This window comes from Erwinia artemisiae, from assembly GCF_051400835.1.
In the GTDB taxonomy this organism is placed as follows: Bacteria; Pseudomonadota; Gammaproteobacteria; order Enterobacterales; family Enterobacteriaceae; genus Erwinia; species Erwinia aeris.
Genome location: NZ_JBLFFM010000002.1, coordinates 229,616 through 412,713 on the forward strand (window position 1 = coordinate 229,616; position 183,098 = coordinate 412,713).

166 protein-coding genes, 11 tRNA genes, 2 other RNA genes and 1 riboswitch are annotated in these 183,098 nt (G+C 56.5%); of the genes, 71 read left to right on the forward strand and 108 right to left on the reverse strand.

Annotated features, from left to right (window positions below; translation table 11 throughout):
• The first annotated feature begins 269 nt into the window (after positions 1-269).
• Both ybjG and ACMGEE_RS05660 read left to right on the forward strand, forming a co-directional pair.
• On the forward strand, positions 270-875 hold the full coding sequence (ybjG, locus tag ACMGEE_RS05655) for an undecaprenyl-diphosphate phosphatase (protein WP_436829865.1): 606 nt from the start codon (positions 270-272) through the stop codon (positions 873-875).
• Between the two features lie 499 nt (positions 876-1,374).
• Positions 1,375-2,634 carry an HAAAP family serine/threonine permease gene (locus tag ACMGEE_RS05660; RefSeq protein WP_301251244.1) on the forward strand — a complete coding sequence of 420 codons (1,260 nt, stop codon included), beginning with the start codon at positions 1,375-1,377 and terminating at the stop codon, positions 2,632-2,634.
• A gap of 47 nt (positions 2,635-2,681) precedes the next feature.
• On the opposite strand, the gene ACMGEE_RS05665 is transcribed toward ACMGEE_RS05660, so the two are convergent.
• On the reverse strand, positions 2,682-3,884 hold the full coding sequence (locus tag ACMGEE_RS05665; protein WP_394149382.1) for a serine hydrolase: 1,203 nt from the start codon (positions 3,882-3,884) through the stop codon (positions 2,682-2,684).
• A 233-nt stretch (positions 3,885-4,117) separates the two neighbouring features.
• On the opposite strand from ACMGEE_RS05665, the gene ACMGEE_RS05670 reads away from it, so the two are divergent.
• Positions 4,118-4,774: an HAD family hydrolase gene (locus ACMGEE_RS05670; protein ID WP_436829866.1), complete on the forward strand. Its 657-nt coding sequence runs from the start codon at positions 4,118-4,120 to the stop codon at positions 4,772-4,774.
• A gap of 45 nt (positions 4,775-4,819) precedes the next feature.
• Here the strand turns inward: ACMGEE_RS05670 and ACMGEE_RS05675 are convergent, their stop codons facing one another.
• Positions 4,820-5,932: a PQQ-dependent sugar dehydrogenase gene (locus ACMGEE_RS05675; RefSeq protein ID WP_436829785.1), complete on the reverse strand. Its 1,113-nt coding sequence runs from the start codon at positions 5,930-5,932 to the stop codon at positions 4,820-4,822.
• Between the two features lie 201 nt (positions 5,933-6,133).
• Here ACMGEE_RS05675 and ACMGEE_RS05680 point away from each other — a divergent pair, with 201 nt between their 5' ends.
• Together ACMGEE_RS05680 and ACMGEE_RS05685 are read left to right on the forward strand one after the other, a co-directional pair.
• Complete coding sequence (locus tag ACMGEE_RS05680; RefSeq protein WP_436829786.1) at positions 6,134-6,841, forward strand: phage antirepressor KilAC domain-containing protein; 708 nt, start codon at positions 6,134-6,136, stop codon at positions 6,839-6,841.
• Between the two features lie 656 nt (positions 6,842-7,497).
• Positions 7,498-8,346: a manganese catalase family protein gene (locus ACMGEE_RS05685; RefSeq protein ID WP_436829787.1), complete on the forward strand. Its 849-nt coding sequence runs from the start codon at positions 7,498-7,500 to the stop codon at positions 8,344-8,346.
• A gap of 47 nt (positions 8,347-8,393) precedes the next feature.
• Here ACMGEE_RS05685 and ACMGEE_RS05690 read toward each other — a convergent pair whose 3' ends face one another.
• The 6 genes from ACMGEE_RS05690 to ACMGEE_RS05715 all read right to left on the reverse strand — a co-directional run bounded on the left by ACMGEE_RS05690 (position 8,394) and on the right by ACMGEE_RS05715 (position 15,188).
• Positions 8,394-8,843, reverse strand: a complete 450-nt coding sequence (locus tag ACMGEE_RS05690; protein ID WP_436829788.1) for a DUF4385 domain-containing protein — start codon at positions 8,841-8,843, stop codon at positions 8,394-8,396.
• 61 nt (positions 8,844-8,904) lie between these two features.
• Entirely contained in the window at positions 8,905-9,810 is a 906-nt protein-coding gene (gsiD, locus tag ACMGEE_RS05695) for a glutathione ABC transporter permease GsiD (RefSeq protein WP_253454762.1), read from the reverse strand.
• A gap of 9 nt (positions 9,811-9,819) precedes the next feature.
• Positions 9,820-10,740: a glutathione ABC transporter permease GsiC gene (gene gsiC, locus ACMGEE_RS05700; protein WP_253454763.1), complete on the reverse strand. Its 921-nt coding sequence runs from the start codon at positions 10,738-10,740 to the stop codon at positions 9,820-9,822.
• A 55-nt stretch (positions 10,741-10,795) separates the two neighbouring features.
• Positions 10,796-12,328 (reverse strand): glutathione ABC transporter substrate-binding protein GsiB, encoded by a 1,533-nt coding sequence (gene gsiB, locus ACMGEE_RS05705; RefSeq protein WP_253454765.1) that lies wholly within the window; start codon positions 12,326-12,328, stop codon positions 10,796-10,798.
• A gap of 34 nt (positions 12,329-12,362) precedes the next feature.
• Complete coding sequence (gene gsiA, locus ACMGEE_RS05710) at positions 12,363-14,216, reverse strand: glutathione ABC transporter ATP-binding protein GsiA (RefSeq protein ID WP_370733858.1); 1,854 nt, start codon at positions 14,214-14,216, stop codon at positions 12,363-12,365.
• A gap of 9 nt (positions 14,217-14,225) precedes the next feature.
• Complete coding sequence (locus ACMGEE_RS05715; protein ID WP_253454767.1) at positions 14,226-15,188, reverse strand: isoaspartyl peptidase/L-asparaginase; 963 nt, start codon at positions 15,186-15,188, stop codon at positions 14,226-14,228.
• 253 nt (positions 15,189-15,441) lie between these two features.
• On the opposite strand from ACMGEE_RS05715, the gene moeA reads away from it, so the two are divergent.
• From moeA to ACMGEE_RS05735, 4 genes are all read left to right on the forward strand, one after another.
• Positions 15,442-16,677 carry a molybdopterin molybdotransferase MoeA gene (gene moeA / locus ACMGEE_RS05720; protein WP_369894926.1) on the forward strand — a complete coding sequence of 412 codons (1,236 nt, stop codon included), beginning with the start codon at positions 15,442-15,444 and terminating at the stop codon, positions 16,675-16,677.
• On the forward strand, positions 16,677-17,429 hold the full coding sequence (moeB, locus tag ACMGEE_RS05725) for a molybdopterin-synthase adenylyltransferase MoeB (RefSeq protein ID WP_436829789.1): 753 nt from the start codon (positions 16,677-16,679) through the stop codon (positions 17,427-17,429). Before moeA ends, moeB begins: the two co-directional genes overlap by 1 nt.
• Positions 17,430-17,556: 127 nt before the next feature.
• On the forward strand, positions 17,557-19,101 hold the full coding sequence (locus ACMGEE_RS05730; RefSeq protein WP_436829790.1) for a GGDEF domain-containing protein: 1,545 nt from the start codon (positions 17,557-17,559) through the stop codon (positions 19,099-19,101).
• A 139-nt stretch (positions 19,102-19,240) separates the two neighbouring features.
• Positions 19,241-19,690, forward strand: coding sequence for an emp24/gp25L/p24 family protein (locus tag ACMGEE_RS05735; protein ID WP_436829791.1), 450 nt, complete (start codon positions 19,241-19,243; stop codon positions 19,688-19,690).
• Positions 19,691-19,746: 56 nt separating this feature from the next.
• On the opposite strand, the gene ACMGEE_RS05740 is transcribed toward ACMGEE_RS05735, so the two are convergent.
• The 8 genes from ACMGEE_RS05740 to ompX all read right to left on the reverse strand — a co-directional run bounded on the left by ACMGEE_RS05740 (position 19,747) and on the right by ompX (position 30,228).
• Positions 19,747-21,339: an ABC-F family ATPase gene (locus ACMGEE_RS05740; RefSeq protein ID WP_436829792.1), complete on the reverse strand. Its 1,593-nt coding sequence runs from the start codon at positions 21,337-21,339 to the stop codon at positions 19,747-19,749.
• A gap of 102 nt (positions 21,340-21,441) precedes the next feature.
• Positions 21,442-22,929, reverse strand: a complete 1,488-nt coding sequence (locus ACMGEE_RS05745) for a sugar porter family MFS transporter (protein WP_253454773.1) — start codon at positions 22,927-22,929, stop codon at positions 21,442-21,444.
• Between the two features lie 448 nt (positions 22,930-23,377).
• Positions 23,378-24,940: an efflux transporter outer membrane subunit gene (locus tag ACMGEE_RS05750; protein ID WP_253454774.1), complete on the reverse strand. Its 1,563-nt coding sequence runs from the start codon at positions 24,938-24,940 to the stop codon at positions 23,378-23,380.
• 1 nt (position 24,941) lies between these two features.
• Positions 24,942-26,510, reverse strand: a complete 1,569-nt coding sequence (locus ACMGEE_RS05755) for a DHA2 family efflux MFS transporter permease subunit (RefSeq protein ID WP_301251253.1) — start codon at positions 26,508-26,510, stop codon at positions 24,942-24,944.
• Positions 26,507-27,682, reverse strand: a complete 1,176-nt coding sequence (locus tag ACMGEE_RS05760) for an HlyD family secretion protein (protein ID WP_253454776.1) — start codon at positions 27,680-27,682, stop codon at positions 26,507-26,509. The genes ACMGEE_RS05755 and ACMGEE_RS05760 overlap by 4 nt, the downstream gene beginning before the upstream one ends.
• Before the next feature lie 108 nt (positions 27,683-27,790).
• On the reverse strand, positions 27,791-28,906 hold the full coding sequence (locus tag ACMGEE_RS05765; RefSeq protein ID WP_301729795.1) for an SLC13 family permease: 1,116 nt from the start codon (positions 28,904-28,906) through the stop codon (positions 27,791-27,793).
• Between the two features lie 21 nt (positions 28,907-28,927).
• Positions 28,928-29,380: a manganese-binding transcriptional regulator MntR gene (gene mntR, locus ACMGEE_RS05770; protein WP_253454778.1), complete on the reverse strand. Its 453-nt coding sequence runs from the start codon at positions 29,378-29,380 to the stop codon at positions 28,928-28,930.
• Between the two features lie 335 nt (positions 29,381-29,715).
• Positions 29,716-30,228: an outer membrane protein OmpX gene (gene ompX / locus ACMGEE_RS05775; protein ID WP_253454779.1), complete on the reverse strand. Its 513-nt coding sequence runs from the start codon at positions 30,226-30,228 to the stop codon at positions 29,716-29,718.
• Between the two features lie 377 nt (positions 30,229-30,605).
• Between ompX and rhtA the strand changes: the two genes are divergently transcribed.
• The 7 genes from rhtA to ybiO all read left to right on the forward strand — a co-directional run bounded on the left by rhtA (position 30,606) and on the right by ybiO (position 37,603).
• Positions 30,606-31,502: a threonine/homoserine exporter RhtA gene (rhtA, locus tag ACMGEE_RS05780; protein WP_301251257.1), complete on the forward strand. Its 897-nt coding sequence runs from the start codon at positions 30,606-30,608 to the stop codon at positions 31,500-31,502.
• Positions 31,503-31,874: 372 nt separating this feature from the next.
• Positions 31,875-32,378 carry a DNA starvation/stationary phase protection protein Dps gene (gene dps / locus ACMGEE_RS05785; protein WP_125288897.1) on the forward strand — a complete coding sequence of 168 codons (504 nt, stop codon included), beginning with the start codon at positions 31,875-31,877 and terminating at the stop codon, positions 32,376-32,378.
• Positions 32,379-32,474: 96 nt separating this feature from the next.
• Positions 32,475-32,738, forward strand: coding sequence for a DksA/TraR family C4-type zinc finger protein (locus ACMGEE_RS05790; RefSeq protein ID WP_253454781.1), 264 nt, complete (start codon positions 32,475-32,477; stop codon positions 32,736-32,738).
• A 266-nt stretch (positions 32,739-33,004) separates the two neighbouring features.
• On the forward strand, positions 33,005-33,751 hold the full coding sequence (gene glnH / locus ACMGEE_RS05795) for a glutamine ABC transporter substrate-binding protein GlnH (RefSeq protein WP_253454782.1): 747 nt from the start codon (positions 33,005-33,007) through the stop codon (positions 33,749-33,751).
• A gap of 81 nt (positions 33,752-33,832) precedes the next feature.
• Positions 33,833-34,492: a glutamine ABC transporter permease GlnP gene (gene glnP, locus ACMGEE_RS05800; RefSeq protein WP_125288792.1), complete on the forward strand. Its 660-nt coding sequence runs from the start codon at positions 33,833-33,835 to the stop codon at positions 34,490-34,492.
• Positions 34,489-35,211 carry a glutamine ABC transporter ATP-binding protein GlnQ gene (gene glnQ, locus ACMGEE_RS05805; protein ID WP_125288793.1) on the forward strand — a complete coding sequence of 241 codons (723 nt, stop codon included), beginning with the start codon at positions 34,489-34,491 and terminating at the stop codon, positions 35,209-35,211. The genes glnP and glnQ overlap by 4 nt, the downstream gene beginning before the upstream one ends.
• Before the next feature lie 160 nt (positions 35,212-35,371).
• Positions 35,372-37,603, forward strand: coding sequence for a mechanosensitive channel protein (gene ybiO, locus ACMGEE_RS05810; RefSeq protein ID WP_436829867.1), 2,232 nt, complete (start codon positions 35,372-35,374; stop codon positions 37,601-37,603).
• A gap of 21 nt (positions 37,604-37,624) precedes the next feature.
• On the opposite strand, the gene rlmF is transcribed toward ybiO, so the two are convergent.
• Positions 37,625-38,557, reverse strand: a complete 933-nt coding sequence (gene rlmF / locus ACMGEE_RS05815) for a 23S rRNA (adenine(1618)-N(6))-methyltransferase RlmF (RefSeq protein ID WP_436829793.1) — start codon at positions 38,555-38,557, stop codon at positions 37,625-37,627.
• 125 nt (positions 38,558-38,682) lie between these two features.
• Between rlmF and ACMGEE_RS05820 the strand changes: the two genes are divergently transcribed.
• From ACMGEE_RS05820 to ACMGEE_RS05840, 5 genes are all read left to right on the forward strand, one after another.
• A complete protein-coding gene (locus ACMGEE_RS05820) occupies positions 38,683-39,315 on the forward strand; it encodes a flavin reductase family protein (protein ID WP_436829794.1) in 633 nt (210 codons plus the stop codon).
• A gap of 271 nt (positions 39,316-39,586) precedes the next feature.
• Positions 39,587-40,111: a 5' nucleotidase, NT5C type gene (locus ACMGEE_RS05825; protein ID WP_253454785.1), complete on the forward strand. Its 525-nt coding sequence runs from the start codon at positions 39,587-39,589 to the stop codon at positions 40,109-40,111.
• 80 nt (positions 40,112-40,191) lie between these two features.
• Entirely contained in the window at positions 40,192-41,346 is a 1,155-nt protein-coding gene (locus ACMGEE_RS05830) for a M20 aminoacylase family protein (RefSeq protein ID WP_253454786.1), read from the forward strand.
• Between the two features lie 95 nt (positions 41,347-41,441).
• Complete coding sequence (locus tag ACMGEE_RS05835) at positions 41,442-42,017, forward strand: hypothetical protein (protein WP_253454787.1); 576 nt, start codon at positions 41,442-41,444, stop codon at positions 42,015-42,017.
• Positions 41,998-42,150 (forward strand): hypothetical protein, encoded by a 153-nt coding sequence (locus ACMGEE_RS05840; RefSeq protein WP_253454788.1) that lies wholly within the window; start codon positions 41,998-42,000, stop codon positions 42,148-42,150. The genes ACMGEE_RS05835 and ACMGEE_RS05840 overlap by 20 nt, the downstream gene beginning before the upstream one ends.
• A gap of 242 nt (positions 42,151-42,392) precedes the next feature.
• Here ACMGEE_RS05840 and ybiB read toward each other — a convergent pair whose 3' ends face one another.
• The 6 genes from ybiB to ACMGEE_RS05870 form a co-directional block, all read right to left on the reverse strand.
• Positions 42,393-43,364, reverse strand: coding sequence for a DNA-binding protein YbiB (gene ybiB / locus ACMGEE_RS05845; protein ID WP_436829795.1), 972 nt, complete (start codon positions 43,362-43,364; stop codon positions 42,393-42,395).
• A 20-nt stretch (positions 43,365-43,384) separates the two neighbouring features.
• Positions 43,385-45,547, reverse strand: coding sequence for an ATP-dependent DNA helicase DinG (gene dinG, locus ACMGEE_RS05850; protein WP_253454790.1), 2,163 nt, complete (start codon positions 45,545-45,547; stop codon positions 43,385-43,387).
• A gap of 127 nt (positions 45,548-45,674) precedes the next feature.
• Complete coding sequence (locus tag ACMGEE_RS05855) at positions 45,675-46,451, reverse strand: DUF3750 domain-containing protein (protein ID WP_436829796.1); 777 nt, start codon at positions 46,449-46,451, stop codon at positions 45,675-45,677.
• Between the two features lie 187 nt (positions 46,452-46,638).
• Positions 46,639-47,007 carry a helix-turn-helix domain-containing protein gene (locus tag ACMGEE_RS05860; RefSeq protein ID WP_253454792.1) on the reverse strand — a complete coding sequence of 123 codons (369 nt, stop codon included), beginning with the start codon at positions 47,005-47,007 and terminating at the stop codon, positions 46,639-46,641.
• A 70-nt stretch (positions 47,008-47,077) separates the two neighbouring features.
• The gene (locus tag ACMGEE_RS05865; protein WP_301251263.1) at positions 47,078-47,350 is read right to left on the reverse strand and encodes a type II toxin-antitoxin system RelE family toxin; all 273 of its coding nucleotides are present in this window, start codon (positions 47,348-47,350) and stop codon (positions 47,078-47,080) included.
• A gap of 152 nt (positions 47,351-47,502) precedes the next feature.
• Entirely contained in the window at positions 47,503-48,033 is a 531-nt protein-coding gene (locus ACMGEE_RS05870) for a GNAT family N-acetyltransferase (RefSeq protein ID WP_253454794.1), read from the reverse strand.
• Between the two features lie 217 nt (positions 48,034-48,250).
• Between ACMGEE_RS05870 and ACMGEE_RS05875 the strand changes: the two genes are divergently transcribed.
• Complete coding sequence (locus ACMGEE_RS05875) at positions 48,251-48,982, forward strand: MerR family transcriptional regulator (RefSeq protein ID WP_253454795.1); 732 nt, start codon at positions 48,251-48,253, stop codon at positions 48,980-48,982.
• 132 nt (positions 48,983-49,114) lie between these two features.
• Complete coding sequence (locus ACMGEE_RS05880; RefSeq protein ID WP_125288804.1) at positions 49,115-49,219, forward strand: protein YohO; 105 nt, start codon at positions 49,115-49,117, stop codon at positions 49,217-49,219.
• Here the strand turns inward: ACMGEE_RS05880 and ACMGEE_RS05885 are convergent.
• From ACMGEE_RS05885 to osmF, 4 genes are read right to left on the reverse strand one after another with little or no spacing between them, the layout of a single operon-like run.
• Positions 49,206-49,931 (reverse strand): ABC transporter permease, encoded by a 726-nt coding sequence (locus ACMGEE_RS05885; RefSeq protein ID WP_253454796.1) that lies wholly within the window; start codon positions 49,929-49,931, stop codon positions 49,206-49,208. The two genes, ACMGEE_RS05880 and ACMGEE_RS05885, sit on opposite strands and share 14 nt — an antisense overlap.
• 1 nt (position 49,932) lies before the next feature.
• Positions 49,933-50,865 (reverse strand): ABC transporter ATP-binding protein, encoded by a 933-nt coding sequence (locus tag ACMGEE_RS05890; RefSeq protein WP_370733851.1) that lies wholly within the window; start codon positions 50,863-50,865, stop codon positions 49,933-49,935.
• On the reverse strand, positions 50,862-52,016 hold the full coding sequence (locus ACMGEE_RS05895) for an ABC transporter permease (protein ID WP_436829797.1): 1,155 nt from the start codon (positions 52,014-52,016) through the stop codon (positions 50,862-50,864). The genes ACMGEE_RS05890 and ACMGEE_RS05895 overlap by 4 nt, the downstream gene beginning before the upstream one ends.
• Before the next feature lie 14 nt (positions 52,017-52,030).
• A complete protein-coding gene (osmF, locus tag ACMGEE_RS05900; protein WP_301251268.1) occupies positions 52,031-52,948 on the reverse strand; it encodes a glycine betaine ABC transporter substrate-binding protein OsmF in 918 nt (305 codons plus the stop codon).
• 183 nt (positions 52,949-53,131) lie between these two features.
• On the opposite strand from osmF, the gene ACMGEE_RS05905 reads away from it, so the two are divergent.
• The gene (locus ACMGEE_RS05905; RefSeq protein ID WP_369894944.1) at positions 53,132-54,622 is read left to right on the forward strand and encodes an MFS transporter; all 1,491 of its coding nucleotides are present in this window, start codon (positions 53,132-53,134) and stop codon (positions 54,620-54,622) included.
• Here the strand turns inward: ACMGEE_RS05905 and idi are convergent.
• The 3 genes from idi to ACMGEE_RS05920 all read right to left on the reverse strand — a co-directional run bounded on the left by idi (position 54,591) and on the right by ACMGEE_RS05920 (position 57,304).
• Positions 54,591-55,139 carry an isopentenyl-diphosphate Delta-isomerase gene (gene idi, locus ACMGEE_RS05910; RefSeq protein WP_369894945.1) on the reverse strand — a complete coding sequence of 183 codons (549 nt, stop codon included), beginning with the start codon at positions 55,137-55,139 and terminating at the stop codon, positions 54,591-54,593. The genes ACMGEE_RS05905 and idi overlap by 32 nt on opposite strands.
• An 85-nt stretch (positions 55,140-55,224) precedes the next feature.
• The gene (locus tag ACMGEE_RS05915; RefSeq protein WP_301251273.1) at positions 55,225-56,331 is read right to left on the reverse strand and encodes a suppressor of fused domain protein; all 1,107 of its coding nucleotides are present in this window, start codon (positions 56,329-56,331) and stop codon (positions 55,225-55,227) included.
• A 100-nt stretch (positions 56,332-56,431) separates the two neighbouring features.
• The gene (locus ACMGEE_RS05920; RefSeq protein WP_436829798.1) at positions 56,432-57,304 is read right to left on the reverse strand and encodes an oxygenase MpaB family protein; all 873 of its coding nucleotides are present in this window, start codon (positions 57,302-57,304) and stop codon (positions 56,432-56,434) included.
• Between the two features lie 221 nt (positions 57,305-57,525).
• Between ACMGEE_RS05920 and ACMGEE_RS05925 the strand changes: the two genes are divergently transcribed.
• The 3 genes from ACMGEE_RS05925 (at position 57,526) to ACMGEE_RS05935 (ending at position 58,959) form a co-directional block, all read left to right on the forward strand.
• Complete coding sequence (locus tag ACMGEE_RS05925; protein WP_253454804.1) at positions 57,526-57,723, forward strand: hypothetical protein; 198 nt, start codon at positions 57,526-57,528, stop codon at positions 57,721-57,723.
• Positions 57,720-58,109 (forward strand): lysozyme inhibitor LprI family protein, encoded by a 390-nt coding sequence (locus ACMGEE_RS05930; protein WP_253454805.1) that lies wholly within the window; start codon positions 57,720-57,722, stop codon positions 58,107-58,109. Before ACMGEE_RS05925 ends, ACMGEE_RS05930 begins: the two co-directional genes overlap by 4 nt.
• A 364-nt stretch (positions 58,110-58,473) precedes the next feature.
• Entirely contained in the window at positions 58,474-58,959 is a 486-nt protein-coding gene (locus ACMGEE_RS05935; RefSeq protein ID WP_253454807.1) for a GNAT family N-acetyltransferase, read from the forward strand.
• A 56-nt stretch (positions 58,960-59,015) separates the two neighbouring features.
• On the opposite strand, the gene bglX is transcribed toward ACMGEE_RS05935, so the two are convergent.
• Positions 59,016-61,313, reverse strand: coding sequence for a beta-glucosidase BglX (gene bglX / locus ACMGEE_RS05940; RefSeq protein ID WP_436829799.1), 2,298 nt, complete (start codon positions 61,311-61,313; stop codon positions 59,016-59,018).
• Positions 61,314-61,461: 148 nt separating this feature from the next.
• Between bglX and dld the strand changes: the two genes are divergently transcribed.
• The gene (gene dld / locus ACMGEE_RS05945; protein WP_394149340.1) at positions 61,462-63,195 is read left to right on the forward strand and encodes a D-lactate dehydrogenase; all 1,734 of its coding nucleotides are present in this window, start codon (positions 61,462-61,464) and stop codon (positions 63,193-63,195) included.
• A gap of 281 nt (positions 63,196-63,476) precedes the next feature.
• Here the strand turns inward: dld and ACMGEE_RS05950 are convergent, their stop codons facing one another.
• The 3 genes from ACMGEE_RS05950 to ACMGEE_RS05960 all read right to left on the reverse strand — a co-directional run bounded on the left by ACMGEE_RS05950 (position 63,477) and on the right by ACMGEE_RS05960 (position 67,703).
• Complete coding sequence (locus ACMGEE_RS05950; protein WP_370733844.1) at positions 63,477-65,912, reverse strand: DUF3772 domain-containing protein; 2,436 nt, start codon at positions 65,910-65,912, stop codon at positions 63,477-63,479.
• An 85-nt stretch (positions 65,913-65,997) separates the two neighbouring features.
• Positions 65,998-66,936, reverse strand: a complete 939-nt coding sequence (pbpG, locus tag ACMGEE_RS05955) for a D-alanyl-D-alanine endopeptidase (RefSeq protein WP_253454811.1) — start codon at positions 66,934-66,936, stop codon at positions 65,998-66,000.
• Positions 66,937-67,115: 179 nt separating this feature from the next.
• Positions 67,116-67,703, reverse strand: a complete 588-nt coding sequence (locus ACMGEE_RS05960) for a Yip1 family protein (protein ID WP_436829800.1) — start codon at positions 67,701-67,703, stop codon at positions 67,116-67,118.
• Positions 67,704-67,922: 219 nt separating this feature from the next.
• Between ACMGEE_RS05960 and ACMGEE_RS05965 the strand changes: the two genes are divergently transcribed.
• Complete coding sequence (locus tag ACMGEE_RS05965) at positions 67,923-68,498, forward strand: DedA family protein (protein ID WP_253454812.1); 576 nt, start codon at positions 67,923-67,925, stop codon at positions 68,496-68,498.
• Positions 68,499-68,537: 39 nt separating this feature from the next.
• On the opposite strand, the gene ACMGEE_RS05970 is transcribed toward ACMGEE_RS05965, so the two are convergent.
• A complete protein-coding gene (locus ACMGEE_RS05970; RefSeq protein ID WP_253454813.1) occupies positions 68,538-69,314 on the reverse strand; it encodes an SDR family oxidoreductase in 777 nt (258 codons plus the stop codon).
• Between the two features lie 142 nt (positions 69,315-69,456).
• Between ACMGEE_RS05970 and ACMGEE_RS05975 the strand changes: the two genes are divergently transcribed.
• From ACMGEE_RS05975 to treB, 3 genes are all read left to right on the forward strand, one after another.
• Positions 69,457-71,271, forward strand: coding sequence for a glycoside hydrolase family 15 protein (locus tag ACMGEE_RS05975; protein ID WP_436829801.1), 1,815 nt, complete (start codon positions 69,457-69,459; stop codon positions 71,269-71,271).
• 171 nt (positions 71,272-71,442) lie between these two features.
• Complete coding sequence (locus ACMGEE_RS05980; protein WP_436829802.1) at positions 71,443-72,675, forward strand: L,D-transpeptidase family protein; 1,233 nt, start codon at positions 71,443-71,445, stop codon at positions 72,673-72,675.
• A gap of 254 nt (positions 72,676-72,929) precedes the next feature.
• Entirely contained in the window at positions 72,930-74,351 is a 1,422-nt protein-coding gene (treB, locus tag ACMGEE_RS05985) for a PTS trehalose transporter subunit IIBC (protein ID WP_436829803.1), read from the forward strand.
• A gap of 58 nt (positions 74,352-74,409) precedes the next feature.
• Here the strand turns inward: treB and ACMGEE_RS05990 are convergent, their stop codons facing one another.
• The gene (locus ACMGEE_RS05990; RefSeq protein WP_301251281.1) at positions 74,410-75,423 is read right to left on the reverse strand and encodes a DUF481 domain-containing protein; all 1,014 of its coding nucleotides are present in this window, start codon (positions 75,421-75,423) and stop codon (positions 74,410-74,412) included.
• Positions 75,424-75,643: 220 nt separating this feature from the next.
• Between ACMGEE_RS05990 and ACMGEE_RS05995 the strand changes: the two genes are divergently transcribed.
• Positions 75,644-77,251: an inorganic phosphate transporter gene (locus tag ACMGEE_RS05995; RefSeq protein ID WP_253454818.1), complete on the forward strand. Its 1,608-nt coding sequence runs from the start codon at positions 75,644-75,646 to the stop codon at positions 77,249-77,251.
• A 34-nt stretch (positions 77,252-77,285) separates the two neighbouring features.
• Here the strand turns inward: ACMGEE_RS05995 and ACMGEE_RS06000 are convergent, their stop codons facing one another.
• The 4 genes from ACMGEE_RS06000 to ACMGEE_RS06015 all read right to left on the reverse strand — a co-directional run bounded on the left by ACMGEE_RS06000 (position 77,286) and on the right by ACMGEE_RS06015 (position 81,642).
• The gene (locus ACMGEE_RS06000) at positions 77,286-78,476 is read right to left on the reverse strand and encodes an MFS transporter (RefSeq protein ID WP_369894954.1); all 1,191 of its coding nucleotides are present in this window, start codon (positions 78,474-78,476) and stop codon (positions 77,286-77,288) included.
• A 101-nt stretch (positions 78,477-78,577) separates the two neighbouring features.
• Positions 78,578-79,525: a tRNA dihydrouridine(16) synthase DusC gene (gene dusC / locus ACMGEE_RS06005; protein ID WP_253454820.1), complete on the reverse strand. Its 948-nt coding sequence runs from the start codon at positions 79,523-79,525 to the stop codon at positions 78,578-78,580.
• 88 nt (positions 79,526-79,613) lie between these two features.
• A complete protein-coding gene (gene rhlE, locus ACMGEE_RS06010; RefSeq protein ID WP_253454821.1) occupies positions 79,614-81,014 on the reverse strand; it encodes an ATP-dependent RNA helicase RhlE in 1,401 nt (466 codons plus the stop codon).
• 247 nt (positions 81,015-81,261) lie between these two features.
• A complete protein-coding gene (locus ACMGEE_RS06015) occupies positions 81,262-81,642 on the reverse strand; it encodes a YbhQ family protein (RefSeq protein ID WP_253454822.1) in 381 nt (126 codons plus the stop codon).
• 186 nt (positions 81,643-81,828) lie between these two features.
• Here ACMGEE_RS06015 and ACMGEE_RS06020 point away from each other — a divergent pair, with 186 nt between their 5' ends.
• Genes ACMGEE_RS06020 through ACMGEE_RS06030 form a run of 3 tightly spaced genes read left to right on the forward strand, consistent with a single transcriptional unit; the run spans position 81,829 to position 84,805 of the window.
• On the forward strand, positions 81,829-82,590 hold the full coding sequence (locus ACMGEE_RS06020; protein WP_436829804.1) for an endonuclease/exonuclease/phosphatase family protein: 762 nt from the start codon (positions 81,829-81,831) through the stop codon (positions 82,588-82,590).
• Positions 82,587-83,837, forward strand: coding sequence for a cardiolipin synthase ClsB (gene clsB / locus ACMGEE_RS06025; RefSeq protein WP_301729815.1), 1,251 nt, complete (start codon positions 82,587-82,589; stop codon positions 83,835-83,837). The genes ACMGEE_RS06020 and clsB overlap by 4 nt, the downstream gene beginning before the upstream one ends.
• Positions 83,837-84,805 (forward strand): lysylphosphatidylglycerol synthase domain-containing protein, encoded by a 969-nt coding sequence (locus ACMGEE_RS06030; protein WP_253454825.1) that lies wholly within the window; start codon positions 83,837-83,839, stop codon positions 84,803-84,805. The genes clsB and ACMGEE_RS06030 overlap by 1 nt, the downstream gene beginning before the upstream one ends.
• A 29-nt stretch (positions 84,806-84,834) precedes the next feature.
• Here the strand turns inward: ACMGEE_RS06030 and ACMGEE_RS06035 are convergent, their stop codons facing one another.
• On the reverse strand, positions 84,835-85,545 hold the full coding sequence (locus ACMGEE_RS06035) for a Bax inhibitor-1/YccA family protein (RefSeq protein ID WP_125288836.1): 711 nt from the start codon (positions 85,543-85,545) through the stop codon (positions 84,835-84,837).
• A 227-nt stretch (positions 85,546-85,772) separates the two neighbouring features.
• Between ACMGEE_RS06035 and ACMGEE_RS06040 the strand changes: the two genes are divergently transcribed.
• Entirely contained in the window at positions 85,773-87,716 is a 1,944-nt protein-coding gene (locus ACMGEE_RS06040; RefSeq protein WP_436829805.1) for a methyl-accepting chemotaxis protein, read from the forward strand.
• A 50-nt stretch (positions 87,717-87,766) separates the two neighbouring features.
• On the opposite strand, the gene ACMGEE_RS06045 is transcribed toward ACMGEE_RS06040, so the two are convergent.
• The 7 genes from ACMGEE_RS06045 to moaA all read right to left on the reverse strand — a co-directional run bounded on the left by ACMGEE_RS06045 (position 87,767) and on the right by moaA (position 92,114).
• Positions 87,767-88,093, reverse strand: coding sequence for a helix-turn-helix domain-containing protein (locus ACMGEE_RS06045; RefSeq protein WP_436829806.1), 327 nt, complete (start codon positions 88,091-88,093; stop codon positions 87,767-87,769).
• Between the two features lie 109 nt (positions 88,094-88,202).
• The gene (locus ACMGEE_RS06050) at positions 88,203-89,291 is read right to left on the reverse strand and encodes a DUF1615 domain-containing protein (RefSeq protein WP_253454829.1); all 1,089 of its coding nucleotides are present in this window, start codon (positions 89,289-89,291) and stop codon (positions 88,203-88,205) included.
• Positions 89,292-89,412: 121 nt separating this feature from the next.
• Positions 89,413-89,865 carry a molybdopterin synthase catalytic subunit MoaE gene (gene moaE, locus ACMGEE_RS06055; protein WP_125288839.1) on the reverse strand — a complete coding sequence of 151 codons (453 nt, stop codon included), beginning with the start codon at positions 89,863-89,865 and terminating at the stop codon, positions 89,413-89,415.
• 1 nt (position 89,866) lies between these two features.
• A complete protein-coding gene (moaD, locus tag ACMGEE_RS06060) occupies positions 89,867-90,112 on the reverse strand; it encodes a molybdopterin synthase sulfur carrier subunit (RefSeq protein ID WP_253454830.1) in 246 nt (81 codons plus the stop codon).
• Positions 90,105-90,590, reverse strand: a complete 486-nt coding sequence (gene moaC / locus ACMGEE_RS06065; RefSeq protein WP_253454831.1) for a cyclic pyranopterin monophosphate synthase MoaC — start codon at positions 90,588-90,590, stop codon at positions 90,105-90,107. The genes moaD and moaC overlap by 8 nt, the downstream gene beginning before the upstream one ends.
• A gap of 3 nt (positions 90,591-90,593) precedes the next feature.
• Complete coding sequence (gene moaB / locus ACMGEE_RS06070) at positions 90,594-91,109, reverse strand: molybdenum cofactor biosynthesis protein B (RefSeq protein ID WP_253454832.1); 516 nt, start codon at positions 91,107-91,109, stop codon at positions 90,594-90,596.
• Between the two features lie 15 nt (positions 91,110-91,124).
• Positions 91,125-92,114, reverse strand: a complete 990-nt coding sequence (gene moaA, locus ACMGEE_RS06075) for a GTP 3',8-cyclase MoaA (protein WP_253461063.1) — start codon at positions 92,112-92,114, stop codon at positions 91,125-91,127.
• Positions 92,101-92,234, reverse strand: a riboswitch (molybdenum cofactor riboswitch). It overlaps the preceding gene by 14 nt.
• 177 nt (positions 92,235-92,411) lie before the next feature.
• On the opposite strand from moaA, the gene ACMGEE_RS06080 reads away from it, so the two are divergent.
• Positions 92,412-93,320, forward strand: coding sequence for a gluconeogenesis factor YvcK family protein (locus ACMGEE_RS06080; RefSeq protein ID WP_301251295.1), 909 nt, complete (start codon positions 92,412-92,414; stop codon positions 93,318-93,320).
• Positions 93,321-93,373: 53 nt separating this feature from the next.
• Here ACMGEE_RS06080 and uvrB read toward each other — a convergent pair whose 3' ends face one another.
• Positions 93,374-95,395 carry an excinuclease ABC subunit UvrB gene (gene uvrB / locus ACMGEE_RS06085; protein WP_301251296.1) on the reverse strand — a complete coding sequence of 674 codons (2,022 nt, stop codon included), beginning with the start codon at positions 95,393-95,395 and terminating at the stop codon, positions 93,374-93,376.
• Between the two features lie 897 nt (positions 95,396-96,292).
• Here uvrB and ACMGEE_RS06090 point away from each other — a divergent pair.
• The gene (locus tag ACMGEE_RS06090; protein ID WP_253454835.1) at positions 96,293-97,009 is read left to right on the forward strand and encodes an ABC transporter ATP-binding protein; all 717 of its coding nucleotides are present in this window, start codon (positions 96,293-96,295) and stop codon (positions 97,007-97,009) included.
• A gap of 35 nt (positions 97,010-97,044) precedes the next feature.
• Here ACMGEE_RS06090 and bioD read toward each other — a convergent pair whose 3' ends face one another.
• The 4 genes from bioD to bioB are packed head-to-tail and all read right to left on the reverse strand — an operon-like array spanning position 97,045 to position 100,634.
• The gene (gene bioD / locus ACMGEE_RS06095; protein ID WP_253454836.1) at positions 97,045-97,716 is read right to left on the reverse strand and encodes a dethiobiotin synthase; all 672 of its coding nucleotides are present in this window, start codon (positions 97,714-97,716) and stop codon (positions 97,045-97,047) included.
• Positions 97,709-98,467 (reverse strand): malonyl-ACP O-methyltransferase BioC, encoded by a 759-nt coding sequence (gene bioC, locus ACMGEE_RS06100; RefSeq protein ID WP_436829807.1) that lies wholly within the window; start codon positions 98,465-98,467, stop codon positions 97,709-97,711. Before bioC ends, bioD begins: the two co-directional genes overlap by 8 nt.
• Complete coding sequence (bioF, locus tag ACMGEE_RS06105; protein WP_436829808.1) at positions 98,448-99,602, reverse strand: 8-amino-7-oxononanoate synthase; 1,155 nt, start codon at positions 99,600-99,602, stop codon at positions 98,448-98,450. Before bioF ends, bioC begins: the two co-directional genes overlap by 20 nt.
• Positions 99,603-100,634 (reverse strand): biotin synthase BioB, encoded by a 1,032-nt coding sequence (gene bioB / locus ACMGEE_RS06110; protein ID WP_253454839.1) that lies wholly within the window; start codon positions 100,632-100,634, stop codon positions 99,603-99,605.
• Between the two features lie 86 nt (positions 100,635-100,720).
• Here bioB and bioA point away from each other — a divergent pair, with 86 nt between their 5' ends.
• The gene (bioA, locus tag ACMGEE_RS06115; protein ID WP_370733835.1) at positions 100,721-102,010 is read left to right on the forward strand and encodes an adenosylmethionine--8-amino-7-oxononanoate transaminase; all 1,290 of its coding nucleotides are present in this window, start codon (positions 100,721-100,723) and stop codon (positions 102,008-102,010) included.
• A gap of 9 nt (positions 102,011-102,019) precedes the next feature.
• Here the strand turns inward: bioA and ACMGEE_RS06120 are convergent, their stop codons facing one another.
• The 4 genes from ACMGEE_RS06120 to ACMGEE_RS06135 all read right to left on the reverse strand — a co-directional run bounded on the left by ACMGEE_RS06120 (position 102,020) and on the right by ACMGEE_RS06135 (position 107,002).
• On the reverse strand, positions 102,020-103,057 hold the full coding sequence (locus ACMGEE_RS06120) for a fimbrial protein (protein ID WP_253454841.1): 1,038 nt from the start codon (positions 103,055-103,057) through the stop codon (positions 102,020-102,022).
• 37 nt (positions 103,058-103,094) lie between these two features.
• On the reverse strand, positions 103,095-105,569 hold the full coding sequence (locus ACMGEE_RS06125) for a fimbria/pilus outer membrane usher protein (protein ID WP_436829809.1): 2,475 nt from the start codon (positions 105,567-105,569) through the stop codon (positions 103,095-103,097).
• Positions 105,570-105,592: 23 nt separating this feature from the next.
• A complete protein-coding gene (locus tag ACMGEE_RS06130; RefSeq protein WP_253454843.1) occupies positions 105,593-106,333 on the reverse strand; it encodes a fimbrial biogenesis chaperone in 741 nt (246 codons plus the stop codon).
• 69 nt (positions 106,334-106,402) lie between these two features.
• Positions 106,403-107,002 (reverse strand): fimbrial protein, encoded by a 600-nt coding sequence (locus ACMGEE_RS06135; protein WP_253454844.1) that lies wholly within the window; start codon positions 107,000-107,002, stop codon positions 106,403-106,405.
• Positions 107,003-107,659: 657 nt separating this feature from the next.
• On the opposite strand from ACMGEE_RS06135, the gene curA reads away from it, so the two are divergent.
• Genes curA through ACMGEE_RS06150 form a run of 3 tightly spaced genes read left to right on the forward strand, consistent with a single transcriptional unit; the run spans position 107,660 to position 109,885 of the window.
• The gene (gene curA / locus ACMGEE_RS06140; protein ID WP_253454845.1) at positions 107,660-108,712 is read left to right on the forward strand and encodes an NADPH-dependent curcumin/dihydrocurcumin reductase; all 1,053 of its coding nucleotides are present in this window, start codon (positions 107,660-107,662) and stop codon (positions 108,710-108,712) included.
• Position 108,713: 1 nt separating this feature from the next.
• Positions 108,714-109,394, forward strand: a complete 681-nt coding sequence (locus tag ACMGEE_RS06145; RefSeq protein WP_253454846.1) for a type 1 glutamine amidotransferase domain-containing protein — start codon at positions 108,714-108,716, stop codon at positions 109,392-109,394.
• A 14-nt stretch (positions 109,395-109,408) separates the two neighbouring features.
• A complete protein-coding gene (locus tag ACMGEE_RS06150; RefSeq protein WP_253454847.1) occupies positions 109,409-109,885 on the forward strand; it encodes a kinase inhibitor in 477 nt (158 codons plus the stop codon).
• A 33-nt stretch (positions 109,886-109,918) separates the two neighbouring features.
• Here the strand turns inward: ACMGEE_RS06150 and pgl are convergent, their stop codons facing one another.
• The gene (pgl, locus tag ACMGEE_RS06155; protein WP_301251304.1) at positions 109,919-110,914 is read right to left on the reverse strand and encodes a 6-phosphogluconolactonase; all 996 of its coding nucleotides are present in this window, start codon (positions 110,912-110,914) and stop codon (positions 109,919-109,921) included.
• A 149-nt stretch (positions 110,915-111,063) separates the two neighbouring features.
• Here pgl and ACMGEE_RS06160 point away from each other — a divergent pair, with 149 nt between their 5' ends.
• A complete protein-coding gene (locus ACMGEE_RS06160; RefSeq protein ID WP_436829810.1) occupies positions 111,064-111,882 on the forward strand; it encodes a pyridoxal phosphatase in 819 nt (272 codons plus the stop codon).
• A gap of 319 nt (positions 111,883-112,201) precedes the next feature.
• On the opposite strand, the gene modC is transcribed toward ACMGEE_RS06160, so the two are convergent.
• The 4 genes from modC to ACMGEE_RS06180 form a co-directional block, all read right to left on the reverse strand.
• On the reverse strand, positions 112,202-113,260 hold the full coding sequence (gene modC, locus ACMGEE_RS06165; RefSeq protein ID WP_253454850.1) for a molybdenum ABC transporter ATP-binding protein ModC: 1,059 nt from the start codon (positions 113,258-113,260) through the stop codon (positions 112,202-112,204).
• Positions 113,254-113,949 (reverse strand): molybdate ABC transporter permease subunit, encoded by a 696-nt coding sequence (gene modB, locus ACMGEE_RS06170; RefSeq protein WP_253454851.1) that lies wholly within the window; start codon positions 113,947-113,949, stop codon positions 113,254-113,256. The genes modC and modB overlap by 7 nt, the downstream gene beginning before the upstream one ends.
• Positions 113,946-114,716, reverse strand: a complete 771-nt coding sequence (gene modA, locus ACMGEE_RS06175; protein WP_301729826.1) for a molybdate ABC transporter substrate-binding protein — start codon at positions 114,714-114,716, stop codon at positions 113,946-113,948. The genes modB and modA overlap by 4 nt, the downstream gene beginning before the upstream one ends.
• 145 nt (positions 114,717-114,861) lie before the next feature.
• Positions 114,862-115,017, reverse strand: a complete 156-nt coding sequence (locus ACMGEE_RS06180) for an AcrZ family multidrug efflux pump-associated protein (protein ID WP_253454853.1) — start codon at positions 115,015-115,017, stop codon at positions 114,862-114,864.
• A gap of 144 nt (positions 115,018-115,161) precedes the next feature.
• On the opposite strand from ACMGEE_RS06180, the gene modE reads away from it, so the two are divergent.
• Both modE and modF read left to right on the forward strand, forming a co-directional pair.
• Complete coding sequence (gene modE / locus ACMGEE_RS06185) at positions 115,162-115,941, forward strand: molybdenum-dependent transcriptional regulator (protein ID WP_253454854.1); 780 nt, start codon at positions 115,162-115,164, stop codon at positions 115,939-115,941.
• Between the two features lie 76 nt (positions 115,942-116,017).
• On the forward strand, positions 116,018-117,481 hold the full coding sequence (gene modF, locus ACMGEE_RS06190) for a molybdate ABC transporter ATP-binding protein ModF (protein ID WP_253454855.1): 1,464 nt from the start codon (positions 116,018-116,020) through the stop codon (positions 117,479-117,481).
• A gap of 498 nt (positions 117,482-117,979) precedes the next feature.
• On the opposite strand, the gene ACMGEE_RS06195 is transcribed toward modF, so the two are convergent.
• Positions 117,980-118,663 carry a hypothetical protein gene (locus ACMGEE_RS06195; RefSeq protein ID WP_253454856.1) on the reverse strand — a complete coding sequence of 228 codons (684 nt, stop codon included), beginning with the start codon at positions 118,661-118,663 and terminating at the stop codon, positions 117,980-117,982.
• 912 nt (positions 118,664-119,575) lie between these two features.
• Here ACMGEE_RS06195 and galT point away from each other — a divergent pair.
• The 4 genes from galT (at position 119,576) to gpmA (ending at position 123,696) form a co-directional block, all read left to right on the forward strand.
• Positions 119,576-120,622 (forward strand): galactose-1-phosphate uridylyltransferase, encoded by a 1,047-nt coding sequence (galT, locus tag ACMGEE_RS06200; protein ID WP_301253499.1) that lies wholly within the window; start codon positions 119,576-119,578, stop codon positions 120,620-120,622.
• 2 nt (positions 120,623-120,624) lie between these two features.
• Positions 120,625-121,773, forward strand: coding sequence for a galactokinase (gene galK, locus ACMGEE_RS06205; protein ID WP_253454858.1), 1,149 nt, complete (start codon positions 120,625-120,627; stop codon positions 121,771-121,773).
• Positions 121,767-122,798: a galactose-1-epimerase gene (gene galM, locus ACMGEE_RS06210; protein WP_301729827.1), complete on the forward strand. Its 1,032-nt coding sequence runs from the start codon at positions 121,767-121,769 to the stop codon at positions 122,796-122,798. The genes galK and galM overlap by 7 nt, the downstream gene beginning before the upstream one ends.
• Before the next feature lie 145 nt (positions 122,799-122,943).
• Positions 122,944-123,696, forward strand: a complete 753-nt coding sequence (gene gpmA / locus ACMGEE_RS06215) for a 2,3-diphosphoglycerate-dependent phosphoglycerate mutase (RefSeq protein WP_253454860.1) — start codon at positions 122,944-122,946, stop codon at positions 123,694-123,696.
• Between the two features lie 56 nt (positions 123,697-123,752).
• On the opposite strand, the gene aroG is transcribed toward gpmA, so the two are convergent.
• A complete protein-coding gene (gene aroG, locus ACMGEE_RS06220; protein WP_253454861.1) occupies positions 123,753-124,805 on the reverse strand; it encodes a 3-deoxy-7-phosphoheptulonate synthase AroG in 1,053 nt (350 codons plus the stop codon).
• A 295-nt stretch (positions 124,806-125,100) separates the two neighbouring features.
• Here aroG and ACMGEE_RS06225 point away from each other — a divergent pair, with 295 nt between their 5' ends.
• Positions 125,101-125,451 (forward strand): YbgS-like family protein, encoded by a 351-nt coding sequence (locus tag ACMGEE_RS06225; protein ID WP_253454862.1) that lies wholly within the window; start codon positions 125,101-125,103, stop codon positions 125,449-125,451.
• Positions 125,452-125,593: 142 nt separating this feature from the next.
• The gene (zitB, locus tag ACMGEE_RS06230) at positions 125,594-126,523 is read left to right on the forward strand and encodes a CDF family zinc transporter ZitB (RefSeq protein ID WP_301253501.1); all 930 of its coding nucleotides are present in this window, start codon (positions 125,594-125,596) and stop codon (positions 126,521-126,523) included.
• Here the strand turns inward: zitB and pnuC are convergent, their stop codons facing one another.
• The 3 genes from pnuC to ACMGEE_RS06245 all read right to left on the reverse strand — a co-directional run bounded on the left by pnuC (position 126,524) and on the right by ACMGEE_RS06245 (position 128,933).
• Positions 126,524-127,231, reverse strand: coding sequence for a nicotinamide riboside transporter PnuC (pnuC, locus tag ACMGEE_RS06235; RefSeq protein ID WP_253454864.1), 708 nt, complete (start codon positions 127,229-127,231; stop codon positions 126,524-126,526).
• Between the two features lie 28 nt (positions 127,232-127,259).
• Positions 127,260-128,300: a quinolinate synthase NadA gene (gene nadA, locus ACMGEE_RS06240; RefSeq protein ID WP_253461066.1), complete on the reverse strand. Its 1,041-nt coding sequence runs from the start codon at positions 128,298-128,300 to the stop codon at positions 127,260-127,262.
• Positions 128,301-128,435: 135 nt separating this feature from the next.
• Positions 128,436-128,933, reverse strand: coding sequence for a methylated-DNA--[protein]-cysteine S-methyltransferase (locus ACMGEE_RS06245; RefSeq protein ID WP_253454865.1), 498 nt, complete (start codon positions 128,931-128,933; stop codon positions 128,436-128,438).
• Positions 128,934-129,100: 167 nt separating this feature from the next.
• Here ACMGEE_RS06245 and ACMGEE_RS06250 point away from each other — a divergent pair, with 167 nt between their 5' ends.
• Entirely contained in the window at positions 129,101-130,531 is a 1,431-nt protein-coding gene (locus ACMGEE_RS06250) for a DNA-3-methyladenine glycosylase 2 (protein ID WP_253454866.1), read from the forward strand.
• Between the two features lie 211 nt (positions 130,532-130,742).
• Here ACMGEE_RS06250 and ACMGEE_RS06255 read toward each other — a convergent pair.
• The 24 genes from ACMGEE_RS06255 to sdhC form a co-directional block, all read right to left on the reverse strand.
• Positions 130,743-130,818: transfer RNA gene (locus tag ACMGEE_RS06255), tRNA-Lys, on the reverse strand.
• 4 nt (positions 130,819-130,822) lie between these two features.
• Positions 130,823-130,898: transfer RNA gene (locus tag ACMGEE_RS06260), tRNA-Val, on the reverse strand.
• Positions 130,899-130,962: 64 nt separating this feature from the next.
• A non-coding RNA gene (locus tag ACMGEE_RS06265) (RtT sRNA) lies at positions 130,963-131,086 on the reverse strand.
• Between the two features lie 12 nt (positions 131,087-131,098).
• Positions 131,099-131,174: transfer RNA gene (locus ACMGEE_RS06270), tRNA-Lys, on the reverse strand.
• Between the two features lie 32 nt (positions 131,175-131,206).
• Positions 131,207-131,330: non-coding RNA, RtT sRNA (locus ACMGEE_RS06275), on the reverse strand.
• A gap of 13 nt (positions 131,331-131,343) precedes the next feature.
• A tRNA-Lys gene (locus ACMGEE_RS06280) sits at positions 131,344-131,419 on the reverse strand.
• A gap of 164 nt (positions 131,420-131,583) precedes the next feature.
• Entirely contained in the window at positions 131,584-132,372 is a 789-nt protein-coding gene (gene cpoB / locus ACMGEE_RS06285) for a cell division protein CpoB (RefSeq protein ID WP_436829811.1), read from the reverse strand.
• 9 nt (positions 132,373-132,381) lie between these two features.
• Positions 132,382-132,912: a peptidoglycan-associated lipoprotein Pal gene (gene pal / locus ACMGEE_RS06290; RefSeq protein ID WP_253454868.1), complete on the reverse strand. Its 531-nt coding sequence runs from the start codon at positions 132,910-132,912 to the stop codon at positions 132,382-132,384.
• A 42-nt stretch (positions 132,913-132,954) separates the two neighbouring features.
• Positions 132,955-134,247 carry a Tol-Pal system beta propeller repeat protein TolB gene (gene tolB / locus ACMGEE_RS06295; protein ID WP_253454869.1) on the reverse strand — a complete coding sequence of 431 codons (1,293 nt, stop codon included), beginning with the start codon at positions 134,245-134,247 and terminating at the stop codon, positions 132,955-132,957.
• Between the two features lie 133 nt (positions 134,248-134,380).
• A complete protein-coding gene (tolA, locus tag ACMGEE_RS06300; RefSeq protein WP_436829812.1) occupies positions 134,381-135,757 on the reverse strand; it encodes a cell envelope integrity protein TolA in 1,377 nt (458 codons plus the stop codon).
• Positions 135,758-135,783: 26 nt separating this feature from the next.
• Entirely contained in the window at positions 135,784-136,212 is a 429-nt protein-coding gene (gene tolR / locus ACMGEE_RS06305) for a colicin uptake protein TolR (RefSeq protein ID WP_125288616.1), read from the reverse strand.
• A 9-nt stretch (positions 136,213-136,221) separates the two neighbouring features.
• Positions 136,222-136,899, reverse strand: coding sequence for a Tol-Pal system protein TolQ (gene tolQ, locus ACMGEE_RS06310; protein ID WP_253454872.1), 678 nt, complete (start codon positions 136,897-136,899; stop codon positions 136,222-136,224).
• 5 nt (positions 136,900-136,904) lie between these two features.
• Entirely contained in the window at positions 136,905-137,300 is a 396-nt protein-coding gene (ybgC, locus tag ACMGEE_RS06315; RefSeq protein ID WP_301289557.1) for a tol-pal system-associated acyl-CoA thioesterase, read from the reverse strand.
• 276 nt (positions 137,301-137,576) lie between these two features.
• Positions 137,577-137,672 (reverse strand): cytochrome bd-I oxidase subunit CydX, encoded by a 96-nt coding sequence (gene cydX, locus ACMGEE_RS06320; RefSeq protein WP_253454874.1) that lies wholly within the window; start codon positions 137,670-137,672, stop codon positions 137,577-137,579.
• 15 nt (positions 137,673-137,687) lie between these two features.
• Positions 137,688-138,827, reverse strand: coding sequence for a cytochrome d ubiquinol oxidase subunit II (cydB, locus tag ACMGEE_RS06325; RefSeq protein WP_253454875.1), 1,140 nt, complete (start codon positions 138,825-138,827; stop codon positions 137,688-137,690).
• A gap of 2 nt (positions 138,828-138,829) precedes the next feature.
• Positions 138,830-140,389: a cytochrome ubiquinol oxidase subunit I gene (gene cydA / locus ACMGEE_RS06330; protein WP_253454876.1), complete on the reverse strand. Its 1,560-nt coding sequence runs from the start codon at positions 140,387-140,389 to the stop codon at positions 138,830-138,832.
• A gap of 561 nt (positions 140,390-140,950) precedes the next feature.
• On the reverse strand, positions 140,951-141,823 hold the full coding sequence (gene sucD / locus ACMGEE_RS06335; RefSeq protein ID WP_125288610.1) for a succinate--CoA ligase subunit alpha: 873 nt from the start codon (positions 141,821-141,823) through the stop codon (positions 140,951-140,953).
• Positions 141,823-142,989, reverse strand: a complete 1,167-nt coding sequence (gene sucC, locus ACMGEE_RS06340; RefSeq protein ID WP_125288609.1) for an ADP-forming succinate--CoA ligase subunit beta — start codon at positions 142,987-142,989, stop codon at positions 141,823-141,825. Before sucC ends, sucD begins: the two co-directional genes overlap by 1 nt.
• A 106-nt stretch (positions 142,990-143,095) precedes the next feature.
• Positions 143,096-144,310 (reverse strand): 2-oxoglutarate dehydrogenase complex dihydrolipoyllysine-residue succinyltransferase, encoded by a 1,215-nt coding sequence (gene odhB / locus ACMGEE_RS06345; RefSeq protein ID WP_253454877.1) that lies wholly within the window; start codon positions 144,308-144,310, stop codon positions 143,096-143,098.
• A 14-nt stretch (positions 144,311-144,324) separates the two neighbouring features.
• The gene (gene sucA, locus ACMGEE_RS06350) at positions 144,325-147,132 is read right to left on the reverse strand and encodes a 2-oxoglutarate dehydrogenase E1 component (RefSeq protein ID WP_253454878.1); all 2,808 of its coding nucleotides are present in this window, start codon (positions 147,130-147,132) and stop codon (positions 144,325-144,327) included.
• Between the two features lie 159 nt (positions 147,133-147,291).
• Positions 147,292-148,008 (reverse strand): succinate dehydrogenase iron-sulfur subunit, encoded by a 717-nt coding sequence (locus tag ACMGEE_RS06355; protein WP_253454879.1) that lies wholly within the window; start codon positions 148,006-148,008, stop codon positions 147,292-147,294.
• Between the two features lie 15 nt (positions 148,009-148,023).
• Positions 148,024-149,790, reverse strand: a complete 1,767-nt coding sequence (gene sdhA, locus ACMGEE_RS06360; RefSeq protein WP_253454880.1) for a succinate dehydrogenase flavoprotein subunit — start codon at positions 149,788-149,790, stop codon at positions 148,024-148,026.
• Between the two features lie 3 nt (positions 149,791-149,793).
• Complete coding sequence (sdhD, locus tag ACMGEE_RS06365; RefSeq protein ID WP_125288605.1) at positions 149,794-150,141, reverse strand: succinate dehydrogenase membrane anchor subunit; 348 nt, start codon at positions 150,139-150,141, stop codon at positions 149,794-149,796.
• On the reverse strand, positions 150,135-150,524 hold the full coding sequence (gene sdhC / locus ACMGEE_RS06370) for a succinate dehydrogenase cytochrome b556 subunit (protein ID WP_253454881.1): 390 nt from the start codon (positions 150,522-150,524) through the stop codon (positions 150,135-150,137). Before sdhC ends, sdhD begins: the two co-directional genes overlap by 7 nt.
• A 607-nt stretch (positions 150,525-151,131) precedes the next feature.
• Between sdhC and ACMGEE_RS06375 the strand changes: the two genes are divergently transcribed.
• Positions 151,132-152,412, forward strand: a complete 1,281-nt coding sequence (locus tag ACMGEE_RS06375) for a citrate synthase (protein ID WP_253454882.1) — start codon at positions 151,132-151,134, stop codon at positions 152,410-152,412.
• A gap of 42 nt (positions 152,413-152,454) precedes the next feature.
• Here ACMGEE_RS06375 and nei read toward each other — a convergent pair whose 3' ends face one another.
• The 7 genes from nei to pxpB all read right to left on the reverse strand — a co-directional run bounded on the left by nei (position 152,455) and on the right by pxpB (position 158,024).
• Positions 152,455-153,246, reverse strand: coding sequence for an endonuclease VIII (gene nei / locus ACMGEE_RS06380; RefSeq protein ID WP_369894981.1), 792 nt, complete (start codon positions 153,244-153,246; stop codon positions 152,455-152,457).
• A 12-nt stretch (positions 153,247-153,258) separates the two neighbouring features.
• Positions 153,259-153,900, reverse strand: coding sequence for a pyroglutamyl-peptidase I (gene pcp, locus ACMGEE_RS06385; protein WP_253454884.1), 642 nt, complete (start codon positions 153,898-153,900; stop codon positions 153,259-153,261).
• A gap of 7 nt (positions 153,901-153,907) precedes the next feature.
• Positions 153,908-154,900, reverse strand: coding sequence for a DUF979 domain-containing protein (locus ACMGEE_RS06390; RefSeq protein WP_301253179.1), 993 nt, complete (start codon positions 154,898-154,900; stop codon positions 153,908-153,910).
• Positions 154,897-155,625, reverse strand: a complete 729-nt coding sequence (locus tag ACMGEE_RS06395; protein WP_436829813.1) for a DUF969 domain-containing protein — start codon at positions 155,623-155,625, stop codon at positions 154,897-154,899. The genes ACMGEE_RS06390 and ACMGEE_RS06395 overlap by 4 nt, the downstream gene beginning before the upstream one ends.
• Positions 155,626-155,714: 89 nt before the next feature.
• On the reverse strand, positions 155,715-156,452 hold the full coding sequence (pxpA, locus tag ACMGEE_RS06400) for a 5-oxoprolinase subunit PxpA (RefSeq protein ID WP_301729835.1): 738 nt from the start codon (positions 156,450-156,452) through the stop codon (positions 155,715-155,717).
• A complete protein-coding gene (gene pxpC, locus ACMGEE_RS06405; RefSeq protein WP_253454887.1) occupies positions 156,442-157,374 on the reverse strand; it encodes a 5-oxoprolinase subunit PxpC in 933 nt (310 codons plus the stop codon). The genes pxpA and pxpC overlap by 11 nt, the downstream gene beginning before the upstream one ends.
• Positions 157,368-158,024, reverse strand: a complete 657-nt coding sequence (pxpB, locus tag ACMGEE_RS06410) for a 5-oxoprolinase subunit PxpB (protein WP_436829814.1) — start codon at positions 158,022-158,024, stop codon at positions 157,368-157,370. Before pxpB ends, pxpC begins: the two co-directional genes overlap by 7 nt.
• A gap of 144 nt (positions 158,025-158,168) precedes the next feature.
• On the opposite strand from pxpB, the gene ACMGEE_RS06415 reads away from it, so the two are divergent.
• Entirely contained in the window at positions 158,169-158,354 is a 186-nt protein-coding gene (locus ACMGEE_RS06415) for a hypothetical protein (RefSeq protein ID WP_253454889.1), read from the forward strand.
• 47 nt (positions 158,355-158,401) lie between these two features.
• Here ACMGEE_RS06415 and ACMGEE_RS06420 read toward each other — a convergent pair whose 3' ends face one another.
• The 6 genes from ACMGEE_RS06420 to seqA form a co-directional block, all read right to left on the reverse strand.
• Positions 158,402-159,145, reverse strand: coding sequence for a type 2 GTP cyclohydrolase I (locus tag ACMGEE_RS06420; RefSeq protein WP_301253158.1), 744 nt, complete (start codon positions 159,143-159,145; stop codon positions 158,402-158,404).
• Positions 159,146-159,209: 64 nt separating this feature from the next.
• Positions 159,210-160,628: a deoxyribodipyrimidine photo-lyase gene (gene phrB, locus ACMGEE_RS06425; protein WP_436829815.1), complete on the reverse strand. Its 1,419-nt coding sequence runs from the start codon at positions 160,626-160,628 to the stop codon at positions 159,210-159,212.
• Between the two features lie 14 nt (positions 160,629-160,642).
• Complete coding sequence (locus ACMGEE_RS06430) at positions 160,643-161,599, reverse strand: YbgA family protein (RefSeq protein WP_436829816.1); 957 nt, start codon at positions 161,597-161,599, stop codon at positions 160,643-160,645.
• Positions 161,600-161,898: 299 nt separating this feature from the next.
• The gene (locus ACMGEE_RS06435; RefSeq protein ID WP_253454893.1) at positions 161,899-162,105 is read right to left on the reverse strand and encodes a DUF2517 family protein; all 207 of its coding nucleotides are present in this window, start codon (positions 162,103-162,105) and stop codon (positions 161,899-161,901) included.
• A gap of 475 nt (positions 162,106-162,580) precedes the next feature.
• Positions 162,581-164,221: a phosphoglucomutase (alpha-D-glucose-1,6-bisphosphate-dependent) gene (gene pgm, locus ACMGEE_RS06440; RefSeq protein ID WP_253454894.1), complete on the reverse strand. Its 1,641-nt coding sequence runs from the start codon at positions 164,219-164,221 to the stop codon at positions 162,581-162,583.
• 24 nt (positions 164,222-164,245) lie between these two features.
• Positions 164,246-164,800 carry a replication initiation negative regulator SeqA gene (seqA, locus tag ACMGEE_RS06445; protein ID WP_253454895.1) on the reverse strand — a complete coding sequence of 185 codons (555 nt, stop codon included), beginning with the start codon at positions 164,798-164,800 and terminating at the stop codon, positions 164,246-164,248.
• Positions 164,801-165,036: 236 nt separating this feature from the next.
• Between seqA and ybfF the strand changes: the two genes are divergently transcribed.
• From ybfF to fur, 4 genes are all read left to right on the forward strand, one after another.
• A complete protein-coding gene (gene ybfF / locus ACMGEE_RS06450) occupies positions 165,037-165,801 on the forward strand; it encodes an esterase (protein WP_253454896.1) in 765 nt (254 codons plus the stop codon).
• A gap of 145 nt (positions 165,802-165,946) precedes the next feature.
• Positions 165,947-166,228, forward strand: coding sequence for a LexA regulated protein (gene ybfE / locus ACMGEE_RS06455; protein WP_125288637.1), 282 nt, complete (start codon positions 165,947-165,949; stop codon positions 166,226-166,228).
• Between the two features lie 141 nt (positions 166,229-166,369).
• The gene (gene fldA / locus ACMGEE_RS06460; protein ID WP_125288585.1) at positions 166,370-166,900 is read left to right on the forward strand and encodes a flavodoxin FldA; all 531 of its coding nucleotides are present in this window, start codon (positions 166,370-166,372) and stop codon (positions 166,898-166,900) included.
• 348 nt (positions 166,901-167,248) lie between these two features.
• Entirely contained in the window at positions 167,249-167,692 is a 444-nt protein-coding gene (gene fur / locus ACMGEE_RS06465; RefSeq protein ID WP_253454897.1) for a ferric iron uptake transcriptional regulator, read from the forward strand.
• Between the two features lie 57 nt (positions 167,693-167,749).
• Here fur and ACMGEE_RS06470 read toward each other — a convergent pair whose 3' ends face one another.
• The 4 genes from ACMGEE_RS06470 to nagE form a co-directional block, all read right to left on the reverse strand.
• The gene (locus tag ACMGEE_RS06470; protein WP_436829817.1) at positions 167,750-170,407 is read right to left on the reverse strand and encodes a beta-N-acetylhexosaminidase; all 2,658 of its coding nucleotides are present in this window, start codon (positions 170,405-170,407) and stop codon (positions 167,750-167,752) included.
• Positions 170,408-170,509: 102 nt separating this feature from the next.
• The gene (gene chiP / locus ACMGEE_RS06475) at positions 170,510-171,913 is read right to left on the reverse strand and encodes a chitoporin ChiP (RefSeq protein ID WP_436829818.1); all 1,404 of its coding nucleotides are present in this window, start codon (positions 171,911-171,913) and stop codon (positions 170,510-170,512) included.
• A 255-nt stretch (positions 171,914-172,168) separates the two neighbouring features.
• Positions 172,169-173,836, reverse strand: coding sequence for a glutamine--tRNA ligase (gene glnS / locus ACMGEE_RS06480; protein ID WP_253454899.1), 1,668 nt, complete (start codon positions 173,834-173,836; stop codon positions 172,169-172,171).
• A 141-nt stretch (positions 173,837-173,977) separates the two neighbouring features.
• On the reverse strand, positions 173,978-175,924 hold the full coding sequence (gene nagE / locus ACMGEE_RS06485) for a PTS N-acetyl glucosamine transporter subunit IIABC (protein ID WP_369894989.1): 1,947 nt from the start codon (positions 175,922-175,924) through the stop codon (positions 173,978-173,980).
• Positions 175,925-176,245: 321 nt separating this feature from the next.
• On the opposite strand from nagE, the gene nagB reads away from it, so the two are divergent.
• The 12 genes from nagB to ACMGEE_RS06545 all read left to right on the forward strand — a co-directional run bounded on the left by nagB (position 176,246) and on the right by ACMGEE_RS06545 (position 183,098).
• On the forward strand, positions 176,246-177,046 hold the full coding sequence (nagB, locus tag ACMGEE_RS06490; RefSeq protein ID WP_125288579.1) for a glucosamine-6-phosphate deaminase: 801 nt from the start codon (positions 176,246-176,248) through the stop codon (positions 177,044-177,046).
• 41 nt (positions 177,047-177,087) lie between these two features.
• Entirely contained in the window at positions 177,088-178,236 is a 1,149-nt protein-coding gene (nagA, locus tag ACMGEE_RS06495; RefSeq protein ID WP_253454903.1) for an N-acetylglucosamine-6-phosphate deacetylase, read from the forward strand.
• 7 nt (positions 178,237-178,243) lie between these two features.
• Positions 178,244-179,464, forward strand: a complete 1,221-nt coding sequence (gene nagC, locus ACMGEE_RS06500; protein ID WP_301729842.1) for a DNA-binding transcriptional regulator NagC — start codon at positions 178,244-178,246, stop codon at positions 179,462-179,464.
• 32 nt (positions 179,465-179,496) lie between these two features.
• A complete protein-coding gene (locus tag ACMGEE_RS06505; RefSeq protein ID WP_253461076.1) occupies positions 179,497-180,249 on the forward strand; it encodes an HAD-IIA family hydrolase in 753 nt (250 codons plus the stop codon).
• 284 nt (positions 180,250-180,533) lie between these two features.
• Positions 180,534-182,201 (forward strand): asparagine synthase B, encoded by a 1,668-nt coding sequence (gene asnB, locus ACMGEE_RS06510; protein WP_436829819.1) that lies wholly within the window; start codon positions 180,534-180,536, stop codon positions 182,199-182,201.
• A gap of 207 nt (positions 182,202-182,408) precedes the next feature.
• Positions 182,409-182,485: transfer RNA gene (locus ACMGEE_RS06515), tRNA-Met, on the forward strand.
• Positions 182,486-182,496: 11 nt separating this feature from the next.
• Positions 182,497-182,581 (forward strand) — tRNA-Leu (locus ACMGEE_RS06520).
• 19 nt (positions 182,582-182,600) lie between these two features.
• Positions 182,601-182,675, forward strand: a tRNA-Gln gene (locus ACMGEE_RS06525).
• A 37-nt stretch (positions 182,676-182,712) separates the two neighbouring features.
• Positions 182,713-182,787, forward strand: a tRNA-Gln gene (locus tag ACMGEE_RS06530).
• A 36-nt stretch (positions 182,788-182,823) separates the two neighbouring features.
• A tRNA-Met gene (locus ACMGEE_RS06535) sits at positions 182,824-182,900 on the forward strand.
• Positions 182,901-182,907: 7 nt separating this feature from the next.
• Positions 182,908-182,982, forward strand: a tRNA-Gln gene (locus tag ACMGEE_RS06540).
• A 41-nt stretch (positions 182,983-183,023) separates the two neighbouring features.
• Positions 183,024-183,098: transfer RNA gene (locus ACMGEE_RS06545), tRNA-Gln, on the forward strand.

Here is a 183,098-nt window from a genome sequence, read left to right on the forward strand (position 1 = left end):
TTTTCTTTTTGTTTTCCGCTGTTTCCTGCCTGTTCCCCTTTTTCTGTCCTCAATCCTTAACGAAACCACAACCGCTAACGGAATTAAGAGCGAGCCTATTTAACTTTTATTGGGCCGCTTCTACCTTATGCGGCTGCCTTCAGGGATGCCGTGACGGCCTGGCCGCCGCGCAAACCTCTGAGCAGATTGCGACACTTTAAGGCCTCACCGGCCCGTTTTTACTTTCAGGTACGTCAGGTACCGCTGAACGAGATGAGGAAATAACCATGCTGGAAGCGCTAAACCGGTCGCTGTTTCTCTGGATTAACGCCACGCCCGACACGCCCGCCTGGTTGATATCGCTGGCTACCCTGGTGGCTCGCGATCTGATCACCATTGTGCCCGTACTTATTGTCGCGCTGTGGCTGTGGGGGCCGAGAAGTCAGGTTGGCTCGCAGCGCCGGCTGGTCCTGAAAACCGCTATCGCTTTGGCCTGCGCCTTAACCGTATCCTGGCTGATTGGCAGCCTGTATCCTCATCCACGCCCCTTTGTTATCGGACTGGGCCATCAGTTTCTTGCGCACGACGCGACGGAATCCTATCCCAGCAATCACGGCACCATTATTTTCACTTTTGCCATCGCCTTTTTCTGCTGGCATCGCGCCTGGTCAGGCGTAGTGCTGCTGGCGGCCGGCCTGGCAATTGCCTGGTCACGCATCTTCCTGGGCGTTCACTGGCCAATGGATATGCTGGGCGGCCTGCTGTTGGGGATGCTTTCCTGCCTGGTGGCGCAGGTTACGTGGCATTTTTGCGGCTGGCGCTTATTGCATAATATTTCTTCGCTTTACCGACTCTTGTTTGCTTTCCCTATTCGCAAAGGCTGGGTGCGTGAATAATACTTTGCCAGGTTAAGTGTAATAATCAGGCCGAAGCAACGGCTTACATTATCGACACAATATTGCGCAACAGGCCGAAATAATAAACGCCTTTTATTCGTCCGTTGCGCAAACGAATAAAATTAACCCTACGCATTGAAGCTTAATTTTTAAGTTGTTGATTTATATATATAAAACTAATAAATACTGTAAATGCTCGTGAGAGAGCATTATTTAACCAATCGCGCAGCGGCCAGATTTGGTTTTAATGACTATAGTAACCGCTTCCACTCAGCACTTCTTATGGTGCTAACCTTTCCATTCAGACGATCGCGCTATAAAGACGCAAAGTAATCCCTTTATCTGAGATCTCTGCCTTCTAATTTTCCCTTTCTTCTTCTTTTTCTGGTGGTAGAGTGTTGCTCGCCTCAGCCAGAGTAGTTAATTACGCTGACGAGCGCCGTTTTCCTGCTTTACGTTCAGGTTATTTAGCTCACTATTTTCAACCGGGAGATTGTCAATGGAATCCACTAAAACGGCTACGCTGCCGTCAACGGACGCGTCGACAGAGTGGCGCAAAAGCGACACCACGTGGATGCTCGGCCTGTACGGCACGGCTATCGGCGCTGGCGTGCTGTTTTTACCGATCAATGCCGGTATCGGCGGGCTGATTCCTCTGCTTATTATGGCGGCTCTCGCTTTTCCTATGACTTTTTTCGCTCATCGCGGTCTCTGTCGCTTTGTGCTCTCCGGGCGCGGCGATCGGGATATTACCGGCGTGGTGGAAGAACATTTCGGCGCGGGCGCGGGCACGCTGCTTACCCTACTCTATTTCTTTGCTATCTATCCTATCCTGCTGGTTTATAGCGTGGCTATCACCAACACCGTCGAGAGCTTTATCACCCATCAGCTTCATTTGTCGCCACCGCCCAGAGCGCTGCTGTCGCTGATTTTGATTGCGGGTTTGATGGCTATCGTGCGCTTCGGCAAAGAGACCATTGTTAAAACCATGAGCGTGCTGGTTTATCCTTTTGTCCTGGTGCTGATGGCGCTGGCGCTATTTTTGATCCCACACTGGAACAGCACAATTTTTCATCATGCGGAAGGCAGCAGCAAGGGCCTGTGGATGACGCTCTGGCTGGCTATCCCGGTCATGGTGTTTTCTTTTAATCATTCACCGATTATTTCGGCTTTTGCGGTAGCAAAGCGTCAGGAATATGGCGATAACGCGGCAAAAAAGTGCGCGCGCATTCTGGCCCGCAGTCATCTGATGATGGTAGTGACGGTGATGTTTTTCGTCTTCAGCTGTGTGCTTAGCCTGTCGCCGGAAAACCTGGCGGAAGCGAAAGAGCAGAACATCTCTATTCTTTCTTATCTGGCTAACCATTTTAATACCCCGCTGATGGGCTGGCTTGCGCCGCTGATCGCGATGGTCGCTATCACCAAATCGTTTCTGGGCCACTATCTGGGCGCGCGCGAAGGCTTTAACGGCCTGATCGCCAGGACTTTCCGCCAGCCGCCGGCGGAAAACAAACTGAACCGGATAACGGCAGTCTTTATGTTTCTGACCACCTGGCTGGTAGCAACCAAAAACCCCAGCATTCTGGGGATGATTGAAACGCTGGGCGGGCCTGTAATTGCCGTGCTGCTTTTCCTGATGCCGATGTACGCGATTAACAAGGTGCCGTCGATGCGCCAGTACAGCGGGAAAATCAGCAACGTATTTGTGGTGCTGACAGGCCTGATCGCCATTTCGGCTATCGCTTACGACCTGTTCTGACCAGGGATGCGCCACGGATGGCGCCGTAGCATGTCGATATTAAGCGCTTAGCCTAACCATTTGCCGAACCAGCCTTGCAGCTTCATCAGCACAAAGTCCCACATCCGGCTAAACACGCCCCCCTCTTTCACCTCATCCATCGCCACCAGCGGACGCTGCTCAATAGTTTTACCGTTCAGCTGAAAATCAATGGTGCCGACGATCTGATTTTTCTTTAACGGCGCCGTCAGCTGCGGCTCGTTGAGCGTAAAGCTCGCTTTCAGCTCCTTTGCCCGATCTTTTGGCAAGGTTATCGCTGCATCTTCCGCCACGCCCAAACGCACCTCTTTCCGATCCCCGAACCAGACCCGCTGCGAAGCAAAGGGTTTGTCGGCTTTTATCGGCGTGATAGTTTCGTAAAAACGGAAACCCCACGTCAGCAGTTTTTCGCTTTCGCGAAAGCGTATGGCGTCGGTTGCTGCGCCCAGTACCACGGAGATCAGCCGCTGTTCTCCTTGCGTCGCTGAAGCGACCAGGTTGTTTCCCGCCCCGGCGGTATGGCCGGTTTTGATGCCGTCTACCTGCAGATTTGTGCTCCACAGCAGACGGTTACGATTGTGCTGTTTGATATTATTGAACGTGAATTCTTTCTCTTTATGCAGCGCGTATTCCGCCGGCACGTCGCGGATCAAAGCCTGGCCAAGCAGCGCCATATCACGGGCGGTGCTGTACTGGCCGTCTGCATCCAGCCCGTGCACGGTTTTAAAATGCGTGTTTTTTAGCCCCAGCGCCTGGACGTAATTGTTCATCAGCCCCACAAAGGCGTCCTGGCTTCCCGCCACGTAATCCGCCAGCGCGATGCTGGCATCGTTGCCGGACTGGATCACCACGCCTTTGTTCAGTTCGGCGACGGGAATGCGATCGCCCGGCTTTAAAAACATCAGCGAAGAGCCTTTCAGTATAGGGTTACCGGTAGCCCAGGCATCCTGGCCGATGGTGACCAGATCGTCATCGTGAATTTTTCCCGCTTTCATCGCCTGTCCAATAACATAGCTGGCCATGATTTTGGTCAGGCTGGCCGGATCGTGGCGCTCGTCCGCATTGGATGCGGTTAGTACCTTACCGCTGTAGTAGTCCATCAGGATCCAGGCTTTGGCCTCAACCTGTGGCGGCACAGGGGCTTCCGCTGCGCGGCTGCTAAAAGAGGCCACGAGCAACAAAACAGGGAGCGTGGCAGCGTGAATTCCGGCGGAGAGGCGCATCATGGTCATGGCGGTTTCTGGCTATCCTTATGAAAAATAAAAGCTTGTCGCATTTACGCGCGAAGGGTCTTTTACGCTAGCGCTTATGGCCGTTAAAAAGAACCTTGATTCAGTAAAGTTTTTTAAAATTTATTAGAGAAACTCACCGCGCCACAGGGCGTTAGTCTGATTTTGCAGCAGGCTGTTAAGTCCGTCACAAAACTCCGCTAATCTGAATTCAGTCTCTTGGTGGAGTCAACATGATGGATTTAGCCCTGTTCGATCTTGATGAAACGCTTATTTGCGAAGACAGCGCCAGCCTGTGGTGCCGCTGGCTGGTTTCGCAAGGGTATGCGCCGGCCGTGCTGGTAGAGCAGGAAAGAGCGCTAATGGCTCGTTATCGTGAGGGCCTGCTGTCGGCAGAGGAGTATATGCAGGCGACGTTAACGCCACTGGCAGGAATGGGTACGCTTACCGTTGCCGGCTGGGTCAGGCGCTTTATTCAGCGCGATATCCTGCCCCGCCTCTATCCTGCCGCGCGCGAAAAGCTGGCATGGCACCAGCAGCGTGGCGATAAAGTGATGGTGATGTCGCCAGGCGGCGATCATCTGGCGACGCCTATCGCGCAGCAGCTTGGCGCAGATGGCGCGCTGGCTGTCGGCGTGGAGATCGTCAACGATCGCTACAGCGGCCGCCCCTGCGGCGTAAGCAAAAACGGCAGGGATGCGACGGCGAGACTGACAGACTGGCTGGCGTTACAGGATGACGCCCGGTTTACGCAAATCTGGGCCTACAGCGATTCCATCAATGATCTGCCGTTGCTGGAACGAGCCGATCGCGCCCACGTTATTAATCCAGCGGAGCCGCTTTATCAGGTGGCGCTACAGCGCGGCTGGGAAGTATGCCGCTGGATAAAATAGCGGGCTGGCCTCGCTTTCCCTGGTAAACCGGCCCCTCGGCCGGTTTTATTTCGGCGCAATGCGCAGCAGTTTGCCGTCTGTTTCATCCGTTAATACGTACAAATAGCCGTCAGGGCCGGTGCGCACGTCCCGAATGCGCTCGCCGCGATCCTTAAGCAGGCGGGCTTGCTCCGTCACCTTTTCGCCGTCCACGGTCAGATGGATAAGACTTTTGTCTTTCAGCGCGCCGATAAAGAGCGAGTTTTTCCATGCCGGAAAGCGATCGCTCTGATAAAACGCCATTCCGCTGAGCGCAGGCGAAACCTTCCAGTAAAGCTGCGGCTGAACCGTATTCGGTGCTTCGCCGCCCTGAGAACCGGGCACTTTGTCGCCGCCATAATCTATGCCCCAGGTCGCCAGCGGCCAGCCGTAGTTTTCTCCCTTACGCAGAAGATTAATCTCATCGCCGCCGCGCGGGCCGTGCTCATTTTCCCACATTTCCCGCGTCGTCGGATTCAGCGCCAGTCCCTGCGGATTGCGCATGCCGTATGTCCAGATTTCAGGCCGTGCGTCCTTTTGCTGCACAAATGGATTATCTTCAGGCACGCTGCCATCCGCTTTCAGCCGCACAATTTTGCCGGTAAGCGTTTTAAGATCCTGCGCCGTCGCGGCCTGGAAATTATCGCCAAAGCTGATGTAGAGATAGCCTTTGTCATCAAAAGCCAGCCGTGAACCTAAGTTGGCGCCACCTGAGAGTTTCGGTTCCTGACGCAGTACAACGCGAAAACTCTCAAGCCCGGTATGGGCTGTATTCAGCCTGCCATAACCTACAACCGCGCCAGCACGTCCCTCTTTATCTGCTTCCGTATAGCTGAGCCAGACCCGACGGCTTTGCGCAAAATCAGGCGCCAGCGCGATATCCAGCAGGCCGCCCTGTCGTTCGGCCCAGACCTTGGGGACGCCTGTCAGCGGCGCCGACAGCCCCTTTCCCTGCTGCCACAGGCGCAGCTGCCCGCCGCGTTCGGTGATCAGCAATCCCTGCTCCTCCGGCAGGAAGGCGATGCCCCAGGGATGATCTAATCCTTTTTGGAGTTCGGTCACGGTAACTTCTTCGGCCACAGCCGTTCCCATGGTCAAAAGCGAGGCGCTCAGCAGGCAAGTTTGCAGCAGTCGGGACATACTTTTTCTCCAGATAAAAGGGGCTGAAATAACTCTAGTGGAGATGCTTTTCAGGCGGGCTACCTTTACAAAAATTCAAAATTGATAGCAGATTCAATTAACTCGATCGCTTAAAAAAAGTACTGGATATTTAAACAGGCAACTGTATAATATTTCTACTGCCCGCTCGGGTGTCTTTTGAAAAGCTTGGGGGTAAAACCTATGATGATTTCGACAGAAAACCTCAGCTCGCTGAATCAATCGGTCACGATGAGCAGCCGGGAAATCGCTCAGTTAGCTGGTATTCCGCACGGCGAAGTAAAACGGCTGATCAAAACGCTGGAAACCACCCAGCGTCTTTCTCAACCGCTGACGATTGGTGTTTACGAGCGTGACGGCGAAACGCGTCAGGAGTATTGCCTGAACAAGCGCGATTCGTTACTGGCCGTGGCGCGTCTTGCGCCCGCGTTTATCACCCAGGCGCTGGACAGCTGGCAGGAACGCGAGAGAAGTACTCGCCTGCCGGATTTCACCAATCCCGCAGCGGCGGCGCGTGCCTGGGCCGAACAGTTTGAACAGCGCCAGGCAGCCGAGCAGCAGCTTGCCCTTTTCGCCCCAAAGGCGGAGTTTTTTGACCGCTTTGTGCAGGTGGAAGATTCGCTGGGTTTTCGCCAGCTCTGCAAAATGCTGAAGGTGAAAGAACCTGAATTCCGTCAGTTCCTGTTTGAACGCAATATTATGTACCGCGCCAACGGCACGCTGATGCCGCAGCAGCATTATGTGCAGGCGGGCTACTTTACGGTGCGCACCAGCGTAGGCGAGAACCTGCACGCCTTCTCACAGGCTCGCTTTACTGCTAAAGGCGTGAAATGGGTGACTAACCTGTGGGCAGCGCATCTTGCTGCACAGCCAAAAGGCGCAGCGGCGTAACAGCAGTAATCGGCCATGGACTGGCTGGGTTATAGCATGTTGTCACTCTGATCGGGTGGCTGATGTTTCGGCTAAAATAATCCGCAGCACGTCCGCTTTCAGAACCGTTGTTTATGCGGAGACTAACCCTTCCGATTGTCGGTTATTCCTCCTGGAACACGGTACGGTTGGTCGGCTTTAAGAGCCGTCTTTTATGCTGAGGCTAACTCTCCTGATTACCGGTTATTCTGTCTGATATCCTGTCTTAAACCCGGTACCGGTAATCGGCTTTCAGAACCATCGTTTATGCTATGACTATCCCTTCCGCCTGACAGTTTCCTGCCTGAAACCGGCTGCAGTTAGTTATATGGATAAAACTCGTTGCCTGTTGTAGCTGACCGCTGTTAATCATCCCGCCTGAAGATTTGTGACGCGCTGCAGGCTTCAGAAAAGTCTGTTTTTGCGAGGGATGTTTATCCGGAATATTCCGTTCGGTTTTAAGCGCTTTTCAGCGCCACGCCTGCTTTCCGCCACGTTTTGACGTGCGCTGTATCTGCTTGTTTTCTGGGCATCCGGTGCGGGTAAATGAGAATTTATCGTGTTTGCCTTCCCATTTTTACCAATTTCTACCAGGCTTATTGCGTTGCTTAAATAACGTAATCTACCAGGAGGAAAACATGTTTCATCATTCATCGAAACTGCAATATCCGGTAAAAGTCGACAAGCCCGATCCAGAATTTGCCATGCTGTTGCAGCAGGCCATCGGCGGTGTCGAAGGGGAAATACGCGTTGCTATGCAATATTTTTTCCAGGCGATGGGGACTCGCGGCGATCCACGCATTAAAGATTTGCTGATCTCCACCGCTACCGAAGAGCTGGCTCATATCGAAATGCTTGGTCACGCCGTCGCGCTTAACCTTGAAGGCGCACCGCTCTCCTATCAGGAAGAGTCGGCAAAGGATCCGGTAGTTAACGCTATCCTGGGCGGCATGAATCCGCGTCATATTCTGTCGTCAGGCCTGGCGGCCATGCCCGTCAACGCCAACGGGATGTCTTTTGATATGAGTCACATTTACGCTTCCGGCAACGTTGCTGCGGATATGCTGGCTAACGTTACCGCAGAGGCTACCGGCCGCGTACTGGCAACCCGCCTGTATAACCTGACGGAAGACAAAGGCATGAAGGATTTCCTCTCTTTCCTGATTGCCCGCGATACCATGCACCAGCAGCAGTGGCTGGCGGTAATTGAGGATATGGGCGGTATCGGCGCGTCTATGCCCGTTCCGAACAGCTTCCCGCAGTCGGAGGAGGCGCAGGAGCACTCTTATTACTGTCTGAACACCTCGCTGGATAAACCGCTGCCGAAAGGCCGCTGGAGTGAAGGCCCGGCCTACGACGGCGTAGGGCAGTTTACCGCGAAAGAGAAACCGGACATCCTGGGGCAGGAACCTATCCTTGGCCCGGCCAGAGCGGGTTCCGGCGCGCAGAAAGAGCAGATCCAGCCGGGCGCTCCGCTGGAAAAATAATGCTGTATTCAGGCCGCTTAACTGCGGCCTTTTAACGTTTAACCGCGTTAGCCATATTTCGCCTGATGGGCTTTTTTACGTTTCAGGTAATCTTCGTCCTCACGGATCTTATCCCACCAGACTTTAAAAATAGCCGCCGCTTCCGCTTTCTCTTCATTAACGTGATAAGGCAGCACCTGCTGATCTTCGTCATATTTGCGGCCGCCTTTATGATTGGCGTAGCGCCTGGCTCGCGTATAGCCCATCTGAATAAATTTTCGCGCCATGTCCATACCGACAAAATCATCTTTTGCACGGTACTCTTCGAACAGCGCCATAATTTTCTTAGCCGAGGCTTCCGCAATGGCGGGCGTTCTGAAACGCCAGTGCGGTAATATTTCGCCTTTATAAGGCTCGACCATCAGGACGCCCTGTTCTCCGCGCCCAACCTGATACAGCTCAGGGTGCTGACGAAAATCGATGGTTTTAAAATCCTGCTCGTAATCAAATTCCTTCACGGCCCACCTCTGGGTAAAGAGGTAAGCCTGGCACAGGAAACGAAAAAGTCGCCAGCATGGCTCAGTTTTTCAGTTTAGGATCCAGCGCGTCGCGCAGCCCGTCGCCCAGCAGATTAAATGCCAGCACGGTCAAAAAGATGGCGAGGCTGGGGAAAATCGCCACGTGCGGCGCCATCACCATATCCGCGCGCGCTTCGTTCAGCATCGCGCCCCATTCCGGCGTCGGCGGCTGCGCGCCCAGCCCCAGAAAAGAGAGGCTGGCGGCGGTAATAATCGAGGTGCCGATACGCATGGTGAAATAGACCACCACAGAGGAGAGCGTACCCGGCAGAATATGGCGCAGGATAATAGTGACATCCGAAGCGCCAATGCTTCTGGCGGATTCAATGTATGTCATCTGTTTCAGCACCAGCGTATTACCGCGCACCAGACGCGCAAAGGCAGGAATACTAAAAATAGCCACGGCGATAACCACGTTCGCCATGCCGCTGCCCATAATAGCGACCACGGCAATCGCCAATAAAATTCCGGGGAAAGCGAACAGCACGTCGCTGATGCGCATAATAATGCGATCCCACCAGCCTTCATAATAGCCCGCCAGCAACCCCAGCACCGTACCGATGGCCGCGCCGATCGCTACCGAAAAAAAGCCGGAAATCAGCGATAAGCGTGTTCCCAGCAGCACGCGGCTAAAAATATCGCGGCCCAGCGAATCGACGCCGAACCAGTGCATCGCCGATGGCCCTTCCGTCAGGCGATCGTAATCAAAGTAGTTTTCCGCGTCGAAGGGCGCCAGCCAGGGCGCCACAAAGGCAACCGCAATCAGCAGGATAATAAAGAGGCCGGCCGTCATCGCCACCGGCTGGCGACGAAAGCGCCGCCAAAATTCCCGCCACGGCGTGCGTACGCGATGCTGTTTTATCGTTGGCATCGCGGCCAGGGCCGCGCTACGTCGCCAGTTTTTCATCGCCCGTCCTTATTTGTAGCGAATAGTCGGGTTAATCGCCGCGTACAGCATATCGACAACCAGGTTAATAAGAATAAATTCCAGTGAAAACAGCAATACTTCGGCCTGTACCACCGGGTAGTCGCGCATTTCTACCGAATCCACCAGCAGGCGCCCCAGTCCCGGCCAGTTGAACACCACCTCCACCACAATCGAGCCGCCCAGCAAAAAGCCGAACTGTAGGCCCATCATGGTAACGACCGGGATCATCGCGTTGCGCAGGCCATGCTTGATCACCACCCACGTTTCGCGCACGCCTTTCGCCCGCGCGGTACGCATGTAATCTTCCTGCATCACCTCCACAAAAGAGGCGCGGGTAAAACGGGCCATCACTGCGGCAACGGCCGCACCCAAAGTGATGGAAGGCAGAATATAGTTGCGCCAGCCATCCGCGCCGACGGTAGGCAGCCAGCCCAGTTCCACGGAGAAGATTTGCATCAGCAGCATGCCCAGCGCGAAGGCGGGAAAAGAGATGCCGGAAACGGCCAGCGTCATGCCGATACGATCCGGCCAGCGATTGCGCCAGACGGCCGAGACGATGCCAATAGTCATGCCGAAAATCACTGACCAGACCATGCTGCTCAGCGTCAGCCACAGCGTGGGCAGAAAACGCTGGGCGATTTCCGCCGAAACAGGCCGACGGGAAACCATCGACTGACCAAAATCGCCCCGTATCGCCTGGCTGATAAAATGCCAGAACTGCTGAATCAGCGGCTGATCCAGGCCCAGCTGCTGGCGTACCAGCGCCACGACGGTGGCGTCCGCTTCCGGCCCGGCCACCAGCCTGGCCGGATCGCCCGGCAGCATATGCACAAACAGAAAGACCAGCACCGCCACGATAAGCAAAGTGGGGATCAGGCCCAGCAGTCGTTTAATAAAATAGTTAAGCATAGGTTTCCTGACACGTTCACGGCGGCGCCCACCACACCTGGCGCCGCCGGAGCGGTTACTTCAGATCGGCCTCTTCAAAGCTGAACGAAGTATCCGGCATGACATAAAAGCCCGTCAGGTTTTTGGTATTGGCTGAAACCAGCTTTTCCACCACCAGCGGTGCCCACGGGCGATCGTTCCAGATGCGATCCTGCGCGTCTTTATAGAGCGAGGCTTTCTTCTGAGCGTCGGTGGTGTTTAGCGCATCGGCCAAATCTTTATCCACCTGCGGATTGCTGTAGAAAGCGGTATTGAAAATCGTCGGCGGCCAGGACTGCGTGGCGAACAGCGGCGTCAGCGCCCAGTTAGCTTCGCCCGTCGAGGCGCTCCAGCCGGTATAGAACATTTTCACGCCGCTCTCTTTCTGCCCTTTATCCTCAACCTGTGCCGCGCGCTGGCCGGCATCCATGGCGGTGACCGTAACTTTAATGCCTACCTGCGCCAGCTGCTGCTGGGTAAACTGCAACACTTTCTGCGCCGTGCTGTGGTTATGCGAAGACCACAGCGTGGTGCTGAAGCCGTTCGGATAGCCCGCTTCTTTCAGCAGCTCGCGCGCTTTCGCCGGGTTGTACGCCAGCGGCGGGTAGCTTTGCGCATACTGAATCGATGGCGGCACGATGCCTGTGGCCGGCGTGGCGTAACCGGCAAAGGCGACCTTCACCAGCGCCTGGCGATTGATGGCGTAGTTGATGGCCTCGCGCACTTTGGGATTATCAAACGGCTTCTGCGTGACGTTAAAACTGATATAGCGCTGCATGATGGAAGGCGTGGCCACCAAATCTAATTTGCTGTTTTTTTCCAGCAGTTTGGCCTGCTCGTAAGGCACCGGGAAAGCCAGATTCGCCTCGCCGGTTTGCAGCATTGCCGCACGGGTATTGTTATCCACTACCGGCCGCCAGGTAATGCTGTCCAGCTTCGGATAGCCAGCCTGCCAGTAGCCCGCAAATTTTTTCACCTTTACAAAATCGGTCTGGTTCCAGGTTTCCAGCTCGTACGGGCCGGTGCCCACCGGGTGGAAGCCGATCTCTTTGCCATATTTTTTCAGCGCAGTCGGTGAAATCATCGCCGCTGCCGGGCTGGCAAGCGTGTTGATAAAAGCGGAGAACGGCTGTTTCAGGGTAATTTTCACGGTAGTGGGATCGATCACTTCCGTGGTCGCCACCGACTTAAACAGGTTGTAGCGCTTGAGGTGATTATCAGGGTTGCTGGCGCGATCCAGATTCACCTTCACCGCTTCAGCGTTGAAATCGGTGCCGTCCTGGAACTTGATGCCGCTGCGCAGTTTAATGGTGTAGGTCAGGCCGTCCTTGCTGGCGTCAAAACTCTCCGCCAGCACGTTAATCCGCTTCATCTCTTTATCAAAGCCGAACAGGCCCTGATAGAAAGATTTGGCGACCGCCTGCGACAGCGTGTCGTTGGCGTCATAAGGATCGAGCGTGGTGAAATTAGAGCCAACGGCGATCACCGCATCTTTTGCCGCCCAGGCCGGGATCGCCGTCAGGCTGCTCAGGATCCCGGCAGCCAACAGCAGCTTGCGTTCAATAATCATGCTTTTTCTCCAGTGATTTTGTTATGCAGCATATTCAGACGCCGCCGACGGCATGACGGGCGACATAGTGCCCCGCGCCGACTTCTACCAGCGGCGCGACTTCAGGCTCTTCGCCGATAGCCCGAATCGGGCTGGGTATCTCATCCGCCAGCAGCGCCCGTTCGCGACGGCGATGCTGCGGATCGGCTACCGGCACGGCAGACATTAATTTACGCGTATAGGGATGCTGGGGATTTTCGAATACCGCCTGGCGCGAACCTATCTCAACGATCTGCCCGAGGTACATCACCGCCACGCGGTGGCTGATCCGTTCCACTACCGCCATATCGTGAGAGATAAACAGAAAGGCGATGCCAAACTCCCGTTGCAGATCCATCATCAGATTGACGATTTGCGCCTGCACCGACACGTCCAGCGCCGAGACGGATTCATCAGCAATCACCACTTTAGGATTGAGCGCCAGCGCTCGCGCAATGCAGATACGCTGGCGCTGGCCGCCGGAAAACTCGTGCGGATAGCGCCGGGCATGTTCCGGCAGCAGGCCGACGCGCTCCAGCAGCCAGGCCACGCGCGCCTCGGCCTCTTTGCCTTTCGCCACGCCGTGCACCAGCAGCGGCTCCATAATAGAAAAGCCAACCGTCAGACGTGGATCGAGCGAAGCGTAGGGATCCTGAAAGATAAACTGAATATCGCGCCGCAGATGAGAAAGCGCCGCGCCGGTAAGGTTGTCGATGCGCTGGCCGTTAAAGGTGATGGTGCCGCCCTGGCTGGCGACCAGCCGCAGCAGCGAACGACCGGTGGTGGATTTCCCACAGCCCGATTCGCCAACCAGCGCCAGCGTTTCACCCGCGCGCAGATCGAAACTGACCTTTTCCACGGCATGAACGCGCCGCGTGACGCGATTCAGAATGCCGCTGCGTATATCGAAACGCGTCACTAAATCCCGCACCTGAAGCACCGGAGGCGCGTCGTTCACCACGGTATCCTGTTTTTCCTGCGCCGTTTCGCTGTCGGCCGTTAACAATGGAAAACGAGCCGGGAAAGGCCTGCCCCGCATCGCGCCCAGCTTAGGCACCGCGGCCAGTAGCGCTTTGGTATAATCCTGCTGCGGATGCTGAAAAATGGCCTCAACCGGCCCGGTTTCTACCACGTCGCCGCGATACATCACCTGCACGCGATCGGCCATTTCCGCCACCACGCCCATATCATGGGTGATGAAAATAACGCCCATCTGCATCTCTTTTTGCAGTACGCGGATCAGCTGTAAGATTTGTGCCTGAATGGTGACGTCCAGCGCCGTGGTGGGTTCGTCAGCAATCAGCAGCGCCGGACGGCAGGAGAGCGCCATCGCAATCATCACCCGCTGACGCATGCCGCCGGAAAGCTGATGCGGAAAGCGGCCCAGCACGTTTTTGGCCTCCGGAATGCGCACCAGATCCAGCATCCGTTCGGCTTCCTTCAGCGCCTCGCGGTGGCTTTTACCCTGATGCAGAACAATCGATTCCGCGATTTGATCGCCGACGGGAAAGACCGGGTTAAGCGAGGTCATCGGTTCCTGAAAAATCATCGCCATATCCGCGCCGCGTACTCTGCGCAGCCCCGACTGCGGCGTGCGCAGCAGATCGATCGCTTCGCCGTTGCGGCGCCGGAGCCAGATTTCGCCGCTGTCGATGCGTCCCCCGCCCTGCTCCACCAGCCGCATCAGCGCCAGCGAGGTAACGGATTTTCCCGAGCCGGATTCGCCTACTATCGCCAACGTTTCGCCACGCTGCACCTCAAGCGAAAGGTTTTTCACCGCCTGCACGGTGTCGCCTTCCTGCGCAAAGCTGACGCTCAAGTTTTTGACCGACAAAACCTGTCCGGCGGACAGATCGGATCCACTGGCCATCCTGACTCCCTATTCTTCGCGATAGATTCCCACGTTTGGCGCATCGCCCACGTAGCCAAAACCCCGATACATGCCTTCGCTGTTAAACGGCAGCGCAATGTTGCCTTCGCGATCTATAGCTATCACGCCGCCGCTGCCGCCCAGCACGCTGATTTTTTCCATCACCACGCGCTCGCTGGCCTGCTTAAGCGACAGGCCGCCGTACTCCATCAGGGCAGCGATGTCATAGGCCGCCAGCGTACGCATAAACACTTCGCCGCTGCCGGTGCAGGAAACCGCTACGTTGGCGTTATTGGCGTAGCAGCCTGCGCCGACGATTGGCGAGTCGCCGACGCGTCCGGCCTGCTTGTTGGTCATGCCGCCTGTTGAGGTAGCCGCCGCCAGATTGCCGTGCCGATCCAGCGCCACCGCGCCTACGGTGCCGAATTTACGATCGGGGTCAAGCGGATCGTCGGACGCCTGCGCCGCGCCGTCATGATCCAGCATGGTTTGCTGCATCTTTAAGGCTCGCTGTAACTGCTCGTAGCGTTCCGGCGTAGAAAAGAAGTCGGGCGGCACCGGCGCGAAGCCTTGCTCAACGGCAAACCGCTCCGCGCCCTCGCCAATAAACAGCACGTGCGGGCTTTTCTCCAGCACGGCACGCGCGACCAGCACCGGATTGCGTACCTGCCTGACCCCCGCGACCGCGCCCGCTTCCAGCGATCTGCCGTCCATCACGCAGGCGTCGAGCTCATGGGTGCCCTGATGGGTAAAGACCGCGCCTTTTCCCGCATTGAACAGCGGGCACTCCTCCAGCAGACGCACGGCTTCCGTTACCGCATCCAGCGCGCTGCCGTCCTGCGCCAGGATAGCCTGTCCGCTGGCGACGATGTCGGAAAGCGCCTCGATATAAAGCCGTTCTTTTTCCGCGCTCAGGCTGGCGCGGGCAATAGCGCCAGCGCCGCCATGGATGACGATTGCTGCTCTGCTCATAATCCTTTTACCCTGCGTGCCAAATCGGCAAGAAAAACACTGTGTTAGAATGGTTTTGTCAAATTGTGACCGTTTTTGACTATAGGCAGGCTGTAAAGTGATGTAAAGCGGAAAGTGGGTACGGCGGTAATAACGAAAGCTTATGGTTTATAACCTGTTGGTAGCTTTACGTGACCGCGTCAATAATTCACGCCATACTATTTGCCATCTGATTGTATACGCCTGCCCGGCTGTCGGGCATGCCGAGGACGTTATGGAAGCTTTTACTGCGGGACTTATCTCCCTTGACGACGCGCTGTCTACCATGTTGGATCGCGTCACGCCGGTTGCAGAAACCGAAACGGTGCCGCTGACCGCGGCCACGGGCAGAATTACCGCCGCCGCCGTTATCTCTCCTGTTGATGTTCCCCCCTTTGCCAACTCCGCTATGGATGGCTACGCCGTACGCCTGGCCGACCTGGCGACGGGAAATCCGCTGCCCGTCGCCGGGAAAGCCTTTGCCGGAACGCCCTTTAGCGGCGAGTGGCCGGTCGGCAGCTGCATTCGCATTATGACCGGCGCGCCTGTACCGGCAGGTGCGGAGGCCGTGGTGATGCAGGAAGAAACCGAACAGGCTGGCGAAGCGGTGAAGTTTCTGGCCACGGTCAACGCCGGGCAGAATATTCGCCTGGCCGGTGAGGATATTGCTCAGGGCGCCAGCGTGCTGAGCGCAGGTATTCGTCTGGGCACGGCGGAGCTGCCGCTGCTGGCCTCGCTGGGCGTGCCGAAAGTGGCCGTTAAACGTCGGCTGCGCGTGGCGGTATTCTCTACCGGTGATGAGCTTCAGCCGGTCGGCGAACCGCTGGCCGCTGGTCAGATCTACGACACTAACCGTTTTGCCGTGCGCCTGATGCTGGAAAAGCTGGGCTGCGAGGTGATTGACCTTGGCATTATCCGCGATAATCAGGCCGCGCTGCGCGCCGCCTTTATTGAAGCGGACAGCCGGGCCGACGTGGTGATCAGCAGCGGCGGCGTTTCGGTGGGCGAAGCAGACTACACCAAAGCGATGCTGGAAGAGTTGGGCAAAATCGGCTTCTGGAAGCTGGCGATCAAGCCGGGCAAACCTTTTGCTTTCGGCCGGCTGCAAAACAGCTGGTTCTGCGGCCTGCCGGGCAATCCCGTTTCCGCGGTGCTGACCTTTTATCAGCTGGTGCAGCCGCTGCTGGCGAAGCTTAGCGGCCTGACCGCTGCCGCGCTGCCGCCTCGCCAGCGGGTGAAAAGCGCCAGCAGCCTGAAAAAAACGCCGGGCAGGCTCGATTTTCAGCGCGGCAAACTGTCGCGCAACGCGCTGGGCGAGCTGGAAGTCAGCAGCACCGGCCCGCAGGGATCGCACGTCTTCAGCTCTTTCAGCCAGGCGAACTGCTTTATCGTGCTGGAGCGCGATCGCGGCAACGTGCAGGCCGGGGAATGGGTGGAAGTCGAGCCGTTCAACAGCCTGCTGGAGGGGTAATGAAACCGGAACTGAGCGACGAAGAGATGCTGCGCTACAACCGGCAAATTGTGCTGCGCGGCTTCGATTTCGACGGCCAGGAAGCGCTGAAGGCGGCAAAAGCATTAATCGTTGGGCTGGGTGGTTTAGGCTGCGCCGCCAGCCCTTATCTGGCTTCCGCTGGCGTGGGCCATCTGACGCTGCTCGATTTTGACCACGTCTCCGTTTCTAATTTGCAGCGGCAGATCCTGCATCGCGATGCGCAGGTTGGCCTGCCGAAGGTTGACTCCGCGCGCCGTCAGCTAGGTGAAATCAATCCGCATATCGTGCTGGAAAGCATCGATCGCCAGCTTGAAGAGGCAGAACTGGCCGATCTGATCGCCCGGCATGACGTGGTGCTGGACTGTACGGATAACGTGGCGACTCGCGAGCAGCTAAACCGGCTCTGCTTCGCCAGCAAAACGCCGCTGGTTTCCGGCGCGGCTATCCGTATGGAAGGCCAGATTAGCGTCTTTACCTGGCAGGAAGCGGAGCCTTGCTATCGCTGCCTGAGCCGCCTCTTTGGCGATGCCGCGCTCAGCTGTGTGGAAGCGGGCGTGATGGCGCCGCTGGTCGGCGTCATCGGCTCGCTCCAGGCGATGGAGACCATCCGCCTGCTGAGCAAATATGGCGACAGCGTGGCGGGAAAACTGCTGATGTATGATGCGATGACATTGCAGTTCCGCACGCTTAAGCTTGCCAAAGACCCCTGCTGCGAGGTTTGCAGCGGCTGACCTTCTTTGCGCGCCTGTTTTTGCAACGGCGCGCTCATTCCTTGCCCGCTTAGTCTGTAAAAACAAGCCATTCTCCCGGCTGCCGCTATAGTTAGATCACTGCGAACGTCGCGCCAGGGAGAATTGCATGAGTGAGGAGCATCACCCGCAACCGGATGTCAGCATGCAGAGTCTGCGTCGCCTGCTGGTTGTATTTTTGCTGGTGATAGGCTGTGCCGTTGTGCTGGTGAACGGATGGGTGGTTTACAGTATTTGGCAGCGCATTGTGAATGAAACTCAAAATAACGCCCGGAATTTATCACAATCGCTGTCACGACAAGCCGAAGATACGCTGCTGCCGGTCGAACTGACGCTGCAGGATCTACGCGATCGTATTACGCTGGTCGGTCTGGACGCCGAGCGGCAGAACTACCTGCGCACACTGTTAATGGAGCGGAAAGCTTCGCTGCCGCAGCTGCACGGCCTGTTTGTCTACGACCGCGCAGGCAACTGGGTGCTGACTTCTCAGGGAATGCTTAACCAGCGCAGCAATAATGCCGATCGCGCCTACTTTAAATATCATCAGCAGCATAGCGATTTGGATCTGCATATCGATGAGGTCATTCGCAGCCGCACCACCGGCGAGCTGGTTATTCCCGTTTCAATGAGGCTGAACAACCGCGACGGCACTTTTCGCGGCGTGCTGCTGGCTACGCTGCGCATCGACTATTTTCGGCAGATTTTTGGCTATTACAGCCTGGGTGACAAAGGCCTGCTGGCGCTGATGACCCATACGGGCAATATTCTTTACGTTCGTCCTTTTGTCGATAATCTGCTTAACCGCAACATAGCCAACAGTCCGCTGTTTACGCATCTGTTAAAAACTTCCTCCAACGGAACGGCAAGCTACAAAGCCGCGCTTGACGGCGTCGAACGTATTTTTGGCTATGCGAGCCTGAAACGCTATCCCTTGGTGATTACCGTCGGCTATGACAAAAAGCAGCTGGTGCAGGCCTGGCTGGCCGAGCTGGTGGTTTATTTGTCGCTGTGCGCGCTGCTGCTGCTGGTGATTGCCGCGCTGGGCTGGCTGCTGCTGCGTAATGTTGGTCATACTATCCGCGATCAGGAGGAGCTGGCCACGGCGCGCGACCGGCTGACGGCGATGAACCGTACGCTACAAACGCTGGCGCTGGTGGACAGCCTTACCGGTCTGGCGAATCGCCGCCAGTTCGACCTCTATCTGGATCGCAGCCTGGAGCGCGCCAATAAGCTGCGTTCGCCGATGGCGCTGCTGATGATAGATGTGGATTCATTTAAGCGGTTCAACGACACCTACGGCCATCTGGCTGGCGACGAGTGTTTGAAATACGTCGGCAACGCCCTGTTGAACATTGGGCTTCGCTCCGATGACCTGATCGCACGCTACGGCGGCGAGGAATTTGCGGTGATCCTTACCGATTGCGGCCAGGAGGCGGCGATGAGAGTGGCGGAAAGGATAAGAGAAGCCGTTGCCGCGCTGGAGATCCCACATCGTAACAGCGAAAGCGCGGCTAAAGTAGTGACTATCAGCATAGGTCTCCATGTGATGCAGAGCAATCAGCCGGAAGATCGCCAGACGCTGATAGGCCAGGCGGATAAAGCGCTTTATCAGGCAAAATTAGCCGGAAGGAATAGAGTGGAAATATTCCAGTAATTTCCAGAAAACATCAAATAGTTGCGCACCTTCACCTTTTTCTGCGCTGTTATCCTTTATTCTTTACGCGCCAATACCAGCCAGCCCTTTGCTTATCTCGCCCCGCTGGCGTAGCTTACAGGACACAAGGAACAGGGATATGGGTAGCTATTTATGCCCGTCTGACATGAGTGATGTCTGGCATAAGGACGAAGGAAACGGAGAAAATATGGATATTCTGGAACAGCGCGTCGAGCGACTTGAAGAAGATACGCGACAGATAAAACTCGATCTTGCCGTGCTTACGGCTCGTTCAGAAAATTTTGCCACCAAAACGGACGTGGCGGAACTCAGAGCCGAGTTGATAAAAGAGATAGCGGCCAGCGAAGCGCGCACTAATATCAGATTTGAAAAGATTGATGAAAAATTCGAGCGAATAGACGAAAAATTCGAGCGAATAGACGAAAAATTCGAGCGAATAGATGAAAAATTCGAGCGAATGTTTGAGAAGTTTAACGATATCAACAGCAGGATCACCTGGACGCTGATGATCCCGGCGCTGGTGGCCGTTCTTCTGTGGTTTATTAAAACCGCGATCCTGAAAATCTGACCCGATAGCTTACCGGGCCAATAAGGCGGAGCAGATGCCCCGCCTTTTTATTTAATTCAGGCGATACCTTTGCTGCGCAGGTAATCTTCGTAATTACCGGTGAAGTCGTGGATTTTGCCCGGCATCATTTCAATCACGCGGGTCGCCAGCGAGCTGACGAACTCACGGTCGTGCGAAACGAAAATCAGCGTGCCTTCGTACATCTCCAGCGCCATGTTCAGCGCCTCGATGGATTCCATATCCAGGTGGTTGGTCGGCTCATCCATAATCAGCACGTTCGGCTTTTCCATCATCAGCTTGCCAAACAGCATACGGCCCTTTTCGCCACCGGAGAGGACTTTCGCTGGCTTTTTGATATCGTCCTGGCTGAACAGCAGGCGACCCAGAATGCTGCGTACCGCCTGCTCGTCATCCCCTTCCTGCATCCACTGGCTCATCCAGTCGAACACCGTCAGGTCGTTGGCAAAATCATGCGCGTGATCCTGCGCATAATAGCCGATGCGGGCGTTTTCTGACCATTTAACCGTGCCGTTATCCGGCTGCTGTTCGCCCACCAGCGTTTTCAGCAGCGTGGATTTACCGATACCGTTCGGCCCGATAATCGCAAGCTTTTCGCCTACTTCCAGCAGCAGGTTAACGTTTTTAAACAGCGGGCCCTGATCGAAGCCTTTGGTCAGCCCTGCCAGCTCCAGCGCATTACGGAACAGCTTTTTATCCTGCTCGAAGCGAATAAACGGGTTCTGACGGCTGGAGGCCTTCACCTCATCCAGCTTGATTTTATCAATCTGCTTGGCGCGGGAAGTTGCCTGACGCGATTTAGAGGCGTTGGCGCTAAAGCGGCTGACGAAAGATTGCAGCTCGTTAATCTGCGCTTTCTTCTTGGCGTTATCGGCAAGCAGACGTTCGCGCGCCTGGGTTGCCGCCGTCATGTATTCGTCATAGTTGCCCGGATAAACGCGCAGCTCGCCGTAATCCAGATCGGCCATATGGGTGCAGACCATATTCAGGAAGTGACGGTCGTGCGAAATAATAATCATGGTGCTGTTACGTTCGTTCAGCACCTGCTCCAGCCAGCGAATGGTATCGATGTCCAGGTTGTTGGTTGGTTCGTCAAGCAGCAGGATCTCTGGATTAGAGAACAGCGCCTGCGCCAGCAGCACGCGCAGCTTCCAGCCCGGCGCAACTTCGCTCATGGGGCCGTAATGCTGCTCCAGCGGAATCCCCACGCCCAGCAGCAGTTCGCCAGCGCGCGATTCTGCGGTGTAACCGTCCATTTCGCCGTATTTTTCTTCCAGATCGGCCACTTTATAGCCGTCTTCTTCGCTCATTTCCGGAAGCGCGTAAATGCGGTCACGCTCTTCTTTCACTTCCCACAGCTCGCCGTGGCCCATGATGACCGTATCCAGCACCGAGTACTGCTCAAAGGCGAACTGATCCTGACGGAGTTTACCGATGCGCTCGTTAGGATCGAGCGACACGTTGCCCGCCGACGGCACCAGGTCGCCGCCGAGAATTTTCATAAAGGTGGACTTGCCGCTACCGTTGGCACCGATCAGGCCATAGCGGTTGCCGCCGCCAAATTTGACAGAGATGTTTTCGAACAGCGGCTTACTGCCAAACTGCATGGTGACGTTGCTGGAAACTAGCACAGGATTGCCTTTCATTTACGATGGGGGAATAAATCAGCGCATAGTATGCCAAAAAAAAGGGGCGGCGAATACACCGCCGCCCGCTGAAGCTTCCCGATTTCGCTAATGACTTTCCGCTTTACGTTCCGGCGATCGTACGGCTCGTGTCTCAACGTCGTTACTCAGCCAGTCATGCAGATAATGTTCGATCTGCTCCAGGCTGCGGTTGCGCGTTTCCGGCACGCATTTGATAACAAAGACCGCGCCAAACAGGCCAATAAAGGCGAAGATAAAGAACGCGCCGGAAAGCCCTACCGTGGCCAGCAGCATCGGGAAAACCAGCGAGATAATGAAGTTGGCAATCCACATAGCAAATACCGCGCCGCCCATAAAAATCCCGCGCAGGCGAGTCGGGAAGATTTCCGAAAGCAGCAGCCAGGTGACCGGCGACAGCGCGCCCTGCTGGAAGCTAAGGAACATCAGCATGCCCAGCAATACCAGATAGCTACGCATCATGTCCGGCTGGCCATTGACCGTTTCCGGCATAAAATAGCTGATGCAGCCAATAAACAGCAGGCAGGCGGTGCAGCCGAACTGACCGATCATGGTCAGGGTGCGGCGTCCCAAACGGCCCAGCAGCCAGATCCCCACAAAGGTCATCAGTACTGAAATCACGCCGTTGGCGATAGTGGCAAACAGCGCAGCGTCGGTGCTCATACCCACCGCCTTCAGCATGGTAGGCGCGTAATACATAATGGTGTTTACGCCGGAAAGCTGTTGGATCACCGCTACGCCGATCCCGATAAGAAACAGTTTAAACAGCCAGGGCTTGCGCAGCTCTTTCAGGCTGGGCTTGTTTTTGTTTTCCTCTTCGCTGAGCGTTTCCTCAATTTCCGTCATCTCCCACTCGACGTCACTTTTGGCACGGGTTCTCTCCAGCACCTTGCGCGCCTCCGCCAGACGTCCCTTCATCGCGTACCAGCGCGGCGTATCGGGCATAAACATCATGCCGAACCAGAGCGCTACGGCGGGTACGGTAGCGACCGCCAGCATCCAGCGCCAGGTCTGCTCGCCGCCCCAGGCCGCGTTAAAACCGGCATTGGAAATATAGGCCAGCATCTGACCGGACACGATCATTAGCTCCTGGAGCGTAACCAGCTGTCCGCGCTTGTTGGCAGGCGCGATTTCGGCAATGTAGACCGGCACGGTTGCCGCCGCGCCGCCTACCGCCACGCCTAATACCAGGCGGAAGAAAATCATCCAGTGCACATCAGGTGCCAGTGAGGTTCCCAGTGCGCCGATGGCGAAAATGACGGCGAGAACGATAATGATTTTCTTCCGCCCGGCTGCCGCGGCGAAATGACCGGAAATCAGCGCGCCGAACGCGGCGCCGAACAGCAGCGAACTGGTCACCAGGCCGGTAGTGAATGGCGTAAGATGCAGCTCCGTGCCCATAAACAGCAGCGCACCGGAAATAACCCCGGTGTCGTAACCAAACAGCAGGCCGCCCAGCGTGGCGATAACGGCGATCACTTTGACGAAGGGTTCCGTTCGCGACGTGCTGTTAGGCCCCGAGGCCCGATTGGGCGTGAGATATTGTTCTTTAGGCATTATGTTGACCTCTTCGTTATTCGCAGGTCAGGCCGCCAGAAATAAAGTGGCGCCTGGTGTGTTCTCCAGGCTCTTAATTTAGTGCATTTCTTTCATTTGAAATAACAATGAAAATTAAATTTTGCGGCACAGCTCTCACCGCATCGCTGCTTTTGTGACGCAAGTATCATAAGTGGGGCGCAACCTGTCGCCACACCCTACCCTGTCTGGGTTAAAACAGAAAAGCGCGCCCTTATCCAACTAAAACTTTTATTTCATTTTAATGAAAAAGTATCGGATAATTTTGCCGTGGGCGGTTTATGACCGTTAAGCATTTCGATCGTGGAGGGAAAAACGGCTGTAACAGGCGAGGCAGATGTTTTCATAAAAGGCGGCACTGGCAGGAACGGGCAAAGCCAGGTAAGGCGACCGGCGGCGACGTTGCGTTACCGCCGGTTGGGAAAGGGTCTCAGCCCGCAGGCGTATCGCCGCTTTCTGCGGGGCCGAAAACGGAGTAGTCCGGCAGCTGCACGTTTTGATAAAGCTCCCAGCCGCCGCCCAGCGCTTTATAGAGCGCGACCAGATCCAGGCTGCTCTGCACCCTGGCAGATGCGGCCTGCTGCTTCGCCTGAGCCAGCTGGCGCTGCGCGGTTAGCGCGTCGATAAACGAAGAAAGCCCCTTGCCATAGCTGTCGTTAGCCAAATCGAAGGCGTTTTGCAGCGCGTCAACCGTTTGATCCAGCCCTTCCACCTGCTGCTGATCGGTGCGATAGCTGACTAACGCGTTTTCCACATCCTGCAAGGCAGTCAGAACCGTCTGCCGATAGCCAAGCGCGGCGCTGGCCTGCTCCGCTCTGGCGAGTTTTACGCCAGAAACCAGCCTGCCGCCCTGGAAAATCGGCAGCGAGACCGAGGCGCCGTAGCTGTAAAAATGGCTGCTCCAGTTATCCAGATAGCTGGCGTCGGTATTGCGCATCCCGAACTGCCCGGTCAGCGAGAAATCCGGGAACAGCTGCGCGACGGAAACGCCAATACTGGCTGTCGCCTCATGCAGTCTCGCTTCCGCCTGGCGCACGTCCGGACGCCGGCGCGCCAGCGTGGACGGCAGACCCACCGATACCGCTTTTGGCAAGGCCGGCATCGCTTTCGGCGCGGCCAGCTCGGCATCCAGCGCCCCCGGCGGCTTGCCGATCAGCACCGCCAGCCCGTTCATCGCCTGATGCATTTGCGATTCATACTGCGGTAGCTGCGCGCGCAGAGAATGCAGCTGGGCGCGAGCGTTTTCCACGTCCATCTGAGGCGCGAGGCCGTTGCGCTGCTGGCTTTGCGTCAGCTCCAGCGTTTGCTGCGCCACTTCAATCTGCGTTTGTAGCGTCTGGCTAATCAGCTGCGCGCCGCGCAGCTGTAAATAGGTGCGGGCCACCTCGGCCTCAAGCGAAACCAGCGCGTCGTTACGGCTTTCCAGCGACTCCTGCTGCTGCGCGCCTGCTGCCTCAACCTGCCGACGGACTTTGCCCCACAGATCCAGCTCCCAGGAGGCGTCGAAGCTACCCTGGTAAAGCCCGACCGGCTTGGTCAGCCCGTTCAGCGCCGAGCGAACGTCGGTATCGCCGCTGACCTCATCCAGCTGGCTGTAGACGCCTTTCGATTCCAGCTCGCCTTTCAGGCCCAGCTGCTGGCGCTGTGCCGAGGCGGCACCGTTGATCGAGGGGAACCATGCGCCGCGAGCCTGATTAAGCTGCTGACGAGAACCGGCGATGCGCAAAACAGCCTGCTGCAGGCTCAGATTGCCGACGATGGCGCGATCGATCAGGCTGTTTAGCTGCGGATCGTTAAACGATTTCCACCAGCCCGGATTGGTGACGGTGGCCTGGGGACGAGACGCGCGATCCGACGCCAGCGAATTGAAAGCGGCGGGCGTGGACGGTTTCGGCGCCCGGTAGTCCGGCCCGACGCTACAGGCCGACAGCGTAATAGCCGCAACCAGCAGCACGCCGAGCCGCGAACGCGTAAATAAAGGAGAAACGTTCATGTCAGTGTGCTCCTGCACTGCCCTCGCTCTTAATCGGCGCCAGCAGTAAACAAAATGGAATAAGAACCAGGGCGACAATGCTCAGGCCCATAAAAACGTCGATATAGGCCAGAATACGCGCCTGGACGATCATCTCTTTATAGACCTGCCCTGTCGCTATCGTAATCGGATCGCCCACCGCTGAGGTAAAGTCTCTGACCCCCTGCGCCCAGCGTTCTACCGTCAGATTGAACGGCTCGTTAAGCGGCGTCATGTTATGCACCATGTGCGCGCTACGCGCCTGCTCCCGCTCGGTAATCATCGCAGTAGAAAGCGAAATGCCTATCGAACCCGCCACGTTACGACACATGGTGAACAGCGCTGACGCATCCGCATTTAGCTTTTGTGGAATAGTCACGAACGCAATAGTCGTTAACGGCACAAACAGGAAACCCAGCCCGATGGTCTGCGCGCTGCGCATCATCACCAGCGTGGTGAAATCGATATTGGGCGTCAGCTTCGCTGAATAGAGGAAAGAGACAAACAGGCAGGTAAAACCGAAGGCGATAATCCAGCGCGTCTGGACGATAGGCATCAGCTTCAGCACCAGCGGAATGGTCAGCACAATCAGCACCGCTCCGGGCGAAAGCACCAGCCCTGACCAGGTGGCGGTATAGCCCAGATCCTGCTGCGCCAGCTGGGGGATCACCACCGAGCTGCCGTAGAGAATAGCCGCCATGCCGGACATCAGAATACTGGCGACGGCAAAGTTGCGGTCTTTCAGCACGTGCAGATCCACCACCGGCTTTTTGGCATAGAGCAGCCAGTAAACCGCGCCGACCAGCCCGATAGCGCTCAGTATGGCGAAGGTCATAATGAAATTAGAGCTGAACCAGTCGTCATCTTCGCCGCGATCGAGAAAGACCTGCAAACAGCCCAGTCCCAGGGTAATTAAACCGATACCGATATAGTCAATATTCAGTTTCCCTTTGGCCCATTTACGCTCCCAGGGCGGATCTTCCAGCAGCTGATAGATAGCCAGCACGCTCAGAATGCCGACCGGGATATTGATAAAGAATACCCAGCGCCAGCTGTAGTTATCGGTGATCCAGCCGCCCAGCGTCGGGCCAAGCACCGGCGCGACGATAATGGCGATAGAGGAAAGACCAAACGCCTTGCCGCGATCTTCCGGCTTAAAGTAGTCCAATAGTACCGATTGCTGTACCGGCTGCAGGCCGCCGCCGAAAAAGCCCTGCAGGATCCTGAACAGAATGATCTGCCACAGCTCAGTAGCGATGCCGCACAGGAAAGAGCAGACGGTAAACATCACAATACAGATCAGAAAGAACTGCTTGCGGCCAAATACGCGGCTGAGGAAGGCGGAGATCGGCAGCACGATGCCGTTCGCTACCAGATAGGAGGTCAGCACCCAGGTTGACTCGTCATAGCTGGATGAGAGCGAACCGGCAACGTGCGGCAGCGCCACGTTGACGATGGTGGTGTCCAGGATCTCCATAAACACCGCCAGCGTCACCGTCATCGCGACCAGCCAGGGGTTACTGGCCGGCTGCCAGCTCTGGCTTTGACTCATTCCACTGTTACCTCAGGCTCCACCGACAGCCCCAGCGGCAGCGGCTTGTTCGGATCCAGTCCCTTATCGATAACGATCTTGACCGGCACGCGCTGGACAATTTTCACATAGTTGCCGGTCGCGTTTTCCGACGGGAAGGTAGAGAAACGGGAGCCTGAACCCATCTGAATGCTTTCCACGTGCCCTTCCAGCTTCATATCCGGCCAGGCATCCACGGAAATATGCACTTTATCGCCAGGGTTCATTCTTTCCAGCTGCGACTCTTTAAAGTTGGCGGTGATCCAGACATCTGGCGAAACCAGCGAAAACAGCGAGGTGCCAGCCTGAACCAGCGTGCCGACCTGCACGTTACGTTTAGTGACGAAGCCATCGTAAGGCGCGCGCACTTCTGTATAGGAAAGGTTGAGGTTAGCCGTGTTCAGCTGCGCTTTGGCCTGTTCGACCTGCTGCTGACGAGCTTCCACGTTGGTTTCCTGCTGGCGAATTTGCAGCTGGATTTGCGAAGCAACTTCTACCTGCGCTTTCGCGCTTTCCAGCTCGGCCTTCGCGCTTCTTAACTGCGCGCTGGCCGCATCAATATTACGCTGCGAGGTTGCACGCGGATCGACGCCGCGCTGGCGTTTGTAATCTTCCTGAGCGTTAAGGAAGTTAGCTTCCGCCTTGGCCTGCTGCGCCAGCGCCTGATCTTTCTGCGCCGGATACTGCACTTTAGACAGCGCCAGAGAAGCCTGCGCCTGATGCAGCTGCGCCACGGCCAGGCCAAGCTGGGCCTGAGCCTGATCGCGCTGCGCCTGGGTATCCTGCGGATCGATAACCACCAGCAGATCGCCCTTTTTCACCCGCTGGTTATCGGTAACCAGCAGCTTAGTGACGTAGCCGGAGGCTTTAGGCGCAATAGTCACGGCGTCCGATTCCGTAAAGGCGTCGTCCGTCGTTTCTATATTGCGGCCGGTAAACCAGAAGTAAAAGCCGACAATAATCATGACGATCACCACAATCGCCAGAATAATCAGCGGCTTTTTGCCGGGGCGTTTACGTTCCGCCTGGCCCTCGTCCTGCTGCTGGTCGTCCTGCTGCGGTTTGTCGTTTTGGTCGTCAGACTGCGAATTATTCTGCGGATGACGCTGGTCATCATCTGAGGAAGAATTTGATTGATTAGCCATAGTTCTCATCAGGTTACGGCGGGCTCAAGCCGAGCCCGCAAGATTCACGCTGTTATAAACATAGGGCCTAAATTGACAAATGCCAGTGTTTCTTTACAAAGTCAGAAAAGATTCAGGCTACAGCGCATCAATGCCTAAAAGCAGCACCCAGCCCAGCGCCATCGCCCACAGCAGCATGGGCAGCGAGTAGAAGTGGAAACGCAGCCAGACAGAGCGATCTTTCGCCATCCGCAGCGCGATAAGGTTTGCCAGCGAACCGGGCAGCAGCCCGAAACCGCCGATATTCACCGCCCAGGCCAGCAGCGTGCTGGCTGGCAGATTCGCCAGCAGTAAAATAGTAGCCGGCACGTTGCTGATAATCTGCGACAGGCCGATCGCCAGCAGATATTTCCCGCCCTCCGGCAGCTGCGGAATTTGCTGGAGCAGATGCTGTAAAGCGGGAAGTCGGGTTAACAGAAAAACATCCACGAACATGGCGATAAATACCGCCAGCAGGCTCCAGTCGATCGCCAGCAGCGTGCGGCGTGCCATCAGCAGGAAAACGCCAAATACCAGCAGAACGCCCCAGCCCGCATAGCCCATCTCCAGCGCGATAATAAACAGCAAATAGAGCACGACGCTGGCAATCAGCAACGAGCGCTGCCATTGCGTTTCCGGCGACTGTGACGAGCGCTCGATCCGTTTCGCCGAAAAACTGACGGCGGTAAGCAGCAGCAGGCTGGCCAGCAGCGCCCCGCCCAGCGGCAGCATCTGGCCGATAAAACCGGCGAAGCCGACGTGGCCGTGTTGCCACAGCAGGATATTTTGCGGATTGCCTATGGGCGTGAGCAGCGATCCGGCGTTAACCGCCAGCGCCTCAAAGATGACCAGCCGGGCGATCGGCAGCGAGGAGTAGCGACGCAGCGTCAGCGTCAGCGGCACCAGGATAAAGAGTGCGACATCGTTGGTCAGGAAAGTGGACAGCAGCGCGGCGGCAGCGGTCAGAAACAGCGCCAGCGAACGCTCTGACTGAAAGCGCTGCACCAGGCGACGTCCCAACACGTCGAAATAACCGCTGGCTTCGATGCCTTTGGTCAGCATCAACAGCCCGCCCAGCGTCAGTATGGTCGACCAGTCCACCGCCGCAGGCAGCTGCCGCAGCGAGAAAGGCGCAAAGCAGGCCAGCAGCAGGCCCAGTAAAATTAACAGATGCAGAAAGCGATCGTGCAAAAAAGGCCTGAGCAGCGTTGCCATACGGACTCACCTGAGAGGAAATTACTGACGGCTTTCGTAGAATTGCTGAAAAATAGCCAGGGTTTCGTCACTAACGTGATGTTCCAGCCCTTCCGCATCGCGGCGGGCGGTATCAGGGCTGATGCCCAGCGCCAGCAAAAACGTTTCCACAATATGGTGGCGTTTGCGGCTTTCTTCCGCCAGCGCCTCTCCTTCAGCAGTCAGGAACACGCCGCGATAGGGAACCTGCTCGACCAGTCCAACCGTAGCCAGGCGTTTCAACATTTTGGCAACGGTAGGCTGGGAAACGCCGAGCCGCGCCGCCATATCAACCTGGCGGGCTTCGCCAAATTCACGGATCAGATCGGAAATCAGCTCAACATAGTCATCAATTAATTCACGCCGATGGGCTTCACGGACCTGACGGAAGCCTTCGACATGCTCTTCTATCTCTTTCAGTGGCGCAGGCACTGCGGTTTTAGCGCGACGACTCATTCAGCTTCCTCATTATTATTTCTGGCGCGTGCGGGCGCTCGCATCAGCCTGATGGTGCCACATTGTAAACGAAGCGCACGGAAGCACAAAATCTCGCGCAATAGCGCTGGCTACGAATTATAGCCTGTGCTATACCTGTACATAAAGCGAACGGAGGAGACCATGAAAAAACCACTTTTACTACAGCTGCTCTGTCGTTCGCCTTTTACGCTGCGGCTGATGCTGCTGGAGATGCTGACAGCAGAAAAAAAGTCCGGCGGCTGATTCAGCCATAAAAAAAATCCGCCACGTGGGCGGATTTTTTATCAACCAACCGAAGCTGGTTTCAGGCAATCTTAGAAGCTGTAGCCAACGCCAGCAATCCAGGTGCCAACGTCTACGCTGCGGATGCGGCTCTGCTCGTAGCCAACGTCCAGAGCAACGTTTTCGATGCCTGGGTTGAACTGCAGGCCCGCACCGTAGGAAACACCTACGTCGCTTGAGTCAGACTTGTCACGCGCTGGTGCGTTCTGCTGGAATTTACCGTAACCGATACCAACCACGCCATAGATGCTGGCCCAGTCGTTCAGACGGTAAGCAGGACCACCGGTGATGCCGTAGTACTGGCCTTTGTTATAGACGCCAGCGTCGGTACGATCTTTCTCGGTGTAGGTGAAAGAACCGATCCAGCCCAGTGGATCGCTGCCGTTTTCGTAGCGGTATTTCAGGTTGAAACCGTTAGCTTTGTTAGCCACGCCCTGCATATCGCTTTGTGCGTAACCACCGGAAACTGTGCTCTGTGCCATCGCTGAACCAGCAGAAACTGCCAGTACACAAGCCAGTGCTGAAAGACATGCAATTTTTTTCATAACCACCTCAAATGTGAAAGTACTTATCTCCTGACAACGCTGAAAATATAACAAACCTCAGCCAGAAACTCTGCCCCGTTTTTGTTGTCCAAGACAATGTTTGGTGTAACAGGACGTTAATGATTCTTTCTATCTCATTCTTTTTACTTATGTTTCTCTCTTTGCCGCTTCGCCTGACCAGCAATGTAAAAATTTGTTCATTGAGATAAATCTTAATTAAACTGACACTTCTTTACCCGTCTGCGTGCGCCTGGCGACGAATTTTTCGAATTTCTTTAACGTTTTCCCAGGCCATTTTTGCCTGGTTTGCACAATCTGTTGGTACACTTCGGGGAACTTTTCTCCCGTTCGATGGACAAATAAGGTTGGTCAAAAGGATGTCTCCCTCTTCACGCGGTTCTTCAATCTGGTTTCCTGTCTTACTGCTCTTGCTCGCCATGACCTCAATTCAGGGCGGGGCCGCGCTGGCAAAAACCCTGTTTCCGGTAGTCGGCGCACCGGGGATCACCGCCCTGCGTCTTGGGCTGGGCACGCTTATTCTTTGCCTTATCTTCAAACCCTGGCGGCTGCGGTTCAGCCGCGATCGCGTAGTACCTCTGGTTTTGTATGGCCTGGCGCTGGGCGGCATGAACTATACGTTTTATCTGGCGCTGCGTACCGTCCCGCTGGGCATTGCCGTTGCGTTGGAATTTGTCGGTCCGCTGACGCTGGCGCTGGTGGGGTCGAGAAAGCCTCGCGATTTTCTCTGGGTGGCGCTGGCGTTGCTTGGGCTGTGGCTTTTGCTGCCTCTTGGCAAGAGCATGTCGGGCATCGATCCCAAAGGCGCATTTTTTGCGCTGCTGGCTGGTGCCTGCTGGGCCATCTATATTCTGAGCGGCCAACGCGCAGGAGCGGAGCACGGCCCTGCTACCGTCGCCATGGGATCGCTGATCGCTTCGCTGGTCTTTGTCCCTGTTGGCTTTACGTTTGCCGAAAGCGGCGTCTGGAACCTGGCAGTTTTACCGGTTGCGCTTATTGTCGCCATTCTTTCCAGCGCGTTCCCCTATACGCTGGAGATGGTCGCGCTGACCCGGCTGCCGGCCAGGACGTTTGGCACACTGATGAGCCTGGAGCCGGCCATGGGCGCGCTTTCCGGCATGATTTTCCTGGGCGAGCTGCTGACGCTGCCGCAATGGCTGGGCCTGCTGTCGATTATTATCGCCTCGGCAGGCGCTACGCTGAGTCTGCGTCCCGCTAAGCAAAAAGTCGTTCCGATTAGCGAGCTGCGTGAATAGCTATATTCAGAAAAGTTTATCCCGGCAGACAAATTTAAAGAGGCGTCTGTTAAAAAAGGAATATGTCATATATGGCTCGGATAATTCTGAGCCAATTTAATAAATCGTGGCTTTTTAACAGGGTTTTTTACGCAATTTGTAACGAAACGATAAATTAAAAATCTATTTTTTATCAGTCATTTATCTTTATCAATCTAAATGAGAATATTTATTAATCGCATTCGATAAATTATTCCTCTTTAATACCAGTCAGTTAAACCCTAAGGCCGCTACTATTTGTGCGATAGGCAGTATCGTGATGGCAATGTTGAAAAGCGCTGCTATACTTATTCGGTACATTCAGGACAACTGACCATTAAGAGGATATTAATGATGAGTACCGCTAAACTGGTAAAAACGACTGCGACCGATCTGCATTACACCCGCAACAACGTGGCCGATGAGGAAAAGAAAGCCACCATTGAGGTGTTGAATCGTCTGGTAACGGAATTCATTGATTTGTCCCTGATTACCAAACAGGCGCACTGGAATATGCGCGGCGCTAACTTTATTGGCGTACACGAAATGCTGGACGGTTTCCGCACTACGATTACCGATCATCAGGACACCATTGCAGAGCGCGTAGTACAGCTGGGCGGCGTGGCGTTGGGCACCACTCAGGTAGTGAACGATCGCACTCCGCTGAAAAGCTATCCGCTGAACATTCATACCGTTCAGGATCACCTTAAAGCGCTGGCAGAACGCTATGCCGTTGTCGCTAACGATACTCGTAAAGCGATTAGTGAAGTTGAAGACGAAGATACCGCAGATATCTTTACCGCCGCTTCCCGCGACCTGGATAAATTCCTGTGGTTTATCGAATCTAACATCGAGTAAGTCGATGCGGGCTGCGCTCAGTAGCCCCCCTTTTCATAGCGTGGTTTTGCGAGCAGATGAGGCCTTTCATCTGCTCTTCTTATATGGAGGAAAGCGATGGCCAGTGGTTGGGCACGTGATGATGCCGTACAGGAACAGATCGACTCAACGGTAGAAGATGCCGTTAATCGCGCCCGGCGCGCCATTCATCATGGCGCCAGCGCAAAATATTGCGAAGAGTGCGGGGATGCCATTCCTGAAGCTCGCCGTCTGGCCCTGCCCGGCGTGCAATATTGTATTCAATGCCAGGCACAGCGAGACAAACAGCAGCAGTCGACGCTTTTTAATCGCCGCGGCAGTAAAGACAGCCAGCTGCGTTAATCACGCGAGCGCTCTCGCACCCTTTCCTTTTTTACTTTGTTTTTTATCCTCCGCCAGGTTAAAACTGGATTGCACCATAATGAAACCAGCGCACTGTTTTGGTGCCTCATTATGGTGCATCGCGCTACTTAAGGCGTAATTATCCCTGTTAAATTGACTCAACGTGCTGTTTTCAATATATTTTGAAAACCTGGCATAGTTTTTTCATATGGCTGCTGGCATTCAATCGGACAAGGCGCTTGTCCGACTGCAATAAGGATAAAAAGATGAAGTCACTTGTTAAGTTTTCCCTGGCTGCGCTGACGCTGGCGTTTGCCGTCTCTTCTACCGCCGCAGAAAAAAAGCTGGTTGTCGCCACCGATACCGCCTTTGTTCCTTTTGAGTTCAAACAGGGTAACCAATATGTGGGCTTCGATGTGGAGCTGTGGGCGGCTATCGCGAAGGAACTGAAGCTGGACTATACCCTTAAACCAATGGATTTTAGCGGTATCATTCCGGGTCTGCAGACGCGTAACGTCGATCTGGCGCTGGCCGGTATCACTATCACTGACGCCCGCAAGCAGGCGATTGATTTCTCCGACAGCTACTATAAAAGCGGTCTGCTGGTGATGGTCAAAGCCAATAACGACAAAATTCAGGGTCTGAAAGATCTTGATGGCAAAGTCGTTGCGGTGAAAAGCGGCACCGGCTCCGTGGATTACGCTAAGCAGCACATCAAAACCAAAGATCTGCGCCAGTTCCCTAATATCGATAATGCCTATATGGAGCTGGGCACGGGCCGTGCGGACGCCGTGCTGCACGATACGCCAAACATCCTTTACTTCATTAACACCGCAGGCAAAGGCCAGTTCAAAGCCGTAGGCGAATCGATCGAAGCGCAGGATTACGGTATCGCCTTCCCGAAAGGCAGCGACGAGCTGCGTGAAAAAGTAAACGGCGCGCTGAAAACGCTGCGTGCAAACGGTACCTACAACACAATTTATAAAAAATGGTTCGGTTCCGAGCCTAAATAATCGCTTTTACTTTTCGCAGGCGCGCTGTGCGCCTGCGTTTTCCACACCAACGAAATATGGTTTTGATCCGGAGAAATAAGAATGCAGTTTGACTGGAGCGCCATCTGGCCATCTATTCCGGCCCTGCTTGAGGGCGCCCGCCTGACGCTGTGGATATCCGTCCTCGGCCTGATCGGCGGCCTGATTATCGGCCTTATAGCGGGTTTTGCCCGCGCTTACGGCGGCTGGCTGTCGCGTAATATCGCCCTGGTCTTTATTGAACTGATCCGCGGCACGCCGATTGTCGTACAGGTGATGTTTATCTATTTTGCGCTGCCGATGGCCTTTAACGATTTGCGCATCGACCCTTTCAGCGCGGCAGTGGTCACCATCATGATTAACTCCGGTGCTTATATCGCTGAAATTACCCGTGGCGCTGTGCTGTCAATCAATAAGGGTTTTCGTGAAGCCGGTCTGGCGCTGGGTCTTTCCAGTCGCGAAACGCTGCGCTACGTTATTATGCCGCTGGCGCTGCGCCGTATGCTGCCGCCGCTGGGCAACCAGTGGATCGTCAGCATCAAGGATACCTCCCTGTTTATCGTTATCGGCGTGGCGGAGCTGACTCGCCAGGGCCAGGAAATCATTGCCGGTAACTTCCGCGCGCTGGAAATCTGGAGCGCCGTAGCCGTTATCTATCTGTTTATTACGCTGGTGCTGAGCTTTGTTCTGCGTCGCATTGAAAAAAGGATGAAGATCCTGTGATTGAATTTAAAAACGTCTCCAAACATTTTGGCGAAACGCAGGTTCTGCATAATATCGATCTGACTATTAAACAGGGCGAGGTCGTGGTGATTATCGGGCCGTCCGGCTCCGGCAAATCCACGCTGCTGCGCTGCATTAACAAGCTGGAAGAGATCACCACCGGCGAGCTGATTGTGGACGGGCTGAAGGTCAACGATCCTAAAGTAGACGATCGCCTGATCCGCCAGGAAGCGGGCATGGTGTTCCAGCAGTTCCATCTGTTCCCGCAGATGAGCGCGCTGGATAACGTCGCTTTTGGCCCAATCCGCGTACGCGGCGCCAGCAAAGCCGATGCGCAGCGTCTGGCAAAAGAGCTGCTGGGCAAGGTCGGCCTGGCCGAACGCGCGCACCATTTCCCGTCGGAGCTTTCCGGCGGCCAACAGCAGCGTGTGGCCATTGCCCGCGCGCTGGCGGTCAAGCCGAAGATGATGCTGTTCGATGAGCCAACCTCCGCGCTGGATCCGGAGCTGCGTCATGAAGTGCTGAAGGTAATGCAGGACCTGGCGGAAGAAGGCATGACCATGGTTATTGTGACGCACGAAGTGGGCTTTGCGAAGAAAGTCGCTTCACGCCTGATCTTTATCGATAAAGGCCGCATTGCGGAAGACGGCGATCCGGCAGAGCTGATTGATAACCCGCCGGGCGCACGCCTGCAGGAATTCTTACAGCACGTCTCCTAATTTTTTGGGGCGGTCAGGCCGCCCCGCTTTCCCGGCCCGCTCTTAAAAAACTCTTCCCCCCCTCTCTCCTTTTCTTTGTCCGGCTATACTTGCTGCTCGACGCTTCTTTGCGCCGTTAAAGGAGAATATGATGTCGGGAACCCCGCCCTTCTGGCGCTGTATGTTCAGATGGCTACCGTTAGTCGCTGCTGTTTTTTGCTGTCAGGCTGAGGCCGTCAGCCTGCCTGTCGCCGCCGTTGCGGCGTCCCGGTCGCAACCCGCGGCCGATGCTTCCGGCGAACCGAGCCTGGAAGAGAAAAAAGCCGCCTACGCCGCGCTGGCCAACATTTTGCAAAATGATCAATCGCGAACCGAGCTGATTAACCAGCTGCGGAGCGCTTCCGAAAGCACTGCTAAAACTGAAGATCCCGTGCTGACGCCGCCGGATGAAGAAGAAGATAAAACGGTGCTGGAAAGCGTCACCGACGTCAGCCGTCAGTTTGGCAGCGAGGTGCTGGGTAAAGTAGAAAAACTCCACCGCAATATCGTTAACGCTCCTCATAAAACCTTTAACCCAAAAACTTTTTATAACGCGCTGAGCCACTTTGCGATGCTGGCCATCGCACTGTTCACTTTCTACTGGCTGCTCTGCCGGGCGGCGACGCCGCTTTATCGCCGCATGGGGTCATGGGGCCGCCGTAAAAATAGCGAGCGCACCAGCTGGCTGCACCTCCCGGCGATGATCCTGGGCGCGTTTATCATTGATTTGCTGCTGCTGGGCATCGCGCTGTTTGTCGGCCAGATGCTCAGCGATACGCTCAATGCCGGTAGCAGGACGATTGCCCGCCAGCAGGGCCTGTTCTTAAGCGCTTTTGCACTGATTGAATTCTTCAAGGCGATCCTGCGGCTGATTTTCTGCCCGCGCTATCCGCAGCTGCGTTTTTTCCATCTTTCTGACGAGCGCGCTAACTACTGGAATACGCGGCTAAGCTGGCTGAGCAGCGTTATCGGCTACGGACTGCTGGTTATCGTGCCTATTGTTTCTAATCAGGTTAACGTGCAAGCGGCGGCGCTGGTTAACCTGGTTTTGATGTGTCTGATCACCGGGTGGGCGCTTTATCTGATTTTCCGCAACCGCCGCCCCGTGCAGCTGGCGCTGGTTCAGCTGGCCGACCGCTCGATGAGCTTTTTTTCACTGTTTATCCGCGCTTTCGCCGTCATCTGGCACTGGCTTGCCAGCGCCTATTTTATCGCGCTGTTCCTGCTCTCGATCTTTAACCCCGGCGACAGCCTCAGATTTATGATGTCCGCTACCGTGCGTTCGCTGGCAATAATAGGGCTGGGCGCGCTGATTTCCGGCGTTCTCAGCCGCTGGATCTCAAAAACCATTATTCTCTCGCCAGAGCTGCGTCGCAACTATCCCGAGCTACAAAAAAGAGTGAACGGCTGGGTTTCCATGATGTTAAAGCTGGCGCGTACGCTGACGGTGTTTGCCGTCTGCCTGCTGCTGCTGAACGCCTGGAATCTTTTCGACCTCTGGCATTGGCTGACGGTCGGCGCAGGCGTGAAGCTGGTAGATGTGATCATCCGTATTGTCATGATCCTGTTTTTCTCGGCGGTGGGCTGGACACTGCTTGCCAGTCTGATCGAGAGCCGTCTCGCTTCCGATTCTCACGGCAGGCCGATGCCCAGCGCCAGAACCCGCACGCTGCTGACGCTGTTTCGCAACGCGCTGGCCGTGGTCATCAGTACCATCACTATCATGATCCTGTTGTCGGAAATCGGCGTGAATATCGCGCCGCTGCTGGCGGGCGCAGGCGCGCTGGGCCTGGCGGTATCCTTTGGTTCGCAAACCCTGGTTAAGGATATTATTACCGGTATTTTTATTCAGTTTGAGAACGGAATGAACACGGGCGATTTGGTCACTATCGGCGCCATTACCGGCACGGTGGAGCGCATGTCAATCCGCTCGGTGGGCGTCCGCCAGGATACCGGCGCTTACCATATTATCCCCTGGTCTTCGATCACCACCTTCGCCAATTTCGTGCGCGGCATTGGCTCTTTCGTGGCGAATTACGATGTGGATCGCAGTGAGGACAGCGATAAGGTGAATGCCGCGCTGCACGAGGCGGTGGACGAACTGATGCAGGACGAAACCATTCGCGGCATGGTTATTGGCGAGCCTAATTTCGCCGGACTGGTCGGGCTGACCAACCAGGCCTTTACCGTGCGCGTCTCCTTTACTACCCAACCGCTGAAGCAGTGGACGGTGCGTTTCGCGCTCGACAATAGGGTGAAGAAGCATTTTGATGCGGCGGGGATCAAAGCGCCGCATCCAACGGTGCAGGTCATGCAAAACGGCAGCGGGCTGGACGCCGCCGCCGCTGTGCCTGCGTTGCCTGCGCCGGAGTAACGGACGGCCGTACTGGCGGTATTAAAGACGGCTCATCTGGCGTTCGCGAGCCGTCTTTTCCATAAAGGTCCAGGCGATAAAACGGCTCTGCTTTTGGCCCTGAGCCATTTCCACGGTGCGTACGGCCACCGCATCGACCTGCTCCAGTGCACGCCACAGCTCGGGCAGGTTTTCGCGGCGGGACACCAGCGAAGTAAACCACACGCACTGTTTCGCAAAATCCACACTTTCATTAATCATGCGGCTGATAAAGGCTTTTTCGCCGCCTTCACACCACAGCTCCTCCTGCTGGCCGCCGAAATTTAACGGCGCGTTTTTATCCAGACCGAGATTACGCACCTTGCGCTGGGTGCCCTGCTGCGCTTCGCTGGCGGACGCGTGAAACGGCGGGTTGCACAGCACGGCATGATACTGCTCGTTTTTATGAATAACGCCGTGAAAAATCGCCTGCGTATTTTTCTGACGACGCAGGCGAATACCGCGATTCAGGCCCGGATTGGCGGCGATAATGGCGTTAGCGGCGCGCATCGCCTCTTCATTGATTTCGCTGCCGGTAAAGCGCCACTCATATTCCCGATAGCCAATCAGCGGATAAATGCAGTTGGCACCGCAGCCGATATCGAGCACGTTAATATTGCGCGGCGCGACGGCGCGGTTATCTTCCGCCAGCAGGTCGGCCAGATGATGAATATAGTCAGCCCGGCCCGGCACCGGCGGACAAAGAAAACCATCCGGGATCGCCCACTCTTCAACCTGATAGAAATGCTTCAGCAATGCCTGATTTAACATTTTTACCGCGGCCGGATCGGCGAAATTCACCGATTCATCACCGTACTGATTAACCGCCACAAACTCCGCCAGCGGCGGATGACTGGCAATCAGGGCAGGAAAATCATAGCGGCCACGATGGCGGTTACGGGGATGAAGCTGGGTTTTTTCGACAATCTTTTTCATGAACGGCTCTCTTATCTGCAGGCGCGTAAGATACCTGCTGCGGTAAAGATCGTAAACAATTCCCGCCTTTTTTCCCACGGCGAAGCGGCTACTATGTAATAACTATCCCTTTATCAGGAGTTCAGATGTCCTCTTCCCGCCATACTTATCAACCGCGTCTTGGCCACGGTCTGCCTCATGATCCTTTGAACGCCATTATTGGCCCGCGTCCCATCGGCTGGATCAGTTCCCAAAGCGCCAGCGGCGAGCGCAATCTGGCGCCCTACAGCTTTTTTAACTGCTTTAACTATAAGCCGCCTATTATTGGTTTCTCCAGCCAGGGCTGGAAAGACAGCGTGGCGAACATCGTGGAAACAGGCGAGTTTGTCTGGAACCTGGCTACCCGCGAGCTGGCCGTGGCGATGAATGAAAGTTCGGCTTCGCTGCCGCGCGGCGAGGATGAATTCGCTTTTTCCGGCGTGACGCCCATTCCCGGCACGCAGGTAGCGGTCAGCATGGTAGTCGAAAGCCCGGTGAATTTTGAATGCAAGCTGACGCAGGTTATCCAGCTGCAAGACGCCGACGGCGGCAAGCTGGAGCAGTGGCTGGTGCTGGGCGAAGCGGTGGCGATACATATCGATCACAAGCTGCTGGAAAACGGCATCTATCAGACGGCGAAAGCCAACCCTATATTGCGGGCGGGCGGCCCCAGCGCCTATTACGCCATTAGCGACGATTTACGTTTTGATTTGGTACGGCCGGACGCGCGCCAGTCCTGAGCCGTTCTGTGCCGCCTTGTACAGGGCGGCTTAGATCGCTTTCTTTTAGCTTATACAGCATTGCTATCAGGCAAGCTCGCCGGGCAGCCTGGCGCAGATATGCTGGCGGCCGCGCCGTAAGCGGCCGCAGCCACGAAAAGCCTGAGTGAACGGCCACGCCCCGCGCTGTTTTTAGACGCGCAGCTCTGCTTTTCAACGCGAGCAGGAAACCCTGCTGCGCACCTTTTTTTGGTATGATGTTATGCATCCCGAAAGCCATCATGGAGTGATAATGAAGAGAATTGCTATTGATATGGATGAGGTCATTGCCGATTTCCATCCTAAAATGGTCGCCACGTTTAACCGCCATTTCTCGCTGGAACTGGCGCACAGCGAATTCAATCTGTTCAGCCTGGCAGAGGAAAAGCCCGAGATGCTGCAGGAGATCTTTAGCCGGGTCAGCGAAGACGCGGAATTTTTTGGCGATCTGGGCGTCATTGCCGACAGCCAGCGCGTGATTGAGGCGCTAAGCCATCGTTACGAGATCTTTATCACCACGGCCGCCATGCAGATGCCCTCTTCGTTTAATGCAAAATTCCGCTGGTTAAATACCCATTTCCCGGCCATCAAACCCAGTAATATTGTGTTCTGCGGCAACAAAAGCATTATCAATGCGGATTATATGATTGATGATAACGCCCATAATTTCACAGGGTTTTGCGGAGAAGGCATCCTTTATAGCGCCCCGCACAACCTGCAGGTAACCGGCTACAGGCGGGTTAAAAACTGGCAGGAAATAGAGAACCTGTTGCTCTGAGCTCCCTCACTTTTGAAAAATACCTGTCAGGCAGCAGTGCCGCGCTCGCCTTCCGGCTTATCGTCCGCAAAGGAGAAGATATGATCCCCGTTTCGCTGATTCAGGAAGCCATTGAATGGCGCAGACAGTTTCACTTAAGGCCGGAGCTGGGCTATCACGAAGATGAGACTTCACAGCGCGTAGCGGCGCTGCTGCGCGAGTTTGGTTTGCAGGTGCATACGGGCCTGGCAGGCACCGGCGTGGTGGGCACGCTGGAGAACGGTCCCGGTCCCGCTATCGGTTTTCGTGCGGATATGGACGCCCTGCCCATCACCGAGCTGGGCGATGCGCCGTGGCGCTCCTCGCAGCCTGGCGTGATGCACGCCTGCGGACACGATGGCCACACGGCCATGCTGCTGGCGGCGGCGAAACATCTCAGCGCCACGCGGCGGTTCAGCGGCACGCTGCATTTTGTTTTCCAGCCGGCGGAAGAAAACCTGGGCGGTGCCAGAAAAATGGTCGCCGACGGCCTGTTTACGCTGTTTCCCATGGACGCTATCTACGGCCTGCATAACTGGCCAGGCCTGCCGGTCGGTCATGTGGCGGTGAACAGCGGCCCCATGATGGCTTCGCTGGACGCTTTCGAAATTACGCTGCGCGGGAAAAGCTGCCACGCGGCGATGCCGGAAAACGGCGCAGATCCGATCGTAGCCGCCGCGCAGCTCATTCTTGCGCTGCAAACTATCCCGGCCCGACGCCTGTCGCCGCTCTCCTCTGCGGTAGTCAGCATCACGCAAATTAATGGCGGCGAAGCCATTAACGTTATCCCGGAAAGCGTGGTGCTTCGCGGCACGCTAAGATGCCTGCAGGCCGATGTGCGTAGCCGGGTGCGCGGCATGATTGACGACTTTGTCACTACTTTTACCGCGCCGCTGGGCATTGACGGCAGCATTGACTACCTGACCGATTACCCGGTGACCTGCAATCACGCCGCCGCCGCACAGCAGGTTCGCGACTGCGCGCTGGCATTACTGCCGACAGAACAGGTGCACTGGGAAACCAGCCCATCAATGGCGTCGGAAGATTTTGCCTGCATGCTGGAAGCCTGCCCCGGTGCCTATTTCTGGATAGGTGCAGACGGCGAGGTGCCTTCTGCTCCGCTGCATAACGCCCGCTACGATTTTAACGATGATGTTATCCCGGAAGGCGTTACGTTCTGGACGGCGCTGGCGGAAAAGCTTCTGCCGCTCGGATAAGCGCCATGCGCTTTCCGGCCCGACGGGAAGGCTGCCTCGCTTTTTAGATCCACTTCAAAAAAGAATGCAAGAAGCAGGCAGGCACGTAAAAAACTTTGCGTGACCTGTTCCGCTTCATGAAAACGTCGCTGACTTCACGGCCAAACCGCTTTATCCTGACGGCAGATTTTTCAGGGAAGGCGGGATTTATGCACAGAACGCGAAGCGTACTGCCGGATGGCAGACACGCCATGTTATATCGGGTTGAGGCAGGCGAAGCGGGCGTTTACCTGGTGCAGTTAACGGAAATTGTTACGGTTGAGGATTCACTTATTAATTTGCCGCAGGGGCTACTGACAGGTAAACGACCGCACAGGCTAACGTTGAAGGGCGGCTGTTATGATATCGCTTTTGACAGCCTGGATAATATCGAAGCCGACACGCCCTTTTTTAAAAGGCGATTTAGGGGTCAGCGCGCGCAGGCTCTGAACTGCATTATTGATTATATAATCGACAAGCACTACACTGCGTACCGGCCTTATTGCTATACGTTTTTGGCTTTTGACGAACTGCTTTCACGAGCTTATCGCTTGCGAATACTACAGCTCAGCAGAAGCCAGCCGCAGCGGATAGCCGCCGTTTACCCAAACCTTGATCCTCACAGGAGGGGTTATGCCGTTAAACTCAGATAAACCCACCAGGCCGCTGACGCTGGAAGAGGCCATCGCGCTTAAAGCCCGGCGGATGAAAGCTGTTTATGAGCACTTTCAGAAGCAGGACAAAAAGCGCAGCGCATCCGTTATTTTTTTCAGGCCGGATGCGTAACCGCCAGGTAAGGCTTGCAAAGCCTTACCTTTCGAACGCTTACCTGCCCGGCGAAGCCATCCATCCGGCAAAACGTTCAACCTCAGCCCGGCGAAGCGTTCAATCTCAGTCAGGCGAAACGTTCAGCCTCAGCCCGGCGAAGCGTTCAATCTCAGTCAGGCGAAACGTTCAGCCTCAGCCCGGCAAAATCGTTTCCCCGATAAACAGCTTATCGCCGCCTTGGCTAAAACGCTCGGTCCGCCTCAGTATCCGGCCTTCGCGATTTGCTCCAGCGCGCTCTCTACGTCCACCGCGCGGCCCGTAGCGACGTAACAGCAGGCGATCTGCTGACGCAGCGACTGCGGTACCGCTACTTCGCGGTTGAGGCAACGCCTGATCCATTCAGCCGTTGTTTCAGCCTCTTTACCCGCAGGCAGCGCGTCGCGGGCGATATGGCTTTCCGGCTGGCGTGGTAACAGCACCTCTGGCTCCTCTCCGGCAATCAGGTTCAGCGCCGGGCAGCGCTGCGGATTGGCATAAACCTCGCCTTCCGTACCGTTAAGCAGCAGCGCGCGGCCGCCGATGGCCTGGAAGAATTTGCCCACGCGCGGGATATATTCCGGGTGCGACACGCTGGAAAGCCGCAGCGCCGCATCTTCGCCAAACGGCGTCAGCAGCTTCGCCAGCGTATGCGCGCTGTTGCGTACGCCCAGCTGCCAGCGCAGCGAGAGCTGCCGCGCCAGCGGCGCGCAAAGCGTTTCAACCGACACGAAGACCAGTTTGCCCTCTTCCAGCCGCTGCTGCGCTTCCTGCATGTCCGATACCGCCTTAACGCCCAGCGCGGCAAACACCGCCTCACTGGTAACGCGAGTCGGGTCATCGCTAACGCCGTGCACCACCACAGGAAAACCAAGCAGGGAGAGCAGTAGCGCCAGCAGCGGCGTCAGGTTCGCCTGTTTACGCGCGCCGTTATAGCTTGGGATCACCACCGGCATAGGCAGGCTGGCGGGCGGCTGTAGTTTCAGCACGTGCGCCTGTACGGCCTGATAAAAGCCGAGCATCTCCTCCTCGCCCTCGCCTTTGATTCGCAGCGCAATCAGGATCGCGCCCATCTCAAGCGGCGACACCTTGTCCGCCAGCATCCGGCTGTAAAGCTCGCTGGCGGTAGCGAAATCTAGGTCGCGGGCATGATTTTTCCCTCGGCCGATCTCTTTAATAATTTTTGTATAGTCCATGCTTCTGCTCTGTTGGGTGGTTAGCGACGGCGGCGACGTACGGTTTTCTTACCCGGTACGGCCGCAACGGCTTTTGGCGGCTCCCCCGGCGGCATAGGCGGCTGCTCAATGGGGAAAACCGGTAGCGCGCCTAGCAGGCGCGCGCCATAGCTTTTGGTCAGCAAACGACGATCGTAAATCACTATCTCGCCGAAACAGTCGTGGCTGCGGATCAGCCTGCCCACCTGCTGGATCAGGTTAAAGGAGGCGCTCGGCAGGCTTTGTACTTCAAAAGGATAGCGCTTCAGGCTTTTCAGCCATTCGCCCTCCGTCAAAATAACCGGACTGTCCACCGGCGGAAAGGCAATTTTATGGATATGCACCTGCGACAGCAGGTCACCCTTCAGATCCAGCCCTTCGGCAAAGGATTGCAGGCCCACCAGCACGCTGGTTTCGCCCTGCTCCACCTTTTTACGATGTAGCGCCACCAGCGCCGGACGCGGCCTGTCGCCCTGCACCAGCAGCATCAGCCGCAGCTCCGGCAGGTAAGAGATAAACTGCTGCATCGCCCGCCCGCTGGCAAACAGCACCAGCAGCCCTTTGTGTTTGCCTTCTTTAATCTGCTGGCGGAAAAAGTGCGCCATTTCCGCCAGGTGTTCCACTTCGTTAGCCAGCATCGGCTCGTAGCGCATCTGCGGGATAATCAGCTTGCCCTGCTCAACGTGGTTAAAAGGCGAATCCAGCGCGACAAAGCGATCGCCCGGCTTTTCGCTCAGGCCCGCCATTTCCTGCAGGCGCTGAAAGCTGTTCAGCGAGCGTAGCGTGGCCGAGGTCAGCACCACGTGCGGGATTTTACGCCACAGCAGTTTTTCCAGCTGCTCGCTGACGCGGATACCGGCGCAGTGAAACAGTAAGTGCGGGTTACCTTCACGCAGCTCGCGCGTCACCCATTTGGACACCGGCGCGCCGGAGGCCTGCGCCATTGAGGCGAGCCGCCACAGCTTGCTGCTGGCCTCGAACCAGCCCAGTGCGCGGTTCATCTGGATCAGCGTACGGTGCAGGCGCACTACGTCGAACTGCCCCGTTTTTTCACTGAGATCGTTCAGCAGCGCCTCTGCCAGCCCGCGCAGCCCGTCGCTGAGTTTGAACAGGCGCGCGCACAGCGTCATCACCTCTTCCGGCAGCTGGCCCATCTCGAAACGGTATTCGCCTTCCTGATTGCCGGGCGGCAACAGCTGCACCAGGATTTGCGACAGCTGTTGCAGCTGCTCGCGCACCTCTTCACAGTGGGCTTTAAGCCGCTCCGGATTGCCAAGATGCGGCGGCTTTTTCGGCCGGAACTGCGCCATACACTGTTCAACCAGACGACAGAAAAGGTCGAGCTGTAACGTGCTCCAGGCGGGCGTGATATCCCCGCTCATTTCCAGCGCGTCGCGCGCCACGTCCGGCAGGTGGTGTCCTTCATCAAGTACCAGCAGCAGATTTTTCGGCGGCGGCAGCACCGATTCCGTTTCCAGCGCCGCCATGACCAGCGCATGGTTAGCCACCACCACGTCGGCGTTTTCGATTTCCCGCCGGGCCAGGTAGAACGGGCATTCACGGAACCAGTGACAGTTGCTGCCCAGACAGTTGGCTTTATCGGTACTGATGCGCTGCCAGAGCGAATCTTCAATCGTCTCTTCGCAGTGGTCGCGCAGGCCGTCCCACTGATGGCGATCGAGGTTTTTCGCCAGCGTAGTACAGAGCGCCCGCTCATCCTTGCTGGCGGTCATTTCATCATCAAGAAACAGCAGCAAATCGCCCTGCTTTTCTTCATCGCCGCCCAGCGCGGACAGGTTGCGCGGGCAGACGTAGCGACCCCGGCCAAACGCGGCGGTAAAACGCAGATCGGGGATGATCTTCTGCAACAGCGGCAGATCTTTCGTGAAGATCTGATCCTGCAGCGCCACGTTGGCGGTGCTGACCACCAGCGGCTTATCTTCCGCACGGCTGACGGCGATACCGGGGATCAGATAGGAGAGCGTTTTGCCGACGCCGGTCGGGGCTTCAATCGCCAGATGGCGCCCTTCGTCGCCCGCCAGCGTTTTCGCCACTTCGGCAATCATCTGCCGCTGCGGCGCTCGGGAAATAAAATCGGGGATTTGCTGCTGGAGAGCCTTATACCAGCCGGCAATTTGCGCTTTTAACGCGGCAGTTAGCGCCATATCAATCACTTTTTATTGAAACGGCCTGTATTTTTACACAGTATTTCGTTCAGCAATAGTCCCTGAAGGTTAATCCTGCGGCACGGCTCGCAACCTGGTGCTGTCCGCGCCTGCTGACGGGCCGAATTTACTCGCCGCTGTCCGTTTCGATTTTATGGGTGCCCAGCCTGCCGGTAAAAGGCAGCCGCAGCGCCGGATGCTTAAAATCGATGCCGAAATTAAAGGCCAGCACGTTAAACTCTACGCCTTCCTCCGCACCCAGCGTCAGCCCAAGCACGCCCAGCAGTGAAACCTGCAAGCCTTTGCCTGAGGCGGGCAGCCCCACCGGACGGCTCAGCGGGCGGAAATCTTTACCGATGGCGTTCGCAGGCAGATCGAGCTTCAGCTCCGGCACTTCTCTGCCGATATGGGCCAGAAAAGTATTGCTGTTGGGGCCGGGCCAGACCCGATAGCTGTGCGGCCAGGGATAGCTGCCGATAGCGGCTTCGATCGACGGGATCATCGCCGCCGCGCGTTCGCCGCGATGATCGACCAGCAGTCTGGGCTTAGCGCCAAACCAGTAGCCGTCGGGCAAAGCGTAATTATGGCGAATAACGTTGCTGCTGCCCCAGCTGACCACCTCGTAGCGGTGATACTGGCTCTCGCCGGCCTTTTTAAAAATGATCCACGGATGGACGGCGAACAGTCCACGCCAGCCAAAGGTCGGCGCGGTATAAACCTGCACGATGGCCGTATCGATAAACTTCTGCGGATCGGGCGCCATCTCTGCCGAATCACGTCTGGCTGTGGACCAATGTTGGCCATTGATGGCGACGCCGCTGTGGGTCGCCTTAACGTAGCTCTGCGCGAAAGAGAGCAGCAGCATACAGATAAAACTGATACCTATCACTTTTACAAGGAACATAATACCTTTGGCTGCCCGCAGCTGCGGGTCGGATCAGAGAGTGGGATAACATCAGCGAGCAGCATGCTGTCGCTTAAGGTGTGAGCAGAATCACATTACTGAAAACCGGCGCGGCATTCAATCTTTGTCCACCGCATGCCGTCGTGAGTAAAATTCACAAAAACCGGCCGGTTGCCCGGCCTTTTAGTTATTCGTCAGTTAATTGCTCTGGCTGGCAACCGTACAGCTCCGCCAGCTTGTGCAAATTAAAATTGCGTGGTCTCTCGCTTTTTTCCATGGCTGATACAGAAGCCTGAGTAATGTTCAGCGCCTCAGCGACCTGCTTTTGGGTCAGGCCACGATAAAGACGCCACGCCGCATGAAGCGTTACGCCTTTTTGCACAGAAATATCGACTACCTCGCCGGGGATAAAAGCATCATCATTTTTTCCCGCAACATAGGGTACTGATTCCCATAATTCAGCCAGATCGGCGCTTTGCGTTAGTTTTTCAAATAGCGCTATTGGCACTATTGCCGCCTTGCGATTTCCGGCGCTGTCAGTGATGAATTCAATCATATCGTTTCTCATTGTAGTAGACCGGCAATAATGAAGTTATTTAAGACAAATTCGGCAAATCGAATTTTATTCAATAAGTTTTGCTGGTACGCCTCGCAATTTGCTGGATGGCAATGATTTTGGGTTCCCCGTCTTTTACATAGTCGAATAATACCCGATAGTTACCCCATCTTAGCCGGTAATCGGCTTCACCTGCCGTCAAGGGCTTTACGTCCAGATTTGGCGTGTGCAGCGGAAAATTTTTTAACTCATTCACCGCTGCGTTAATCGCTTCTCTGTCGCTTTTGCTTTTGATAGCAAGAAGTTGTTTCCGCGCTGCTTTGCGCCATTTCAGTTCCGGCATTCCTTGCCCACCTTTTAGAGGATACATCCTTATCAAACTCGATAAATATAGATATTATATTCTATGAGAACAACATAAAAATAGAACTACGTCGTGTTTTTATCTATAAAAACTGGCGACGGCTATTGTATCCGGGACTGCGAGGGCTGTAGCTATACACCCGCCGTGACCTGTTTGTACATAACGGTAGTCGCTTCCGGTTCGCCACGGGTCGAGAGAGCAAAATACGGGATCTGCCCGCAAACCTGCCAGCCCTGCGCAAGGTAAAGCTGCTCGGCCGCATCGCCGGAGCGCGTATCAAGCACCAGCAGCGTTTTGCCCTCCTGCTCCGCCAGCCGTTCAGCGCGGCCTAACAGCTCACGAGCGATGCCCTGCCGTCTGGCATCAGGATGTACCAGCAATTTGGCGATTTCTGCGCGATGAGAGCCGTTTGGCTTGCCGCAAAATTCTACGATGACCGTGCCGACAATCTCCTGCTGTCGACGTGCAACCAGCAGCCGCTTTTCGCCGCTGGCGAGGCTGGCGATTACCCCTGTCCAGAACTGTTTCATAGGTGCAGGTTCGTTACTGACAAAGCCGATACTGGCGCCCAGCGCAACACAAGCGCTCAATACATTGTATAATTCATCTTGGCCTTTAGCGGCCTCTTCTGCGGTAAGAAGCGAATAAGTGATAGTGGTCATAAGTAGCAGATCGTCCTGTAAATCGTGCTTTGGCGACACGTGGATTAACGGGTAGACTACCGTTATCGTGCGTGACGGAGACTGAGGGTTTCCCGCCACGTTTCAACAAGATATACGACGTGGCGCCTCGCCCGGCAAGTTGTACAATTAAATAATAGTTGTACAACAATAGAGAGTTGGTTAGGCTCAGGGGAGTCAAACAGGTTTAAGGAAAGGCATGGCTTTATACAGTATTGGTGACGTCGCCGAACGCTGTCGGATAAATCCTGTTACGCTTCGTGCGTGGCAGCGCCGCTACGGTTTGCTGAAACCGCAGCGCACCGAAGGCGGCCATCGTCAGTTTGATGATGAAGATATACAGCGTATTGAAGAGATTAAACGCTGGATAGAGAGCGGCGTACCGGTAGGCAAAGTTAAAGCGCTGCTGGAAGGCGAAAGCGTTAACGCGCACGACGGCTGGATGACGCTACAGGAAGAGATGATGACGGTATTGCGTCACGTCAGGCCCGCTAAGCTCAGAGCAAAAGTGGCAACGGCCGGTCGGGAACATCCGGCGGCGGCGCTGATTGACCATGTTTTTATTCCTATCCGCCAGCGACTGAACCTGGATCAAAATACGGCCAGAACGATGTGCAGCCTGCTTGACGGCATCCTGATCGATTACGTGACCTTCTGCCTTGCAGGCAGCCGCAAGAAGCCCGGCAAGGATGCGCTGATTATCGGCTGGGGCACGGAAGATCGTACGCGCATCTGGCTGGAGGCCTGGCGTCTGTCGCAGCAGGGCTGGCGTATGGAAGTGCTGGCCGAACCGCTGGAGATGCCGCGTCCTGAACTTTTTCCCGGCCAGCAGCTGTTTATTTTCACCGGGAAACCTCTGACGCGCCGCCAGCAGGAGCAGATCGCCCACTGGCAGGAACAGGGCTACGCCGTGGCGCATCAGGCCGCTTAGCTTTATGGTCATCGTCGCCAGCGCCCTGCTGGCCTCGTCTGCTTTCTCCTGCTAAAAACCAGCAAAGGCTTAACGTCCGCTCAGTAAAAGCGATATACTTTGCTCTCTTTTTTACGGCAGGCGGATAACGGTATGAACTGGCAGAAAATCGGCGTAATTTTTATCTTCTTAATGATGGCGCTGGGCGGTATCGGCGGCGTCATGCTGACCGGCTACACCATCCTTATTCGCGCTTAAACCGCCGTAGCAGGCGCTCGAAAAGGCGGTCCGTCACGATCGCCAGCAGCGCTACCAGGCAGGCTCCCTGTAAGATATAGGCGGTATTAAAGCCGCTCAGCCCGATAATCACCGGCGATCCCAGCGTGTTAGCGCCCACCGTTGAAGCGATGGTGGCCGTGCCGATATTAATAATCACCGAAGTGCGGATCCCGGCCAGGATCACCGGCGCGGCCAGCGGCAGCTCTACCTTAAACAGTATTTGACGCGGACTCATACCGACGCCCGCCGCCACCTCGCGCAAAGTCGGCGGCACCGCGTCAATACCGGCCAGCGTGCCCTGTAAGATCGGCAGCAGCCCATACAACAGCAGCGCGACCATTGCAGGCTGTTCGCCAAAGCCGATAACCGGCACCGCCAGCGCCAGCACGGCCACCGGCGGGAAGGTCTGGCCTGCGGCCACCAGCGTTTCTACTACCGAGCGAAACGCCTTTCCCGCCCGGCGCGTTACCGCAATACCGGCGCCCAAACCCACTATCACCGCAGCGAAGCTAGAGAACGCCACCAGCCGGATATGCGCCAGCGCCAGCCGGATAAAGCTTTCCTGCTGGTAAAGCGGCCTGTCGAGCTGGGGAAAAGCGCGCGCGAACAGCGGGCCGCTATAGGGCATCAGCAGCAGCAGCGCTACAAACAGTAAAATCAGCCAGAGGAGCGGATCGCGAAGCAGGCGCATATTATGGCTTCTTCTGTCGCAGTAAATCGGCAAAATGCAGCACGCCGAGCGGCTGCTGATTGCTGTCCCGTACCGCCAGCCGGTCGGTTCCACGTGCGATAAACAGCGACAGGGCTTCGCGCAGCGTCAGCGTTTCCGCAATGCTTTCCTCCTCCAGCCACTCGCCGCGCCGCGCCGCCTCACCGGCCAGCCCCAGCGAAAGCAGGCGAATACCCCATTCGCTCTGGCCGAAAAAGCGACGCACAAAGTCATTAACGGGTTTTGTCAGCAGCGCCGTCGGCGTGCCCTGCTGCACCACTTTGCCGCCGTCCATTAAGACCAGCCGGTCTGCCAGCGCCAGCGCCTCGTCGATATCGTGCGTTACCAGCACTATCGTCTTGCCGGAAAGGCGATGAATACGGGCAATTTCCTGCTGAAGCGTGGCGCGAGTCACCGGATCGAGCGCGCCGAAAGGCTCATCCATCAGCAGCACTTCCGGATCGGCTGCCAGCGCTCTCGCCACGCCAATACGCTGCTGCTGCCCGCCGGAAAGCTGATGCGGATAGCGATGGCGAAACGTCTCTTCCATATTCAGCAAGGCCAGCAGTTCACTGACGCGCGCGTCGATTTGCGGCTTGCTCCAGCCCAGCAGTTTCGGCACGGTGGCGATATTTTTTTCTACCGTCCAGTGCGGGAAAAGCCCGGTGGACTGGATAACGTAGCCCATTCGCCGCCGCAGCGCCTGCGGGTCGAAGCGACGGATCTCTTCGCCGCCAAAACGTATCGCGCCCTTATCGTGTTCGATCAAACGATTAATCATCTTCAGCGTGGTCGATTTACCGCAGCCGGACGTGCCGATCAGCACGGTAAATTCGCCTTTGGCGATATGCAGCGTCAAATCGCTGACCGCCGCCTTGCCCGCAAAATATTTACTCACCTCTTTGAATTCAATCACTGGCGTTGTATCCCGGAGAGCAACAGCTTAAATAACGTATCCACCGCCACCGCCAGGGCGATAACAGGGATCACCCCCAACATGACCAGATCCAGCGCGCTGCTGAGCAGGCCCTGAAAAATGACGGCCCCGAAGCCGCCCGCCCCGATCAGCGCGGCGATAACCGCCATGCCGATGGTTTGCACCGCCGTGACGCGCAGACCGGCAAGTAGTACCGGCAGCGCCAGCGGCACCTCGACCTGGCGGAATATCTGGCCGCCGCTCATGCCCATGCCCCGCGCGGTTTCAATCACCGCTTGCGGCACGTTCTGCAACCCGCTGACGACGCTACGCACCAGCGGCAGCAGCGCATAGAGCACCAGCGCGATTAGCGCGGGCGCCATACCGATGCCGCTGATACCTAACGTGGTCAGTGCCGGAAACTCGCGCGCCAGCCCGCTGAGCGGGGCGATAAGCAGGCCAAACAGCGCGACGGAAGGCACGGTCTGAATGATATTCAGCGTGGCGAAAACCGATGACTGTATGGCCGGACGACGACAGCAGTACCAGCCCAGCGGCACGCCCATCAGCAGCGCCGGCAAAAGCGTGCCGCCCAAAATCAGCAGGTGTCGTGACAGCGCCTGGTCGAAGACATCGCGCCGGTTGGCATACTCTTTCAGCAGGGAAAGCGCGTCGAGCTGGCCGCTCAGCAGCAAAAAGATCGCCGGCAGCCAGATCTGCGCGTTCAGCAGCAAACGCCATAACGCCTGTCGGGTCAAACGGCTGATGGCATCTGTCGCCATCAGCAGCGCCAGCGCGGCTGCCAGCCAGAAGCCGCTGCCCAGAGAGGTTCTTGCCAGCGGATGGCCCTGCTGCGCCAGCGAGGCGGCCGCATAACCGCCAGCGGCGATCAGCGCGATAAACAGCGTTTCGCTACAGAGCAGCGTTAAGGCCAGGCTGGTGCGCTTCTGCGGCCAAAAAGCGAGCAGCATCAGTAACAATGCGGGCAGCAACAGCCACCAGCCCAGGCCGTTGGCTACCTGTTGCAGCCCAAGCGGCTGACCGGAAACAAGCCGGTTCGGCGCCCAGTTGAGAAACGGCAGCGCCGTCAGCGCTGCCGTCAGCAGCAGCGCCAGCGTCAACGTAACGCGGTTATGTACCCGAATAGTCATTTTGCCGCGCGTGGCTACAGATTTTTCTGTTGCAGATAGTCGGCGGCCACTTTTTTCGCGTCCATCCCTTCTACCGCAATTTTGGCATTAAGCTGCTGCAGCGTTTTTTCATCCAGCGAGGCGAAAACCGGCTTCAGCCAGTCGCCGATTTGCGGATACGCTTTCAGCACCGCTTCGCGGATAACCGGCGTCGGCGCGTATACGGGCTGCACGCCCTTGGGATCGCTCAGCGTTTGCAGGCCAAGCGCCGCTACCGGGCCGTCGGTGCCGTAAGCCATCGCCGCGTTAACGCCGGAGGTTTGCTGCGCTGCCGCTTTCAGCGTAACGGCCGTATCGCCGCCCGCCAGCGACAGCAGCTGATCCTGATCCAGCTTAAACTGATAGGCACGCTCAAAAGCGGGCAGCGCGTCGGGCCTTTCGATAAACTCCGCCGAGGCCGCCAGCTTAAATTCGCCGCCGCTTTTCAGCCAGGCACTGAGATCGGCCAGCGTGGCGAGCTTGTTTTTCTGCGCCACATCGCCGCGTACCGCGATGGTCCATGTATTGTTAGCGGGCGACGGCGTCAGCCAGATCAGATGATTTTTCTCGCCGTCGAGCTTCTTAACCAGCTGATAGCCTGCCTGGGCATTTTTCCAGGCGGGGTTTTTCTCGTCGTGGAAGAAGAAAGCGCCGTTGCCGGTATATTCCGGATAGATATCCAGTTCGCCCGCCGTGATGGCGCCCCTGACGACCTGCGTATTTCCCAGCTGAATTTTGTTCACGGTTTTTACGCCGTGTTTATCCAGCACCTGTAAAATCAGGTTGCCCAGCAGCGAACCTTCCGTATCAATTTTCGACCCGACCTTTACCGCCTCCGCCGCCTGCGCGCCGCCCGCCATCGCCAGCCAAACCGCCAGCGCCAGCGCGCCGCCCAATCTTATGCTTTTAGCCATTTCGCGTTTCCCTGTTATCGACTCAGCTTCAAGAGTAGCTGAAGAATTAACCACTTAAAACCGCCGCCTTACAACTAAATTACATTGCACCGTTTGGTTGTAACTTATAACGAGCGGGAATTTAACTCTGCCAGCGCCGGGAGTATGCTCACAAACCACACCACTAAAACTGAATATAACCTCATGACTGACTTAACGGCTGAATCGCATGTCGCCACGGCAGGGAGCGAGCCAACGGGCGAAACGTTGTTTATCCGTCAGGCTGCGGACGTTGCAACGCTGGTCAACAACAGTACCCAGGCGCGTAGCAATGCGCATATCGTGATCGCGATTGCGCTGGGTGGCGTGTTTCTGGACGCCTACGATCTGGGCGCGCTGGCGTTTGGCATGAAGGACGTAACCAAAGAGTTTGGCCTGACGCCTGCGGGCGCAGGCATGGTGGCTTCCGCTATTGCCTTTGGCGCTATCGTCGGCGCGCTGATTGGCGGCTATCTCACCGATAAAATTGGCCGCTACCGCGTGTTTATGGCCGATATGTTTTTCTTTGTGGTGGCCGCGCTGGCCTGCGCTTTTGCGCCAAACGAATACGTACTGGCGGGCGCGCGTTTTGTGATGGGGCTGGGCGTGGGCATCGATCTGCCGGTAGCGATGGCTTTTTTAGCGGAGTTCTCGAAGCTGAAAGGACGAGGCAACAAGGCGGCCAGCATTGCCATGTGGTGCCCTACCTGGTATGCCGCTATTTCTGTCTCTTATCTGCTGGTGCTGTTTTTTTACTCGGTGCTACCGGAAGCACAGGCGGGCTGGCTGTGGCGGATTATCCTGGGCTTTGGCGCGGTACCCGCGCTGCTGATTATCGCCGTTCGCAGCCGCTATATGAGCGAATCGCCCGTCTGGGCCGCTAACCAGGGCGATTTGCATGGTGCGGCCGCTATTTTACGGCGCTCTTACGGCATCAATGCGCAGGTGGCGAAAGAAGCCGATCTGACGCCCGCCGTGCCGGTTCGTCGCGCCAGCTGGCGCAACTATGGCGAACTGTTTAAGGGCATTTACCTGCGTCGTACGCTGCTCGCTACCGTTACCGCCGTCGCTTCGGCTTTCGCCTATAACGCCGTTGCGTTTGGATTGCCGGTGATCCTCTCCAGCTTTCTGGCGCAGTCGATGCTGACCACCATCCTGGTCTCGCTGGCGCTGAATCTGCTGTTCGCCTTTGTTGGCGGGCTGCTGGCGGTACGTTTAGTGCCGCGTCTGGGCGCCTGGCGGATGACGGTAGCCGGCTACGGCTGCCAGTTTGTGGCGCTGCTCGGCCTGGCGCTGGTAGGCAGGCCGGACGACGGCACGCAGGCGGCGGTGTCTGTCGCCATGCTGGCGCTGTTTCTGCTGGGCCAGGGCTTTGGGCCAGGCTCGCATACCATGACTTTTGCCTCGCTTAGCTATCCAACCTCGCTACGCGGCGTGGGCGTGGGTATGAACCAGACGCTGATGCGCGGCAGCTCTACCCTGTCGCTGTTTCTGTTTCCGCTGCTGTCGGCGGCGCTGGGTACTAACGTATTCTGGGTTATCGGCTTTGCGCCGCTGGCGGGCCTGCTGGCGCTGCTGCTGGTACGCTGGGAGCCGTCAGGCTACGACGTGGACGCCGAGGATTTTACGGCTGAACCGCCAGCGCGGCCGCAGTAAAGCGGGCAAATTCGGCGGGGATGCGGGCAAAGGTATGCAGAAACCACGGCGTAAAACGCTCGGGGTGCGCCGCCATTTCCTGCTGAATTTCCGGCAGCGAAGCGTAGCGCCAGTCGTCTGCTTCTTCCGGATTAGGCTGCGGCAGCTCATCGCTCAGGGTAAACAGGACGTGACCATATTCATGTTCGATCAGGCCATTTGCCAGCGGCAGGTAATAGCTCAGCTCAAACATGGGCTGTAGCCTCAGCGATAACCCCATTTCTTCATTGAGGCGTCGCTCGGCCGCGTGTCGCGTCGACTCTTCCGGGTAAGGATGGCCGCAGGTGGTGTTGCTCCACAGCCCGCCGCAGTGGTATTTACCGCTGGCGCGCTGTTGCAGCAGCAGCTGATGGTGGGAGTTAAACACGTAAACGGTGACCGCGCGATGCAGCAATCCTTTCTGATGAACCTCAAGCTTTTCCATTCGACCGATGGCGCGATCCTGGTCATCGACCAGGATAACTTCGATTGCAGACATGCACACCTCTTAAGAATTATCTCAGATAATTGTGGCATATCTTTGGCGGCCGTGGCTGGGTAAAATCGTGCGAAAGTATGACGGCTTAGCCAGCCGGCGGATCCACCAGCTCGGGCCGCGCCCGGAAGACAGGATTACACCCCGCCTCGGTTAAGCGTTCCACTAATTGCAGGCCGCCTTGTGGTTCCTGTTCGACGAATTCCTGCTCGGCGGCCGTCACCGGCGTGGCCCATAACAGCGTCACTTTTTCTCCTTCGCGCGGCGGCAGTGTGAAACTGTCGCCCAGCGAGGCCGAAAGCAAAAAGCCTTCAAAACCTATCGGCGCGACGGCGGAAGAGAGCGTGTGCCCTTCGCCCAGCCAGCTGAGGCGCGCCCAGGGAAAATGCGCAAAGCTTGCCAGCGCGCTGGCCATCTGCACCGCGTTCTCTTCGCTCATCACCTCGCCGTCGATCGCCATCGCCAGCTCGATACGGCGATGATCGGCAGCGTCTTTATCCTTATAGAGGAAATCGATCCACGGCATGGGCCGGATGCTCATACCCAGCGTCAGAAAATACCAGTTGCCCTGATGATAGTGCTGCGAGATGGCCATTGGCGGCCAGCTGCCCTGGTCGATAGCGTAGTACTTTAGCGACTCGCCATATTGCGCCTCGTAGCAGCGCAGCATTTCTCGCTGAATGCCTTCCCACGGCTGGGCATCCTGCCAGTCGCGCCAGAAAAGACGATCTTTCTCCGCCCGCGCGTACCAGCTGTTGGTAGAGGCGGAACCCAGCGGCGCGGTCAGCCGGTTCTCTTTGATGCAGCCAGCGGAAAAGCTGACCTGTTTATCCTGATACAGGCTCCAGCCGGGAATAACCGCCAGCAGCTGCCCCTGATACCAGAGCGCCGCACCGTCATCGCCGGGCGTCCAGATAACCTGCAGGCCTGCCGGATGCAATATCGGCTCCGCTTCCAGCGTGCGGCAGTATTCGGCGCTGAGCAGCGGCGGAATGCCCTGCGCCATCGCCTCGCTGTCTTCCTGCGCGGGCGCAGGCAGCAGGTTTCTCAGCCAACAGCCGCGCACGGCAAACTGGCCGCGAAACGGCTCGGCCGGACGAATGTAAAAATAGGCGGTGCGCTCATCCTGCTCAACCGTGGCAATAAGGGTTTGTTGCTGATTAAAGACTTCAGCCAGCCGGTACGTCTGTGTCATAGCGCCTCGACAAGGGTTCAGGGTCATCCCTTTTCCCGGAATTTCCCGGAGAATAGAGCAGGATGCCCGTGCGCGCCATGTCACAACAAGGGTAATAATCTCAAATTTCGCGCCCCATGCGCTGCATGGCACGATAATAGCCGCCGCGACGCACGCACCAGCGCAGCCCGGACGCCAGCCATTTCATCCGCTGGCGGATTAGCGCCCGCCGCCAGCCGGAAAAGCGAAAGCCAAACTGCTGCTGCGTCCATTCGGGCAAAAGCTCAATGCCCGCCATCATCATAGTGCGCATGGCCGGACGCGCCTGCCAGCTCGGCGCGGGCATGGTCAGCAGCACGGCGAGCACCGCTCTGGTGCGCTCGTCACAGCGCAGCTGCGGCCGCATCGCCGTCAGATAAGCCTCAACTTCCTGTACCGTTTTCGGCACCTGCTTCGCACCCAGCGCTTCGGCCACCACGGCGGCCTCCGCATAATAGCGATCCTGATCTTCTCTGCTGAGCAGCGGATTTTTATAGCGCAGATGGGCAGCCAGAAAGCGGCTGGTCTCTGCGACGTGCACCCAGGTCAACAGCGCCGGATCGCTGGCCGCATAGGCGTTGCCCTGGCCGTCCACGCCCGTTACCCGCAGATGGATCCGCTTTACGCGCTCGATTAACGTGTGGGCGTCCGCCGTGTTGCCAAAGGTGGTCACGGCGATAAACTGGCTGGTGCGCCGCAGTCTGCCTGACATATCCTCACGAAAGGTTGAGTGATCCCAGACGCCTGCCAGCGCCTGCGGATGCAGCATCTGCATCAGCAGCGCGGAGATACCGCCGCACAGCATCGACGAGAAATCGCCGTGCACCTGCCAGATAACGCTGTCCGGCCCGTAAAGACCGGGATCGCCAGGCGGCTGGCTGAGGTCGAAGTCGTTCATCGCCAGCCCGTTCAGGCGAAAGACCTGCTGCTGGATCCTGTCTCTGAGTGAAAGCATTATTTTCCTGATTTTGGGGCGTTAATGACGTCTGATACAGCCCAGGCTGCGTTTTCGGGCAGTTCATCTTCGTGCCAACGTGACATCCGGCCTTGCCGATGTAATAAATTATATAATATTCCTTTGTTCTTTTTTAGACTTTGCAAGCAAGATGATACTTCGTTATATTTCTCGAGTAGCTTACTCAGCCTTTAAATCAGATATCAAAAGGATAAGGGAATATGCTTGAACCAGAAAAAGGATTATTAACCTTCAGAGCTGAAGGCAGCAATAGTAAATATACCAAAAGCGCGCGCCCTATGCTGGCTGGTGCACATAACAATCCACAGGAACTTATTAATTATATAAGAAATACGCCGGCCCTTCGTGATGATGAGCCTGCCAGACAAAGAGTAAACTATTTACTGGAGTCGCGATGAAAAAATCTCTCGCGTTCGTATTACTTATCTGCCAGGCGAGCTTTGCTCAGGAGAATTGCGCGACGATCACCAATAGCGAGCAGTACTATAACTGCTCATATATCAAAAAGGAGGCCGCTACCAAAAGGCTGGATGCTGTTTACAGTAAGTATTTAACTGAAGTTACTCATAGCTACACTGAGCATAAAAATATTGGTGAGGATCTTCTGGCTAAAATTAAAAAATCTCAGGTAGCATGGCTTAATTATATGCACGCTACTTGTGATATTTATGCCTTTCAGATCGACGAAAATAACCAGCGTCATACCGCGGCAATTAATCAATGTGTTACTGATATGTCGGAAAAAAGAGTCACGGAGCTGGCAGAAATGATAGCCAATATTTAACCAGTACAAGCCACGCCAGCCGGTATGCTCACCGTTAGTTGCCCGGATTTTCTTGCCGCCAGGGGGCAGGAATGTACAAACGCCGTCTACGGTAGCAAATCGGCGGCCATACCACGACGAAATGCACAAATGCCCTCTGCAGCGGCAAGCTGGCGATCGTAGCGGCGGCGAAAGCTTTCCAGCTGTTATCCAGATTATGTAAAAAGGTCACGCGTGGTTCCTGACTGAAAAATCCACCATATCGGTGCGGAAACTTCGCATCACAGGGAGAGTCGGGCGCAGGTAAAAAGTTTGATTGCGCTTAATTCCGCACGCAATAACCTTTATGCTTATCCGCTTTAACCCGCAGGGAAAAGGAAAAGCCATGAGTATCACTATCCGCCAGGCCCGTCCGGCAGACGCGCAAACCATTTACGCGATGATTTATGAACTGGCCGTTTATGAAAAAGCGCCGGAAGAAGTTGTGACCACGCCGGAGGAAATTCGCGAGACGCTGTTTGGCGCAGAAAGCAAAACCGAAGCGCTGATTTGCGAAGTGGACGGCACCGCCGTCGGCTATGCGGTGTTTTTTACCAGCTACTCAACCTGGCTTGGCCGCAACGGCATTTATCTGGAAGATCTCTATATTTCGCCCGATGCGCGCGGCAACGGCGCGGGCAAAGCGCTGATTAAGCATATTGCGCAGCTGGCCGTGCAGCGCCGCTGCGGTCGTCTGGAGTGGAGCGTGCTGGACTGGAATCAGCCCGCTATCGACTTCTATTTAAGCATTGGCGCCGTGGCGCAAAGCGAATGGGTGCGTTATCGCCTGGACGGCGACGCGCTGCTGAAATTTGCCGAAGCAGGAAAGTGAAAAGGAGGCGAATATTCGCCTCCTGATGTCTACAGCCGGGCCTTCACGCCCGGTTTTTACAGGTAATCAAATTCCACATCGCTGGTGTGAACAGAATCCAGCCCGATCATCACGCTGAATTTACCCGGTTCCGCCACCTGCTGCATTTTGGCGTTCCAGAATTTAAGCGCCTTCACGTCAACAGGGAAGGTCACGGTCTGCGACTCGCCCGCTTTCAGCATAATGCGCTTAAAGCCCTTCAGCTCCTTCACCGGGCGGCTAACGCTGGCGACCTGGTCACGCAGGTAAAGCTGCACCACGGTCGCGCCGTCAAGCTTGCCGGTGTTGGTCACCGTGACCGAAGCCGAAACCTGACCGTTACGCGGCATGGTTTTAGCCGAAAGCGTGACCGGCGATACCGTAAAGCTGGTATAGCTCAGCCCGTAGCCAAACGGATAAAGCGGGCCATTCTCTGCATCATAGTAATGCGAGGTATATTTGTTCGGCCTTGCCGGATCGTAAGGCCGCCCCGTGTTCAGGTGGTTGTAGTAGATTGGGATCTGCCCTACCGAACGAGGGAAAGACATCGGCAGCTTGCCGGACGGATTGTAATCGCCGAACAGCACGTCCGCGATGGCGTTGCCGCCTTCGGTGCCGCTGAACCAGGTTTCCAGCAGCGCATCCGCTTCGCGGCTCTCTTTAACGATAGCCAGCGGGCGCCCGTTCATCAGCACCAGCACCAGCGGCTTGCCGGTCGCCTTCAGCGCGCTAATCAGCGCCTGCTGCGAAGGCGGAATGGTGATATCGCTGCGGCTGGACGCTTCATGTGCCATGCCCTGCGCTTCGCCCACGACGGCAACCACCACATCCGCTTTTTTCGCCGTCTCTACCGCTTCGTCCAACAGCTGCTGCGGGGTGCGCGCATCTACCGTGACCGCTTTTTCATAGAGGTTCAGAAAGTCCTGAATGCCCTTGTTGTCGCTGACGTTAGCGCCTTTGGCGTAAAGCAGCGTGGCTTTGCCTGCGGTAGCGTTTTTAATGCCTTGCATGACGGTAACGGACTGCGAGGCGACGCCTGCCGCCGACCAGCTGCCCATAATATCGCGCTGGCTGTCGGCCAGCGGGCCGATCAGCGCGATAGTGCCCGCTTTTTTCAGCGGCAGCGTGTCATTGCGGTTTTTCAGCAGCACGATGCTTTTGCGAGCGACATCACGCGCTTCCGGCCGGTGTAAGCGGCTTTCGGCATTGGTGTCTTTGGGATCGCTCTCCGCCGGGCCAAGATGACTGTAGGGATCGTTAAACAGTCCCATATCATATTTGACGTTAAGCACATGGCGCGTGGCATCGTCGATATCCGCCATGCTGACCGCGCCGCTTTTTACCAGGTTCGGCAGATACTTGCTGTAGTATTCGTCGCTCATGCTCATATTCACGCCGGACTGGATGGCGACACGTACGGCATCCTGCGGATCGCTGGCCACGCCGTGCTTCATCAGCTCTTTGATCGCGCCGTGATCGCTGATGGTGATACCTTTGAACTTCCAGTCATCCCGCAGCAAATCTTTCAGCAGCCAGCTATTGGAAGTGGCAGGCACGCCGTTGATTGAATTCAGTGAGACCATCACGCCGCCGCTGCCCGCGTCCAGCGCCGCTTTGTAAGGCGGCAGATAGTCCTGCGCCAGCCGCTGCGGGCTCATATCCACCGTGTTGTAATCGCGACCGCCCTCTACCGCACCATAGGCGGCGAAGTGCTTCACGCTGGTCATCACCGAATAGCGATCCGCCGGGCTTTTGCCCTGCATGGATTCCACCAGCATGCGGCCCATCTCCGAGGTCAGCCAGGTATCCTCGCCGAACCCTTCCGATACCCTGCCCCAGCGCGGTTCGCGCGTGACGTCCACCATCGGCGCCCAGGTCATGTTCAGGCCGTCGTCCGCCGCTTCATAAGCCGACACGCGCCCCACGGTTGCGATAGCATCCAGATCCCAGCTTGCCGCCAGCGCCAGCGGAATAGGGAAAACGGTACGCTGACCGTGCACCACGTCATAGGCAAAGAACAGCGGAATTTTCAGGCGGCTGAGCTGCATCGCCTGATCCTGCATCGCGCGGATATCGTGGCGCGTGACGGTATTAAAGATCGCGCCGACCTGCTCTTGCTTGATCATTTCCCGGATAGCCTCTTTCGGGTTATCCGGGCCGACGCTGATTAACCGGAGCTGGCCGATTTTTTCATCCAGCGTCATTTTCTGCAGGAGGTTGCTCACAAAGGCATCGCGAGCTTCGGGCGTCAGCGGGTGCTGCCCGTGGTTATCGTCGGCAAAGGCAGGCTGTAGCGCCAGCGCAACGGCGAAGCTAACAGAACAAATCCATTTCATCAGGGTAGTTTCTCTCAGGTAAACGACAGAAAATCGTGCGGCGAGTGTGCCATAAGTTGAGGATAGCAGGTAGTTTTCAAGCCGGTTGAGCCTGCTTTAGTTCAGCGGTGCTAAAGTTAGGGCGTGCGATAAAAAAGGACACAAGGATATGAACAGACCCTCATCAACCGGCAGCAGGCTGGTTTCGGAACTGGGCCGCATCGTCGGCCGCGCCCACTTGCTGACCGATCCGCAAAAAACCGAACGCTACCGCAAAGGCTTCCGCTCTGGCGAAGGCGAAGCGCTGGCCGTGGTGTTTCCCGGCACGCTGCTGGAACAGTGGCGCATTTTACAGGCCTGCGTGGCGGCAGATGTCATCGTGCTGATGCAGGCGGCCAATACCGGCCTTACCGAAGGCTCGACGCCAAACGGCAACGATTACGATCGCGACATCGTGATTGTCAGCACCCGCCGGATGGATAAAATTCAGCTGCTGGATGACGGCAAACAGGTGCTGGCGTTTCCCGGCAGCACGCTTTATCAGCTGGAAAAAATCCTTAAGCCGCTGGGGCGCGAACCGCATTCGGTGATTGGCTCCTCCTGCATTGGCGCGTCGGTGCTGGGCGGCATCTGCAACAACTCCGGCGGTTCGCTGATTAAGCGCGGCCCGGCCTACAGCGAAATGGCGCTCTATGCGCAAAAAGATGCCAGCGGCAGGCTGGTGCTGGTAAACCATCTTGGTATTGAGCTGGGCAGCACGCCGGAGCAAATTCTCAGCCGGCTTGATGATGAAACCTGGCGGCCTGAAGATGTGCGCTACGACAGGCGACACGCGTCGGATCACGACTACGCGGAACGCGTGCGCGAAGTCGAGGCGGATACGCCCTCCCGCTTTAACGCCGATGCGCGGCGGCTGTTTGAGGCTTCCGGCTGTGCGGGCAAGCTGGCCGTCTTCGCCGTGCGGCTGGATACCTTCACCAGCGAAAAAGCCCAGCAGGTTTTTTATATCGGCACCAATCAGCCTGCCGTGCTGGACGAGCTGCGCCGCCATATCCTGCAACACTTTAACGAACTGCCGGTGGCAGGCGAATATCTGCACCGCGATATGTTTGATATTGCCGAAACTTACGGTAAAGACACCTTTGTGATGATCGATAAACTCGGCACCGATAAAATGCCGCTGTTTTTCGCGCTGAAAGGCCATACCGACGCGCTGCTGAAGCGCTTCTCGTTTATTAAGCCCAACCTTACCGACCGCGTGATGCAAAAAATCAGCGGCCTGCTGCCTTCACACCTTCCCGCCAGGCTGAAAGCTTACCGCGATCGTTTCGAGCATCATCTGATGTTGAAAATGGCCGGGCCGGGCGTGGAGGAAGCGCGCCAGTACCTGAAAGATTATTTTCAGCAGGCGGACGGCGACTATTTTGAGTGCACGCCGGAAGAAGGCGGCAAGGCCTTTTTGCATCGCTTTGCCGCAGCGGGCGCGGCCGTTCGCTATCATGCGGTGCATCAGCAGGAAGTGGAGGATATTCTGGCGCTGGATATCGCCCTGCGCCGCAACGATCGAGACTGGTTTGAAAAGCTGCCGCCGGAATTTGACGACGCGCTGGTGCATCGTCTCTATTACGGCCACTTTTTCTGCCACGTCTTCCATCAGGATTACATCGTGAAAAAGGGCGTTGACGCGCATGCCCTGAAGGAGAAGATGTTGCAGATCCTCAGCGAGCGCGGCGCGGAATATCCTGCCGAACATAACGTAGGCCATCTTTACCAGGCCAAACCGCAGCTGAAAGCTTTTTATCAGCAGCTCGATCCCACCAACAGTTTTAACCCCGGCATCGGCAAAACCACCCGGGCGAAAAACTGGGCGGAGTGTGGCTGTACAGGGAAAGCGGAACGCTAAGCCAGATAGCGGCATGACCGATAGGCATGCCGCCTCAGACTGCTGACAAAGATAAAGAATACGTGCGAACCGGACTTTTTGCAGCGAAACCGCAGCCCCGCAGCAGCAGAGGCTGAGCGGATAAGCGGACCGTTTTGGCGCATGGACGCGCCAAACGAGCCTGGAGGGACGTGCGCGTCCGTGTTCCGATCTGCCTCTGCTGCTTTTCACCGGCCCGAACGCGACCTGGTGACAGCATATGAGTTTGTCAGTAATCTCCTGCGGCATATGCCGCCTGGCGTTTACGCCTCGCCGTCCTGCACCACCACTTTCTGACCGTTACGCTGCTCGACGATCATCGTCTGCGGCGTGGAAAGCACGATGCCTTCTTTGCGCAGCCGCGTCAGAATATCAAACAGCAGATCGCTCTTCGCGCCGGAAACCTGGCGCGGACTGGTGACGTTGCCGGTCACCGACAGCACAATGCCGGCCGGGGTAAGATCCTTAAAGGTGACGGAAGGCTCCGGCGTATCCAGAATGCGCTCGTTATCGACATAAACGTCCAGCAGCAGCTGGCGCACCTTGACCGGATCGATATCCAGCGGGAACGTCAGCGTAATGGTCGCCACGCCCTGCGCGTTACCCATTGTCGCGTTACGCACGTTCTGCGAGATAAACTGCGAGTTCGGCACGATCACCGTGGATTTATCGCCCAGCTGGATCTCGGTGGCGCGCACGTTAATACGACGGATATCCCCTTCAATGCCGCTGATACTGACCAGATCGCCCACTTTTACCGGCCGTTCGGTCAGCAGGATCAGACCAGAGATAAAGTTTTTAACGATTTCCTGCAGGCCGAAACCGATACCGACCGACAGGGCGCTGACGATCCAGGCCAGCTTGTTCCATTGCAGCCCCATCACCGACAGCGCCAGCAGGATCACCAACACATAGCCCAGGTTACTGAACAGCGTAATCAGCGACACCCGCATCCCGGTGTCCATAGTGGTTTTCGGCAGGAAATCCTGATCCAGCCAGCGGCGAGCCGAACGCAGCACGTAGATGCCGACAATCAGGCACAGCAGCGCGTTCAGCACGTGCGCCGGCACGATGTTCAGCGACTCCAGCCCTTTGCCGCCCCAGAACTCAATGGCTTTTTGCACCAGCTCAATCGGCGTGGCGCTGCTGAATGTGCCGTTCAGCAAGGCTATCGCGGCGATCAGCACCAGCACGGTTTTACCCAGCGCGCCCAGCAGCGCAGCGACCTGGGAAAGGTGGCGCTCGTCGATATTCAGCGAGCGCTGAATGCCTTTGCCGGTGGCGTTGCTGGTAGAAAACAGCGATTCGCTGGCGTCGGCCACCAGGTGGCTGAGAATATAAAACGAGCCGCAGACGATCCCCGCCCAAACCAGCTCGTAGCTCAGAAAGCGCGCCAGCGTGACGTAGCCGATCACCAGCGCCGCCATAATCGCCACGCCGGTCAGCGTGATCGCCATCTGGATCAGGCCAACCAGCGTCGATTTGGCTTCCGGCTGCGCGCCTTCCAGCGCCAGTTTGCGGCGCACGCGATTGGTGCGGAAACTGATAGAGAGCGCCGCCGCGCCGATCAGCAGCGCGGTGATGCCGTTTGCCATCACCGTGGTGGCGACGCTGGTATTGGCGCTGCTGTTAAGGTTTTCCAGCGCCTGAAACACAAACACCAGTCCCGCCATCAGCGGCGGGAAGGGTTTTAACGCCAGCGCTACTTCGTTGGAAATCGTCGGCAGACGCCAGGAAGGCCGACGCGTGGAGAGAAACGCCCGGCCCAGGCCCGCAATCAGACCGCAGAAGATGCTCAGGCCGACCAGCTTATCGGCAAAGGCGCGCACGTCGTCCGTCACGTCAGGATGACGGGTAAAGGCCAGGTTGAGGAAGTTAAAGGCCAGCACCACGGCGGCCAGCGTGGTCAGCGCAATCGCGGCGGCAAGAAAACTGCGGCGCAAACGTCCTTCCGGCAGACGGTGGATACCCACCCACGCAAGAAACTCTTCCATATAGCGGCGTCCGAACGTCGCCACCAGGCCCGCTAACACTATCCACACCACCGTGCCCATGCGCCAGTCCGGCTGCCAGGCCAGCACCGCCGTATCGGCCAGCTCGTCAAGAAAGCCTTTCACTTTCTCATTGTCGTTGCTCTGGCTGTTGTACAGCGGCGACCAGAAGCGTGGCCCGAAAATACTGCCCGCGTTCAGGGCCAGCTGGGTCTTTAACGCATCGCGGCGCAGGCTGACGATCTGCGTAGACAGGTTGGTCGCGCCGCTTTTAATCGCTTCCGCCTGGCTAATCTGATCGTCGATTTTTGCCTTCTGGTTTTGCAGATTTTTACGCTTGCTGGTGACTTCCGAAGTCTCTTTAACACCGCTTTCCGGCTTCGGCGGCGGGCCGAGCACGTCAAGCTGGGCCTGAAGCTGAGCACGCTGCGGCGTAATGGCCTGCACCAGCGTGTCGGCGTCGCCGGACAGCTCCTGCGCCATCTCGTTCAGCGCGCTAAGCTTGCTGTCGTTGGTTTCGCCGGAAACCTGCTGTTTGATTTTATCCAGCACCTTCTGCATTTTAGGCAGCTCAACGGCGGCGTTGAGTTTGGCCGGTGCCTCGGCGGTTTGCTGGCTGGCATCATCGTCAGCGGCCCAGCTCAGCGCGGGCGAAAACGCGATCAGCGCAAACAGACAGGCGCGTAAAAAAGTCACTATGGTAGACATGAAAAGTTCCAGATATCAGACAATCGGGCGGGCAAACGCGCGCTATTTTAGGGGTTTGCCCGCCTGAAAACCAGCAGATGCTTAACTATTCAGTAACGTCGCCGTTACCGCCATTGCTGACCATTTCCGCCGCGCGCTGCTTTTTATAGCTCAGGGCGGCGGCGGGAACCGGCGAAACTTTCCCCGTTTCCAGCCAGCTGCGCAGACGATTAGCGTCGGCAAAGTGGGTATATTTTCCAAAAGCGTCCAGTACCACCAGCGCCACCGGACGCTGTTTGATGACGGTGCGCATTACCAGGCAGTGGCCCGCCTGATTGGTGAAGCCGGTTTTGGTCAGCTGGATATTCCAGTCAGGCCGGTAAACCAGATGGTTAGTGTTACGGAACGGCAGCGTATAGGGTGGATTGGCGAAGGTTGCCATCTCTTCATGGGTGGTGCTCAGCTGCCCAAGCAGCGGATAGCGCTTGCTGGCGATCAGCAGCTTAGTGAGATCGCGCGCGGTCGACACGTTCTGAATCGACAGCCCGGTAGGCTCTACGTAACGGGTATGGGTCATGCCCAGCTCGCGCGCTTTCGCGTTCATCGCCCGGATAAAGGCGTCGTAGCCGCCGGGATAGTGATGCGCCAGGCTGGCGGCCGCCCGGTTTTCCGAGGACATCAGCGCCAGCAGCATCATATCTTTGCGGCTGATTTCGCTGTTTAAACGCACGCGGGAAAAGACGCCGCGCATTTCCGGCGTATGGCTGATATCCACTTTCAGCATCTCGTTCATCGGCAGATGCGCATCGAGCGCCACCATCACCGTCATCAGTTTGGTGATAGAGGCCATCGGCCGCACCAGATCGGGATGGCTTTCGTAGATCACTTTATTTGTATTGAGATCGACAATCATCGCGCTGCCGGAGGCAATCTGCGGTTGCGCCAGCGAGACCTCGTGCGGGCTGGCAGCGGCCTGATGCACAGCAACCTGTCCGGAAAAAAGCAGGGCCAAACTTAAAAGAGACAAGCGAATTTTTGCAGGCATTATTGAAAACTTAATCGGGTAGTGATTCAGGTATGGCCAGGCCATACGCCGCCGCCGCGAAATGCACGCCACGCGGGGGCTGGCGGCGTCATCATACGATGGTGACTCATCTTTTTCCTAAGGGATATTCGTATCCGGGCGTAACGAATCCGCCGTCGGCGACCCGACGGCGGCGACAGTCAGAACAGGCGATAGCCGTAGCCCCAAAGAACCACGGTCATGGCCAGCAGCACTTCAAAGACCAGCACGCCAATCGCCAGCGTCGAGCCGGAAAAGCGCAGGCTTTCTTCCCGGTCGATATTCAGAAACATAGGGATGCCGAGGTACAGCAGATAGCCGGTATAGGCCAGCGCCAGCGCGCCGACAAAAACGCAAAGCCAGACCAGCGGATAAAGCGCGACCAGCCCGCTGATAAACAGCGGCGTAGCGACATAGCCCGCAAAAACGGTACAGCGTTGCAGGCTGGGACGTTGCGGATAGTTCCGCGCCATCCAGTGGATCACCCGGCCCATCACCGCAACGCCGCCTAAAATCAGGCCATAAAACATAATGGCAAGGGCAAAAGCAGTCATCAGTGACAGCTGAACGGTACGCTGCGCGCCAAAGTCCCAACCCAGTCGGGTGGTGCCGATAAACGCACAAATCACCGGGATCAGCGCCATCAATAAAACGTGATGGGTATAGTGATGCGAAACGGTTTCGTTTTCTTGCCGGATATCGCGCATTTCACGGTCAGGATGCGCAAGAAGTCCCCAGACATGGTTCATATCTTCACTCCTTTAGCTTTGAGAGGCCGCAGCGGACTGGCGGGTCAGGATAAAGTATAAACGATCGTAAACTGTTTATTTTTTAAACGCCGCGTCCGCAGGCTAAGCGGTTCTGTTTGTTACGAAAAAAAGTGCGCTTTACGGCAACTTTTGTCCCGCTTTGGTCATCAACGTTTAGACTAAGAGCTTTTAGCGCATTAACCGCAGGAGCAAAGGCAAATGGATATCAATCAACTGATCACGCAGTACGGTTACGTGGCGCTGTTTTTAGGCTGTATTGCCGAAGGGGAAACCTTCACGCTGCTGGGCGGCGTGGCGGCGCATGAAGGCCTGCTGCACTACGGTCTGGTGGTGCTGGTGGCGATGGCGGGCGGCATTCTGGGCGATACCGCGCTCTTTTTCCTCGGCCGTTACTACGGCGCAAATATCCTTAAAAAATTTACAAAACATCAGAAGCAGATCAAAAAAGCCAACTCGTTAATCCGTAAGCGGCCGGTACTGTTTGTGATCGGCGTACGCTTTATGTACGGCCTGAGAATTGTCGGCCCGATTATCATCGGTTCCAGCCGCCTGAAGCCACAAAAATTTATGCTGCTGAACGTGATTGGCGCGGTGCTGTGGGCGCTGATTTTCGTTTCGCTGGGCTATATCGGCGGCCAGGTTATCGCGCCGTGGCTGCATACGCTGGATCGCCACCTCAAGCAGATTTTCTGGGTGGTGCTGATTGTGGCGCTGGTCTGGGGAGTAAGGATTTGGTTTAAGCGCCGCGCGGCGCACCAGACGGATGAAGAGTAATGCTGACAGACAAAGGGCGAGGTCGCCCTTTGTCATCGGCTACTTCTGAATATAGAACTGCGGGTTCGCCAGCGTAAAGCCGCCGTCTATCACAAAAGACTGCCCGGTAGTGTAGCTGGCCCATTCGGAACAGAGCCAGGCGACCATGCTGGCTATTTCACGCGGATCGCCCGGTCGGCCTGCCGGGATCTCCGGAATAGAAACGTTACGGGCATCATCATCGCTCATGTCGTTCATCGGCGTGGCGATCGCGCCGGGCGCTACCGAATTTACCAGAATGTTATGCGGCATCAGGCTCAGCGCCATCGATTTGGTCAGGCCGCCCAGCGCATGTTTGGCAGCGGTGTAGGCCGTCGAATCCGGCAGCGGCGTGTGCTCGTGTACAGAGGTAATATTGACAATCCTGCCGCCCTCGCCCTGTTCAACCATATGGCGCGCGGCAATTTGCCCACAGATAAAAGCGCCGTCCACGTCCACGGTAAAGACTTTCCGCCACGAATCAAACGAGGTTTCCAGAAAAGGAGATTTATCGTTGGTGCCGGCGTTATTGACCAGGGCGTCAATGCGGCCGAGTTTACTGATTAACGCCTCCAGCGCCTTGCCGCCCTCCTGCGGATCCGCCAGGTCAAGATGCTGAATTTCCGCTCTCCTGCCCAGTGCACGCACCCGTTCCGCCGTATCCTGCGCGCCCTTTTCATCCGAGCGCCAGGTAATGCCGATATCGTACCCCTGCTCCGCTAACATAATCGCGCTGGCCTTGCCTATCCCGGAATCGGAAGCGGTAACAACGGCAACTTTCTGCTCTGCTTTACTCATGGGTTTCTCCTCGGTCGCTGTAAAAAAGCTAAGTATAGATGAGGGAGATTCAGCGGCATTTACACTTGCTTGCGCTTCCTGACGCCCGTCCCGCCGGACGCTGGCTATAGTTAAAAAACAACCGGCTACCCGAGGAAGGGGCATGAGCAAGATAAAAAGAAAGATCGAGGATCATGGCGTTATCGGGGATTTACGCACCTGTGCTTTAGTCGCCAACGATGGCGCAATCGACTACTTTTGCTGGCCGGATCTGGACAGCCCGTCCGTGTTTACCGCGCTGCTGGACGGCGACGAAGCGGGCCTGTTCAGCATTGAGCCTGACTGGCCGGAGGCGCGCCGCCAGCAGCTTTATCTGCCTGATACCAATATTCTGCAAACCCGCTGGCTGGATCGCAAAGGCGTGGCGGAAATTACCGACTATATGCCGCTCTGCCAGCCGGAAGACCGGCAGCCACGCCTGATCCGACGGGTTAAGGTCATTCATGGCGAAGCAACGTTTACGCTGCGCTGCGCGCCGGTTCATGACTATGCCCGCGCGGAGACTACGGCCAGCCTGAGCGAGGGCGACGTACTCTTCAGCGCGGAGAACCAGCCCACGCTGCGGTTGAGCGGTAAAGCTGACTTCCAGCTGGCGCACAACGCGGCAAATTCTACTTTTACCTTACAGGCTGGCGAACACCGCGAGTTCGTGCTGGGCTGCGCGGACGACGAGAAGGTGGATGAGGAAAAGACCGCCCTGTGTTTCCAGGATACGCTGCGTTTCTGGCGCGACTGGAGCGCGAAAAGCACCTATCGCGGCCGCTGGCAGGAAATGGTGACCCGTTCGGCGCTGACCCTGAAGCTGCTGACCTCGTGGAAGCACGGCTCGATCGCCGCCGCCGCCACCTTCGGCCTGCCGGAGGAGCTGGGCGGTGAACGCAACTGGGACTATCGCGCCTCGTGGCTGCGCGACGCCTCTTTCAGCATGTACGCGCTGATGCGGCTGGGCTACGTCGATGAAGCCCGCCACTTTACGCATTGGGTTGGGCGCTGCGTCGAAAACAGCCATCACGACGTGGAAAAACTCCAGGTAATGTATCGCATCGACAGCGGTACCGAGCTGCACGAAAGCGAGCTGCTTAATCTTTCCGGCTACGCGAACTCCACGCCGGTACGCATCGGCAACGACGCCTGGAATCAGACGCAGCTGGATATCTATGGCGAGCTGATGGACGCCGTTTACCTGGCTAATAAATATGGCGAGGCCATCTCCCATCGCGGCTGGCTACACGTCAGTAAAATGATCGATCACGTCGGCGAAAACTGGAACAAGCCCGATGCGGGGATTTGGGAAATGCGCGGTGAACCGGAACATTTTCTGCATTCGCGCCTGATGTGCTGGGTCGCGCTGGATCGGGCGATACGGCTGGGCCAGAAGCGCTCGCTGTCGTTTCCCTATGAGCGCTGGCTACGCATCCGCGACGAGATCCGCGAAGATATCTGGACAAACTTCTGGAATGAAGAACAGGGCCATTTCGTTGCCACACGCCACGGCGACTTTGTTGACGCCTCAATGCTGCTGATGCCGCTGGTGAGGTTCGTCGGCGCGACCGATCCTGACTGGCTGGCGACGCTCGACGTCATTAAAGATAAGCTGGTCAGTGACGGCCTGGTTAAACGCTATAACCGAACCGAAACGCCGGCTGACGGGCTGGAAGGCACGGAAGGCTCCTTTACCGCCTGTTCGTTCTGGTACGTAGAGTGCCTTGCGCGCGCCGGGCGGGTTTACGAAGCCCATTTTGAATTTGAAAAACTGCTAAGCTATGCCAATCCGCTCGGGCTTTATGCCGAGGAGTTCGATCACCAGGGCTATGCGTTAGGCAATACGCCGCAGGCGCTCAGCCATCTGGCGCTGATCAGCGCGGCCTTTTTCCTGAACCGCAAGCTGAACGGCGACGATCCGCTATGGCAGCCCTGACGCGGCGTGCCGCAGAGAACGCTCTGCGGCTAAATTTACGTAAAGCTGGCCTTTGGCCGCAAATGCAGGTTTATTCCTGCTGAGTTATGACCATATAATGTGCAGCCGGTCACAGCTGACCTGCACAGGCTCCTTTATCCACAGTTTACATGGCGCAATACCTTGAAGAATATGAAAAAAAGCATCCGCGCGTTAGCCACTTTACTGCTGGCCGCCACCGCTTACAGCCAGTCTGCTTTTGCCGTGGTTTATAATCTGCCCGCCGCCAACAGCCGTCTTATTGGCGAAAACATTGAAATTACCGTGCCTCAGGACAGCAAACTGCCGCTGGAGGCGTTTGCCGCACAGTATCAGATGGGCCTGAGCAATATGCTCGAAGCCAATCCCGGCGTGGATGTCTATCTGCCGAAAGCAGGCTCAAAACTGATCGTGCCTCAGCAGCTGATCCTGCCCGACGCGCCGCGCGAAGGGGTGGTGATCAACAGCGCTGAAATGCGTCTTTATTACTATCCGAAAGGCGGTAAGACCGTGGTCGTGCTGCCGGTCGGCGTGGGCGAACTGGGTAAAGATACGCCGGTAAACTGGACGACAACGGTACAAAGCAAGAAAGACGGCCCAACCTGGACGCCGACGAAAAAGATGCATGAAGACGCCGCAGCGGCCGGTTCGCCGCTGCCGCCGATCTTCCCGGCCGGCCCGGACAACCCGATGGGCCTTTACGCGCTCTATATCGGCCGCCTGTACGCTATCCACGGCACCAACGCTAACTTTGGCATCGGCCTGCGCGTCAGCCACGGCTGCGTGCGCCTGCGCGCCGACGATATCAAATGGCTGTTCGACAACGTGCCTGTGGGTACGCGCGTACAGTTTATCGACCAGCCGGTGAAGGCGAGCGTGGAGCCGGACGGCACCCGCTATATCGAGGTGCACAACCCGCTGTCGCAGACCGAAGAGCAGTTCAACTCTCGCGAGCCGGTGCCGCTGACGCTGACCGCCGCCGTGAATAAAGTGGTTGGCGACGCCAGCGTGGACAGCGCAAGCCTCGAAGCCGCGCTGAAAGCCCGTACCGGCATGCCGACCAAGGTCAACGGTGCGTCCGGCAACGGCTATGCGGCCCCGATCCCTGTTCAGGAGAACAACAGTGCGCAGCCAACAGAGCAGCCAACCACGCCAGTTACGCCGCAGGGCGCTAACGTGGGCGGCGAGGCGGCCCCGGCGGCTACGGTAGACGGCCAGCCCGCACCTGCGACCGTAGACGGTCAGGCCACCGGCGAAGGCGCAACCGACGCGCCGCAGGCGCCGGCGGCAGGCGACAACGGCTTTGTCGTGCCGGCGCAGCCTGGCCCGGTTTACGATAAGACCACCAAACCGGCAGCGAAAGCCGCTGCGCCAGCACCGCTGTAAGCGAACGCAACGCCAGACTTTACTGACCAGCAAAAACGGGCTTATGGCCCGTTTTTTATTGAACACCGTGGGCTTTCTTACCGTTCTCTCCCGCAACTTTCAATTTTTTCTGAACCTGTTCTGTGATCGTTTTCAATAATTAATACATTCCTGCCAGAGATTATTTTTTTAACGGCTACGTTTTAAAAACGCAACGTCATTCCATTAAAACAACAATGGCCAGCAAAACTTATCTTTCATCTCTGGAAGGCAAAATGGCGAAAAAAAGTAATGCTCAGGATATTGATAAACTGATCGAACTGGTGGGCGGAAAAGAAAATATAGCAACGGTGAGCCATTGTATTACAAGGCTCAGATTTGTGCTTAACGATCCGGCGAAAGCCAGGCCCAAAGAGATTGAAACGCTGCCGATGGTAAAAGGCTGTTTTACCAATGCCGGTCAGTTTCAGGTGGTTATCGGCACGGATGTCGATGACTGGTATCAGGTGCTGCTCAAACAAACACAGCTTAGCGGCACCGATAAAGAAAGCGCCAAGCGGGTCGCCAGGCAGAATATGAAATGGCACGAAAGCCTGATCTCGCACTTTGCCGAAATCTTTTTCCCGCTGCTGCCGGCGCTTATCAGCGGAGGGTTAATATTAGGCTTCCGTAATCTGATTGGGGATTTACCGCTTTATAACGATGCTCCGCTTACCGCCGCGTCGGTAGTATGGAAAAGCGTTTACGATTTCCTGTGGTTAATCGGCGAGGCGATCTTCTTTTATATTCCGGTAGGTCTGTGCTGGTCGGTGGTTAAAAAAATGGGCGGCACCCCGATTTTAGGGATCGTGCTGGGTATTACCCTGGTGTCGCCGCAGCTGATGAATGCTTACCTGTTGGGCCAGCAGGTGCCTGAGTCCTGGAACTTTGGCTGGTTCACTATCGATAAGGTTGGCTATCAGTCTCAGGTTATCCCTTCAATTCTGGCTGGCCTGACGCTGGCATGGATTGAGCTTAAGCTGAAGCGTATCGTGCCGGATTATTTAACGCTGGTGGTGGTACCAGTGGTGTCGCTGCTGGTCGCGGTGTTTCTGGCGCATACCCTTATTGGGCCTTTTGGCCGCATTGTCGGTAACGGCATCGCCTGGGGTGTTAGCCACCTGATGACCGGGCCTTTTGCCCCTGTCGGCTCCGCGCTGTTTGGCTTTTTGTATGCCCCGCTGGTTATCACCGGCGTGCATCAGACCACGCTGGCGGTAGATTTACAGCTGATCCAGAATCTTGGCGGCACACCGGTCTGGCCCATTATCGCCCTGTCGAACATGGCGCAGGGGTCAGCGGTGCTCGGCATCATCTTTATGAGCAAAAAAGTGAACGAGCGTGAAATCTCCGTACCAGCGGCTATCTCCGCTTATCTGGGCGTAACCGAACCGGCCATGTACGGGATCAACATGAAATACCGTTTTCCCATGCTGTGCGGCATGGTGGGATCGGCCTGCGCCGGTCTTATCTGCGGGCTTTCCGGCGTGATGGCGAACGGGATTGGCGTTGGCGGGCTGCCGGCTATTTTGTCGGTTAAAACGCAATATTGGGCCGTGTTTGGCATGGCGATGGTCGTCGCTATTGTTATTCCGCTGCTGCTTACGATGGCGATTTACAAACGCAAACAGGCCGCCGGCAAGCTGCTGGTAGTCTGAGAAAAGGCCGCTAAAAATGACGGAGCGTTAGTCCGTCTGCGGCGAAGACCTCCGGGCGCTACCATTTCAGGCCCAAACCGGTAGTAAAGTTACGCTCGTTGAGCGTATCGCGCGTGCCGCTGACCAGGTTATGGCCGTAGCTGACGTTCAGCGAAGACCAGCTGGTCAGCTGGTAACGCAGGCCGACTTCCGCATCCAGCGTAAAGATGTTGCCATCCAGCGAATGCCCCGCGTCGCCGTGGCTGAACAGCGCAATCTTTCTGCCCTCAAGAAAGCGCTGATAGTCCCAGCGCAGCGACGCGCCTAAATGACTGTCATAACTGCCGTCGCTATAGCCATAGGTAAACGCGCCGCCCAGCAGGGCCAGCGAGAAAGAACCCAGCTCGTCATCCCAGAACTGATAGCCAGGGCCGGTGCCCAGCAGCGCCTGTTCGGAAAGATCCTCCACCCAGTCGCGCTTGTAGCTGGCCCTGCCCTGCCAGAACAGCCGATCCTGAAACTTATAGTCCAGCGCATAGCGAAGGCTGTAGTTTTCGGTGTTCATGCTGTCGTCTTCTTTTTCGCGCGTATAGGTGCCGCCGAAATCGTTACGCCATTTGCCCACGTTGACCTTGTTGTTGTAAGCGAAATGCGAGTCCTGAGTATGGGTAGAGGCTTTTTTCAGGCTGACGCCCACATCGATATTGCCGGTCCAGGTCAGCGCGTCGGTTTTGGGTTTAGGCTTCATAAATTCGTCGAACTTCGCAACCTGAACGCGCTGCTCGTCATCGCCGCGCCGCACCACAATATAGCCCCGATCGGCGGCTTCCAGCTGCGCTTTAAACACCGTATCGCCGCTGCGCAGATCTATCGCCTTTTCACTGGAAAGCGTGCTGACCGCCCCCCAGTCCAGCGAAAGCGTACCGCCGTAGCTGCTGTCCATCACCAGTTTGCCGTCGCTTAACGAGCGGATGGTACCGCTGAGGCGATCGCCATTTTTCATCCAGACCGTATCGGCGCGGGCAGCCCCCGTCGCCAGCACGGGCAGTAATAGCAGGCCGGTAAGCCGCGGGCGAAATAAAGAATAAGACATAGGCGTGAACAGAATCCTCTGAAACGGTGGACGAGTGTCTTTATATCCTGGTTGATAACGCGGGCGCTAAGCACGGGAATATATCTGATAAATAAGGCGATTAACGTTATATGCTGCGTTAGTAGGCGTTATCAGATGCTATTTCGGTCATCTTACTGTCATCAAGCCTGCGTACATCTTCAGACAGGTGTCTCTTTTTCGCTGACGGCTGAGAGGATTTATGAGCGACAATAGCGCAGTACCGCACTATCCGGCGGCCAGCAGTCGCCCCGTTTTCCAAAAGAACAGTCGGCTCTCCGTGCTGCTGTTTATTCTGCTGCTGGTGCTGGGCATCGCCTTCGCCGGCGTGAACCTCTTTCGTGACGTCAGCGACGCGGGCGGCGCCAGCACCAGCTACGTTCCCTATCTGCTGCTCGGCATGGCGCTGCTGATTGCGCTGGGCTTTGAGTTCGTCAACGGCTTTCACGATACGGCCAACGCCGTGGCGACGGTGATCTATACCCACTCGCTGACGCCAACCGTGGCGGTGATTTGGTCGGGATTTTTTAACTTCCTGGGCGTGCTGCTTTCCAGCGGCGTGGTCGCCTTCGGCATTATTTCGCTGCTGCCCGTGGAGCTGATTTTACAGGCGAGCAGCGGCGGCGGCTTCGCGATGGTTTATGCGCTGCTGTTTTCCGCTATTCTCTGGAACCTGGGCACCTGGTGGTTTGGCCTGCCCGCCTCCTCTTCCCATACGCTTATCGGCTCTATTATCGGCGTCGGCGTGGCGAACGCGCTGATCCACGGCCGTACCGGCACCAGCGGCGTGGACTGGGATCAGGCGCTGAAAGTGGGCTATGCGCTGCTGCTGTCGCCGGTAGTGGGCTTTGTCTGCGCGGGCCTGCTGCTGCTGGTGATGAAGCGCGTGGTGAAAAATCGTCGCCTGTATAGCGCGCCGCAGGGCAACCGCAAGCCGCCGGTGTGGATACGCGGGCTGCTGATTTTAACCTGTACCGGCGTCTCTTTCGCGCACGGTTCCAACGACGGTCAGAAAGGCATGGGGCTGATAATGCTGATCCTGGTCGGCACCATGCCGATGGCCTACGCGCTGAACCGTTCTATCCCTGCTGAACAAAGCCCGCGCGTGGCGGCGCTGGCTACCGTGACGCAACAGGAGCTGCTGCGCCAGTCGTCCGGCGTGCCGATGCCCGCTTCGCCCTACGACGTGCTGACGGCCTACGTGCGCACCACCACGCTGACGCCGCAGGTTCTTCCCGCGCTGGCGCAGCTAACCGGCGCTATTGGCGATCAGATCCGACAATACGGCACCGTGGATAAGATCCCGGCGCAGGCCGTTTCTAATACCCGCAATACTATGTATCTGGCTTCGGAAACCATCAAGCATCTGAAGAGCGAACCGCAGTTCAGGCTGCCCGCGCAGACGCAGCGGGATCTGGATGCGCTGAAGGCAGAGCTGGATAACGCCACGCGCTTTATTCCCTGGTGGGTGAAGGTGGTGGTCGCTATCGCGCTGGGTCTGGGGACGATGGTGGGCTGGCGCAGGATCGTGGTAACGGTGGGTGAAAAAATCGGCAAAACGCACCTGAGTTACGCCCAGGGCGCCAGCGCGGAGCTGGTGGCAATGGCGACTATCGGCGCCGCAGATGGTTTTGGACTGCCGGTTTCCACCACGCACGTGCTCTCTTCCGGCGTGGCGGGCACCATGGCCGCTAACCGTTCCGGGCTACAGCTTGCCACGCTGCGCAACCTGGCCATGGCCTGGATATTAACGCTGCCGGTGTCGATCCTGCTTTCCGCCTCGCTTTACTGGCTTTTTACCCGCTTTTAACCGCCGCTTCAGGCTGCATCACCTTGATGCAGCCTTAGTTTTCTAACGCTGCGCCCGCCCGCAGGCGTAACCGCATAATCACCACCAGCGCAAAAGCCACCACCACAGCCGCTGCCAGATAAACGGTATCAATACCCCAGCGCCCTATCAGCAGTCCCGCCACCGGCCCGGTGATGCCCAGGCCAAAATCCAGAAAGGCAGAATAGAGGCCGAGCGCCGATCCCTGGTTTTGCGGCGCCACCTGCCTGATAGCCTCCACGCCCAGCGCCGGAAAGATCAGCGAAAAGCCGGAGCCGGTCAGAAACGCGCCGATATCCACCACCAGCGACGAGTGCGCCTGCCAGATAATCAGCAGGCCAACGCACTCGATAGCGAAAGAGCAGGCGGAAACGCGCAGGCCGCCAAACCGGCTGATAAAGTTGCTGAACACCAGACGCATCGCCACAAAACCCGCGCTGAACAGCGTCAGCGAAAAGGCCGCGCCGCGCCAGCCGTGGCTGGCAAAATAGAGCGTGATAAAGGTGGCGATAACGCCGAAGCCGATAGTGCCCAACCCCAGACAGAGTCCGTACGGCCAGATACGGGAAAACACCTGGTTAAACGGAATGCGCTGGCCTGTAGTGACCACCACCGCCGCACGGCGAGACGCCAGCCAGAAACCAAAAACCGCCATCAGCACAATCAATCCGGCAAAACCAGGGATGCCGAAGGCGGCGTTAAGCATCACGCCCAGCGGCGCGCCCATCGCCATCGCCAGATAGGTCGCCACGCCGTTCCAGGAGATTACCCGCGCGCTTTGCGTGGTGCCGACAATATTAATGCCCCAGAGAATGGAGCCGGTGGCGGTCAGGCTTTCGCCCAGCCCTAACATAACGCGCCCGATAGCCAATAAAATCAGGCTGGTTAGCGGCGTGCTAAACATCACCGCCAGGATGCTGAACAAACCGCTGGCGCCGCACAGCACCAGGCCCATCAGCACCACTTTTTTCGGGCCGAGCAGATCGGCATAGCGCCCGGCCTGTGGACGGCTGATCAGGGTAGCGAAGTATTGCAGGCTGATAATTAAGCCAGCGATAAAGGTGCTGTAGCCCAACTGGTTATGCACGTAGCCAGGCAGAACCGCCAGCGGCAGACCGATAGAGAGGTAGCAAAAGAAGGTGAAAATCACCACGGAAATAATGCGCTTGTTGAGCTGAGCGCTGGATAAGGCTGGGATCGCAGACATGTCAGAGCCGGAAAATAAGTATGATAAGCCTCACATCATACCCTTAGCACAAGGTGAGATCCTGCGGCTAAATGTTACAAATTTGTAATAGGAACGGCGAGTTATCTCACCGTTAACGCATAGCGATCCACCGCCAGCGCGATCTCGCCTGAGGTTTTCAACGCGCGTACCTGGCTAAACAGATCGCTGGCTTCCTGATAGGCTTTGCGCAGATAGCCCAGCCACTGTTTGATCCTGGCAACATGATAAAGCCCGGTATCACCCTGTTTTTCCAGCTGCACGTAGCGCTGTAGCAGCGTCACCACCTGCGGCCAGGGCAAAGGCGGTTCGTTATATTTAATCACCCGGCTCAGATTGGGCACATTAAGCGCGCCGCGCCCGATCATCACGGCGTCGCAGCCCGTTACCCGCAGACAATCCTGAGCGCTTTGCCAGTCCCAGATTTCACCGTTGGCGATAACCGGGATAGTCAGACGCTGGCGGATCTCGCCAATCGCCTGCCAGTTAATCCGCTCCGGCTTGTAACCATCTTCTTTGGTTCGCCCGTGCACCACCAGTTCGCTGGCGCCGGCCTGCTCTACCGCATCCGCGATTTCAAACTGTCGCGCGCCTGACTCCCATCCCAGCCGCACCTTCACCGTCACCGGCAAATGCGCAGGAACGGCTGCGCGCATCGCTTTCGCGCCGCGATAAATCAGCTCGGGATCTTTCAGCAGGGTGGCGCCGCCGCCGCTGCCGTTAACGGTTTTGGAAGGACAGCCGCAGTTCAGATCGACGCCCCAGGAGCCCAGCTCCACCGCGCGCGCCGCGTTTTCCGCCAGCCATTCAGGATACTGACCCAGCAGCTGAATACGCACCAGCGTGCCGGAAGGCGTACGGCTGGCGTGAAGCAGCTCCGGACAGAGCCGGTAAAAGGATTTGGCAGGCAAAAGCTGATCGACCACCCGCAGAAACTCGGTGATACAGAGATCGTAATCGTTGACGTCGGTGAGCAGTTCGCGCACCAGTGAATCAAGCACGCCCTCCATCGGGGCAAGTAAAACGCGCATGTCACAAACCGTTGCTGATAAAGGAAAGAGGAGGCTGGCTTAACCGCCAGCGAAAACAAGGGGATCGGGCGATCCCCTTTATTTACCGTTACGCCGGATTAGAACGACGCTGACGGGTTTTGTTGGTGCGCGGTGCGCCAGCGCTTTCGCCCTGACGACGTGGGCCGCTGCCCTGACGCTCCGACTGGCTACGCTCGCCGCTGGCTGCCTGGCTACGGCCACCGCCGTTACCGCTACGACCGCGTTCGCCGCCGCGATTGCCCTGCGGCGCGCCGCGACCACGGCCTGCACCGCCGCCACCGCCGCCACGCTGCTGACGACCGTTCTGAATCGGCTCCGCTTTGATGCTCGGATCCGGCTCGTAGCCTTCAATAGCGATACGCGGGATCTCACGCTTCAGCACGCGCTCGATATCGCGTAGCAGCTTGTGCTCGTCCACGCAGACCAGCGACAGCGCTTCGCCGGTGGCGGCAGCACGACCCGTACGGCCGATACGGTGCACATAATCTTCCGGCACGTTCGGCAGCTCGTAGTTAACTACGTGCGGCAGTTCGGAAATATCGATACCGCGCGCAGCGATGTCGGTCGCCACCAGTACGCGAATGTTGCCGTCTTTAAAGTCGCTCAGCGCACGGGTACGCGCGCCCTGGCTCTTGTTGCCGTGGATGGCGGCGGCGGTGATGCCATCTTTATTCAGCTGTTCAGCCAGATGGTTAGCGCCGTGCTTGGTGCGGGTAAACACCAGCACCTGCTGCCAGTTGTCGCGACCAATCAGGAAAGAAAGCAGTTCCCGCTTGCGCTTTTTGTCCACAAAGTGCACGTGCTGGGTAATCTGCTCGGAAGCGGTGTTGCGGCGAGCCACTTCCACCTGCTCCGGGTTATGCAGCAGTTTTTCCGCCAGGGTTTTGATCTCGTCGGAGAAGGTAGCGGAAAACAGCAGGTTTTGACGCTTAGCCGGCAGCTTGGACAGCACGCGACGGATATCGTGGATAAAGCCCATATCCAGCATACGGTCCGCTTCGTCCAGCACCAGGATTTCAACCTGTGACAGATCCAGCGCGTTCTGATGCTCCAGATCCAGCAGACGGCCCGGTGTTGCCACCAGCACGTCAACGCCGCCGCGCAGCTTCATCATCTGCGGGTTGATGCTGACGCCGCCAAAGACGACCAGCGAGCGCAGATCCAGATATTTACTGTAATCGCGCACGTTTTCGCCAACCTGCGCGGCCAGCTCGCGGGTTGGGGTTAAGATCAGCGCGCGAACGGGGCGGCGACCTTTTGGATGCGGGCTTGAGCTGCTCAGCAGCTGCAGCAGCGGCAGCGTAAAACCAGCGGTTTTACCGGTACCGGTCTGGGCGCTGGCCATCAGGTCGCGCCCGCCCAGTACGACAGGGATCGCCTGACGCTGAATAGGGGTTGGCTCGTTATAGCCCTGTTCGTTAACTGCACGCAAAATATCGGCATTAAGGCCGAGAGAATCAAATGACATAAAGTTGACTGACTCCGGTTCCGCCCTGACCGCGACAAGCGGTGTAGTTTCCAGGGGGAGAATATGACGCCAGGCTCAGCCTGACGCTTGAAAGGGGGCACAAACCACGGTGCGTAAGGGCCGGATTATAACAGATGTTCCACGCCCGGCGCGAAATATTCTTTCACGGTCAAAAAAGCGGCGGGTTTATCACGGGAACAGGGGCCGGGAAGCTGCAGGATGGCGGGCCGTCGCGGCCCGCCCGGCGTTAACGGCGAACGCGCACCGGCTCTTTAGCCAGCAGCGAAACCACGGCGGGCCCGGTCAGCATGACCACGCCAACGCAGCCCAGCAGCAGGTTGTTATGCACTACGCGGGACAGCAGATACAGCACCAGCATCGCGGCGCCAAAATAGTAAGTGGTGGTGACGTCTTCCAGGAAGTCGCCCAGGCGACGTAAACGCGGCAGGCGCTGGGCCGGCAGCATGACGATAAAGACGCTGGCGTACATCGCCAGTAACACCGAGCTGACCTGGAACAGCGCATGATGCTGCCAGCCCCAGACAAGGGCGGCAATCAGCAGCAGGTGCAGCGTGATATGGACACAGGTTTGTCCGGTAACAATCTGAACACGATTGGACCATTTCATTATTTTATCTCCCGACAGACCTGACTGAGGTCTGCCCAAGCCTGGCTGTCACAGTAAGTGACAACGCATTTCATCAGACTACCGTAGTTCTTAATTAATGCCGTAAATTTCTGCACTTAGCGGCACACTTTTGTGACAAGGACTACACTTTACTCTTCCTGATCCGAAGAGGAGAGCGCGCACAGTATGTCACAAAAACCGCAAGGATTTTCATTAAAAGTCCTGACGATCAATACGCACATGGGTTTCAGCGCGACCAATAAGCGTTTTATTTTGCCGGAATTAAGGGATGCGGTCAGAGATACCTCGGCCGATATTGTCTTTTTGCAGGAGGTCATGGGCTCTCACGATCTGCACTCTATTAAGGTGCAGAACTGGCCCGACACGCCCCATTACGAATTTCTTGCCGAGATGATGTGGCAAGATTTCGCCTATGGGCGCAACGCCGTCTATCCTGAAGGCCATCATGGCAACGCGCTGCTGTCCCGTTTTCCCATTTTGTCCTATGAAAACCGGGATATCTCCGTAGAGGGCACGGAAAAGCGGGGCCTCCTGTACTGTAAAATAACGCTCCCCGACAGCGACAAGATTTTGCATACCGTCTGCGTGCATCTGGGCCTGCGGGACGCGCATCGCGCCGCTCAGCTAACCATGCTCTGCGAGCTGCTTAATAGTCTGCCGCCGGATGAACCCGTGGTGGTGGCGGGCGACTTCAACGACTGGCAGCAAAAAGCCAATAAAATATTACAACGAGGAGCGGGGATGGAAGAGGTATTCAGCCAGAAAAACGGCCGCCCGGCACGTACCTTCCCTGCCCGCTTTCCTCTGTTACGACTGGATCGAATTTACGTTCGTAATGCCGCCGTCAGTCATCCGCAAAAAATACCGCTGCGACCCTGGTCGCACCTGTCCGATCACGCGCCTCTGGCTGTGGAGATACACTTATGAAAACGGAATGGCGTGACGGTAATCGCCTGCGCCTGTTGGCCAATGGCGAACAATATTTTCCCCGCGTCTTCGAGGCGATCCGCCGCGCAAAAGAGAGCGTGCTGCTGGAAACTTTTATTCTTTTTGAGGATGAAGTCGGGAAAGCCCTGCAGGAAGTTATTCTGGATGCCGCCACGCGCGGCGTAAAGGTTGAAATGCTGCTGGACGGCTATGGCTCTAACGACCTTTCGCCGGAATTTATCCGCAGTCTCACCTCCGCTGGCGTGCGCTTTATCTTTTACGATCCGCGCCCGCTGGTGCTTGGCATGAGAACCAACGTTTTCCGCCGCATGCACCGTAAAACCGTGGTTTGCGACGGTGAAATCGCTTTTGTCGGCGGCATTAACTATTCCGCCGAGCATAATTCCAGCTACGGCGAGGAAGCGAAGCAGGACTACACCGTCGAGGTCAAAGGCCCGGTGGTGGAAGATATTGCCCGCTACGTCAAGGAGGCGATCAACAGCGAACAGCCTGTCAGGCGCTGGTGGAACGGACGGTCGCACCGCGCCGTGCGCAACCGTGCGCCGGGCGATGCGCAGGTGCTGTTTGTCTGGCGAGATAACGACGAGCACCGCGACGATATCGAGCAACACTATATCGATATGCTGCGCGAGGCCAAAGAAGAGGTGATTATCGCCAACGCCTATTTCTTCCCCGGCTATCGTCTGCTGCGCGAAATGCGCTCGGCGGCCCAGCGCGGCGTATCGGTGAAATTGATCGTGCAGGGCAAGCCCGATATGCCGATCGTCAAGGTCGGCGCAGAGCTGCTGTATAACTATCTGGTCGGCGGCGGCGTGGAGGTATACGAATATATCCGGCGTCCGCTCCATGCCAAAATTGCCATCCAGGATAAATTCTGGTCAACGGTTGGCTCCAGCAATCTCGATCCGCTTAGCCTGTCGCTGAATCTGGAGGCGAATCTGATCATTCACGATCGCGCATTCAACCAGACCCTGCGCACCGAACTGGCGCGTTTGCTGGCCGAAGATTGCGTACGGGTGGATGAAGATAAGCTCCCTCCTCAAAACTGGTGGCAGCTGGGGAAAAGCATTGTGGTCTTCCACTTCCTGCGGCATTTCCCGGCGATTGCCGGCTGGCTGCCCGCGCATACGCCTAAGCTGGCGCAGATCGCGCCGCCGGTGCAGCCTGAAATGGAAACCCAGGATCGCGTCGAATCTGACAGTGAAAAAGAGAGGGCTAAATCCTGATGTCTCAGTCACATGCTCGCTGGAAATGGATAAAAAAAGGGCTGACCGGCCTGTTTTTTATCGCGGTAATCGTGCTGCTGGTGATTTACGCCCGCAAGGTTAACTGGCATGACGTGCTTAACGTTATTACCAACTATAACCGCACGGCTATTCTCGCCTCCGTAGCTCTGGTGGTGGTCAGCTATCTGACCTATGGCCTCTACGATTTAATCGGCCAGGCCTACTGCGGCCACAAGCTGCAAAAGCGGCAGGTGATGCTGGTGTCGTTTATCTGCTACGCCTTTAACCTGACGCTCAGTACCTGGGTAGGCGGCGTGGCGATGCGCTACCGGCTCTATTCGCGGCTCGGCCTGAGCGGCAGCACCATTACGCGTATTTTTTCGCTCAGTATCGCCACCAACTGGCTGGGCTACGTGCTGGTGGCCGGTATCGTTTTCAGCAGCGGCGCGGTGCCGATCCCCAAAGGCTGGTTTATTGGCGAAGGCACGCTGCGCGCGATCGGCGTGGGGCTGCTGGCCTTTGTGGTGTTTTATCTTGCGCTCTGCGCCTTCTCCAAACGTCGCCGCTGGACGGTAAAAGGCCACAAGCTGGCTTTGCCCTCTTTCCGCATGGCGATGCTGCAGTTTGCGGTGTCCAGCGCTAACTGGCTGGTGATGGGGATGATTATCTGGCTGCTGTTTGCGCAGCAGGTTGATTATCCTCAGGTGCTGGGCGTGCTGCTGATCAGCAGTATTGCGGGCGTGATTATTCATATCCCTGCCGGGATTGGCGTGCTGGAAGCGGTATTCCTGGCGCTGTTGAGCGGCGAGCATCTGTCGCACGGCGCCATTATCGCCGGGCTATTGGCCTATCGCGTCATCTACTTTATCGCGCCGCTGCTGTTGGCGCTGGTGCTTTATCTGTGGCTGGAGAGCCGGGCGAAAAGCCTGAGGCATAAAAACCAGCAGGATATGCAAAAGCAGGCGTAAAAAAAGGGGCGGTAAACGCCCCTTGTTCATTAACGGCGGTTGCCGAAAATCCGCAGCAGCATCAGGAACAGGTTAATAAAGTCCAGATACAACGTCAGCGCGCCCATAATCGAGTGGCGGCGCAGATTCTCTTTATCCCGCACATCAATATTCTCGCCGATATTTTTCAGCTTCTGCGTGTCATACGCGGTCAGCCCGACGAACACCAGCACGCCGATATAGGTAACGGCCCACATCAGCGCGGTGCTTTTCAGCCAGAAGTTAACCAGCGACGCCAGCAGAATACCGATCAGCGCCATAAACAGGATGCTGCCCATCCGGCTCAGATCGCGCTTAGTGGTATAGCCCCAGAAGCTCATTACGCCGAACATCCCGCCCGTGACCACAAAAGTGCTGGCGATAGACGAATAGGTGTATAGCAAAAAGATGCTGGCCAGCGTCAGCCCGGTCAGCGCCGAATAGAGCATAAACAGACCGGTCGCGACCGCGCCGCTCAGCTTGTGCACCATGCCGGACAGCACAAAGACCACGGCCAGCTGGGCGATAATCAGCCCGTAAAAGGTAATTTTATTGGCAAAAACCAGCTGCATGACCGCAGGGGTGTTGGCCGCAAACCAGGACACGAAAGCGGTCAGCAGCAGACCGCAGGTCATCCAGCCGTAGACCTGCGCCATGTAGGTTTGCAGGCCCGTGGTGGCGCCGGAAACAATAGAACCGTTGGAACGAGGATATCTTTCCATGATGCTCTCCTTTAAGGTGAATTTACTGCTAAGTCTGGCACAGTCCGGCCGGGTTGGGCCAGCAGCGCCTGTAGCTTTTTCGTGACAAAAATTTCCCTTGCACCACAAACCTGGCCTGACGCCCCGCGACTGTATAAAGGTCAACCATTTTTTGCCGATAGAGTGAACACAGGGAGAACGCTTACCGGGAAGTCTGAGAACAATTTAATTCACTCCAGGGGTTCCTGATGAACAAGCCACACCAGAAGCGAAAAATGAGCACGCGCACCATGATGCTCCTGACCGGCGCGTTAACTATCACGCTCGGTTTTACCATCACTATTGGCCTGCTCAGCTGGCAGTCCAGCCAGCAACAGCGCAAAATCGCCGAGCAGTATCTGGGACAAATTGCCCAAAGCAACGCGCTCAGCGTGCAGCAAAGCCTTGATTACGCCCGCACGGTAGCCAGAGATATGGGCCAGAGCATTCTCGCCCTGCCCGCCGCTGGCGTGCCCGACCGCAAAGTCGCGGAAGAGTTAATGAAGGCAGCCATGAAGCAGAATCCGAACTATCTGTCGCTGTCGATCACCTTTGAAGCCAATGCCTTTGACGGCAAAGATGCGGAATTCGCCGCCCAGCCTGGTACGCCGCCGCAGGGACGTTTCGCGCGCTTTGTCGATCGCGACAGCGCAGGCAATTTCGCCATGCATAATCTGGAATCCATCTTCACGCCCGGCCAGGGCGACTACTATCTGATCCCGCAAAAGCTGCAAAAGGATGTGTTGATTGAACCTTACAGCTACGCCTATAACGGCGTGCCGACGCTGCTGACCTCGGTGGCGGCGGTGATTATGGATAACGGCCAGCTGAAAGCGGTCGCCACGTCCGATATCTCGCTCGCCTCGTTGCAAAAAAGCGTGGGCGCGGTGAAGCCCTGGAGCGGCACCGGCTATGCGCTGCTGCTTTCCAACAAAGGCCTGGTGGTGTCCAGCCCTGACAAAGCGGAAGCGGGCAAGGCCTATAAAGGCGAAACCAACGGCTTTACCCAGGATGTGGTGCAGCATTTTGACCACGTGCTGGGCGAGGATGTGCTGGAAACCTGGCGCCCTGTGACCATCGGCAACAGCCAGCAGCCCTGGTATCTGGGCGTGGTAGCGCCGGTCAGCGCGGTCATGGCGGAGGCTAACCGTCAGCTGATCCATGCGCTGATTATGATGGTGCTGAGCATTGTGATTGTTTGCGCCGTGCTGGGTGTGCTGTTCAGCCGAAAAATCTCCCGGCCGGTGGGCGGCGAACCTTCTCAGGCCGCAGAAATCGCGCTTGGCGTGGCGGAAGGCAACCTCAGCGCGGATATTCCGGTTGGCGCGCAGGACAGGCAAAGCATTTTCTTCGCCATGCAGACCATGCAGCAGCAGCTGCGCACGATGGTTGGCGAGATCATTTCCGCCAGCGATTCCGTCCGCCAGGGCGCAGAAGAGATCGCTTCCGGCAACCTCGATCTGGCATCACGTACCGAACAGCAGGCCGCCGCGCTGGAAGAGACCGCCGCCAGCATGGAACAGCTTACCGCCACGGTGAAGCACAATGCCGATAACGCGCACAGCGCCACCGAGCTGACCGATAACGCCACCGCTATCGCACAGCGAGGCGAGCAGCTGGTGCAGCAGGTGGTGGAAATCATGCAGCAGATTGACGAAAGCTCGCAGAAAATCGGTGCGATCACCAGCATCATTAACGGCATTGCTTTCCAGACCAATATTCTGGCGCTTAACGCCGCGGTGGAAGCCGCTCGGGCTGGCGAACAGGGCCGTGGTTTCGCCGTGGTGGCGTCGGAAGTACGCAGTCTGGCGCAGCGCAGCGCCAACGCGGTAAAAGACATCTCGGCGCTGATTGGCGAATCAACGCAGCGCGTGAATACCGGGGTTTCGCTGGTGCAGGACGCGGGCAGAACCATGCAGGAGATGAATACCGCCGTGAATTCCGTGAAGACGATTATCGGCGAGATCGTGCACGCTTCCGACGAGCAGTCGCAGGGCATTGGCCAGGTGACGGTGGCCGTCAACCAGATGGACGGCGCGACGCAGCAGAACTCCGCTTTAGTTCAGCAGATGTCCGCCGCCGCCGCTTCGCTGGAAGATCAGGCGAAACAGCTGGCGCAAACGGTACAAATTTTCAGGCTGGAATCGGCATAACGGAAGATGGCAGCCTCTTAGTGAGGCTGCCTTAATCGCTCAGGATAACGTCAGGCAAAAGCATCCGGGCCTTTGCGCGCCAGCGTATTCAGTACCCTTAACGCCGCGCCGTTAGGTTTCTTTTCGCCCCGCTCCCATTTGGAAATGGTTACCACCGACATATTGACGTATTCGGCCAGCATCGCCTGGCTGAGATCGAAACGCTCGCGCAGCTGCCGTATCGCCTGGCCGGGCATATCCTGCACCGCCGGAAGACGCTGGCGTAGCTCCTGCAATCGAACACGGGCATCAATGTAGTGCACGGTTTCAGCAGAAACGCCGCCGACTTCATGAAAGTCGTGGGCGATTTCCTGTAAGTCCATTAAATGGTCAACCATCAAATTTAACCTCTCGCATTTTTCCTGCGGTCAGTGCTTCCTGCCTCTGACAGCGCTTATGCTACCGTACTAAGGACAGTAGCAAAGCGCAATATTTAACCATATCGACTTAGTTTGCCCGTCCCAGACAGCTTTGATAACGTCCGTCCACGCGCTGCGCGAACCAGGCGGTAGTCAGACTGCGGGTAATTTTCGGGCTTTCCAGCTTAATACCGGGCAGCATCTCGCGCGGCTGACGCCTGCCGGCATTTTTATCCGCCCGGGCAAACACCTGCTGCCATAAGTCGGTTTTTTCAAACGCCAGCGTTTCGCCTTTCTCCAGCGCGCTGCGGATGGCGCCGTCGCTTAACCCTAAGTGCAACGCCCGTACCGCCAGCTCGGTGGAGCCGGCCGCATCCGAACCGTACTGGATCAAATCGCCGTCCAGCGCCAGTTTAATGCCGCTAAGCCGCGCCACGGCAGCCTGAAACGCCGCGTTGCGGCTGGCATACCAGCCCGCGTTAAAATCCGCGAAGCGGTAAAGCGTTTTGCTGTAGTTAGCCGGATAGCCAAGCAGATGGCGGGTGCCGAACCAGACGCCGCCGCGACGGCTGAACACTTCCCGACGAATAGTGCCATCGATTGGGTAAGGGTAGCCATCGGCATGGGCCTCGGCAAAGGCAATGCTGACCTGCATCGGGCCGCCGGTGTGGATAGGGTTGAGGTTGCCAAACAGCGTCTGCCCCATCGGCACCATATTGATAAAATCATCAAAAATGGCGCTCAGCTCTTTTTCGCTGCGCACCTTGTCCAGCCTGTCGGTATAGCTCTCGCCGTTCGGCGATTTGATCCGCAGCGCGGTACGCACCACGAAGGAGGGAATATGCAGCTTGCCCGCGCGGCGGTCGATTTCGCCCCAGGCGATTTTCGGCAGGCCCGGCACGCTGGCGTTAGCATTAAAGGTGGTTTCCTGATCGGCGACGGCAATAACGGCGCAGACGTTGCTGACGGAAGGATCGAGCTTCTGGCTGGTGAACGCGGCGAAGATGTCGTCGGTCCAGCCCTGACGATCGCTGACTTTGGACGGCAGCAGCCGGGTGATCTGCGCTTTTACATCGGCCGGGCGCCGCTCGGGCAGCTTCTTTTCAGGCTGAGTGCTACAGCCTGCCAGCACCAGCAAGGCCAGCAGCGACAGACGTTTAACGGCGGAGTAAACCATGACTTTCCCTGAGTAAAAAAAATTTACCTCAAGGTTACACAGCGAAACATGATTAATCCATCAGAGCGGGCTAAAACAGCCCCGGAACGGCCCGCCCTTGCCGACCGGCGGCAAAGAACCGCTATGCCCAGCGCGAGGCGGCTTCTTTATCGCTGTCGCGGGCATCAACCCAGCGCTCGCCTTCCGGCGTGGCTTCTCTTTTCCAGAACGGCGCGCGGGTTTTCAGATAATCCATAATAAATTCCGCCGCCGCAAAAGCCGCGCCTCGATGTGCGCCGCTGACGCCAACCAGCACGATTTCATCGCCGGGAAACAGCTCGCCGATACGATGGATCACCGTCACGCGCTGCATCGGCCAGCGTTCGCGCGCTTCGGCCACAATCTCCGCCAGCGCCTTTTCGGTCATCCCCGGATAATGCTCCAGCGTCAGCGCAGAAACGTTATCGCCCAGGTTGTGATTGCGCACTTTGCCGGTAAAGGTCACCACCGCGCCATCTTCATCACAGGCGGCCAGCCAGCGGTACTCTTCGGCCATCTCAAACGGCGCCTGCCCTACTCTGATCCGGGTTTCCATTTTAGCCTCCGGTTACCGGTGGGAAAAACGCGACCTCGTCGCCCGCTTTCAGCGGATGCTGGGCGGAAACCAAAGTCTGATTGACCGCCGCCAGCAGCTTGTCTGACGAGAGCGCCAGCGACCAGCGATCGCCTCGCTGCGCCAGTGCCGCACGCAGCGCTTCCACGGTGGCGTAGTCTTCGGTAACGCTGATGCTGTCGGTGCCGACCAGCTCGCGCACCTGCGCAAAAAAAAGGACGTTAATCATGCTTATCCGCCTTAAAATCGCCGGATTTGCCGCCGCTTTTGCTCAGCAGTCGGCACTGTTCAATGCTGATATCTTTCTGCACCGCTTTGCACATGTCGTAAATGGTCAGCGCGGCCACCGAGGCCGCCGTCAGCGCCTCCATCTCTACGCCGGTTTTGCCGGTCAGACGGCACAGCGATTCGATACGCACGCGGCTGTTGGCGGTATCGGCGCTCAGCGTCACTTCGACCTTGCTTAGCAGCAGCGGATGGCACAGCGGGATCAGCTCCCAGGTACGCTTGGCGGCCTGAATACCCGCAATGCGCGCCGTGGCGAAGACATCGCCCTTGTGATGGCTGCCGTCCAGGATCATCTGGAGCGTATCGGGATGCATCACCACAAAGGCTTCCGCACGCGCTTCACGTACGGTGTCGTTTTTGGCGGAGACATCTACCATGTGCGCCTCGCCGGAGGCGTTAATATGGGTCAGTTGGGACATAGTTCAGGGCTTCTTCAGGTGCGAGACAAAATTACAGGGGCGAGTGCGGGCGTCGAGCTGATCGCGGATAATGCTTTCCCAGGCGCTTTGACAGGCGCGGGTGGAGCCGGGAACGGCAAAAATCACCGTCTGGTTGGCCATGCCCGCGACGGCGCGCGACTGAATGGTCGCGCTGCCGACATCTTCCCAGGAAACCATGCGGAACAGCTCGCCAAAGCCGTCGATTTCACGATCGAACAGCGGCAGCAGCGCTTCCGGCGTGCTGTTTTTGCTGTTAAAGCCCGTCCCGCCGTTCACGATCACCACCTGGACATCCGCGCTGGCGATCCAGCTGGAGACCACGGCGCGAATGCGGTAGCGGTTGTCTTTCACCAGCGCGTGATCCAGCACCTGATGCCCGGCTTCCGCCAGCGCTTCACGCAGATAGTCGCCCGAGGTATCTTCCGCCGCGTCGCGGCTGTCGGAGACGGTCAACACCGCCACGTTAAGCGGGATAAATTCCGCCGTCGATTTTGCCATTGTAGACTCCATGCGTTAGCCGCCGATAAAAGAGAGATTCTGCGTGATGCCGGTGTTGCCCTGATGCAGAAAATGCGTCTGCTTTTTGGTTTTCAGGCTGGCGGCAATGCGCGCCTGCAACTCTGCCTGCTGATCGTCGCTTTGCAGCAGATCGCGCAGCGACACGCCACCATCGCCAAACAGACAGAGGTGCAGCTTGCCGACGGCCGACACGCGCAGGCGGTTACAGCTGGCGCAGAAATTTTTCTCGTAGGGCATGATCAGGCCGATTTCACCGGCATAGTCCGGATGGCAGAACACCTGCGCCGGGCCGTCGCTGCGCCCGCGTAGCTGGCGAACCCAGCCCTGCTGGAGCAGCTGGTCGCGGATCACCTCGCCTGATACGTGGTGATTACGGAACAGATCGCCGCCTTCGCCGGTTTCCATCAGCTCAATAAAGCGTAGCTGGATTGGCCGGTCGCGGATCCAGTCAAGGAAGGTTTGCAGGCTGTGATGGTTAACGTCGCGCATCAGCACGGTGTTGACTTTGACCTTGCTGAAGCCTGCGTCAAAGGCCGCGTCAATACCCGCCATGACCTGATGGAATTTGTCCTGACCGGTGATAGCGTGAAACTGACGGGCATCAAGGCTGTCGATGCTGACGTTCAGCGCCGTCAGCCCCGCTTCACGCCAGGACGCCACGTCACGCGCCAGCCGGTAGCCGTTAGTGGTGACCGCCAGCTGACGAATAGCGCTGTTTTCGCGCACCGCGGCGATAATGTCGGTAAAATCGCGACGCAGCGAAGGTTCACCGCCCGTCAGGCGCACCTTTTCCGTGCCCGCCGCCGCAAAGGCACGGGTGACGCGCCGGATTTCATCCAGCGAGAGGAAGCTTTTGTTGGTGACGCCCTGCGGCTTGTAGCCATCCGGCAGGCAATAGGTACAGCGGAAATTACAAACGTCTGTGATCGACAGGCGCAGATAGTAAAAGCTGCGGTCGAAATTATCAGTAAATTGTGACACCAGAACACCTTTCCAAATATCGGGAGATGCAGGCATTTCTTTCTGCACCCTGGCAACGTAAAGTTGCGGCCAAAGCACCCTATCCGAAGACTTAGGCGCCAGGGCTAAGTGTGACTTACCGGTATGGTAAGCCATGGTAGTAAAAGTCTACTGCTAACGAAGCGCGGTTGCCAGTAAGGAATTTCGCTATGTATTTTGATATATAACGTTTTTTTACCGCCGTTTTACGGCACCTTAGCGTAAAATAAGGCAAAAACCACTGACAGGCTGGCTGCACTGTTAACATATTGAAGGAATTTTATGCGTAACCGTACTCTGGCCGATCTCGATCGCGTCGTGGCGCTTGGCGGCGGGCATGGCCTGGGCCGTGTTTTATCCGCGCTGTCGTCGCTCGGCTCACGCCTGACCGGCATTGTCACGACCACCGATAACGGCGGCTCCACGGGACGTATTCGTCATGCGGAAGGCGGCATCGCCTGGGGTGATATGCGCAACTGCCTGAACCAGCTGATTACCGAACCCAGCGTGGCCTCCGCCATGTTCGAGTATCGCTTCGGTGGCCAGGGCGAGCTGGCCGGACATAACCTGGGTAATCTGATGCTGAAAGCGCTGGATCACCTGAGCGTGCGGCCGATCGAGGCGATCAATCTGATCCGCAGTTTGCTGAAGGTGGATGCTTTTCTGATCCCCATGTCCGAACAGCCGGTCGACCTGATAGCCCTTGACGATCGGGGTCAGCAGGTTTACGGCGAAACGGCGATCGACAAGCTTGCCATGCCGCCGCGCGAGCTGCTGCTTTCGGCCAGAGCCAACGCGACCAAAGAAGCGGTTGAGGCAATCCACGAGGCCGACCTGATCCTGATTGGGCCAGGCAGTTTCTATACCAGCCTGATGCCGGTGCTGCTGCTGCCGGATATGGCGCAGGCGCTCAGACGCACGCCCGCGCCGATGGTGTTTATCGGTAATCTGGGCAAAGAGCTTAGCCCGGCGGCGGCACAGCTGACGCTGGCGGATAAGCTGACCGTCATGGAAAAATATATCGGCAGGAAGGTGATTGATGCCGTCGTGGTCGGCCCGCATGTGGATACTACGGGCGTCAGCGAACGCCTGATCGTGCAGGAGCCGCTGGAGGCGGCGGATATCAAATACCGCCACGACCGCCAGCTGCTGCACAGCGCGCTGGAGCACGCGATCCAGCGACTGGGCTAGCGCGCCGAAACCCTTGCTCCCAGGACGAGACGGCGACGGCCTGGTGCCGCGTCTCAGGAAGCGGCAATAAACAGCTCGCGTACCTGATGCAGCTGATCGCGTACGTTGGCGGCCTCTTCGAACTCCAGGTTTTTGGCGTGCTCCTGCATTTTCGTTTCCAGCTCGCGGATACGCTTCTGCAACCCTTTTGGCGATAAATCGACCACCGCCGCATCGTCCTCCACCACATCGCGAGGCGATTTAAGGCGTTTCGGTTTATTTTTGTTGATGCCCTGGCCCAGCTCCAGAATGTCGGCGATCTTCTTGTTGAGCGCCTGCGGCACAATGCCTTTTTCCTTGTTGTAGATCTCCTGCTTCTCGCGGCGACGTTCAGTTTCGCCAATCGCCCTTTCCATCGACGGCGTAATTTTATCGCCGTAGAGAATAGCCTTGCCGTTAACGTTACGCGCGGCGCGACCGATAGTCTGGATCAGCGAGCGTTCGGAACGCAGGAAGCCCTCTTTGTCGGCATCCAGGATCGCCACCAGCGAAACTTCCGGCATATCCAGACCCTCACGCAGCAGGTTGATGCCGACCAGCACGTCAAACTTGCCGAGGCGGAGGTCGCGAATGATCTCCACACGCTCTACGGTGTCGATATCCGAGTGCAGATAGCGCACCCGCTCGCCGTGTTCGGTGAGGTACTCGGTCAGGTCTTCCGCCATACGCTTGGTCAGCACCGTCACCAGCACACGCTCGTCAATCGCCACGCGCTTGCGGATTTCCGACAGCAGATCGTCAACCTGAGTAGCGACCGGACGCACTTCGATCAGCGGATCCAACAGGCCGGTCGGACGCACCACCTGATCCACCACTTCGCCGCCCGATTTTTCCAGCTCGTACTTGCCTGGCGTAGCGGAAACGTAGATGGTCTGCGGCGCCAGCGCCTCGAACTCTTCAAACTTCATCGGACGGTTATCCAGCGCCGACGGTAGGCGGAAGCCGTACTCCACCAGCGTTTCTTTACGCGCCCGGTCGCCGCGATACATGCCGCCGATCTGCGGGATGGTGACGTGCGATTCGTCAATCACCAACAGGCCATCCGCCGGCAGATAGTCAAACAGCGTCGGCGGCGCCTCGCCAGGCCCACGGCCGGAAAGGTAGCGCGAGTAGTTCTCAATGCCCGAGCAGTAGCCCAGCTCGTTCATCATTTCTAAATCGAACTGCGTGCGCTGGGAAATACGCTGCTCTTCCAGCAGCTTATTGTTCGCCAGCAGCGTTTTACGGCGATCGGCCAGCTCGACTTTAATGTCTTCCATCGCCTGTATGATGCGCTCGCGCGGCGTCACGTAGTGCGTCTTTGGATAGATGGTATAGCGCGGGATCACCGAGGTGATCTGGCCCGTCAGCGGGTCGAAAATCGACAGCCGTTCGACCTCTTCGTCAAACAGCTCGACGCGCAGCGCATAGTCGTCCGATTCCGCCGGGAAGATATCGATCACTTCGCCGCGTACGCGGAAAGTCCCGCGCTGAAAAGCCTGGTCGTTGCGGCTGTATTGCAGCTCCGCCAGACGCCGCAGAATGGCGCGCTGATCGATAACCATGCCGCGCGTCAAATGCAGCATCATTTTCAGATAGGAATCCGGATCGCCCAGGCCGTAAATCGCCGACACCGACGCCACCACGATGACATCCCGACGCTCCAGCAGCGCTTTGGTCGCCGACAGACGCATCTGTTCAATATGCTCGTTAACGGAGGCGTCCTTTTCGATAAAGGTATCCGAACTGGGCACGTAGGCTTCCGGCTGATAGTAGTCGTAGTAGGAGACGAAATACTCCACGGCGTTTTCCGGAAAGAATTCCTTCATCTCCCCGTAAAGTTGCGCCGCTAAGGTTTTATTCGGCGCCAGCACCATCGTAGGCCGATTGAGATCGGCGATGACGTTGGCAACGGTAAACGTTTTGCCCGACCCCGTTACGCCGAGCAGCGTCTGATGCGCCAGTCCATCCTGCAGCCCTTCTTCAAGGCGGCGAATGGCTTCAGGCTGATCGCCGGAAGGTTGAAAGGCGGAATTAAGTTTAAAGACTTTGCTCATTGCATGGCTACCTGATGATGAAAAGCGCGGACAGGGTGGTAATTTTACTCTGCTATGACGATTTTGCCAGCAAAAAATACTGGATATATCTCCAGTTATCGATTAGAACAAAGGGAAGGCAGCGCGCGTGTGGGCCAACAGCGTTGAACGGATGCTTAAGCGGCAAGAAAGTGAAGGGGTTATCCCCAGCCGGACTGAAACTTTAACATTTGTCAAGACATCCTGACAAAATGGCGCGGGCAAAATATGCTGCGATCCTTCCCCGCTTGATTTTCACTAACGCCTTGAAATTTAATGCAATGTTATTTCAGCCGAGTTTAGCACCAACTCAAGCTTAAGCCGCGCCGGCTCTCGCCTTTTACAGGTTTTCAGTCATTCATACACATGGTTATCCACAGGAATGGTGGATAACTGATTTCAACGCCCAACCCGTCTGCTGTGTATAAAACGCAGCGTCCTGTGAGCGGGTACGCAAAAAAAATTTTTTCCTTAAATTTTTTACCTGTCCTGCGCGGTCTTGTCCGACCTGAAGCATACTTCTGCCTTCAGGGCTATCCCCATTAAGGCTTTTTTTTCAGCGGGTCGGGCGGCCGATCTGCCTTACAGGCAGGCGCCTGCACCATAAATGTTGGGTTTAGGGCACCATCAAAGTGCAGTCGGAAATTTCCGTCGGCAATTGTTAACCTTTTCTGACCAATTACCCGCCCTGCTTTCCTGATTTGCCGGTCGTTTTTTTCTGCATTTTAAAACCTGGCCTGCGAATTGCAGTTCCTGTTGACCGCCTCACGCTTTCAACATACCAGAGCGAGAAGCCCAAGCCATGGACGCTGCGTCCATGGTCAATCCTTCGTCACGCTACGAAGGCGCGCTCGAAAACTGTCTGGAGGAGAGTGTCAGATGCTGAGCTTACATGCGATAAATCAGTTTTACGGGCAGGATCATATTTTATGGGATGTGGATCTGGAACTGCCGCCGGGCACCTGTACGGGCGTGCTGGGAAGGCCGGGAATGGGGAAAACCACGCTGGTCAACTGCATCATGGGCCACCTGCCGATTAACAGCGGCACCATTATGTGGCAGGAAGGCAATCTGCCGCCGCAAAATCTGCTGCAGCAGCCGGTAGAAAAACGCGCGGCGCTCGGCATCGGCTATGTGCCTCAGGGGCGGCATATTTTCTCACAGCTCAGCGTCGAGGAGAACTTGCAGATAGCGCTGCTGGCGGGCGCAGGACAACAGCGCCATCCGGCCATTCCGCCGATGGTTTTCGATCTTTTTCCCGCGCTTTATTCGCTTCGTCACCGGCGCAGCGGCGAACTGCCGCTCGATCAGCAGCAGCAGCTGGCGCTGGCCAGAGCGCTGGTGCTCCAGCCGAAGCTGCTGATCCTGGACGAGCCGACGGAGGGCATGTCGCCCTGGCTGGAAGAGGAGATGGGGAATTTGATCCATCGGTTGAATCACGATTTCGGCTTGACCATTCTGCTACTTGAGCAGCGGATCTCTTTTATCCGTAAGGTGGCGGACTATTTCCTGCTGCTGCATCGTGGGCGCAACGTGGCCCACGGCAGCGTGGCGCAGCTGGATGAGAGAATAGTCAACACCTGGCTGACCGTTTAGTCATGCCCTCCGGCGCGCTGCCAGAGGGCATCGCCTTATTCCGGCAGGCGCACGTAGTGACCAAGCCGGTCAAAATCGGCGCTGTCGGTGAGATAAGGGATTTCACCCAGCAGCGGCGCGGGCAGCCGCTGTTGCAGCGTCGCCATGTATTCCGCATGACGCCTGCCCGGCGGCTGCACCGTATTGGCTATCCAGCCAGCCAGACGCAGACCGCTGGCCGTGACGGCCTGCGCCGTCAGCATGGCGTGATTGATGCAGCCCAGCTTGACGCCGACCACCAGCACCACGGGCAGCTGTTCCAGCGTCACCCACTCCGCGAAGGTCGTCGTGGCTGAAAGCGGCGTAAACCAGCCGCCCGCGCCTTCGGTCAGCACCCACTCCGCCTGCTCGCGCAATGCCGCCAGGCCAGCCGAAAGCTGAGTAAACTCAATGGGCCTGCCCTCTTCCGCGCTGACGATATGCGGAGACGTCGGCTCCAGAAAGGCCAGCGGATTGATCTGCTCATAAGGCAGCGTCAGCACGCTGTTGCGCTGTAAAGCCAGCGCGTCGCTGTTGCGGATACCTTCCGCCGTCATTTCACAGCCGGAAGCAACGGGCTTATAGCCTACGCTGCGCAATCCGGCGGCGCGGGCAGCCTGCAACAGCGCGGTACTGGCGACCGTTTTCCCTACTTCCGTATCCGTTCCGGTAATAAACCAGCTACTCACAATCAATCACTCCATACAGCAGATGATAGCTGAGCAGGAAACCGCGCTCGTCGCGCGGCCAGCTCTGCGCCAGCTGACTCAGATGATGACGGCTCAGCAGGCCGTCACGGCGGCCCTGATGCAGATGCGTGGCGCCGATGCCCTTCAGCGAACGCAGCGCGCCGAGCACGTCCGGGAAAGCCAGCGTCTGCGTCTGCGGGATTAGCCGAAGCCCGAGCGAGCTTCCCGCGTCCGCTATTTGCGCCTCGCTCAGAAAACGGTTAACGGGCGCGGGCAGATCCAGCGCCTGCCAGGCCTGGTTAAGCTCGTTCAGCGAGCCGGCGGCCAGCGTTGAAAACAGCACCTGGCCGCCAGGCCGGGTCACGCGGCGCATTTCGGCCAGCGCCAGCCGTAAGTCGCTGCACCACTGCACGGCAAGGTTGCTCCAGCACACGTCGAAGGCGGCATCGGTAAAAGGCAGCGCTTCGATATCGCCCAGCTGATAGGCATCGGCCGTGTCGCCAAGCCGCGCCTCGTTCAGCATGGCCGGAGAAAGATCCAGCGCGGTGACCTTGTTGCCCGCACTGCGCCAGCGCTTGCTGAACCAGCCCGGCCCGCAGCCCGCATCCAGCACCTGCTTTTGCTCACAGCCGCGCGCCAGCGAAAAGAGTGCTTCGCCGCTCAGCCGCTGCAGCTCCGCGTGCCGGTTGTAGCTCTGCGCCGCCCGGCCGAAGGCTCTGGCGATCGCCGCTTTATTGACCGTTTGCGTCATGCAGCGCCTCCAGCAGTCGTTGAATATCTTCTTCCTGATGCGCCGCGCTCAGCGTGATGCGCAGCCTCGCCGTTCCCGGCGGCACGGTGGGCGGGCGGATAGCCGTTACCCAGCATCCCTTTTCCCGCAGCCGTTCCGCCAGCCGCAGCGCCGCCTGCTCTTCACCTACCAGCAGCGGCTGAATAGCCGTTGAAGAAGGCAGGATCGCCAGCCCGCCAGCCGCTGCGCCTTCGCGAAACAGGCGGATATTCTTTTGCAGCCGCGCGCGCAGGTCGTCGCCCTGCTGTACGGCGCGTAAAGCCGTCTGGAGCGCGAAAGCCTGCGCGGGCGGCATCGCCGTGCTGTAGATCAGATGACGCGCGAACTGCAACAGGTAGTCCGCCGTCTCTTCGCTACAGAGCACTGCCGCGCCGCTCAGCCCAAATGCCTTGCCGAAAGTCACGATCAGCAGCTCCGGACGCACGTTCTGCTGCCAGCAGCTGCCGCGCCCCTGCTCGCCCGTTACGCCGATGCCGTGCGCATCGTCCACCAGCAGCCAGCCGTTGTGCAGAGCGGTAAGCTGATGCAGCTCTTGCAGCGGCGCGCTGTCGCCATCCATGCTGAAAACGCCTTCCGTCACCACCAGCGTTTCGCCGCCGTCGGCAGGGCTGAAAAGTTTCGCCAGCGCTTCCGGCTGATTGTGCGCAAAGCGGCGCAGCGTAGCCGGACTGAGCGAGGCCGCTTCCAGCAGCGAAGCGTGCGCCAGGCGATCGGCTAAGATGCGATCGTTTTTCTGCAGCATTGCGGCAATGATTGCCTGATTCGCCGCAAAGCCTGAAATAAACAGCAGCGCGCGCGGATAGCCCAGCCAGTCGGCCAGCTGCTGCTCAAACGCCTGATGAGGCGCGCCATAGCCGGTAACGTGACCCGATCCGCCTGCGCCGACGCCGTAGCGTTCGGCCCCCTGCTGCCAGGCGGCGATAACGTTCCGATCCCGGCTCAGCCCCAGATAGTCATTAGCGGAGAAGTTCAGGTAGCGACGGTCGTTCACGCACAGGGTGCGCACGTCGTCGTGCTGGCTGACGCGGCGCTGGCGAAACTGCTGCTTCTCCCGGCGCTCCGCAAGCGCCAGGCTGATGCGTTGTTGCCAGCCCATTTACACGGCCGCGTTATAGAACTGGTCGGTATCGGCATTCAGCAGCTGACCCGCCAGCGCCTGCTGCTGCTCGTTGTCGCCCGCTTCCGTGGTGGTGTGCGCCGGATTCAGGCCCAGCTTGCGGAACAGGATCAGATCCTTATCCTCTTCCGGGTTCGGCGTGGTCAGCAGCTTGCAGCCGTAGAAAATCGAGTTGGCGCCAGCCATAAAGCACATCGCCTGCGTCTGCTCGCTCATCTGCTCGCGGCCGGCGGAAAGACGCACGTGGGAGGTCGGCATCATAATGCGCGCCACGGCGATGGTGCGGATAAAATCGAAAGGATCGACATCGTCGTTGTCGGCCAGCGGCGTGCCTTTGACCTTGACCAGCATGTTGATCGGCACGCTTTCCGGCGGCACCGGCAGGTTAGCCAGCTGCACCAGCAGACCGGCCCGATCGTTAACGGTTTCGCCCAGGCCGACGATGCCGCCGGAGCAGACTTTAATGCCCGCGTCGCGTACCTTGCCCAGGGTGTCCAGGCGCTCCTGATAGCTGCGGGTGGTGATAATGCTGCCGTAGAATTCCGGCGAGGTATCCAGGTTATGGTTGTAGAAATCCAGCCCGGCGTGCGCCAGCCGCTGCGCCTGCTCATCGCTCAGCGTGCCCAGCGTCATACAGGTTTCCAGCCCCATTGCTTTAACGCCTTTGACCATCTGCTCCAGATAAGGCATATCGCGTTCGTGCGGGTTTTTCCACGCCGCGCCCATGCAGAAGCGGTCAGATCCTGCGGCTTTGGCTTTGCGGGCAGAGGTCAGCACCTCTTCCACTTCCATCAGGCGCTCCGCTTCCAGGCCGGTTTTATAGCGGGCGCTCTGCGGACAATATTTACAGTCTTCCGGACAGGCGCCGGTTTTGATCGACAGCAGCGTGCTGACCTGCACCTGACGCGGATCGAAATGTTGACGATGCACCTGCTGTGCTTCAAACATCAGCTCCAGAAAAGGCTTGTCGAAAAGGGCCTGGGCCTGGGCGACTGTCCAGCGATTTGCCATTGCTTGCTCCAAAAGAAAAGATCTCATGTTCATTTTACGGTTATACTTGTAAACTAAATTTTTTAATTTTGGTTTACAAGTATTTTATGACCCCTCTCGACCTCGCTTTTGACCGCGACCATATCTGGCATCCCTACACGTCAATGAGCAAACCGCTGCCGGTGTATCCGGTGGTCGCGGCCTCTGGCACCTCGCTGCAGCTGGCTGACGGCCGCGAGCTGGTGGACGGCATGTCTTCCTGGTGGGCAGCTATCCACGGCTATAACCATCCGCGCCTGAACCAGGCGATGCACGCGCAGATCGAGCAGATGTCGCACGTGATGTTTGGCGGGATCACCCATCCTGCGGCCGTGGCGCTCTGTCGTCGTCTGGTAGAGATGACGCCGCAGGGGCTGGAGTGCGTTTTTCTGGCGGATTCGGGCTCGGTAGCCGTTGAGGTTGCCATGAAAATGGCGCTGCAATATTGTCAGGCGCGCGGCGAAAGGCGTCAGCGCTTTCTGACGCTGCGCAACGGCTATCACGGCGATACCTTTGCCGCGATGTCGGTATGCGATCCGCAGAACTCCATGCATTCGCTCTATCAGGGCTATCTGCCGAACCACCTGTTCGCCGCCGCGCCGGGCTGCGGGTTCGACGATGAGTGGCAGGAAAGCGATATCGCCGATTTTGCCCGTCTGATTGGCGAACAGGCGCACGAGCTGGCCGCGGTGATCCTGGAACCCATCGTGCAGGGCGCGGGCGGAATGCGCTTCTATCATCCGCGCTATCTGCAAGGCGTGCGCGAGCTGTGCGATCGCCACAACGTGCTGCTGATAGCCGATGAAATCGCGACCGGCTTTGGCCGTACCGGCAAGCTTTTCGCCTGCGATCACGCCGGGATATCGCCTGATATTCTGTGCGTTGGCAAAGCGCTGACCGGCGGCACCATGACGCTTTCCGCCACGCTGACCACGCGCGAGGTTGCCAATACCATCAGCAACGGCGAGGCGGGCTGTTTTATGCACGGCCCGACGTTTATGGGCAATCCGCTGGCCTGCGCGGTGGCCAGCGAAAGCCTGGCGATGCTGCAGGAAAATCGCTGGCAGCAGCAGGTAAGCGCGATTGAAGCGCAGCTGAAAGCCGCGCTGCTGCCGCTAAAAGCGCAGCCGGAAGTGGCGGATGCCAGGGTACTGGGTGCGATTGGCGTTATCGAAACTCGTCGACCGGTGAATATGGCGGCGCTGCAGCGCTTTTTCGTTGAGCGCGGCGTCTGGATCCGTCCTTTCGGCAGGCTTATCTATTTGATGCCGCCTTACGTTATCGAGCCGGAAGCGCTGCAAAAGCTGACGACAGCGATAGCGGCGGCGGTTGCCTGCCCCACGCTGTTTTTATCCTGACGACGGCGATCAGTCATAGTCAAAATAAATAGTCGCGGTGGCAACGACCGACCCTGGACTGAGATTAGCCGGATCGAACACCTTATAGGCAGCGTTCAGGTTAATGGCGCTGGCATGAATGTCGGCGCCTTTGGTAATCGACAGCAGCGAAGTGGCTTCGCCTGCCGCCGTCCCGCCTGACAGAGAAACGGCCTTACCGGCGCTGTCGCTCAAGACGATGCCGACGCCCTGCGAGCTGGAGCGGCTGTTACGCATAATCTGCTGGCTGTTCTCCACCAGGTCGGCGCTATAGAGCCAGGCATTAACCGAACGCGTAGCGCCACCCGCCAGGGTTGCAGAGCAGCTGATCGGCAGCGTAAAAGAGGTACTGTCGGTGGCAATGCCGTTACGCAGCATATTCAACGACACCCTGGGTAACGTCACCTGCTGGTCTGGCATTTCACAGGTGGTTTCCGCCGGGTTAAAGGTCACCGTCAGGGACTGATAGCCCAGGTAATCATTGTTCCAGTTGCCCGAAGCCGCCACTTCAGCCGCCTGCTCCACCGTAGGCGTGGAGCCAATAAAGTTGGCGTTATGCATCACCATGGTCACGATCTCCGCGCTCCCGGCGTCGGTCACCTTGTAAAATTTGCTGTCGGTTACGCCCGGATCGCTGTCCAGTAAGGTGGCGGTAAGCTGATAGCTAAAATCCGAGCCTTGCAGCGTTCTGTCGCCGTTTTCATAATCTATCTTTTCGATAAATCCACTGGTCTGAAGTTTTATCCAGCGTGCCGTGCCCGCTGCGTTAACAAACTTCACCCAAAAGCCATTTTGTATCGGGCTGACAAAGTGCACCGCGTTGCTATTGAAAATAAGATAGCATGTTACCGGCACTGACCAGGTTGCCGTTCGGGTTTCGCTGTGGCTATCCTGCGCGGTCAGCAAACCTGAAAGGTTCAGGCTGTCGTTGGCCTTTACCGTCGAACCGCTTATAAGGGTACAGCCCGCCTGCACGCCTGCGGAAACAGCGCACAACCCGAGCAGTAACGCTATCCAGTATTTTTTCATGATGACTCCCTGAAAATGAATGCGGCGCCTTTTCGGCTTAGCGCACGCAAAAAGAGGTCTGCGCCGCGTTGGCTAAATGGATCCGGCACGTTTTACTTTCCTGCCCTTCCGTCAGCTGCACGTGCAGCCATTCGGGGAGCTGCTTCGCTTTGAGATAAATCAGGCTGCCCTGCGCTACGTAGCCCAGCGAGTTGCCTTCTGCATCGGTGACGCCGGCCCCAAAAGGCAAAGGCTGCCCGTTATCAAACAGCGCTTTGAAGGTAAACACGGCACGCGTGTCGGTTTTATATTGCACATAGTTAATGCTGCCTGCCCAGGGCGTCACGCGTCCGATATTGCCCAGCAGTTCGCCCTCGCTTTCACCGCGAGGGTTATCCAACAGATAAGTGTTCATACGGTAAGGCGTGACGGAAGGCACCAGAACCCGGCCTGCGCGGTTGGTTCTCATATTGGGATTGCCGTTGACCGTGGCCTGAGCAATACCCGGCGCGTCCAGGATCACAAAAGTATTGCCCGTGTTGCCTGAAGCCAGCACGCCATCGCGCCAGAGTACGGCGCTGCCGCTGGCGCCTATGCCAAGCTGACGGAAATCGCTCGCCTCGCTGTACTGACCCGTTAACTTTGCATAAGGCGTGCGCCAGGCGCTGTAGGCACCAAACTTTGCGCTGTGTCCGGTACGGTCATGGCTGAAGTTAAGGCTGTAGTCCAGGCTTTCCAGCGAGCTGTTGACCCCGGCTTCCATACCGCTATATTTACCGTCCTGCGACGAGGTACGCAGCGTGACGCTGTGGCGGTTGCCGGACAGAGAGAGTGGAATAGTAACGGCCAGGTCGATCCGCTGCTCATCGTAGCTTTTGCTGCTGTAACGCCGCTCTTCTTCGCTGCCGTCATATTCATAATGATTGCGGCGAAAGGCCAGGCTCCACGTCGCTTTTTTGTACAGGTTGCTGTAGGTCAGGCTGTATTGCTTTAGCATGCGATCGCTGTTCCAGTACTGACGCCACAAGCCGTCAATCACAATCCGTCCCCAGCCCGGCGGCAGGGTCTGATCGAGGTTAACGCTGAAGCTCTGTTTGCTTCGCAGGTATTGCTTACCGTTCTCCTCACGCGCTAGCGCATTGGTTTGTACCGTGTCATACAGGGAAAGATAGCGCGCCGTATTGTAATAGTAAGTCGCCAGCGTCAGGTTGGTTTTGGTCATAAAGAAGCGGCTGTAAGCTAATTTCCAGCGCTCTCCCTGCATCGATTCCCCACTGTTCAGATGCGCGCGGGCCATGTCCACATTGGTTGAAAATGATCCGACCCGTGGCAAACTGAACGCGCCGCCCAGCAGAAAAGAAGCATAATCCTGGCTTAGCGTGGCGCCGCTATAGAGCGTCAGATAGTTATTAATGCCGTGTGAGCCATTGCCCTGAACAAAGGCCGGGTGTAAATCCACGTCATGCAGCTGAACGTTACCCGCCGTTAACAGCCACTCTGACGAGCCGCTTCTCAACATATCGGAAACGGTAGAGTAAGGGACGGTAAAACGCTCGGTGATGCCGCCAGCGTTGGCAACTTCTACCGTGAGATCGCTGCGCGATCCGCCAGGCATAAGATCGTCAATAACAAAAGGGCCCGGCGGCACGTTTGTTTGATAAATGGCGCTGCCGTTTTGATAAACGCTGACTACGGCGTTCGCCGTGGCGTTACCGCGAATAACCGGCATATAGGTACGATAAGAATCGGGATACATGCGCTGGTCTTGTTTTAAGGTGATGCCGCGAAAACGTACGTTATCGAACCAGGGCGAATTGGTATAGCTGTCCCCTATCCTGAATAACGAATTAATAGCTGGCAGCGCGCGTTCGACATAGCGGGATTGCGTATTCCATTCTCCCTGGCGACTACGCGTACGTTGAAACTGGCTGTTATCGACCAACTGCCAGTGGGCTAAATTAATGCCGCTGCTGAGCGAAAGAAAAACGTTATCCGCATTGCCATCGTTGTTATGCTGTTGGAGGTTATTATAGCTGAGGCTGTAATTGGTAAAAGCGCCATTAATCCCTGCATCCCACAGTTCCGGCGCGATCCAGCGGCGATCTTTTTTATCTATCCTGGCCTGAGGAATAGTCAGATTCAGGCGCAGCATTCCTCTGTTAAGCGTGGCCTGTCCGCCGTAAAGTATTTCGGCTACCGGCACCCACTCTTTTTTAGTTATCGCTTTTTTATCAATATATTTAATTGGCAGAGCTTTAAGCGTTGCGCCTGACAGCCAGAAAGCTTCCCCTGAATCCACTTTCACCGGAAAATTACCGCTCCAGCTGCCGTTAATATAAATATCCAGATCGTAAACTCCGGATAAAATGGTCTGCCCCTGATTATTCCAGTCAGCCTGAGAAGAATCCCCTACCATCAAACTGGTATTGAATGTTTCAGCCGCGTTGACTACAGAGCAGTTCAGAATAATACAGGTGAGATAAAATAGCTTTCCATAGCCTGTTGGGGCAAGCAAATTTACTGTCGCCTTCATTATTTGCTCCTGAATAATTCCTTTTATTTTACTAAATCAATTGTAACAGGGACTCTGCTGCCATAGTCGTCAATATAAGTCAGCTGATACTTGCCGCCTGAAGCGGATACTTTTCCTGCATCAAGAGGCTGACAGGTAAAAGGCGGTACCGAAACGGTTTTACTAATCAGATTATCCTGTTTTTTTCCTTGCTGAACGCGCGTGCTTTTTCCGTCCCATCTCATCAGCTGTATGGCAGTCAGATAAAAAGGCGATGCATTATTGATGCAGACATTCTGGTTTTTCCTTTTCAGGCTCAGGTACCGACCAATATTTTCAGGCGAGATCTTTAGTCCTGTCGGACGCCAAAAAATTTTTATCCGGCTGCGTATAGCGACCTGCATATAGTTAGCCGCCGCATCCAGCTTTTTCGGTACAGGAGGAATATCCAGCACGTTCAGCCAGTACAGCGACTCGCGATCTTTGGCCAGGGTTCTGACCTGATCGTTGTGATTAATCCTTAAAACCTGGCCATCGTTACCCTGAATTTTTACCACCGGGGGAACCACCATAAAGGGCGTTGAGATATTTTCAGGCTTTTCGTTTTGTCTGCCGTCATCTATCCATGCCTGCACCAGATGCTGTTCTTTACTTTTATTGATTAGCTGCACTGAAACACTTTTAGCGTCGGCAGGAAAGATCACGCGGGTTGAATTAATAATAACATTGGCGCTGGCGGCACAGCTGAAGACATAACAGACGATAATAAGCAAAAACTTTTTCACAAACACTCCTGAAATGCCGTCCGGAAGAGACAGGAAAGCCGACGCTCTCCTGTCCGGGTGCAAGGTAGATTATTCGTAGCTGAACGTATAAGTTGCGGTAGTCACTACTGAACCAGTAGAAACGTTGCTGCCGCCGTAGTTGTAATAATGCGCGTAAAGATTAATGTCGCCTGCCGCAGCCGTATCGTAATTCCCACTGGCAGCGGATTGGCTTGTAGCCAGTCCTGTTGCCAGAGCCTCGTTCATTTTTACCAGATCGCTACCGTTTTTAGTGATGGCGATACCGACACCTTCGGCTGAACCCGATTCGTTTTTCAGGTAATTCATATCATCCGAAACATTGGCGCCGGTGAAGACAATATTCAACGACTGTGCAGCCGTGCTGGCGTCATCAAAACCGCTACAGCCCGAAACGGTAATCGTAAAAGGCGTGGCGCTGCTGCCGATCACGCCTGGCGTGGTGCCCATGTCTTCTTTAGTGACAGGCGACACGTTAACGGTAAAGTCCGACCCGCTATTCGTGGTGACATTACAGGTTGTGTCGCTGACCGCGCCGTTAAAGGTAATAGTGCCCCCGGCGACAGAGGTGCCGGTTGCTGCATATACGCTGCCAGTAAAAAGGGTACCCGCCATAGCGGTAGCTAATAATAATTTTTTAAATTCTTCCATAAATTCCCTCTACTTCACATGTTTATGTGGCTGACTTTTTAGATATAAATTCATCAGGAACATTCCAGCTCAGGAATATAGCATTCCTTAAGAAGGCCCCGAGCCTTATTATCGCCCTATTTCTAATTTCTTGTAAATAGTTTTTAGGACAAATCTAATTAAACAGTCCCATCAAAAAGCTTAGCTATTGTTTAGATAAATAGTAAATTATGTTAAGGGTAACGATAAAAATAAATATAAATACATTAATTAACTAACAATACTCTTAAGTTAAACTAAGTTTTGTCAGAAGATTCATAATTTATACCTAAAATTCTGAATTTCTCGCCCGGACAATAATTAAAACATTGTTAATGAAACGCACATCTTCATCAGGAAATACGCAATAACTAACCTATTTACATCCCAATACAAGCTCTATTTTTGCGTTAATTATATGAACGCTTTTACATTGATTGCGCGATAAAGCTTTTAAAAATTGTTAATAATAATTGCGTTGCCGCCCCGGTTTTAACCCACAGGCAAGCAGAAAAAGATTAAAAAGCCTCACTAAATTTCAGTGGCGCTGTTTTACCTGTTTTACGGCCCAGAGCAAAGCGAGCACGAGACATATGCACTACGCTTTTTACGGGTTGTATTTTGTAAAGGAGAAAAACTATGCCGCAAGACAAACAGACAAATCGCCGTATCGTGCTCGCCTCGCGCCCGCATGGCGCACCGACTGAAGCTAACTTTCGTCTGGAGTCACAGCACGTACCAACGCCAGGGAAAGGCCAGATTCTACTTCGGACGATCTGGCTCTCGCTGGATCCTTATATGCGTGGCCGGATGAGCGACGCGCCTTCCTATGTGCCGCCGATCGCCGTTAACGACGTCATGGGCGCGGGCACCGTCGCCATCGTTGAACAATCAAATCATGAAGATTACCAGCCTGGCGACTGGGTAGTCAGCCAGAGCGGCTGGCAGGATTTTGCCCTGTCGGACGGCAAAGATCTGTTTAAGCTCAGCGGCCCCGTGCTGAAACACCCTTCGTGGGCGCTCGGCATGCTGGGGATGACCGGTTTTACCGCCTATATGGGCCTGTTGGATATTGGTAATCCGCAGCCGGGCGAAACCGTGGTCGTGGCGGCGGCAACCGGCGCGGTCGGCTCTATGGTAGGCCAGATAGCGAAGCTGAAAGGCTGTTACGTGGTGGGTATTGCCGGTGGCGAAGAAAAATGCCGCTACGCCGAAGATGTGCTGGGCTTTGACCGCTGCCTCAACCATCGGTCAGGCGACTTATCAGAATCGCTTAAACGCTACTGCCGCGACGGTATCGACGTCTATTTTGAAAGCGTCGGCGGCCCGGTATTTGACGCCGTCCTGCCGCTGATGAATACCAAAGGCCGTATCCCGGTCTGCGGCCTGATCGCCGACTACAACAGCAAGGATGCGCCGGAAGGGCCAAATCGCCTGCCGCTTTTCCAGAGCGCCATCCTGCGTAAACGCCTGCACGTTCAGGGCTTTATCATCAATCAGGATTACGGTCATCGCTTTAACGAATTTTTCCAGCAGATGAGCCAGTGGGTCGCGGAAGATCGTTTTGTTTTCCGCGAAGACATAGTAGAGGGTCTGGACAACGCGCCGGAAACCTTTATCGGCATGCTCGAAGGTAAAAACTTCGGTAAAGTGCTGATTAAAGTGGCTGGCGACACGCCAACAGGAGCCTGAAATGAAAATTTTAATGGTGCTGACTTCGCATGACCGACTTGGCGAAACCGGCAAAAAAACCGGTTTCTGGCTGGAGGAGTTCGCAGCGCCTTATTACATTTTCCGCGATGCGGGCATCAACGTGGTGCTGGCGTCGCCCGCTGGCGGACACCCGCCGCTGGATCCCAAAAGCGACGAGCCGGATGCGCAAAGCGCCGATACCGAACGCTTCCGTAAAGATATTGCCGCTCAGCAGGCGCTGGCCAATACCCAGCAGCTGGGCAACATCGACAGCAGCAAATTCGACGCGGTGTTTTATGCCGGCGGCCACGGCCCGCTCTGGGATCTGGCGGAGGATCGGCAGAGCATTGAACTGATTGAGAGTTTTTACGCTAACGGCAAACCGGTCGGCGCGGTCTGCCACGCGCCGGGCGTGCTGAAGCGGGCGAAAAAGCCGGACGGTTCGCCACTGGTGGCCGGAAAACGCGTGACGGGCTTCAGCAACAGTGAAGAAAGCGCCGTCGGGCTGACGAATGTGGTACCTTTCCTGGTTGAGGATGCGCTGAGAGGGCTGGGCGGCAACTATGAAAAAACCCATGACTGGGGCAGTTTCGCCATTACGGACGGTCACCTGGTGACCGGCCAGAATCCCGCATCCTCCGTCGCCGCAGCCGAGGAGCTGCTGAAACTGCTTCATCAATAATGCCAGGAGGGGAAATGAAACTCTTTAGTCAGGATTTTAACGACGGCGACAAGCTACCGGCGCGCCAGGTTTTTAACGGGATGGGCTACGAAGGCGATAACCTGTCGCCGCATCTGACCTGGGATGACGTGCCCGCCGGCACCAAAAGTTTTGTCGTCACCTGTTTTGATCCCGATGCGCCAACTGGCTCCGGCTGGTGGCACTGGGGCGTGGCCAACCTGCCTGCCGACACGCGCGTGCTGCCGCAGGGCGCAGGCTCCGGCGTGGCCGAACTGCCTTCCGGTGCGGTGCAGACCCGCACGGATTTCGGCAAAGCGGGCTATGGCGGCGCGGCACCGCCAAAAGGCGAAAGCCATCGCTACATTTTCACCGTCTATGCGCTGGACGTGGAAAAGCTGGACGTGGACGAGCAGGCGAGCGGCGCGATGCTGGGCTTTAACGTGCATTTCCATCAGCTGGCGAGCGCTTCGCTTACCGCTATCTACAGCTGATAAAAAACAGGCGGCCTTATCGCCGCCTGTCCTTTAAATTTCCGTGATGGTCACCCACATCGGCCCCTGCCCTACCGCATAACGTCCCAGCGGCGTCAGCAGCCCTCTCTCTTCCGCAATGCTATAGACTGCAATATGGTGCGACTTCTGTCCCGCCGCAATCAGGTAGCGACCGCTGGCGTCGATGTTAAAGCCGCGCGGCTGCGTTTCCGTTGGCTGATGGCCCTCAATCGTCAACAGTCCGCCGTCCTCGCTGACGCTGAACGTGGTCAGTACGCTGGCGGTACGGTCGCAGGCGTAAAGGTGACGACCGTTCGGGGTCAGGCGAATATCCGCCGCCCAGCGCGTGTCGCTGAAGCCTGCGGGCATCATATCCAGGCTCTGCACGCGTTCGACTTCGCCATGCGCGTTATTCAGCTGCCAGACGTCGACCGTACTGTCCAGTTCGTTTACGCAGTAGGCGTACTGCTGGTTCGGATGAAACACCATATGGCGCGGGCCAGCGCCCTCAACCGTATTGACCTGAGGCTGCGCGTGCGGCAGCAGCTGACCGTCTTCCTGTAAATCAAACAGACAGATGCGATCCTGTTTTAGCGCCGGGACGAACAGCGTTTCGTTTTTAAGATCGATGTTAGCCGAGTGGCAGCCATCCAGCCCTTTAATCACCTGCAACGGTTCGCCCGGCAGGCCTTGCGCATCGATCGGCGTGACGCTGACGCAGGCGTCGTTATAGGAACCGGTAAAAATAAAGCGTCCCTGACGATCGGTAGAAATATGGGTCGGGCTGCCCGGCAGCGGCGCTTCTGCCGCTTTGGTCAGCTTGCCTTCGCTGTCGATATGAAAAGCGATAACGCGGAAATCAGGACGGATACCGACATACAGAAAAGCTTTATTCGGGCTGACCACCATTGGCTGAACCTGGCCTGGCAGATCGACCACCTGCAGCAGCGTCAGCGCGCCCTGCGGGTCAAGCTGCCAGGCATGGATCTGCCCGCTTTCCGGGCTGGCGGTATAAACGACTTGTTTCATAAATGCTCCTTTTTCAGGTCAATCGGGTCTGCTTCAGCGTAGCGCGTTTTCGCAGGCCACGCAGGCGGATTTGTGCCGGACGATTTTGTCAGCGCCGCCACAGGGTGTAGACTCAAAAATTCGTTTTCAAACCACATTCGGAACGATTTATGAGTTATCGCGTTATTGCTTTAGATCTGGACGGTACGCTGCTGACGCCGCGTAAGACCATTCTTCCTGAATCGCTGGAAGCGCTGCAAAAGGCCCGGCAGGCTGGCGTAAAAATTGTGATAGTGACCGGCCGCCATCACGTCGCTATCCACCCTTTTTATCAGGCGCTGGCGCTCGACACACCTGCAATCTGCTGTAATGGCACCTATTTGTATGATTATCAAGCAAAAAAGGTGATATCTGCCGATCCGCTGCCGCAGGATCAGGCGCTGCGGGTGATTGAGATGCTGGACGAGGCCGCCATTCATGGCCTGCTGTATGTTGATAACGCGATGCTTTACCAGGCCGAAACCGGCCATGTAACCCGCACCATTAACTGGGGGCTGTCGCTGCCGGAACATCAGCGTCCGGTGTTTATTAAGGTGCCGAGCCTGAGCAAGGCGGCAGAAGAAGCGGAATCGATCTGGAAATTTGCCATATCCCATCCCGATACCCGCGCGCTGCAACAGTTTGCCGACAGCGTGGAGCAGGAAATGGGCCTGGCCTGCGAATGGTCCTGGCACGATCAGGTCGATATTGCCAAAGCGGGCAACAGCAAAGGCAAACGGCTGGCGGAGTGGGTTGAATCTGAAGGCTATCGGATGAGCGATGTGCTGGCCTTTGGCGATAACTATAATGACCTGAGCATGCTGGAAAAAGTCGGGCTGGGCGTGGCGATGGGCAACGCCGACGATGCCATCAAGGCGCGCGCGCATCGGACGATCGGCACCAATCTGGAGCCGGGTATCGCACAGACTATTTATCAGGAAGTGCTGTAGCGGCTTTGCCGGTGGCAGGCGATCGGCAGCAGTCTGGAACCGGGTATCGCACATACTATTTATCAGGAAGTGCTGTAGCGGCTTTGCCGGTGGCAGGCGATCGGCAGCAGTCTGCAGCCGGGTATCGCACAGACTATTTATCAGGAAGTGCTGTAGCGGCCTTGCCGATGGCAGGCGATCGGCAGCAGTCTGGCGCTGGGTATCGCACAGACTATTTATCAGGAAGTGCTTTAGCGGCTTTGCTCATAGTGTCCGCCTGTTGACGCGGGCGAAAAGCGATACCTGCGTCAACGAAACGATCACACGGCAACTGTCCCCGTCAGGCGGCGATCGCCACGCTTTTGATCTGGGCGTAGAGCCACATGCCCGGTTTAATCATCAGCTCATCCCGCGCCCAGGGCGTAATGCGCGCCCAGAGTTCGCTTTGCCCTATCAGCAGCTTCACCTCGACCTGATTATCGATATCCAGCAGCTCGCCGACCTGCGCCGGAATGACGTTGCGGATAGTGCTGTTCAGCGGCGGCTGCAGCACCAGCGAGACGTCGGCGGCCTGAATGCGAATGCGCAGCGGCGTTTTCAGCGGCGCGTCGATGCGGTTAACCCAGATATGCTGATCGCCCAGCGAAAGGGCCGTCATCGCATAGTGCGGATGCTGCTCCAGCACCTGAACGCGCAGCACGCTGCTTTGCTCCGCGCGCGGCAGCCACGGCCGCATGGCGCTGCTGGCCCAGACTTTTTCCAGCGCGCCCAGCGCTTTCACTTCGCCTTTATCCAGCACCAGCACGTTATCCGCCAGCTGGATAATCTCTTCAAGGCTGTGGCTGACGTACAGCACCGGAATGGCCACCTGTTTCGCCAGCGCCTGCAAATAGGGCAGCAGCTCACGCTTGCGCGGCAGATCCAACGAGGCCAGCGGCTCATCCATCAGCAAAATTTCCGGCGCGCTGAGCAGAGCGCGGCCTATCGCCACCCGCTGTTTTTCTCCGCCGGACAGCGAAAAAGGAAAACGCGACAGCAGCTCGCCGATGCCTAGCAGCGCTACCAGTTCATCGAACTGCGAGCGCATCGTTTTCGCCATGCCGTATTCCAGGTTGCCTTTCACCTTGTAGTGCGGAAAGAGGCGCGCATCCTGAAAAACATAGCCGATACGGCGCTTTTCCGGCGGCAGGTTCACGCTGGTCTGAGCATCGAACAGCACCCTGTCGTTCAGGGAAATATGCCCTTCCTGCGGCGTGGTCAGGCCGCCGATAGCGTTAATAAGTGACGTCTTGCCGGCGCCAGAGACGCCGAAAACAGCCGTGATGCCTTGCGCCGGTATGTTTGCGTTTACCTGCAAAGTGTGGTCGCCAAGGCGCTGGACAATATCAAGCTCTAACATGGCATCCCCAACTTTTTGCGTCCCCGACGCGCCAGCCATTCCGCCAGCCACAGCGAACAAAGCGCCAGCGCAATAGCGATCAGGCAAAGCCTGGCCGCCGCGTTTTCCGCGCCCGGCGTTTCAATCAGCGTATACATGGCGGAAGGAAGCGTGCGGGTTTCGCCAGGAATATTGGACACAAAGGTGATGGTCGCGCCGAATTCGCCCAGCGAACGGGCGAAGGCGAGCACCGTGCCGGCGATAATGCCGGGCAGCGTCAGCGGCAAGGTGATGGTGAAAAACACCCGCCAGCGGCCTGCGCCCAGCGTGCGCGCCGCCAGCTCCAGCCGACCGTCAACGCCTTCCAGCGCCAGGCGGATTGCCCGTACCATCAGCGGAAAAGCGACCACGGCGGAGGCCAGCGCCGCGCCGCGCCAGCTAAAGGCGAAGGTAAAGCCGAACCAGTCGTAGAGATACTGGCCGATAAAGCCGCGCCTGCCGAATCCAATCAGCAGCAGATAGCCGACCACCACCGGCGGCAGCACCAGCGGCAGGTGGATCAGGCTGTCGAGCAGCGTCTTGCCGGGAAACCGGCAGCGTACCAGCACCCAGGCCGCTGCTATGCCCAACGGCAGGCTGAACAGCACCGCCACGCTGGAGACTTTCAGGCTGAGCAGAACCGCCTGCCATTCGGGATCGCTTAATATCACAGAGGCGTAAATCCGTAGTGTTTAAACACGGCCGCAGCTTCCGGCCCTTTCAGATAATGATAAAACGCGGCGACGCCGGCGGTATCATGCCCTTTCACTTTCGCCATTGGATATTCCACCGGCTTGTGGCTGTCTGCCGGGAAAACGCCAACCACGGCCACTTTGCTGCTGGCTACCGCATCGGAGCCATACACGATGCCGTAAGGCGTTTCATTGCGCTCCACCAGTGCCAGCGCGGCGCGCACGCTGTTGCCTCTCGCCAGCATCGGCTCCAGCGTTGACCAGGCGCCCAGCGACTGCAATGCTTCCTTGGCGTAGAGCCCTGCCGGAACATGATCGGGATCGCCTACGGACAGACGCTGGCCCTGCAACAGGCTTTTCCAGTCGGTGTTTTTCGACAGCGTGACTCGCGGCGATTTCGCTTCTTTCGGCGCTACCAGCACCAGCTCGTTGCCTAACAGCGTATAGCGGCTGGCTTCTTCAATGCTTTTTTTCTGCGCCGCGTAATCCATCCACTGCTGATCGGCAGAGATAAAAAGATCGGCGGGCGCGCCCTGCTCTATCTGCCGCGCCAGCGTAGAAGAAGAGGCAAAAGAGGAGACAATTTTTACCTCTTTTCCCTGCTGGTAGCGATTAGCGATATCCTGCAACGCGTTGGTTAAGGAGGCGGCGGCAAAAACGGTAATTTTTTCAGCCGCTACGGCCTGGCCGGTCAGGCTTGCCGTTACCACGGCACCGATCAAGAAATGGCGTAATTTCACAGACATGGTCTTCTCCGAAGGTCTCGTTATGTAGCCTTCACTATAACGATTTAACAACCGGTGTCATAAAGATTATCGGCATAAACGGAGAGAAGTTGAGGCGGCTCGCAAAAAATAGCGCCCGGTGTCGCCGGGCGTATCGGGCAGGGATCTAGCGGCGTTCTTTCGCAGGCTGCTCGTTGCGATGACCAAACTTTGAAATGACGTTAAAGACTTCGCCAAGGCCATAGATCAGGCCAAGGATTATCGCCATCACCACGGGAACCATGAGGATCGCTTCTGCAAGACCGATGAGTAATTCCAGCATGGTATTTTTCCTCACTGAATAAAAGAAGTTATTGTATCCGTAGCGGATAAAAGTGCACTGACCTTTTGTGCGTTTTACCTGTTTTTACGCCCCGCCTGCGCAACAGTGTACAATTCCGGAAACCCTTTTTTGCCAGGAGCGACCATGCAGGCTGAGCTTTCCCTGATCCTGAAATTACAGCAGCGGCTTTTCGCCGATCCCCGCCGTATCGAACTGCTTAAACAGATCGCCGCGACCGGCTCCATCAGCCAGGGCGCGAAAATGGCCGGGATCAGCTATAAAAGCGCCTGGGATGCAATTAACGAGATGAACACGCTGGCCGACCGCACGCTGGTAGAGCGCGCCACGGGCGGCAAAGGCGGTGGCGGCGCGCAGGTCACCGCCTACGGTGACAGACTGATTCAGCTTTTCGCGCTGCTGGAGCAGATTCAGCAGAAAGCGTTCGATGTATTGCAGGATGACGTGCCGCTGGGCAGCCTGCTGGGCGCCATCGCCCGGTTTTCGCTGCAAACCAGCGCCCGCAACCAGCTTTTCGGCACGCTGGTGCAGCGCGACGCGCAGACGGTGCAGCAGCATGTTGAGATCCTGCTGGCCAACGGCGAGACGCGCATCAAAGCCGCGCTGACTGAACAGAGCGCCAATCGCCTTGAACTCACGCCGGGCAAAGAGGTGCTGGTGCTGATAAAAGCGCCGTGGATAGACGTGACCCAATCCGCGAGCAAGGCCGATAACCAGCTCGACGGCGTACTGAGCGAGTTGATTAAGGGCGAGACCCACAGTGAAGCGCTGATCGCGCTGCCGGGCGGCGAAACGCTGTGCGCTACCTTAACCAACCAGCGCGCGCAGGAGCAAAATCTTCAGCCTGGCGCGGCGGTAACAGCACATTTTAATGCCGATCGCGTGATTATCGCCACGCTGCTCTGAAAACGGCGGCACCATTTGACAGCGCCGCCGCTCAGCGTCGATAGTGAAGGGAATAATGCATAAAATGGAATAAACAATGTCTACGTTGCAAATTTCGCAAGGCACGTTTCATCTTAGCGCGACCCGTAACCTGATGCTGCCGTCGCTGACGATCCGGGCTGGCGAAAGCTGGGCTTTTGTGGGCGCTAACGCCAGCGGCAAATCTTCCCTCGCGCGCGCCCTTGCGGGCGAGCTTGCCGCCGCACGAGGCGAAGTCGTCAACACTTTCCGCCCCACTCGTCTTTCGCTTGAGCAGTTACAAAAGTTGGTTTCCGAGGAATGGCAGCGTAACAACACCGATATGCTCAGCCCGGATGAAGAAGATACCGGCCGCACCGCTGCCGACATTATTCAGCAGGAGGTGCGCGATGAGGCACGCTGTCGTCAGCTGGCGGAAACCTTTGGCATCGCTTCGTTGCTCGATCGTCGTTTTAAATATCTCTCGACCGGGGAAACCCGCAAGACGCTGCTCTGCCAGGCGCTGATGGCCGAGCCGGACCTGCTGATCCTCGACGAGCCTTTTGACGGGCTGGACGTTGCGTCGCGCGCCAATCTGGCCCAGGTTCTGGCGCAGCTCCACCAGCAGGGGCACACGCTGGTGCTGGTGCTGAACCGTTTTGACGATATTCCCGACTTTGTCGAACGGGTTGGCGTGCTGGCCGAATGTGAGCTGACGCATGTAGGCGCACGCGAAGCAATCCTGGCCGAGGCGCTGGTCGCCCAGCTGGCACACAGTGAAAACCTGCAGGGGATGGCGCTACCGGAAGCGGACGACGCATCGGCAAAAACGGCGCTGTCATCGCAGACGCCGCTAGTGGTGCTGCGGGACGGCGTAGTCTCTTATAACGATCGCCCTGTTCTTAACCATCTTGACTGGACGGTGCAGGCGGGCGAGCACTGGCAGATCGTCGGCCCGAACGGCGCGGGAAAATCAACGTTGCTGAGCCTGGTAACGGGCGATCATCCCCAGGGCTACAGCAATGACTTAACGCTGTTTGGCCGCCGTCGCGGCAGCGGCGAAACCATCTGGGATATCAAACAGCATATTGGCTACGTCAGCAGCAGCCTGCATCTGGATTACCGCGTCAGCAGCAGCGTGCGCAACGTGATCCTTTCCGGCTATTTTGACTCTATCGGTATTTATCAGGCCGTTTCCGATCGGCAGCAAAAGCTGGCGGAGCAGTGGCTACAGCTGCTGGGGATGCGTGCCGTGGCGGACGCGCCTTTTCAGAGTCTGTCATGGGGGCAGCAGCGGCTGGTGCTGATAGCCCGCGCGCTGGTCAAGCATCCGGCTCTGCTGATCCTGGACGAGCCGCTACAGGGGCTGGATTCGATCAACCGCCAGCTCGTGCGCCGCTTTGTTGACGTGCTGATTGGCGAAGGCGCCACGCAGCTTCTTTTCGTTTCGCACCATGCTGAAGATGCGCCACAGTGCATCACCCATCGCCTGACGTTCGTGCCGGACGGTGACGGCTATCGCTATCAGCAGGACAGGCTCTGAGGCGAGCTCAGGGCCAGCCGTCAGGCTGGCTCAGGCTGCCTGTTCAAAGAAAGGATAGCGCATCGAAGTAACGGCATGGCGTGATGTACGTGGGCAACTCTTGCATAGTATGTAGGGCCAGTCTGGCTGGCGTGGGCGCGGGATGAATATGTAAATCTGAAGCCTGCTAAAATTTTGCAAAAATCTATATAAGGCTTATCTGATGAAGAAAAACAGACATATCAGTGCCGTCATGATGCCTGTTAAACATTTCCATTTTTTGGATTTTTCAACGTAAAAAAAGACCATGTAAAGTATGAATATAAATGATAGTGCCAGCCCACCAAAAACGTTTCCATTACCCCTGTTATTATTTAATGAACCTTGCGGGATAGTCGAATCCATATCGTAGATAACATCGTATTTATCAACCATAGATAAATAAATCAGCACCATGCAAACCAGATAAAAAAGAATAAATGCAATTCTAAAAAACTTATTCATAAAATCATGACCCTGTTACGAGACCAGTCTGGTAAAATGCTGCCAGTTTTTGACAATAAAATCACCATATCGCGTATCTTTTTTGATGCTTTCCAGACTCGGATTGGTGCCCCGGTTATATCTGGCTCCAATAATTCTCACATCATTCATACTGAGCCGAGAGGGTAACTTGTCATAGTCAGCAAGCTGGCGTAAGTGCATAGCCGCGAGGGTAATGTTATAGGCATCTTTTTCAAGACACCGTGATAGCGAGCGGAGTTCTGATGTACTCATCTTGTCTGCATTAAGGCCCATAGTTTTAGCTGCTGTACGCAGTTGCATGCTGACAAAGCCAAACGAGGTTTTAGCCGGCGGAGAGGTTACAGTAAGATTACGATCGATACAGACTGGGCCGCTCCAGTCTATGAAGCGAACTTCAAAAGCAAAACGATCTATAATATCTGGATCACCGCCTACCTCAATCCAGCAGACACCAGCAAGTAATTCTGGGGGCAGTTTATAGCGAAGAGCAGCCGATCTGATAAGCAAACTCTGTTTTTTGACCCAGGTATCTTTAAAACCTCTGGCATAAGATCTGCCACCGCCGAATCTTTCAGGAAGTATTTTCCAACGGAATACATCAAGGAAAGTCCATGAAGGGGATTTTGTCATCTTCCTGCATTGTTCAAAGTTACGCATATCCATATAAAAAATCTCCATTTATTTCTCTATGCTGCTCAATAAAACTGAGCGTTAATATCAGAAACCCTCGCCTTGTTGAGTACCAAAGAAATTTTAAAACGTGCGTTCCACTATGCTTTACTTATCTGACAAATCAGTCCTTACGCATGTTTTATACGACATATGAGTACCTTCGACAACCCAAAATATACTGTATTTTTATAATGATTGTTTTCTTGTGATTGTAGCCTGAATTAATAACAGACCGTCTATTTCATCCCCAACACTTAGTGCCTTTAAAAAAAGGCGCACTCCCATAATGGCCAGTAACACAGTCGCTCATATCTGGTTCGTAGATTTCGACATTATTCTACCGAGTAAAGCCATGATTATCTGCCCCTGTACGGCCTGAATAACCGCGTATAGTACCGCTACACTTTTTGGTATATACCAACTGCGCCATGCATGACGTAGACATGGCGTAAGTCCGTTCCTGGAGCCTCGGCACGCGTATCCCTGTGTTCGACGGTCGGGCCTGGTCTATACGTCCTGACAAGCGGCGAACGTTCGCCTGCCTGGATGTTAGCGCTACTCTTTTCGTTCTTTTAGTATGTTGGCACTAATAGTTCGCGCAGCCTTAGTATGTTGGCACTAAACACCAACGATGGTTTTAAGATGCCGGTGTCAGAGCGTCATCCGATTAATCTGATATTTACCCGCCATAGATTTCCCCTGCCCTGTCGACAGGCGGCACGCCCTGTGTAACCGCTACCACTTTCAACCGTAGCGGGAAAGGAATTTAGGGATTAAACAGCCTTGAAACCTGCCTCTTAGGAATTTTCATCTTGTGTAAACGATTCCATTTATTCACACTCGATCACGCTTTATCGTTTCGCGCTGTGCTATTTTTCTTTCAGGCTTGCAGGCATTACAAAGTAATCAGGACTCAATATGCAGAAATTTAATCCGGTCGATCATCCGCATCGCCGCTATAACCCACTGTCCGATCAGTGGATTCTGGTTTCTCCGCATCGTGCCAAACGCCCCTGGCAGGGCGCACAGGAGACGCCTTCTCAGGAGAAGCTGCCTGCGCACGATCCGGACTGCTTTCTTTGCCCCGGCAACACGCGCGTAACCGGCGATAAAAATCCCGATTACACCAGCACCTATGTGTTTACCAACGACTTTGCCGCGCTGATGACCGATACGCCGGACGCGCCGGAGAGCGACGACCTGCTGATGCGCTGCGAAAGCGCGCGCGGCACCAGCCGGGTGATCTGCTTTTCACCGGATCACAGCAAAACGCTGCCGGAGCTGTCGGTTTCCGCGCTGGAAGACGTGGTTCGCACCTGGCAAGAGCAGACTGCCGATCTGGGTCAGCACTACCCGTGGGTACAGGTGTTTGAGAACAAAGGCGCAGCGATGGGCTGCTCCAATCCGCATCCTCACGGCCAGGTGTGGGCCAACAGCTTCCTGCCTAACGAAGCCAAACGCGAGGACGATCTCCAGCGCGCTTATTTTGCGAAAAAGCAGTCGCCGATGCTGGTGGATTACGCCAGTCGCGAGCTGAATGACGGCAGCCGCACGGTGGTGGAAACCGACCACTGGCTGGCCGTGGTGCCCTGGTGGGCCGCCTGGCCGTTCGAGACGCTGCTGCTGCCGAAAGCGCACGTCAAGCGCCTGACCGACTTAACGGACGCGCAGCGGGCCGATCTGGCCGTGGCGCTGAAAAAGCTGACCAGCCGCTATGACAACCTGTTCCAGTGCTCCTTCCCCTACTCTATGGGCTGGCACGGCGCGCCGTTCAACGACGACGCCAACGACCACTGGCAGCTTCACGCGCATTTTTACCCGCCGCTGCTGCGTTCCGCCACGGTGCGCAAGTTTATGGTTGGCTATGAAATGCTGGCCGAAACCCAACGTGATTTAACGGCGGAACAGGCGGCTGAACGGCTGCGTGCCGTCAGCGATATTCATTTCCGCGAGACCGGAGCATAACCATGAGTTTAAAAACCCTGACCCAACAGATTTTCAGCGAAAAATTTGGCTATGCCGCGCCGCAAACTATCCAGGCGCCGGGCCGCGTTAACCTGATTGGCGAGCACACCGACTATAACGATGGTTTTGTGCTGCCCTGCGCTATTGATTATCAGACCGTGATCGCCTGCGCCAAACGCGACGATCGCCAGGTACGCGTCATCGCCGCCGACTATGAAAATCAGGAAGATATTTTTTCGCTGGACGAGGCGATTACTCCGCATGACACGCAGATGTGGTCAAACTACGTGCGCGGCGTGGTCAAGCACCTGCAAAAACGCATTCCTGACTTCAACGGCGTGGATATGGTGATTGCAGGCAACGTGCCGCAGGGCGCGGGCCTCAGCTCTTCTGCCTCGCTGGAAGTGGCGGTCGGCACCGTGTTCCGTCATCTGTATGCGCTGCCGCTGGACGGCGCGCAGATTGCCGTAAACGGCCAGGAAGCGGAAAACCAGTTTGTCGGCTGTAACTGCGGCATCATGGATCAGCTGATCTCGGCGCTGGGCGAGAAAGATCATGCGATGCTGCTCGACTGCCGCACGCTGGGCACGCGTCCGGTGCCGATGCCGGAAGATATCGCAGTAGTGATCATCAACTCTAACTTCCGCCGTAACCTGGTGGGCAGTGAGTACAACACTCGCCGTCAGCAGTGCGAAGCGGGCGCAAAATTCTTTAACAAAAGTTCGCTGCGCGATGTCGATCTGGCGCAGTTTGCAGCGATGGAGCATGAGCTTGACCCGCTGGTCGCCAAACGCGTGCGCCACGTGCTGACCGAAAACGCCCGCACGCTGGAAGCGGCGGATGCGCTGGCGAAGGGCGATCTGGCGCGCATCGCCGTGCTGATGGCGGAATCTCACGCTTCCATGCGCGACGATTTTGAAATCACCGTGCCGCCAATCGATACCCTGGTAACCATTGTGAAAAACAGCCTGGGCGATCGCGGCGGCGTGCGCATGACCGGCGGCGGCTTTGGCGGCTGCGTGGTGGCGCTGATGCCGTTGGATCTGGTCGACAGCGTGAAAGCGGCCGTGGCGGAGCAGTACGAGGCGCAGTCCGGCATTAAAGAAACTTTCTACGTCTGCAAAGCCTCTGAAGGAGCGGGCCCATGCTGAGTCACTCGCATGCGCCAGACGGCCAGCCGTGGCGCATCACAACGCTGCGCAACGCGGGCGGCATGGTAGCGACCTTTATGGACTGGGGCGCCACCTGGCTTTCCGCGCGCGTGCCGATGAAAGACGGCAGCGTGCGCGAAGCGCTGCTGGGCTGTGCCACGCCGGCCGACTACCTTAATCAGACCGCCTATCTGGGCGCAACGGTTGGCCGCTACGCCAACCGTATCGCTAACGCCGCTATCAGTGCAGGCGAGCAGCGCTGGCAGCTGGCGGCCAATCAGGGGAAACATCAGCTGCACGGCGGGCCACAGGGCTTTCACGCCCGTCGCTGGCACATCGTCAGCCAGACCGGCCAGGAAGTCGAATATCAGCTGGATTCCCCTGACGGCGATCAGGGCTATCCCGGCCATCTCCAGGTTACCCTGCGCTATCGGCTGGAAGAGGACAATACGCTCACGATCCGCTATCACGCCACGGTGGACCAGGCCTGTCCGGTTAATCTGACCAACCACGCCTATTTCAATCTGGATGCGCAGCACGGCGACGCGCGCCATCATCGCCTGCGCCTGCGTGCCGACCATTATTTGCCGGTCGACAGCGAAGGCATTCCCAACCGCCTGCTGACCGACGTCACCGATACCGGCTTTGATTTCAGAGAGATCAAAACGGTGGCGCAGGACTTCCTGCTGGATGACGATCAGCGCGCGGTCAAAGGCTACGATCACGCGTTTCTGCTGAACGGCGGCGACGATACGCAGCCGGACGCGGAGCTGTGGTCGGCCGACGGCAGGCTGAAGCTCAGCGTGTTTACCACCGCGCCTGCGCTACAGTTCTATTCGGGAAATTATCTGGAAGGCACTCCGGCTCGCGAGCAGGACGTCTATACTGCCTTTCAGGGCATTGCGCTGGAGAGCGAGTTTTTACCCGACTCGCCTAATCATCCGGAATGGCCGCAGCCCGACTGCTGGCTGCAGCCAGGTGAATCGTATCAGTCAGAAACGCGTTATCGCCTGACGCCGCTTTGATTAAGCGCATGAAAAACGTGCATCGCGCCTGCGGCAGGCTTACGTGGCGCGCAGATTTCCGCTATGGTAATGACCAGTTAAAATTGCGTCGGCAATTTTCGCTTTCCGTTATCTTAGAAACGTCAGATTATTAAGGAGTTAAGCTATGGCTGTAACTAAGCTGGTTCTGGTACGTCACGGCGAAAGCCAGTGGAACAACGAAAACCGCTTTACCGGATGGTACGATGTCGATCTGTCCGATAAAGGGCGTACCGAAGCGAAAGCGGCGGGTCAGCTGCTGAAAAAAGAAGGCTTTACCTTCGATTTCGCTTATACCTCCGTGCTGAAACGTGCCATCCACACGCTGTGGAACATTCTTGACGAAGTGGATCAGGCCTGGCTGCCGGTTGAAAAATCCTGGCGTCTGAACGAGCGTCACTACGGTGCGCTGCAGGGTCTGGATAAAGCGGAAACCGCGCAGAAATATGGCGACGAGCAGGTTAAACAGTGGCGTCGCGGCTTTGCCGTCACGCCGCCGGAGCTGGATCGCGCTGACGAACGTTTCCCTGGCCACGACCCGCGCTACGCCGCGCTGACTGCCGAGCAGCTGCCGACTACCGAAAGCCTGGCGCTGACCATCGATCGCGTGCTGCCTTACTGGAACGAGTCTATTCTGCCGCGCATGAAGAAAGGCGAGAAAGTGATCATTGCTGCACACGGCAACTCGCTGCGCGCGCTGGTGAAATACCTGGACGACATGAGCGAAGAAGAGATCCTTGAGCTGAACATCCCAACCGGCGTGCCGCTGGTGTATGAGTTCGACGAAAACTTCAAGCCAATCAAGCACTACTATCTGGGCGATGCGGACGAGATCGCGGCTAAAGCCGCCGCCGTAGCGAATCAGGGTAAAGCGAAGTAAGAGCCAATAAAAAAATCCGCCGAAAGGCGGATTTTTTTATGTCGCGTACGGGAAACTTATCCGCGACGCGCTTTCACCGCCTCTGCCAGCTGGCGCAGCACGGTTTCAGTATCTTCCCAGCCGATGCAGCCATCGGTCACGCTCTTGCCGTAGACCAGCGGCTCGCCGCTTTCCAGGCTCTGATTGCCTTCAACCAGATGGCTCTCGATCATTACGCCGATAATCGCTTTTTCGCCGCCCGCAATCTGCTGCGCCACGTCGTCCGCCACGGTCAGCTGCTTTTTAAACTGCTTGCTGCTGTTGGCATGGCTGAAGTCGATCATAATTTGCGGCTCCAGGCCCGCTTTCGCCAGGCCTGTCTTCACTTCTTCCACATGCTGCGCGCTGTAGTTCGGCTCTTTGCCGCCGCGCAGAATGATATGGCAGTCGCCGTTGCCGCTGGTTTCCACAATGGCGGAGTGTCCATATTTGGTCACCGACAGGAAGCAGTGCGGCGCGCTGGCGGCATTGATCGCATCAATAGCCACTTTAATGGTGCCGTCGGTGCCGTTTTTGAAGCCGACCGGACAGGAAAGCCCGGAGGAAAGCTCGCGGTGCACCTGAGATTCGGTAGTGCGCGCGCCAATCGCGCCCCAGCTCATCAGATCGGCCACGTACTGCGGCGTGATCATATCCAGAAATTCGCCCGCCGCCGGCAGGCCGGTATCGTTGATGTCCACCAGCAGCTTGCGCGCAATGCGCAGACCGTCGTTGATCTGATAGCTGTTATCCATATGCGGATCGTTGATCAGCCCTTTCCAGCCAACCGTGGTGCGCGGTTTTTCAAAGTAAACGCGCATGACCACTTCCAGCGAGTCGCTCAGCTCTGCGCGCAGCTTCAGCAGACGGGCAGCATACTCCTTTGCGGCCTCGGTATCGTGAATTGAGCAAGGGCCGATCACCACCAGCAGGCGATCGTCATTTTTTTGCAGGATACGGTGAATGGCCTGGCGGGTATCAGCGACAGTTTTAACCGCCGTCTCCGTGGCAGGAAATTTTTCAAGCAGCGCAACGGGAGGTAAAAGTTCTTTTATTTCTTTAATTCTTAAGTCATCATTCTGATAATTCATAATATTTCCAAATAGTTACTGAGCCGTACTGCACACCAGGCGCATCCAGACCAATTTATCGCGTGAACCCCAGCCTGTAAATCGACTTTGCACAAATTATTATCAGTAGGAGTTGCCGTTTTCGCGCTTTTTACTACACTTTAACTTGTTAATACTTAAAAAAAACGCACAGGGATCGCCTGCTTTATCGCCGCGTATCGCTTGCGTAAGGAGAGGTTGCCTCTTCCACTTTATGCAAACCGCTTTTTTAGCAGGGTTTGGTTCGCCAAGACGCAAAAAAAATTAACGGAGTAAGATGATGAAAAAGTTTGCAATCGTTTTCCTGACAGCAGCAATGACTCTGGGTAGCGCTTCCGCCATGGCGGCGGGCAGCAACAACGGTACCGCTAACCAGGCGGCAGACGCCGGGGCCGCAGCGGGCAGCGCAAAACAGAATATTGCGCCGAACAACGTTGATAACAGCCATATCAATAATACCGGCGACGCCACTGCCGATACCACGCACAAAACGACCCATCACGCTAAAAAGAAAATGACCGCGGATGAGATCGATAAAAATACCCAGTGCAAAGACGGTAAATGTCCTGACATTAACCAGAAAGTAGGCCCGGGCACTGACAGAAAAACCGACGGCACCTCGCAGTAAGTTAGCCGCGGATGACAAAAGGAGAGCTGAGGCTCTCCTTTTTTTATTGGCCGCCCCAGCGCATTCACAATAAAAAAGCCCGTCACGGGCATGCTCCATTCCTTGTTATGATAAAGCAGGTTTATTGAAAAGATGGATACTTATGGCGCATTCGCATTCTCATAGCGGCGGAAACCGCAATCGTTTACTGGCCGCCTTTCTGGTCACGGCTGTTTTTATGGTCGCGGAAGTTGTTGGCGGCCTGCTTTCCGGCTCGCTGGCGCTGCTGGCCGATGCCGGACACATGCTCACGGACGCCGCCGCGCTGCTGATGGCGCTGCTGGCCGTGCAGTTCGCCAGCCGCAAGCCAAACGCACGCCACACTTTCGGTCTGCTGCGGCTGACTACGCTGGCCGCGTTTATCAATGCTATCGCTTTGATCGTGATTACCGCGCTGATCGTCTGGGAAGCCGTCCAGCGCTTTATGCATCCCGAACCCGTGGCCGGTGGCTTTATGCTGGGCATTGCCGTAGCGGGCCTGCTGGCGAACCTGCTCTCTTTCTGGCTACTGCATCACGGTAGTGAAGAGAAGAACATTAACGTTCGCGCCGCCGCGCTGCACGTGCTGGGCGATCTGCTGGGTTCCGTCGGCGCCATTGCTGCCGCGCTGATTATTATGTTTACCGGCTGGACGCCCATCGACCCGATCCTGTCGCTGCTGGTGGCGGTGCTGGTGCTGCGCAGCGCCTGGGCGCTGCTGAAAGAGAGTTTTCATGAACTGCTGGAAGGGACGCCGCCGCAGCTGGACGTGGAGAAGCTGAAGCGGGCGTTAACGCGTGATATTCCTGAGGTACGCAACGTGCACCACGTTCACCTGTGGCTGGTGGGCGAAAAGCCGGTGATCACGCTGCATACGCAGGTGATCCCGCCTTACGATCACGACGCCCTGCTGCACCGTATTCATGACTACCTGCACGAGCACTATCAGATCGAGCACGCCACGGTGCAGATGGAATACCAGAGCTGTGACGATGGCGACTGCGAGCTGTCATGGGGAAAAAGCGGGCACGACCATGCCCACCATCATCACTGATTAAGCCAGCGCCTGCCTGCGGGCGCTTTTAATCCAGAGCCACGAGCCGTTCAGCGCAATTAACGTCAGAATGGCATATTCCAGCGACATTGCATAAACCCCCTGACGAGCGAAGATCATCACGCTAATCACATCAATCACCACCCACAGCAGCCAGTTTTCGACATATTTCCGCGTCATTAAAATCATCGCCACCACCGACAGCACCAGCAGACAGGAATCCCAGAACGGGAAAGCGTCCGGCTGAAGCTGCGGCATCGCCACCGCCAGTCCCAGCGTCTGCATCAGCTTAACGGCGACTTCCGTCAGCCAGCCAAAAACCGGGTTGATATACAGGGTCATCAGGGCAATCGCCACCACGCTGAACAGCGCCCAGCCAAGGGCTTTTGGCAGGCCCAGCCAGCGAATTTGCAGCGCCTGCTGGTTGTCGGTGGTCTGCCGCGTCCATGCATACCAGCCGTAAACGTTAGCGCCGAAGAAAAAGAGCTGCAGCAGCAGGCTGGCATAAAGCTGGATCTGGAAAAAGATCGCCGCGAAGAGCGTGACGTTGATCAAACCAAAAACGTAGTTGATGTTTTTTTCAAGGCTGGCGAGCCAGATACAGAGCAAACCCGCCAGCGTGCCGATCGCTTCAATCCAGGAGAGGTCGTAGCCGCCCGCCCCTACAGGGATGTGAACCAGAATATTTTGCGTGCTGAAAAAATCCATATTGGCACCTTGTAGCTGAAAACGGGCGTTATTTTAATGATGCAGCAAAGGTTAGCATACGATCCAGCGGCCGTAACGCGCCTTCGCGCAGCGCCGCATCAACGTTAATTTCATGTTCGCTGCCGCCGTGCTCCAGCCCTTCTGCAATAGCCTGTAGCCCGTTCATCGCCATCCACGGACAGTGCGCGCAGGTGCGGCAGGTTGCGCCCTCGCCCGCCGTTGGCGCTTCCAGCAGCTCTTTGTCCGGGCAGGCCTGCTGCATTTTGTAAAAGATACCGCGATCGGTTGCCACAATCATTTGCCGCTGCGGCAGCGTTTTCGCCGCCTGAATCAGCTGGCTGGTTGAGCCTACTGCATCGGCCAGCTCGACAATGGCCTGCGGCGACTCAGGGTGCACCAGTACCGCCGCATCGGGATAGAGCGCTTTCATCCGCGCCAGCGCCTGGGTTTTGAATTCGTCATGGACGATACAGGCCCCTTGCCAGCACAGAATATCCGCGCCGGTCTGGCGGGTAACGTAGCGGCCAAGATGGCGATCCGGCGCCCAAATAATTTTTTCCCCCAGACCGTCAAGGTGTTCAATCAGTTCAACGGCGATGCTGGAGGTCACTACCCAGTCCGCGCGCGCTTTTACCGCTGCGGAAGTGTTGGCATACACGACAACGGTACGATCGGGATGCGCATCGCAAAACCGGGTGAATTCGTCAATCGGACAGCCCAAATCCAGCGAGCATTCCGCCTGAAGCGTCGGCATCAGAATGGTTTTTTCCGGGCTGAGTATTTTTGCGGTTTCGCCCATAAAACGTACGCCCGCCACCAGCAGCGTGGAGGCAGGATGCTGGCTGCCAAAGCGCGCCATCTCCAGCGAATCCGCCACGCAGCCGCCGGTCTCTTCCGCCAGCGCCTGGATTTCCGGATCGGTATAGTAATGCGCGACCATCACTGCATCGCGTTCTTTCAGCAGCCTTTTGATTTTGCTGCGATAAAATTGCTTTTCATCAGGCGTTAAGCGGGCAGGCTTAGGCGGAAAAGGATAGACAGCGGTTTCGGGATCGAACATCAGGCTCATCACACGGCTCTCGTTTTGTGCACTTAACCAGAGTGGCGGCCATAACGTTCGTTACGCGCTTATCCGCCCGGCTTGTTTTATATGCTAAACAAGATAGCCGAAACTTTCACCGCTGTCGCGGATTATTTGCTGCCCTTAACGAAGCTGGAAGTTATCCGTCGCCTCCAGCTTCAGTAAATAAGCCTTAACCTCAAGCCCACCGGCAAAACCGGTCAGCTTGCCGTTGGCGCCGATCACCCGATGGCAGGGCGCAATAATCGATACGGGATTTTTGCCGTTAGCCGCGCCTACCGCGCGTACTGCGGCTGGATGCCCAATCTCGCAGGCAATCTCCCGATAGCTGCGGGTTTCGCCAAAGGGGATCGCCACCAGCGCGGCCCAGACTTTTTTCTGAAATTCCGTGCCGACAAAATCAAGCGGCAGCGCGAACTGCCTGCGTTTGCCAGCAAAATATTCCGAAAGCTGGCGCGCCGTTTCCAGCAAAATCGGATGCGATCCTTCCCGCAACAGCTCGGGAAGTCGGTAACGCCTGGGATCTTCGTTTTCCCACAGTACGGCTGCAAGCCCTTTATCGCTGGCAATCAGTTTTAACGTGCCGACCGGCGACGGCATAAGCGTGTAAAAATGACTCATCTTATTTCCTCCTCCTCCGTGCTACGGACAGTAATTATCCGCGTAACGGCCCGAGTTGCCAGCCGTTTTCGGTCATCGATCTGAAATAGTTAGCTGTCCGAAAATGGCTGGCACGGCATCGAAAAGCGGCCTACTCTGCCAGACAGGTTGCCTGACGGGAAAAGATGATGATTGATGCAAAAATCGCGTACCTTGCGCTTACCTCGCGCGACAGCCGTTTCGATGGCGTGTTCTATGTAGGCGTGATCTCGACGGGGATTTACTGTCGCCCGGTCTGTCCCGTAAAGGCGCCGCTGGCGAAAAATTGTCTGTTCTTTGACAGCGCTGCCGCCGCCGAAAAAGCGCATTTCCGCCCTTGCCTGCGCTGTCGGCCTGAACTGGCACCCGGCAATGCGCCTATTGATAACGGCAGACGTATTGCGGACAGCCTTATCCAGCATATTGCCGAGGGCGTGCTGGAAGAAGACGCCAGTCTGGAAACGCTGGCGGCCCGTTATTCTGTCAGCCTGCGGCAGCTGCGGCGCATTGTGCATAAAGAACTGGGCGTATCGCCGCTGGAGCTAAAGCAGACTCGCCGGCTGCTGCTGGCAAAACAGCTGCTGACTGAAACCGCGCTGCCGGTGACGGAAATTGCGCTGGCCAGCGGTTTTGCCAGCCTGCGCCGCTTCAACGATGCCTTTAGCAAGCGCTACCGGATGCCGCCCGGCCGCCTGCGCAAACAGATACCTGCGGATAGCGATACCTCGACGCTGTTACTGCATTACCGCCCCCCTTTTGACTGGGTGGCCCTGCTGGATTTTCTTCGCCTGCGCGCGCTAAAAGGCGTGGAAGCGGTCGATGACGTCAGCTATGCCCGTACGGTGCGTCTGGGCGCGCATCGGGGCTGGATCCGCGTCATCCACACAGGAAACTCGCTTCAGGTAACCTTTACGCATTCACTCGCGCCGGTTTTGTCTGCTTTGCTTCTGCGGCTGCGAAATTTATTCGATTTGGATGCGCATCCGCAGATCGTTGCGGAGCATCTTGGTCAGGATCCTTTATTGAGCGAAAGCCTGCTGAAAAACCCCGGCCTGCGCGTGCCTGGCGCTTTCGATAGCTTTGAAATGATGGTGCGGGCCGTACTGGGCCAGCAGATTACGGTAAAGGCAGCCACAACGCTTGGCGGGCGCTTTGCTGACGCTTTTGGCGAGGTTATTACCACATCTGTTCCCGGTCTGACGCATCTGTCGCCTGAGGCGTCTACAGTTGCGTGCAGCACGCCTGAAGCAATAGCCAGCCTTGGCATCGTACGTACGCGAGCCAGAACGCTGCTGGCGCTGGCAGATGCCTGCGCGCAAGGCATGCCAGAAACAGCCGCGCAGCCGGAGCTGATGATAGCCAGGCTGACCGCCTTGCCGGGCATCGGCGAGTGGACGGCACATTACATAGCTATGCGCGCCTTACGCTGGCCCGATGCGTTTCCGGCGGCGGATATCGTGGTGCGAAAAAATTTGGGTAGCGTGACGGCAAAAGAAGCGGAACGGCTGGCAGAAGCCTGGCGGCCGTGGCGCAGCTACGCGGTGATGCATATCTGGAAAAACCTGACGCCGCTGAAGTAGCACGGCAGTAGAGCGACCGGAGCTGGGCGCGTATGGACGCGCGAAACGAGCCTGGGGGACGGCGCGTCCGTGTTCCGAGCTGCCTCAGCCGCCATTCTCCGATCTTATCGCGACAGAATAATAATACTGCTGCTTCAGGCCAGTTAGCCAGGTTCGAACCCTGCCCGAATTACAAACGGCAAAAAGGCGCCTTTAGGGCGCCTTTCTACATTGGTGGGTCGTGCAGGATTCGAACCTGCGACCAATTGATTAAAAGTCAACTGCTCTACCAACTGAGCTAACGACCCGAAGTGGTGGGTGATGACGGGCTCGAACCGCCGACCCCCTCCGTGTAAAGGAGATGCTCTACCAACTGAGCTAATCACCCACTTCGGTACTTCTTTTCGTGAAAGATAATCCTTCACGTTTTACAGCGGTTACCATTTTAGTAATGGTGGGTCGTGCAGGATGACTCGGCGTTCCTCGGCCTGCTGGCCCGTTGCTTAACGCAACGTTGTTTCGCTTCGCTCAACCGAACCTGCTGCAGGTTCACATCCTTCACGTTTTACAGCGGTTACCATTTAGTAATGGTGGGTCGTGCAGGATTCGAACCTGCGACCAATTGATTAAAAGTCAACTGCTCTACCAACTGAGCTAACGACCCGCATCATGCGGTACTGCTTACTACTTAATTAGTGGTGGGTCGTGCAGGATGACTCGGCGTCCCTCGGCCTGTCGGCCCGTTGCTTAACGCAACGTTGTTTCGCTTCGCTTAACCGAACCTGCTGCAGGTTCAAATCCTTCACGCTTACCTTTTGTCACTACTTAATTAGTGGTGGGTCGTGCAGGATTCGAACCTGCGACCAATTGATTAAAAGTCAACTGCTCTACCAACTGAGCTAACGACCCACTTTTACGCTGTCAGAACGTTTTAACATATGTCCCGGCAACGGCGGCATATATTACTGATTTACCGTTTCAGCGCAACCACTATTTTCAGATAACTTGTTCAACTGCCTGAGTTTCACCCGACCGGGCCATAAATTAGGCTAAACCCGTTCGTAAGCGGTTAATTACAGCGCAGCCGCACGTTTTTGCGCTTGTTTCGCCACGTCGGTGTTTGGATACTGTTTGATCACCTGCTGGTAGACGGCTTTCGCTTTCGCGCTGTCGCCCTTCTCCTGCATGATCACACCCACTTTATACAGCGCATCCGCGCTTTTCGGCGATTTAGGGTAATTTTTCACTACGGTGGCGAAATAGTAGGCCGCGTCGTCTTTTTTACCCTTGTTGTAATTCAGCTGTCCCAGCCAGTAGTTAGCATTCGGCTGGTAGGTTGAATCCGGATACTTCTTGATAAAAGCCTGGAACGCAGCGATAGCCTGCTCGTTCTGCTTTTTCTCCAATACCAGCGCCACAGCCGCGTTGTAGTCGCTGTTGGCGTCGCCACCCTGCGTCGGCGCAGCAGAAGCGCTGTCGCTGGCTGTAGCGCCTTCTGCGGCCGCTGCCGGAGCCGTAGCGCCTGAAGACGCCTGAGGCTGCGCAGACGCGCCGCTGCTCAGCGTATCTATCTGCTGATAGAGATTCTTCTGGCGTTCGGTGATCTGGTTAAGCTGATACTGGTTTTCCTGAATCTGACCACGCAGCGAATCAATGTCACGCTGGTTGTCGGCAAGCTGCTGCTGAAATTGCTGAAGAAGCTGTGCCTGCGCGTTAGAGATACGCTCAAGCGAGGTGACGCGGTCTTCGACCGAGCCTGAACCTACGTTACTGATTGACGCCTGGGCATTAGCGGCCCAGGGGGCCGCTACGCCAACCAGTAACGACAGACCCAGCAAGTGAAGTCTGAAGTTACTAATCATATGATTCTCTTAGTATACCAGTACGGCACGACGGTTTTTGGCGTAAGCCGATTCGTCGTGGCCCAGTACGGCTGGCTTCTCTTTACCGTAAGAAACGATAGAGATCTGGTCAGCAGAAACGCCTTTGCCCTGCAGGTACATTTTAACGGCAGTAGCACGACGCTCGCCCAGGGCGATGTTGTACTCTGGCGTACCACGCTCATCCGCATGACCTTCTACAGTCACTTTGTAAGACGGGTTGTTACGCAGGAAAGTAGCGTGCGCGTCCAGCATCTGAGCGAATTCAGACTGGATGTCATACTTGTCCAGACCGAAGTACACGATGTTGTTGCGTTGCAGCTGCTGCATCTGCAGGCGCGCCTGCTCGTCGGAGGACATATTGCCGCCGTTCATGCCGCTGTTCATGCCGCCGTTTGCGTCATCGCCCATACCCATACCGCTGGTCTGGTCGTTGTTGTTGTTTTTGTGTGAGCTACATGCAGCCACTGCGATAACTGGCAGTGCCAGCATTAAGCCTTTCAGCACTTTATTCAGTTGCATTTCTACAATCCTATTATTGTTTGCCATACATATTTATATGCATCACAGATACGGCGACCAGGCAGGTGATTTTACCTGTCCATCAGTAGCCGGAAGACGCGCTTTGAAACGACCGTCGGTCGACACCAGCTGCAGTACGGATCCCATGCCTTGAGTAGCGCTGTAGATAACCATAGTGCCGTTTGGCGCGAGGCTCGGCGTTTCATCCAGGAACGTGTCCGTTAATTGTTGAACGGCTCCCGTTTCCAGATCTTGTCTGGCGATATGTTGCGCACCGCCGTTGGTGCTTACCATCACCAGAGATTTTCCATCGGTGCTGACATCGGCGTTCTGGTTCTGAGAGCCTTCCCAGGTCAGACGCTGCGGCGCGCCGCCGTTTACACCAATTTTATAGATTTGTGGACGACCGGCCTGATCCGAGGTATAGGCCAGCGTCTGGCTGTCCGGGAACCAGGTAGGTTCAGTGCTGTTATAGCGGCCGTCGGTGATCTGACGCATCTGGCCTGAACCTAAGTCCATCACGTAAAGATTCATGCTGCCGGATTTCGACAGGGTGAACGCCAGCTTGCTGCCGTCAGGCGAGAACGCAGGCGCGCCGTTATGACGAGGGAAAGAAGCAACCTGGCGGATAGCGCCGTTGGCCAGCGTCTGGATCACCAGCGCCGATTTGCCGCTTTCAAAGGTCACATAGGCCAGCTTGCTGCCATCTTTCGACCAGGCCGGAGACATCAGCGGCTCAGGCGAACGGTGCACCACAAACTGGTTATAGCCGTCATAGTCGGATACGCGCAGCTCATACGGGAACTGGCCGCCGTTGGTCTGCACCACATAGGCGATACGGGTACGGAACGCGCCTTTGATGCCGGTCAGCTTTTCAAAGCTTTCATCGCTGGCCGTATGCGCCGCGTAGCGCAACCATTGTTTAGTCACCTTGTACTGATTCTGCGCCAGCACGGTGCCCGGATTACCGGAGGTATCCACCAGCTGATAAGAAACGGTATAGCTGCCGTCGGCGCCAGGCTGGATTTGCCCGACCACCACCGCATCAATACCCAGCGCGGTCCATGCAGCAGGCTGCACTTCCGCTGCGGTGCCTGGCTGCTGTGGCAGACGAGCGCGATCCAGCGGATTGAATTTGCCGCTGTTGCGTAAATCCGCCGCCACGATGCCGCCAATATCTTCCGGGGCTGCGCCCGGGCCAGCCCATTTAAACGGGACTACGCCGATAGGACGTGCGGTGTTAACGCCCTGGGTAATCTCAATGCGAACTTCTGCATGCGCCATAGCGACAAACAGCATCAGGAAACTTAGTGCTACTCGTAATGCCTGCTTCATCTTCTCTCCCTTACCTGAACGCTACGTCCACGATAATTAGCAGTGTTTCAACAAACCAATGGTGCATTTATAGAGTACGGCAAGTTGACCATAGTTCAACCTGCCGCGTCCTGGCATCTTCTTACAGCTAATCTTACGGTTTGAAGATTAACGTCGCCTCTTTCACCGCCTGATACACATCCGTGCTTGGCGGTTTCGGGATCCTCGCCATGCGGGCAGCGTTAATAGCCGCCTGACACAGCGCCGGATCGCCGCCTGCCGGGGTGGCCGAAATCAACATCCCGTCCGGCGCCAGCTTGATATGCACGTTACAGGTGCGTCCTTTAAACGTATCCGCGTCATAAAACTTGCTCTGGATAGCGCTCTGTACCTGGCCAAGGTAGCTGTCGATAGCGGCGCCGGAGGCACCCGATTTCTTCTGGTTGCCCTGCCCCGCCGCGCCCGCGCCGCCGGTTTTACCCTCTTTTGGCGCGTTCTTGCCGGAGGTCAGGCCGCCCAGCAGGTCGTCGACGTCGCTGCTCTCTTTAGCCGCTTCCGCCGCGGCTTTCTTCTTCGCATCGGCCGCCGCTTTCGCTTTTGCGGCTGCGTCCGCTTTGGCTTTTGCCGCCGCTTCGGCCTTCGCTTTCGCCGCCGCTTCGGCTTTCTCTTTTGCTTCCTCAGCCGCTTTTGCCTTCGCCGCCTCGGCCGCTTTTTCTTTGGCTTCTTTCGCCTGCTGCGCCGCTTTCTCTTTGGCTTCTTCGGCGGCTTTTTCTTTCGCCGCCTTCGCTTCGGCGGCAGCCTGGGCTTTCGCATCGGCCTGCGCTTTGGCTTTTGCCTCCTGCGCCGCTTTCACTTTAGCCGCCTGCGCCGCCGCGGCCGCTTTTTCTTCCGCTTCTTTTTTTGCATCCGCCGCGGCTTTTTTCGCTTCGGCTTCCGCTTTCTTCTGCGCGTCCGCCGCGGCTTTCGCCTGCGTATCGGCCTGCGCTTTGGCATCCGCCTGGGCTTTGGCTTTCGCTTCTGCTGTCGCGGCCGCTTTGGCATCCGCCTGGGCTTTGGCTTTCGCCTCTGCCTGCGCCGCGGCCTGCTGCTCGGCCGCCTGCTTCGCCGCTTCCTCAGCTTTTTGCTGTTCTGCGGCCTGCTTCGCGGCCTCTTCCGCTTTCTTCTGTTCCGCCGCCTGCGCCGCTTCCTGCTTCGCCTCCAGCCGCTCTTTTTCCAGCGCTTTCAGACGCTGCTGTTCCGCAGCCTGCTTCTGCTGTAGCTCTTCCGCCTGCTGCTTCGCCTGCTTTTGACGCTGCTGCTCGGCGCGCTGGCTGTCGCTCTGCTGATTCTGCTGGCGGTTGTACTGCTCGACGATAGCGCCAGGATCCACCATGACGGCATCAATGTCGCTACCCCCGCCGCCGCCGCTGCTGGCGTCGATATGTTCGTCAAACGAGCTCCAGATCAGTAACGCAATCAGAAAGATATGCAGGATCACTGAAATGATGATGGCGCGTTTTAACTTATCGTTCTGTTCGGTTACCTTCGACACTTTCGATTCCCAAAAACGGTCCGAAATTAAATCGGCTGCGTCATTAATCCAACCGACTTCACGCCCGCCTGATGCAGCAGGTTCAGCGCCTTGATGATCTCATCGTAAGGCACCTCTTTCGCGCCGCCGATCAGAAACACCGTCTTCGGATTCGCTTCGATACGGCGCTGCGCTTCAGCGACGACCTGCTCCGGCGGCAGCTGTTCCATGCGATCGTGATCGACCACCAGGGTGTATTGTCCCACGCCCGCCACTTCAACAATCACCGGCGGATTATCGTCGCTGGACACCGTTTTGGAATCCGTGGCGTCCGGCAGATCCACCTCTACGCTCTGGGTGATAATCGGCGCCGTCGCCATAAAGATCAGCAGCAGTACCAGCAGAACGTCGAGCAGCGGAACAATATTGATTTCGGACTTCAGGTCGCGTTTACGGCGACCGCGCGTTCTGGCCATAGGTCACTCCTACCTGCTGTTCTCGCTGGAGAAAGCCTGACGGTGCAGAATAGCGGTGAACTCTTCCATAAAGTTATCGTAATTCTGCTCCAGCTTGTTCACGCGCTGGTTGAGGCGGTTATACGCCATAACTGCCGGAATAGCGGCAAACAGACCGATAGCGGTCGCGATCAGCGCTTCGGCAATCCCCGGCGCCACCATCTGCAGCGTGGCCTGTTTTACCGCGCCCAGCGCGATAAAGGCGTGCATGATGCCCCAGACCGTACCGAACAGGCCGATGTAAGGACTGATCGAGCCAACCGTGCCCAGGAAAGGAATATGGTTTTCCAGCGCTTCCAGCTCACGGTTCAGCGAGATGCGCATGGCGCGCGTTGCGCCTTCCACCACCGCTTCCGGCGCGTGGTTGTTGGCACGATGCAACCGGGCGAACTCTTTAAAGCCGGCATAGAAAATTTGTTCAGATCCGGCCAGCTCATCACGGCGCGCCTGGCTTTCCTGATACAGGCGCGACAGCTCAATGCCCGACCAGAATTTGTCTTCAAACGCGTCGGCTTCACGGCCCGCCGCATTCAGAATACGGGTGCGCTGAATAATGATTGCCCAGGAGGCAACAGAAAAGCCAATCAAAATCAACATGATAAGTTTGACCAGAAGGCTCGCCTTCAGGAACAAATCAAGAACGTTCATGTCAGTCACTGCTTGAACTCCGCGACAATAGACTTGGGAAGCGCAATGGGCTTCATCAGATGTGGATTGATGCAGGCGATCAGGACTTCGGCTTCATTCAGCGTCCGGCCTTCTGCATTAACAATACGTTGTGCGAATGTCATGGTCGTTCTGGTCATGTTGACGACCTCGCTCTGCACCTCAAGAAGTTCATCAAGACGCGCGGCGGCCAGGTAATCAACCGTGAGACGACGCACGACAAAACCGACCTGCTGTTCCAGCAGCGTCTGTTGACTGAAATGGTGCTGGCGCAGCATCTCGGTTCGTGCCCGTTCATAAAAAGCGACATAGCTGGCATGGTAAACCACGCCACCGGCGTCGGTGTCTTCATAGTAGACACGCACCGGCCATCGAAAAAGCATTGTACTCACTCTACATCCCGGTATAACTTTTTAAACGTTGCTACTATACGCAAGAGCATACGCCTTTGGAATGGATTGCCAGAGGCTAAACAAAATAATTATCTTCCGGAAACAATTATGTGGATTTAGGGAGAAATCTTAAACGTTTACTGACATAACCCAGGGCTGAAAAAAGCCGGGTTAACGAAGGAGAGCAGCGGCGACGAGCAGGAAAAACGGACCGGCGAACCGATCCGTTATTATCCCGCTTTTATTACGGCAGGCAGTAAAATTCTTTTATGCGCGCTTATCGAGATGTTCGATAGCCAGCGCGGTAATCACCCCGATGGCGCAGGCCAGCAGCGTGCCGAGGATCCAGGCAAAATACCACATCGTTCTGCTCCTTAATCAGTAAAGGGAATGCGTGTTGGCTTCTATCTGCGCGCGCGTGATGCGGCCAAACATTTTGTAGTAGCACCAGCTGGTGTAAATCAGAATAAGCGGCACAAAGATCGCGGCCGTAACGGTCATGATTTTCAGCGTCAGCAGGCTGGAAGTGGCGTCCCACATGGTCAGGCTATGGTTCATCATGCTGCTGGAAGGCATCACAAACGGGAACATCGCCACGCCCGCCGTCAGGATCACGCAGGCTACCGTCAGCGAAGAGCAAAGAAACGCCCAGCCGCCTTTATTCATCCGTGAACAGATAACGGTAAACAGCGGCAGCAGCACGCCCAGCGCCGGGATAATCCACAGCAGCGGCTGATGGGTAAAGTTTACCAGCCAGCCGCCCGCTACGCGGGTCACTTCTTTCGCCAGCGGATTGGAAGCCGCATTGTGATCCAGCGTGGACACCAGCTGATAGCCTTCAATGCCGTACTTCACCCAAATACCGGCCAGCACGAAGCCCGCCATCATCACCAGCGTGGCGATCTGCGCGATCGTTTTGGATCTGAGATACAGCTCACCCGTGGTGCGCATTTGTAGGTAAGTGGCGCCCTGAGTCAGGATCATGGTGACGCTGACCACGCCTGCCAGCAGCGCAAACGGGTTCAGCAGCTGGAAGAAGCTGCCGGTGTAGAACAGACGCAGATATTCATCGGCATAGAAAGGCACGCCCTGTAACAGATTGCCAAACGCCACGCCAATAACCAGCGGCGGCACAAAGCTGCCGATAAAAATGCCCCAGTCCCACATGCCGCGCCAGCGCGGATTTTCTATTTTGGAGCGGTAGTCGAATCCTACCGGCCGGAAAAACAGCGAGGCCAGCACCAGCATCATCGCCACATAAAAGCCGGAAAAGGCGGCGGCGTAGACCATCGGCCAGGCGGCAAACAGCGCGCCGCCTGCGGTGATAAGCCATACCTGATTGCCGTCCCAGTGCGGCGCGATGGTGTTGATCATAATACGGCGCTCAACGTCGTTGCGGCCAATCAGACGGCCAAGCATCCCAACGCCCATATCAAACCCGTCGGTAACCGCGAAGCCGATCAGCAGCACGCCAATCAGTACCCACCAGACGAAACGCAACAGTTCATAGGTGATCATGGTTAAACTCCTGTTCCGGTGGCCTGTTCAAAGTGATAACGCCCTGTTTTCAGGCTGCTTGGCCCGCGCCTGCCGAACTTAAACATCAGGTACATCTCGGCAAGCAAAAACAGCGTGTAAAGCCCGCAGATAAGCAGCAGCGAAAACAGGATTTGACCCGTGGTCAGCGATGAGTTGGCAACGGCCGTCGGCAGCACTTCGCCAATCGCCCACGGCTGGCGGCCATATTCGGCAACAAACCAGCCGGCTTCCGCAGCAATCCACGGCAGCGGGATGCCGTACAGCGCGCATTTCAGCAGGAAGCGGCTTTGACCAATGCGGTTACAGATGACGCTCCAGAAACAGCAGAGGGTAACCAGCAGCATCAGCACGCCGCACGCCACCATGATGCGGAAAGCGAAATAGAGCGGCGCGACGCGTGGGATGGAATCCTGCGTGGCCTGACGGATCTGCGCCTCGCTGGCGTCGGCCACGTTCGGCGTATAGCGTTTCAGCAGCAGCCCGTAACCCAAATCCTGCTTCGCCTGGTTAAAGGCGGCGCGCACTGCCGGATCGCTGTTGCCTTCCCGTAGCTGTTCCAGCAGCTGGTAAGCGCGCATCCCGTTGCGGATGCGGATCTCATGCTGCGCCATCAGATCTTTGATGCCGGTAACCTGTTGATCCACAGAGCGGGTAGCGATCAGGCCCAGCGCCCAGGGGATCTGAATGGCGTAGCGGTTTTGCTGCGCCTGCTGATCGGGCAGGCCGAACAGCGTAAAGGCCGCCGGCGCGGGCTGCGTTTCCCATTCCGCTTCGATAGCGGCAAGCTTGGTTTTCTGCACGTCGCCGACCACATAGCCCGACTCGTCGCCCAGCAGGATCACGGCCAGAACGGCTGCCATGCCGAAGCTGGCGGCAATAGCGAAAGAGCGCTTAGCAAAAGCGATATCGCGACCGCGCAGCAGATAGAAGGCGCTGATGCCCATAATGAACATGGCGCCGCAGGTGTAGCCTGCCGCAACGGTATGCACAAATTTGACCTGCGCCACCGGATTGAGGATCAGTTCGGAAAAGCTAACCATCTCCATGCGCATGGTTTCAAAATTGAATTCTGAGCCGACGGGATTCTGCATCCAGCCGTTCGCCACCAGGATCCACAGCGCCGACAGGTTAGAGCCTAACGCCAGCAGCCAGGTGCACGTCAGGTGCTGCACTTTACTCAGCCGATCCCAGCCGAAAAAGAACATGCCGACAAAGGTGGATTCAAGGAAAAAAGCCATCAGGCCTTCAATAGCCAGCGGCGCCCCGAATATATCGCCGACGTAATGGGAATAATAAGACCAGTTGGTGCCGAACTGGAATTCCATCGTCAGGCCGGTGGCCACGCCAAGCGCAAAGTTAATACCGAAGAGTTTCCCCCAGAATTTCGTCATATCTTTATAGATTTGTTTGCCTGACAGCACATAAACCGTTTCCATTATTGCCAGCAAAAACGCCATTCCCAGCGTTAAAGGGACAAACAGAAAATGGTACATCGCCGTTAGCGCAAACTGTAAACGCGACAGTTCGACCACATCTAACATGTTGACTCCTTGCTCCGTGCTCAGTTTTGTCCATGCGCCGGGCGGCCAGCGTATGGCGCAACAGGATCGCTCCTCATCGGGGTGACGTAACCCTGTAGGTAAGTGAATAATGTTAATGAGAAAAAATCAGCGGGCCCGCGCCGTTGCTGTTTTTGCAGGATAGCGATCGGGAAAATTTGCGATCGACACAGGAAGTCCCTTTTTATAATTAAAAGCGTAAAGCTGATTTTTTGACGCAGAGCAATTTAATCCCAAAGCTGATTTTTAGCCAGCCTCCGAAGCGTAAATAACTTGCGTTTCTTTGATCGCGATTAATTAATTGCGATAAAGTAAATATGAAAGGGATTACTTTAACAAAGAGGATGATTTAATTTAATTAATATTCAATACAGAAAACAATTTTGTAATATTAACCGGCGGGGTTAATTTTATCGCGTTATTTTACAGGAAGCTTTGCATTATATTAGCTTATTAATAAGAAAGCTTAACCAATATTCCGGCATGAATGCAAAAATAAAAAAGGCTGCCCTGAGGCAGCCCTGATGAGAAGATGGATCCGGCTTACTGCGGCAGAACCGCTTTCACCGCATCGCCGATATCGGCCAGGCTGCGCACGGTTTTCACGCCGGCCGCTTCCAGCGCCGCGAACTTCTCGTCCGCCGTGCCTTTACCGCCTGCGATAATCGCGCCCGCGTGGCCCATACGCTTGCCTTTCGGCGCGGTAACGCCTGCGATATAGCCGACAACCGGCTTGGTCACGTGCTCTTTGATAAAGGCGGCGGCTTCTTCTTCCGCACTGCCGCCGATCTCGCCGATCATGACGATCGCTTCAGTCTGCGGATCGTCCTGGAACAGTTTCAGGATATCGATAAAGTTAGAGCCAGGGATCGGGTCGCCGCCGATGCCCACGCAGGTGGACTGGCCGTAACCGATATCGGTAGTCTGCTTCACGGCTTCATAGGTCAGCGTGCCGGAACGGGACACGATGCCGATACGGCCTGGCTTATGAATGTGGCCCGGCATGATGCCGATTTTGCATTCGCCTGGGGTGATAACGCCAGGGCAGTTCGGGCCAATCATACGCACGCCCGCTTCATCCAGCTTCACCTTCACGGTCAGCATATCCAGCGTCGGGATACCTTCGGTGATGGTGATAATCAGTTTGATGCCCGCGTCGATCGCTTCCAGGATGCCGTCTTTGCAGAACGGCGCCGGAACGTAAATTACGGAGGCGGTGGCGCCAGTGGCTTCTACCGCTTCACGCACGGTATTAAAAACCGGCAGGCCCAGATGTTCGGTGCCGCCTTTGCCTGGCGTTACGCCGCCAACCAGCTGGGTGCCGTAAGCCAGCGCCTGCTCGGAGTGGAAAGTGCCCTGTCCGCCGGTGAAGCCCTGGCAGATTACCTTGGTGTTTTTATCGATCAGAATGGACATTATTTACCCTCCGCTGCGGCAACAACGCGCTGCGCCGCGTCGCTCAGGCTGGTTGCTGCAATAATATTCAGGCCGCTGTCCGCCAGTTTCTGCGCGCCCAGCTCGGCATTGTTTCCTTCCAGACGCACCACGACCGGCACGTTAACGCCCACTTCCGCTACCGCGCCGATGATGCCGTCAGCAATCAGGTCGCAGCGGACGATGCCGCCGAAGATGTTGACGAAGACGGCCTTCACCGCGTCGTCAGAAAGGATGATTTTGAACGCTTCGGTCACGCGCTCTTTGGTGGCGCCGCCGCCAACGTCCAGGAAGTTAGCCGGCTGGCCGCCGCTCAGCTTCACGATGTCCATGGTGCCCATCGCCAGGCCTGCGCCGTTAACCATACAGCCGATATTGCCTTCCAGCGCCACGTAGTTCAGTTCCCACTGCGCAGCGTGCGCTTCGCGGGAGTCTTCCTGGCTTGGATCGCGCATTTCACGCAGCTCCGGCTGGCGGAACAGCGCGTTGCCGTCTGCGCCCAGCTTGCCGTCCAGGCAGATCAGATCGCCCTGCTTAGTGATCACCAGCGGGTTGATTTCGACCAGCGCCAGATCGCGCTCCAGGAACATGGTCGCCAGACCCATAAAGATTTTGGTGAACTGACCAACCTGTTTGCCGGTCAGGCCCAGTTTGAACGCCAGCTCGCGGCCCTGATAAGGCTGCGGGCCGGTTAACGGATCCAGCGCCATTTTGTGGATCAGATGCGGCGTCTCTTCCGCCACTTTTTCAATTTCCACGCCGCCTTCGGTCGAGGCCATAAAGACTACGCGACGGGTGCCGCGATCCACGACCGCGCCCAGGTAAAGTTCCTGATCGATGTCGGTTGCCGCTTCCACCAGGATCTGGTTGACCGGCTGACCGTTAGCGTCGGTCTGGTAAGTGGTCAGACGCTTGCCCAGCCAGTGCTCGGCAAATGCGCGGATCTCTTCTTTGCTTTTTACTACCTTCACGCCGCCCGCTTTACCACGGCCTCCGGCATGAACCTGACATTTCACGACCCACGGGCCAGCGCCAATTTTAGAAGCGGCTTCTTCTGCTTCGCGTGGAGTGGTGCAGGCATAGCCGACAGGTGCCGGTAAACCATACCGGCCAAACAGCTGTTTTGCCTGATATTCATGTAAGTTCATGTTGTTAATCCATCCAGTTCGGAAAAGACTTGGCCAAATCCGGCAGTATGCCAGCGCTTTGGCCACACATAGGGTTGAGCGCGGCTTTCACCGCGCCCGACAGGAATTAAACGTCCAGCAGCAGACGAGACGGATCTTCCAGCAGCTCTTTGATCGCGACCAGGAAGCTCACGGACTCTTTGCCGTCGATCAGGCGATGATCGTAAGAGAGCGCCAGATACATCATTGGCAGGATCACCACCTGACCATTGACCGCCATCGGACGATCTTTGATCGCGTGCATCCCCAGAATGGCACTCTGCGGTGGGTTGATGATCGGCGTGGACATCAGCGAGCCGAAGACGCCGCCGTTGGTAATGGTGAAGTTACCGCCGGTCAGTTCGTCTACGGTCAGCTTGCCGTCACGGCCTTTGATCGCCAGCTCTTTGATTTTTTTCTCGATATCCGCCATGCCCAGCGCATCGATATCTTTCAGCACCGGCGTAACCAGGCCGCGCGGCGTGGATACCGCGATGCTGACGTCGAAGTAGTTGTGGTAAACCACATCTTCGCCGTCGATAGAGGCGTTAACTTCCGGGAAGCGCTTCAGGGCTTCCACTACCGCTTTCAGGTAGAAGGACATAAAGCCCAGACGGATGCCGTGACGTTTTTCGAAGGCTTCGCCGTACTGCTTGCGCAGGTTCATGATCGGCTGCATGTTGACTTCGTTAAACGTGGTCAGCATCGCGGTGCTGTTTTTCGCTTCCAGCAGACGCTCGGCGATACGCTTACGCAGACGAGTCATCGGCACGCGTTTTTCGCTGCGGCCAGCCAGCGAAGGCGCGGCTTCAGCCGCTTTCGGCTCGGCGGCTTTGGCAGCTGGCGCTTTCGCCAGGTGTTTCTCTACGTCTTCACGGGTCAGACGTCCGCCCACGCCGGTGCCTTTGATCGCCGACGGCTCCAGACCGTGTTCGGCAATCAGGCGACGGATAGCCGGGCTGAGCGCGTCGTTGCTCTCTTCTTCCAGCGAGGCGCTCTGGCGCTGCGCCGGAGTAGACTCTTTCTCTTCCGTTTTGGCGGAGCTTTCTTTGCCGCCGCTGTTGCCTTCTTTCAGGCGACCCAGCGCCTGACGAGAAGTTACGGTGGCACCTTCGTCTTCCAGAATCGCTTCCAGCACGCCGTCGGCGGAAGCAGGCACTTCCAGCACCACTTTGTCGGTTTCGATTTCTACCAGCACTTCGTCACGGCTGACCGCGTCGCCAGGTTTTTTGTGCCAGGTCGCTACGGTGGCGTCGGCGACGGATTCAGGCAGGTCGGGAACGAGAATATCTACGCTACTCATTATTTTTCCTTTAATTAATTAACGTTCAGCGCGTCATTAACCAGATCTTGCTGCTGCTGCTGGTGAACGGACATATAGCCAACTGCCGGCGAGGCCGAAGCGGGACGACCGGCGTAACGTAATGAAGCACCAAACGGCACTACCTCACGGAAATGATGCTGGCTACAGTACCAGGCACCCTGATTCAGCGGCTCTTCCTGACACCAGACAAAATCATGCACGTGCGCGTACTGCTGGAGTTTTTCCTGCACCGCTTTGTGCGGGAACGGATAGAGCTGTTCAATGCGGACGATAGCCACGTCGGTCTGCTCGTTTTTACGCCGCTTTTCCAGCAGATCGTAATAGACTTTGCCGGAGCAGAGCACCACGCGCTTAACGCCTTTTGGATCGAGATCGTCGACTTCGCCAATCGCCGGCTGGAAGCTGCCGTTAGCCAGCTCTTCCAGCGAAGAGACCGCCAGCGGATGACGCAGCAGCGATTTCGGCGACATCACCACCAGCGGACGACGCATCCCGCGCAGCGCCTGACGACGCAGCATGTGGTAAACCTGCGCCGGCGTGGAAGGCACGCAAACCTGCATGTTCTGCTCGGCGCAGAGTTGCAGATAGCGTTCCAGACGCGCGGAGGAGTGCTCCGGCCCCTGCCCTTCATAGCCGTGCGGCAGCAGCATCACCAGACCGCACATGCGGCCCCATTTCTGCTCGCCGGAGCTGATGAACTGGTCGATAACCACCTGCGCGCCGTTGGCGAAGTCGCCGAACTGCGCTTCCCAGATAGTCAGCGTGCGCGGTTCCGCCGTGGCGTAACCATATTCAAACGCCAGCACCGCTTCTTCAGAGAGCACGGAATCCCAGACGCGGAACGTGCCCTGACCGTTATGGATATGCTGTAACGGCGTATAGGTAGAGCCGTTGGCCTGGTTATGGATCACCGCGTGACGATGGAAGAAGGTGCCGCGGCCCATATCTTCGCCGGACAGACGGCACGGAATGCCTTCGTCTACCAGCGTGGCGTAGGCCAGGTTTTCCGCTGCGCCCCAGTCAAATGGCTTCTCGCCTGCGGCCATCGCGGCGCGGTCGTTGTAGATCTTGGCCACGCGCGACTGCATTTCAATCGCTTCCGGCACGGTGCTGATGCGTTTGGCCAGCGCCTGCAGGCGTTTCAGATCCAGCGTCGCCGGATAGCTTTCGTCCCACTCGTGGTTCAGGTAAGGCGACCAGGTAAAGGAGTGCAGGCTCATCGGACGCCATTCCGGCACCACGCATTCACCGGCATCCAGCGCGTCGCGATAGAGATTGACCATCTCCGTCGCGTCTTCCAGGCTGGCGACCTGTTCCGCTTCCAGACGGTCGGCGTAAAGCTTACGCGGCGTCGGATGCTTTTTGATTTTCTGGTACATCACCGGCTGCGTTGCGCTTGGCTCGTCGGCTTCGTTGTGGCCGTGGCGGCGGTAGCAAACCAGATCGATAAAGACGTCGCGCTTGAAGGTGTTACGGAAATCAAGCGCCAGGCGGGTAACAAACGCCACCGCTTCCGGATCGTCAGCGTTGACGTGGAAGATCGGCGCCAGCACCATTTTACCGATGTCGGTACAGTACTGCGTGGAGCGCGCATCCTGCGGATTAGACGTGGTGAAACCAATCTGGTTGTTGATCACGATGCGCACGGTGCCGCCAACTTCATAGCCGCGTGCCTGCGACATGTTCAGGGTTTCCTGCACCACGCCCTGGCCGGTAACGGCCGCGTCGCCGTGGATGGTGATCGGCAGCACTTTGCTGCTGCGCGGCTCGTCCAGACGATCCAGACGGGCGCGAACCGATCCCATGACTACCGGGCTGACGATTTCCAGGTGCGACGGGTTAAACGCCAGCGCCAGATGCACCATGCCGCCTTCGGTTTCCACGTCGGACGAGAAGCCCATATGGTATTTCACGTCGCCGGTGCCGAGATGCTCTTTATGCTTGCCGGAGAACTCGTCGAACAGGTCCTGCGGCTTTTTGCCCAGCACGTTGATCAGCACGTTCAGACGACCACGGTGCGCCATACCCAGCACCACTTCGCGCGTGCCGCTTTTGCCCGCGTGACGGATCATCTCGTTCAGCATCGGCACCAGCGCATCGCCGCCTTCCAGCGAGAAGCGTTTCGCGCCGGGGAATTTCGCGCCCAGATAGCGCTCCAGCCCTTCCGCAGCGGTCAGCTGTTTCAGAAAGCCTTTTTTCTCATCCGTAGAGAAAGAGGCCTGGCCCGCCACCGATTCAATGCGCTGCTGGATCCAGCGTTTCTCTTCGGTGTTGGTGATATGCATATATTCCGCGCCGATCGAGCCGCAGTAGGTTTGCTGCAGCAGGCTGAACAGATCGGCCAGCTTCATCGTATCTTTGCCGAAGGCGAAGGAACCTACGTTAAAGGTTTCCTGGAAATCGGCCTCGGTCAGATCGTGAAACGCGGGATCCAGATCCGGCACCGGCTCCTGTTTCCACAGGCCCAGCGGATCGAGATTGGCCTGCTGATGGCCACGGAAGCGGAAGGCGTTAATCAGCTGGAGCACCTTCACCTGCTTGGCGTTGGTGTCGGGATCGCTGACGGAAGAGGTATAGCGAGAGGCATCTTTCGCCAGACGCTTGAAATATTCGCGAGTGGTGGAGTGGAATTGCTCTGGCCTGACTCCGTGACCCGGAAGCTGCTGAAACAGCGTTTTCCAGGCCGCATCGACAGAGTCAGGATCGGTCAGATAGTCCTCATAGAGCTGCTCTATATAGGTCTGATTCGCGCCGGCCAGCCAGGAGGAGTCCAGCCAGGGTTTCATCGCGCTGTTCTGCATTGTGATCCCTTAAAGCATTACGCTTTTTTGTTGCCGTGATTATGTAACGGAACAGCTAAGCCCCGCGCCGCGTCAGCGGCTTGCCCTCGGCCGTGTTCCGCTTAAGCAAAACCCGGCCTGATAAAACGACCGGGAGCCAGGCTCCCGGACGGTCTGCGCTTAAGCGCTTCGCGCCAGCAGCATCGACTTGATATGGCCGATGGCGCGCGTCGGGTTCAGCCCTTTCGGACAAACGCTGACGCAGTTCATAATGCTGTGGCAGCGGAATACGCTGAACGCATCGTTAAGGTCATCCAGGCGTGCACCGGTTTCCGTATCGCGACTGTCGATCAGGAAACGGTAGGCCGCCAGCAGCCCCGCCGGCCCGATAAACTTGTCCGGGTTCCACCAGAACGACGGGCAGGAAGTGGAACAGCACGCACAAAGAATACACTCGTACAGGCCGTCCAGTTTTTCCCGCTGTTCCGGCTGCTGCAGGTGCTCGCGAGCCGGTGGATTTTGCCCATTATTCAACAGGTAAGGCTTAATTTTCTCATATTGAGTGTAGAACTGGCCCATGTCTACTACCAAATCGCGGATGACCGGCAATCCAGGCAGGGGACGGATCACAATTTTACGTTTTCCCGCGCCGAGCGCGGAAACCGGCGTAATGCAGGCCAGGCCGTTCTTACCGTTCATATTGATGCCGTCGGAGCCGCAGACGCCTTCGCGGCAGGAGCGACGGAAAGCCAGCGTCGGATCTTTCTCTTTCAGACGGATTAGCGCATCCAGCAGCATCATATCGCGCCCTTCTTCCGACTCCAGGCTGTAGTCCTGCATCCGCGGCGCGTCATCGACGTCCGGGTTATAACGATAAACTGAAAATTCGATTCTCATCATATGCTCCGCGAACTAGTAGGTACGGGCTTTCGGCGGGAAAGCCGCGCGCAGTTTCGGCTCCATGTTCACCTCACGGCGAGTCATGCTTTCGCTCTGCGGCAGATAGACGCTGTGGCACAGCCAGTTTGCGTCGTCACGTTCCGGGTAATCGAAGCGGCTGTGCGCGCCACGGCTTTCCGTACGGTAGTTGGCGGCAACCGCGGTGGCGTAAGCCGTTTCCATCAGGTTATCCAGCTCCAGACACTCAATACGCTGGGTATTGAAGTCAGGCGAACGGTCGTCCAGACGGGCGCTTTTCAGCCGCTCGCGCAGGACTTTCAGCTCTTCCAGACCTTTTGCCATCGCGTCGCCTTCGCGGAATACCGAGAAGTTGTTCTGCATGCAGGTTTGCAGCGCTTTACGCAGCTCGGCAGGATCTTCGCCGGTTTCGTTATTGTTCCAGCGGTTCAGGCGCGCCAGCGAGGCGTCGATCTCTTCATCGGTAGCGTCCAGCAGCTCGCCCTGCTCCAGCATCGACTGCTGTAAATGCAGGCCAGCCGCGCGGCCAAATACCACCAGATCCAGCAGCGAGTTGCCGCCGAGACGGTTAGAGCCGTGTACGGATACGCAGGCGATTTCGCCTACGGCAAACAGACCCGGCACCACGACGTCTTCGCCCTGCTCGTTCAGCGTTATCGCCTGGCCGGTCACTTTGGTCGGAATGCCGCCCATCATATAGTGGCAGGTCGGGATAACCGGGATAGGCTCTTTGACCGGATCGACGTGGGCAAAGGTGCGGGAAAGCTCCAGGATACCCGGCAGACGCGCTTCCAGCACATCTTTACCCAGATGATCGAGCTTCAGCTTGATATGCGGGCCCCACGGGCCTTCGCAGCCGCGGCCTTCGCGGATTTCGATCATCATCGAGCGGGCAACCACGTCGCGTCCGGCCAGATCTTTGGCGTTAGGCGCGTAGCGTTCCATAAAGCGCTCGCCGTGCTTGTTCAGCAGGTAGCCGCCTTCGCCGCGACAGCCTTCCGTCACCAGCACGCCCGCGCCAGCAATGCCGGTCGGGTGGAACTGCCACATTTCCATATCCTGCACCGGCACGCCGGCGCGCAGCGCCATGCCCACGCCGTCACCGGTATTGATGTGTGCGTTGGTGGTGGACTGATAGATACGGCCTGCGCCGCCGGTCGCCAGCACGGTGGCTTTTGCTTTAAAGTAGACGACTTCGCCATCTTCGATATTCAGTGCGGTACAGCCGACCACCGCGCCGTCGGCGTTTTTCACCAGATCCAGCGCATACCACTCGGAGAAGATGGTGGTCTTGTTTTTCAGGTTCTGCTGATAGAGCGTATGCAGCAGCGCGTGGCCGGTACGGTCAGCCGCTGCCGCGGTACGTGCCGCCTGCTCGCCGCCGAAATTTTTCGACTGGCCGCCGAACGGACGCTGATAGATACGGCCATCGTCCAGACGGGAGAACGGCAGGCCCATATGCTCCAGCTCCAGAATCGCTTCCGGGCCGGTTTTGCACATATATTCAATGGCGTCCTGGTCACCGATATAGTCGGAACCTTTCACCGTGTCGTACATATGCCATTCCCAGTTGTCTTCATGACTGTTGCCCAGCGCGACGGTAATACCGCCCTGCGCGGACACGGTGTGGGAACGGGTCGGGAATACTTTAGATAACAGGGCACAGGTCTGGCCCGATTGGGAAATTTGCAGTGCGGCACGCATACCTGCACCACCTGCGCCGACTACGACGGCATCAAATTCTCTGACTGGCAACTTCATTTTTTACACACCCCACACAACGACGGTTCCATAAATCGCATAGACAAACAGCACTACCACAATCGCCATCTGCAACAGCAGACGCGTCGCCAGATGTTTGATGTAGTCTGTCAGCACCTGCCACATCCCTATCCAGCCATGCATCAGAATGGAGAACAGCGTCAGCAGCGTGAACACTTTCGTTACGGAGGAGGCAAAAAAACCGCGCCAGATGTCGTAAGTCAGCGTGTCCGTCATTACGATAAAGCCGAGGATGTAAAGGATGTAGAGCGTCATCACAATAGATGTGGCGCGCACCAGCAGCCAGTCGTGAACGCCGTTGCGTCCTAATGCGGAAGCGTTGCTTAACATACGAGGACTCCAGCCAGAATTGAAAGCACGACGGTGATACCAAAGCAGATTTGCGCCGAACGCGTTCCCACCACCTGCGTCTCTGCCAGGTAGCCAAAATCCATTAACATATGACGTATCCCGCCGACGGTATGGTACGCCAGCGCGGTGAGAATGCCCCACATGATGAATTTAACGAAGAAGCTTTGCATAACGGCAGACGCCTGCAAAAAGCCTTCGGGCGACGACAGCGACAGGCCCAATAACCAAAGCAGTATGCCCAAGGCAACAAACGTAATGACGCCGGACACGCGGTGGAGAATGGACGCGATTGCGGTAACGGGAAACCGGATCGTTGAGAGATCCAGGTTGACAGGTCTTTGTTTTTTCACGGTTTTGCCCACAGAGCCTTTCTTATTTTGCTTCCTCCGGTCCTGAAGGTGACAGCCAAATACATAAGCATTCGGACTGTGAACCGGCACCAAAACAGCAACATCCAGTGTTAATTGTGGCGCTAAAACGCTGGGTGGCTCCTGGTGTCAGGGTATTCCGGAGACCTGGCGGCAGTATAGGTCGATCACAATCTCATTACAATTCCCCTACAAACATCTTGGTGAAAAATAGATGGAACAGTGATCTCACTCACGTTTTTCACAAATTGTACAAATTTAATTATCTGATTTGACAAAACTTCAACATTTTTGTTACAAACTGAGCGCGAAAAGTTCTATGATGCACAAAAGTTATGGGGATACACTTTCCCCTAAGCACAAGTTATGTAACATTGGTGAGCTAAACTTATTAAGCATCAGGTTAACAAGTTACGACCATACCGAATCTTTAACAACTGCTAAACAAAGCCTGATTGTGCCCTTCCGGCCCATAGGCGCCGTCACTCTGTACCCTGCACGTAATAAGATGCCACAGAGTTGATACTGCTTACCCGCAGCGGTGGACATAACGGCGTTTCAGATGTCATAGATTCATCGACAAGGCGCTAAGGAGACTTAAATGGCTGATAAAAAAGCAACGCTTAACCTGCCCGGCGAAGACGCTATCGAACTCGACGTACTGAGCGGCACGCTAGGCCAGGAAGAGATCGATGTCCGTAGCCTCGGTTCTAAAGGTTATTTCACTTTTGACCCGGGCTTTACCTCCACCGCCTCTTGCGAATCCAAAATTACCTATATCGACGGCGACGAAGGCGTTCTGCTGCACCGTGGATACCCTATCGACCAGCTGGCGCTGCACTCTAACTACCTGGAAGTGTGCTATATCCTGCTGAATGGCGAAGCGCCAACCAAAGAGCAGTTTGAAGAGTTCAGCACTATCGTTACCCGCCACACCATGATCCACGAGCAGATCCACCATCTGTTCCGCGGCTTCCGTCGTGATTCCCATCCGATGGCGGTCATGTGCGGCGTAACCGGCGCGCTGGCGGCTTTCTATCACGATGCGATGGACGTGAATATCGAGCGTCACCGCGAAATCGCCGCTTTCCGTCTGCTGTCGAAAATGCCGACCGTGGCCGCCATGTGCTACAAGTATTCCATCGGCCAGCCGTTCGTCTATCCGCGCAACGACCTTTCCTATGCCGGTAACTTCCTGAACATGATGTTCTCTACGCCTTGCGAAGAGTACGTGGTCAACCCTGTGCTGGAACGCGCCATGGATCGTATTCTGATCCTGCACGCGGATCACGAGCAGAACGCCTCCACTTCTACCGTGCGTACAGCTGGTTCTTCCGGCGCTAACCCGTTCGCCTGTATCGCTGCGGGCATCGCTTCCCTGTGGGGACCGGCGCACGGCGGCGCCAACGAAGCCTGCCTGCGTATGCTGGAAGAGATCAAAACGGTTGAGCATATCCCGGAATTCCTGCGTCGTGCGAAAGACAAGAACGACTCTTTCCGCCTGATGGGCTTCGGCCATCGCGTGTATAAGAACTACGATCCGCGTGCCACGGTAATGCGTGAAACCTGTCACGAAGTGCTGAAAGAGCTGGGCATGAAGGATGACCTGCTGGAAGTGGCCATGGAGCTGGAGCATATTGCGCTGAACGACCCGTACTTTATCGAGCGCAAACTCTATCCGAACGTCGATTTCTATTCAGGCCTGATCCTGAAAGCGATGGGTATCCCTTCCTCTATGTTTACCGTTATCTTCGCCATGGCGCGTACGGTCGGCTGGATCGCCCACTGGAAAGAGATGCACGACGACGGCATTAAAATTGCCCGTCCGCGTCAGCTTTACACCGGCTACGATCAGCGCGATTTTAACTCGTTGACCAAATAAGGCTAACGTTGCTATGAGAAGCGCCGCAATGCGGCGCTTTTTTTATGTCTGACAGCCCGGACACCAGTAAAAAGGCCGTGAAGAGAGCGAGGTTTTCTCAATGATGCCACCGCAGCGCTCGCACGGTTTGCCCGCCCGATGAAAAACTTTAAAGCTGAACAGCGCGCCATGATGCTTGTTTTCTTTTGCCACGCCACGCGTCTGGTAAGAAAGCCGGGGGATGGCCAGCAGCGCTTCCGCCAGCTTGTCCAGCTGCGCCTCGTCTAAATCCTGTGCCTTATGCTGCGGCGCCAGACCGGCGTGCCAGAGGATCTCTACCCGCAGATAGTTGCCTAAACCCGCCAGGAAAGCCTGATCCAGCAGCAGGCCGCTGAACTGGCGCCGCCGGAAGCGCGGTGACAGCAGGCGCGCCTTGACCTCTTCCACCGTCAGCGTCATATCCAGCACGTCCGGGCCGACGCGCAGCAAAAAAGGATGGGCGGCCAGCGTATCCTGCGTCAGCAGTTCAATATCAGAGGCGCTATACAGCAGCAGCGTTTTATCTTCTGCCGCCAGCTTCACGCGCAGCACCCGATTGCTTTGCGGCTCGGTGCCGCTTTTAATCACGCGCCAGACGCCGTAAAGCTGGTTATGGCTGTAGAGGATCAATCCGTTGGAGAAATGCGTCAGTATCGCTTTGCCGCGCGTTTCGATCGCCTCTACCCTTTCGCCAATCAGCGAGGATTCGTAGGTTTTCAGTTGGGGAAAAGCAAACCAGACGTCGGTCAGCGTTTTACCCTTGATGGCTTTTTCCAGCTTGTCCGCCGCGCGGCGGATCTCAGGCCCTTCCGGCATGGTGCCTCCTTGTTATTGTGTGGCGCCGCCTTCCAGCTTTTTGTCCTCTTCCACGGTCAGCGCGATACTCAGCGCCATCTCCAGCGCCAGCACCACCGTCTGAAGCGGCATACTGGCCGCGCCCGGATGCCTTACCGCCTGCTGCGGCAAATACGGCACGTGGATAAACCCACCGCGACCGCCCTGCTGCGCCTGGCGATGCAGCAAACCGTAAAGCACATGATTGCAAACGAAAGTCCCGGCCGTTTGGGATACCGCCGCGGGGATATCCGCCTCGCGGATACCTTCGACGATCGCCTTAATCGGCAGCGTGGCGAAATAAGCGGCCGGGCCGTCCGCAACGATGCGTTCATCAATCGGCTGTCTGCCCGCATTATCGGGAATACGCGCGTCGTCAATATTAATTGCCACGCGCTCGACCGTGATATTGGGCCGCCCGTTCGCCTGGCCGACCACGATCACCAGCTCCGGCTCCAGCTCATCCATCGCGTCGTTTAATACCTGAAGCGATTCACCAAATACGCAAGGCAGCTGTTTCGCCACCACGTGCGCGCCGCAGATCATTCTTTCATGCAGCTGGCTGACCGCTTCCCAGGAGGCGTTGACCAGCTCGCCCTCGAATGGCTCAAACGCCGCCATTAATACTGTTTTCATTGCCGCCTCACCGAAACATCAGAAACCAGAGAAGAAAAATATTGGTTATTAACAATAGCACGCCGGTCGGTATCTGAGCCTTGATCACCGCATTACGATCGGGCAGCTCCAACAGCCGGGCGGGTACGATATTGAAGTTGGCGGCCATTGGCGTCATCAGCGAGCCGCAATAGCCGGAGAACATGCCGATCGCCGCCATCACGGCCGGGTTGCCGTGGTGCTGCAAGACCAGGATCGGGATGCCGATACCGGCAGTGACGATAGGGAAAGCCGCAAAGGCGTTGCCCATAATCATGGTCAGCAGCGCCATGCCTGTAGCGTAGGCCGCTACGGCGATAAAACGGTTGTCCACGGCAAGGTAAGTTTCCGTCAGATGCGCAATCGCCGTGCCCACCCCGGCGGTGGTAAACAGCAGGCCCAGCGTGGCGAGGATCTGCGGCAGAATAAAGGCCCAGCCGATAGCATCAAGCAGGCGGCGCGCTTCCTGTACGGACTGCGCGGGCGCTTCATGCGTCATTTTCAGCGCGATCAGCCAGCCCACCACGCAGCCAACCATCATAGAGAAAAGCGTGACCAGCGTGGCCTGATTGCCTTCCCCAAACAGCGCTACCCGTGCGCCCGGCAAATTATTAAACAGCAGCACGCCGACAACCGTAACCACCGGGATGGCCAGCGCAGGCAGAAACAGCCGGTTGCGCAGGCGTTTGGCGCTCGCCTCGCGCTCCTGATGGCTGCGCTGATGGTAGGAGCCCAGCTTTACGCCGCCCAGACCGGCAATCAGCGCCATAATCACCACCACCACGCCGATAGCAATATGGAGCGAACGCGCGCCGAACCATGCCGATGCCCCGTCGCTGACCAGAAAAACCAGGCCGTAGAGCGCCCAGAACAGGCCGGTAGTCAGACGACGCGGATTAGCTTTGTCTCGCCAGGACATCACGGCGACCACCAGCAGGATCAAACCCGCCAGCCAGTAAAGATACTGTTGCTGAAACATCAGCGCCCTCCTTTGGCTTTCTGCGCCTGCGCATTCAGCGCGGCAAGCTCTGCCGCCAGGGTTTTATCCAGGCGACGCAGGCGAAAGGCGTGGATCAGAAAAGCGCAAACGGCGGTCGGGATGCCCCAGAGCGCTATCTGTAGCGGATCGGTCTGGATGCCCGCCGACTGCTGCATAAAATTATGCATAAAGATGATGGCGCCAAAAGCGACAAAGATATCCTCGCCGAAAAACAGCCCGACGTTATCGGTCGCCGCCGCCATAGCGCGCAGGCGATGACGCACTTCCGGCGGCAGCTCACCGTAACGATTTTCGGTAGCGCCTTCCGCCATCGGCGCCAGCAGCGGACGCACCATTTGCGGATGGCCGCCCAGGCTGGTCAGCCCCATCGCCGCCGTCAGCTCACGCACCAGCAGGTAGACAATAAGCAATCTTCCCGCCGTAGCGCTTTTGATCTGCGCAATCCAGGCCTGGGCGCGCTCTTTCAGCCCGTGGCGCTCCAGCAGGCCTATCACCACTAAAGGCAACAGCAGGATCAGCGGCAGGTTGCGGGTATTGAGAAAGCCAGAGCCCAGTTTTTCCAGAATATCGCCGATCGGCATTTTTGCCGCCAGCCCGGTGATTAAACCGGCGGCCAGCACCACCAGCACCGGGTTAAAGCGCAGTAGAAAACCAACCACGATGGCAGCGATGCCGGCCAGCGGCCAGAGATTAACGACAGGATCCATTTATCCTCCTGATAAAGGCTGAAGCTTCCCGCTGCGTGCAGGAGCAATAAGGGAGACGGCCAGGCAAGCGGGCCGTCCGTAGCGATACGTCAGCCGTAGCTGACTGCAATATCTCGTGCGGCGAACGCCTCACGGAGCTGGCGGGCAAAGGCCAGCGCATGGGCACCGTCGCCGTGCAGGCATACGGTTTGGGCATTGACGCTGACCCATTCGCCGCTGACGGCCCGCACTTTCCCCCGCTGCACCATCGCGAGCGTTTGTGCAATAGCCTGCTCGTCGCTCTCTATCAGCGCGCCGGGCTGCGAGCGAGGCACCAGCGAACCGTCCGCCTGATAGCCGCGATCGGCAAAAACCTCCTCTCTGGTGGTCAGGCCCGCTGATTTAGCGGCGCGAACAGATTCGCTGCCCGCCAGCCCCACCAGGATCAGGTGCGGATCGGCAGCCCTGACCGCCTGCGCGATAGCTTCCGCCAGCGAGGCGTCCTCAGCGGCCTGGTTGTAAAGCATCCCGTGCGGCTTCACGTGCGTTACCTTGCCACCTTCGCTGCGGGCAATAGCCTGGAGCGCGCCAATCTGATAAAGCGTCTGCGCATAAACCGTTTCAGCAGGCAGTGCCATACGCGTGCGGCCAAAGTTTTCGCGATCGGGAAAGCCGGGATGCGCCCCAATCGCCACGCCATACTCCAGCGCCCAGCGCACGCACTGCCGCATGGTTTCCGCGTCGCCCGCGTGAAAACCACAGGCGATATTGGCCGAGGAAACCAGCTGTAATAAGGCGCGATCGTTGCCGCAGCCCTCACCCAAATCGGCGTTTAAATCAATTTTCATGCGCTAATCCCCATGCCATTTGTTCCAGTACCCGATCGCGCTCGCGCTTCGCCTGCAGCGCTTCTTCCAGTGTGCAGTGCACAAAATGGATCGGCTCGCCCAGACGGATCTGCGCCAGATGATAGAGATCGGCTTCAATCACGCAGGCGATACGCGGGTAGCCGCCGGTGGTTTGCGCATCCGCCATCAGCACAATCGGCTGGCCGTTAGGCGGCACCTGCACCACGCCGGGGATCAGCCCGTGCGACAGCATATCGCGCCCGGCTTCGCGCACCAGCGCGCGGCCCTGTAAGCGATAGCCCATACGGTTGCTCTGCGGGCTGAGCTGCCATCCCGTCCGCCAGAACAGCTCCCGGCTTTCGCGGCTGAATTCGTGGTATTCCGGGCCGGCCATCGCGCGAACGCGGTTGCCAAACAGCAGCTGGCGCACGCCCGCCGGTTTGCTGAATGTGCGCGCGGGTTCGCCCAGCGGCAGCCTGTCGCCGTCTTCAATCTGCCGTCCCGCAAAGCCGCCCAGGCCCGTTTTCAAATCGGTGCTGCAGGAGCCGAGCACGGGCACGGCGGCAAAACCGCCAGCCAGCGCCAGGTAGCTGCGCATCCCGCGCTGCGGCATTTTCAACGTCAGGCGCGATCCTTTGCGTACGGCGAGGCGCCAGCCCGTCCACACCGGTTTGCCGTCCAGCTCGGCGCTACAGCCCGCGCCCGTCAGCGCCATCCAGCCGTCCCGGGTAAACTCCGCGCAGAACTGGCCGAGCGTAATTTCCAGCACCGGGCTGTTCTGCTCATTGCCGACCAGCAGGTTGGCCGTCGCCATTGCCGGATAGTCCAGCGCGCCGCCGCTGCTGACGCCGAACTGACGCCAGCCGATACGGCCTGCGTCCTGTAAGGTGGTACTCATGCCAGCCCGAATAATATTCAGCACAGGCCCTCCTTTTGCGGAATAAAGCGTACCTGGTCGCCGGGACGTAAAAGCGTCGGCGGCTGCTGTTCAGGCGTAAACAGAGCGATACTCGTCTGGCCAATTAGCTGCCAGCCGCCCGGCGCGGCAAGCGGATAAACGCCCGTCTGGCTACCGCCGATGCCCACGGATCCGGCCGGCACCTTCAGGCGCGGCTCCGCCCGCCGGGGCGTATGCAGCCGCTCGTCCAGGCCCGCCAGGTAAGGGAAACCGGGCTGGAAGCCGATAAAATAAACGGTATAGCGCCCCGCCGCGTGGGCTTCCACCACCTGCTGCGGCGTCAGTCCGCTTTGACGCGCCACCTCGTCCAGATCCGGCCCTGCTGCGCCGCCGTAGATAACGGGAATGGCGATATCCCGCGTTTCCAGCACCAGCGCTTCGCTTGTTTCCCACCAGCCCTGGAGCCACTCGATGGCGTCCAGCGCGTGCTGTTGCGGGTTGCTTAAAATCACCGTGATATTGTTCATGCCGGGAATGACTTCCGTGACTTCCGGCCGGCCGGTCAGGCGCGCTGACAGGTCCCAGATACGCTGCTGGCTGCTGAGAGAGACAGGGGGTTCCAGCTCAAGCACTACCGCGCGCTCACCTGAAAGGTAACAACGTGCTCGTTGCAAAACACTCTCCCGGCCCGTTGATAAGGCCACCGTTTTCCAGAAAGAAGAAACAGTTATGCGGAAATGTCAGAGAAGTGTCAATAATCGATTAGCCAGGCGCGACACAGTGGCTACTATTACGGTTTCTGCATAAAGGAGGTAGCGATGAGCACGACATTCAAAATTCATTACGAACATCAGGCCGAAGGCCATCTGCATTCCGAAGAAGTGCTGTTGGAAAGCGAGGGCGAACCGACAGAGGAAGCCGTACAGGACGCGGTGCGCCAGGATATTGCGAAGCATCACGGCGCGGCAGAGTTTACGGTGATCTCAGTCGCGCCCTACCCTTAAGCGTGCGTTGAGGTTAACAGGCGGCCACCGGGGCCGCCTGTCTGCTGTCAGGCGGGGTTGTCGATATCGATAAAGGTGACGTCCAGGCCATGCTGTGCCGCCAGCCATTCACCCAGCGCCTTGATACCGCCGCGCTCGGTAGCATGATGTCCGGCCGCAAAAAAGTGCAGGCCCTGCTCGCGCGCGCTGTGAATGGTTTGCTCGGAAACCTCGCCGGAGATAAACGCGTCCACGCCGAATGCCGCCGCCGCGTCGATAAAACCCTGGCCGCCGCCGGAGCACCACGCCACTTTGCGGATCAGCGCTGGCGCGTTATCGCCGCAGTGCAGCGGGTCGCGATGCAGGGTCTGGCCAATGCGTGCGGCAAGCTGCTCGCCCGTCAGCGGCTCCTGCAGCTCGCCCCAGAACACCAGCGGCATCACTTCGCCTTTGACCTCAATCCCAAACAGTTTCGCCAGCTGCGCGTTATTGCCCAGCTCGGGATGCGCGTCCAGCGGCAGATGCCAGCCGTAAAGGTTGATATCGTTCGCCAGCAGCGTTTTCAGCCGGTTGCGCTTCATGCCCTTAATCACCGGCGCTTCGCTTTTCCAGAAATAGCCGTGATGCACCAGCACCGCGTCCGCCTGTAAACGTACGGCCTCATCCAGTAGCGCCTGACAGGCGGTCACGCCGGTAACGATTTTCTGTACCTGCTCGCGCCCTTCTACCTGAAGACCGTTCGGCGCATAGTCGCTGAAGCTCGCGGTATTCAGCTGCTGGTTAACGATGTTTTCTAATTCACTGTTTTGCATAGGGCGTACACTCTTTTGCCGTTCTCAATGCGGCTACTTTAACAGAGGGCGGCAAAACGCGCGGCTATTTCCTTGCCGCCTCGTAGGCCGCCAGCGCACGTTTGCGGGCCTCTTTGTGGTCAACGATGGGGTGAGGATAATCGAGCTGAACGCCGTTTTTCCGCGCCCATTCATGCGGCTGGTGAATATGCTGAACGGGCACCGCCTTCAGTTCCGGTAGCCATTGCCGAATGAATTCGCCTTTTTTATCAAAACGTTCGCCCTGCGTAGTGGGATTGAAGATGCGAAAGTAAGGCGCCGCGTCGTTGCCGCTGGAAGCGGCCCACTGCCAGCCGCCATTGTTCGCCGCCAGATCGCCGTCGATCAGCTGTGACATAAAATAGCGTTCGCCGATCCGCCAGTCGATCAGCAGATCTTTAATCAGGAAGCTGGCGGTAATCATCCGCAGGCGATTATGCATCCAGCCAAGACTGTTCAGCTGCCGCATAGCGGCATCCACTATCGGATAACCGGTTTTGCCCTGCTGCCAGGCGGCCAGCTGGTCATCATTGCGCTGCCATTGCACCTTTTTTGTCCAGCTGATAAAGGGCTGATGTTTGCACAGCGCGGGCCAGGCGACAATCAGGTGCCGGTAGAACTCGCGCCAGATAAGCTCGTTAAACCAGCTGAATATTTTGTCGTTTTCTAACGCGTCGGGATGCTCGCGCAGCAGGCGATGCAGGCACTGGCGCGGCGACAGCACCCCGGTAACCAGATAAACGGACAGGCGGCTTGTGCCGTCAATGGCCGGCGTGTCTCGCCTGGCCGCATACTCCGCGACCGGCTGCTGACAGAACTCGCGCAGACGTTGGATAGCCGTTTTCTCCCCTACGGGAAAAAGGTCGGTATTAAAATCTTCCTGCGGATAATCAAATGGTTCCAGAGCGGGTAGTTTTTCCAGCGGCGCCTGAGCGCGCGGTTTGGGCGCGGGCGCGCATTCCGGCATCCCTTCATGCAGTCGGCGAACAAAAGCTTTGCTGAATGGCGTAAAGACTTTAAACATTTCCCGATTGCCTGTCAGCACGCTGCCGGGCGGCAGCAGACCGTCATCGAAGCCCTGCACAACTATATCCAGCTCGCTCAGTTCGCGTTCCGCTTGCGCATCGCGCTGGCGCTCGTTGACTTCGTGCTGATAGTTATAAAACAGGCTGTCGACATGATGCTCACGGCAGAAATCTTTCAGCGCTTCAACGGAGGCGGAAAAATCATCGCGCTGTAAATAGTGCAGCGGGATGCCTTTTTCTGCCAAAGCGCCCTGGACATCGTGCAGGCTTTGATAAATAAAAGCGGCCTGCTTCGGTGACATATCATGCGATTGCCACTGTTTTGGCGTGGCAATATAGAGGACGAGCACTTCTGCATTAACCTCGCTGCAGGCTGCATAAAGCGCGTAATTATCGTGGATGCGCAGATCGTTGCGCATCCAGACCAGATGGGTGGCCATAGCTTTCCCTGTAATTAATGGCCGTAACGCAGGCGAAGCGCTTCCGGATAAGGCTCAAAATAGCGTTGCTGGGTAAGGTAAGGATCGGGATATTCCAACATATAGTGTTTGAGCAGCGTCATCGGTGCCAGCAGCGGTTGTAAGCCCTGACGATAGTGATCGATCAGCGAGGTCAGCTCCTCGCGCTGTTTGGCGTTCAGCTGCGGTCGGAAATAGCCCTGTACGTGCATCATCACATTAGTGTGGTTGCCGCGCGTGGCTTTATGCTTCAGCAGATCCATCAGGCGCTGACGATACTCAAAAGCAAAGGCTTCCAGTGAAGGCCACTGCTCAATAGCCGCCACAAAGCGACCAATCTCGCGATATTCCGGCTGTGAATGCGCCAGCAGCGTTAGCTTATAGCGGCTGTGAAAGGCAATAAGCTTGCCGCGCGTCAGGCCGCTGCGCCACAGCTGGTTAAATTCATGCAGCGTGTAAATGCGCTCAACAAAGTTCTCGCGCAGCACGGGATCGTGCAGCCTGCCGTCTTCTTCGACCGGCAGCCACGGCATTTGCTTCATCAGTTCACGCGTAAAGATGCCAACGCCTTCTTTACGGTTGTTGTTATTTTCTGGCTGGTAGACGCGCACCCGCTCCATGCCGCAGCTGGGCGATTTGGCGCAGACGATGTAGCCGCAAAGGTGATGCAGGCTGGCGATTTTTTTCTCGGAAAAGCTTTGCATTTCCTGGGTCAGCGGATCGCCTTTCCCGTTGCTGAAGCAAAGCTCAACGCTATTTTCGGCCGTTTCGGTCAGGCGCAGGGCCGGACGCGGCGTGGGCAGACCAATCGCCATTTCCGGGCAAACCGGTTCATAACGCATAAAAGGCGCCAGATCTTCGGCGGCAAAGGCGCAACGTTTGTGGCCGCCATCAAAGCGGACACTGTCGCCAAGCAGGCAGGCGCTGATGCCTACCGGAATTTTCTCACTCATACCTTTCTCCCCTTCGCTACTTTCATCATTAAGTGTAGCGGTTAAATCTGTACAAGACAAAATAAGTTGTACAACTTTATGGAAAGAATTGCTACCGGTGATTTATCGAAAAAAGGCCGGCCCACGAAAAACCTTACGGAACAAGGCAAAGCGGCAGGAAGAAAAGAAAAATGCCCCTAAAACGGGGCATTAACAGCGGTCTGAAGGCGGTGGAAAGATAAGAAGCATGCCCCGAAACCGGAGCATTAAGAAAAATCTAAAGCATGAGGATAAGGCGGCGTTAAAGCATGCGGGCGCGATTAATAAAAATCGGCAGCGGCCCTTTCCGCCTGCGCCAGCCACACGGGCTGCGTACTGGTTTTGCACCAGCAGCGATGCAGGTAGCTGTAAAAGCGCGAGCGGTCGCGATAAAAAAGCATAAAAGGCAGCGCGACAACACCGACCGCAAGCGTTGCCAGCCGACGCAGTAGAAGATGAGGCAGCGAGTATTGATGATAGAGATTCATACGCCCTCCGGAAAAGTAAAAGTCTGGCTAAAATAATACCGATCTGGCGATATATTTACCACTCATCCGACCAGATTAAATTAAAAATTATCCGGGCAAAGGCAATAAGTTAAATTAAAGTTAATTTAAATTAAATAAATAACAACTGCGTTACATTGCATCTGTTTAAATATGGCCATAACCACCGCCCCGCGCCGTTGCAGCAAGCCTGTAGCCGCATGGCCACTGCCTGAAGGGGTTTAAGCAGTTTTGTACAGGGTAAATGCATTATTGTTCAACTGTTTAAGCTTGATGCTGTTTTATCACTGCGCCCTGTTTGTTGCAGCCACTCCCGGAACAGACGGCTTGGGTATACGAATAAGGGAAGTTCACAGCTTTAAAATCGGCTGAATTATTCGGGACATGCTGAAACAGGCAAAATTGGAATATAAAAAAGGCGCTAATAAATTAGCGCCTTTTATTTTCAGCCCTGATATCAGGCGTTTTTCAGTACTTCGCTAACAATTTCTACCGCTTCTTTTTCAATCTTCTCGCGGTGCTCGGCACCCAGGAAGCTTTCGCAATAGATTTTGTAGGCGTCTTCCGTACCGGACGGACGCGCTGCGAACCAGCCGTTCTCGGTCATCACCTTCAGGCCACCGATTGATGCGCCGTTGCCTGGCGCCGCCGTCAGGCGAGCGGTGATAGGATCGCCCGCCAGCGTATCGGCGCTGACCATTTCCGGCGACAGCTTCGACAGCGCCGCTTTTTGCGCGGAGGTCGCAGAAGCCTGCAGACGGTTATAGCTTGGTGCGCCAAAGCGCTCCGCCAGCTCGTTATAGTGCTGCTGCGGATTTTTACCGGTCACAGCGGTGATCTCGGCGGCCAGCAGGCACATGATGATACCGTCTTTGTCCGTTGACCAAGGCGTACCGTCAAAGCGCAGGAAGGAAGCGCCCGCGCTCTCTTCGCCGCCGAAGCCGAAACTGCCGTCGAACAGGCCATCAACGAACCATTTAAACCCTACCGGCACTTCCACCAGCTTACGGCCGATGTCGTTGACCACGCGGTCGATCATCGCGCTGGAGACCAGCGTTTTGCCGACGGCAACCTCTTTGCCCCACTGCGGACGGTGCTGGAACAGATAGTTAATAGCAACGGCCAGGTAGTGGTTAGGGTTCATCAGGCCCGCAGGCGTAACGATGCCGTGGCGGTCATAGTCCGGGTCGTTGGCAAACGCCAGATCGAACTTATCACGCAGCGCCAGCAGGCCCGCCATCGCGCTTTCGGATGAACAGTCCATACGGATCACGCCGTCTTTATCCAGGTGCATAAAGCGGAACGTCTGGTCGACCGAATCGTTAACGATAGTCAGATCCAGATTGTAATATTCCGCGATACGCTGCCAGTAGGCGATGCCGGAGCCGCCAAGCGGATCGACGCCGATTTTCAGGCCCGCTTTCTGAATAGCCGGAATATCGATGATCTGCGCCAGACCTTCGATATAAGGCTGGATCAGATCTTTTTCCTGCAGATGGCCGCTTGCCCAGGCTTCGTCCAGCGCCATGCGCTTAACATCTTTCAGGCCGTCTTTAATCAGCTGGTTAGCGCGATCTTCCACCACTTTAGTGACGTTAGTATCGGCCGGGCCACCGTTTGGCGGATTGTATTTGATGCCGCCATCTTCCGGCGGGTTATGCGAAGGCGTGATAACGATGCCGTCAGCCTGCGCGCCGCCCGCTTTGTTGTGCTCAAGGATAGCGTTAGAGATGGCAGGCGTCGGCGTGTAGCCGTTGTCCTGCTGTACAATCACATCCACGCCGTTCGCCGCCAGCACTTCCAGTACGGAAATAATCGCCGGTTCGGACAGCGCGTGCGTATCTTTACCCACGTAGCAAGGGCCGGTAACGCCGTTCTTTTTGCGCTCTTCCGCAATCGCCTGCGCGATAGCCAGAATGTGCGTCTCGTTGAAGCTCTGTCGGCCTGCGCTACCGCGATGGCCGGACGTGCCGAATTTCACCGCGTGTTCCGCGTTGCCTGTTTCCGGCTGCAGGACGTAATACTGCGAGGTCAATTGTGCAACGTTAATCAAATCGCTCTGCTGTGCTGGCTGCCCGGCACGGGGGTGACTGGCCATTGGCGCTTCTCCCTGACGCTGTGTTTAGAGTGTGCCGCAAACCTTGTCCGCCAGTTCCGTCGGGAACTGCATGGACGACATGATATGTTCAATCATGCTGCGTTTACGGCCTGTGTTGGTGTTGGTGATCACCCAATACGGCGTGCCGGGAATATGCTGCGGCTTGGTATGGGTGCCGTTCTGTACCAGGGTTTGCTGATTGCCTGCAAAGTAGACGCGCGTACGACCATGCAGTGACTCGGTCGCCGCGGCAAATGCTTTGGGATCCAGATTGTATAAAGTCGACAGGATCAGCATAAAACGGTTTACCGCTTTTTTCTGCTCCGCATACTCGTCCGACAGCAGCAGCTCGCGCACGGCGCGAACGCGATCCTGCGGGCGAGACGTCTCTTTCACCACGGTTTCCTGTACGCTGGCGACAGGCGCGGGCGCAGCCGTAACAGCAGGTGCCTTCGGCGCTGCCTGACCAGCAGAAAATTTCAGCATACGACGTAAAATGTCGGAGGCGCTTTCACCAATATGCTGAGTGTGGCTGGCGATATAACGGTAGAGCTCTTCGTCGACTTCAATAGTTTTCATCTTGATCCAGTACGATTATTGCTGATAAGAGCCGGTTAGCGACCTGTTTTACCCAGGCGCGGACGGACCAGCTCTAACACGAGGATTATAAAGTTAAATCCTGCCGGGTTGTAGCGCCAGCCCCAATTGCGGACAAAAGTCGGAATATGCCGTAAAAAGATCGGGTCTGTCGCGGCGGCAGAAAATCGCTGTTTTATGATAACCTAACCCCTCGTTTCCTCCGTAAGAAGTTTGCCATGAAATTGAATTTCCGCCTGCAATCTGAACAAACGACCGTTTCTGACGCGCCCGTGGTGCTTATTCACGGCCTTTTCGGCAACCTGGATAACCTTGGGGTGCTGGCGCGCGACCTGAAAGCGGATCGCCGCATTATTCAGGTGGACGTCCGAAATCATGGCCTTTCGCCGAGGTCGGATGAAATAAGCTATGCCGCAATGGCGCGCGACGTGCTGGAAACGCTGGATGAGCTTGATGCCGACCGGTTTGATATTATAGGCCATTCCATGGGCGGGAAAATCGCCATGACGCTGGCTTCCCTTGCCCCGGAACGCGTCGGGCAGCTGGTGGTTATCGATATTGCGCCGGTGGCCTACCGGGAACGCCATCACGACGCGATTTTCGCCGCGCTGGCCGCCGTCAGCGAAGCGGGCATTACCCGCCGGAGCGAAGCCGCCGCGCTGATGCGTCAGACCATAGAGGAAGAAGGCGTCATTCAGTTTCTGCTTAAATCGTTTCAGGACGGCGAATGGCGTTTCAACGTGCCGGCGCTCTGGCAGCACTACGATCGGATTATCGGCTGGGAAACGCTGCCCGCCTGGCCACATCCCACGCTGTTTATTCGGGGCGAACATTCGCCTTATCTACAGGAAGCGTATCGTGACGCGCTGCTGGCCCAGTTCCCTGCCGCCCGCGCCCACGTGATTACCGGCGCGGGTCACTGGGCGCATGCCGAGAAACCTGATGCCGTTTTGCGCGCCATCCGCCGTTTTTTTGCCCTGTGAAAACAAATGTTTCAGTAAAAGGCTAAATAATTGTCGTCGCGACTTTCGCTGGGGTATGATGGCGCGCTAAAATTTGTCGACGGCACCGGCCGCAAACGCTAACGGCTCAATCCATCAGAACTCCAGCCTTCAGTATCACGATTCTATGGCAAAAGAAAACACGGACCGCACCACGATCGATCTGTTCGCAGACGAGCGTCGACCGGGACGACCCAAAACCAATCCACTGGCACGTGATGAGCAGTTGCGCATTAACAAACGCAACCAGCTTAAGCGTGATAAAGTGCGCGGGCTGAAGCGCGTAGAACTGAAAATGAACAGTGACGCAGTTGACGCCCTGAACCAGCTCGCCGAGCAGCGTAATATGAGCCGCAGCGAACTGATAGAAGAGATGGTCATGGCGCAGTTAGCCAGGCCTGAGCGCTGAAGCACGCGCTACGGTAAAGCACAAAGCGACAAATGCAGGCGGATTAGCCGTTTATCCCCCTGTTGCTGTCTGCTATTATTGCCCTTAACATTTTCAGGCTAGCCGCCGCATATCATTAAGTTTCAAGAGGTTATTAAACTCATGGCAATCGTAGGCATTTTCTTTGGCAGCGATACGGGCAATACGGAAAACATTGCAAAAATGATCCAGAAGCAGCTCGGTAAAGAGGTGGCTGAAGTTCATGATATCGCTAAAAGCAGCAAAGAAGACCTTGAAGCCTTTGATATTTTGCTGCTGGGCATCCCGACCTGGTACTACGGTGAAGCGCAGTGCGACTGGGATGATTTCTTCCCTACGCTGGAAGAGATCGACTTCAACGGCAAGCTGGTCGCGCTGTTTGGCTGCGGCGATCAGGAAGATTACGCGGAATATTTCTGCGACGCGATGGGCACCATTCGCGACATTATCGAGCCTAACGGCGCGGTGATCGTCGGCCACTGGCCGACAGAAGGCTATGATTTCGAGGCCTCTAAAGGCCTGGCGGACGATACCCATTTCCTTGGCCTGGCCATTGATGAAGATCGCCAGCCGGAGCTGACCAACGAACGCGTTGAAAAGTGGGTCAAACAGATTTCTGACGAGCTTCAGCTCCAGGATATTCTCGAAGCGTGATAGCATTGGCCCGCTGTACGAATCCACAGCGGGCCAATGGTTTTTCCTATAGAAGTGATAGATACATATTTGTAACTTTTACCGTCAAAACGGTAGAATAGCACTGCTCCGCCTCCGCTTCTGCGGCGCCGAAAACCAGGCAGAGCGAACTGACAACCCAGCGTAAATGGGTGCTTGCTTTTCCGGACGTAACGACTTCTTATCCTTACATCCCCTGATGGTTTTGCATCTCCGCTGTGGTTTCTTCAAGGCATCGGTTCTATAATGAGACGCTCAGCTTTTGCGTCGACCGATGCTCACGGCTTCTCAGCCACTTAGTGACCAGCAAAGTAACAGGACAATATCCGCATGACTGACAATAACACCGCATTAAAGAAGGCCGGCCTGAAAGTCACGCTTCCTCGACTGAAAATTCTGGAAGTGCTTCAGGAACCAGAGTGCCATCACGTCAGTGCGGAAGATTTGTATAAACGCCTGATCGACATGGGCGAAGAGATTGGCCTGGCGACGGTTTACCGCGTTCTGAACCAGTTTGACGATGCGGGGATCGTGACCCGTCATAACTTCGAAGGCGGCAAGTCCGTGTTTGAACTGACCCAGCAGCAGCATCACGATCACCTGATCTGCCTGGACTGCGGCAAAGTAATCGAATTCAGCGACGAGTCTATTGAATCCCGCCAGCGTGATATTGCGACGAAGCACGGTATCAAACTCAGCAACCACAGCCTCTATCTTTACGGCCACTGCGCCACCGGCGACTGCCGTGAAGACGACACGCTGCACGATAAGTAATCGATTTCAAAAAAAAACCGGCGATCGCTCGCCGGTTTTTTTTTGCCTGCGCCCCGCCTATTTCAGGCTTTCCACGCGGCTGAAGCGCTTGCCGTCGCTACTGACGGCGCGGATCAACACCTCGCCGGAAACCGACGGACGGGCGCTGTCATGATAGCGCTGCCAGCTGTTGCCACCGTCCAGCGAGTAGTCAATAGCCACGCCCGGCAGGGCGATATTGGCTGCCAGCTTGCCCGCGACAAGACGTGCGCCCGGCTGCGGCAGACGATAGTGGATCCCGGCTTTATCCATTTTCGGCAGCTCGCGCTGGCCCAGCAGGTTTGCATAACGCTGCCAGTCCTTATGCAACGCCGCCCGATCGACATGCCGCGTTTCGCCGCCTTTATACTCACGTCCGGCCTGGTAAGTCTGCTCCCAGGCAGCACGATGCCAGCCGCGCTCCGCCACGGCCAGCGCGCGTGGGAAAATCATCCATTCCATCTGCTCGTCGGTACGTACGGTTTCGCTCCAGAGCTGGGCTGAAATCCCATACACGCCCGGCCAGGGCTTATCGGATTTAGCATCAAAGAAGTTACCGTCGCGATCCACCGATGTCTCTGCATTCTGCGGCATATTGTCCGGCGCGAAGCTGAACATTTTGCGCTCGTCGTTGAAGCGGGTGCCCCAGTAATAGCCTCTTTCCAGCGGATTGACCTCATAAGGGAAATCCATATAGAGATAGTCCGGGTTGGAGACGGTGACTTCATAGCCTTTGTTAGCCCAGTCGTTAACGGTGTCAAAGCCGCCCCAGAAAAGCGTGTCCCAGAAATTAACGCCGATGCGCCTGGTCGCAAAGTCTTTAGCGCCCTTCGCATCCTTCAGGCCATCCTGCCACGCCTGCATCTTTTCAATACCGTGCGCGTTTACCCGCTCGCTGACCTTTTTGCCAAAATAGCTGGGCAGATGATCCATATCCGCGACCTTGCCCGATTTCACCAGTGCCTGACAAACCTGCGATTTCGCCCAGGGTTTATCTTCCTTGCTCAAATCGACCCTGCCCTTGCCTGCTTCGGGACTGGCCGCATCGGTATAGCCAACGCCCAGGCGGATGTTTTTCGCCTCGTCGCCGCCAAAGTGCCAGGTGGTTAACGGCGCGCCTGCCGCCTGATGCATCACCTGGATTTCACTAATCACCTTATCAACAAAACGCATGGAGGAATCCAGGCAGGGATTCAGATAGCTGGTGCGATCGTAAAACTGTACGGAGGTGGTGTTCGAAGTATCGGTTGGATCGACCAGGCGATACTCGTTTGCCTCTTTGGTCTTACCCTCTTTCATCAGCCGGTTGTAGCGGGCTTCCATAGAAATCACCGCCGCCCTGGCATGAGCAGGCATATCGATTTCCGGGATGACTTCGATGCCGCGCGCTTTGGCATAGCGCAGGATAGCAATGTAGTCGTCGCGGGTCAGATAGCCATTGCCCTGCGCGTCGGCGAAAGGCCCGGATCCCAGCTGCGGCAGCAGACAGCGCTGCTCCGTGAGATCGTGGCAGCGTCTGGCACCAATATCAGTCAGCTCCGGCAGGCCGGGGATCTCAATACGCCAGCCTTCATCATCGCTCAGATGAAAATGGAATTTATTGAGTTTAACCGCCGCCATCTGATCCAGCAGGCGCAGCACCGCCTCTTTGCTGTGGAAGTTACGGCCGATATCGAGAAAAATACCGCGATAGGCCATGCGGGGCGCATCGGTGACGTCCAGGGTAGCGATCTTTTGTTCGCCGCTGGCCGGCAGCAGCGACAGGATGGACATCATGCCGTAGTAGATGCCCGCCTCGTCAAAACCTTCTACCTGCGCTTCCTGCGCGCGGACGCTCAGCCTGTAGGCGCCGGAAACCGCCTCGTTGCCCGTGAAAGCGGCGGGTGCAAGCCTGCTTTTAATCACGTAGCCCTGCCCATTTTCTGCCAGACCCAGCAGCGCAAAACGATCCCTTACCGCTTCTGCAGAATCGGCGTTAAGCCCGGTCAGCTCGAATTGCACGCCCCGGCTTAAATCGGCATCTTCTGCATGAAGGGTAGTATGCAGCGGCGTCGGCAGGATCTGTCCGCGCAGCGCTTCGCCAGCGAGCTGCGCCGTATCACTGTTTTTTTCAAAGCGGCTGACAGGCGTCATCAACACGTTGCGATCGTCGGCCGTCCGCTTCCAGTAGTTATCCATTGGCGAGACAAACGAGGTCAGATCTTCCGTATCGGTGCTGGCAATGATTTTAGGCTGGGCGTTTTCAGAAGTAACGTACCAGCGCGGCATCACGTCCGTGATAAACAGCTGCCAGTATTCGTTAACAATGGGAATATCCACCGATTCACCGGCGGCGAAACCCTTGAATTTTTCGGTTGGCTCCAGCCGCGTCAGATCGCCTACCACGTGCACCATGCGGAACTGGTCGTTGTCCACCCGCAGCGTCTGACGAATATTGGGCAGCCAGATAACCCAGTCTTTACTGGTTAGCGCTTCGCCGGGGTTAGTTAAGGTAATCGTTGCCCGATTGCAGGAGGCCCAGTCGGCCCCCAGCGCGGCACAATCAACGCCGTGCAGCGCGGCATGGTTATCGTTAACGGTATACTTTACGCCAAACTGGCTGATTTGATCGACGACGCGTTGATCCGCAACGGCGCTGCCGCTGGCCATCGCCATCATCAGCGCTGTCGCCACCAGTGTTAATCTCACTTTTTTCATCTCTTTCCTCATCCGCTAGTTAAATTTTTTGCCGTTAGCGGAAAAGCGCTTATTCCCCGTCTGATGCGCTTTTGCCGCGGCCGGGTCTGGCAGCATGGGGCATCAGAACACGGTGAAAGGCGCGATCACGGTCAGCCTCACGTCCTTCTCATCCTGGAACATATTGCCGTAGCCGTTGCTGAAGCTCGGGATATCAGAGTGGTTTTTGTAACGGGTATAGTGCAGGTTGACCTGCGTATCTTTGGCGCGACCATGCTGTACCGTGTAGCGCAGATCCATATTCCAGGCGGATTCGCGGCGGCGCATGCTTTGATCGTAAATCGGATCCGTGGACGGACGGGCATCCCAGCCGTAAGCGTAAGAAGTACCTACCGCCCAGCCCGGCATTTGCCAGCCTTTCAGGTCATACATCACTCCTCCATACAGCGCCTTCTGCCCGTTGGCGTTAAAGTCGCTGCGGGAATCCCACCAGACGTCGTTACGTCCGTTGGAGGTCGCCCCTACCGGCGTCATGCGCGCCAGAAAAAAGCCCTGGTTGCCATGGGCTTTTACCATGGTGCCCTCAACGCGAAAATCGAACGGGCCGGTTTTGTAGTTCAGCGTCACGGCCTGGAGCCAGGCCAGGCCATTATAAACATTATTGATATTGTTTACGCCGCCCTGTTCCTTATTACGCGCGCCGTAAAATTGCCAGCTGGTATGCAGATCGTTGCCGGCAACAGAAAACGCCCACGACACTTTGCTAAAATACTGCTCCATATAATTTTCGGCCTGGCCCAGCGCCCCTTCCAGCACCAGTTTGTTTTTAAAATCGTACTTTATGCCGATGGAATGAAGATATTTTATTTCAGTTTTTAAATCGGGTTTACGAAAATTATACATTTTACGATACCAGGGCGCTTTATATTCATCCGTCCACATATAGGAGAGGGAAAGCGCGCCCGCATTGTCAAAATCATAAACCGAGCCGACTTCAAATCCGCGATAGGTGCCGGGTACAAACCCCCATTGCGGCGCGATTAATGTTTGTCCCTGCGGCTGAATATAACCGGCTCTTAACCAATAATTATCATGCTTCAGCTTAATAGCGGCTTTATAAAAGGAAGCACCGTCGGCGTCGCCATCAAATCTTTCGTCCCAGCGGCTTTTTGCGTTGCTGAAAGCAATTTCATTCGGCGCGGCAGGCCCGGTTCCCGCCAGCTGTAGCGAACCATTCACGCCCAGCTCTATACCAATAAAATCGGCCGCATAGCCTGAAGAGAAATCGAGGCTGCCGTTAAAAGTTGAATGGTGAAGATTTTCTGTGTACTGGCCATACTTATTATGAACCGGATCCATCTCTTTTCTGTCGCGTTGCCGCTGCCAGTAATAAATACCGCCCGTCAGCGTCGAGTCATCAATAAACCCGGCGGCGGAAGCAGCAGGAACATAAAAGTTTCCGGCAAGAGCAGATCCGCAGGCGACAGCCATCGCCAGCGCTTTTCGCGCTAAATTAACAGAGTGCATTGAGAAATCCTTCTCGAAAGAAATATAAACAATAAATAAATAATCGTAAAATATAAAAAATAACAAACAGTAATTAACCGACTGCGCGCTGATTATATTTACTGGTGAGGCAGCTGGCAATTAATAACAATTATTGTCGTTGTAAACTATGATGCAAAACAGGTTGTATTATATTTGTTTTTTAGCCGTTAAGCAGATTAATATATTATCCAAAAAAAAAGCAGCCTGAAGGCTGCTTTTTTATTAAATTATGACTTATTCACCGCTTTTAGCCCAGGTATCGCGCAGGCCTACCGTGCGGTTAAACACCAGATGGCTGCTGCTGGAGTAAACGCTGTCCGCGCAGAAATAGCCTTCACGCTCAAACTGGAACGGACTGGACGCTTCGGCAGCCTTCAGGCCAGGCTCGACAAAGCCCTGACGGATAACCAGCGAGTCCGGGTTGATCGTGGTCAGGAAATCCTCGGCGCCGCCAGGATTCGGCACGCTGAACAGACGATCGTAAAGACGAAACTCGGCCGGCAGCGCATGCTCGGCGGATACCCAATGGATAACGCCTTTCACCTTACGGCCGTCAGCCGGATCTTTACTCAGCGTATCGACGTCGCAGGTGCAGAACAGGCAGGTGATGTTGCCTGCTTCATCTTTAGCCACGCGCTCGGCTTTGATAACGTAAGCGTTACGCAGACGAACTTCTTTACCCAGCACCAGACGCTTGTAGTGCTTATTGGCTTCCTCACGGAAATCCGCACGATCGATATAAATCTCACGGCTGAACGGCACTTCACGCGTTCCCATCTCCGGCTTGTTCGGATGGTTCGGCATGGTGATGATTTCTTCATAGTTGGCCGGCAGATTCTCGATCACCAGCTTAACCGGATCGAGAACGGCCATAGCACGCGGCGCGTTTTCATTGAGATCGTCGCGGATACAGGATTCCAGCGAGGCCATCTCAACAATGTTGTCCTGCTTGGTGATACCAATGCGACGGCAGAACTCGCGGATCGAGGCGGCCGAATAACCGCGACGACGCAAACCGGAAACGGTCAGCATGCGCGGATCGTCCCAGCCTTCCACGATTTTTTCGGTTACCAGCAGGTTCAGCTTGCGCTTGGACATGATGGCGTATTCAAGATTCAGGCGCGAAAACTCGTACTGGCGCGGATGCGTCGGGATGGTGATATTGTCCAGCACCCAATCGTACAGGCGACGGTTGTCCTGGAATTCCAGCGTACAAAGCGAATGCGTAATGCCTTCCAGCGCGTCGGAAATGCAGTGGGTAAAGTCATACATCGGGTAGATGCACCACTTGTTGCCGGTCTGATGATGTTCGGCAAACTTAATGCGATAAAGCACCGGATCGCGCATGACGATAAAGTTAGAGGCCATATCGATTTTGGCACGCAGGCAGGCGCTGCCCTCGGCGAATTCGCCGTTGCGCATTTTCTCAAACAGCGCCAGGTTCTCTTCTACGCTGCGATCGCGGTACGGGCTGTTTTTACCCGGCGAGGTCAGGGTGCCGCGATACTCACGGATCTGCTCCGGCGACAGCTCGTCTACATAGGCCAGGCCTTTATTAATCAACTCAACGGCATAGTGATGCAGCTGGTCAAAATAGTCAGAGGAATAACGGACCTTGCCGCTCCATTCGAAGCCCAGCCACTGTACGTCACGCTTGATTGATTCGACATACTCCAGGTCTTCTTTGACCGGGTTAGTATCGTCGAAACGCAAATTACACTCGCCCTGGTAATCCTGAGCGATGCCAAAGTTCAGGCAGATTGATTTGGCGTGACCAATGTGCAGATAGCCGTTCGGCTCCGGCGGGAAGCGAGTATGCACGCTGGTGTGCTTACCGTTCGCCAGATCTTCGTCGATGATCTGACGAATAAAGTTAGTTGGGCGGGCTTCAGCCTCACTCATCTTAATATCCTCTGGAATACTTTAGTGCGTGAAATAACGGAGTATGATCCACAAAGCCGTTCAGGGAAACAACCGTTTGTTAGCGTATCGCATAAAAAAGGGCGGGAATTGCTTCCCGCCCTCGTTTTTTTACCGCTGCCGTCAGCCGGTAATTTCGCAAAGTGGACTTTCGCCCGCAATGACGGTATCGCCCGCAACCAGCCTGATACCGCTAAAATCTTCAATATTGGTGACCACGACCGGACTGATCATCGATTTCGCATGGCTGTTAAGCCAGGCCAGATCCATCTCCAGAATTGGTTCACCCGCTTTAACCTGCGCGCCCTCTTCTACCAGCCGCGTAAAGCCCTTTCCTTCCAGCGCGACGGTGTCGATGCCCATATGCACCACCACTTCCAGGCCTTTTTCCGTTTCCAGACAGAAAGCATGGTTGGTGTTGAAGATTTTCAGGATGGTGCCGCTGGCAGGCGAAACCACCGTACTGCCGGTTGGCCTGATGGCTACGCCCTCGCCGACCGCCTTGCTGGCGAAAGCCTCATCCGGCACCTGCTCCAACGCCACAACTTCTCCGCTTACCGGCGCCAGCAGCGTTTCAAGCACGCCCTTTGCAGCAGCAGCCGGTGCAGGCGGCGTGGTTGGCGCGACGGTCGCGGCGACGGTGCTGACCGCAACTGGCGCAACCGGCCCTTTGGCAATGATTTTTTTCATCGTCTCCGCCACGGATTCCGCTTTGGCACCGATAATAACCTGAATGGTTTGCTTGTTCAGCTTCACCACGCCCGAAGCGCCCAGACGCTTACAGGCCGCATCGTTTACCTGCGCGGCATCTTTTACGGAAAGACGCAGGCGGGTAATACAGGCATCAATAACGTTCAGGTTTTCCGACCCGCCGACGGCGGCAATATAGTGGCGGGAAAGCTGTTCCAGCCCCTCTTCCGTGTTGCTGTTAGCCTCTTCCTCCGGCTGCACGGTCGCATCCTCACGGCCCGGCGTTTTCAGATTCATCATGCGGATAACCGCGCTGAACAGCGCAAAGTAAACCACAAATGCGATAGCGCCCATCACCAGCAGCACCCAGACATTGCTGCTGGCCGCCGGCAGGTTATACATCAGCACATAGTCGATTGCGCCCGCAGAGAAAGAGAAACCGGCATGGATACCCAGCGCCGTCGCTATATAAAGGCTAATGCCCGTCAGGATGGCGTGGATCAGATAAAGCATCGGCGCCAGGAACATAAACAGGAATTCCAGCGGCTCCGTCACGCCGGTCAGGAAAGCGGTAACCGCCACCGAAAGCAGCATACCGCCAACCATAGGACGACGCGCTTTCGGCGCGGCCATATACATGGCCAGCGCAGCGCCGGGCAGGCCAAACATCATGATTGGGAAGAAGCCGGACATAAACATGCCCGCCGTGCCGTCGCCCGCATAGAAACGGTTGATATCGCCATGGAAAACGGCGCCAGCGGCGTTGGTGAAATCGCCGATCTGGAACCAGGCGATGGTATTCAGTACCTGATGTAAACCCGTTGGGATCAGCAGGCGGTTAACGAAACCGAAGACGCCTGCGCCAAACGCGCCAGCCGAGACAATCCACTCGCCGCCCGCATGAATGGCGTTTTGCACTGGCGGCCAGACGTAGCCAAACACAGCGGCCAGGATCAGACAGAAGAAGCCGGTTGCGATAGGAACGAAACGCTTGCCGCCGAAAAAGCTGAGAAAATCGGGCAGCTTGATATCCGCCCAGCGGTTATAGGTGGCGCCCGCTACCAGGCCAGTCACGATCCCCGCCAGCACGCCCATATTGATCGCCGGATTAATGGTGATCATCGCTTTGGTCAGAATAAAGTAGCCCACGGCGCCTGCCAGCGCGGCGGCGCCTGCGTTATCTTTAGACCATGTAGAAGCCACCCCGATAGCAAAGATTAATGCCAGATTGTCAAAAATCGCCCCGCCAGCCTGCGCGATAAACGGCATATTCAACAGATCGGGCTGACCAAAGCGCAACATCAGCGCCGCCACTGGTAATACGGCTATCGGTAGCTGTAAAGAGCGCCCCAGCCTTTGAAAGAACCCTAAAATATTCACTATTCCCCCTATGAGAGCCGCCAGGCGCCCGTTGTGCAGTTTTTATTGAGCGGACTGCTCTGAATGCCACCAATCATTAGTCGACGCAGTGTAAGGAAAAATTAATTCGCTGCGCAAATTAAAACCATAGCATTTGTGATATTTATCACCAAAGAAGCTATTTTAACGCGGTTTATGCTGGCGAACCCCGCCCACTTATTTTATGATGAAAAAAATGATCGTGGTGCTGTTTCGCGCCCGTTACTGATTATGCAGATTACGCTTACTACAGTGAAACCGGTGTAAAATATTTCCTTAAATTGCTTATAACGAGGTAAAAAAATGAGATTGATCCCTCTTGCGACGCCAAACCAGGTCGGTAAATGGGCCGCCCGCCATATTGTAAACCGTATCAACGCGTTTCAACCTACCGCAGAGCGTCCGTTTGTGCTGGGTTTACCCACGGGCGGCACGCCGCTGGAAGCCTATCGTCATCTCATTGAAATGCATAAAGCGGGCCAGGTCAGCTTTAAACACGTCGTTACGTTCAATATGGACGAATATGTCGGCCTGCCGAAAGAGCATCCGGAAAGCTATCACAGCTTTATGTACCGCAACTTTTTCAATCACGTTGATATTCAAAGTGAAAATATCAATCTTCTTAATGGCAACGCGCCTGATATTGACGCAGAATGTCGCCAGTATGAAGAGAAAATCCGCGCTTACGGTAAAATTCACCTGTTTATGGGCGGCGTAGGTAACGACGGGCATATCGCTTTTAATGAACCCGCTTCATCGCTGGCTTCCCGTACCCGTATCAAGACGCTGACGCACGATACGCGCCTGGCGAATTCCCGCTTTTTTGACGGCGACGTCAGCCAGGTACCGAAATATGCGCTGACCGTTGGCGTGGGCACGCTGCTGGACGCGGAGGAAGTGATGATTCTGGTGACGGGACACCTGAAAGCGCAGGCGCTGCAGGCAGCCGTCGAAGGCAACGTTAATCATATGTGGACCATCAGCTGCCTGCAGCTGCATGCCAAATCGATCGTGGTTTGCGACGAGCCCGCGACGATGGAACTGAAAGTGAAAACGGTTAAATATTTCCGCGAAATGGAAGCGGAAAATATGGAAAATCTGTAACTCATCTGCACAAGGCTATCGGCGCTGGCCGGGAGAAAATTATGTATGCTTTAACCCATGGCCGTATCTTTACCGGCTACGAAGTACTGGATAATCACGCCGTCGTCATCGCCAACGGCCTGATTGACCGTGTCTGCAGGCTGGAAGAGCTGCCTGCGGATATCACCCGGCGTGATGTAAACGGCGCGCTGATTGCTCCCGGCTTTATCGATTTGCAGCTTAACGGCTGCGGCGGCGTGCAGTTTAATGATGATATCGCCGCTATCAGCGTTGAAACGCTGGCGATTATGCAAAAAGCTAACGAGAAGTCGGGCTGTACCAGCTTCCTGCCGACGCTAATCACCAGCAGCGACGAGCTGATGAAACGCGCGGTGGAAGTGATGCGCGCTTACCTGGCGCAAAACGCTAACCAGGCGCTCGGCCTGCATCTGGAAGGCCCCTGGCTGAATCCACTCAAAAAAGGCACGCATAATCCGGCGCTGATCCGTCCCCCGGAAAAAGCGATGGTCGATTATCTGTGTGAAAACAGCGATGTGATTGCCAAAATCACCCTGGCACCGGAACAGGTTGATTCTGCCGTGATCCGCCAGCTGCATCAGGCGGGCATCGTGGTTTCCGCTGGCCATTCCTATGCCACCAGCGAAGAGGCGCGCCAGGGTATTGCCGCCGGCATCAGTTTTGCCACCCATCTGTATAATGCTATGCCGCCGTTGACCGGCCGTGAGCCAGGCTTAATCGGTACGCTTTTTGACTCGCCCAACGTCTACTGCGGCATCATCGCCGACGGTTTACACGTCAACTACGTTAATATTCGTAATGCAAAACGCCTCAAAGGCGACAGGCTAATCCTGGTCACCGATGCCACCGCGCCGGCGGGCGCGCAGATTGACCAGTTCATTTTTGCAGGAAAAACAATATACTATCGGGATGGACTCTGCGTTGACGAAAACGGCACGCTCAGCGGCTCTGCGCTGACCATGATTGAAGCTGTCGCGAACAGCGTCGAACATGTCGGCATTGCGCTGGATGAGGCGATCAGGATGGCAACGCTGTACCCAGCCCGCGCTATGGGTGTGGAGGATAAGTTAGGTTCCGTCGAAGCCGGAAAAGTCGCGAACCTGACGGTGTTCACCCGTGACTATCAAATAATCCAGACTGTCGTTAATGGTGACGAAGTCTTAAGCGAGTAGAAACTGAATGACCACTGGCGGCCAGGCTCAAATAGGAAATGTCGATCTTGTTAAGCAACTCAATAGCGCGGCCGTTTACCGGCTTATCGATCGGCAAGGCCCTATATCGCGCATTCAGATTGCCGAACATAGCCAGCTAGCGCCCGCCAGCGTCACCAAAATCACTCGCCAGATGATAGAGCGCGGCCTGATCAAAGAAGTGGATCAGCAGGCCTCTACCGGCGGCCGCCGCGCTATCTCTATCGTCACCGAAACCCGCGGCTTCAATACTATCGGCATCCGTCTGGGCCGCAATGACGCCACGCTTACCCTGTTCGATCTGAGTGGAAAAGTGCTGGCGCAGGAGGACTACGCGCTGCCGGAACGCACCCAGGAAACGCTGGAACATGCGCTGTTCAACGCTATCGCCAGTTTCTGCGAGCAGTATCAGCGCAAGCTGCGCGAGCTGATCGCCATCGCCGTTATCCTCCCAGGTCTGGTCGATCCTAATAACGGCGTTATCCGCTATATGCCACATATCGCGGTTCATCACTGGCCGCTGGTCGCCAATCTGCAAAAGCGTTTCAACGTCACCAGCTTTGTAGGTCACGATATCCGAAGCCTGGCGCTTGCCGAGCACTATTTTGGTGCGTCTCGCGACTGTGCTGACTCGATTCTGGTGCGAGTCCATCGCGGTACGGGCGCAGGCATCATCACCAATGGTCATATCTTTTTAGGCAGTAACGGCAACGTGGGCGAACTGGGCCATATCCAGGTCGATCCTTTGGGCGAGCGCTGCCACTGCGGCAATTTCGGCTGTCTGGAAACCCTGGCGGCCAACAGCGCGATAGAAAATCGCGTCCGTCATCTGCTTACCCAGGGTTATCCGAGCACGCTGACGCTGGATGACTGTGTGATGCCGAAAATTTGCAAGGCCGCCAACCGCGGCGACGCGCTGGCAGCCGAAGTGATAGAATCCGTCGGACGCCACTTAGGCAAGGCGATCGCTATCGCCATTAATCTGTTCAACCCGCAAAAAGTGGTGATTGCGGGCGAGATCACTGAAGCAGATAAAATCCTGCTGCCCGCTATTGAAGGCTGTATCAACACTCAGGCGCTGAAAGCTTTCCGCCAGAATTTACCGGTGGTGCGTTCTGAGCTCGATCATCGTTCTGCCATAGGCGCTTTCGCGCTGGCAAAGCGTGCCATGCTTAACGGCATCCTGTTACAACATTTAATGGAAAGTTGATGAGCGCTCTAACCCTGAACGACAGCGAAAAAATAGCTATCAAAAACGTCATCTGCGATATCGACGGCGTTTTGATGCACGATAATACCGCCGTACCCGGCGCTAACGATTTCCTGCAGCGCATCCTGGCTAAAGGGATGCCGCTGGTGGTGCTGACCAACTACCCTTCGCAAACCGCGCTGGATCTGGCTAACCGCTTCTCTTCGGCGGGCATCGATCTGCCGGAAAGCGTGTTTTATACCTCAGCGATGGCTACCGCCGATTTTTTACGCCGTCAGGAAGGCAAGAAAGCCTATGTGGTTGGCGAAGGGGCGCTGGTGCATGAGCTTTATAAAGCCGGTTTTACCATTACCGACATCAATCCCGATTTTGTTATCGTGGGCGAAACGCGCTCGTTTAACTGGGATATGATGCATAAGGCCGCCTATTTCGTGGCGAACGGCGCGCGCTTTATCGCAACCAACCCCGATACGCACGCCCGTGGCTTTGTCCCGGCGTGTGGCGCGCTGTGCGCGGGGATTGAGAAAATATCCGGCCGGACGCCTTTTTACGTGGGTAAACCCAGCCCGTGGATTATGCGCGCGGCGCTGAACAAGATGCAGGCGCACTCCGAAGAGACGGTGATCGTCGGCGATAATCTGCGTACCGACATTCTGGCTGGTTTCCAGGCCGGTCTGGAAACTATTCTGGTGCTGTCCGGCGTTTCCACCCTGAGCGATATTGACGCCATGCCTTTCCGGCCCAGCTGGGTCTTCCCGTCGGTCGCGGACATCGACATTCTCTGAATCGCCAGCCCGGCCAACGCGCCGGGCTTTTTTACCCTTCTCGACTGTCTGTTTTTTGACCGCTTTTTGATATTTATTATCGATTCCACAAAAAATAGCGCTATATATTGCATAATCATCAAATTTAAGCGCGATGCAACAGGCTATTTATCAGAAAACAGCTAAAAGGCTTGCACACTCTCTCAATCTGGCGCATTTTCTTATCTATCGGGCGAAGAAATCGCCGTTAACTATGCCTTTTTTCATCAATATCACCGTTGCGGTTTGTCGTTAGGGAGTTAGCTATGTGTTCTATTTTTGGCGTGTTGGATCTCAAAAGCGATCCGGTTGAACTGCGTAAGAAAGCGCTGGAGCTTTCTCGTCTTATGCGTCATCGCGGCCCGGACTGGTCAGGCGTTTATGCAGGTGACAACGCGATTCTGGCCCACGAGCGTCTCTCTATTGTGGACGTCAACAACGGCGCGCAGCCTCTCTACAACGCAGCCCACACCCACGTGCTGGCGGTAAACGGTGAGATCTATAACCATCAGGCGCTGCGTGCAGAGCTGAGTGACCGCTACGAGTTTCAGACCGAATCAGATTGTGAAGTTATTCTTGCGCTTTATCAGGAAAAAGGCGTCAATTTTCTGGACGACCTGCAGGGCATGTTCGCCTTTATCCTCTATGACAGCGTAAAAAACACTTACCTGGTTGGCCGCGATCATATCGGCATCATTCCGCTGTATATGGGTAACGACGAACACGGCAACCTGTTTGTTGCTTCAGAAATGAAGGCGCTGGTGCCGGTCTGTAAATCAATTAAAGAATTCCCACCGGGAAGCTACCTTTCCAGCACCGATGGCGAGATCCGCCGCTACTGGCAGCGCGACTGGTTCAGCTATGAGGCGGTAGAGCACAACAAAACTGACGCGACGGCGCTGAAAGATGCGCTGGAAGAGGCCGTGAAAAGCCATCTGATGTCCGATGTGCCTTATGGCGTGCTGCTTTCCGGCGGCCTGGACTCCTCTATTATTTCCGCCGTGACCAAAAAATTCGCGGCCAAGCGTATCGAAGATCAGGACAAGAGCGAAGCATGGTGGCCACAGCTGCACTCCTTCGCGGTAGGTCTGGAAGGATCGCCGGATCTGAAAGCGGCGAAATCCGTCGCCGACCATCTGGGCACGGTGCACCACGAGATCCACTTTACCGTGCAGGAAGGCCTGGATGCGATCCGCGACGTTATCTATCACATCGAAACTTATGATGTGACTACTATTCGCGCCTCCACGCCGATGTATCTGATGTCGCGTAAAATTAAAGCGATGGGCATTAAGATGGTGCTGTCCGGCGAAGGCGCCGATGAAGTCTTTGGCGGCTATCTTTATTTCCATAAGGCCCCCAACGCTAAAGAGTTTCACGAAGAGAACGTGCGTAAGCTGCTGGCGCTGCATATGTTCGACTGCGCTCGCGCCAACAAGGCGATGTCGGCCTGGGGCGTGGAGGCACGCGTGCCTTTCCTGGATAAAAAATTCCTCGACGTGGCGATGCGCATCAACCCGGCGGACAAAATGTGCGGCACCAACGGCAAAATGGAAAAGCATATCCTGCGTGAATGCTTCTCTTCTTATCTGCCGGAAAGCGTGGCGTGGCGTCAAAAAGAGCAGTTCTCCGACGGCGTAGGCTACAGCTGGATTGATACGCTGAAAGAAGTCGCGGCGAAACAGGTCAGCGACCAGCAGCTGCAAACGGCGCATTTCCGCTTTCCGTACAACACGCCGACCTCAAAAGAAGGCTATCTGTATCGGGAAATTTTTGAAGAGCTGTTTCCGGTTCCCAGCGCGGCTGAATGCGTGCCGGGCGGTCCATCCGTCGCCTGTTCTTCGGCAAAAGCGATTGAATGGGACGAAGCGTTCAAAACCATGGACGATCCTTCCGGTCGTGCGGTAGGCGTTCATCAGTCCGCCTATAAATAACTTACGGCTTTTATTCACAAATCGGGCCGCCAGCGGCCCGTAATTGTTTAAAAAAACGCTGGCTTTGCTGAATTAGTCGCCATACTGGTTATAAGCCAGACAAACGAATCACTTCAGCGAAAAAACGGGAAAAAACTTGTTGACGCTTTCAGGCCAACTTAGCATAATGCGCCCCGCAACGCCGATGAAGGTAACGCGAAAAAAGATGGCTACTTAGCTCAGCTGGTTAGAGCACAGCACTCATAATGCTGGGGTCACAGGTTCGATTCCCGTAGTAGCCACCATCTTTTTTTTAGCGGGAGTGGCGAAATTGGTAGACGCACCAGATTTAGGTTCTGGCGCCGCAAGGTGTGCGAGTTCAAGTCTCGCCTCCCGCACCATTTCGAAGCATTGCACGGATGGGGTATCGCCAAGCGGTAAGGCACCGGTTTTTGATACCGGCATTCCCTGGTTCGAATCCAGGTACCCCAGCCAGTTTGTTCTGATGGTTTTGTGACTTGTGTACGGACATTGGGATATCGCCAAGCGGTAAGGCACCGGTTTTTGATACCGGCATTCCCTGGTTCGAATCCAGGTATCCCAGCCAGTCAGAATGTAGTATAGTTGTAACGCAGTAAAATTAGGCTACTTAGCTCAGCTGGTTAGAGCACAGCACTCATAATGCTGGGGTCACAGGTTCGATTCCCGTAGTAGCCACCAATTTTATTGGGGTGTCGCCAAGCGGTAAGGCACTGGTTTCTGATACCAGCATTCCGGGGTTCGAATCCCTGCACCCCAGCCATAAAAAAGACGATCTGCCCAAGCGGATCGCACCCAAAAAATTGGGGTGTCGCCAAGCGGTAAGGCACTGGTTTCTGATACCAGCATTCCGGGGTTCGAATCCCTGCACCCCAGCCA

Excerpts from the sequence above, each read along its gene's own strand:
- ACMGEE_RS05660 (WP_301251244.1), top strand. The coding sequence starts at position 1,375 with ATGGAATCCACTAAAACGGCTACGCTGCCGTCAACGGACGCGTCGACA.
- ACMGEE_RS05665 (WP_394149382.1), bottom strand. The coding sequence starts at position 3,884 with ATGACCATGATGCGCCTCTCCGCCGGAATTCACGCTGCCACGCTCCCT.
- ACMGEE_RS05670 (WP_436829866.1), top strand. The coding sequence starts at position 4,118 with ATGGATTTAGCCCTGTTCGATCTTGATGAAACGCTTATTTGCGAAGAC.
- ACMGEE_RS05675 (WP_436829785.1), bottom strand. The coding sequence starts at position 5,932 with ATGTCCCGACTGCTGCAAACTTGCCTGCTGAGCGCCTCGCTTTTGACC.
- ACMGEE_RS05680 (WP_436829786.1), top strand. The coding sequence starts at position 6,134 with ATGATGATTTCGACAGAAAACCTCAGCTCGCTGAATCAATCGGTCACG.
- ACMGEE_RS05685 (WP_436829787.1), top strand. The coding sequence starts at position 7,498 with ATGTTTCATCATTCATCGAAACTGCAATATCCGGTAAAAGTCGACAAG.
- gsiD (WP_253454762.1), bottom strand. The coding sequence starts at position 9,810 with ATGAAAAACTGGCGACGTAGCGCGGCCCTGGCCGCGATGCCAACGATA.
- gsiC (WP_253454763.1), bottom strand. The coding sequence starts at position 10,740 with ATGCTTAACTATTTTATTAAACGACTGCTGGGCCTGATCCCCACTTTG.
- gsiB (WP_253454765.1), bottom strand. The coding sequence starts at position 12,328 with ATGATTATTGAACGCAAGCTGCTGTTGGCTGCCGGGATCCTGAGCAGC.
- gsiA (WP_370733858.1), bottom strand. The coding sequence starts at position 14,216 with ATGGCCAGTGGATCCGATCTGTCCGCCGGACAGGTTTTGTCGGTCAAA.
- ACMGEE_RS05715 (WP_253454767.1), bottom strand. The coding sequence starts at position 15,188 with ATGAGCAGAGCAGCAATCGTCATCCATGGCGGCGCTGGCGCTATTGCC.
- moeA (WP_369894926.1), top strand. The coding sequence starts at position 15,442 with ATGGAAGCTTTTACTGCGGGACTTATCTCCCTTGACGACGCGCTGTCT.
- moeB (WP_436829789.1), top strand. The coding sequence starts at position 16,677 with ATGAAACCGGAACTGAGCGACGAAGAGATGCTGCGCTACAACCGGCAA.
- ACMGEE_RS05730 (WP_436829790.1), top strand. The coding sequence starts at position 17,557 with ATGAGTGAGGAGCATCACCCGCAACCGGATGTCAGCATGCAGAGTCTG.
- ACMGEE_RS05735 (WP_436829791.1), top strand. The coding sequence starts at position 19,241 with ATGGGTAGCTATTTATGCCCGTCTGACATGAGTGATGTCTGGCATAAG.
- ACMGEE_RS05745 (WP_253454773.1), bottom strand. The coding sequence starts at position 22,929 with ATGCCTAAAGAACAATATCTCACGCCCAATCGGGCCTCGGGGCCTAAC.
- ACMGEE_RS05750 (WP_253454774.1), bottom strand. The coding sequence starts at position 24,940 with ATGAACGTTTCTCCTTTATTTACGCGTTCGCGGCTCGGCGTGCTGCTG.
- ACMGEE_RS05755 (WP_301251253.1), bottom strand. The coding sequence starts at position 26,510 with ATGAGTCAAAGCCAGAGCTGGCAGCCGGCCAGTAACCCCTGGCTGGTC.
- ACMGEE_RS05760 (WP_253454776.1), bottom strand. The coding sequence starts at position 27,682 with ATGAGAACTATGGCTAATCAATCAAATTCTTCCTCAGATGATGACCAG.
- ACMGEE_RS05765 (WP_301729795.1), bottom strand. The coding sequence starts at position 28,906 with ATGGCAACGCTGCTCAGGCCTTTTTTGCACGATCGCTTTCTGCATCTG.
- mntR (WP_253454778.1), bottom strand. The coding sequence starts at position 29,380 with ATGAGTCGTCGCGCTAAAACCGCAGTGCCTGCGCCACTGAAAGAGATA.
- ompX (WP_253454779.1), bottom strand. The coding sequence starts at position 30,228 with ATGAAAAAAATTGCATGTCTTTCAGCACTGGCTTGTGTACTGGCAGTT.
- rhtA (WP_301251257.1), top strand. The coding sequence starts at position 30,606 with ATGTCTCCCTCTTCACGCGGTTCTTCAATCTGGTTTCCTGTCTTACTG.
- dps (WP_125288897.1), top strand. The coding sequence starts at position 31,875 with ATGAGTACCGCTAAACTGGTAAAAACGACTGCGACCGATCTGCATTAC.
- ACMGEE_RS05790 (WP_253454781.1), top strand. The coding sequence starts at position 32,475 with ATGGCCAGTGGTTGGGCACGTGATGATGCCGTACAGGAACAGATCGAC.
- glnH (WP_253454782.1), top strand. The coding sequence starts at position 33,005 with ATGAAGTCACTTGTTAAGTTTTCCCTGGCTGCGCTGACGCTGGCGTTT.
- glnP (WP_125288792.1), top strand. The coding sequence starts at position 33,833 with ATGCAGTTTGACTGGAGCGCCATCTGGCCATCTATTCCGGCCCTGCTT.
- ybiO (WP_436829867.1), top strand. The coding sequence starts at position 35,372 with ATGTTCAGATGGCTACCGTTAGTCGCTGCTGTTTTTTGCTGTCAGGCT.
- rlmF (WP_436829793.1), bottom strand. The coding sequence starts at position 38,557 with ATGAAAAAGATTGTCGAAAAAACCCAGCTTCATCCCCGTAACCGCCAT.
- ACMGEE_RS05820 (WP_436829794.1), top strand. The coding sequence starts at position 38,683 with ATGTCCTCTTCCCGCCATACTTATCAACCGCGTCTTGGCCACGGTCTG.
- ACMGEE_RS05825 (WP_253454785.1), top strand. The coding sequence starts at position 39,587 with ATGAAGAGAATTGCTATTGATATGGATGAGGTCATTGCCGATTTCCAT.
- ACMGEE_RS05830 (WP_253454786.1), top strand. The coding sequence starts at position 40,192 with ATGATCCCCGTTTCGCTGATTCAGGAAGCCATTGAATGGCGCAGACAG.
- ACMGEE_RS05840 (WP_253454788.1), top strand. The coding sequence starts at position 41,998 with ATGCCGTTAAACTCAGATAAACCCACCAGGCCGCTGACGCTGGAAGAG.
- ybiB (WP_436829795.1), bottom strand. The coding sequence starts at position 43,364 with ATGGACTATACAAAAATTATTAAAGAGATCGGCCGAGGGAAAAATCAT.
- dinG (WP_253454790.1), bottom strand. The coding sequence starts at position 45,547 with ATGGCGCTAACTGCCGCGTTAAAAGCGCAAATTGCCGGCTGGTATAAG.
- ACMGEE_RS05855 (WP_436829796.1), bottom strand. The coding sequence starts at position 46,451 with ATGTTCCTTGTAAAAGTGATAGGTATCAGTTTTATCTGTATGCTGCTG.
- ACMGEE_RS05860 (WP_253454792.1), bottom strand. The coding sequence starts at position 47,007 with ATGATTGAATTCATCACTGACAGCGCCGGAAATCGCAAGGCGGCAATA.
- ACMGEE_RS05865 (WP_301251263.1), bottom strand. The coding sequence starts at position 47,350 with ATGCCGGAACTGAAATGGCGCAAAGCAGCGCGGAAACAACTTCTTGCT.
- ACMGEE_RS05870 (WP_253454794.1), bottom strand. The coding sequence starts at position 48,033 with ATGACCACTATCACTTATTCGCTTCTTACCGCAGAAGAGGCCGCTAAA.
- ACMGEE_RS05875 (WP_253454795.1), top strand. The coding sequence starts at position 48,251 with ATGGCTTTATACAGTATTGGTGACGTCGCCGAACGCTGTCGGATAAAT.
- ACMGEE_RS05880 (WP_125288804.1), top strand. The coding sequence starts at position 49,115 with ATGAACTGGCAGAAAATCGGCGTAATTTTTATCTTCTTAATGATGGCG.
- ACMGEE_RS05885 (WP_253454796.1), bottom strand. The coding sequence starts at position 49,931 with ATGCGCCTGCTTCGCGATCCGCTCCTCTGGCTGATTTTACTGTTTGTA.
- ACMGEE_RS05895 (WP_436829797.1), bottom strand. The coding sequence starts at position 52,016 with ATGACTATTCGGGTACATAACCGCGTTACGTTGACGCTGGCGCTGCTG.
- osmF (WP_301251268.1), bottom strand. The coding sequence starts at position 52,948 with ATGGCTAAAAGCATAAGATTGGGCGGCGCGCTGGCGCTGGCGGTTTGG.
- ACMGEE_RS05905 (WP_369894944.1), top strand. The coding sequence starts at position 53,132 with ATGACTGACTTAACGGCTGAATCGCATGTCGCCACGGCAGGGAGCGAG.
- idi (WP_369894945.1), bottom strand. The coding sequence starts at position 55,139 with ATGTCTGCAATCGAAGTTATCCTGGTCGATGACCAGGATCGCGCCATC.
- ACMGEE_RS05915 (WP_301251273.1), bottom strand. The coding sequence starts at position 56,331 with ATGACACAGACGTACCGGCTGGCTGAAGTCTTTAATCAGCAACAAACC.
- ACMGEE_RS05920 (WP_436829798.1), bottom strand. The coding sequence starts at position 57,304 with ATGCTTTCACTCAGAGACAGGATCCAGCAGCAGGTCTTTCGCCTGAAC.
- ACMGEE_RS05925 (WP_253454804.1), top strand. The coding sequence starts at position 57,526 with ATGCTTGAACCAGAAAAAGGATTATTAACCTTCAGAGCTGAAGGCAGC.
- ACMGEE_RS05930 (WP_253454805.1), top strand. The coding sequence starts at position 57,720 with ATGAAAAAATCTCTCGCGTTCGTATTACTTATCTGCCAGGCGAGCTTT.
- ACMGEE_RS05935 (WP_253454807.1), top strand. The coding sequence starts at position 58,474 with ATGAGTATCACTATCCGCCAGGCCCGTCCGGCAGACGCGCAAACCATT.
- bglX (WP_436829799.1), bottom strand. The coding sequence starts at position 61,313 with ATGAAATGGATTTGTTCTGTTAGCTTCGCCGTTGCGCTGGCGCTACAG.
- dld (WP_394149340.1), top strand. The coding sequence starts at position 61,462 with ATGAACAGACCCTCATCAACCGGCAGCAGGCTGGTTTCGGAACTGGGC.
- ACMGEE_RS05950 (WP_370733844.1), bottom strand. The coding sequence starts at position 65,912 with ATGTCTACCATAGTGACTTTTTTACGCGCCTGTCTGTTTGCGCTGATC.
- pbpG (WP_253454811.1), bottom strand. The coding sequence starts at position 66,936 with ATGCCTGCAAAAATTCGCTTGTCTCTTTTAAGTTTGGCCCTGCTTTTT.
- ACMGEE_RS05960 (WP_436829800.1), bottom strand. The coding sequence starts at position 67,703 with ATGAACCATGTCTGGGGACTTCTTGCGCATCCTGACCGTGAAATGCGC.
- ACMGEE_RS05965 (WP_253454812.1), top strand. The coding sequence starts at position 67,923 with ATGGATATCAATCAACTGATCACGCAGTACGGTTACGTGGCGCTGTTT.
- ACMGEE_RS05970 (WP_253454813.1), bottom strand. The coding sequence starts at position 69,314 with ATGAGTAAAGCAGAGCAGAAAGTTGCCGTTGTTACCGCTTCCGATTCC.
- ACMGEE_RS05975 (WP_436829801.1), top strand. The coding sequence starts at position 69,457 with ATGAGCAAGATAAAAAGAAAGATCGAGGATCATGGCGTTATCGGGGAT.
- ACMGEE_RS05980 (WP_436829802.1), top strand. The coding sequence starts at position 71,443 with ATGAAAAAAAGCATCCGCGCGTTAGCCACTTTACTGCTGGCCGCCACC.
- treB (WP_436829803.1), top strand. The coding sequence starts at position 72,930 with ATGGCGAAAAAAAGTAATGCTCAGGATATTGATAAACTGATCGAACTG.
- ACMGEE_RS05990 (WP_301251281.1), bottom strand. The coding sequence starts at position 75,423 with ATGTCTTATTCTTTATTTCGCCCGCGGCTTACCGGCCTGCTATTACTG.
- ACMGEE_RS05995 (WP_253454818.1), top strand. The coding sequence starts at position 75,644 with ATGAGCGACAATAGCGCAGTACCGCACTATCCGGCGGCCAGCAGTCGC.
- ACMGEE_RS06000 (WP_369894954.1), bottom strand. The coding sequence starts at position 78,476 with ATGTCTGCGATCCCAGCCTTATCCAGCGCTCAGCTCAACAAGCGCATT.
- dusC (WP_253454820.1), bottom strand. The coding sequence starts at position 79,525 with ATGCGCGTTTTACTTGCCCCGATGGAGGGCGTGCTTGATTCACTGGTG.
- rhlE (WP_253454821.1), bottom strand. The coding sequence starts at position 81,014 with ATGTCATTTGATTCTCTCGGCCTTAATGCCGATATTTTGCGTGCAGTT.
- ACMGEE_RS06015 (WP_253454822.1), bottom strand. The coding sequence starts at position 81,642 with ATGAAATGGTCCAATCGTGTTCAGATTGTTACCGGACAAACCTGTGTC.
- ACMGEE_RS06020 (WP_436829804.1), top strand. The coding sequence starts at position 81,829 with ATGTCACAAAAACCGCAAGGATTTTCATTAAAAGTCCTGACGATCAAT.
- clsB (WP_301729815.1), top strand. The coding sequence starts at position 82,587 with ATGAAAACGGAATGGCGTGACGGTAATCGCCTGCGCCTGTTGGCCAAT.
- ACMGEE_RS06030 (WP_253454825.1), top strand. The coding sequence starts at position 83,837 with ATGTCTCAGTCACATGCTCGCTGGAAATGGATAAAAAAAGGGCTGACC.
- ACMGEE_RS06035 (WP_125288836.1), bottom strand. The coding sequence starts at position 85,545 with ATGGAAAGATATCCTCGTTCCAACGGTTCTATTGTTTCCGGCGCCACC.
- ACMGEE_RS06040 (WP_436829805.1), top strand. The coding sequence starts at position 85,773 with ATGAACAAGCCACACCAGAAGCGAAAAATGAGCACGCGCACCATGATG.
- ACMGEE_RS06045 (WP_436829806.1), bottom strand. The coding sequence starts at position 88,093 with ATGGTTGACCATTTAATGGACTTACAGGAAATCGCCCACGACTTTCAT.
- ACMGEE_RS06050 (WP_253454829.1), bottom strand. The coding sequence starts at position 89,291 with ATGGTTTACTCCGCCGTTAAACGTCTGTCGCTGCTGGCCTTGCTGGTG.
- moaE (WP_125288839.1), bottom strand. The coding sequence starts at position 89,865 with ATGGAAACCCGGATCAGAGTAGGGCAGGCGCCGTTTGAGATGGCCGAA.
- moaD (WP_253454830.1), bottom strand. The coding sequence starts at position 90,112 with ATGATTAACGTCCTTTTTTTTGCGCAGGTGCGCGAGCTGGTCGGCACC.
- moaC (WP_253454831.1), bottom strand. The coding sequence starts at position 90,590 with ATGTCCCAACTGACCCATATTAACGCCTCCGGCGAGGCGCACATGGTA.
- moaB (WP_253454832.1), bottom strand. The coding sequence starts at position 91,109 with ATGGCAAAATCGACGGCGGAATTTATCCCGCTTAACGTGGCGGTGTTG.
- ACMGEE_RS06080 (WP_301251295.1), top strand. The coding sequence starts at position 92,412 with ATGCGTAACCGTACTCTGGCCGATCTCGATCGCGTCGTGGCGCTTGGC.
- uvrB (WP_301251296.1), bottom strand. The coding sequence starts at position 95,395 with ATGAGCAAAGTCTTTAAACTTAATTCCGCCTTTCAACCTTCCGGCGAT.
- ACMGEE_RS06090 (WP_253454835.1), top strand. The coding sequence starts at position 96,293 with ATGCTGAGCTTACATGCGATAAATCAGTTTTACGGGCAGGATCATATT.
- bioC (WP_436829807.1), bottom strand. The coding sequence starts at position 98,467 with ATGACGCAAACGGTCAATAAAGCGGCGATCGCCAGAGCCTTCGGCCGG.
- bioF (WP_436829808.1), bottom strand. The coding sequence starts at position 99,602 with ATGGGCTGGCAACAACGCATCAGCCTGGCGCTTGCGGAGCGCCGGGAG.
- bioB (WP_253454839.1), bottom strand. The coding sequence starts at position 100,634 with ATGGCAAATCGCTGGACAGTCGCCCAGGCCCAGGCCCTTTTCGACAAG.
- bioA (WP_370733835.1), top strand. The coding sequence starts at position 100,721 with ATGACCCCTCTCGACCTCGCTTTTGACCGCGACCATATCTGGCATCCC.
- ACMGEE_RS06120 (WP_253454841.1), bottom strand. The coding sequence starts at position 103,057 with ATGAAAAAATACTGGATAGCGTTACTGCTCGGGTTGTGCGCTGTTTCC.
- ACMGEE_RS06125 (WP_436829809.1), bottom strand. The coding sequence starts at position 105,569 with ATGAAGGCGACAGTAAATTTGCTTGCCCCAACAGGCTATGGAAAGCTA.
- ACMGEE_RS06135 (WP_253454844.1), bottom strand. The coding sequence starts at position 107,002 with ATGGAAGAATTTAAAAAATTATTATTAGCTACCGCTATGGCGGGTACC.
- curA (WP_253454845.1), top strand. The coding sequence starts at position 107,660 with ATGCCGCAAGACAAACAGACAAATCGCCGTATCGTGCTCGCCTCGCGC.
- ACMGEE_RS06145 (WP_253454846.1), top strand. The coding sequence starts at position 108,714 with ATGAAAATTTTAATGGTGCTGACTTCGCATGACCGACTTGGCGAAACC.
- ACMGEE_RS06150 (WP_253454847.1), top strand. The coding sequence starts at position 109,409 with ATGAAACTCTTTAGTCAGGATTTTAACGACGGCGACAAGCTACCGGCG.
- pgl (WP_301251304.1), bottom strand. The coding sequence starts at position 110,914 with ATGAAACAAGTCGTTTATACCGCCAGCCCGGAAAGCGGGCAGATCCAT.
- ACMGEE_RS06160 (WP_436829810.1), top strand. The coding sequence starts at position 111,064 with ATGAGTTATCGCGTTATTGCTTTAGATCTGGACGGTACGCTGCTGACG.
- modC (WP_253454850.1), bottom strand. The coding sequence starts at position 113,260 with ATGTTAGAGCTTGATATTGTCCAGCGCCTTGGCGACCACACTTTGCAG.
- modA (WP_301729826.1), bottom strand. The coding sequence starts at position 114,716 with ATGTCTGTGAAATTACGCCATTTCTTGATCGGTGCCGTGGTAACGGCA.
- ACMGEE_RS06180 (WP_253454853.1), bottom strand. The coding sequence starts at position 115,017 with ATGCTGGAATTACTCATCGGTCTTGCAGAAGCGATCCTCATGGTTCCC.
- modE (WP_253454854.1), top strand. The coding sequence starts at position 115,162 with ATGCAGGCTGAGCTTTCCCTGATCCTGAAATTACAGCAGCGGCTTTTC.
- modF (WP_253454855.1), top strand. The coding sequence starts at position 116,018 with ATGTCTACGTTGCAAATTTCGCAAGGCACGTTTCATCTTAGCGCGACC.
- ACMGEE_RS06195 (WP_253454856.1), bottom strand. The coding sequence starts at position 118,663 with ATGGAGATTTTTTATATGGATATGCGTAACTTTGAACAATGCAGGAAG.
- galT (WP_301253499.1), top strand. The coding sequence starts at position 119,576 with ATGCAGAAATTTAATCCGGTCGATCATCCGCATCGCCGCTATAACCCA.
- galK (WP_253454858.1), top strand. The coding sequence starts at position 120,625 with ATGAGTTTAAAAACCCTGACCCAACAGATTTTCAGCGAAAAATTTGGC.
- galM (WP_301729827.1), top strand. The coding sequence starts at position 121,767 with ATGCTGAGTCACTCGCATGCGCCAGACGGCCAGCCGTGGCGCATCACA.
- gpmA (WP_253454860.1), top strand. The coding sequence starts at position 122,944 with ATGGCTGTAACTAAGCTGGTTCTGGTACGTCACGGCGAAAGCCAGTGG.
- aroG (WP_253454861.1), bottom strand. The coding sequence starts at position 124,805 with ATGAATTATCAGAATGATGACTTAAGAATTAAAGAAATAAAAGAACTT.
- ACMGEE_RS06225 (WP_253454862.1), top strand. The coding sequence starts at position 125,101 with ATGATGAAAAAGTTTGCAATCGTTTTCCTGACAGCAGCAATGACTCTG.
- zitB (WP_301253501.1), top strand. The coding sequence starts at position 125,594 with ATGGCGCATTCGCATTCTCATAGCGGCGGAAACCGCAATCGTTTACTG.
- pnuC (WP_253454864.1), bottom strand. The coding sequence starts at position 127,231 with ATGGATTTTTTCAGCACGCAAAATATTCTGGTTCACATCCCTGTAGGG.
- nadA (WP_253461066.1), bottom strand. The coding sequence starts at position 128,300 with ATGAGCCTGATGTTCGATCCCGAAACCGCTGTCTATCCTTTTCCGCCT.
- ACMGEE_RS06245 (WP_253454865.1), bottom strand. The coding sequence starts at position 128,933 with ATGAGTCATTTTTACACGCTTATGCCGTCGCCGGTCGGCACGTTAAAA.
- ACMGEE_RS06250 (WP_253454866.1), top strand. The coding sequence starts at position 129,101 with ATGATTGATGCAAAAATCGCGTACCTTGCGCTTACCTCGCGCGACAGC.
- cpoB (WP_436829811.1), bottom strand. The coding sequence starts at position 132,372 with ATGATTAGTAACTTCAGACTTCACTTGCTGGGTCTGTCGTTACTGGTT.
- pal (WP_253454868.1), bottom strand. The coding sequence starts at position 132,912 with ATGCAACTGAATAAAGTGCTGAAAGGCTTAATGCTGGCACTGCCAGTT.
- tolB (WP_253454869.1), bottom strand. The coding sequence starts at position 134,247 with ATGAAGCAGGCATTACGAGTAGCACTAAGTTTCCTGATGCTGTTTGTC.
- tolR (WP_125288616.1), bottom strand. The coding sequence starts at position 136,212 with ATGGCCAGAACGCGCGGTCGCCGTAAACGCGACCTGAAGTCCGAAATC.
- tolQ (WP_253454872.1), bottom strand. The coding sequence starts at position 136,899 with ATGAACGTTCTTGATTTGTTCCTGAAGGCGAGCCTTCTGGTCAAACTT.
- ybgC (WP_301289557.1), bottom strand. The coding sequence starts at position 137,300 with ATGCTTTTTCGATGGCCGGTGCGTGTCTACTATGAAGACACCGACGCC.
- cydX (WP_253454874.1), bottom strand. The coding sequence starts at position 137,672 with ATGTGGTATTTTGCCTGGATCCTCGGCACGCTGCTGGCCTGCGCCATC.
- cydB (WP_253454875.1), bottom strand. The coding sequence starts at position 138,827 with ATGATCACCTATGAACTGTTGCGTTTCGTCTGGTGGGTACTGATTGGC.
- cydA (WP_253454876.1), bottom strand. The coding sequence starts at position 140,389 with ATGTTAGATGTGGTCGAACTGTCGCGTTTACAGTTTGCGCTAACGGCG.
- sucD (WP_125288610.1), bottom strand. The coding sequence starts at position 141,823 with ATGTCCATTCTGATCGATAAAAACACCAAGGTAATCTGCCAGGGCTTC.
- sucC (WP_125288609.1), bottom strand. The coding sequence starts at position 142,989 with ATGAACTTACATGAATATCAGGCAAAACAGCTGTTTGGCCGGTATGGT.
- odhB (WP_253454877.1), bottom strand. The coding sequence starts at position 144,310 with ATGAGTAGCGTAGATATTCTCGTTCCCGACCTGCCTGAATCCGTCGCC.
- sucA (WP_253454878.1), bottom strand. The coding sequence starts at position 147,132 with ATGCAGAACAGCGCGATGAAACCCTGGCTGGACTCCTCCTGGCTGGCC.
- ACMGEE_RS06355 (WP_253454879.1), bottom strand. The coding sequence starts at position 148,008 with ATGAGAATCGAATTTTCAGTTTATCGTTATAACCCGGACGTCGATGAC.
- sdhA (WP_253454880.1), bottom strand. The coding sequence starts at position 149,790 with ATGAAGTTGCCAGTCAGAGAATTTGATGCCGTCGTAGTCGGCGCAGGT.
- sdhD (WP_125288605.1), bottom strand. The coding sequence starts at position 150,141 with ATGTTAAGCAACGCTTCCGCATTAGGACGCAACGGCGTTCACGACTGG.
- ACMGEE_RS06375 (WP_253454882.1), top strand. The coding sequence starts at position 151,132 with ATGGCTGATAAAAAAGCAACGCTTAACCTGCCCGGCGAAGACGCTATC.
- nei (WP_369894981.1), bottom strand. The coding sequence starts at position 153,246 with ATGCCGGAAGGGCCTGAGATCCGCCGCGCGGCGGACAAGCTGGAAAAA.
- pcp (WP_253454884.1), bottom strand. The coding sequence starts at position 153,900 with ATGAAAACAGTATTAATGGCGGCGTTTGAGCCATTCGAGGGCGAGCTG.
- ACMGEE_RS06395 (WP_436829813.1), bottom strand. The coding sequence starts at position 155,625 with ATGGATCCTGTCGTTAATCTCTGGCCGCTGGCCGGCATCGCTGCCATC.
- pxpA (WP_301729835.1), bottom strand. The coding sequence starts at position 156,452 with ATGAAAATTGATTTAAACGCCGATTTGGGTGAGGGCTGCGGCAACGAT.
- ACMGEE_RS06415 (WP_253454889.1), top strand. The coding sequence starts at position 158,169 with ATGAGCACGACATTCAAAATTCATTACGAACATCAGGCCGAAGGCCAT.
- ACMGEE_RS06420 (WP_301253158.1), bottom strand. The coding sequence starts at position 159,145 with ATGCAAAACAGTGAATTAGAAAACATCGTTAACCAGCAGCTGAATACC.
- phrB (WP_436829815.1), bottom strand. The coding sequence starts at position 160,628 with ATGGCCACCCATCTGGTCTGGATGCGCAACGATCTGCGCATCCACGAT.
- ACMGEE_RS06430 (WP_436829816.1), bottom strand. The coding sequence starts at position 161,599 with ATGAGTGAGAAAATTCCGGTAGGCATCAGCGCCTGCCTGCTTGGCGAC.
- ACMGEE_RS06435 (WP_253454893.1), bottom strand. The coding sequence starts at position 162,105 with ATGAATCTCTATCATCAATACTCGCTGCCTCATCTTCTACTGCGTCGG.
- pgm (WP_253454894.1), bottom strand. The coding sequence starts at position 164,221 with ATGGCCAGTCACCCCCGTGCCGGGCAGCCAGCACAGCAGAGCGATTTG.
- seqA (WP_253454895.1), bottom strand. The coding sequence starts at position 164,800 with ATGAAAACTATTGAAGTCGACGAAGAGCTCTACCGTTATATCGCCAGC.
- ybfF (WP_253454896.1), top strand. The coding sequence starts at position 165,037 with ATGAAATTGAATTTCCGCCTGCAATCTGAACAAACGACCGTTTCTGAC.
- ybfE (WP_125288637.1), top strand. The coding sequence starts at position 165,947 with ATGGCAAAAGAAAACACGGACCGCACCACGATCGATCTGTTCGCAGAC.
- fldA (WP_125288585.1), top strand. The coding sequence starts at position 166,370 with ATGGCAATCGTAGGCATTTTCTTTGGCAGCGATACGGGCAATACGGAA.
- fur (WP_253454897.1), top strand. The coding sequence starts at position 167,249 with ATGACTGACAATAACACCGCATTAAAGAAGGCCGGCCTGAAAGTCACG.
- ACMGEE_RS06470 (WP_436829817.1), bottom strand. The coding sequence starts at position 170,407 with ATGAAAAAAGTGAGATTAACACTGGTGGCGACAGCGCTGATGATGGCG.
- chiP (WP_436829818.1), bottom strand. The coding sequence starts at position 171,913 with ATGCACTCTGTTAATTTAGCGCGAAAAGCGCTGGCGATGGCTGTCGCC.
- glnS (WP_253454899.1), bottom strand. The coding sequence starts at position 173,836 with ATGAGTGAGGCTGAAGCCCGCCCAACTAACTTTATTCGTCAGATCATC.
- nagB (WP_125288579.1), top strand. The coding sequence starts at position 176,246 with ATGAGATTGATCCCTCTTGCGACGCCAAACCAGGTCGGTAAATGGGCC.
- nagA (WP_253454903.1), top strand. The coding sequence starts at position 177,088 with ATGTATGCTTTAACCCATGGCCGTATCTTTACCGGCTACGAAGTACTG.
- nagC (WP_301729842.1), top strand. The coding sequence starts at position 178,244 with ATGACCACTGGCGGCCAGGCTCAAATAGGAAATGTCGATCTTGTTAAG.
- asnB (WP_436829819.1), top strand. The coding sequence starts at position 180,534 with ATGTGTTCTATTTTTGGCGTGTTGGATCTCAAAAGCGATCCGGTTGAA.